General features: G+C 66.8%; 190 protein-coding genes, 5 tRNA genes and 1 pseudogene (1 of these 196 cut by a window edge). 86 read left to right on the forward strand and 110 right to left on the reverse strand.

Annotated elements, in window-relative coordinates; genetic code table 11:
- Positions 1-443: 443 nt before the first annotated feature.
- Complete coding sequence (locus tag AC1Q6P_RS07350) at positions 444-1,505, forward strand: integron integrase (protein WP_492663239.1); 1,062 nt, start codon at positions 444-446, stop codon at positions 1,503-1,505.
- A gap of 86 nt (positions 1,506-1,591) precedes the next feature.
- Here the strand turns inward: AC1Q6P_RS07350 and AC1Q6P_RS07355 are convergent, their stop codons facing one another.
- The 14 genes from AC1Q6P_RS07355 to AC1Q6P_RS07420 form a co-directional block, all read right to left on the reverse strand.
- On the reverse strand, positions 1,592-2,785 hold the full coding sequence (locus AC1Q6P_RS07355) for an acyl-CoA dehydrogenase (RefSeq protein WP_492663238.1): 1,194 nt from the start codon (positions 2,783-2,785) through the stop codon (positions 1,592-1,594).
- A gap of 187 nt (positions 2,786-2,972) precedes the next feature.
- Positions 2,973-3,401: a RidA family protein gene (locus AC1Q6P_RS07360; protein WP_492663237.1), complete on the reverse strand. Its 429-nt coding sequence runs from the start codon at positions 3,399-3,401 to the stop codon at positions 2,973-2,975.
- Entirely contained in the window at positions 3,398-3,910 is a 513-nt protein-coding gene (locus AC1Q6P_RS07365; protein ID WP_492663236.1) for an acyl-CoA thioesterase, read from the reverse strand. Before AC1Q6P_RS07365 ends, AC1Q6P_RS07360 begins: the two co-directional genes overlap by 4 nt.
- A gap of 27 nt (positions 3,911-3,937) precedes the next feature.
- The gene (locus tag AC1Q6P_RS07370) at positions 3,938-4,636 is read right to left on the reverse strand and encodes an ABC transporter ATP-binding protein (RefSeq protein WP_409994045.1); all 699 of its coding nucleotides are present in this window, start codon (positions 4,634-4,636) and stop codon (positions 3,938-3,940) included.
- A 41-nt stretch (positions 4,637-4,677) separates the two neighbouring features.
- Entirely contained in the window at positions 4,678-5,487 is an 810-nt protein-coding gene (locus AC1Q6P_RS07375; RefSeq protein ID WP_492663235.1) for an ABC transporter ATP-binding protein, read from the reverse strand.
- Complete coding sequence (locus tag AC1Q6P_RS07380; protein ID WP_492663234.1) at positions 5,484-6,473, reverse strand: branched-chain amino acid ABC transporter permease; 990 nt, start codon at positions 6,471-6,473, stop codon at positions 5,484-5,486. The genes AC1Q6P_RS07375 and AC1Q6P_RS07380 overlap by 4 nt, the downstream gene beginning before the upstream one ends.
- A gap of 30 nt (positions 6,474-6,503) precedes the next feature.
- Complete coding sequence (locus AC1Q6P_RS07385) at positions 6,504-7,424, reverse strand: branched-chain amino acid ABC transporter permease (RefSeq protein ID WP_492663233.1); 921 nt, start codon at positions 7,422-7,424, stop codon at positions 6,504-6,506.
- A 14-nt stretch (positions 7,425-7,438) separates the two neighbouring features.
- Positions 7,439-8,641: an ABC transporter substrate-binding protein gene (locus AC1Q6P_RS07390; RefSeq protein WP_492663232.1), complete on the reverse strand. Its 1,203-nt coding sequence runs from the start codon at positions 8,639-8,641 to the stop codon at positions 7,439-7,441.
- A gap of 61 nt (positions 8,642-8,702) precedes the next feature.
- A complete protein-coding gene (locus AC1Q6P_RS07395; protein WP_492663248.1) occupies positions 8,703-10,358 on the reverse strand; it encodes an AMP-binding protein in 1,656 nt (551 codons plus the stop codon).
- Positions 10,359-10,381: 23 nt separating this feature from the next.
- Positions 10,382-11,542 (reverse strand): acyl-CoA dehydrogenase family protein, encoded by a 1,161-nt coding sequence (locus AC1Q6P_RS07400; RefSeq protein ID WP_492703118.1) that lies wholly within the window; start codon positions 11,540-11,542, stop codon positions 10,382-10,384.
- 15 nt (positions 11,543-11,557) lie between these two features.
- Positions 11,558-12,412 (reverse strand): enoyl-CoA hydratase family protein, encoded by an 855-nt coding sequence (locus AC1Q6P_RS07405; protein ID WP_492663230.1) that lies wholly within the window; start codon positions 12,410-12,412, stop codon positions 11,558-11,560.
- Complete coding sequence (locus AC1Q6P_RS07410; protein ID WP_492663247.1) at positions 12,409-12,966, reverse strand: MarR family winged helix-turn-helix transcriptional regulator; 558 nt, start codon at positions 12,964-12,966, stop codon at positions 12,409-12,411. Before AC1Q6P_RS07410 ends, AC1Q6P_RS07405 begins: the two co-directional genes overlap by 4 nt.
- Positions 12,967-12,971: 5 nt before the next feature.
- Positions 12,972-13,769: an SDR family NAD(P)-dependent oxidoreductase gene (locus tag AC1Q6P_RS07415; protein WP_492663229.1), complete on the reverse strand. Its 798-nt coding sequence runs from the start codon at positions 13,767-13,769 to the stop codon at positions 12,972-12,974.
- Positions 13,770-13,772: 3 nt separating this feature from the next.
- On the reverse strand, positions 13,773-16,124 hold the full coding sequence (locus AC1Q6P_RS07420; protein WP_492663228.1) for a bifunctional salicylyl-CoA 5-hydroxylase/oxidoreductase: 2,352 nt from the start codon (positions 16,122-16,124) through the stop codon (positions 13,773-13,775).
- 278 nt (positions 16,125-16,402) lie between these two features.
- Here AC1Q6P_RS07420 and kynB point away from each other — a divergent pair, with 278 nt between their 5' ends.
- The 9 genes and pseudogenes from kynB (at position 16,403) to AC1Q6P_RS07465 (ending at position 26,649) form a co-directional block, all read left to right on the forward strand.
- Entirely contained in the window at positions 16,403-17,032 is a 630-nt protein-coding gene (kynB, locus tag AC1Q6P_RS07425; RefSeq protein ID WP_492663227.1) for an arylformamidase, read from the forward strand.
- 40 nt (positions 17,033-17,072) lie between these two features.
- A complete protein-coding gene (gene kynU / locus AC1Q6P_RS07430) occupies positions 17,073-18,371 on the forward strand; it encodes a kynureninase (protein ID WP_492663226.1) in 1,299 nt (432 codons plus the stop codon).
- The gene (gene kynA, locus AC1Q6P_RS07435) at positions 18,368-19,309 is read left to right on the forward strand and encodes a tryptophan 2,3-dioxygenase (RefSeq protein ID WP_492663225.1); all 942 of its coding nucleotides are present in this window, start codon (positions 18,368-18,370) and stop codon (positions 19,307-19,309) included. Before kynU ends, kynA begins: the two co-directional genes overlap by 4 nt.
- 609 nt (positions 19,310-19,918) lie before the next feature.
- The gene (locus AC1Q6P_RS07440) at positions 19,919-20,452 is read left to right on the forward strand and encodes a hypothetical protein (protein ID WP_492703120.1); all 534 of its coding nucleotides are present in this window, start codon (positions 19,919-19,921) and stop codon (positions 20,450-20,452) included.
- 193 nt (positions 20,453-20,645) lie between these two features.
- Positions 20,646-20,744: pseudogene (locus AC1Q6P_RS07445) on the forward strand (tryptophan 2,3-dioxygenase); the annotation flags it as partial.
- A gap of 263 nt (positions 20,745-21,007) precedes the next feature.
- The gene (locus AC1Q6P_RS07450) at positions 21,008-21,751 is read left to right on the forward strand and encodes an ABC transporter substrate-binding protein (RefSeq protein ID WP_492663223.1); all 744 of its coding nucleotides are present in this window, start codon (positions 21,008-21,010) and stop codon (positions 21,749-21,751) included.
- A 27-nt stretch (positions 21,752-21,778) separates the two neighbouring features.
- Entirely contained in the window at positions 21,779-24,304 is a 2,526-nt protein-coding gene (locus AC1Q6P_RS07455) for a sensor histidine kinase (RefSeq protein WP_492663222.1), read from the forward strand.
- A gap of 170 nt (positions 24,305-24,474) precedes the next feature.
- The gene (locus AC1Q6P_RS07460; RefSeq protein WP_492663221.1) at positions 24,475-26,283 is read left to right on the forward strand and encodes an aminopeptidase P family protein; all 1,809 of its coding nucleotides are present in this window, start codon (positions 24,475-24,477) and stop codon (positions 26,281-26,283) included.
- Between the two features lie 183 nt (positions 26,284-26,466).
- On the forward strand, positions 26,467-26,649 hold the full coding sequence (locus AC1Q6P_RS07465; RefSeq protein WP_102769982.1) for a hypothetical protein: 183 nt from the start codon (positions 26,467-26,469) through the stop codon (positions 26,647-26,649).
- A 26-nt stretch (positions 26,650-26,675) separates the two neighbouring features.
- On the opposite strand, the gene AC1Q6P_RS07470 is transcribed toward AC1Q6P_RS07465, so the two are convergent.
- The 5 genes from AC1Q6P_RS07470 to AC1Q6P_RS07490 all read right to left on the reverse strand — a co-directional run bounded on the left by AC1Q6P_RS07470 (position 26,676) and on the right by AC1Q6P_RS07490 (position 30,975).
- On the reverse strand, positions 26,676-27,611 hold the full coding sequence (locus AC1Q6P_RS07470; protein WP_492663220.1) for a LytR/AlgR family response regulator transcription factor: 936 nt from the start codon (positions 27,609-27,611) through the stop codon (positions 26,676-26,678).
- Positions 27,608-28,753: a sensor histidine kinase gene (locus AC1Q6P_RS07475; protein ID WP_492663219.1), complete on the reverse strand. Its 1,146-nt coding sequence runs from the start codon at positions 28,751-28,753 to the stop codon at positions 27,608-27,610. Before AC1Q6P_RS07475 ends, AC1Q6P_RS07470 begins: the two co-directional genes overlap by 4 nt.
- A 146-nt stretch (positions 28,754-28,899) precedes the next feature.
- Entirely contained in the window at positions 28,900-29,148 is a 249-nt protein-coding gene (locus tag AC1Q6P_RS07480) for a hypothetical protein (RefSeq protein WP_102770411.1), read from the reverse strand.
- A gap of 112 nt (positions 29,149-29,260) precedes the next feature.
- On the reverse strand, positions 29,261-29,977 hold the full coding sequence (locus AC1Q6P_RS07485; protein ID WP_492663218.1) for a glutathione binding-like protein: 717 nt from the start codon (positions 29,975-29,977) through the stop codon (positions 29,261-29,263).
- Between the two features lie 110 nt (positions 29,978-30,087).
- A complete protein-coding gene (locus AC1Q6P_RS07490; RefSeq protein WP_492663217.1) occupies positions 30,088-30,975 on the reverse strand; it encodes a dienelactone hydrolase family protein in 888 nt (295 codons plus the stop codon).
- A 297-nt stretch (positions 30,976-31,272) separates the two neighbouring features.
- Between AC1Q6P_RS07490 and AC1Q6P_RS07495 the strand changes: the two genes are divergently transcribed.
- The 7 genes from AC1Q6P_RS07495 (at position 31,273) to AC1Q6P_RS07525 (ending at position 39,107) form a co-directional block, all read left to right on the forward strand.
- Positions 31,273-32,856: an ABC transporter substrate-binding protein gene (locus AC1Q6P_RS07495; protein WP_492663216.1), complete on the forward strand. Its 1,584-nt coding sequence runs from the start codon at positions 31,273-31,275 to the stop codon at positions 32,854-32,856.
- Positions 32,857-33,417: 561 nt separating this feature from the next.
- Positions 33,418-34,446 (forward strand): sulfate ABC transporter substrate-binding protein, encoded by a 1,029-nt coding sequence (locus tag AC1Q6P_RS07500; RefSeq protein WP_171828273.1) that lies wholly within the window; start codon positions 33,418-33,420, stop codon positions 34,444-34,446.
- Positions 34,447-34,515: 69 nt separating this feature from the next.
- Positions 34,516-35,421, forward strand: coding sequence for a sulfate ABC transporter permease subunit CysT (gene cysT, locus AC1Q6P_RS07505; RefSeq protein ID WP_492663215.1), 906 nt, complete (start codon positions 34,516-34,518; stop codon positions 35,419-35,421).
- Positions 35,421-36,317, forward strand: a complete 897-nt coding sequence (gene cysW, locus AC1Q6P_RS07510; protein ID WP_171828275.1) for a sulfate ABC transporter permease subunit CysW — start codon at positions 35,421-35,423, stop codon at positions 36,315-36,317. Before cysT ends, cysW begins: the two co-directional genes overlap by 1 nt.
- On the forward strand, positions 36,314-37,411 hold the full coding sequence (locus tag AC1Q6P_RS07515; RefSeq protein WP_271009046.1) for a sulfate/molybdate ABC transporter ATP-binding protein: 1,098 nt from the start codon (positions 36,314-36,316) through the stop codon (positions 37,409-37,411). The genes cysW and AC1Q6P_RS07515 overlap by 4 nt, the downstream gene beginning before the upstream one ends.
- Positions 37,412-37,414: 3 nt before the next feature.
- Complete coding sequence (locus tag AC1Q6P_RS07520; RefSeq protein WP_492663214.1) at positions 37,415-38,356, forward strand: CysB family HTH-type transcriptional regulator; 942 nt, start codon at positions 37,415-37,417, stop codon at positions 38,354-38,356.
- A 514-nt stretch (positions 38,357-38,870) separates the two neighbouring features.
- The gene (locus AC1Q6P_RS07525; protein ID WP_171828278.1) at positions 38,871-39,107 is read left to right on the forward strand and encodes a hypothetical protein; all 237 of its coding nucleotides are present in this window, start codon (positions 38,871-38,873) and stop codon (positions 39,105-39,107) included.
- A gap of 125 nt (positions 39,108-39,232) precedes the next feature.
- Here the strand turns inward: AC1Q6P_RS07525 and AC1Q6P_RS07530 are convergent.
- The 4 genes from AC1Q6P_RS07530 to AC1Q6P_RS07545 form a co-directional block, all read right to left on the reverse strand.
- Positions 39,233-39,320, reverse strand: a tRNA-Ser gene (locus AC1Q6P_RS07530).
- Positions 39,321-39,401: 81 nt separating this feature from the next.
- Positions 39,402-40,697 carry a serine--tRNA ligase gene (gene serS, locus AC1Q6P_RS07535; RefSeq protein ID WP_492663213.1) on the reverse strand — a complete coding sequence of 432 codons (1,296 nt, stop codon included), beginning with the start codon at positions 40,695-40,697 and terminating at the stop codon, positions 39,402-39,404.
- A gap of 88 nt (positions 40,698-40,785) precedes the next feature.
- Positions 40,786-41,763: a 4-hydroxy-3-methylbut-2-enyl diphosphate reductase gene (gene ispH / locus AC1Q6P_RS07540; RefSeq protein WP_102769971.1), complete on the reverse strand. Its 978-nt coding sequence runs from the start codon at positions 41,761-41,763 to the stop codon at positions 40,786-40,788.
- Position 41,764: 1 nt separating this feature from the next.
- Entirely contained in the window at positions 41,765-42,208 is a 444-nt protein-coding gene (locus AC1Q6P_RS07545; RefSeq protein ID WP_492663212.1) for an FKBP-type peptidyl-prolyl cis-trans isomerase, read from the reverse strand.
- Positions 42,209-42,336: 128 nt separating this feature from the next.
- Here AC1Q6P_RS07545 and radC point away from each other — a divergent pair, with 128 nt between their 5' ends.
- Both radC and AC1Q6P_RS07555 read left to right on the forward strand, forming a co-directional pair.
- Positions 42,337-43,011 (forward strand): RadC family protein, encoded by a 675-nt coding sequence (radC, locus tag AC1Q6P_RS07550; protein ID WP_492663211.1) that lies wholly within the window; start codon positions 42,337-42,339, stop codon positions 43,009-43,011.
- 25 nt (positions 43,012-43,036) lie between these two features.
- Positions 43,037-43,708 carry a Smr/MutS family protein gene (locus tag AC1Q6P_RS07555; protein WP_271009020.1) on the forward strand — a complete coding sequence of 224 codons (672 nt, stop codon included), beginning with the start codon at positions 43,037-43,039 and terminating at the stop codon, positions 43,706-43,708.
- Positions 43,709-43,848: 140 nt separating this feature from the next.
- Here the strand turns inward: AC1Q6P_RS07555 and AC1Q6P_RS07560 are convergent, their stop codons facing one another.
- From AC1Q6P_RS07560 to AC1Q6P_RS07570, 3 genes are read right to left on the reverse strand one after another with little or no spacing between them, the layout of a single operon-like run.
- Positions 43,849-44,286 carry a group II truncated hemoglobin gene (locus AC1Q6P_RS07560; RefSeq protein WP_492663210.1) on the reverse strand — a complete coding sequence of 146 codons (438 nt, stop codon included), beginning with the start codon at positions 44,284-44,286 and terminating at the stop codon, positions 43,849-43,851.
- The gene (locus tag AC1Q6P_RS07565) at positions 44,283-45,122 is read right to left on the reverse strand and encodes a MinD/ParA family protein (protein WP_102769966.1); all 840 of its coding nucleotides are present in this window, start codon (positions 45,120-45,122) and stop codon (positions 44,283-44,285) included. Before AC1Q6P_RS07565 ends, AC1Q6P_RS07560 begins: the two co-directional genes overlap by 4 nt.
- Positions 45,119-45,844 carry a GGDEF domain-containing protein gene (locus AC1Q6P_RS07570; protein ID WP_492663209.1) on the reverse strand — a complete coding sequence of 242 codons (726 nt, stop codon included), beginning with the start codon at positions 45,842-45,844 and terminating at the stop codon, positions 45,119-45,121. Before AC1Q6P_RS07570 ends, AC1Q6P_RS07565 begins: the two co-directional genes overlap by 4 nt.
- Positions 45,845-46,035: 191 nt before the next feature.
- Here AC1Q6P_RS07570 and AC1Q6P_RS07575 point away from each other — a divergent pair, with 191 nt between their 5' ends.
- From AC1Q6P_RS07575 to AC1Q6P_RS07590, 4 genes are all read left to right on the forward strand, one after another.
- Positions 46,036-46,887 carry a CheR family methyltransferase gene (locus AC1Q6P_RS07575; RefSeq protein WP_171828284.1) on the forward strand — a complete coding sequence of 284 codons (852 nt, stop codon included), beginning with the start codon at positions 46,036-46,038 and terminating at the stop codon, positions 46,885-46,887.
- 95 nt (positions 46,888-46,982) lie between these two features.
- Entirely contained in the window at positions 46,983-47,615 is a 633-nt protein-coding gene (cheD, locus tag AC1Q6P_RS07580; RefSeq protein WP_223696846.1) for a chemoreceptor glutamine deamidase CheD, read from the forward strand.
- A 27-nt stretch (positions 47,616-47,642) separates the two neighbouring features.
- A complete protein-coding gene (locus AC1Q6P_RS07585; RefSeq protein WP_171828285.1) occupies positions 47,643-48,761 on the forward strand; it encodes a protein-glutamate methylesterase/protein-glutamine glutaminase in 1,119 nt (372 codons plus the stop codon).
- Between the two features lie 236 nt (positions 48,762-48,997).
- Positions 48,998-50,725 (forward strand): EAL domain-containing protein, encoded by a 1,728-nt coding sequence (locus tag AC1Q6P_RS07590; protein ID WP_165794722.1) that lies wholly within the window; start codon positions 48,998-49,000, stop codon positions 50,723-50,725.
- A gap of 39 nt (positions 50,726-50,764) precedes the next feature.
- On the opposite strand, the gene hemW is transcribed toward AC1Q6P_RS07590, so the two are convergent.
- The 5 genes from hemW to AC1Q6P_RS07615 are packed head-to-tail and all read right to left on the reverse strand — an operon-like array spanning position 50,765 to position 55,252.
- A complete protein-coding gene (gene hemW / locus AC1Q6P_RS07595) occupies positions 50,765-51,955 on the reverse strand; it encodes a radical SAM family heme chaperone HemW (protein WP_492663246.1) in 1,191 nt (396 codons plus the stop codon).
- A 13-nt stretch (positions 51,956-51,968) separates the two neighbouring features.
- Positions 51,969-52,583, reverse strand: coding sequence for an RdgB/HAM1 family non-canonical purine NTP pyrophosphatase (rdgB, locus tag AC1Q6P_RS07600; RefSeq protein ID WP_492663208.1), 615 nt, complete (start codon positions 52,581-52,583; stop codon positions 51,969-51,971).
- On the reverse strand, positions 52,580-53,317 hold the full coding sequence (rph, locus tag AC1Q6P_RS07605; protein WP_492663207.1) for a ribonuclease PH: 738 nt from the start codon (positions 53,315-53,317) through the stop codon (positions 52,580-52,582). The genes rdgB and rph overlap by 4 nt, the downstream gene beginning before the upstream one ends.
- Positions 53,318-53,328: 11 nt before the next feature.
- Complete coding sequence (locus AC1Q6P_RS07610) at positions 53,329-54,273, reverse strand: PP2C family protein-serine/threonine phosphatase (RefSeq protein ID WP_102769958.1); 945 nt, start codon at positions 54,271-54,273, stop codon at positions 53,329-53,331.
- A 10-nt stretch (positions 54,274-54,283) separates the two neighbouring features.
- Positions 54,284-55,252, reverse strand: a complete 969-nt coding sequence (locus AC1Q6P_RS07615; protein WP_102769957.1) for a serine/threonine protein kinase — start codon at positions 55,250-55,252, stop codon at positions 54,284-54,286.
- A gap of 45 nt (positions 55,253-55,297) precedes the next feature.
- Between AC1Q6P_RS07615 and AC1Q6P_RS07620 the strand changes: the two genes are divergently transcribed.
- The 4 genes from AC1Q6P_RS07620 to AC1Q6P_RS07635 all read left to right on the forward strand — a co-directional run bounded on the left by AC1Q6P_RS07620 (position 55,298) and on the right by AC1Q6P_RS07635 (position 59,640).
- Positions 55,298-56,230: a YicC/YloC family endoribonuclease gene (locus tag AC1Q6P_RS07620; protein WP_492703123.1), complete on the forward strand. Its 933-nt coding sequence runs from the start codon at positions 55,298-55,300 to the stop codon at positions 56,228-56,230.
- 80 nt (positions 56,231-56,310) lie between these two features.
- Positions 56,311-56,931, forward strand: a complete 621-nt coding sequence (gene gmk / locus AC1Q6P_RS07625; RefSeq protein WP_102769955.1) for a guanylate kinase — start codon at positions 56,311-56,313, stop codon at positions 56,929-56,931.
- Positions 56,932-56,997: 66 nt separating this feature from the next.
- Entirely contained in the window at positions 56,998-57,201 is a 204-nt protein-coding gene (gene rpoZ, locus AC1Q6P_RS07630) for a DNA-directed RNA polymerase subunit omega (protein ID WP_102769954.1), read from the forward strand.
- A 153-nt stretch (positions 57,202-57,354) separates the two neighbouring features.
- Entirely contained in the window at positions 57,355-59,640 is a 2,286-nt protein-coding gene (locus AC1Q6P_RS07635; RefSeq protein WP_492663205.1) for a RelA/SpoT family protein, read from the forward strand.
- A 3-nt stretch (positions 59,641-59,643) separates the two neighbouring features.
- Here the strand turns inward: AC1Q6P_RS07635 and greB are convergent, their stop codons facing one another.
- The gene (greB, locus tag AC1Q6P_RS07640) at positions 59,644-60,210 is read right to left on the reverse strand and encodes a transcription elongation factor GreB (protein ID WP_171828292.1); all 567 of its coding nucleotides are present in this window, start codon (positions 60,208-60,210) and stop codon (positions 59,644-59,646) included.
- A 48-nt stretch (positions 60,211-60,258) separates the two neighbouring features.
- On the opposite strand from greB, the gene AC1Q6P_RS07645 reads away from it, so the two are divergent.
- On the forward strand, positions 60,259-61,431 hold the full coding sequence (locus AC1Q6P_RS07645) for a CaiB/BaiF CoA transferase family protein (RefSeq protein ID WP_492663204.1): 1,173 nt from the start codon (positions 60,259-60,261) through the stop codon (positions 61,429-61,431).
- Positions 61,432-61,564: 133 nt separating this feature from the next.
- On the opposite strand, the gene AC1Q6P_RS07650 is transcribed toward AC1Q6P_RS07645, so the two are convergent.
- The 6 genes from AC1Q6P_RS07650 to hemC all read right to left on the reverse strand — a co-directional run bounded on the left by AC1Q6P_RS07650 (position 61,565) and on the right by hemC (position 66,391).
- Positions 61,565-61,641, reverse strand: a tRNA-Arg gene (locus AC1Q6P_RS07650).
- Positions 61,642-61,991: 350 nt separating this feature from the next.
- A tRNA-Arg gene (locus AC1Q6P_RS07655) sits at positions 61,992-62,068 on the reverse strand.
- 59 nt (positions 62,069-62,127) lie between these two features.
- Positions 62,128-63,375, reverse strand: a complete 1,248-nt coding sequence (locus tag AC1Q6P_RS07660; RefSeq protein WP_171828294.1) for a heme biosynthesis HemY N-terminal domain-containing protein — start codon at positions 63,373-63,375, stop codon at positions 62,128-62,130.
- 65 nt (positions 63,376-63,440) lie between these two features.
- Positions 63,441-64,634, reverse strand: coding sequence for a uroporphyrinogen-III C-methyltransferase (locus AC1Q6P_RS07665; protein WP_492663203.1), 1,194 nt, complete (start codon positions 64,632-64,634; stop codon positions 63,441-63,443).
- A complete protein-coding gene (locus tag AC1Q6P_RS07670; protein WP_492663202.1) occupies positions 64,627-65,439 on the reverse strand; it encodes a uroporphyrinogen-III synthase in 813 nt (270 codons plus the stop codon). Before AC1Q6P_RS07670 ends, AC1Q6P_RS07665 begins: the two co-directional genes overlap by 8 nt.
- Positions 65,440-65,452: 13 nt before the next feature.
- Positions 65,453-66,391, reverse strand: a complete 939-nt coding sequence (gene hemC, locus AC1Q6P_RS07675) for a hydroxymethylbilane synthase (protein ID WP_492663201.1) — start codon at positions 66,389-66,391, stop codon at positions 65,453-65,455.
- 108 nt (positions 66,392-66,499) lie between these two features.
- On the opposite strand from hemC, the gene ppc reads away from it, so the two are divergent.
- The 4 genes from ppc to AC1Q6P_RS07695 all read left to right on the forward strand — a co-directional run bounded on the left by ppc (position 66,500) and on the right by AC1Q6P_RS07695 (position 72,125).
- On the forward strand, positions 66,500-69,343 hold the full coding sequence (gene ppc, locus AC1Q6P_RS07680) for a phosphoenolpyruvate carboxylase (protein ID WP_492663200.1): 2,844 nt from the start codon (positions 66,500-66,502) through the stop codon (positions 69,341-69,343).
- A gap of 72 nt (positions 69,344-69,415) precedes the next feature.
- Positions 69,416-69,619: a putative motility protein gene (locus tag AC1Q6P_RS07685; protein ID WP_492663199.1), complete on the forward strand. Its 204-nt coding sequence runs from the start codon at positions 69,416-69,418 to the stop codon at positions 69,617-69,619.
- Between the two features lie 194 nt (positions 69,620-69,813).
- A complete protein-coding gene (locus AC1Q6P_RS07690; protein ID WP_492663198.1) occupies positions 69,814-71,505 on the forward strand; it encodes a response regulator in 1,692 nt (563 codons plus the stop codon).
- Entirely contained in the window at positions 71,502-72,125 is a 624-nt protein-coding gene (locus tag AC1Q6P_RS07695; protein ID WP_492663197.1) for a sensor histidine kinase, read from the forward strand. The genes AC1Q6P_RS07690 and AC1Q6P_RS07695 overlap by 4 nt, the downstream gene beginning before the upstream one ends.
- A gap of 53 nt (positions 72,126-72,178) precedes the next feature.
- Here the strand turns inward: AC1Q6P_RS07695 and AC1Q6P_RS07700 are convergent, their stop codons facing one another.
- The gene (locus AC1Q6P_RS07700; protein WP_492703126.1) at positions 72,179-72,586 is read right to left on the reverse strand and encodes a hypothetical protein; all 408 of its coding nucleotides are present in this window, start codon (positions 72,584-72,586) and stop codon (positions 72,179-72,181) included.
- 263 nt (positions 72,587-72,849) lie between these two features.
- Positions 72,850-73,467: a DUF1134 domain-containing protein gene (locus AC1Q6P_RS07705; protein ID WP_223696833.1), complete on the reverse strand. Its 618-nt coding sequence runs from the start codon at positions 73,465-73,467 to the stop codon at positions 72,850-72,852.
- Between the two features lie 161 nt (positions 73,468-73,628).
- Here AC1Q6P_RS07705 and AC1Q6P_RS07710 point away from each other — a divergent pair, with 161 nt between their 5' ends.
- Complete coding sequence (locus AC1Q6P_RS07710; RefSeq protein ID WP_102769943.1) at positions 73,629-74,075, forward strand: hypothetical protein; 447 nt, start codon at positions 73,629-73,631, stop codon at positions 74,073-74,075.
- Between the two features lie 128 nt (positions 74,076-74,203).
- Positions 74,204-74,587, forward strand: coding sequence for a PilZ domain-containing protein (locus AC1Q6P_RS07715; RefSeq protein WP_223696834.1), 384 nt, complete (start codon positions 74,204-74,206; stop codon positions 74,585-74,587).
- A gap of 24 nt (positions 74,588-74,611) precedes the next feature.
- Here the strand turns inward: AC1Q6P_RS07715 and AC1Q6P_RS07720 are convergent, their stop codons facing one another.
- Both AC1Q6P_RS07720 and AC1Q6P_RS07725 read right to left on the reverse strand, forming a co-directional pair.
- Positions 74,612-75,466: an alpha/beta fold hydrolase gene (locus AC1Q6P_RS07720; RefSeq protein ID WP_492663195.1), complete on the reverse strand. Its 855-nt coding sequence runs from the start codon at positions 75,464-75,466 to the stop codon at positions 74,612-74,614.
- A gap of 58 nt (positions 75,467-75,524) precedes the next feature.
- Positions 75,525-76,742: a serine hydrolase domain-containing protein gene (locus AC1Q6P_RS07725; RefSeq protein WP_492663194.1), complete on the reverse strand. Its 1,218-nt coding sequence runs from the start codon at positions 76,740-76,742 to the stop codon at positions 75,525-75,527.
- Between the two features lie 369 nt (positions 76,743-77,111).
- Here AC1Q6P_RS07725 and AC1Q6P_RS07730 point away from each other — a divergent pair, with 369 nt between their 5' ends.
- A complete protein-coding gene (locus AC1Q6P_RS07730; protein ID WP_058720877.1) occupies positions 77,112-77,318 on the forward strand; it encodes a cold-shock protein in 207 nt (68 codons plus the stop codon).
- Positions 77,319-77,786: 468 nt separating this feature from the next.
- On the forward strand, positions 77,787-78,005 hold the full coding sequence (locus tag AC1Q6P_RS07735; protein WP_102769940.1) for a hypothetical protein: 219 nt from the start codon (positions 77,787-77,789) through the stop codon (positions 78,003-78,005).
- 51 nt (positions 78,006-78,056) lie between these two features.
- Here AC1Q6P_RS07735 and AC1Q6P_RS07740 read toward each other — a convergent pair whose 3' ends face one another.
- The 5 genes from AC1Q6P_RS07740 to AC1Q6P_RS07760 all read right to left on the reverse strand — a co-directional run bounded on the left by AC1Q6P_RS07740 (position 78,057) and on the right by AC1Q6P_RS07760 (position 89,309).
- Positions 78,057-79,904, reverse strand: coding sequence for a glycoside hydrolase family 35 protein (locus tag AC1Q6P_RS07740; protein ID WP_492663193.1), 1,848 nt, complete (start codon positions 79,902-79,904; stop codon positions 78,057-78,059).
- 8 nt (positions 79,905-79,912) lie between these two features.
- Positions 79,913-81,277 (reverse strand): Gfo/Idh/MocA family protein, encoded by a 1,365-nt coding sequence (locus AC1Q6P_RS07745; protein ID WP_102770405.1) that lies wholly within the window; start codon positions 81,275-81,277, stop codon positions 79,913-79,915.
- Between the two features lie 102 nt (positions 81,278-81,379).
- Positions 81,380-82,693 (reverse strand): DUF3472 domain-containing protein, encoded by a 1,314-nt coding sequence (locus AC1Q6P_RS07750; protein WP_492663192.1) that lies wholly within the window; start codon positions 82,691-82,693, stop codon positions 81,380-81,382.
- Between the two features lie 89 nt (positions 82,694-82,782).
- The gene (locus AC1Q6P_RS07755; protein WP_492663191.1) at positions 82,783-85,740 is read right to left on the reverse strand and encodes a TonB-dependent receptor plug domain-containing protein; all 2,958 of its coding nucleotides are present in this window, start codon (positions 85,738-85,740) and stop codon (positions 82,783-82,785) included.
- Positions 85,741-85,844: 104 nt separating this feature from the next.
- On the reverse strand, positions 85,845-89,309 hold the full coding sequence (locus AC1Q6P_RS07760) for a TIM-barrel domain-containing protein (protein WP_492703129.1): 3,465 nt from the start codon (positions 89,307-89,309) through the stop codon (positions 85,845-85,847).
- Between the two features lie 649 nt (positions 89,310-89,958).
- Between AC1Q6P_RS07760 and AC1Q6P_RS07765 the strand changes: the two genes are divergently transcribed.
- The 10 genes from AC1Q6P_RS07765 (at position 89,959) to AC1Q6P_RS07810 (ending at position 103,628) form a co-directional block, all read left to right on the forward strand.
- Positions 89,959-90,960, forward strand: coding sequence for an arabinose ABC transporter substrate-binding protein (locus tag AC1Q6P_RS07765; RefSeq protein WP_492663245.1), 1,002 nt, complete (start codon positions 89,959-89,961; stop codon positions 90,958-90,960).
- A gap of 4 nt (positions 90,961-90,964) precedes the next feature.
- The gene (araG, locus tag AC1Q6P_RS07770) at positions 90,965-92,506 is read left to right on the forward strand and encodes an L-arabinose ABC transporter ATP-binding protein AraG (protein ID WP_492663189.1); all 1,542 of its coding nucleotides are present in this window, start codon (positions 90,965-90,967) and stop codon (positions 92,504-92,506) included.
- 89 nt (positions 92,507-92,595) lie between these two features.
- Positions 92,596-93,555 (forward strand): L-arabinose ABC transporter permease AraH, encoded by a 960-nt coding sequence (gene araH, locus AC1Q6P_RS07775; protein WP_492663244.1) that lies wholly within the window; start codon positions 92,596-92,598, stop codon positions 93,553-93,555.
- Between the two features lie 171 nt (positions 93,556-93,726).
- Positions 93,727-94,929, forward strand: a complete 1,203-nt coding sequence (locus AC1Q6P_RS07780; protein ID WP_271008997.1) for an SIS domain-containing protein — start codon at positions 93,727-93,729, stop codon at positions 94,927-94,929.
- Positions 94,913-95,875: an ROK family protein gene (locus AC1Q6P_RS07785; RefSeq protein WP_492663188.1), complete on the forward strand. Its 963-nt coding sequence runs from the start codon at positions 94,913-94,915 to the stop codon at positions 95,873-95,875. The genes AC1Q6P_RS07780 and AC1Q6P_RS07785 overlap by 17 nt, the downstream gene beginning before the upstream one ends.
- Positions 95,876-95,912: 37 nt before the next feature.
- Positions 95,913-97,202, forward strand: coding sequence for a D-tagatose-bisphosphate aldolase, class II, non-catalytic subunit (locus AC1Q6P_RS07790; protein WP_492663187.1), 1,290 nt, complete (start codon positions 95,913-95,915; stop codon positions 97,200-97,202).
- Positions 97,203-97,357: 155 nt separating this feature from the next.
- Positions 97,358-98,134, forward strand: coding sequence for a DeoR family transcriptional regulator (locus AC1Q6P_RS07795; RefSeq protein ID WP_171828313.1), 777 nt, complete (start codon positions 97,358-97,360; stop codon positions 98,132-98,134).
- 47 nt (positions 98,135-98,181) lie between these two features.
- Positions 98,182-99,288: an N-acetylglucosamine-6-phosphate deacetylase gene (nagA, locus tag AC1Q6P_RS07800; protein WP_492663186.1), complete on the forward strand. Its 1,107-nt coding sequence runs from the start codon at positions 98,182-98,184 to the stop codon at positions 99,286-99,288.
- Between the two features lie 187 nt (positions 99,289-99,475).
- The gene (locus AC1Q6P_RS07805) at positions 99,476-101,527 is read left to right on the forward strand and encodes a M13 family metallopeptidase (RefSeq protein WP_492663185.1); all 2,052 of its coding nucleotides are present in this window, start codon (positions 99,476-99,478) and stop codon (positions 101,525-101,527) included.
- A gap of 49 nt (positions 101,528-101,576) precedes the next feature.
- The gene (locus tag AC1Q6P_RS07810) at positions 101,577-103,628 is read left to right on the forward strand and encodes a M13 family metallopeptidase (protein ID WP_492663184.1); all 2,052 of its coding nucleotides are present in this window, start codon (positions 101,577-101,579) and stop codon (positions 103,626-103,628) included.
- Positions 103,629-103,724: 96 nt separating this feature from the next.
- On the opposite strand, the gene AC1Q6P_RS07815 is transcribed toward AC1Q6P_RS07810, so the two are convergent.
- Positions 103,725-104,834, reverse strand: a complete 1,110-nt coding sequence (locus AC1Q6P_RS07815; RefSeq protein ID WP_102769927.1) for a fatty acid desaturase family protein — start codon at positions 104,832-104,834, stop codon at positions 103,725-103,727.
- 8 nt (positions 104,835-104,842) lie between these two features.
- Positions 104,843-105,955, reverse strand: coding sequence for a ferredoxin reductase (locus tag AC1Q6P_RS07820; RefSeq protein WP_492663183.1), 1,113 nt, complete (start codon positions 105,953-105,955; stop codon positions 104,843-104,845).
- A 126-nt stretch (positions 105,956-106,081) separates the two neighbouring features.
- Here AC1Q6P_RS07820 and fabR point away from each other — a divergent pair, with 126 nt between their 5' ends.
- Positions 106,082-106,816, forward strand: coding sequence for an HTH-type transcriptional repressor FabR (gene fabR / locus AC1Q6P_RS07825; RefSeq protein WP_102769925.1), 735 nt, complete (start codon positions 106,082-106,084; stop codon positions 106,814-106,816).
- 213 nt (positions 106,817-107,029) lie between these two features.
- Here fabR and AC1Q6P_RS07830 read toward each other — a convergent pair.
- The 15 genes from AC1Q6P_RS07830 to AC1Q6P_RS07900 all read right to left on the reverse strand — a co-directional run bounded on the left by AC1Q6P_RS07830 (position 107,030) and on the right by AC1Q6P_RS07900 (position 119,295).
- Positions 107,030-107,105, reverse strand: a tRNA-Lys gene (locus tag AC1Q6P_RS07830).
- Positions 107,106-107,289: 184 nt separating this feature from the next.
- Positions 107,290-107,365 (reverse strand) — tRNA-Lys (locus AC1Q6P_RS07835).
- A gap of 181 nt (positions 107,366-107,546) precedes the next feature.
- A complete protein-coding gene (locus AC1Q6P_RS07840; RefSeq protein ID WP_492663182.1) occupies positions 107,547-108,383 on the reverse strand; it encodes a tRNA threonylcarbamoyladenosine dehydratase in 837 nt (278 codons plus the stop codon).
- Between the two features lie 160 nt (positions 108,384-108,543).
- Positions 108,544-109,326 (reverse strand): tol-pal system protein YbgF, encoded by a 783-nt coding sequence (gene ybgF / locus AC1Q6P_RS07845; protein ID WP_492663181.1) that lies wholly within the window; start codon positions 109,324-109,326, stop codon positions 108,544-108,546.
- Position 109,327: 1 nt separating this feature from the next.
- Positions 109,328-109,864: a peptidoglycan-associated lipoprotein Pal gene (pal, locus tag AC1Q6P_RS07850; RefSeq protein ID WP_102769922.1), complete on the reverse strand. Its 537-nt coding sequence runs from the start codon at positions 109,862-109,864 to the stop codon at positions 109,328-109,330.
- Positions 109,865-110,000: 136 nt separating this feature from the next.
- Positions 110,001-111,290, reverse strand: a complete 1,290-nt coding sequence (gene tolB, locus AC1Q6P_RS07855; RefSeq protein WP_492663180.1) for a Tol-Pal system beta propeller repeat protein TolB — start codon at positions 111,288-111,290, stop codon at positions 110,001-110,003.
- 132 nt (positions 111,291-111,422) lie between these two features.
- Entirely contained in the window at positions 111,423-112,907 is a 1,485-nt protein-coding gene (rng, locus tag AC1Q6P_RS07860; protein ID WP_102769920.1) for a ribonuclease G, read from the reverse strand.
- A 139-nt stretch (positions 112,908-113,046) separates the two neighbouring features.
- Positions 113,047-113,658 carry a Maf family protein gene (locus AC1Q6P_RS07865; RefSeq protein WP_492663179.1) on the reverse strand — a complete coding sequence of 204 codons (612 nt, stop codon included), beginning with the start codon at positions 113,656-113,658 and terminating at the stop codon, positions 113,047-113,049.
- Positions 113,655-114,122, reverse strand: coding sequence for a 23S rRNA (pseudouridine(1915)-N(3))-methyltransferase RlmH (gene rlmH, locus AC1Q6P_RS07870; RefSeq protein WP_102769918.1), 468 nt, complete (start codon positions 114,120-114,122; stop codon positions 113,655-113,657). Before rlmH ends, AC1Q6P_RS07865 begins: the two co-directional genes overlap by 4 nt.
- A 30-nt stretch (positions 114,123-114,152) precedes the next feature.
- Positions 114,153-114,974 carry a ribosome silencing factor gene (gene rsfS / locus AC1Q6P_RS07875; RefSeq protein WP_492663178.1) on the reverse strand — a complete coding sequence of 274 codons (822 nt, stop codon included), beginning with the start codon at positions 114,972-114,974 and terminating at the stop codon, positions 114,153-114,155.
- A gap of 7 nt (positions 114,975-114,981) precedes the next feature.
- Positions 114,982-115,614 carry a nicotinate-nucleotide adenylyltransferase gene (nadD, locus tag AC1Q6P_RS07880; RefSeq protein WP_492663177.1) on the reverse strand — a complete coding sequence of 211 codons (633 nt, stop codon included), beginning with the start codon at positions 115,612-115,614 and terminating at the stop codon, positions 114,982-114,984.
- A complete protein-coding gene (gene hemF / locus AC1Q6P_RS07885) occupies positions 115,605-116,570 on the reverse strand; it encodes an oxygen-dependent coproporphyrinogen oxidase (RefSeq protein WP_492663176.1) in 966 nt (321 codons plus the stop codon). The genes nadD and hemF overlap by 10 nt, the downstream gene beginning before the upstream one ends.
- On the reverse strand, positions 116,567-117,214 hold the full coding sequence (locus AC1Q6P_RS07890) for a 1-acyl-sn-glycerol-3-phosphate acyltransferase (RefSeq protein ID WP_492663175.1): 648 nt from the start codon (positions 117,212-117,214) through the stop codon (positions 116,567-116,569). The genes hemF and AC1Q6P_RS07890 overlap by 4 nt, the downstream gene beginning before the upstream one ends.
- On the reverse strand, positions 117,211-118,491 hold the full coding sequence (purD, locus tag AC1Q6P_RS07895; RefSeq protein WP_492663174.1) for a phosphoribosylamine--glycine ligase: 1,281 nt from the start codon (positions 118,489-118,491) through the stop codon (positions 117,211-117,213). The genes AC1Q6P_RS07890 and purD overlap by 4 nt, the downstream gene beginning before the upstream one ends.
- 78 nt (positions 118,492-118,569) lie before the next feature.
- Complete coding sequence (locus AC1Q6P_RS07900; RefSeq protein WP_102770402.1) at positions 118,570-119,295, reverse strand: YebC/PmpR family DNA-binding transcriptional regulator; 726 nt, start codon at positions 119,293-119,295, stop codon at positions 118,570-118,572.
- An 88-nt stretch (positions 119,296-119,383) separates the two neighbouring features.
- Between AC1Q6P_RS07900 and AC1Q6P_RS07905 the strand changes: the two genes are divergently transcribed.
- The 4 genes from AC1Q6P_RS07905 to AC1Q6P_RS07920 all read left to right on the forward strand — a co-directional run bounded on the left by AC1Q6P_RS07905 (position 119,384) and on the right by AC1Q6P_RS07920 (position 124,982).
- A complete protein-coding gene (locus AC1Q6P_RS07905; protein ID WP_492663173.1) occupies positions 119,384-120,922 on the forward strand; it encodes a helicase HerA-like domain-containing protein in 1,539 nt (512 codons plus the stop codon).
- A gap of 152 nt (positions 120,923-121,074) precedes the next feature.
- Positions 121,075-122,220, forward strand: a complete 1,146-nt coding sequence (locus AC1Q6P_RS07910; protein WP_492663172.1) for a sensor histidine kinase — start codon at positions 121,075-121,077, stop codon at positions 122,218-122,220.
- On the forward strand, positions 122,217-123,071 hold the full coding sequence (locus AC1Q6P_RS07915) for a LytR/AlgR family response regulator transcription factor (RefSeq protein WP_492663171.1): 855 nt from the start codon (positions 122,217-122,219) through the stop codon (positions 123,069-123,071). Before AC1Q6P_RS07910 ends, AC1Q6P_RS07915 begins: the two co-directional genes overlap by 4 nt.
- A gap of 96 nt (positions 123,072-123,167) precedes the next feature.
- A complete protein-coding gene (locus tag AC1Q6P_RS07920) occupies positions 123,168-124,982 on the forward strand; it encodes a glutamine--tRNA ligase/YqeY domain fusion protein (protein WP_492663170.1) in 1,815 nt (604 codons plus the stop codon).
- 339 nt (positions 124,983-125,321) lie between these two features.
- Here the strand turns inward: AC1Q6P_RS07920 and xdhC are convergent, their stop codons facing one another.
- Both xdhC and uraH read right to left on the reverse strand, forming a co-directional pair.
- Positions 125,322-126,155, reverse strand: coding sequence for a xanthine dehydrogenase accessory protein XdhC (gene xdhC / locus AC1Q6P_RS07925; protein ID WP_492663169.1), 834 nt, complete (start codon positions 126,153-126,155; stop codon positions 125,322-125,324).
- A 21-nt stretch (positions 126,156-126,176) separates the two neighbouring features.
- Positions 126,177-126,533, reverse strand: a complete 357-nt coding sequence (gene uraH, locus AC1Q6P_RS07930; protein WP_492663168.1) for a hydroxyisourate hydrolase — start codon at positions 126,531-126,533, stop codon at positions 126,177-126,179.
- 61 nt (positions 126,534-126,594) lie between these two features.
- Between uraH and AC1Q6P_RS07935 the strand changes: the two genes are divergently transcribed.
- The 11 genes from AC1Q6P_RS07935 to AC1Q6P_RS07985 all read left to right on the forward strand — a co-directional run bounded on the left by AC1Q6P_RS07935 (position 126,595) and on the right by AC1Q6P_RS07985 (position 139,512).
- Positions 126,595-127,308 carry a GntR family transcriptional regulator gene (locus tag AC1Q6P_RS07935; protein WP_492663167.1) on the forward strand — a complete coding sequence of 238 codons (714 nt, stop codon included), beginning with the start codon at positions 126,595-126,597 and terminating at the stop codon, positions 127,306-127,308.
- Positions 127,309-127,334: 26 nt separating this feature from the next.
- Positions 127,335-128,276, forward strand: a complete 942-nt coding sequence (gene puuE / locus AC1Q6P_RS07940) for an allantoinase PuuE (protein ID WP_492663166.1) — start codon at positions 127,335-127,337, stop codon at positions 128,274-128,276.
- Between the two features lie 3 nt (positions 128,277-128,279).
- Positions 128,280-130,067, forward strand: coding sequence for a 2-oxo-4-hydroxy-4-carboxy-5-ureidoimidazoline decarboxylase (gene uraD / locus AC1Q6P_RS07945; protein WP_492663165.1), 1,788 nt, complete (start codon positions 128,280-128,282; stop codon positions 130,065-130,067).
- An 8-nt stretch (positions 130,068-130,075) separates the two neighbouring features.
- Positions 130,076-131,341, forward strand: coding sequence for a M20/M25/M40 family metallo-hydrolase (locus AC1Q6P_RS07950; protein WP_492663164.1), 1,266 nt, complete (start codon positions 130,076-130,078; stop codon positions 131,339-131,341).
- 76 nt (positions 131,342-131,417) lie between these two features.
- Positions 131,418-132,269, forward strand: coding sequence for a substrate-binding periplasmic protein (locus AC1Q6P_RS07955; RefSeq protein ID WP_492663163.1), 852 nt, complete (start codon positions 131,418-131,420; stop codon positions 132,267-132,269).
- Positions 132,270-132,382: 113 nt separating this feature from the next.
- Complete coding sequence (locus AC1Q6P_RS07960) at positions 132,383-132,856, forward strand: copper chaperone PCu(A)C (RefSeq protein ID WP_492663243.1); 474 nt, start codon at positions 132,383-132,385, stop codon at positions 132,854-132,856.
- Positions 132,857-132,908: 52 nt separating this feature from the next.
- On the forward strand, positions 132,909-133,322 hold the full coding sequence (locus tag AC1Q6P_RS07965; protein ID WP_171825665.1) for a DUF2946 family protein: 414 nt from the start codon (positions 132,909-132,911) through the stop codon (positions 133,320-133,322).
- 139 nt (positions 133,323-133,461) lie between these two features.
- Positions 133,462-135,858 (forward strand): TonB-dependent receptor, encoded by a 2,397-nt coding sequence (locus tag AC1Q6P_RS07970; RefSeq protein WP_492663162.1) that lies wholly within the window; start codon positions 133,462-133,464, stop codon positions 135,856-135,858.
- A 17-nt stretch (positions 135,859-135,875) separates the two neighbouring features.
- The gene (locus tag AC1Q6P_RS07975) at positions 135,876-137,126 is read left to right on the forward strand and encodes a hypothetical protein (RefSeq protein WP_492663161.1); all 1,251 of its coding nucleotides are present in this window, start codon (positions 135,876-135,878) and stop codon (positions 137,124-137,126) included.
- Positions 137,098-137,616: a hypothetical protein gene (locus tag AC1Q6P_RS07980; RefSeq protein WP_492663160.1), complete on the forward strand. Its 519-nt coding sequence runs from the start codon at positions 137,098-137,100 to the stop codon at positions 137,614-137,616. Before AC1Q6P_RS07975 ends, AC1Q6P_RS07980 begins: the two co-directional genes overlap by 29 nt.
- A gap of 141 nt (positions 137,617-137,757) precedes the next feature.
- Positions 137,758-139,512, forward strand: coding sequence for a methyl-accepting chemotaxis protein (locus AC1Q6P_RS07985; RefSeq protein ID WP_492663159.1), 1,755 nt, complete (start codon positions 137,758-137,760; stop codon positions 139,510-139,512).
- An 876-nt stretch (positions 139,513-140,388) separates the two neighbouring features.
- Here the strand turns inward: AC1Q6P_RS07985 and AC1Q6P_RS07990 are convergent.
- On the reverse strand, positions 140,389-141,651 hold the full coding sequence (locus AC1Q6P_RS07990) for a class I SAM-dependent methyltransferase (protein WP_492663158.1): 1,263 nt from the start codon (positions 141,649-141,651) through the stop codon (positions 140,389-140,391).
- A gap of 58 nt (positions 141,652-141,709) precedes the next feature.
- Between AC1Q6P_RS07990 and AC1Q6P_RS07995 the strand changes: the two genes are divergently transcribed.
- The 3 genes from AC1Q6P_RS07995 (at position 141,710) to AC1Q6P_RS08005 (ending at position 145,499) form a co-directional block, all read left to right on the forward strand.
- Complete coding sequence (locus AC1Q6P_RS07995) at positions 141,710-142,747, forward strand: formylglycine-generating enzyme family protein (RefSeq protein ID WP_492663157.1); 1,038 nt, start codon at positions 141,710-141,712, stop codon at positions 142,745-142,747.
- 127 nt (positions 142,748-142,874) lie between these two features.
- Complete coding sequence (locus tag AC1Q6P_RS08000; protein ID WP_492663156.1) at positions 142,875-143,540, forward strand: alpha/beta hydrolase; 666 nt, start codon at positions 142,875-142,877, stop codon at positions 143,538-143,540.
- A 159-nt stretch (positions 143,541-143,699) separates the two neighbouring features.
- The gene (locus AC1Q6P_RS08005) at positions 143,700-145,499 is read left to right on the forward strand and encodes a hypothetical protein (protein WP_492663155.1); all 1,800 of its coding nucleotides are present in this window, start codon (positions 143,700-143,702) and stop codon (positions 145,497-145,499) included.
- A gap of 30 nt (positions 145,500-145,529) precedes the next feature.
- Here the strand turns inward: AC1Q6P_RS08005 and AC1Q6P_RS08010 are convergent, their stop codons facing one another.
- Positions 145,530-145,979 carry a GNAT family N-acetyltransferase gene (locus tag AC1Q6P_RS08010; protein ID WP_492663154.1) on the reverse strand — a complete coding sequence of 150 codons (450 nt, stop codon included), beginning with the start codon at positions 145,977-145,979 and terminating at the stop codon, positions 145,530-145,532.
- A gap of 176 nt (positions 145,980-146,155) precedes the next feature.
- Between AC1Q6P_RS08010 and AC1Q6P_RS08015 the strand changes: the two genes are divergently transcribed.
- On the forward strand, positions 146,156-146,608 hold the full coding sequence (locus tag AC1Q6P_RS08015; protein ID WP_492663153.1) for an urease accessory protein UreE: 453 nt from the start codon (positions 146,156-146,158) through the stop codon (positions 146,606-146,608).
- 95 nt (positions 146,609-146,703) lie between these two features.
- On the opposite strand, the gene argJ is transcribed toward AC1Q6P_RS08015, so the two are convergent.
- Positions 146,704-147,942, reverse strand: coding sequence for a bifunctional glutamate N-acetyltransferase/amino-acid acetyltransferase ArgJ (gene argJ / locus AC1Q6P_RS08020; RefSeq protein ID WP_492663152.1), 1,239 nt, complete (start codon positions 147,940-147,942; stop codon positions 146,704-146,706).
- A gap of 157 nt (positions 147,943-148,099) precedes the next feature.
- Between argJ and AC1Q6P_RS08025 the strand changes: the two genes are divergently transcribed.
- Positions 148,100-148,855, forward strand: coding sequence for a type 1 glutamine amidotransferase (locus AC1Q6P_RS08025; RefSeq protein ID WP_492663151.1), 756 nt, complete (start codon positions 148,100-148,102; stop codon positions 148,853-148,855).
- A gap of 55 nt (positions 148,856-148,910) precedes the next feature.
- Here AC1Q6P_RS08025 and kdpE read toward each other — a convergent pair whose 3' ends face one another.
- The 9 genes from kdpE to AC1Q6P_RS08070 form a co-directional block, all read right to left on the reverse strand.
- Positions 148,911-149,618, reverse strand: a complete 708-nt coding sequence (gene kdpE, locus AC1Q6P_RS08030; protein ID WP_492663150.1) for a two-component system response regulator KdpE — start codon at positions 149,616-149,618, stop codon at positions 148,911-148,913.
- Between the two features lie 68 nt (positions 149,619-149,686).
- A complete protein-coding gene (locus AC1Q6P_RS08035) occupies positions 149,687-152,434 on the reverse strand; it encodes a DUF4118 domain-containing protein (protein ID WP_492663149.1) in 2,748 nt (915 codons plus the stop codon).
- A gap of 33 nt (positions 152,435-152,467) precedes the next feature.
- On the reverse strand, positions 152,468-153,442 hold the full coding sequence (locus AC1Q6P_RS08040; protein ID WP_102767654.1) for a magnesium and cobalt transport protein CorA: 975 nt from the start codon (positions 153,440-153,442) through the stop codon (positions 152,468-152,470).
- Positions 153,443-153,469: 27 nt separating this feature from the next.
- Positions 153,470-154,309, reverse strand: a complete 840-nt coding sequence (locus tag AC1Q6P_RS08045; protein ID WP_492663148.1) for a TorF family putative porin — start codon at positions 154,307-154,309, stop codon at positions 153,470-153,472.
- 141 nt (positions 154,310-154,450) lie between these two features.
- The gene (gene kdpC / locus AC1Q6P_RS08050) at positions 154,451-155,047 is read right to left on the reverse strand and encodes a potassium-transporting ATPase subunit KdpC (RefSeq protein ID WP_492663147.1); all 597 of its coding nucleotides are present in this window, start codon (positions 155,045-155,047) and stop codon (positions 154,451-154,453) included.
- A gap of 13 nt (positions 155,048-155,060) precedes the next feature.
- Positions 155,061-157,160 (reverse strand): potassium-transporting ATPase subunit KdpB, encoded by a 2,100-nt coding sequence (gene kdpB / locus AC1Q6P_RS08055; RefSeq protein ID WP_492663146.1) that lies wholly within the window; start codon positions 157,158-157,160, stop codon positions 155,061-155,063.
- Positions 157,161-157,170: 10 nt separating this feature from the next.
- The gene (gene kdpA / locus AC1Q6P_RS08060) at positions 157,171-158,979 is read right to left on the reverse strand and encodes a potassium-transporting ATPase subunit KdpA (RefSeq protein ID WP_492663145.1); all 1,809 of its coding nucleotides are present in this window, start codon (positions 158,977-158,979) and stop codon (positions 157,171-157,173) included.
- 1 nt (position 158,980) lies between these two features.
- Positions 158,981-159,070 carry a K(+)-transporting ATPase subunit F gene (gene kdpF, locus AC1Q6P_RS08065; RefSeq protein ID WP_492663144.1) on the reverse strand — a complete coding sequence of 30 codons (90 nt, stop codon included), beginning with the start codon at positions 159,068-159,070 and terminating at the stop codon, positions 158,981-158,983.
- A gap of 982 nt (positions 159,071-160,052) precedes the next feature.
- Positions 160,053-162,896: a TonB-dependent receptor domain-containing protein gene (locus tag AC1Q6P_RS08070; RefSeq protein ID WP_492663143.1), complete on the reverse strand. Its 2,844-nt coding sequence runs from the start codon at positions 162,894-162,896 to the stop codon at positions 160,053-160,055.
- Between the two features lie 456 nt (positions 162,897-163,352).
- Here AC1Q6P_RS08070 and AC1Q6P_RS08075 point away from each other — a divergent pair, with 456 nt between their 5' ends.
- Entirely contained in the window at positions 163,353-165,020 is a 1,668-nt protein-coding gene (locus AC1Q6P_RS08075; protein ID WP_492663142.1) for a M20/M25/M40 family metallo-hydrolase, read from the forward strand.
- A gap of 54 nt (positions 165,021-165,074) precedes the next feature.
- Here the strand turns inward: AC1Q6P_RS08075 and AC1Q6P_RS08080 are convergent, their stop codons facing one another.
- The 4 genes from AC1Q6P_RS08080 to AC1Q6P_RS08095 form a co-directional block, all read right to left on the reverse strand.
- On the reverse strand, positions 165,075-166,379 hold the full coding sequence (locus AC1Q6P_RS08080) for a hypothetical protein (protein WP_492663141.1): 1,305 nt from the start codon (positions 166,377-166,379) through the stop codon (positions 165,075-165,077).
- A 147-nt stretch (positions 166,380-166,526) separates the two neighbouring features.
- On the reverse strand, positions 166,527-167,819 hold the full coding sequence (locus AC1Q6P_RS08085; RefSeq protein ID WP_492663140.1) for a hypothetical protein: 1,293 nt from the start codon (positions 167,817-167,819) through the stop codon (positions 166,527-166,529).
- Between the two features lie 68 nt (positions 167,820-167,887).
- Entirely contained in the window at positions 167,888-168,736 is an 849-nt protein-coding gene (locus tag AC1Q6P_RS08090) for a LytR/AlgR family response regulator transcription factor (protein WP_492663139.1), read from the reverse strand.
- Positions 168,737-168,782: 46 nt separating this feature from the next.
- Positions 168,783-169,910 (reverse strand): sensor histidine kinase, encoded by a 1,128-nt coding sequence (locus AC1Q6P_RS08095; protein WP_492663138.1) that lies wholly within the window; start codon positions 169,908-169,910, stop codon positions 168,783-168,785.
- A gap of 141 nt (positions 169,911-170,051) precedes the next feature.
- Between AC1Q6P_RS08095 and argH the strand changes: the two genes are divergently transcribed.
- Together argH and AC1Q6P_RS08105 are read left to right on the forward strand one after the other, a co-directional pair.
- Complete coding sequence (gene argH, locus AC1Q6P_RS08100; RefSeq protein ID WP_492663137.1) at positions 170,052-171,497, forward strand: argininosuccinate lyase; 1,446 nt, start codon at positions 170,052-170,054, stop codon at positions 171,495-171,497.
- Between the two features lie 142 nt (positions 171,498-171,639).
- Positions 171,640-172,296, forward strand: coding sequence for a hypothetical protein (locus AC1Q6P_RS08105; RefSeq protein ID WP_492663136.1), 657 nt, complete (start codon positions 171,640-171,642; stop codon positions 172,294-172,296).
- 18 nt (positions 172,297-172,314) lie between these two features.
- Here AC1Q6P_RS08105 and AC1Q6P_RS08110 read toward each other — a convergent pair whose 3' ends face one another.
- A complete protein-coding gene (locus AC1Q6P_RS08110; protein WP_492663135.1) occupies positions 172,315-174,321 on the reverse strand; it encodes a methyl-accepting chemotaxis protein in 2,007 nt (668 codons plus the stop codon).
- 355 nt (positions 174,322-174,676) lie between these two features.
- On the opposite strand from AC1Q6P_RS08110, the gene AC1Q6P_RS08115 reads away from it, so the two are divergent.
- From AC1Q6P_RS08115 to AC1Q6P_RS08125, 3 genes are all read left to right on the forward strand, one after another.
- Positions 174,677-175,162: a hemerythrin domain-containing protein gene (locus tag AC1Q6P_RS08115; RefSeq protein ID WP_102769848.1), complete on the forward strand. Its 486-nt coding sequence runs from the start codon at positions 174,677-174,679 to the stop codon at positions 175,160-175,162.
- 80 nt (positions 175,163-175,242) lie between these two features.
- Positions 175,243-176,526: a DNA polymerase IV gene (dinB, locus tag AC1Q6P_RS08120; protein ID WP_492663134.1), complete on the forward strand. Its 1,284-nt coding sequence runs from the start codon at positions 175,243-175,245 to the stop codon at positions 176,524-176,526.
- A gap of 136 nt (positions 176,527-176,662) precedes the next feature.
- Entirely contained in the window at positions 176,663-179,056 is a 2,394-nt protein-coding gene (locus AC1Q6P_RS08125; RefSeq protein ID WP_492663133.1) for an ATP-binding protein, read from the forward strand.
- Positions 179,057-179,074: 18 nt separating this feature from the next.
- On the opposite strand, the gene AC1Q6P_RS08130 is transcribed toward AC1Q6P_RS08125, so the two are convergent.
- Positions 179,075-179,497: a YbaN family protein gene (locus AC1Q6P_RS08130; protein WP_207796043.1), complete on the reverse strand. Its 423-nt coding sequence runs from the start codon at positions 179,495-179,497 to the stop codon at positions 179,075-179,077.
- Positions 179,498-179,597: 100 nt separating this feature from the next.
- On the opposite strand from AC1Q6P_RS08130, the gene AC1Q6P_RS08135 reads away from it, so the two are divergent.
- Complete coding sequence (locus tag AC1Q6P_RS08135; protein ID WP_492663132.1) at positions 179,598-180,761, forward strand: alpha-hydroxy acid oxidase; 1,164 nt, start codon at positions 179,598-179,600, stop codon at positions 180,759-180,761.
- Positions 180,762-180,795: 34 nt separating this feature from the next.
- On the opposite strand, the gene AC1Q6P_RS08140 is transcribed toward AC1Q6P_RS08135, so the two are convergent.
- From AC1Q6P_RS08140 to AC1Q6P_RS08150, 3 genes are all read right to left on the reverse strand, one after another.
- Positions 180,796-182,982 carry a S46 family peptidase gene (locus AC1Q6P_RS08140; protein WP_492663131.1) on the reverse strand — a complete coding sequence of 729 codons (2,187 nt, stop codon included), beginning with the start codon at positions 182,980-182,982 and terminating at the stop codon, positions 180,796-180,798.
- Positions 182,983-183,141: 159 nt separating this feature from the next.
- Entirely contained in the window at positions 183,142-185,298 is a 2,157-nt protein-coding gene (locus tag AC1Q6P_RS08145) for a S46 family peptidase (RefSeq protein ID WP_102770395.1), read from the reverse strand.
- A 130-nt stretch (positions 185,299-185,428) separates the two neighbouring features.
- Complete coding sequence (locus AC1Q6P_RS08150) at positions 185,429-186,118, reverse strand: DUF1826 domain-containing protein (RefSeq protein ID WP_492663242.1); 690 nt, start codon at positions 186,116-186,118, stop codon at positions 185,429-185,431.
- 151 nt (positions 186,119-186,269) lie between these two features.
- Between AC1Q6P_RS08150 and AC1Q6P_RS08155 the strand changes: the two genes are divergently transcribed.
- Positions 186,270-186,731, forward strand: a complete 462-nt coding sequence (locus AC1Q6P_RS08155) for a Fur family transcriptional regulator (protein ID WP_492663130.1) — start codon at positions 186,270-186,272, stop codon at positions 186,729-186,731.
- Positions 186,732-186,851: 120 nt separating this feature from the next.
- On the forward strand, positions 186,852-187,115 hold the full coding sequence (locus tag AC1Q6P_RS08160; protein WP_171827824.1) for a hypothetical protein: 264 nt from the start codon (positions 186,852-186,854) through the stop codon (positions 187,113-187,115).
- A 106-nt stretch (positions 187,116-187,221) separates the two neighbouring features.
- On the opposite strand, the gene AC1Q6P_RS08165 is transcribed toward AC1Q6P_RS08160, so the two are convergent.
- The 3 genes from AC1Q6P_RS08165 to AC1Q6P_RS08175 form a co-directional block, all read right to left on the reverse strand.
- Complete coding sequence (locus AC1Q6P_RS08165; RefSeq protein ID WP_171827825.1) at positions 187,222-187,575, reverse strand: hypothetical protein; 354 nt, start codon at positions 187,573-187,575, stop codon at positions 187,222-187,224.
- A 135-nt stretch (positions 187,576-187,710) separates the two neighbouring features.
- Positions 187,711-188,280 (reverse strand): dCTP deaminase, encoded by a 570-nt coding sequence (gene dcd / locus AC1Q6P_RS08170; RefSeq protein WP_102769841.1) that lies wholly within the window; start codon positions 188,278-188,280, stop codon positions 187,711-187,713.
- Positions 188,281-188,339: 59 nt separating this feature from the next.
- Positions 188,340-189,932 carry an ABC transporter substrate-binding protein gene (locus tag AC1Q6P_RS08175; protein ID WP_492703133.1) on the reverse strand — a complete coding sequence of 531 codons (1,593 nt, stop codon included), beginning with the start codon at positions 189,930-189,932 and terminating at the stop codon, positions 188,340-188,342.
- A 209-nt stretch (positions 189,933-190,141) separates the two neighbouring features.
- On the opposite strand from AC1Q6P_RS08175, the gene AC1Q6P_RS08180 reads away from it, so the two are divergent.
- Positions 190,142-191,047 (forward strand): hypothetical protein, encoded by a 906-nt coding sequence (locus tag AC1Q6P_RS08180; RefSeq protein WP_492663128.1) that lies wholly within the window; start codon positions 190,142-190,144, stop codon positions 191,045-191,047.
- Between the two features lie 174 nt (positions 191,048-191,221).
- Entirely contained in the window at positions 191,222-192,259 is a 1,038-nt protein-coding gene (locus AC1Q6P_RS08185) for a S41 family peptidase (protein WP_492663127.1), read from the forward strand.
- An 828-nt stretch (positions 192,260-193,087) separates the two neighbouring features.
- Here the strand turns inward: AC1Q6P_RS08185 and AC1Q6P_RS08190 are convergent.
- The 10 genes from AC1Q6P_RS08190 to AC1Q6P_RS08235 form a co-directional block, all read right to left on the reverse strand.
- Positions 193,088-193,360 carry a hypothetical protein gene (locus AC1Q6P_RS08190; RefSeq protein WP_333780327.1) on the reverse strand — a complete coding sequence of 91 codons (273 nt, stop codon included), beginning with the start codon at positions 193,358-193,360 and terminating at the stop codon, positions 193,088-193,090.
- 205 nt (positions 193,361-193,565) lie between these two features.
- Positions 193,566-195,896, reverse strand: coding sequence for a S9 family peptidase (locus AC1Q6P_RS08195; protein WP_492663126.1), 2,331 nt, complete (start codon positions 195,894-195,896; stop codon positions 193,566-193,568).
- A 146-nt stretch (positions 195,897-196,042) separates the two neighbouring features.
- Positions 196,043-197,473: an ATP-dependent RNA helicase DbpA gene (gene dbpA / locus AC1Q6P_RS08200; RefSeq protein WP_492663125.1), complete on the reverse strand. Its 1,431-nt coding sequence runs from the start codon at positions 197,471-197,473 to the stop codon at positions 196,043-196,045.
- A gap of 78 nt (positions 197,474-197,551) precedes the next feature.
- A complete protein-coding gene (locus AC1Q6P_RS08205) occupies positions 197,552-200,122 on the reverse strand; it encodes an ATP-binding protein (protein WP_492663124.1) in 2,571 nt (856 codons plus the stop codon).
- Positions 200,122-200,649 (reverse strand): YfiR family protein, encoded by a 528-nt coding sequence (locus tag AC1Q6P_RS08210; RefSeq protein WP_492663123.1) that lies wholly within the window; start codon positions 200,647-200,649, stop codon positions 200,122-200,124. The genes AC1Q6P_RS08205 and AC1Q6P_RS08210 overlap by 1 nt, the downstream gene beginning before the upstream one ends.
- Before the next feature lie 98 nt (positions 200,650-200,747).
- Positions 200,748-202,838, reverse strand: a complete 2,091-nt coding sequence (locus AC1Q6P_RS08215) for a TonB-dependent receptor plug domain-containing protein (protein WP_492663122.1) — start codon at positions 202,836-202,838, stop codon at positions 200,748-200,750.
- Positions 202,839-203,073: 235 nt separating this feature from the next.
- Positions 203,074-203,454: a translation initiation factor Sui1 gene (locus AC1Q6P_RS08220; RefSeq protein WP_102769900.1), complete on the reverse strand. Its 381-nt coding sequence runs from the start codon at positions 203,452-203,454 to the stop codon at positions 203,074-203,076.
- On the reverse strand, positions 203,451-204,446 hold the full coding sequence (locus AC1Q6P_RS08225; protein WP_492663121.1) for a tRNA dihydrouridine synthase: 996 nt from the start codon (positions 204,444-204,446) through the stop codon (positions 203,451-203,453). The genes AC1Q6P_RS08220 and AC1Q6P_RS08225 overlap by 4 nt, the downstream gene beginning before the upstream one ends.
- Before the next feature lie 123 nt (positions 204,447-204,569).
- On the reverse strand, positions 204,570-205,082 hold the full coding sequence (locus tag AC1Q6P_RS08230; RefSeq protein ID WP_492663120.1) for a M48 family metallopeptidase: 513 nt from the start codon (positions 205,080-205,082) through the stop codon (positions 204,570-204,572).
- Positions 205,083-205,090: 8 nt separating this feature from the next.
- A complete protein-coding gene (locus AC1Q6P_RS08235; protein ID WP_492663119.1) occupies positions 205,091-206,974 on the reverse strand; it encodes a M3 family metallopeptidase in 1,884 nt (627 codons plus the stop codon).
- A gap of 94 nt (positions 206,975-207,068) precedes the next feature.
- On the opposite strand from AC1Q6P_RS08235, the gene AC1Q6P_RS08240 reads away from it, so the two are divergent.
- Entirely contained in the window at positions 207,069-207,368 is a 300-nt protein-coding gene (locus AC1Q6P_RS08240) for a 2Fe-2S iron-sulfur cluster-binding protein (protein WP_102769897.1), read from the forward strand.
- A 10-nt stretch (positions 207,369-207,378) separates the two neighbouring features.
- Here AC1Q6P_RS08240 and AC1Q6P_RS08245 read toward each other — a convergent pair whose 3' ends face one another.
- The 3 genes from AC1Q6P_RS08245 to AC1Q6P_RS08255 are packed head-to-tail and all read right to left on the reverse strand — an operon-like array spanning position 207,379 to position 210,008.
- Positions 207,379-208,569 carry a hypothetical protein gene (locus AC1Q6P_RS08245; protein WP_492663118.1) on the reverse strand — a complete coding sequence of 397 codons (1,191 nt, stop codon included), beginning with the start codon at positions 208,567-208,569 and terminating at the stop codon, positions 207,379-207,381.
- Between the two features lie 34 nt (positions 208,570-208,603).
- On the reverse strand, positions 208,604-209,503 hold the full coding sequence (locus AC1Q6P_RS08250) for a response regulator (RefSeq protein WP_492663117.1): 900 nt from the start codon (positions 209,501-209,503) through the stop codon (positions 208,604-208,606).
- Positions 209,504-209,510: 7 nt separating this feature from the next.
- On the reverse strand, positions 209,511-210,008 hold the full coding sequence (locus AC1Q6P_RS08255; RefSeq protein ID WP_133155313.1) for a hypothetical protein: 498 nt from the start codon (positions 210,006-210,008) through the stop codon (positions 209,511-209,513).
- A gap of 284 nt (positions 210,009-210,292) precedes the next feature.
- Between AC1Q6P_RS08255 and AC1Q6P_RS08260 the strand changes: the two genes are divergently transcribed.
- Both AC1Q6P_RS08260 and AC1Q6P_RS08265 read left to right on the forward strand, forming a co-directional pair.
- Entirely contained in the window at positions 210,293-210,883 is a 591-nt protein-coding gene (locus AC1Q6P_RS08260) for a 1-acyl-sn-glycerol-3-phosphate acyltransferase (protein WP_102769893.1), read from the forward strand.
- Positions 210,880-211,155 (forward strand): VF530 family protein, encoded by a 276-nt coding sequence (locus AC1Q6P_RS08265; RefSeq protein WP_271008832.1) that lies wholly within the window; start codon positions 210,880-210,882, stop codon positions 211,153-211,155. The genes AC1Q6P_RS08260 and AC1Q6P_RS08265 overlap by 4 nt, the downstream gene beginning before the upstream one ends.
- Before the next feature lie 106 nt (positions 211,156-211,261).
- Here AC1Q6P_RS08265 and AC1Q6P_RS08270 read toward each other — a convergent pair whose 3' ends face one another.
- The 3 genes from AC1Q6P_RS08270 to AC1Q6P_RS08280 are packed head-to-tail and all read right to left on the reverse strand — an operon-like array spanning position 211,262 to position 217,048.
- Positions 211,262-212,668 (reverse strand): efflux transporter outer membrane subunit, encoded by a 1,407-nt coding sequence (locus tag AC1Q6P_RS08270; RefSeq protein WP_492663116.1) that lies wholly within the window; start codon positions 212,666-212,668, stop codon positions 211,262-211,264.
- The gene (locus tag AC1Q6P_RS08275; protein ID WP_492663115.1) at positions 212,669-215,839 is read right to left on the reverse strand and encodes an efflux RND transporter permease subunit; all 3,171 of its coding nucleotides are present in this window, start codon (positions 215,837-215,839) and stop codon (positions 212,669-212,671) included.
- 15 nt (positions 215,840-215,854) lie between these two features.
- Complete coding sequence (locus AC1Q6P_RS08280) at positions 215,855-217,048, reverse strand: efflux RND transporter periplasmic adaptor subunit (protein ID WP_492703134.1); 1,194 nt, start codon at positions 217,046-217,048, stop codon at positions 215,855-215,857.
- A 397-nt stretch (positions 217,049-217,445) separates the two neighbouring features.
- Between AC1Q6P_RS08280 and AC1Q6P_RS08285 the strand changes: the two genes are divergently transcribed.
- Both AC1Q6P_RS08285 and AC1Q6P_RS08290 read left to right on the forward strand, forming a co-directional pair.
- Positions 217,446-218,123 carry a TetR family transcriptional regulator gene (locus AC1Q6P_RS08285; protein ID WP_492663113.1) on the forward strand — a complete coding sequence of 226 codons (678 nt, stop codon included), beginning with the start codon at positions 217,446-217,448 and terminating at the stop codon, positions 218,121-218,123.
- A 254-nt stretch (positions 218,124-218,377) separates the two neighbouring features.
- Positions 218,378-220,756: a YgiQ family radical SAM protein gene (locus tag AC1Q6P_RS08290; protein WP_492663241.1), complete on the forward strand. Its 2,379-nt coding sequence runs from the start codon at positions 218,378-218,380 to the stop codon at positions 220,754-220,756.
- Positions 220,757-220,774: 18 nt separating this feature from the next.
- Here the strand turns inward: AC1Q6P_RS08290 and AC1Q6P_RS08295 are convergent, their stop codons facing one another.
- Both AC1Q6P_RS08295 and AC1Q6P_RS08300 read right to left on the reverse strand, forming a co-directional pair.
- On the reverse strand, positions 220,775-221,188 hold the full coding sequence (locus AC1Q6P_RS08295; RefSeq protein WP_492663112.1) for a hypothetical protein: 414 nt from the start codon (positions 221,186-221,188) through the stop codon (positions 220,775-220,777).
- Between the two features lie 5 nt (positions 221,189-221,193).
- Positions 221,194-221,619, reverse strand: coding sequence for a phage holin family protein (locus AC1Q6P_RS08300; protein WP_492663111.1), 426 nt, complete (start codon positions 221,617-221,619; stop codon positions 221,194-221,196).
- 186 nt (positions 221,620-221,805) lie between these two features.
- Between AC1Q6P_RS08300 and AC1Q6P_RS08305 the strand changes: the two genes are divergently transcribed.
- Positions 221,806-224,055 (forward strand): putative bifunctional diguanylate cyclase/phosphodiesterase, encoded by a 2,250-nt coding sequence (locus AC1Q6P_RS08305; RefSeq protein ID WP_492663110.1) that lies wholly within the window; start codon positions 221,806-221,808, stop codon positions 224,053-224,055.
- Between the two features lie 86 nt (positions 224,056-224,141).
- On the opposite strand, the gene AC1Q6P_RS08310 is transcribed toward AC1Q6P_RS08305, so the two are convergent.
- Both AC1Q6P_RS08310 and ald read right to left on the reverse strand, forming a co-directional pair.
- Positions 224,142-224,444: an ElaB/YgaM/YqjD family protein gene (locus tag AC1Q6P_RS08310; protein ID WP_394341050.1), complete on the reverse strand. Its 303-nt coding sequence runs from the start codon at positions 224,442-224,444 to the stop codon at positions 224,142-224,144.
- A 108-nt stretch (positions 224,445-224,552) separates the two neighbouring features.
- The gene (ald, locus tag AC1Q6P_RS08315; protein WP_492663109.1) at positions 224,553-225,668 is read right to left on the reverse strand and encodes an alanine dehydrogenase; all 1,116 of its coding nucleotides are present in this window, start codon (positions 225,666-225,668) and stop codon (positions 224,553-224,555) included.
- 169 nt (positions 225,669-225,837) lie between these two features.
- On the opposite strand from ald, the gene AC1Q6P_RS08320 reads away from it, so the two are divergent.
- The gene (locus tag AC1Q6P_RS08320; protein WP_492663108.1) at positions 225,838-227,064 is read left to right on the forward strand and encodes a 6-phosphofructokinase; all 1,227 of its coding nucleotides are present in this window, start codon (positions 225,838-225,840) and stop codon (positions 227,062-227,064) included.
- A 121-nt stretch (positions 227,065-227,185) separates the two neighbouring features.
- Positions 227,186-227,500 carry the 5' end (the start) of an aldo/keto reductase gene (locus AC1Q6P_RS08325; RefSeq protein ID WP_492663107.1) on the forward strand. 660 nt of this gene lie beyond the right edge of the window, so 315 of the gene's 975 nt are visible here — the first part of the coding sequence; it begins with the start codon at positions 227,186-227,188; its stop codon lies off the right edge, out of view.

Below are 227,500 nucleotides of genomic sequence, written 5' to 3' on the forward strand. Positions count from 1 at the left end.
CAACTCGGCCTTCGAGAGTAGCGCCAAAGAAGCGTAGGCATTCGGGATCGACGTGCGCTCCATGTGCGGCCTAACGTGTTGTATATCGCACCCACCCGCCGCTTATCACGGCAGGTGTCGCAATAACCGGAGGGCAGAACGGCCGCGCAAGGGCTTGTCGGCGCTGACTTTTTTCATCGATTGACTGTTTTTTCATACAGTATTAAATTTCATGACAAAAGCCGCGCTGCTTACAAAGTGCCTGACCGGTTCGCGCGGTGCCGTCAGGAGTGAGGCAGGTCAGCATGTTGCCATCAAATCGCGGGTTGTTGCGTCCGCCTCCATGGTCCGACGCCGAGCATTCAGACGCCCTCGCAGGACCTGGTTTACCGTTGTCGTCCCAGGCGCCCGAACTGAGGCCGCAGCCACAACAACCCGCAGCGGCGGAGCCTCCGGCTACGCCAATGCCTCGCCCCATCAAACTGCTCGATCAGTTGCGCGAACGGGTGCGTTTGCTCCATTACAGCCGCAGCACCGAACAGGCATATGTGTACTGGTCGCGCGCCTTCATCCGCTTCCATGGGATGCGACATCCCCGCGAGATGGGTGGGGCGGAGGTGGAGGTCTACCTGACGCATCTGGCTTCAGATCGCGGTTTGGCACCCTCCAGCCACCGACAGGCACTGTCTGCCCTGCTCTTTCTCTATGGGCAGGTCTTGGGCCTGCAACTGCCCTGGATGAAAGACATTGGCCGGCCCGTGCCCAAACGTCGCTTGCCGGTGGTGCTGAGCATGGGTGAAGTCTCCTCGGTGCTGCAGGCCATGGAGGGCGAACATCAACTCCTGGCCCAGCTTTTGTATGGCACGGGCATGCGCATTTCCGAGGCGCTGGGCCTGCGGGTCAAGGATCTTGATTTCGCCCAAGGCGCGATCTACGTGCGTCAGGGCAAAGGTGCCAAGGACCGGGTGGTCATGCTGCCGACCTCATTGGCTGCGGCGCTGCGCGAGCAACTGGCCCGCATTCGGCCCATCTGGTGGGGCGATGTGGAAGCCGGGCAGGCCGGCGTGGATTTGCCCTACGCCCTGGAGCGCAAGTACCCGCGCGCCGGCAGCAGCTGGGCCTGGTTCTGGGTCTTTCCGCAAGCGCAACTGTCCACCGATCCCCGCAGCGGCGTGATCCGGCGCCACCACCTGTATGCCGAGACCTTTCAGCGCGCCTTCAAGCGAGCAATAAAAGCCGCCCGCATCAGCAAGCCCGCCACACCGCACACCCTGCGCCATTGCTTCGCAACGCATTTGCTGCAAACCGGCTACGACATCCGCACGGTGCAAGACTTGCTGGGGCACGCGGACGTGGCCACCACCATGATCTACACACATGTGCTCAAGCTGGGAGGGGGCGCCGTGCGCAGCCCGATGGACTGCCTGCCACGCCAGCTGCGGGAGCCGCAGGCACTCTACAGAGTGGTACTGCGGCCCAACCTACAAAGGGGCATCGGACACGACCGATTTGCCCTGCTGCACTGAAACAGCCGCGAGCCGCAGCGGGCGCAGCTCGACAAGCCGTGTGATCGCGCAGCCCAGCCAGATCGCAAGCCACGCAGGCGCGGGCTTCAGAACGCCGCAATCCCCGTCTGCGCCCGTCCCAGGATCAGGGCATGGATGTCGTGGGTGCCTTCGTAGGTGTTGACCACCTCCAGGTTCACCAGATGGCGGGCGATGCCGAATTCATCGCTGATGCCGTTGCCGCCCAGCATGTCGCGGGCCATGCGGGCGATGTCCAGGCTCTTGCCGCAGCTGTTGCGTTTCATGATGGAAGTGATCTCCACCGCAGCCGTGCCTTCGTCCTTCATGCGGCCCAAACGCAAGCAGCCTTGCAGGCCCAGGGTGATCTCGGTCTGCATATCGGCCAGCTTTTTCTGGATCAGCTGGTTGGCGGCCAGGGGCTTGCCGAACTGCTGGCGGTCCAGAACGTACTGGCGGGCGGTGTGCCAGCAGTCTTCGGCCGCACCCAGCGCGCCCCAGGCGATGCCGTAGCGGGCGCTGTTCAGGCAGGTAAACGGACCCTTCAGGCCGCGCACCTCGGGGAAGGCGTTTTCTTCGGGGCAGAACACGCCGTCCATGACAATCTCGCCGGTGATGGAGGCACGCAGGCCCACCTTGCCGTGGATGGCCGGGGCGCTCAGGCCCTTCCAGCCCTTCTCCAGCACGAAGCCGCGGATGGCGCCTTCGTCGTCCTTGGCCCAGACCACGAAGACATCGGCCACCGGGCTGTTGGTGATCCACATCTTGGAACCCGTCAGGCTGTAGCCGCCGTCCACCTTCTTGGCGCGGGTGACCATGGAGCCGGGGTCGGAGCCGTGGTTGGGCTCGGTCAGGCCGAAGCAGCCGATCCATTCGCCGGTGGCCAGCTTGGGCAGGTATTTCTGCTTGGTGGCTTCATTGCCGAAGTCGTTGATCGGCACCATGACCAACGAGCTCTGCACGCTCATCATCGAGCGGTAGCCCGAATCCACGCGCTCCACCTCGCGGGCGATCAAGCCGTAGGCCACGTAGTTGAGGCCCGGGCCGCCGTACTCGGGCGCGATGGTGGGGCCCAAGAGGCCGATTTCGCCCATCTCGCGGAAGATGGCCAGGTCGGTGCGCTCATGGCGGAAGGCCTCGAGCACGCGCGGCGCCAGCCGCTCCTGGCAGTAGGCCGCCGCGGCGTCGCGCACCATGCGCTCGTCGTCGCTGAGCTGCGCGTTCAGCAGCAGGGGGTCGTCCCAGTGGAATGAAGGAGAAGGTGCCTTGTTACTCTTGCTCATGGTGTGTCTCTCGATCTGTTTTCTTCGTTCGTGGTCTCTGAAAGTGCGGCTGCTTGGCACCAGCCGCGCTTGTGGATCTCATCGCGGCCTGGGGTCCAGGCTCTCGGACCAATCGCCACTTCGTAACGCCACTGTAACCAGCAGGCAGCTCAGCCCGGCTGAGGCAGCGCAAAGTCCGAGTTGGCGTTCAAGGTATGACGGCGGTGACCTCGATCTCGACCTTGGCCCGGTCTTCCATCAGACCCGCCACCTGCACCGCCGACATGGCGATCTGGTACTCATGCCCCAGCACCTCGCGGTAGGCCTGGCCCACCTCGCGGCCGCGGGCCAGGTACTCGCGCTTGTCCAGCAGGTACCAGGTCATGCGGGTAATGTGGGCCGGCGTGGCGCCGGCCTCGGCCAGCACGGCCTTGATGTTGAGCAGCGACTGGCGCACCTGGGCGATGAAGTCATCGCTCTCGAACTGGCATTGCGCGTTCCAGCCGATCTGGCCGGCCACAAAGACCTGGCGGCCCGTGGCCGCCACGCCATTGGCATAGCCGCGTGGCGCGGCCCAGCCGGCCGGTTGCAGGATTTGTTTGTGGTCGGCGCTCATGCCTTGGTGGGTACTGCTCATGGGGAATTCACTCCTCGGGCCTGCGAAGCAGGCCGGTCAAGCGCGGCTTGCAAGGCTGCGCGCAAATCATCGGGAAAGGCTTGCGGGCGGTGGGTGTCCAGCGAGGTGCAGACCAGCACCTGCTGAAACACCACGCGAGGGCCGGGATGGGGCTCACTCGACTCGGGCGCCCTGCCCTCATCATCGCCCTCCCCCTCAAAATGCACCGTCAGCCCCAGCGAGCTGCGGCCCAGGCGGGTGATGGCGATGCGCTGGATCAGAGTGTCGCCCATGCGGCTGATGCGCCGGAAATCGGTGGCCAGGTGCACGGTCGGCAGGCCCACACGGCGCGGGCCCAGCAGATGCGAAAAATCCACGCCCAGGCCCTCGCTGACCCAGTCTTCGATCAAGGCATTGAGCATCTCGAAATAGCGCGGGTAAAAGACGATGCCGGCCGGGTCGCAATGGCCGAAACGCACCCGCTCGCGGCGCTCGAACACCCAGCGGGGAGCGGGCTCGCTGAGACTCATGTTTGCGTTCATATTCGTGCTCACCAATCACACCCCCAAGTAACGCTGCCAGAGCTCGGGTTGCGCGGCCAGCTCGGCCGAGTCGCCCGACCAGACCATGCGGCCGCGCTCCAGGATGTGGTGCCGGTCGGCCAGGCGGATCAGGCGCCGCACGTATTTGTCCACCACCAGAATCGTCTGCCCCGCTGCGCGCAGGTGATCGAGGCAGCGCCAGATCTCCTCCCGCACCAGAGGCGCCAGGCCCTCGCTGGCCTCGTCCAGCACCAAGAGGCGCGGGTTGCCCATCAAGGCGCGGGCAATCGCCAGCATCTGCTGCTCGCCGCCCGAGAGCTGGTTGCCCATATTGGCGGCGCGCTCTTGCAGGCGCGGGAACAGATGAAACACCCGCTCCTCGGTCCAGGGCTCGCGCGCGGCGCAGCGGTTGGCGGCAAAAGCCGTGAGGTTCTCGCGCACGCTGAGGTTGGGGAAGATCTGCCGCCCTTCCGGCACCAGGCCCAGGCCCAGGCGGGCGATGCGGTCGGCCGACCAGCCGGTCACGTCCTCGCCACAGAAGCGAATGCGCCCGGCCGTGGGCGCCATCCAGCCGCACAGGCAGCGCAGTGTGGTGCTCTTGCCCATGCCATTGCGGCCCAGCAGGGTCAGTACCTCGCCGGCCTGCAAACGCAAATCGAGCCCGAACAGCACCTGGCTGCTGCCGTAAGCGGCCTGCAGACCGCTCACTTCCAAAAGGGCTTCGCCGCCCGAGCTTTGCACGCCAGTTCCTGTGCTCACAGCGCGGCCTCCATTTCGTCACTGGCCTCGTCGCCCAGATAGGCGCGGCGCACCTCGGGGTGCTCGCGAATCTCCCGCGGCGTGCCGCTGGCGATGATGCGGCCGAACACCAGGGTGGAGATGCGGTCGGCCAGGCGGAACACCGCGTCCATGTCATGCTCCACCAGCAGCAGGGTCAGGCCTTGCTCGGCGCGCAGGCGCTGCAGCAGCAGCACCATGCGCTCGGATTCATCGGAGCCCATGCCGGCCATGGGCTCATCCAGCAGCAGCAGGCGCGGCTGCGCCGCCAGGGCCAGGCCCACCTCCAGCTGCCGTTGCTCGCCATGGGCCAGGCTGCCCGCCAGCTCGTCGGCCCGCGCCGCCAGGCCGCACAGCTCCAGCAAGGCGGCCGCCTGCTCCTGCAAGGCCCGCTCCGCCGAGGCGCGGCGCCAAAGGTTGGGCAAGCCGGGCCGACGCGCCTGCAAGCCCAGGGCGATGTTATCGCGCACGCTCAGGCGTTTGAAGATGCTGGTGATCTGGAAGGAGCGCACCAGGCCGGCGGCGACACGGCCGGCCATGCCCAGCGGGGTCAGGTCTTGCCCGTCGAGCAGCACCCGGCCACTGTCCGGCCGCAGCGCGCCCGAGAGCTGATGGATCAGCGTGGTCTTGCCGGCGCCGTTGGGGCCGATCAAGGCATGGATCTCGCCGCGGTGCAGGGCAAAGCTGGCCTCGTCCGTGGCGGCCAGGGCGCCGAAGCGCTTGCACAGGCGCTCGACCTGCAACATGGGCCCGGTGTTCTGCCCGGTGTTCTGATGTGCCGCGCTCATGCCCGTGCCCTCCAGCGTGCGGCCAGGCCGGCCAGGCCTTGCGGCGCCAGCATCACCACGGCCAGCAGCAGCAGGCCCAGGGCCATCTGCCAATGCAAGGTGTAGCCGCTGAGCAGTTCCTCCAGCAGCAAGAGCACCACAGCACCCAGGGCCCCGCCCCAGAGCGAGCCGGCGCCGCCGATGATGACCATGATCATCAGCTGGCCCGACTGCGACCAGTGCAAGGTGTGCGGCGTGACCAGGCCGCTCAAGTTCGCCAGCAGCGCCCCAGCCAGGCCGGCGATCGCCCCGGCCAGCACAAAGGCCTGCCACTGCAGGGCGAACACCCGCGCGCCCAAGGCATGCATGCGCGCCTCGTTCTCCTTGATGCCCTGCAGCAGGTGGCCAAAGGGCGAGCTGATCAGGCGCTGCAAGCCCCACATCACCGCCGCCGCCAAGGCCAGCAGCAGCCAGTACATCTGCGCATCGTTCTGCAAATTGACCAGGCCACTGAGCTGCGAGCGCTGGACCAGTGGCAGGCCGTCCTCGCCGCCGTAGGCCTTCAAGGACACGGCCAGGTAATAGAACATCTGCGCAAAGGCCAGCGTGATCATGATGAAGTAAACCCCGCGTGTGCGCAGGCTGATGGCGCCGATCAAGCCCGCCGCCAGGCCGCTGACCAACATGGCCACCGGCCAGGCGATCCAGGCCGAGCTGATGCCCGCGTCCATCAAGATGCCCACGGTGTACGCACCCAGGCCCACAAAGGCCGCGTGGCCAAAGCTGACCATGCCGCCGAAACCGAGGATCAGGTTCAGGCTGGACGCTGCAATCACAAAGATCAGCGCCCGGCTGGCCACGCCGGTGTAGAACTCCAGGCCCAGGGCTGTGAGCAGGGGCGGCAAGGCGGCCAGGGCCGCCAGCAGCGGCCAGGCCCAGAGCCCGAGGCCACGATGGTCGAGCCGGCTGAGCGCGGGCGCTGCGGTGTCGGTGCTGTTGTGCTTCATGGATGTGTGTTCGTGGGTCCGCATCGCATCTCAACCGCGCGCCGGGAACAGGCCCTGCGGTTTCCAGAACAGCACGGCCGCCATCAAGACATAGATCAGGATAGAAGCCAGCGCCGGGCCCAGATTGGCGGCCAGTTCGGGCGAGGCCAGCTGGCGCAGCGCGGCGGGCAACAGGCTGCGGCTGCAGGTGTCGACCACGCCCACCAAGAGTGCGCCGACCAGGGCGCCGCGGATGGAGCCGATGCCACCGATCACGACCACCACAAAGGCCAGGATCAGGATGCTCTCGCCCATGCCCACCTGCACCGCCAGCAGCGGGCCCAGCAGCGAGCCGGCCAGCGCGCACAGCGCCGCGCCGAAGCCGAACACTGCCGTGAACAACCAGCGGATGTTCACGCCCAAGGCCGTGGCCATGGGCCGATTCGAGGCCCCGGCCCGCACCCACATGCCGATGCGGCTGCGCGTCACCAGCACATAGAGCAGCAGCGCGACCGCCAAGCCGACACCGATGATGAGCAGGCGGTAGGCCGGGTAGTAGAGGCCCGGCAGCAGTTCCACCGGCCCGGACAAGGCCGCCGGCGTGTTCAGCATCACCGGCTGCTCGCCCCAGATCATGCGCACGCCCTCATTGCAGATCAGGATCAGGGCAAAGGTCGCCAGCACCTGGGACAGATGGTCACGGGCATAGAGCCGGCGCAGCACGGTCATCTCGAGCAACATGCCGAACACCGCCGTGCCCAAGAGCGAGCCCAGCACCGCCAGGCCGAAGGAACCCGTCGCCTGCGCCACGGCGGCTGCCAAGTAGGCGCCCACCATGTACAGCGAGCCATGGGCCAAATTGATCATGTCCATGATGCCGAACACCAGGGTCAGCCCGGCGGCCAGCAAAAACAGCATGAGTCCGAACTGCAGGCCGTTCAAGGCCTGCTCGGCGACGAGCACCCAATCCATCGCTGGGCCTCAGCTCACTTGGCCGCCATCTTGCACGACGCCGCGTAGGCGTCCGCATGGTTGCTGAAGATCTTGCCCAGGGTCTTGTTGGTGACGCGGCCCTGGGTGTCCTTGCCAATCACGCGCAGGTAGTAGTCTTGGATCGGGTACTGGTTGTTGTTGAACTTGAAGGCACCACGCACGGACTCGAACTTGGCGGCCTTGATGGCCTTGAGCAGCGCGTCCTTGTCCTCGATCTTGCCCTTCACATCGCGCACCGCAGCGTTCATCAGCAGGGCCGCGTCATAGCCCTGGCTCGCGTAGAGCGAGGGCAGGCGGCCGTAGTCTTTCTGGAAATCGGCCACGAACTTCTTGTTGGCGGCGTTGTCCATGTCATGCGCCCAGTGCGAGCTGTTGAACATGCCCAGCATGGGCTCGCCCACGGCCTTGATCACATCCTCGTCGGCCGAGAAGCCGGGGCCGAACAGGGTCACGTCCTTGGACAGGCCGGCGCCGACAAACTGCTTGATGAAGTTGATGCCCATGCCGCCGGGCAGGAAGATGTACATGGCATCGGGCTTGGCGGCGCGCGCCTGCGCCAGCTCGGCGGCGTAGTCCAGCTGGCCGAGCTTGGTGTAGATCTCCTCGACCACCGCACCCTTGTAGAAGCGCTTGAAGCCGGTCAGCGCGTCCTTGCCGGCCGGGTAGTTGGGCGCCAGCAGCACCAGCTTCTTGAAGCCCTTGTCCATCACCGTCTTGCCCACGGCCTCGTGCAGGTTGTCGTTCTGCCAGGCCACGTTGAAGAAGAATGGGTTGCACTGCTCACCGGCGTATTGCGAGGGGCCGGCATTGGCGCTGATGTAGGGCGTCTTGCTCTCGAACACGCTGGGGCCCACGGCCAGCATCAGGTTGGAAAACACGATGCCGGTCATGAAGTCGACCTTGTCGCGCTTGATCAGGCGGTCCGAGGTCTGCTTGGCGACCTCGGGGTTCTGCTGGTCGTCCGCCGTGATCAGCTCGACCGGCAGGCCGCCGAACTTGCCACCCGCATGCTTGAGCCCCAGCTGAAAGCCATCGCGGATGTCCACGCCCAGGCCAGCACCGGGGCCGGACAAGGTGCTGAGCAGGCCGACCTTGACCTTGTCGGCCGCCTGCACCGCAGCCTGGCTGCACAAGAGTGCGGCGGCAAGGGCTGCCAAGCGAAAGGACGAGACGCTCTTCTTCTGGGGCAAGTTCATGGCAAAGCTCTCCAAGGGACAGGTTGGGGTGAACAAACGATCAGCGACAGGACCGGACAACTCAAGCCGGCTGGCGCAGGCGGAAGCGTTGCAGCTTGCCGGTTTCGGTACGCGGCAGGCGCTCGCGGAACTCGATGGCGCGCGGGTATTTGTAGGGGGCAATGGTGGCCTTGACGAAGTCCTGCAAGGTCTTGCTCAGCTCAGGCCCGGCCTCGAAGCCGGGGCGCAGCACCACCACGGCTTTGACGATCTGGCCGCGTTCTTCATCGGCCTGCCCCACCACCCCGCACTCGGCCACGGCCGGATGCAGCAGCAGGGCCGCTTCCACCTCGGGGCCGGCGATGTTGTAGCCGCCGGAGATGATCATGTCGTCGGTGCGCGCCTGGTAGACGAAGAAACCCTGCTCGTCGACGAGGTAGGCGTCACCGGTCAGGTTCCAGCCGTTCAGCACATAGTTCTTCTGGCGATCGTCGGCCAGGTAGCGGCAGCCGGTCGGGCCCTTGACGGCCAGGCGGCCCACCTGGCCGGCAGGCAAGACCTGACCCTCCTCGCCCAGCACGCAGGCGCGGTAACCCGGCACCGGCCGACCGGTGGCACCGGGCCGGGCCGTGGCCTCGTCGTGCGAGATAAAAATATGCAGCAGCTCGGTGGCGCCGATGCCGTCGATCAGCTCGATGCCACCCTCACCCGCCGCCGTGCGGCCGCGGGTCGCCTCTTTCCAGAGCTGGCGCGTGGCGGCGGGCAAGGCCTCGCCGGCGCTGACGCATTTGCGCAGGCTGCTCAGATCATGCTGATCCAGCAGCGGGGCCATCACCCGGTAGGAGGTGGGCGCGGTGAACATGACGCTGGCGCCGTAGCGGGCCACGGCCGGCAGCAAGGCCTCGGGCGAGGCCTTCTCCAGCAGCACGGTCGAAGCGCCCACCGTCATCGGGAACAGCAGCAGGCCGCCAAGACCAAAGGTGAAGGCCAGCGGCGGGCTGCCGATGAAGACATCGTCGGCCTGCGGGCGCAGCAGATGCGGCGGCCAGCAGCGGCAGATGGCCATCACATCGCGGTGGAAATGCATGGTGCCTTTGGGCTGGCCCGTGGTGCCCGAGGTGAAGGCGATGATGCAGCAGTCCTCGGCGGCAGTGTCCACGGTGGCGAACTGCGCCGGCTTGGCCGCGGCGCGGGCCTCCAGGCCGTCGGGCGCCGCGCTGTGGAACAGCAGAGCCTGGGCCAGACCCGGGCAACGCTCGCGCGCCAGGCTCAGTTCCTCGGCCAGGCGCTCGTCGCACAGGGCGTGGCGGATCTCGGCTTTCTGGATGATCTGTTCCAGCTCCACCGCGCGCAGCAGGGGCATGGTGGCCACGGCGATGGCGCCCACCTTCATCACCGCGAACCAGCAGGCCGCCATGGCCGGCGTGTTGGCACCGCGCAGCAGCACGCGGTTGCCCGGCACCACGCCCAGCTCATCGACCAGCACATGGGCGATGCGGTTGGCCTCGGCCTGCAGCTGCGCATAGCTCCAGCGCAGCGGCTGGCCGTCAACGCCAAAGCCTTGCACACAGAGGCGATCGCCCTGGCCGCGCTCGACCCAGGCGTCCAGCAGCTCATGCGCGCAGTTCAGGCGTTCGGGGAACTGCAGCTCGGGCAGCTCGAAGATCAGCTCGGGCCACTGCTCGCGCGGCGGCAGGTGCTCGAAGGCAAAGCGGTCCTGGTGCGAGGTGTAGGTCATGGCAGTGCTGGAGGCAGAAGCGTTCATTTCAGCAAGTCCCGTCCGATGATCAGCTGCTGCACCTCGCTCGCGCCCTCGTAAATGCGCAGGGCGCGGATTTCCCGGTACAGCGATTCCACGATTTCGCCGCTGCGCACGCCGCGGCCACCATGCAGTTGCAACGCGGCGTCAATCACCTGCTGCGCGCCCTCGGTGGCCATGAGCTTGGCCATCGCCGCCTCGCGCGTGACCGTCTGGCCCTGGTCGCGCTGCCAGGCGGCGCGGTAGACCAGCAGGGCCGAGCAGTCCACGGTGCAGGCCATCTCGGCCAGCTTGGCCTGGGCCAGGGGCAGATCGGCCAGATGGGCGCCGAACATGGCCCGGCTCTTGGCCTGGGCCAGGCCCTCTTGCAGGCCGCGCCGCGCAAAGCCCAGGGCGGCGGCGGCCACCGAGGTGCGGAAGACATCCAAAGTGCGCATGGCGATCTTGAAGCCTTCAGCCGGCGCGCCGATGCGTTGACTGGCCGGGATGCGGCAGTCGCTGAACTTCAGCCGCGCCAGCGGGTGCGGCGCGATCACCTCGATGCGCTCGGCAATCTCGAAGCCCGGCGTGCCGGCATCGACGATGAAGGCGCTGATGCCGCGCGAACCGGCCGCTTCGCCGGTGCGAGCAAACACCACATAGAAGTCGGCGATGCCCCCGTTGGAAATCCAGGTCTTCTCGCCGTTCAAGACATAGCTGTCACCCTCCAGCCGCGCACTGCACTGCAGGGCCGCCACATCGGAGCCGGCCTGCGGCTCGGACAGGGCAAAGGCCGCCAGCTTCTCGCCGCGCGCCACGGCTGGCAGATAACGCTCTCTTTGCTCGGGCATGCCCGCCAGCGAGATCGCACCCGAGCCCAGGCCTTGCATGGCAAAGGCGAAATCGGCCAGGCCGTTGTAGCGAGCCAGGGTCTCGCGCAGCAGGCAGATGGCACGGGTGTCGATCACCTCGGCCGCACCACCGAGCGCCGTGCCGGCCACCGCATGGCGCAGCCAGCCACCCTGCCCCAGTGCGCGCACCAGGCTGATGCACTCGGCATCCACATCGGCACCGTGGCCGCTGTGCAGAAACTCGGCGCACCAGGCGTCCAGCTGTGCCGCCAGCTCGCGGTGGCGCGGCTCGAAGAACGGCCACTCCAGGTGCTTGAGCACGGGGTTCGCCATCGATTCACTCATCGCTCAATCCCCCTGAAACTCAGGCCGCTGCTTGGCCACGAAGGCGTGATACGCGCGGTGGAAATCCTGCGTCATCATGCAGATGGCCTGGGCCTGGGCTTCGGACTCGATGGCCTCGTCCACGCCCATGGCCCATTCCTGGTGCAGCATCTTCTTGGTCATGGCGTGGGCAAAGGCTGGGCCACCGGCGATCTGCTGCGCCCATTCCAGGGCCTCGGGCAGCAGACGCTCGGGCTCGACCAGGCGGTTCATGAAACCCCAGCTCAAGCCTTCCTCGCCGCCGAGGCTGCGGCCGCTGTAGAGCAGGTCCGAGGCGCGGCCCTGGCCGACGATGCGCGGCAGGATGGAGCAGGCGCCCATATCGCAGCCGGCCAGGCCGACGCGGGTGAACAGAAACGCGGTCTTGCTGCGCGCTGTGCCGACACGTAGGTCCGAGGCCATGGCCATGATGGCGCCGGCACCGGCGCAGACGCCGTCAATGGCGGCGATCACCGGCTGCGGGCAGGCTCGCATGGCCTTGACCAGATCGCCCGTCATGCGGGTGAAGGCCAGCAGGTCGGGCATGCTCATTTGGGTCAGCGGGCCGATGATCTCGTGCACATCGCCGCCGCTGCAGAAGTTGTCGCCCGCGCCCTGCACGACGATGGCGCGCACCTCATCGACATAGCTCAGGCGGCGGAACAGATCGCGCAGCTCGGCATAGCTCTCGAAAGTCAGCGGGTTCTTGCGCTCGGGCCGGTTCAAGGTGATCAGGCCCACATCGCCGTGCTGGGCCCAGCCAAAGTGCTGGGGCGTGTAGCCCTGCAGGCTCTGGCGATTGCCATCGCGCAGGTGTTCGCTCATGGCGCGTTCCGTCATTTCTTCTTCTCCTTGCTCGCGGGGCTGGTGGCCGCGCTGGCATCCAGTCCGCCCAGATGGTTCTTCAACACGGCCATCAGGCCGTAGAGCTGGTTCTTTTGTTCGGCCGACCAGCCGCCCAGCAGCTCCACCACCCATTGCTCATGCGTGGCCGCCATGCGCTTGAACTGGCGCCGGCCTTGCGGCGTGAGCTTGACGGTGAAGGAGCGACGGTCGCTGGGATGGGCCTCGCGCACCACCAGGCCTTCGGATTCCAGCTGGTCGGTGATGCCGGTGATGTTGCCGCCGGTCACCATCAGGCGCTGCGAGAGCTCGCGCATGGCCAGGCCTTCGGGGTGGCGCTCCAGCTGGGCCAGCAGGTCGAAACGCGGCAAGGTGGTGGCGAAATCCTGGCTCAGGCGCTTGCGGATCACGCCCTCCACCCGGTTGGTGCAGGCCAGCAGGCGCAGCCAGAGCTTGAGCGCCTGGTGGTGGTCGTCAATCACCCTCGATTCCAGGTCCGGCCCCAGGTCCAGGCCTGGGTCCAGCTCGGCGGGACCGAGGGCGCTTGTCATGCTTGTCATGGCAGCTCGCCTCCGCAGACCGAGATCGCCTGGCCGTTGATGGCCGCGCTATCGCGCCGCGCCAGCCAGAGCACGGTGGCCGCCACTTCCTGCGGCTGGATCAGGCGGCCCAGCGGGTTGCCGGCGGCCAGCTCGGCGCGCGCCTCCTCAGCGCTGCGGCCGGTCTTTTGCATGATGGTCTGCACCGCCCGGTCGACGATGTCGGTCTCGGTGTAGCCGGGGCAGACGGCGTTGACGGTGACGCTCTTCTTGGCCGTCTCCTGCGCCATCGCGCGGGTCAGGCCCAGCACGCCATGCTTGGCGGCGCAGTAGGCCGCCACATAGGCATAACCCGTCAGCGCAGCGGTGCTGGCCACATTGATGATGCGGCCGAAACCACGCGCCGTCATCACCGGCAAGACTTCGCGGCTGCACAAAAAGGTGCCGGTCAGATTGACCTGCAGCATGCGCTGCCAGAGCTCCAGCGAAGTGCGCGAGATCGGCGCGGTTTCGACCTGCCCGGCGTTGTTGACCAGGATGTCCACCGGCGCCAGCGCCGTGGCGGCGGCGAAGCCGCGCTGCACACTGGCCTCGTCTCCGACATCGACGATCTGAAACCCCACCTCACCCTGGGCCGCCAAGGCCAGCTGCTGCACCTGCAGGCGCTCGTGGTTGCGGCCCATCAAGCTGACGCGGGCGCCGGCCTGCAGCAGGCTTTGCGCAATGGCCGCGCCGATGCCGCTGCCACCGCCGGTGACCACGGCGTGCAGGCCTTGCAAAGGCAGCTGGACCAGAGGTGGAAAGTTGCCGGCCATGGCTCAGACCCCCAAGGCCTTGTTGGCCTGCTCTTGTGCGCTCAGGCCCGCGCTGACCGAGGCCTGCGCGCGCTGGCGCTCGAACTCTTTCTCCAGCTGCGGCTTGGCCGAGAGGTAGGCACGCGGCCAGTCGAGGCCGGGCCCGGCTTGGTAGCCGATGCGCGCCGCTTCGCTGAGCGTCCAGGCCGGGTTGGCCAGATGCGGGCGGGCGATGGCGCAGAGGTCGGCCCGGCCGGCGGCGATGATGCTGTTGACATGGTCGGCCTCGGAGATGGCACCCACGGCCATGGTGGCGATGCCGACGCGGTTGCGTATGCTTTCCGAAAACGGGGTCTGCCACATGCGGCCGTAGGTGGGCTTCTCCTGCTTGCTGACCTGGCCCGAGGACACATCGATCAGGTCGGCGCCGGCCGCCTTGAAGGCCGCCGCGATCAGCACCGCATCTTCCGGCGTGTTGCCGCCGGGCACCCAGTCATGAGCCGAGATGCGCACCGACATCGGCCGCTCTTCCGGCCAGACCGCACGCAGGGCGCGGAAGACCTCGAGCGGGTAGCGCAGGCGGTTCTCCAGCGAACCGCCGTATTCGTCCTCGCGGTGATTGGTCAGCGGCGAGAGGAAGCTGGAGAGCAGATAGCCGTGGGCGCAGTGCAGCTCCAGCCAGTCGAATCCGGCCGCGGCCGCGCGGCGGGCGGCGGCGACAAAGTCCTCGCGCACCCGGTCCATATCGGCGCGGTCCATGGCGCGCGATGTCTGGCTCACGCCGGCCAGGTACTGCTGGGGTGAGGCCGAGATCAGGGGCCAGTTGCCGGTTTCCAGCGGCTGGTCGATGCCCTCCCAGCCGCGCCGGGTCGAGCCCTTGGCGCCGGCGTGACCCAGCTGCATGGCGATCTTGGCGCTGCTGTGCGTGTGCACGAAGTCCACGATGCGCTGCCAGGCCAGGCCCTGCAGATCGGTGTAGAGCCCGGGGCAGCCCGGCGTGATGCGGCCATCGGCCGAGGGGCAAGTCATCTCGGCAAACACCAGGCCGGCGCCGCCTGTGGCGCGCGCACCCAGATGCATCAGGTGGTAGTCGCCCACGACACCGTCGACGCAGGAGTACTGCGCCATGGGCGAAACCACGACGCGGTTCTTCAGCGTCAGCCCGCGCAGGCGAAACGATGTGAACATGGGCGGCACGGCCTGCTCGGGCAGGCCACTCTGCGCCGCCAGCCAGGCTTCGAAGCGGCCCACATAGCCGGCATCGCGCTGGCGCAGGTTCTCGTGCGAGATGCGCTGCGAGCGGGTCAGCAGGGAATAGGCGAACTGCTCGGGCGCCAGATGGGCGTGGCGCTCGACGTTCTCAAACCATTCGGTAGAGTTGCGCGCGGCGTTCTGGATGCGCAGCACCTCGATGCTGCGGCTGGCCTGGTAGACCTCCAGGGCGCGTGTCAGATCACCACCGGCGTCGCCGATATCGCGCGCCAGGGCGATGGCGTCTTCCAGCGCCAGCTTGGTGCCCGAGCCGATCGAGAAATGCGCGGTGTGGGCGGCATCGCCCATCAGCACCACCGGCGCGCGGCCGTTGTGATGCACCCAGTTCTTGCAGACCACGCGCGGGAAACGGATCCACTGCGCCGAGCCGCGCAGATGCGAGGCGTTGCTGATGAGCTTGTGGCCGTCCAGCACCTTGGCGAACAGGCGCTCGCAGAAGGCAATGCCCTCTTCCTTGCTCATGGCCTCCAGGCCGGCGGCCTGCCAGACCGACTCGGGCGTCTCGACGATGAAGGTCGAGTGCGTCTCGTCGAATTTGTAGGCATGGGCCTGGAACCAGCCATGCTCGGTCTTCTGGAAATCGAAGGTGAAGGCGTCGAAGAGCTTGGTCGTGCCCAGCCAAACGAAACGGCATTGGCGCAGATCGATATCGGGCTGGTAGGTGGCACTGTACTTCTGGCGGATGCGGCTGTTCAGGCCATCGCAGGCGATGATGAGATCGGCATCCACGCCTTCATCGTCTTGCACCTCATGTTCGTAGACCAGCTTCACACCCAGCTCGGCGCAGCGGGCCTGCAGGATGTTCAGCAGCTTCATGCGGCCGATGCCGCAGAAACCATGGCCGCCCGAGCGCATGCTGCGGCCGGCGATGTGCACATCGATATCGTCCCAGTGGTTGAAGGCGGTCAGGATGGCCTCGGCCGTGGGCGCATCGGCCTCACGCATGGCGCCCAGGGTCTGGTCGGAGAAGACCACGCCCCAGCCGAAGGTGTCGCCGGGGCGGTTGCGTTCCAGCACGGTGATCTCGTGGCTGGGGTCTTGCTGCTTCATCAGCAGGGCGAAATACAGGCCGGCCGGGCCGCCGCCGATACAGGTGATGCGCATGCTGGGCTCTCGCTGAAACCGTGGTGTTGCGGCGCACTTTAGGCCTTGATAGTTTAAGCGTCAACAATTATTCTGAGCTTGCCGGATCGGGACATACCCTGTTCAATTTGGCTTCCGATTTCGTTTCACACCCGGGGCCGAACGTGCGTGCGCAGATGTTGGAATTAACCGACACCACGCGCTTTCAGGCCTTGTTAAGGTCTCGCCCGCTGTGCGCTCAGCCCCTGGCTTGGCCGCAGCTCCTGAGCTGTTGATGATTCACTGAGAGCACCCCACACATGCCGCCCAAGACACTCTGGGACATCTCGCCCACGGTCTCGCCCGAGGCCCCGATCTTTCCCGGCGACGAACCCTACCGCCTGAACTGGACGGCACGGCTCTCGCCCGACTGCCCGGTCAATCTGAGCGCGCTGACCATGTCGCCCCATGTCGGCGCCCATGCCGATGCGCCCCTGCACTACGCGAGCGATGCCGCCGACGCGGCCAGCGTGGCGCTCGACGCCTATCTGGGCCCCTGCCGCGTGATCCATGCCATCGGCTGCGGACCGCTGATCCGCATCGAACATCTGCAGCATGCGGCAGAGGGCCTGCCGCCGCGCGTGCTGGTGCGATGCTGCGAGCGCGCCGACAGGGCCTGGAACCCCGAGTTCAGCGCCTTCGCGCCCGAGACCGTGGCCTGGTTGGCCGCGCGCGGCGTGCGCCTGATCGGTCTGGACACCCCCTCGGTAGACCCGGCCAGCAGCAAGAGCCTGGACAGCCACCAGCAGCTGCTGCGCCTGGACCTGCGCGTGCTGGAGAACCTGGTGCTGGACGAGGTGCCCGAGGGCGACTACGAGCTGATCGCCCTGCCCCTGAAGCTGGCCGGCGCCTGCGCCTCGCCGGTGCGCGCCGTGCTGCGCGCGCCCTGAACGAACCCACTGATTTCGACTTTCCCCTGGAGACACGACCATGACCACCTTGCAAGACTGCGACGTCCTCGACCAAGAGGACCCCTTGCGCGAGCTGCGCCAGCAGTTCGACCTGCCGCCCGGCGTCATCTACCTGGACGGCAATTCCCTGGGCGTGCTGCCGCGCGCCACCCTGGGCCGCGTGCAGCAGGTGATCCAGCGCGAATGGGGCCAGGACCTGATCAAGAGCTGGAACACCGCCGGCTGGATGGACCTGCCCGGCAAGATCGGCGACAAGATCGCGCGACTGGTGGGCGCCGGCCCGGGCGAGCTGGTGGTCGCCGACTCGACCTCACTGAACCTCTACAAGGTGCTGTCCGCTGCCTTGCGCATTGCTCAGGCGGACGCCCCGGCGCGCAAGGTGATCGTGTCCGAACGCAGCAACTTCCCGACCGATCTCTACATCGCCGAAAGCCTGGCCCGCCAGCATGGCGCGCGCCTGCACCTGGTGGACAGCGTGGACGAGATCGCGGGCACGCTGAACGCCGATCTGGCCGTGCTGATGATCACCGAGGTCAACTACCGCACCGGCTACAAGCACGAGATGAAGGCTTTGACCACCGCCGCCCACGCGGCCGGCGCCCTGGTGATCTGGGACCTGGCCCACTCGGCAGGCGCCGTGCCGGTGGACCTGAAAGGTGCGGATGCCGACTTCGCCGTCGGCTGCGGCTACAAATACCTGAACGGCGGCCCCGGCGCACCGGCTTTTGTCTGGGCCCACCCGCGCCATGCCGACCGCTTCTGGCAGCCGCTCTCGGGCTGGCTGGGCCATGCCGCACCCTTCCAGTTCACGCCGGACTACCAACCCGCCCCCGGCATCAAGCGCTACATCTGCGGCACGCCGGCCATGCTGTCCACCGCGGCGCTGGAATGCGGGGTCGACACGGTGCTGGCGGCCGAGAGCCTGGGCGGCATGGCCGCGCTGCGCAAAAAGAGCATCGCGCTGACAGAGCTCTTCGTCGAGCTGGCCGAGGAACGCTGCGGCGCCCTGGGCGTGCGCCTGGCCTCGCCCCGCAATCCTGAGCGGCGCGGCAGCCAGGTCTGCCTGAGCCTGGCCGCGCCGCTGCAGCATGCCGGCTATGCGGTGATCCAGGCCCTGATCGCACGCGGCGTGATCGGCGACTTCCGCGCCGGTGACCCGGCCCGACTCGACGAGGTGCCCCACATCCTGCGCTTCGGCTTCACGCCGCTCTACATCGGCTTTGCCGACGTCTATGCCGCTGTGGAACACCTCTACCAGGTACTCAAGACCGAAGAGTGGCAGCGCCCCGAGTTCGCACGCCAGGGAGCGGTGACATGAGCTGCCCGCACCACGAAGGCCAAGGCGGCCGAACCGAACAGATCGTCAACACCGCTGACGCCGGGCCGCCCCAAGGCAGCGGGCGCCCCCTCGAGGGGCAGGAGCGCAGCGACGTGGGGGCTTCATTCCACGGGGCACAGCTCGATTTCTCCAAGGACATGAGCTACGGGGACTACCTGCATCTCGACCAGATCCTCAGCGCCCAGCATCCGCTCTCGCCCGAGCACAACGAGATGCTCTTCATCGTCCAGCACCAGACCTCGGAGCTGTGGATGAAGCTGATGCTGCATGAGATGCAGGCCGCCGTGGCCTGTGTGGCGGCCGATCGCTTGCCCGAGGCCTTCAAGATGCTGGCCCGGGTGTCCAAGATCATGGAGCAGCTGGTCCATGCCTGGGATGTGCTGGCCACCATGACCCCGCCCGAGTACACGGCCATCCGCCCCTACCTCTCGAACAGCAGTGGATTCCAGAGCGCGCAGTACCGCCGCATCGAGTTCATGCTGGGCAACAAGAACGCGGCCATGCTCAAGCCCCACGCCCACCGGCCCGATCTGCTGGCCGAGGTGGAAGCCGCCTGGCGTGCGCCCTCGCTCTACGACGAGGCGATCCGCCTGATGCAGCGGCGCGGCATTGCCGTGCCTGCCGAGGCCCTGGAGCGGGACTGGACCCTGCCCTATGCCGCCAGCGAAGGCGTCAAGGCCGCCTGGCTGGAGGTCTACCGCAGCCCCGAGCGACACTGGGATCTTTATCAGATGGGCGAGGAACTGGTCGACCTGGAAGACGCCTTCCGGCTCTGGCGCTTCCGCCATGTCACCACGGTCGAGCGGGTGATCGGCTTCAAGCGCGGCACGGGCGGCACCTCGGGCGTGTCCTACCTGCGCAAGATGCTGGACACGGTGCTCTTCCCCGAGCTCTGGGCGCTGCGCACGGAGTTATGAGTCGCATTGAACGAGAGAAGCTGCATAGCCGGTTGCTCCGGGGCGGGAGGGAAACGTTCATGAATTGGCTTCAACATCATGCCGTGAAGCTCGGAGTTCTTTTTCCTGGTAACCCGGTTTTTACCAACAAGAGGCTTGATGCAGAAGAATCGTCGGAGGACAGTGGTCCGATGACTTCACCGCTGGAACCCTGGGCGCCAAAGAACCTCTCAGAAGAGCTTTGCTTACAGCTACGGGGGCTACATCAGGCTCGGCCGAGCGCGGGCACTCCGTCGCCTTCCGAGCCACTATCGCAAACTGCGGATCGGCTGTGGCAGTTGCTGCGATGCCATTCCAACCCGGTGTCTGGCTACGACCTGGAGTACGGCTTGTACCCTGCTGGACTGCGGCCTTCCGGAGTCATATTGGCGACCAGAGGCTCTGCACTGGCTCCAAGCAATTGAGGCGAGCAAGTCAGAGCCGAAGGACCTTTCTCTGCGCAATTTGGTTGTCTTGACCCGCAATGTCGACGCACTAATCGAGGAAGGCCGTGATCGGCTCTTCGATGCTCTGCGGAGATGGGGTGGGCAATACCAAAATCTATTCCCGGTTGGGCCTGTCAATATTGGAATGCGCAAGGCTCTTGAAACGGGTACCTGCAGAAGCTGGTTGGCCGCAGACTGGGAGCCGCTGTGCCAGCACTGCGAAGCATGGACAAAGCAACTGCTGAGGCCGCTGGAGGGCTCGGAGCCTGGATTCTGGTTGACTGGCGGCGCAAGCACCTCGCGCATTCAGCTCCTCAAAATGGCTCAAGAACTTCGACGCGAACGCTTGAGCTATGCCAAAGAGCGAAGCACCAGGATGTTCCTCAAGCTGCTTCTGGTTGATGTTCAGAGCGCCAGAAATGAGGAGCCAAGGCACAGCACGCTGGAGGCGACGAGCCAATTTGAGCCTGCATTCTGGAATGCCTGCGCCGAGGATCCCTGGATCGGCGCGGAGACCCTGACACTCCTCTGGCTCAGAGGAAATGACTTTGTCGGCCTGGAGTCGCTGATAGAGATGCACGAAAAGCTGGAGTGCACTTTCATCGAAAAATTCCCAGATTTAGGGGCTCGCTTGCGGAGGACTCACGCACTTGGCCCCGCTAGATTGCTGTACCGATAGCGCGGCCGCAGACAGGTGGAGCTTGTGGGTTCAAGACTTGCATCTTCGACAACGCCAGTCCGAGGGCCAGACTCTTGACATCCAAAGAATGCCGAACGCGGGTCGAAGGATAGAGAGGATGTCCAATGCGGTGCGCGAAAAGGTAACGTGAGCGACGAGTCTCGACAAATGCACTAGGGTGGACCGCTTCGTTGAGCGCGGCACGGGCGGCACCTCGGGCGTGTCCTACCTGCGCAAGATGCTGGACACGGTGCTCTTCCCCGAGCTGTGGGCCCTGCGCACCGAGCTCTGAGCCTGACCCCTGCCTCAAACTGCAGGACAAGGCGGTACAAACGGCCAATTCCTGCGGTTTGCGCCCCATGGCTTTGCTATACAGTCGGCTGCGACGGCCGCCCATGGGAGCACCGGGTCCAGATCGGACCCCTGATCGTGCCAGGAAGCGTGCCGCACACAGGGGTCCTTGTCATGCGCAGTTTGATGTGGATTCCGGGCCGGTCGACGCTTGCCGCGACCCGTCTGGGATGTGTTGCCCTTTTCACCTTGTTGGCGGCCGGCATGGCCCCGGCCCAGGCCGGCGACGTGCTCAAGCGCGTGCAGCGCGAGCAGCAGCTCAAGGTCTGCATCTGGCCCGGCTATTACGGCGTCACCTTCCGCAGCCCGCGCACCGGCGAACTGCAGGGCATCGACATCGATCTGTCCGCGGCCCTGGCCCAGGATCTGGGCGTCAAACTGCAGCATGTCGAGTCGTCCTTTCCCAAGCTGATCGAAGACCTAAGCAGTGATCGCTGCGATGTGGCCATGTTCGCCATCGGCGTGACGGCAGAGCGCCAGCAGCAGCTGCGTTTCAGCAGCCCCTACCTGCAGAGCGACATTTACGGCATCACCACGCGCAGCAGCCGCAGCATCCGCGCCTGGTCAGACATCGACAAGCCCGGCATCAAGGTCGCCGTGCAGGCCGGCACCTTCATGGAGCCGGTGGTCAGCGCCTGGCTCAAACAGGCCCAGGTGGTGGTGATCCGCCCACCGCAGACCCGCGAGCAGGAGCTGGAAGCCGGCCGAGTGGACATCTTCATGACCGACTACCCCTACAGCCGCCGCCTGCTGGACAACGCCGACTGGGCACGTCTGGTGTCCTCACCGACGCCATTCTCCGTTCTGCCCTATGCCTACGCCGTCAAACCCGGCGATGAGGAGTGGCTGGGCCGGCTCAACACCTTTGTGGCCGCCATCAAGAAAGACGGCCGCCTGGTGGCGGCGGCCAAGAAGCACGGCCTGAGTGAAATTCTGCTGCCGCGCTGACCGGCCCGCGAGCCGATCGATCGACCCATGAGCGATCAAGCCCCAGGCTTCCAGCCGCCCCCTGCCCAGTTGCCGGCCTGGGTCAACGGCGGCATGGCGATTTGGGGCACGGCCTTGCTGAGCCTGGCCCTGCTTGCACTGGCCGGCGGTTTCTTGTGGCTGGAGTACCGCCAGAACAGGCATACCGAAATCGAACACTGCGCCCTCTACGCCCGCACGCTGGAGGCCCAGACCAACCAGACCCTGGGAACTGCCAACTTGGCCCTGCAAGGCCTGGCCCGCAGTCTCGGCGCCAGTGATTCGCCCAGCCCCGAGGGCGCGGCCAGCAGCCGCTTGCTGAGCCAGACCTTGCCTGGCCTGCCCTTTGTGCGTAGTTTCTCGCTGCTGGACGAGAACGGCCGCGTGATTGCCAGCAGCAATCCGGCCAATCTGGACCTGCAACTGGATCTGCTGCGCCTGAGTCACAAGCCCGAGATCATCAGTGGCAGCGCCAGGCTCGGCGATGTGCAGCAAGGCCGCGATCTGAACGAGCTGCCCGCTCATCCGACTGCCGGCCAGGCCGATGGCAAGCCCGGAATCACGGCAGCCACGAGAGCTTCAAGCTACTTTGTGCCCATGACTCTGAGTCTGGTCGGCAATCGGGCGCCCCTGCATCTGGTGGCAGCGCTGAACCCGGACTATTTCGCCAATCTCTTTGAACGCCAGTTGGGCAGCGGCCAGCACCAGGCCGCGCTGTTGAGCCTGAACGGCCAGCTGATCGCCAGTCGTGTCCAGCCTGTGCGCGAGCCCGGCAGCATGCTGGCCGGCCACACCGTGTTCCGCGATCACCTGCCCGGGCGTGAACGCGCAAGCTACGAGAGCGAGCATGGGCTGGACCCGTCGCCTGCCCTGGGTGCATTCGAACTGGCCCGCGACCACCCCTGGGTGGTGGTGGTGGAGCTGCCCAGCAGCCTGTTGATGAACCAGCTGTTTCAGAGCGCCCGGGTCGTCGGCCTGAGCCTGGCGGCCGGCCTGGCCGTGATGGCGGCTCTGGGCGCCATGGCCTGGCGCGCCCTGGGCGCTTACGACCTCGCTCGGCGTGAGCTGCAGACCGCCCACCGCCACCTGGCGACCAAGGAACGCGAGCAAAGCCTGCTCATTCACAACGTTCAGGAGCTGATGTTCCGCACCGACCCGGAGGGCCTGCTGCAGTTCGTCAACCATGCCGATTTCCTCAGCAGCAAGGACCAAGCCCCGATGCTGGGACGCCGCTTCTCCGAGTTGATCGACCCGCGTGACCAAGCCCGGGCGCGCAGCCTCTTTCACACCGGCAGCGGCTTTCTCAACCTGCCCATCGCCCTGCGCCTGCTGCCCCAGCAGGGGCGGCAGCGGGTGCTCGAGGTGACCGTCACGCCGGTGCGTCAGGACAACGGCCAGATTCACGGCTTCGTCGGTTTCGCCATCGACGTGACCGAACGCGAGGACGCCCGCCAACGCCTGCAGGCCCAGCTCGACTTCACGGCCCGCCTGATCGACGTCTGCCCCATCCCCATCTTTGCCAAGGACCAGCAACTGCGCTTCGTCATGGTCAACCAGGCCTGGAGCGAGATGTCGGGCGTGGACAAGAACCTGGCCCTGGGCCGCAAGCTCAGCGAGCTGCGCCCAGCCGGCGTCGCACGAAAGCCCGAGGAGCTGGACGCGCGCCTGCTTCGCGAGGGCGGCAGCGAACAGCTGGAGATCCACGAGCGCGGCCGTGACTACCTGACCCACCGTACCGTGTTCACCGATGCCCAGGGCCGCACGGCCGGTGTGCTGGGCAGCGCGATTGATGTGAGCCGCTTTGTCGAGGCCGAGCGCCAGATCCGCGAGGCGCGCGACGCGGCCGAGCGCACCAACAAGATGAAGAGCGAATTCGTCGCCAATATGAGCCACGAACTGCGCACGCCGCTGCAAAGCATCATCGGCTTCTCCGAGCTGGGCCTGAATCGCAGCGGCGAGCACCCCAAGCTGCAGGACATGTTTGCCCGCATCCACACCGCCGGCCAGCGCATGCAGGATCTGGTGGATCCACTGCTGGATCTGTCCCATGTCGAAAGCACACAGGGCCAGCTCAAGCTTGAAATCCAGGACCTGCGGCCCCTGCTGCTGGAGTTGCACAAGGAGATGCAGGGCCGGGCCCAGCCGCGCGAGGTCCTGCTGGCTTTGCAACTGCCGCCCGAGCAGCCGCTGATGGCTGCCATCAATCCGCCACGCCTGCAACAGGCGCTGCGCAATGTGCTGGACAACGCCCTGCGCTTCGCCCCCAGCGGCAGCACGGTGGACGTGCAGGTGCGGCGAGAGCCTGCCGGTCTATGCATCTCTGTCCATGACCAAGGCCCGGGCATTCCGGAGGCCGAACTGGAATCGGTGTTCCAGCCTTTTGTACAGGGCAGCAATCACAAGCCCGGCAGCGGCGGCACAGGCCTGGGCCTGACCATCGCGCGCAAGATCATGCATGCCCATGGCGGCACGCTGAGCGCCCACAACCACGCCCAGGGCGGCTGCCTGTTCGAGTTCTGGCTGCCGCCGGCTTGAAGCTCACCTCTCGCGCCAAATTCGGGCGCAAAGCGCCAGCTTCGAGCGCAGCGCGCCGACCTGCCAGGCCACAGCCACCTACAATTCCGCCCGGTTTCAGACGATTCAGGCGCACACCCGCGCCCCACGCGCGACCCGCGCAGACGCACCACAGACCCGGAGACCCCGCCATGGACGCTCGCACATCCACCCTGACCCTGCGCATCGAGAAAATGCGCGATGCCCTGAAGCGCAACGACGTCCACGCCGTGCTGGTGCCCTCGGCCGACCCGCATCTGTCCGAATACCTGCCCGAGCGCTGGCAGGCGCGCCAGTGGCTGTCGGGCTTCACCGGCTCGGTCGGCACCCTGGTGGTGACGCGCGAGCGCGCCGCCATCTTTGCCGACAGCCGCTACTGGACCCAGGCCGAGACCGAGCTGGCCGGCACCGGCATCGAGCTGGTCAAGGTCATGAGCGGAGCGGCCACCGACTACATCGCCTGGATCGCCGCCCAGCTGCAAGCCGGCCAGACCCTGGCCGTGGACGGCCAGGTGCTGGGCCTGGCCCTGGCCCGCCTGCTGAGCACGGCCATGGCCGAAGCTCGCATCACCCTGCGCACCGACATCGACCTGGTCAACGAAGTCTGGGCCGAGCGCCCGGGCCTGCCCGACAGCGCCGTCTGGGAACACACCGCTCCGCAGGCCACGGTCAGCCGCGCCGACAAGCTGGCCGCCATCCGCGCCGCCATGGCCACCCAGGGCTGCAGCCACCATTTCATCAGCAGCGTCGACGACGTGGCCTGGTTGCTGAACCTGCGCGGCTCGGACGTGGACTACAACCCGGTCTTCATGGCCCATGTGCTGCTGGACGCGCAAGCGGCCACCCTGTTTGTGGCCGAAGGCAAGATCGACGCGGCCCTGCAGGCCCGCCTGGCCGCCGACGGCGTGAGCCTGCGCCCCTACGCTGAGGCCGCCACCGCCCTGGCCGCCCTGCCGGCCGATGCGCGCGTTCTGATGGACCCCAAGCGCGTCACCTTCGGCCTGCGCCAGGCCGTGCCGGCCAGCGCCAGCATCCGTGAAGCGATCAACCCCAGCACCCTGGCCAAGAGCCGCAAGACCGCCGCCGAAGCCGCCTTCGTGCGCGAGGCCATGGAGCAGGACGGCGCCGCCATGTGCGAGTTCTACGCCTGGCTGGAGAGCGCCCTGGGCCAGCAGCGCATCACCGAGCTGACCATTGACGAAGAGCTGACGGCCGCACGCGCGCGCCGCCCCGGCTTCAAGGGGCTGAGCTTCCCCACCATCGCCGGCTTCAATGCCAACGGCGCCATGCCGCACTACCGCGCCACGCCGGCTTCGCACAGCGTGATCGAGGGCAACGGCCTGCTGCTGATCGATTCGGGCGGCCAGTACCTGGGCGGCACCACCGACATCACCCGCGTCTGGGGCATCGGCGAGGTCAGCGCCGCGCAAAAGCGCGACTACACCCTGGTGCTCAAGGGCACGATCAACCTCTCACGCGCCTGCTTCCCGCGCGGCACGCTCAGCCCCATGCTCGACGCCCTGGCACGCAGCCCGCTGTGGGAGCATGGCCTGGACTACAGCCACGGCACCGGCCACGGCGTCGGCTACTTCATGAACGTCCATGAAGGCCCGCAAAGCATCTCCAAGGCTGTGCCCGACGCGACCATGGCCATGGAGCACGGCATGATCACCTCGATCGAACCGGGTCTCTACCGCCCGGGCCAATGGGGCGTGCGCATCGAGAACCTGGTGCTCAACACCGGCCTGGACACGCCCGAGCGCGGCCAGTTCGGCGAGATGCTGCGCTTCGAGACCCTGACCCTGTGCCCGATCGAAACCCGCTGCATCGACCTGAGCCTGATGCGCGCGGACGAGATCGCCTGGCTGAACCAGTACCACGCCGAGGTGCGCCGCCGCCTGGCCCCTCTGCTCGGCGGCGCCGGCCTGGCCTGGCTGATGGCCCGTACCGAGGCCATCTGAGTAAATATTTGAGCGATGGTTTGAGTGAACGCCTGAGCAGTCTCAGGACCACCCAGAACAAGGCGGCTTCGGCCGCCTTTTTTCATGCTTGTCACTGGCTCGCGGCACTGGAACTCCCTGCGAAGGCGGCCTAGAGTTGTTCGGACCGCCCCGCTGTTTTCATGAGCCAGGAAGGAGCCCATCATGGCCCGCAAAAGCATCCACGTGTTTTCGGAAAGCGGCTTGCATGGCGCCCTGCTCGCGGCCTTGCTGCTGCTGATCGTCGTTGGCCTGGTCGACAGCTGGTTCTTCACGCCCGAGGGCAAGACGCCGGTGCTGTGGCGCCTGGACCCGGTGGTGGTCAGCGGGCCCGCGCCAAGCCGCTGAGCCGATGAGCCCGCCCCGGGCTTGGCTTACATCTGCCGGAACAGGTGCAGGTAACTGCGGCTGACCGGCAGCACCTCGGGCCGGTCCTTCAGGTGCACATCGGCGGTCTCGTTCGGGCCGCGGGTGACGTGGCTGATGGCATGCAGATTGACCACCACCGAGCGGTGAACCTGGGCAAAACGCTGTGGGTCGATCTGCTCCATCAGCTCACGGATGGGTGTGCGGATCAAGGCCTCACCCTCGGGCCAGACCACCAGGGTGTACTTCTCGTCCGAACGCAGGTAGATGATCTCGTCCACCGGAATCAGCTTCAAGCTGGCGCCCACCGAGGCACGGATCCACTGCAGATAGGCCGGCTGAGCGGCGCTGGCCGCTGATCCCGCCGGCGAAGTCGAAGCGCTCGGCGCGGCGGTCACCACCGTGGGCTCGGCTCGGGGCGATTGCTGCAGGCGCGTCAACAGCTGCTGAATCACGGCCTCCAGCGCGGCCGGCGGCAACACAGGCGAGGCATCCTTCGCCGCAAGCTCTGCAGCATCCAGCGCCGGTGCGTGCCCCTGCACGGAGCGCTGCTCCACCAGGCGCTGCTTCAGCCGCGCAACCGTGTCCGCCAAGCGGGCCTCATCGATGGGCTTGACCAGGTAATCCAAGGCGCCCTGCTCAAAGGCCTGGACGGCGTACTGCTCGTAGGCCGTGACAAAGACGATGTGCGCACGACGCGCCAACTGCCGCGCCGCCTCGACCCCGTTCAGGCCCGGCATGTGCACATCGAGAAACACGATGTCCGGCCGCAGCTGCTCGAACTTCTCGACCGCCTCGCGGCCATTGCGCGCCTGGCCCAGCACCTGCAGCTCCGGCCAGGCCTGCGCGAGTGCGCGCACCAGGCTGTCGCGCAACAGGGGTTCGTCATCGGCGACCAGGGCGGTGGGCGCGGCCGAGGCGTTTGGGGCTTGGTCTGAACTCATGGCTGGAACTGGATCTCGGCGCGCAGGCCGTGCGGCTGATTCTCACTCAGGGCCAGGCTGGCCCCGCCGGGGTAGAAGACCTTGAGCCGCTCGCGCAGATTGCGCAGGCCGGTGCCCGAGCCCGCGCTCTGGCTCAGGCCCATGCCGCTGTCGCTGACCCAGAGGCGAACCCCTCCCTCGGCTGTGCTGCGCTCGGCACCGAGCTCGATGTGGCCACCCTCCTCGCTGGGATCGATGCCGTGGCGCACCGCGTTCTCCACCAAGGTCAGCAAAGCCATGGGCGGAAAGCGCAGGTTCTCCAGCTCGGCCGGAATGTGGATGCTAAAGCTGAGCCGGTCCGGCATGCGCAGGTGCATCAGCTCGAGATAGGCGCGCACAAGGGTCAGCTCGTCGCCCAGGGTCGCCACCTCGCTCTGCAGGCGCGGCATGGCGGCGCGCAGGTAAGCAATCAGGCTGCGCAGCACCGGTGCCGCCTGCGGGCTGCCGGTTTCCACCAGGGCGCGCACATTGGCCAGGGTGTTGAAGAGGAAATGGGGCTCGACCTGGGCTTGCAGCAGGCGCAGGCGCACATCGAGGGCTTGGCGCTCCAGCTCGCTGCGCTCCAGTTCGAAGCGCAAGGCCTGGCTGCGTGCCTCGGCATCGCGCTGCCGGTACAGCGCGCCCATGGCCAGCAGCGGCGCCACCAGCAGGCCCGAGCCGGCGATCCAGAGAAAGCCGAACATGCGCCCTTCGCTGTTGAGCAGGCGGTAGAGATCGCCGCCCACCGCCACGAGGTACACAACCAGGGTGGCCGTCGGCACCATCACCACCACGGCCAGCACCTGCAGCAACCAGCGCGCCAGCCAGCGCGGCAGGCGCCGGGGCCAGTGGCCGGCCACGGCAAAGCCCAGCAGGCCCAGCAGGCCGACAAACAAGGTGCGCCCCAGCAGAACCGGAAAGCTGACAGCGAAGATGGGCGAGAGCAGAACGGCGGCGAAAGCCGCCAGGCCCAGGGTGGACAGCACCCGGCTGGGATTCAGGTAGACCAGAAAGGCCTGCCAGGCTTCGGCCTGGCTCAACACGGTTGCAGCCTCTTGCCGCGCAAACCGCATGCGGCCGGTGCTGGCCGCTTGACCGTCCAGCAATGGGGGAACTTTCGACATGCCGGCAGCGTAGCCGCAGGCAAGCCCGACTCCAAGGCTTTGAAGCAAGCCGCGCGACGAACAGCGGTTTATCGACCTCGGGCGGCTGCCCCAACAGGCCCGCAGCGGCGTTTTTCAGCCACAAAGCCCCATCCGGTGGGGCTGGCTCAGGCCGGGGCGCCGATGCGGCACATGACGAAATCGCGCCCGGCATTGATGGCAAAGCGCAGGGCCTCGGCCGGCGAGGACCAGCCAAAACCGCCGGCCAGGGCTTCATCCCGGTAGGCTTCCTGGCGCGGCAGTTCGCCACGCACCCGCATCACCACGACGGCGGCCACATAGCCATAGCTGTGCAAGCGATTCATGGCGCCGGCATAGATGCGGTAGTCCCCGGCGTCAACTTCTTCGAAATGCATGTGGATCTCCTGCTGTGGCGGCGGAAAAGCCCGCGAGCTGCTGCGCACTGTGCGCGCCCAGACAGGAAATCGCTCTAACCCGAAAGAGGGCCCTCTTTGGAGGGGGTGGCGCTCAGGCGAGGCCCGGTTGTTGCAATCCGCGCTGCACCGCCGGGCGGTCGAGAAAGGCCTGCAGCACCCGCGCCACTTCGGGGAACTCGGCGATGCCGACCAACTCGCCGGCGCCGTAGAAGTTCAGGAGGTTGTTGATCCAGGGGAAGACGGCGATGTCCGCGATCGTGTACGCGTCGCCCATCAGCCAGCGGCGGCCGCTCAGTCGCTGGTTCAACACGCCCAGCAGGCGGCGTGTCTCGGCGGCGTAGCGGTCGCGCGGGCGTTTGTCCTCGTAGTCCTTGCCCGCAAACTTGTGGAAAAAACCCAGCTGCCCCATCATCGGCCCGACGCCACCCATCTGGAACATCAGCCACTGCAGGGTCTCGTAACGCAGAGCCGCATCGGCAGGCAGCAACTGAAGCGCTTGCGCCTGCGGCTTCTCGGCCAGGTAGACCAGGATGGCGCCCGATTCCCACAGCGCCAAAGGCACGCCGCCCGGGCCCTGCGGGTCGAGGATGGCCGGAATCTTGTTGTTAGGGTTCAGGGACAGGAACTCGGGCGAGAACTGGTCCTGGCTGTCAAAGCTGACGCGATGCGCCTCGTAACGCAGGCCCAGCTCCTCCAGCGCGATCGACACCTTGACGCCATTGGGCGTGGGCAGGGAGTAGAGCTGCAGACGCTCGGGGTGGCGGGCCGGCCATTTGCGGATGATGGCGAAGGAGCTCAGATCGGACATGGGCAATGTGGGCAAGAAGGCGTTCAAGATTCAGGAGCGCGCATCATCGCCGCCCCGGATTGCCCTTGCCGGCCCGGGCTCTTGCCCGGGGCACGGCGGGCCTCCAACCCTCAAGCCAGCTTGGCCTTGAAGAAATCCACGGTGCGCTGCCAGGCCAGCTTGGCCGCCTCGGCATCGAATCGCGGCGTGGTGTCGTTGTTGAAACCATGCTGGGTGCCGGCGTACATGTGCGCCTCGAAGGGCACGCCGGCGGCCTTGAGCGCGGCCTCGTACTTGGGCCAGCCGGCGTTGATGCGTTCGTCCTGGGCGGCATAGTGGATCAGGAGCGGGGCCTTGATCTTGGCCACCTCTTCAACCGGCGGCTGGCCGCCGTAGAAAGGCACGGCGGCGGCCAGGTCGGGCAGCTGGGTGGCCAGGTAGTTGGCGATGCCACCACCGAAGCAGAAACCCACCACGCCGACACGGCCGTTGCCCTCGGGCAAGGCCTGCAGCGCACGGGCTGCGGCCACGAAATCGGCACGAGTCTTGCCCGCATCGAGCTTACCGAAGAGCTCGCGCGCCTTGTCTTCATCACCGGGGTAGCCGCCCAGGTTGAAGAGCGCATCGGGCGCGAAGGCGAGAAAGCCGTCCAGCGCCAGGCGCCGGGTGATGTCCTCGATGTGCGGGTTCAGGCCCCGGTTTTCATGCACCACCAGGACCGAGGGCAAGCGGCCCTTGGCGCCAGCAGGCCGCGCCAGGTAGCCGCGAACGCGGCCATTGCCCTGGGGCGAATCGATCTCCAGCCAGCGGGTGCTGATGCGCGCATCGTCCGGCTTGACCTGCTGCGCCGCGGCAAAGCGGGGCGACAGGGCCGCCAGCGTGGCCGTGGCCGCGGCGGCGCTGCCCAGGGCACGCTGCGCCTGGTCGAGAAAGCCGCGACGGCTGAGGCCGCCGTGCACATAGTGGTCGAAGAGCCGAAGGATCTCGGGCGAGAAATCCTGGGCGGTCAAACGTGTCATGAGGCGGCTCCAATAGAAGTGAATGACAAGGTGACGAGGCACACAGCCTGCAGTCCGTGCAGAAAACAGCGCCACGACGCCGGGCGCAGCGGCACATTCAAGCCGGCAGGCAGTCTCCTTGGCTACGAAGCTTTTCGCAAGACGATAGACGCAATGGCAATGGCAAAGCTGCGACCATTGCGCCAAGCGCAGGCGCCGCGGACGCCGCTTGCGTACACTGCCGCCCCTTTCTGGCTGGCGACGGGCTCACGCTGCGCCCGTCCCGGCCGTCCTGCTTTGTTGTACGGAGTCTGCCCCATGAAATCGCCCCTGCTGGCCTGCCTGTTGGGCGCCGCCCTGACCTGGACATTGCCCTCCGCCCAGGCCCAAACCCTGCGCTGGGCCAGCGCCGGTGATCCGCTGACGCTGGACCCCTATGCACAGAATGAAACCCTGACCAACACCGTCAACGGCCAGATCTATGAGTTCCTGGTCACCCGCGACCCGCAGCTCAAGCTGGTGCCTCAGCTGGCCACCGAGTGGAAGCAGCTGGGCCCGCAGAGCTGGCGCCTGAAGCTGCGCCCGGGGGTGAAGTTCCACGACGGCCGGCCCTTCACGGCCGATGACGTCGTCTTTTCCATCCAGCGCGCCAAGCAGCCCAGCTCGCAGATCGCCATGTACGCCAATGCGGTGGGTGAGCCGCGCAAGGTGGACGATCTGACGGTGGAGTTCAGCCTGCCCCAGGTGAACCCGATCTTTCTGCAGCACCTGACCACGATCTACATCATGAGCCGCGGCTGGGCCGAGGCCCACAAGGCCACGCGCACCCAGGACTTCTCGGCCAAGGAGGAGTCCTACGCCGCCTTCAACGCCAACGGCACCGGTCCCTTCATGCTGGTCAGCCGCGCGCCCGACAGCAAGACGGTGTTCAAGCGCAACCCCAAGTACTGGGGCCAGATCGAGGGCAATGTGCAAGAGGTGATCTACACCCCGATCAAGAGCGATGCCACCCGCACCGCCGCCCTGGTCTCGGGCGAGGTGGATTTCGTGCTCGACCCGTCGCCGCGCGACCTGGAGAACCTGGCCCGCACGCCCGGCGTCAAGATCGTCAACGGCCCCGAGAACCGCATCATCTTCATCGGCCTGGACCAGGGCCGCGACGAGCTGCTCTACAGCAATGTCAAGGGCAAGAACCCCTTCAAGGATGTGCGGGTGCGGCGCGCGCTCTACCAGGCGATCGACATCGAAACGATCAAGACCAAGCTGATGAACGGCCAATCTGCGCCCACCGGTGCCTTGGTGCCCTCGCCCCTGGGCAGCTTCAACGACCCGGCACTGGAAGCCCGCCTGCCCTACGACCTGGCTGCCGCCAAGAAGCTGCTGGCCGAGGCTGGCTATGCCAATGGCTTCGAGTTCACGCTCGACTGCCCCAACAACCGCTATGTGAATGACGAGCGCATCTGCATGACCCTGGCCTCGCAATGGGCCAAGCTGGGCATCAAAACCCGCGTGAACGCCCAGCCCAAAGGCCTGATCTTCAGCAAGCTGGAGCAGCTGGACACTTCGGCCTATCTCTTCGGCTGGGGCGGCTCCATCACCGACCCCGAGAGCATCTTCACCTCGCATTTCCGCAACCGCGGCGAGAAGGGCGTGGGCGAGTACAACCGCGGCAATTTCAAGGATGATGAGCTCGATGCCCTGGTCGCCGCCTCCAGCAAGGAGCCCGATGAAGCCAAGCGCCAGCAGCTGATCAAGCAGGCCTTCAAGCGCCAGGCCGAGCAGGTGCACTACATCCCCCTGCACCGCCAGTTCATCCCCTGGGCGGCCCGAAGCCATATCCAGGTGGTGCACCGCCCGGACAACTGGCTGGAATGGCGCTGGATCACGGTCGGGCCCAAATGAGCCTGCCCGGCATCTCAAAGCTCGGGCGCGCCATGCTGCCTGATTTATTCGTTATGCAGACATAGTCCTACGCAAAACTTCTTGGGCGCGGCGCAGGCGGCCACCTAGACTGAGCTTCGTCAAGGACGGCAAACACACCATCCGCGGCGAACACCAAGAAACATCGTCACGAGGAAAAGGCCGCGACAAAGACGCGGCCCGAGGGACGAAGAGGAAGAGCCAGGAAAGACCGGTGACCTGTGCCACTGGGTCGCGCGTGGGGGCTGCCAGCCAGCTCGCCGCGTCGACGGCGTGCACAGGGGATAGGCCGGGCCGTGTGCGCACTTGCTGATGGGGTGCATGGGGAAAGCGAAAGTGAGCAAGCGCCCGCACGGCCCGGACCGATTCTTCAGCGAGCGCGCCCCTGGCATTGGTTGGAATGACCCAAGCTTCGTTTCCAGACGGTCACTTATTCAAAACACGGATAAACAAATATAAAAACTGTTGTTCCATGAATAAGAGGCGGCAGGCACAGTGCGGGCCTGACTCTCCAACCGGGCATGCCCTGCCCCGCCTGACATCATGGAAAAGACCTCTCGCCGCACCGTCGCCCTGGCCGCCACTGCCCTGCTGGCCTGGAGCCTGATGCCTGCAAGCGCCCTGGCGCAAAGCCCGGCCGATACCCTGCTCAACGTCTCCTACGACGTGAGCCGCGAGCTGTACAAAGAGATCAACCCGGCCTTCATCAAGCAGCACCAAGCCAAGACGGGCAAGGCCTTGACGATCAACCAATCGCACGGCGGCTCCAGCAAACAGATCGGTTCCGTGATCGGCGGCCTGGAGGCCGATGTGGTGACCATGAACCAGGCGACCGATGTGGACGTGCTGGCCGACAAGGGCTTCACGCCCACTGAATGGCGCAGCCGTTTCCCCAACAATGCCGCGCCCTACAGCTCCACCATCCTGTTCCTGGTGCGCAAGGGCAACCCCAAGGGCATCAAGGACTGGAACGATCTGGCCCGTGCCGGCGTGCAAGTCATCATCCCCAACCCCAAGGTGACGGGCAATGGCCGCTACAGCTATCTGGCTGCCTGGGGCAGCGTGCTGGCCAAGGGCGGCAATGACGCTCAGGCCAAGGAGCTGGTCAGCAAGATCTTCGCCAACGTGCCGGTGCTGGACGGCGGTGGCCGCGGCGCCACCACCACTTTCACCCAGCGCGGCATCGGCGATGTGCTGCTGACCTTTGAATCGGAAGCCGAGCTGATCGAGAACGAGTTCGGCAAGGGCTTGTTCGAGGTGGTCAACCCCAGCGTGTCCATCGAAGCGGATGCACCCGTGGCCATCAACGACAAGGTCGTCGCCAAAAAGGGCACCGCCGCCACCGCCAAGGCCTATCTGGACTTCCTCTACACCCCGGAAGCCCAGGCCATCATCGCCCGCCACAACTTCCGCCCGCGTGATGCGGCCGTGTTCAAGCGCGAAGAGAAGCGCTTCGCGCCGATCAAGCTGTTCAGCGTCGACCAGCTGCTGGGCGGCTGGGCCAAAGTCAGCAAGACCCATTTCGCCGATGGGGGCCAGTACGACCAGATCGTGGCCGGCATCAAGCGCTGAGCCCGAGTTGCAAGCTGACCCAGCCCCGCTGACCACCCATCTGCACGCGCTCCACACCGCCGCCTTGCCATGACCAGCCATGTGATCCCCTCGCCCGCCGCAGCGCCACACGCGCTGCCAGCGGCAGATGCCGGCCCGCGCCGGGCCAAACGCCGGGTGCTGCCCGGCTTCGGCCCGAGCATAGGCTTCACCTTGTTCTACCTCTCACTGATCGTGCTGATCCCGCTGTCGGCGGTGTTCATCAAATCGGCCGGCCATGGCTTTGAGGCCTTCTGGGCCGCGGCCAGCTCGCCGCGGGTGGTGGCGTCCTACAAGCTGAGCTTTGGCCTCTCGCTGCTGGCCGCCAGCATCAACCTGGTCTTTGGCCTGATCCTGGCCTGGAGCCTGGTGCGCTACGAGTTCTTCGGCAAGAAGGTGGTCGATGCCTTGATCGATCTGCCCTTTGCCCTGCCCACCGCCGTGGCCGGCATTGCGCTGACCGCGCTCTACGCGGGCAATGGCTGGCTGGGTTCGCTGCTGGCCCCCTGGGGCATCAAGGTGGCGTTCACGCCGCTAGGCATTCTGGTGGCGCTGATCTTCATCGGCCTGCCTTTCATTGTGCGCACGGTGCAACCGGTGCTGGAAGACATGGAAACCGAGCTGGAAGAAGCCGCGGCCGCCCTGGGCGCCCACCGCTGGCAGACCTTCCGCCTGGTGGTCTTGCCGACGCTGACGCCGGCCCTGCTGACCGGCTTTGCCCTGGCCTTCGCCCGCGCCGTCGGTGAATACGGCTCGGTGATCTTCATCGCCGGCAACCTGCCCATGGTCAGCGAAATCACCCCGCTGATGATCATCTCCAAGCTGGAGCAGTACGACTATGTCGGCGCCACCTCGATCGCTGCGGTGATGCTGGTGTTCAGCTTCGTGCTGCTGCTGGCGATCAATGGCCTGCAAGCCTGGAGCTCGCGCCGCAACGGTCTGGAAGGACGCAAATAATGGCCGGCATCGTTTCAAGCCTGGGCGTGCCGCAAAGCGGCAGCGCCGGACGCTACGAGCGCAACCCCGCCACGCGCGAGGCGCCCTGGGTGCGCATCACCCTGCTGACACTGGGCCTGGCCTTCTTCGGCCTGTTCCTGATCATGCCCCTGGTGGCGGTCTTCCACGAAGCGCTGCGCAAGGGCTGGGAGGTCTACATCGCCTCCCTGGTCGAGGCCGACGCGGTCTCGGCGGTCAAGCTGACCCTGATCGCCGCCGCCATCTCGGTGCCGCTGAACCTGGTCTTCGGCGTCAGCGCAGCCTGGGCCATCGCCAAGCATGATTTCCGCGGCAAGCAGCTCCTGATCACCTTCATCGACCTGCCCTTCTCGGTCTCGCCGGTGGTGGCGGGCCTGGTCTATGTGCTGCTGTTCGGTGCCCAAGGCTGGTTCGGCCCCTGGCTGCAAGCGCATGACCTGAAGATCATCTTTGCCGTGCCCGGCATCGTGCTGGCCACCATCTTCGTGACCTTCCCCTTTGTGGCACGCGAGCTGATCCCGCTGATGCAGGCCCAAGGCCGCGATGAGGAAGAAGCGGCCACGGTGCTGGGCGCCTCGGGCTGGCAGACCTTCTGGCGCGTCACCCTGCCCAATGTGAAGTGGGGCCTGCTGTACGGCGTGATCCTGTGCAATGCGCGGGCCATGGGCGAGTTCGGCGCGGTCTCGGTGGTCTCGGGCCACATCCGCGGCTACACCAACACCCTGCCCCTGCACGTGGAAATTCTCTACAACGAGTACCAGTTCGCGGCCGCCTTTGCTGTGGCCTCCCTGCTGGCCCTGCTGGCCCTGGTCACTCTGGTTCTCAAGCAGTTCGTCGAGTGGAATGCCCACCGATCCCTCAAGGAAGCATCGACATGAGCATCCAAGTCCGCAACATCCACAAGTCCTTCGGCGCCTTCACCGCCCTGGGCGACGTCAGCCTCGACTTTCCCACCGGCGAGCTGGTGGCCCTGCTGGGCCCCTCGGGCTGCGGCAAGACCACGCTGCTGCGCATCATCGCCGGCCTGGAAACGGCCGATCGGGGTCAGGTCTTGCTGGACGGCGAAGACGCCTCCGACACCCATGTGCGCGAGCGCCAGGTCGGTTTTGTGTTCCAGCACTACGCCCTGTTCCGCCACATGACGGTGTTCGAAAACGTGGCCTTCGGCCTGCGCGTCAAGCCGCGCAAGGAGCGCCCCAGCGAGGCCGTCATCAAGAAGAAAGTGCATGAGCTGCTCAATCTCGTGCAGCTGGACTGGCTGGCCGATCGCTTCCCGCCCCAGCTCAGCGGCGGCCAGCGCCAGCGCATCGCCCTGGCCCGCGCCCTGGCCGTGGAGCCGCGCGTGCTGCTGCTGGATGAGCCTTTCGGCGCCCTCGACGCCAAGGTGCGCAAGGAACTGCGCCGCTGGCTGCGCCGCCTGCACGACGAACTGCACATCACCAGCGTCTTCGTCACCCACGACCAGGAAGAAGCCCTGGAAGTGGCCGACCGCGTGGTGCTGATGGACCATGGCCGCGTCGAGCAGATCGGCACGCCGCAAGAGGTCTACGAGAAGCCGGCCACGCCCTTTGTCTACGGCTTCCTCGGCGCAGTCAACCGCTTCGAAGGCCATGCCGAGAACGGCGTGGTCCACATCGGCGAGCACCAGCTGCAGCATGGCGCCACCTTCAACACCACCGGCCCGGTGCAGGCCTATGCCCGCCCGCATGAGCTGCAAATCCTGACCGCGGCCGATGCGCAAGGCCTGGCCGCCACGGTGGAGCGCGTGCTGAGCTTTGGCGCCAGTGCCCGCGTCGAGCTTCTCGGCCCCAAGGGCCAACACCTCGAGGCCGAGCTGAGCCGCGAACGCGCCGAGGCCCTGAGCCTCTACAGCGGCCAGCGTGTGCACCTGGCCGCCAGCCGCCTTAGCCTGTTCGAAGCCGGCCAGAACACCGAAACCCCGCGTGCAGCCAGCACCGCCAAGGCAGCCTGAGGCATGAACTTCCAGCAACTGCGCTCCATCCGCGAAGCCCAGCGCCGCGGCTTCAACCTCACCGAAGTGGCCCATGCCCTGCACACCTCGCAGCCCGGCGTGAGCCGGCAGATCCGCGAGCTGGAGGATGAGCTCGGTATCGAGATCTTCATGCGAGCCGGCAAGCGCCTGACCGGCCTGACCGAGCCGGGCCGCCAAGTGCTGCCCATCATCGAGCGCATGCTGCATGAGGCCGACAATCTGCGCCGCGCCGGCGATGACTTCGCCCGCGCCGGCACCGGCACGCTGCGCATTGCGGCGACCCACAGCCAGGCGCGCTATGCCCTGCCGCCGGTGGTGCGCGACTTCCGGGCCGCCCACCCCGATGTCAGCCTGCACCTGCATCAGGGCTCGCCGCAGCAGGTGGCACGCCTGCTGCTCGATGGCGAGGCCGATGTCGGCATTGCCACCGAGGCCCTGGCCCAGTTCGATGAGCTGATCGCACTGCCCTGCTACCGCTGGACCCACTCGGTGGTGGTGCCGCCGGACCACGAACTGGCCCGCGAAGCCGCCGAGGGTCAGGTCTTGACCCTGGAGCGCCTGTCCAAGTTCCCCATCATCACCTACGAGCTCGGCTACACCGGCCGCTCGCACATCGACGATGCCTTCCGCACGGCCGGCCTGGATCTCAACATCGTGCTGGCCGCCATGGACGCCGACGTGATCAAGACCTACGTGGAGCTGGGCCTGGGCGTGGGCATCGTTGCCTCCATTGCTTACGACGAGGAACGCGACCAGCACCTGGCCGCCATCGACGCCCGCCACCTCTTCGCCGACAACATGACCCGGCTCGCCGTGCGCCGCGGCGCTTACCTGCGCGACTACGTCTACGCCTTCATGTCGACCTTTGCCGCGCCGCTGACGCGAGAAGCCGTCGAAGCCGCTGCCCATGAATCGGCCAGCTAGGCTGGACTCTGAAACCCCTGGCTTTCGTTCATTCTTGCGAAAAACGGCAATAGAAAGCCGGAATCCTTCGAAGCCAAGAGCCTAAACTGGTCTTATAGTGGCATTCATCGAGTTTGAGTGCCTTCTGGCAGATCTGACGCGCCAAAGGCGCTGAATCGGCCCCTCAAATCAGTTTTGTCTCCTCGATCGGATGCCCGATCGATTGGTTTACCGCCCTCGGCGATTGAACCGGCCCCTGCAGGCTTTCATGCCTGCCGGGGCATTTTTTTGCCCGCTCACCGGAGCAGTGCCGCTCAGGTGCCCACTCTTTCCGGTGAGATTCACGCCGCCTGCGCATCCCGCGCCCACAGCTCCGACAATCCAAACCGGGAGCAGCAGTCAAGCCACCCCTCACCCCCCATTGGAGGGCACCCCTTGGCGGGGGTATCTGGCCAATCTGCATCGGAGGACAGTTGCATCCATCGACAGGAGCCCTTCAGCCATGCAGTCCACACACCGCCCTCAGAGCCACGTCTTGCGTCTCGACACCCCGGCTTCGCTGCGCGCGGCGAACCGCAAGCCTGCCGCTCAAGCTACCCGCCCTGCACGCCGCCGCAGCCTGCAAGCCCTTCGTCAAAGCCCGCAAGCCAGCTCACAGCCTCTTTCGCCAGTATGTGCGGCTACCCCTGCACCCTTTCAGGATGACGAAGCATGCGATTGGGAAAGCTGGCTGTATGCCGGTGGTGATTTGCTGATGGGCTTGCCGGACTGAAGCATCGCACTGCTCCAGCTTTTCTTGCTCCCACGAACCCCAGGGCTTGGGAACAACGATTCGTAAGCACACAAGCAAAACGGGCCTCAAGGGCCCGTTTTGCAGTGCTTGCCGAGCAAGCTGTTTGGAGGAGAGGGGGGGATTCGAACCCCCGAGACGTTTCCGTCCGCCTGATTTCGAGTCAGGTACATTCAACCACTCTGCCACCTCTCCGGTATTCTGGTGCTCGCGTTGGTTGCTGCGAGTAAGCCCGCTAGTATAGCGAGCTTTTCTCAGATTGCCAGCACTTTTCGCTCAGGCCCGCAAAATTTCTGCGCCACGCAGGTAGGGGCGCAGGGCTTCGGGCACGGTGATGCTGCCGTCGGCGTTCTGGTAGTTCTCCAGAACCGCGACCAGGGTGCGGCCTACAGCCAGGCCGGAGCCGTTCAGGGTGTGGACCAGGTCGTTCTTACCCTGCTCGTTCTTGAAACGCGCTTGCATGCGGCGGGCCTGGAAGGCACCCATATTCGAGCAGGAGCTGATCTCGCGGTAGGTGTTCTGCGCTGGCACCCAGACTTCCAGGTCATAGGTCTTGGTTGCACCGAAGCCCATATCGCCGGTGCACAGCAGCACCGTGCGGTAAGGCAGGCCCAGCTTCTGCAGGATGGCCTCGGCGTGCAGCGTCATCTCTTCCAGCGCGGCCATACTGCGCTCGGGATGCTCGATGCGCACCATCTCGACCTTGTCGAACTGATGCTGGCGGATCAGGCCGCGTGTGTCACGGCCGGCACTGCCGGCTTCCGAGCGGAAGCAAGGGCTGTGGGCGGTCAGCTTGATCGGCAGGGCCGAGGCGTCCAGCACCTGCTCGCGCACGGTGTTGGTCAGCGAGATTTCCGAGGTGGAAATCAGGTACTGCTCTTGCGCCTGGTCATCACCACCGCGCAGCACCCAGAACATGTCTTCCTTGAACTTGGGCAGCTGGCCCGTGCCTTCCAGCACCTCGCGGTTGACGATATAGGGCGTGTAGCACTCGGTGTAGCCATGCTCCTCGGTCTGCACATCCAGCATGAACTGGGCCAGTGCACGGTGTAGGCGAGCCGCAGGGCCCTTCAAGAAAGAGAAGCGCGAGCCGCTGAGCTTGGCGCCGGTTTCAAAGTCCAGGCCCAAGGGTGCACCCAGGTCTACATGGTCACGCACCTCGAAATCGAAGCTGCGCGGCGTGCCCCAGCGACGCACTTCCACATTGCCGCTTTCGTCGCTGCCCACAGGCACGCTCTCGTCGGGCAAATTGGGCACGCTCATCAGCATGGTGCTGAGCTCGGCCTGGATCGCTTCCAGGCGCTCGGCCGCGGCCTTGAGCTCATCGCCGATGCCGCCCACTTCGGCCATCACGGCCGAGGCATCTTCGCCCTTGCCCTTCAGCATGCCGATCTGCTTGGACAGGCTGTTACGTCGGCTTTGCAGTTCCTCGGTTCGCATCTGCACGCCCTTGCGCTCGGTCTCGAGCGCGGCGTAACGGGCTTCGTCCAGGAAGGCTTGGGGGTTCTTGCGGGTGTTCAGGCGGGCCACCACGGCGGCCAGGTCCTTGCGCAACAGATTGATGTCTAGCATTTGAAGAGGTGTCCTTGGAATTCGGTCGATTCTATGAAAGCAAAACGGCGCCAAGAGCAGGCGCCGCCGGCAGGCCTGAGCGCCGGCTTCAGGATCGAGAGCTGCTCACCTCGGCCATGGACTTGTCGCCCAGACCCATGGGCAGAGGAAAGCGCACATGCTCTTCCACGCCCGGCAGGCTGCGCACCGTGGTGGCGCCGAGTTCGCGCAGACGGTTGATGACGGCCTGCACCAGCACATCGGGGGCCGAGGCGCCGGCGGTCAGGCCGACCCGGGCGCGGCCATCGAGCCACTCGGGCTGCAGGTCTTCGGCCGCATCGACCATAAAACCCGGCGTGCCCAGGCGCTCGGCCAGCTCACGCAGGCGGTTGCTGTTGGAGCTGGTCGGGCTGCCCACGACGATGACCACGTCCACCTGCGGCGCCAGCACCTTGACGGCATCCTGGCGGTTTTGCGTGGCGTAGCAGATGTCCTGCTTCTTGGGCTCGCGCACCTGAGGGAAATGCGTCTTCACGGCGGCCAGGATCTCGGCGGCATCGTCGACGCTCAGCGTGGTCTGCGTGACCACCGCCAGTTTGGACGGATCCTTGACTCGCACATGCGGCACATCGCTGGCCTCTTCGACCAGGTAAATGCCTTCGCTGAGCTGGCCCATGGTGCCCTCGACCTCGGGGTGTCCCTTGTGGCCGATCATGATGAATTCATAACCTTCGCGGTGCAGCTTGGCCACTTCGACATGGACCTTGGTCACCAGTGGGCAGGTCGCATCGAAGACCTGGAAACCGCGCTGCGCCGCCTCCTGGCGCACCGCCTGGCTCACGCCGTGGGCGCTGAACACCAGCGTGGCGCCCGGCGGCACCTCGGCCAGATCCTCGATAAAGATGGCGCCACGCGCCTTCAGATCGTTGACCACATAGGTGTTGTGCACGATCTCATGGCGCACATAAATGGGCGCGCCAAACTTGAGCAGCGCGCGTTCGACGATCTCGATCGCCCGGTCCACACCGGCGCAAAAGCCGCGCGGCTCGGCCAGCAACACTTCCTGGGGCTGGATGGAATTCGGCATCTCAGAGCACCCCGATCACTTGCACTTCAAAGCTCACCGGCTGGCCGGCCAGCGGATGGTTGAAATCGAACAAGGCGCTGTCCTCGCCGATCTCACGGATCAGGCCGGCGTAGCTGGCCTGGCCGTCGGGCGTGGGGAACTGCACCACATCGCCGACGTGGTACTCCTCGTCCGGGTCGCCCAGCTGGCGCAAGAGGCTGAGCTTCACGCGTTGCATCATCTCGGCATTGCGCTCGCCAAAGGCCTCGCCGGCCGCCAGCTCGAACTGGGCGCGCGTGCCTTCGGCCAGGCCGATCAGGCGCGCCTCGATGGCGGGCGACAGCTCGCCCGTGCCCAGGGACAGGGTGGCCGGCTTGTCATCGAAGGTGTTGATGACGTCGGTGCCGTCTGGCCCAGAGAGGCGGTAGTGCAGCGTCAGGAAAGAACCGGCTTGGATAAGATTCATGGGAGCGCGAGGTCGAAGTTGCCCGGATTTTAGGGCCTGTGCCCACCTCTCCCGGCCACCAACGACAGAAAGCCCTGCCCGGCCCCCTGCGGCCCTGCTCCACTGCCTGCTGCCCTGCGGAGAAGCCCATGCCGCTGCACGACCTGCCGCCCGAAGCCCGCCCGCGCGAAAAGCTGCTGGCGCGCGGCCCCGAGGCCTTGGCCGATGCGGAACTGCTGGCCCTGCTGCTGCGCACCGGCATCCAGGGCACACCGGTCTTGCAACTGGCGCAGCAGTTGCTCGATCAGTTCGGGGGCTGGCACGGTCTCCTCCATGCCCGGGTGGCCGATCTGAAAGGTATCAAGGGCCTCGGCCCGGCCAAGCAGGCCGAGATCGCCGCCGTGCTCGAAATCGCGCGGCGCTCGCTGCACAGCGAGCTGGCGCAGCGGCCGGTGTTCGACGCGCCCGAGGCCGTGCGGCGCTACCTCAGCCTGCAACTCGGCGGGCTGGGCCACGAGGTTTTTGCCGTGCTCTTCCTCGACGCCCAGCACCGCCTGATTGCACTGGAAGAGATGTTCCGCGGCACGCTGACGCAAACCAGCGTCTACCCGCGCGAGGTGGTCAAGCGCGGCCTGGCCCTGGGTGCGGCCGCCGTGATCCTGGCCCACAACCACCCTTCCGGTGTGGCCGAACCCTCGCGCGCCGACGAGTTTCTGACCCAGGCTTTGCAGTCGGCCCTGAACCTGGTCGACATCCGGGTACTTGACCATTTCGTGGTGGGCATGGGCGAGGTGATCTCGATGGCGGAGCGCGGGCAAATATGATGGCGCCCGCCACGCAGCTCCCGCCATGACATCCCCGCCCTCCCCATCGCGCGCCCGCCCCGCCCTCCACAGCCTGCAAGACCTCAAGCTGCTGCAGCGCGAGCTGGCCCTGGCGCGCCGCGCCGAGGAAGAGCGGCGCGAGCGCGAAGCGGCGGCTGCGCGCCTGGCCGAGCAGGAGCGGCGCATCTTCGAGCTCAGCGTCGGCCCGGTGACACGGCTGGCTGCCCAGCAGGCCCGAGTGCTGCACCAGCGCCAGCGCCCCGCCCCAGAACCCTTGCAGCGGGAGGCCGACGAGCGCCAGGTGCTGCTGCAGGCTTTGTCGGACGACTTCGATGTCGACACCTTGCTGGAAACCGACGAGAGCCTGTCCTTCCGCCGCCCCGAGATCAGCCAGGAGGTGGTGCGCAAGCTTCGCCGCGGCCATTGGAGCCTGCAGGCCCAGCTTGACCTGCACGGCCTGCGCCGCGATCAGGCCCGCGAGGCCCTGGGCCACTTCATCCAGGAAAGCGCCCGCCGCGGCCTGCGCTGCGTGCGCGTGGTCCACGGCAAGGGCAATGGCTCACCGGGCCGCGAACCCGTGCTCAAAGCCCGGGTGCGCCGCTGGCTGGTGCAGAAAAACCAGGTCCTGGCCTTCGTGCAGGCCCGCGCCAGCGATGGCGGCAGCGGCGCCTTGATGGTCTTGCTGGCCGGCACTTGACGCGCAAGCCCAGCGCCCCCCCCCACTCAAGCCGACCGCCGGGCCGCCCCAAGGCCGGCTTGAGGACTCAGCGGCCGGCCACGCCGGCCGCTGAGTCCATTCCCCCCGGGGGACCGCCCACGTACCCGCGGGCGAGGGGCTCACACATTTCTCATCCAATCCGCCGTCCCCATAAAGCTTTCCAGCAAGCGCTCCTGCAGCGCCGGGTCCAGCGCCACATCCTGCATGGCCATGCCCATGCAGGCGACCCATTGGTCGCGCTCGGCGATGCCGATCTTGAAGGGCAGATGGCGGGCGCGCAGACGCGGGTGGCCGAAGCGTTCGATGTAGTGGTTGGGGCCGCCCAGCCAGCCGCAGAGGAACCAGAACAGCTTGTCGCGGGCGCTGTCCAGGCTGGGGCCGTGGGCCGCGCGCAGCTCGGTGAAGGCGGGCTCCAGCTCCATCAGATCGTAGAAACGATCGACCAGGGCGCGCACCCGAGCCTCGCCGCCCACCCACTCAAAGGCAGTGGCGGGCGAGGCCTCGGGCGAGGACGATGTTGAGGGGGAAGAATCGGAAGAGGTGTCTGAACTGCTCATCCCAGCAGTTTATTGGCCAAAGCCTTGATGGCCTGAGCCGCATCGCTGCCGGGGTAATGTTCCAGCACCAGCTGGCGCTTGAGCACAGCCTGGCGCACGGTCAGATCGTTCTTGACCTCGCCCAGCAGCTCCAGCTTGAAGCTCTGGCCCGGGCGGGCGCCGACAAAGCGCTGCAGCACCTGCTGCAGCTGGCCGCAGATCAGCTTGCCTTCGCCCACGCGGTTGGCCTGGTTGACCAGCAGGCCCACCTCGCGGCGGTCTTGCTGGGTGGCCAGCACCTTGATGGTGGCGTAGGCATCGGTCAGCGAGGTCGGTTCGGGCGTGGCCACCACCAGGACATCGGCAGCCATGGAGATGGAGAACAGCACCACATCGGAGATGCCGGCGCCGGTGTCGAACAAGATCCAGTCAAAACGCGGCCGCACCATCTCAACGATGTGCAAAAGCTTGTCGCGCACCTCGGGCGTCAGGCGCGAATACTCCACCATGCCCGAACCCGCCAGCAGCACCGAGAAGCCGCCGGGCGCCGGCAAGATGGCCTGGTCCAGCGTGGCCTTCTCCGTGAAGACATCGTGCAGGGTCAGCTTGGGGTGCAGGTTCAGCACCACATCGAGATTGGCCAGGCCCAAGTCGGCATCCAGCACCAGCACACGCTGGCCGCGCAGGGCCAGGGCGGCCGCCAGATTGGCGGTCACAAAGGTCTTGCCCACGCCGCCCTTGCCGCTGGTGACGGCCAAGGTGCGGGCGCCGGCACGGCTGCCCGTCTTGGGCGCCGGACGGGCGGCCCCCAGCGGGGACGCCGGCGACGATGCAGCAGGATCAGGTGTCGTACTCATTCACTTTCCTGTTGCGTTACTGCAAACAACATGCCTTTTTCCTCGGCGCTCACCAGGGAATCGACCTGGTTCTCCAGGCAGGCCCGGTTGCGGCCCTCGGCCTTGGCGCGGTAGAGCTGACGATCGGCCCGCTCCATCCAGAGCAGGGACGAGGAGCGCACCCACTGCGGCGCAAAGGCACCGCCCAGGCTGACCGTCACCGCCAGCACCTGGCCGGACGCAATTTCGATCCGCAGCTCGGCCACCCGCTCGCGCAGGCGCTCGGCCACGGTGGCGCCAAAACCGGCTGCGCACTTGGGCAGCACGATGGCAAATTCTTCGCCGCCCACGCGGGCGACCGTGTCCATGGGCCGAACCACCTGGTTCAGCGCCCCGGCCACCGCCTGAATCACCAGGTCACCGGCCGCATGGCCGTAGGTGTCGTTGACCGCCTTGAAATGGTCGATGTCCAGCACCAGCAGCAAGGCCGATTCCCCCGAACGCGCCACGCGGTCCACTTCGCGGGCCAGCGCCATCTCGAAGCTGCGGCGGTTGACCAGGCCGGTCAAGGCGTCCTTGCTGGACAGGTCGCACAGCGCGTCCATGATGCCTTGCAGCCAGGCCTCGCTGTAAGGCTCGGCCTCGGGCAGCAAGGCGCCCGCCTGCTGCAGCAGCTGCAGGGCCAGGTCCAGCCGCAGGCGTCGGGCATCCAGCAAAGCGGGTGTGGGGCTTGAGGAATCCAAGATGGTGTGCAGGGGGAGGGGCAAGTGCGCAGCCAGTCTAGCAGTGGGTTTTCGTGCTCAATTGGCGATCTGACCCCTGTTGGCGGCTTTGTTTGGCCTATGCTGGACAGGCTTGAACCGCCAGACTGCAAGACGACGCAAAATCAAAGCCTGGACTGCGCCAGCAGCCGGGACATAACCGAGCTCACCTTATGCCAGCTGTTCCAAGTGCACCAGGCGCCGAAGCCATCGACCATGAATTCAGCTTCAGCCGGGCGGATTTCGACCGGGTTCGGGAACTGATTTACAAGCACGCAGGCATCAGCCTGCACGATGGCAAGCACGCCATGGTCTACAGCCGCCTCTCCCGCCGCCTGCGCGAGACCGGCCACAAGTCTTTCGCCGCCTACCTGCAGTGGCTGGAACATGCCACCGGGGTGGAGGGCACGCAGGAATGGCAGGAGTTCGTCAACTGCCTGACCACCAACCTGACCTCCTTCTTCCGCGAAGAGCACCATTTCCACGCCCTGACCGACGACCTGAAGCCGCTGGCCGGCAAGCCGGTGCGCATCTGGTGTTGCGCAGCCTCCACGGGCGAGGAGCCCTACTCCATCGCCATCACCTGCAGCGAAGCGCTGGGCAGCAGTGCCCAGGTGCAGATCACCGCCAGCGACATCGACACCAATGTGCTGAACACGGCTCGCCGCGGTGTCTACAACGCCGATGCCCGAGGCCTGGACCAGACCCGGCTGAAGAACTTCTTCATGCGCGGCACCGGTGGCAACTCCGGGCGCATCCGCGTCAAGCCGGAGCTGCAGCGCTGGATCGACTTCAAGCCGCTCAATCTGATGGACACGCAGTGGTCGCTGGGCGAGCCCTTCCACATCGTGTTCTGCCGCAATGTGATGATTTATTTCGACCCGCCGACCCAGCGCAAGGTGCTGGAACGCATCCACCGTGTGATGCGCCCGCATGGTCTGCTCTTCGTCGGCCACTCGGAGAACTTCACCGACTCGCGCGATCTGTTCCGCCTGCGCGGCAAGACGATATACGAGCGCGTCTGAGCCCCGCTCCGACGCAATCCTCAAGTTCACAGTCCAGCGACCGATAAAAAAACATGAGCACCCCCCCGCCCACTTCCGGTGCAGGCACCGGCTCGATGTTCACCAGCGGCGCGGGAGCGGCCCGCGTTGCGCAACTCAAGGCCATGCCGCGCAAGCCTGGTGAAGCATCGTTCTTCTTCTACGACGCCCATTTCAAGAATGCGGCGGTCAAGATCCTGCCCGGCGAGTACTTCGTGGACAACGAGGACCTGCTGGTCATGACGACCCTGGGCTCCTGCATCGCCGCCTGCCTCTGGGACCGCCACGCCCAGATCGGCGGCATGAACCACTTCATGCTGCCCGAAGGCAGCGGCGACTCCGGCCGCTACGGTTCCTACGCCATGGAACTCTTGATCAACGAGATGATGAAGCGCGGCGCCTCCAAAGGCCGCATGGAAGCCAAGATCTTCGGCGGTGGCGCCGTGATTGCCGGCATGAACACCATCAATGTCGGCGAACGCAATACCAACTTCGTGATCGACTTCCTCAAGCTCGAGCGCATCCCCATCGTCTCCAAGGACGTGATGGACATCTATCCCCGCAAGGTTTGCTTCCTGCCCTTCAGTGGCAAGGCCATGGTCAAGCGCCTCGCCCCCACCAACACCGACGCCCTGGTGCAACAGGACCGTTCTGCAGCCCAGAAAGCCCAGCCCGTGGTGGCCAGCGGCGGTTCTGTCGATCTGTTCTGAGCCCGCCCCCAAGAGGAGAAGTAAGACATGGCCAAGACAACTGTGGTGGTGGTCGACGACTCGGCTCTGGTGCGCAGCATCCTGAGCGAGATCATCAACCGCCAGCCCGATATGGTCTGCATTGGCGCCGCCGCCGACCCGCTGCTCGCCCGCGAAATGATCCGCTCATTAAACCCGGACGTGATCACCTTGGACATTGAAATGCCCCGCATGGACGGCCTGGATTTCCTGTCCCGCCTGATGCGCCTGCGCCCCATGCCGGTGGTGATGGTGTCCACCCTGACCGAGCGTGGCGCTGAAGTCACGCTCAAGGCCCTGGAACTGGGCGCGGTCGATTTCGTCGCCAAGCCCAAGATCGGCGTGGCCGATGGCATCCGCCTGCTGGCCGATGACATCACCGACAAGATCCGCATCGCCGCCAAGGCCCACATCCGCCGCAGCCACGCCGCCCTGCCCGCCTCGGGCGCAACGGGCGCGGCCGCCCACGCAGGCCACCCACCCGCAGCGCCGGCCAAGCCGGTCACCATGGCCAGCCTGGGTCGGCTGTCGACCGAGAAAATCATCTTCATCGGCGCCTCCACCGGCGGCACCGAGGCGACCAAGGATGTGCTGGTCAATCTGCCGGCCGACTGCCCGGCCGTGGTCATCACCCAGCACATGCCGCCCGGCTTCACCAAGAGCTACGCCGCACGCCTGGACGGCCTGTGCCGCATCCGCATCAAGGAAGCCAGCGATGGCGAGCGCATCTTGCCGGGCCACGGCTATATCGCCCCGGGCGGCCTGCATCTGAGCGTCGAGCGCTCGGGCGCCAACTACATCGCCCGCGTGCAGGACGGTGAGCCGGTGAACCGCCACAAGCCCTCGGTCGAGGTGCTGTTCCACTCGGCCGCGCGCGTCGTGGGCCCGAACGCTCTGGGCATCATGCTGACCGGCATGGGCGCCGATGGCGCCAAGGCCATGAAGGTGATGAAGGACGCCGGCGCCTACAACTTCGTGCAGGACGAGGCCACCTGCGTGGTCTTCGGCATGCCCCGCGAAGCCATCAATGCCGGCGCGGCCGACGAAGTCCTGCCCTTGAGCCAGATCGCACCGCGCCTGATCGAGCGCCTGCGCAGCACCTCGGGCATGTCGCTCAATCGCGTGTAAGCCCAAGCTGAAGCCACCCAGGCCAGAACACGCCCACCCCGAGGCCGCACAGCCGAGCAATAGCTCACGCTGATGCGGCCTTTGTGCTGGTGGACCCCGCTTTTCTTGGCCCTGTCATCGACGCTGGGCACCATGGCGCTATGAGCAGCGCCGCACTCTCCCCCTCCCCCGCATCCCCCATCGCCGCAGGATCCAGACCGGGCGATGAAGCTCCGCCACTGACGGTTCGCCGCCTGATGGACCGCCGCCAGCTGCGCACGGTCTTCCAGCCCATCGTGCAGCTGGACTGCGGACTGGTCTACGGCCATGAAGCCCTGGTGCGCGGCCCGATCGGCAGCCCGCTCGAGTACCCCGATATGTTGTTCGCCGCCGGTCGGCGCGAAGGCCTGAACACCGAGCTGGAGGTGCACTGCGCCCTGCTGGCCATGGCCGAGTGGAGCCGGCTCAAGCTGCCCGGCCGCCTGCTGCTGAACATGAGCGCCACGGCCCTGGCCAGCGCCGTAGCCCAGGGCCTGGAGCAGGACCGGCTGTTCATCTGCGAAGACCTGGGCATCTGCGCCAGCCAGCTGATGATCGAGCTGACCGAGCATGAGCGCGTGGCTGATATCGAGGGCCTGCGCCGCGCCATCGGCGTGCTGCGCCGCAAGGGCGTGGGCATTGCGCTGGACGATTTTGGCGACGGCCGCTCCTCGCTGCGCCTGTGGTCCGAGATCCAGCCCGATGTGGTCAAGATCGACAAATACTTCACCCACGACCTGCCGGCCCATGCCGAGAAGCTGCAGACCTTCCGCGCCCTGCTGCAGCTGGCCGAAACCTTCGGTGCCCAGCTGGTGGCCGAAGGCATCGAGAACGCCGAGGAACTGCGCGTGCTGCGCGACCTCGGCGTGGCCTTTGGCCAAGGCTGGCTGATCGGCCGCCCCACACCCGACGGCGCGCGCGAGCCCCTGGCCGGCGCCCGCGAGGTGCTGGCCAGCAGTGAGATCGCCGTGCTGCCCGAGCTGCGCCGCGCCTCCAGCAACGGCGTCACCGCCGAGCGCCTGATGATGGAAGCCGTGACCGTGCACGAGGACACCACGCACGAGCAGCTGTTCCGCGTCTTCAACGAACACGAGGAGCTGCACGCCATCGCCGTGCTCAACAGCCGGCAAGAGCCGGTGGCCCTGGTCGACCGGGCGCAGTTCATCAACCGCTGGGCCAAGCCCTTTTTCATGGACCTGTACGGCCGCCATGCCTGCACCCTGTTCGCCAACCCGACGCCGCTGATCGTCAACGCCGACACCGGCATCGAGGCCTTGACCACCGTGCTGACCTCGGCCGACCAGCGCTATCTGCGCGAGGGCTTCATCATCGTGCGCGAGGGACGCTACCTCGGCCTGGGCACCGGCGAACAGCTGGTACGCTCGGTGACGGAGGCGCGTATTGAAGCAGCGCGCCACGCCAACCCGCTGACCTTCTTGCCCGGCAATATTCCGATCAGCCAGCACATCGGCCGCCTGCTGACCAGCGGGCGCGAGTTCGTCGCCGCCTACGCCGACCTCAACCACTTCAAGCCCTTCAACGACGAGTACGGCTACTGGCGCGGCGACGAGATGATCCGCCTGGTGGCGCGCGTGGCCAGCAACCATTGCGACAGCCAGCGTGACTTCCTGGGTCATGTCGGCGGCGACGATTTCGTGATGCTGTTCCAGAGCGCCGACTGGGAGCAGCGCTGCGAGCAGATCGTTCAGGGCTTCAATGAGCTGGCCCGCAATCTGTTTGATGCCGCGGCCTTGCAAGCGGGCGGCATCATGGCCGAAGACCGCCATGGCGATATGCGCTTCCACCCCTGCACCACGCTGAGCATTGGCGCGGTCCGGGTCAGCCCCGGCAGCCTGCACCGGGCCGAAGAGGTGGCCAGCGCAGCGGCCACGGCCAAGCGCCATGCCAAGCACGAGGCCTTGAGCGTTTACGTGATGGCGCTGTGAAGGCCAGCGGCCCCGTGCGGGCCATGCTCGGTCGGTCAGTCAGTCAGCCAGGAAGAGTGACTGCAGGTCGCTGAGGAAATCAAAGCCCTTGGCGGTCGCCGCGATGCGCGCCAGATCGGCCTCCAGCAGGCCGCGCTGGCGCCCCTGCTCCATGGCCCGGGCGATGCTGGAGGGCGGCAGGCCGGTGCGCTCCAGATAGGACTGAAGGCCCACGCCTTCGCGCAGACGCAGGGCATTGAGCATGAACTCGAACGGCAGCTCGCTGCGCGCCACCTCGTTCTCGTTCGACACCGCGGCGCCCTCGCCCGCCTTGGCCATATAAGCCGCCGGTTCGCGCCAGCGCACCTGGCGTAGCACGCGATGCGGAAAGGAAATTTTGCTGTGCGCACCAGCGCCGATGCCGAGGTAATCGCCGAACTGCCAGTAGTTCAGGTTGTGGGCGCAGCGGTGCCCCGCGCGCGCGTAGGCCGACACCTCATAACGATCCATGCCCACGGCGCCGGTGCGGGCGGTGATCAGGTCCAGCATCTCGCTGGCCAGATCGGGGTCGGGCAGGTTCTCGGGCGGCGCGCTGGCGAAGCGGGTGTTGGGCTCGATGGTCAGGTGGTAAACCGACAGATGCGGCGGCGCATAGCTGAGTGCCGTGCGCAGCTCCAGATCCAGCTCGGCCAGGCTCTGGCCCGGCAGCGCGTACATCAGGTCGATGTTGAAGGTGTCGAAGGCCTGGGCGGCCTCGGTGATGGCAGCGCGCGCCTGCTCGCCGCTGTGCACCCGGCCCAGGGCTTTGAGCTTGGCATCGTCAAAGCTCTGCACGCCGATGGACAGGCGCGTGACGCCGGCTTCTCGGAAGCCCTTGAAGCGGTCGCGCTCAAACGTGCCCGGGTTGGCCTCCAGCGTGATCTCGCAGCCCGGCTCCAGCGGCAGTCGGGCGCGCAGGTCCGAGATCAGCTCGGCGATTTGCTCCGGGGGAAACAGGCTGGGCGTGCCGCCGCCGATGAAGATGCTGACCACGGGCCGACCCCAGATCAGCGGCAGCGAGGCTTCCAGATCAGCGCGCAGCGCAGCCAGGTAGGCGCGCGCGGTGTCCACCGGCAGCTCGCGCGCGGCGCCGTCCACCCGCCACTCATGGCTGTTGAAATCGCAATACGGACATTTGCGCAGACACCAGGGCAGGTGCACGTAGAGCGACAGCGGCGGCAGCGCCGGCAGGCTCAGCGTGCCCGGCCGCATCAGGCGAATGACATCAGCCAAGATGCCAGACCTCGCGCAGCTGCGCGGCCAGATGGACGGCCGCCAAAGCCCGGTGGCTCTGCACATTCTTCTCGGCCGCGCTCAGGTCGGCCACGCTGCGCCCCAGTGACGGGATGAACATCAGCGGGTCATAGCCAAAGCCGGCCTCGCCCTGCGCGACGGTCAAGATCTGACCCTGCCAACGCCCCATGGCGATCAAGGGCTCGGGGTCAGCGGCACTGCGCACGGCCACCAGGGCACAGACAAAGCGCGCGCCGCGTTGCTCGGGCGCCGGGAAGGCGGCCAGTTGCTCCAGCAGCACGCGGTTGTTGTCGGCATCCGATTTGGGCTGACCGAAGAGCGTGGCATAACGCGCCGACAGCACGCCAGGCGCGCCCCCGAGGGCCTCCACGGCCAGGCCGGAATCATCGGCCAGGGCCGGCAGGCCGCTGGCCTCGGCCGCGTGGCGGGCCTTGGCCAGGGCGTTCTCGGCGAAGGTGCCGAAAGGCTCCTCGGCTTCGGGGATGCCCAGCGAGCCTTGCGTGAGCAGTTCCACCCCCAAGGGCTCGAACAGGGCCTGCAGCTCGATCAGCTTTTTGGCGTTGTTGGAGGCCAGAACAATCTTCATGACGACAAGGCTGCTTTCTGCGCCACCAGCAGCTCGCCAATGCCCTTCTCAGCCAGATCCAGCAGCGCATTCATCTCGACGCGGCTGAAGGCCACGCCCTCGGCCGTGCCTTGCAGCTCGACAAAGCCGCCGTCGGCTGTCATCACCACATTCATGTCGGTGTCGCAGGCCGAGTCTTCGGTGTATTCCAGGTCCAGCAAGGGCGTGCCTTCGACGATGCCCACCGAGATGGCCGCCACCGCCTGGCGGATCGGGCTGGCGCTGATCTTGCCCTGAGCCAGCAGCCAGCGGACCGCATCGGCCGCCGCCACGTAGGCGCCGGTGATGGCCGCGGTGCGGGTGCCGCCATCGGCCTGGATCACATCGCAATCCAGCGCGATGGTGCGCTCGCCCAGCAGCTTGAGATCGAAGACGCAGCGCAACGAGCGGCCGATCAGGCGCTGGATCTCCTGCGTGCGGCCGCTTTGCTTGCCCTTGGCCGCTTCACGGTCGCTGCGGGTGTGGGTGGCGCGCGGCAGCATGCCGTACTCGGCCGTCACCCAGCCCTCGCCCGAGCCGCGCTTGTGCGGCGGCACTTTTTCTTCCACCGAGGCGGTGCAGAGCACCTTGGTGCCGCCGAACTCGATCAGCACCGAGCCCTCTGCATGGCGGGTGTAATGGCGAGTAATCCGCACCGGGCGGAGTGCGTCCGCTGCGCGGCCGCTGGCGCGCAGAGTCTGGCTGGCTTCAGTCATGATGGGGTCCTTCAGGATTTCTTGAGTACGCCGGTCTGGCGCTCGTTGGCGCGGCGTATGGCTTCGTTGATCTCACGCACGGAGCGCTCGATCTCGGCTTCGTCCAGCTCATCCGCACCGCCGCGCCCGTCTTGGGCGGCAGCCTGGATGGTGGTGGCAAAGCCGTCATCGGACAGGCTGCGGGTGGAAATGCCGGCCTCGGTATGGCCCTCGTCGGCATCGGCCTCGCCTTCCCATTCCACCGCCAGCGCGGTGACATTGTCGCAGCGCGGCCCGCCGTTGCGCAGGGCCTGCTCCACCAGATCGGGCACCGCATCGGCCACCGGGCTGGCCGAGAGCTGCTCGGTGATGAAGTCGTCGGGCACCGTGCCCCAGAGTCCGTCCGAGCACAGCAGCAGGCGGTCCCCCACCTCCAGCAGCATGGGGCCATGGGTGTCGATCATGGGCTTGCCAGGGCTGCCCAGGCAGGTCAGGAGCACATTGCGGTTGAAGGTCTCGCCGTCCTGGGGCACCCGGCCGAGCGCGTTCTGCAGCTCCAGATAGGAATGGTCGCGCGTGCGGGCGATCAGCTTGCCGGCACGCACCATGTAAAGACGCGAATCACCGCAATGGGCCCAGAAGGCCCGGCGCCCCTGCAGCACGCAGGCCACGATGGTGGTGCGCGGCGTGTCGCTCATGCCCTTCTCGGCGGCATAACGGATCAATTGCTGGTGCGCGATCAAGACCGCATCCTGCAAGAAGGCGGCGGGGTCTTCAAGCGCCGGCTTGGCGTCGCGCTGGAACAAGGCGGCCAAAGTCTGCAGCGCCATCTGTGCGGCCACCTCGCCCTCGGGATGCCCACCCAGACCGTCGGCCAGGGCGAACAAACCGGCCTCGCGGGTGTAGCAATAACCCATGCGGTCTTCGTTCTTCTCCCGCCGGCCACGGCGGCTCACCTGGAAGGTGTTGAACCTCACGCTGGGCCCCTCACGCTTTGGCTCCGGTCTTCAGGTTCTCCAGTTGCAGCTTGAGACGCTCGCTGAAGCTGAGCTTGGTGTAGCGGCGCTCGGTCTCGCGCGCCAGCTCTTTTTGCAGCGAAAACACGCTTTGCGGACGCGAGAGCGGATCCAGGGACATGCACCACTCGGTCACTTCGATCAGGTTGTCGGAATACACATTGCGCAGGCGCGAGAGGCTGAGCGCCAGACGATCTTTTTCCAGGCGCTGCGGCGCATCATTGGGCGGATAGCCCTGCATGCAGGCGTAGATGCAAGCGCCGATGGCGTAAATGTCGGTCCATGGACCTAAGGCACCATCTCGCCGGTACATCTCGGGCGCGGCAAAACCGGGCGTGTACATGGGACGGATGAAATTGCCTTCCTTGCTCAGCACCTCGCGCGCGGCGCCGAAGTCCAGCAGCACCGCCTTGTTTTCGTTGGTGATGAAGATATTCGCTGGCTTGATGTCCAGATGCAGCATCTTGTGCTGATGCACGATGCGCAGGCCGCGCAGGATCTCGTCGAAGAGGCTGCGGATGGTGGATTCGCGGAACACCTTGTCGCGCTTCATATCGCGCGCGGTGACGATGAAGTCCTGCAGGGTGTCGCCCTGCAGATAGTTCATCACCATGTAGACGGTTTCGTTCTCGCGCAGGAAGTTCAGCACCGACACCACGCTCGGGTGCGAGATCTGCGCGAGCGATCGGCCTTCTTCGAAAAAGCTCTTGAGGCCCAGGCGGTAAAGCGGCTGCTTCTCGGGTTTGACGCGCGGCGTCAACTCGCCGGGCGAGCGTTCAGCCAGGCTGGAGGGCAGATATTCCTTGAGGGCGACGAGGTGGCGTTCCGGGTCTTCGGCCAGGTACACCACGCCGAATCCGCCTGCTGCCAACCTCTTGATGATCTGGTAGCCCCCAACCACCGTTCCCGCAGGCAAGGGCGCCGGTTTCGGCTTTGACATAATCGAGTTTTATTCCACACCGAACGCTAGATGCCAGTCTACAGCATGACGGGATATGCCAGCGTCAGCTCGCAACCCACCGCACCCAGTGAAAACACCGGGTCCCCCAATGCCACATCCTCGGCAGCTGCCAGCCCCAGCGGCGCCAACGTGACGGTCGAGCTGCGTTCAGTCAACGGCCGATTTCTGGACCTGGGCTTTCGCATGCCCGAGGATTTGAGAGGCCTGGAACCCGCCCTGCGCGAGCTGCTGACGGCCAAACTCAAGCGCGGCAAGGTCGAGCTGCGCATCAACACCCAGCGCGAGAGCGAGGGCAACTGGCCGCAGCCTCAATCGGACCAGCTCAACAAGCTGGCTCGCCTGGAGGGCACGGTGCAGAACTGGCTGCCCAAGGCCCAGCCCTTGACCGTCCACGAGGCCCTGATCTGGTGCAAGGGCGGCGGCTCCGCCCCCGAAAAATTGGACGAAGCCGCGCTCGAAGCCGCACGCCAATGCGTGAGCGGCCTGCTCGAAGCGCGTGAACGCGAAGGCGAAAAGCTGGTCGCCATCCTGATGGAGCGCATTGAGCATCTGCGCGCCCTGGCCGATGCCGCCGAGCCCATGCTGCCGGCCATCGTGCAGCGCCAGCAGCAGCGCTTCCTCGAGCGCTGGCAGGAGGCACTCGCCAGCACCGGCGCGGCCCAGACCATCCCGGAAGAAAACCTGCGCGAGCGCGCCCTCAACGAGGCGGCGGCCTACGCCATCCGCATCGATGTGGCCGAGGAACTGGCCCGCCTGCGCGCCCACCTGGAAGAAATCGCCCGCCTGCTCAAAAAGGGCGGCGAAATCGGCAAGCGCCTGGACTTCCTGATCCAGGAGCTGCACCGTGAGGCCAACACCCTAGGCTCCAAGGCGGCCGCCCTGGAGCTGACCAATATCTCGGTGGAGATGAAGGTCGCGGTCGAGCAGCTGCGCGAGCAGGTGCAGAACATCGAATAAGCCGGCCCGGCCCTCCTTCTGCCCCACAGCCCCCTCCCCACCAGCGCCGCTGCCCCACCTCACACGACCGCATCCGATCCATGGAATACCCCGGCAACCTCTTCGTCGTCGCCGCCCCCAGCGGCGCCGGCAAATCCAGCCTGGTCAAGGCCTTGCTGGAGCTCGACGCCAAGCTCGACGTCTCCATCTCCCACACCTCGCGCGCTCCGCGCGGCCAGGAACAGCACGGCCGCGAATACTGGTTCACCAGCGAAGAAGAATTCCGTGCCATGGCGGCGCGTGGCGATTTCTTCGAATGGGCCGAGGTGCATGGCAACCTCTACGGCACCTCACGGGCCGCCATCGAGGCGCGCATGGCGCATGGCGACGACGTGGTGCTCGAGATCGATTTCCAGGGCGCGCTGCAGATCAAGCAGCTGTTTCCCTACGCCGTGCTGATCTTCATCCTGCCTCCGAGCTGGGACGAGCTGCAGCAGCGCCTGAACCGCCGCGGTGACACCGCGCCCGAGGTCATTGCCAAGCGCATGGCCAATGCCCGTGTCGAAGTGGCGCAAGCGCAGAACTTCGATTTCGTGGTCGTGAACGCGGTGTTTGACACGGCCGTTTTCGATCTGAAGTCCATCGTCCACGCGCAGCGGTTAAAATACGCAGCTCAGCGCCGAAATCGCTCTGCCGTTTTCAAAGCGCTCGATCTGCCCTGAAGCCCTGGTGCACGGCACCAGGCCTCAGAAACCGATCCTCCTGAACACCTGAACTGGAATCCACACATGGCCCGCATCACCGTCGAAGACTGCCTGACCAAGATCCCCAACCGCTTCCAGCTGGTGCTCGCTGCAACCTACCGCGCCCGCATGCTGAGCCAAGGCCACACCCCCAAGGTCGACAGCAAGAACAAGCCCGGCATCACCGCCCTGCGCGAAATCGCCGCCGGCGAAGTCGGCATCGAAATGCTGCGCAAGGTGCCGGTCTGATTCCAGCTTCTCGCTGCATTTGATTGCACACACGGGCGCCTTCGGGCGCCCGTTGTCGTTTCTGACGCCTGCGCGAGCGCTCAAGGATGCCGAATGGCACGGTCTTGTGCGCTGGCGCAGATGGCACGCAAATTCATCGGTTAAATTCGGGCCATGGGTTTTCGATCATTTGCCGTCTCCCGCCTGCCTGCCGCCCTGAGCGGTCTGTCGGGCCTGCGCCCCGCCCCCGAGCCAACGGCTGCCGAGGCGGCGTCGTTTGACGCCCTGGTTCAGCACCTGGGCTATCTGCCCAAGGGCGACATCAAGCGCATCCGCGAAGCCTACAAATTCGCCGATGAGGCACATCTGGGCCAGTTCCGGGCCAGCGGCGAGCCCTACATCACCCATCCGATTGCGGTGGCCGGCATCTGTGCCGAGTGGCGCCTGGACGCCCAGGCCATCATGGCCGCCCTGATGCACGACGCCATGGAAGACTGTGGCGTCACCAAGACCGAGCTGATCGAGCGCTTCGAGGCCCCCACAGCCGAGCTGGTGGACGGCCTGACCAAGCTGGACAAGCTGCAGTTCTCGACCAAGGAAGAGTCCCAGGCCGAGTCCTTCCGCAAGATGCTGCTGGCCATGGCGCGCGATGTGCGCGTGATCCTGATCAAGCTGGCCGACCGTCTGCACAATATGCGCACCATGGAGGCCATGGCCGCGCCCAAGCGCCGCCGCATCGCGCGCGAAACCCTGGACATCTACGCGCCCATCGCCCACCGCCTGGGTCTGAATGAGATCTACCGCGAACTGCAGGACCTGTCCTTCCAGCACATCCATCCCTGGCGGCATGCCGCCCTGTCCAAGGCCATCACCAAGGCCCGCGGCAACCGCCGCGATCTGGTGTCGCGCATTGAGCGCGATGTCATCAAGGCCTTTGCCGATGGCGCCCACCCGGTGCAGATCCACGGCCGCGAGAAGGCCATCTACTCCATCTACAAAAAGATGCGCGAGAAGCACCTGAGCTTTGCCCAGGTCAGCGACATCTTCGGATTCCGTGTCGTGGTGGACGAGCTGCCGCAATGCTATTTGTCCCTGGGCGTGCTGCACCAGCTCTACAAGCCTCAACCAGGCCGTTTCAAGGACTACATCGCCATCCCCAAGCCCAACGGCTACCAGAGCCTGCACACCACCTTGGTCAGCCCGCTCGGCACGCCGGTGGAGTTCCAGATCCGCACCGAGGCCATGCACATGGTGGCGGAAAAAGGCGTGGCCGCGCACTGGCTCTACAAAAAAGGCGGCAACCCCAGCGGCACCAGCGCCGAGAGCGCGCAGCAACTGGGCTCGCGCTGGCTGCAGTCCCTGATCGACATCCAGGACGAGACCCGCGACGCCAACGAGTTCCTGGAACACGTCAAGATCGACCTGTTCCCCGATGCGGTCTACGTCTTCACGCCCAAGAGCCGCATCATGGCCCTGCCCAAGGGCGCGACGCCGGTGGACTTTGCTTACGCCATCCACTCCGATGTGGGCGACCATTGCGTGGCCGCACAGATCAACGGTGAACCCGTGCCCCTGCGGGCCGAGCTGCGCAGCGGCGATGTGGTGGAGATCGTCACCGCCGCCGGCGCCCGCCCCAATCCGGCCTGGCTCAGCTTTGTTCGCACCGGCCGCGCGCGCTCCAAGATCCGCCACTTCCTCAAGAACCTGGAGCAGGAAGAAAGCCGCGATCTGGGCGAGAAGATGCTGGCCCAGGCACTGCGTGCCGAAGGCCTGAGCCTGCCCAGCCTGAACGACGAGGATGACGACGCCGCCCAACTCTGGCAGCAGCTGGCCCGTTGGGCCGGCAACCGCCATGCCGACGAGCTGCTCGTCGAGATCGGCCTGGGCCGAAAGATCGCCACCATCGTGGCCAAGAAGCTGGCCCGCATGCTGGCCGAGCAAGGCCAGCGGCCCGATGCCGTCATGCTCAGCATCGGCCGCTTCACGGCGGACGATGGCCCCTCGCAAGGCCAGGTCACGCTGGACGGCAGCGAGGGCGCCTCGGTGCGCCTGGCGGCCTGCTGCCGCCCGATTCCCGGCGATGAAATCAAGGGTTATCTGGGCCGCGGCGAAGGCCTGCTGGTGCACACGGCCGAATGCCAGGTCGGCCGCAAGCTGTTCCAGCGCGATGCCGAGCATTGGATCGCCGTCAACTGGGCCGAAGAGCTGACCCGCCCCTTCGAGGCCGCCGTGTCCCTGCTGCTGAAGAACGGCAAGGGCGTGCTGGCGCAAGTGGCCTCGGCCGTCAGCGCGGCGGAGGCCGACATCACCCACATCATGATGAGCGACGAGATGCAGCAGCGCGAAACCGCGGAGATGAACCTCATCCTCTCGGTGCGCGACCGCCTGCACCTGGCCGATGTGCTGCGCACGCTCAAACGCTCGCCGGCCGTGCTGCGGGTCTGGCGCGTCAAGCCCTAAGCATCAAGCCTTTGACGACTCCGGCTTCGGGTAGCTGACCTCCAGCACCTCGATCTGCTCGACGCCACCCGGCGTCATCAGCTGCAGCTCATCGCCGACCCGCGCCTTCAAGAGCACACGGGCAATCGGCGACACCCAGGAGACCTCGCCAGCCAGGCTGTCGGATTCATCGATGCCCTTGATGGTGATGGTGCGCTCCTCACCTTTGGCGGTGGCGTAGGTGACGGTGGCGCCGAAAAAGATCTGCTCGTTGCCGTGGTGCAGGCTGGGGTCGGCCACCTCGGCCAGGTCCAGGCGCTTGTTGAGGAAGCGCAGGCGCCGATCGATCTCGCGCAATCGCTTCTTGCCGTAGAGGTAGTCGCCGTTCTCGCTGCGATCGCCGTTCTTGGCCGCCCAGGACACGATCTCGACGATCTTGGGCCGCTCGACATCGAGCAGCGTCATGAACTCAGCCCGCATGCGGGCATAACCCTGCGGCGTCATGTAGTTGCGCGCCCCCTGCGGCAAGGCCGGCAGCGCCAGGTCCTCGTCGTCATCCGCGTCACTTTCCTTGGTGAATGCCTTGCTCATGCGTGTATTGTCTCTGCAAGCTTTGCCAACCGAAGAGAAGGTCTGCAGATGAGCGAACGCAGCAGCGAGTACGACAACAAGAGCAGGACGACACCGGCCCCGTCAGCCTCCGGCCCTTTGCAGGGCATTCGCGTGATCGAGCTGGCCGGGCTCGGCCCTGCGCCCCTGTGCGGCATGCTGCTGGCCGACCTGGGCGCCGACGTGATCGTGATCGATCGACCCACCAGCGCAGGCTCACGCAGCATCGGCAACGCGCGTGCACTGAATCGCGGCAAGCGCTCCATCGTGCTCGATTTGAAAAGCGATGCCGGGCAGCGGACGGCGCTGGAACTGATCCACAGGGCGGATGCCCTGATCGAGGGCTTCCGCCCCGGGGTGATGGAGCGCCTGGGCTTGGGGCCGGAGGTGTTTGAGGCCACACACCCACGCCTGGTCTACGGCCGGGTGACCGGCTGGGGCCAGACCGGGCCGCTGGCCCAGTGCGCTGGTCACGACATCAACTACCTGGCCTTGAGTGGCGCGCTCTCCATCGCCTCCAGGCCGGGGCAGGCGCCGAGTGCGCCAGCCAGCTTGCTCGGCGATATGGGCGGCGGGGCGATGCTGCTGGCCCTTGGCCTGCTGAGCGCCTTGCTGGAGGCCCAGCGCTCGGGCCGCGGGCAGGTGATCGACGCGGCCATTCTTGAGGGTCTGGGCCTGCTCGGCGGCCTGGTTTCAGCCCTGCGCAGCGAGGGTCAGTGGAGCGAGCGTCCCGCCAACAACTTCTTTCTGCACAGCTCGCCCTTTTACGACTGTTTTGAATGCGCCGATGGCGGCCACCTGAGCCTGGGCGCCATCGAGCCGCAGTTCTACACGCGCTTGCTCCAGGGTTTGGGCCTTCACGACGTCGACCCGGCCCAGCACATGAACACCGAACACTGGCCCGCCCTGCGCGCCCGCGTGGCCGAGCGGATCAAGACGCGCAGCCGGGCCCAGTGGGAGCAGGACCTGGCCGATCTGGATTGCTGCGTGGCGCCCGTGCTCAGCCTGGACGAGGCGGCCACGCATGCGCAGGCAAAGGCTCGGAGCAACCATGTGCGCATCGACGGGCATTGGCTGCCTTCCCCGGCCCCGCGCTTTTCACGCAGCCGCTTGCGGACACCCGATGCCGGGCCACATGTGGGCGAGCACACGGAAGAGATATTGACCGAGCTTCACACCGCGCGGACTGCGCGCGAGACTTGAGTGCCACTCATACGATGCGACTGGCGCGTCCAGCTGAGTCCAAAACAAAAAAGCCCCAGCGATTTCTCACTGAGGCTTGTTTGCGTCGGCATCGAATTTCCTTACGGACGCTTCGTGCGACATTTTGTTAGTTTGGTGCGGCTGGCAGGATTCGAACCCACGACCCCTTGGTTCGTAGCCAAGTACTCTATCCAACTGAGCTACAGCCGCTCCAAGCCCTCTACTATAGCACGGTATTTTGGTACCGAACAATATTTTTGCAAACTTTTTGAAAACTTCGCCGAAGCTGATTTTCAAACGCCAGCAAAACGAGGGGTCAAACTTCAAAGCCAAGGCGCTGCTTCAAAACTTCGCCTTAACTCTCAATACCCTCATCCGTGTTGCCACGGATGTATCTCGCGCCCCGTCATTCGAGCTGAAAACCCTAACTCGGGAGCACCTCGTTTCAAACTCCAACCACCTCGTCCGAAGAACATTCAAGGCGTTTGAAACTCAATCCGAGATCAAACCTAAATTAAAAAGGTCAGCAATTACTCGCTGACCTTTTCTTTTCTTATTGTTGGTGCGGCTGGCAGGATTCGAACCCACGACCCCTTGGTTCGTAGCCAAGTACTCTATCCAACTGAGCTACAGCCGCGAAGCCTTGCACTATAGCATGCTTTATTTGGACTTGGGAAGACTTTTCAATTTTTTGACTCAAACCAGCGTGGCGGCGGCCTCGTGGCAGCGCGCGCGGCGGTCCAGATCGCCGTCCTGCTCGGCCAGATGGGCCAGCACCAGCCAGCTGCGGCGGCGCGCGGCCGTGCCCAGACTGGATTCATCGGCCACCTGCTCCAGGATCAAGCGCGCCTTGCCCCAAAGCTGGCGCTCGGCCAGCGCGTGGCCCAGGGCATAGCTGAAGGCCCGATCGCGCGGGAAGCGCTGCACCGCCGTCTCCAGGCGCTGCAACCATTCAGGGCCCAGGCCGGGCAAGACCAGGACCAAGGCTTCGGCCAGCGTCGCGCGCTCGTCCGCACCCAGCTCGGCCACATCATCCCAGAAAGGCCGCAGCCAACCGCGGCCATCGTCTGGCACGCCGAGCGCACCCGCCCGCTGTGCCGCGCGCGCAGCCACAAACACATCGCGGCGGTCGGCGCTGTCCAGCTGCTGCCAGACAGAGCGAAGCTGGTCGGCATCTCGGGCGGCATCCAGCGCCTCGAAGGCCAGTGAGCGCAGCAGGCCCTGGGCGGCAACCTTGGAGAAGCCCTGGTGCTTGGCCAGCAGGCGTGCGGTGCGCAGCGCCTCCAGCGGCTGCTTGGCCAGACGGCTGGCCTGCAGCTTCAGCCGCAGGGCCTGAGTGCGTCGTGCCACGCCCGGGGAAAGCTCAGCCAGCAGGCTCAGCGCACGCGGCGCATCACGGTCGTCCAGGGCCCATTCGGCAGCCAGCAAACGGGCGCCCTCCTCCTGCGCACGGCCTTGCGGCGAGCGCTTGGCGGCATCCAGCGCCAGCTGCAGCTGCTCATCACGGCGGCGCTTGTCCTGCAGCCGGTGGGCACTGCTGGCCGAGAGCAGATGGCCAAGGGCCAGAAAGCCCTCGTCCTGCTGCAACTCGGGCGTCTGGGCATGGATGCTGAGCGCACGCTGGGCGGCTTTCTGGGCGCGTCCGTAACGAGCGCCGAAGAACTCGGCCAGCGCATCGCGCAAGGCCAGCTGGGCGCCGCGCTCGCGCTGGGCCAGACGCCACTCGTGCGCACGGCGCGGCAGGCTGGTCAAGGCGCCGATGGTCTGGATGGCGGTGACCAAGGCGAAGCAGGTGCCGACCAAGGCCAGCAGGAACAGGTTCAAGGACACATCCAGGCGCCAGCCATTCCAGTAGAAGCTGGCCAGCCCATCGTTCTGGCCCAAGGCCAGCGCGGCCACCACCGCCACGGTGAACAAGAGGACCAACCACACCACGGTACGCATGAACCGAACCTTTGCTTTCGTTCTTTTTTGAAGTTGGGAGTCGACCGCGGCCCTGCTCCGGGCAATCAGCGGCCCGCCGCAGCAGCCGCCAAAGCAGCCAGGGTGTCATCGGGGCGCGGCACGCTGACCTGGCGCGCCTGACCGGCGACCTGGCGCACCAAATCGATGGCCGAGCTGACCTTGCGGGAGCGGGCGTCGAAGTAATGGTTCAGCACGTCCTGGCTGTCACGCAGATCGGCCTGCGCGGTGTCGAACTGGCGACTGAGCAAGGCCAGGCGGGCATTGAGCAGGCGCAGCTTGAGGTTCTCGCGCAGGAAAAACGCCTGCTCGGGCGCCAGCAGCACCGCCTCGGGATGGTCGATGCGGGTGACGCGAACCAGGGTGCGGGTCTCACCCCAGACCAGGCCCGCCATCTCGGCCAGTCGGGTCTTGGCTCGCCACCACCAAACCGACAGCGCGCCGTCGTCCTCGCCCGGTGCCGCATCGGCCTTGCCGTCTTGCGCCTTGGCGCTGGCTCCGCTCGGCTTGCCAGAACGGCCCGGCGCCGTCGCCGGCTCGCCGCCACGCTCGGCCACCGCCAGCAGGGGCAGTTCGTCGAGCAGTCGCACCACCTCGTCGAGCTTGATGGTCAGGGTGGACACATCGACCACGCTGATGGCCTTGACGCGGTCCAGATCGCGCGCCACGGCGCGGCGCACGCCTTCCATGCGTGGTTGCTTGTAGCGCAGCAGGCGCTCGTCGGCCTGCTTGAGCGTGGCCACCAAGGGCTCGACGCTGCCGGTCACGGCAGCCTGCTGCAGGGCCACGCGGATGGAGGCTTCGATGTCGCCGATCACATTCTCATCGCGCGAGCGGGACATGGACTGGATCAACTCTTCCAGCTGCCCGCGCTGCAAGGCCACCTCGGCCAGGCGGGCATCGAGCAGCGCCACCTTGGCGGCCGTATCACGGGTCAGGTCTTGTGACTGGCGCGAAGCGGCACGGGCCTCGCTGGCCTCGGCCTGCACCAGCTCCTGGCGGCGCACCAGCTCTTGCTCCAGCGCCTGCTGGCGGCTCAGGCCTTGCCAAGCCAGGCCGACGCCGGCCAGCGAGGCGACGCCGAGCAGCAGCAAGGTCACCGGCACCCAGCTCGGCAAGGCGGCGGGCAGCGCGGCAGCGGGAACGGAAGTCGCGGAATTCAGGCTCGCGCCGGGCGCATCGCTGGCGGGCGCAGCAGCGCCCGTCGTGGCGTCGAGAGGGGGGGTTTGGGCATCACTCACAGTGAAAATGATTGTAGGCGTCGGCCTGCACCGCACCGAAGGCTTGGGCCACGGCGGCCGCGTCGGGTCGCGTCAAAACCACATGCCCCCAGCCCTCGGCGCGCGCGCGCTCGGCAATACGGGCATGGGTGGCCAGGCAGCGCTGACGAGACCAGTCCACCCCGGCCGGCGCCAGACTGTGCAGGTGTCCGACCGCCTCGCCGCTGCTGAACAGCCAGAGCATGCGCTGCGGCTGCTCGAGCAGATCGGCCAGCTCCTGCTGCTGCGCCGCATCCAGCTGCGGACAGCCCCGCCGGTAGACGCTGAAGAATTCAACCGGCGCCGCGCCGCGCTCGCGCAAGCGCTCGGCCAGCCAGTCGCGCCCTCCCTCGCCGCGCAGCATCAGCACCGCCTGGCCCTGCCAATCCATGCCGCTGAGCTGGGGCCACAAGTGCTCGGAGTCGAGGCTGGGCGCATCCGCCGGCGGCTGGATGATGAGGGACGCTGGCACGCCGGCCGCCTGCAAGGCGCGCGCGCTGCCGGGCCCGACACAGGCGGCCAGACAGGCCGCGGGCCATTCAAAGCCCGCCGGTGCTTGCGCAAAAAAGCCCTCGACCGCATTGGGGCTGACGAAGAAGGCCAGCCGCGCCCGTGGCAAGGCCGCCCAGGCCGCTTGCGCCTGCTCGGGCGCCGCGGGGCTGATGGCCAGCAACGGAAAGCTGCGCGCCGGCACGCCCTGCGCTTGCAAACGCTGCAGCCAGTCGCCGGCCTGCTGCTGCGGCCGGGTCAGGATCAATTGCAAAGCGGCCGTTTCGGGCGACGCCATGGCGGCGAGCGAGTCAGGCTGCGGGCAGATAGTCCGCCGCGCCCAGATCACGCAGGGCCTGAGCGGCCTGCTCGCCCAAGGCCACGGCTTCGGCATCACTGCGCACCGCGGCTTGCAGCTGCGCCTTCAGCAAAGGCCGCTCGGGCGACTCGGCATGACCCAGGGCCACGGCCACCAGCAACTGCTCGCCCTGCCAGCGCGCATGGGCTGCAAGCGGCATGCTGCAGCTGCCGCCGAGGCTGCGCGAGACGGCGCGTTCGGTCTGCGTAGCCAGCCAGGTCGGGCGGTCGATCAAGGTAGACAGCTGAGCGTTGAGTTCTGCCGCATCGGCACGCAGCTCGATGCCCAGGGCGCCTTGGCCGGCGCAAGGAATCATCTCCTCGACGCTGAAATGGCTGCGGATGCGATCCGCCAGGCCCAGGCGCTTGAGGCCGGCCGCGGCCAGGACGATGGCGTCGTAGCCGCCGTCGTCGAGCTTGCGCAATCGGGTGTCGAGATTGCCGCGCAGCGGTTCGATGCGCAGATCGGGGCGCAAAGCCTTGAGCTGGGCGACGCGGCGCAGGCTGGAGGTACCGACCAAGGCGCCCTGCGGCAGTTCGGCCAGCGAGGCATAACGGTTGGACACCAGGGCATCGCGCGGGTCTTCGCGCTCCAGGATGGCAGCCAGGGCGAAGCCCTCAGGCAGCTCCATGGGCACGTCCTTGAGCGAATGCACGGCCAGATGGGCACGACCCTCTTCCAGCGCGGTTTCAAGCTCTTTCACGAACAAGCCCTTGCCACCGACCTTGGACAGGGTGCGGTCGAGGATCTGATCGCCGCGGGTGGTCATGCCCAGCAGCTCGACATTCAGATGCAGGCTGCGCTCCAGCAGCGCCTTGACATGCTCGGCCTGCCAGAGGGCCAGACGGCTTTCGCGCGTGGCGATGACGATGGTTTCTTTCATGGCCGGCATGCTAGCAGGCGGCTGTTGTAACTCAGCCGAAATTGACGAGCCGAAGAAACTGCTAGAGTTGGATTAACGTAACCTTGTTACATCACCCCTGTCCAGCCGAGCCCCGCCATGCCCGCCTCCTCGAAAGCCGCCCCGCGTCGCGCCAAGTCCGCCCCTCCGGCCCCCACCAACAGCCGCCAGGCCGCCGACAAAAACCAGCCGCTGATGGACGACATCCGCCTGCTGGGCCGGATTCTGGGCGAGGTGATCCGCGAACAGGAGGGCCGCGAGGCCTACGAGTTGGTCGAGCGCATCCGCCAGCTCTCGGTGGCTTTCCGCCACAAGCACGATGCCGCCGCGGGCAAGAGCTTTGACAAGCTGCTCAAGAGCCTGTCGGGCGAGCAGACGGTCAGCGTGATCCGTGCCTTCAGCTATTTCTCGCACCTGGCCAATATCGCCGAGGACCGCCACCATGTGCGCCGCCGCGAGGTGCACGAGCGCGCCGGCAGCATGGCCGAGGGCTCGCTGGCCTTTGCCCTGGAGCGCCTGCACGAGGCCGGCGTGCGCCCGGCCGAGATCGCCAAGACCTTGCAGCATGGCTTCATCTCGCCGGTGCTGACCGCCCACCCGACCGAGGTGCAGCGCAAGAGCATCCTCGACGCCGAGCGCGCCGTGGCCCAGCTGGTGGAGCAGCGCGACAGCCTGCACAGCGAGCGCGAGCGCCGCGACAACGAGGCCTTGATCCGCGCCCGCGTGACCCAGCTCTGGCAGACCCGCATGCTGCGCTACAGCAAGCTGACCGTGGCCGACGAGATCGAGAACGCCCTGTCCTACTACCAGGCCACTTTCCTGCGCCAGATCCCCAAGCTCTATGCCGAACTGGAGGAAGCCCTGCCCGGCCATGAGTTCAACAGCTTTCTGCGCATGGGCCACTGGATCGGCGGCGACCGCGACGGCAACCCCAATGTCACCGCCACCACCTTGCGCCATGCGCTCTCGCGCCAGAGCGAGGTGGCGCTGCGCCACTACCTGACCGAGCTGCATGAGCTGGGCGCGGAGCTGTCCATCTCGGCCCGGCTGGCCCAGGTCACGCCCGAAATGCAGGCCCTGGCCGAACGCAGCCCGGACCGCAACGAGCACCGCATGGACGAGCCCTACCGCCGCGCCCTGACCGGCATGTACGCGCGCGCCGCCGCCACCCTGCAGCAGCTGACTGGCACCGAGGCCCTGCGCCACGCCGTGGCCCCGCAAGCGCCCTACGCCAGCCCGGACGAGCTGCTGGCAGATCTGCAAGTGATCGAGCGCTCGCTGCGCAGCCACCATGCCGGCGCCCTGATCGCGCCGCGCCTCAAACCCCTGATGCGCGCCGTGCGCGTGTTCGGTTTCCACCTGGCCACGCTGGACCTGCGCCAGAGCTCGGACCAGCACGAGGCCGTGATCGCCGAGCTGCTGAGCACCGCCCGCGTCGAGACCGATTACAGCGCCCTGGACGAAGCCGGACGCCGCGCCCTGCTGCTGCGCCTGTTGCAAGACGCCCGGCCACTGCGCGTGCACGGCGCCCAGTACAGCGAGAAGACGGTGGGCGAGCTGGCCATCTTCGAGGCGGCGCTGGAAAGCCTGCAGCGCTTCGGCCGCGAGGCGCTGCGCCACTACATCATCAGCCACACCGAGTCGGTCAGCGACCTGCTGGAAGTGCTGCTGCTGCTCAAGGAAGTCGGCCTGCTGCGCGGGACTTTAGATGGCGAGGCCGTCAGCGACCTGATCGTCTCGCCGCTGTTCGAGACCATTGGCGATCTGCGCGAGGCGCCGCTCATCATGGCCGAGTTCTACGCCCTGCCCGGCATCTCGGCCCTGCTCAAGCGCAGCGGCGGTGAGCAGGACATCATGCTGGGCTATTCCGACTCCAACAAGGACGGCGGCGTGTTCACCAGCAGCTGGGAGCTCTACCGCGCCGAAATCGCCCTGGTCGAGATGTTCGCCACCCTGCCCGAGGCCCGCGGCATCACCCTGCGCCTGTTCCACGGCCGCGGCGGCACCGTGGGCCGCGGCGGCGGCCCGAGCTATCAGGCCATCCTGGCCCAGCCCCCGGGCACGGTGAACGGCCAGATCCGCCTGACCGAGCAGGGCGAAGTGATCGCCTCCAAATACGCCAACCCCGAGATCGGCCGGCGCAATCTGGAAACCCTGGTGGCCGCCACGCTGGAAGCCACCCTGCTGCACCCGACCAAGAGTGCGCCCAAGAGCTTCCTGGAGGCCGCGCAAGCGCTGTCGGACCTGAGCTTCGGCACCTACCGCGGCCTGGTCTACGACACGCCCGGCTTTGCCGAGTATTTCTTCGCCGCCACGCCCATCCGCGAGATTGCCGAGCTCAATATCGGCTCGCGCCCAGCCTCGCGCAAGCCCACCCGGGCCATCGAAGACCTGCGCGCCATCCCCTGGGGCTTCAGCTGGGGCCAGAGCCGGGTCGCCCTGCCCGGCTGGTGCGGCTTCGGCTCGGCCGTGCTCGAGTTCCTCGGCCCCGAGGGGAGCGAGCAGCATGCCAAGAACCTGGGCTTGCTCAAGCGCATGTTCAAGCAATGGCCTTTCTTCCGCACCCTGCTGTCCAACCTGGACATGGTGCTGGCCAAGACCGATCTGGCGATTGCCGAGCGCTATGTCGACCTGGTCGAGGACAAGCGTCTGGGCAAAAAGATCTGCGCCGCGGTCAAGGCCGAGTTCGAGCGCACCAGCCTCGCGCTGAGCTTGATCACGGGCGAGCGCGAGCGACTGGCCGGCAACCCGGCCCTGGCGCGATCGATCAGCCACCGCTTCCCCTACATCGACCCGCTCAACCACTTGCAGGTAGAGCTGCTGCGCCGCTACCGCGCGGTGCCTCTGGAAAGCCGCGCCAGCGACCCCAGCATGGAACGCGTCCAGCGCGGCATCCATCTGTCGATCAACGGCATCGCCGCGGGTTTGCGCAACACCGGCTGATCCGCTCTCAAGTTCCAGGCCGGGGCGGCCGACAACTGCGGAAGCAGCAGCAGCCGCGCCAAGGAGCCCCACATGGAACTCGCCAACACCGCCCTGGTCCACAACGCCGGCTCCGCCGCGCCCGGCAGCGTGCAGTCAAGCGCGCAGATACTGGTGCTGAAAAAAGCCATCGACCAGCAAGCGCAGGGCGCCCGGCACCTGCTGGACGCACTGCCAGCCCAGCCGGCCCTGGCCACCTCGGGCTCGCTGGGCACCCGGCTCAACGTCTACGCCTGAAGCGCGCCCCGCCGCGCCTGGGCTCACCACCGGGCTTTAGTTTCGGCCCGAGATCCCACCTCAACTCCACGCCTCAGCGCCGCCGAGCTCCTGTAAGCTTGCCATCAAACACTGGGCGCTGTTCGCTCAGGCTTGCAACGCAAGCCGAGCGACACCAGCCCAGCGACCGCGTTGCCATGTGCACAAGGGAGCTTATGCGCGTCGATACCCCGTACTCCAAGATTGAAGCCCTGGTCGTGGACGATATGGCCACCCAGCAGACCACGCTGCGCGGCCAGCTGGGCATGCTGGGCATCGGCAAGATCGATGCCGCAGGCTCGGCCGAAGACGCCCTGCGCATGGTGCGCGCCAAGCACTACGGCCTGATCCTGTGCGACTACAACCTCAACCACAAAACCGACGGCCAGCAGCTGTTCGAGTTCCTGCGTGAAGGTCGGCTGCTGGCGCAAGACACCTTGTTCTTCATGATCACGGCCGAGAGCAACTACAACTCGGTGGCGTCCGCCAGCGAGCACATGCCCGACGCCTACCTGCTCAAGCCCATCACCGCCGGGGACATCGAAGACCGGCTCAAAAGCCAGCTCGACAAACGCCACGCCCTGCTCGACATCAACAAGGCCCTGAGCAAGAACGACCTGCCCGCCGCCCTGCTCGCCTGCGACGCCTTGCTGGCCAAGAAAGACCGCTGGTTCATGCATGCCCTGCAGATCAAGGGACAGACCTTGCTGGACCTGGGCAATGCCGATGAAGCGCGCCAGGTCTACCAGGGTGCGCTGGATCTGCGCGCCGGCCTGATGTGGGCCCAGATCGGCCTGGCCCGAGCACAAAAAGCGGCTGGCAAGTTCGAGGAGGCCAAACGCCTGGCCCAGGCCATCCTCAGCTCACCCGAGGGCGACAAGAACCTGGCCGCCTACGACATCGCCGCCCAAGCCCTGGAAGCCCTGGGCGACCACGGTGCCGCCATGCAGATGATGAAAAAGAGCGCCCAGGTCGTGCCTTCGGCACGGCGCCAGCGCCAGCTGGCCGAGAGCGCCTACCGCAACGGTGATCTCGCCACCGCCAAGGCCAGCCTGCAAAAAGCCATCAAGTTCAGCCAGGGCGCGATCACGGCGCAGGCACAGGATCTGCTGTCCCTGGCCCAGACCCAGATCGACCTGGGCGAAACCAAGGAAGCGCTGGAATTGATCGCCGACAGCGCCACCCGAGCCACCCGCGGCGCCCAGGAGCCCGAATTCGAAGCCGTGGCCCTGGCCCTGCGCGCGCAAGCCCATGCCCTGCAAGGCGAGAGCGAGAAAGCCGCCCGCGAAGCCGAGCAGGCCCTGGCACAAGCGCCCATGACCGGCAAGGCCGATTTCGCCACCGTCACCCTGGCACGCGCCGCCTTGCTGACGGGCCAGATCGAAACGGGGCTGAAGCTGATCAACCAGGCGGTCAGCGCCGACCATGAAAACAGCCGCATCCAGCAACTGGCCTGCAAGGCCTTGAACGACACCGGCCACAAGGACCAGATCGAGGGCGTGGTCCATGCCGCCAGCAAGGGCCTCAAGACCCGTTTGCACGAGGCCAAGATGCTGCTGCGCGCCGGGCAGCTCGATGAAGCGCTGCAGGCCATCGAGGCGGAGCTGGCCGAGTACCCCGAGAACACCACCGTGCTACTCGAATGCGCGCAGATGAACTGCATGGCGCTGCGCTTGAAGAAGAAGCTCGACGACAACCGTCTCAACCAAGTGCGCGACTATCTGGCCCGGCTGGAAAAGCTGATGCCCGGCAACGATCGCGTGGCTCAGATGCGCCGCTACTTGCGGGAGACTTTGGCCGCCTTGCAGGGCAATTCGCCCTTCAGCATCAGCGCGACTGCGGCACCGGCTGGCCGCGCTGGCGCATGAATCGCGAGCTGCTGGCCTTGCTGGTCCATGACCTCAAGAACCAGCTTGGCGTGCTGGAGGCTGAACTGAGCCTGCTGGTTGAAGCGCCTGAGGCCGAGGCTGCCCACCGCGCCCATTTGCACTGCGCCCAGCTGCGCCAACGCCTGATAGCGTATCTGACGGTTTACGCCACCCCTCATGCCAGGCTCACGGCGCAAATGGAGGATGAGTCGCCGCGGGAATTCCTCCAGCAGATGCTGCGCGTGGACTCACGCCCGGACGGCGCTCCGCTGAGCCTGGATGACTGCACAGCTGCGCCTGCCTTCTGGTACTTCGACCCACGCTTGGTGCGCCTGGCCCTGGAAGCGGCCCTGCACAACGCCTGGCGATTCGCGCGCAGCGAAGTGCGCCTGAGCGCCCAGCTTGAGGATGGCTTCCTGGTGCTGGCCGTCGAGGATGACGGTTTGGGTCTGGACGCCAAAGACCCTGCCGCCCGCTCATCCACGGGCCTGGGCTTGGAGCTCTGCACGGCCGTTGCCCGCGCTCATCAGCTCGGCGAACGCCAGGGCCGAGTCGTGTTGAAGCCACGCGACGCGGCACAACGCCAGCGTGGAACCCGGTTCGAGATCTGGCTGCCCTGAGGCCTCAGGCCTGAGTTTCAAGCGAGCAGGCGCAAGCTCCGGCGCCCACCTTTTCAGCGCCCTGAACCGTGAGCAGCCAGCACATGGGCCGGCAAGGCGGCGTGAGGCTGGGCAGTTCGGGCATTGAAGCTCACCAGCAACTTGTAAGCGCCACCTTGAGCCACGCCAGGCACACAGTTGATGAAATTCATGGCACGTCGAACCGCTTGGCGGTACTTGAGCCCTCCGCCCTGCACATGCAGGTCGATCGGTTCCGCGCCTTCCAGTTTGAAAGCCACGGTCACCACCGATTCACGACCCTCTTGCTCAGCCACCCAGCTGAGCTGATCATCCAAGACTTGCGCAAAGCCGGGGCAGGCATCCCCCAGGGGCGGCAAGCTCAAATCACCGGCAGCCGGGCCGATGACAGCCACGCGCTGCAACTGTGATTGAGCATGCGCAATACCCAAATTCAGACTCAAGGTCACCGCGGCTATGAGCGCTGCCGAAAGAGATGTGGACTTCTTCATGAGGACTCCGTTCTGAGGTCAGAGGTGTCACAAGCCCTTGAGGCCGGCACAGGCCCGAACTCGTGATCTGGGAGTCAGCGTAGAAGTCGCGTCAGCAGCCGCCAAGCGCTGTGGGACGACGGCCAGGAAAACAAGGATCAAAACCCCAAAACCCGGCATGAAAATGGTTCGGCACCTCGCCTGGATCTGCAAACCGCCAGGGCATGGACCGGAACTCAGAAGGGATTGATGCTCTTCTCGCGCCGGTAATGGACATAGCCAACGCTGGCGCCGGCCCGCATGCCCACGCCAAGACGGATGGGCGCCAAGGTGATGCCCTTCAAGCGCTGGTAGTTGATGCCGGCGCCGCCCACGTAGTACAGACTGCCATCCACACCTGGAAAGCGCTGGTAGATGGCCGAGGCCTTGGGCAGGTGGTAGACCAGGGTGAATACCTTGGAGGCATTCGCGCCGGCGTCGAAGCCGATCGAAGGCCCGGCCCAGAACACCGGGGCACTGGCGCCTGTTTTCATCTGCAAACGTCCCTCACCGTAGCGAAGACCAATGCTGAGCGCGGCACTGACTTCCTCGCCCTTGACGTATGCGTTGGGCCGGCCCTGCTCCTTGAAGGCCTTTTCGATCACGCGGGCCAGACCTTCGGTGGTGCTGCCGAAGAAATCGGTCGCAGCCTTGAGAATCGAATCCTCGTCGTAGCTGTTGGATTCATCCTCGGTCGCCGGTGCCGCGAGTGCGTTGTGCGCAGCCAGCGTGCTCAGCGAGGCGGCGGCTCCAAGCAAGCCGCCCAAGCGGCGCAATTGCGAGCGCCGATCCGGGTCCATCATGTGTTCGCCCATGGGGCACCTCCTTGCAAGTTCAAACCCATCTGCAGCAGGATTGATCAGCACACACGTGCGCTGCGTGAAGGCCTGCACGTGAAACTGTCTTCGTAGCCACTCGCACGCAGCCTACACTGTGCGGCGCTGAAACAGCCTGCGCTGCTGCATCTTCTTACACCATGAGTTCGAACCCCGACCTGCCCAAGCTGGCGCTGGCCCTGGAATACGCCGACCTGGCCGCCGCCCTCTATCTGGCAGGGGGCAGCGACCATGCGGCGCGCCTGTTGGCAGCCGCTGCGGAGGAAGTGCTGGGCGATCTGGCCAAATTGCTGGGGCCCCATGCCCACAGCGACGAGGTGCAGACCTTGCTGGCGCGCATCGCCCTGCGCTACCGGGCACCGGTGATCGAGCCACGCAGCCATATGCAAAGCCGCCAGTCCGAGGGCCGGGCGCTGGATCACGCGGAGCCGCGTGGCCTGCCGATGGGTGAAGCTCGGCAATCCACTGCTGCCTATTTGCGCGCAGCCTGGTACACGCTGGAATCCATGGGCTTGGAATCGGTGGTGCCTGCGCGCCTGCGCAAGGCTGTGGAGCTCAGCACCATCTGCGAACCCTGGAGCGGCTGAGGGCCTCTGCACGCCTCAAGTGCAGCATCGCCCCGAGAGAATCAGGCGGCTGTTTCGAGGCCTTTTTCCATGCGCCTGCGGGCTGCCCCCTCTGCTAGCATCCATTGAGCGCCTCGAGCGCCCACGCTTTGCGACTTTGGGAGACTGCCATCAACACCGAACGCCGCCAGTTCGCCCGCGTCGCTTTCGACGTCAAAGCCGAACTCATCACCACGCAGACCGCCCTGCAAGCTCAGGTGCTGGACCTCTCCCTCAAAGGTGCGCTGCTGCTCTTGCCATCAGGAAGCGGCGCGAATGTGGGCACGCCCTGCCTGCTCAAGATCACCTTGGCCGACGGCGAAACCACCATCTCCATGGCCGGCGAGTTGGCCCATATGCATGACGACCGCGCCGGCATGCTCTGCCGCAGCATCGATATTGAGAGCATCACCCATCTGCGCCGCCTGATCGAGATGAACCTCGGCGACGCGAGTTTGGTGGAACGGGAACTGGCCGCGCTGTTCAGCGCCTGATCGAACGGGGGCATCGGCCCCAAGTCACAGTGGCTGCGTAATGAATCGACGCAAGACAGCATAGGCTGCGTCCGGGTCGTCACGCCAGGCACCATGACCGACGCCAGCAAAAGTCACCAGCTCACCCAAGCCCGCAGGCACAGCGCCAGCAATCTCCTGCGCATCTTCGGGCGGACACACAGGATCCTGATCACCGCACATCACCAGCACCGGGCATTGCGCCGAGGCCAGGCCGGGCAGCAGTTGCATCTGCTGCTTTTCACCCGCCACGAAGTGCAAAAGAATCTCGGGCTTGATCAGGGTTCTCGCGCCGGCGTCAGGGTCCAGCGGCGGACGGGTGTTGTAGAGGCTGCGCACACCATCCCAGTAGGCATGCCAGGTCTGCATCGAAGGCCGAAGCCAGAAGTCCTCGGCCAAGGCCCTCGCGTGTGCGCCACCGCGGCGCTCAAACGCCGCCAGCTTGCGCTCCAGCCCCATGTGATGCGAAGTGCTGGACAAGATGACCTTGCCGGCATGTGCTGGGTGGCGAGCCAGATAACGTTGTGCCACAAAGCCGCCAAAGCTCTGCCCCAGCACGATGGGCTTGACCAAACCCAGCGCGTCACAAAGCCGCACCACATCGTCGGCCCAGGTATCCAGGTTCCACTCCTCGGGCGGGCGCGGGTCGCTGCGACCATGGCCACGGTGGTCATAGAAGATCACTTGAGCCACATCGGCCAAGGCAGCAAAGCCAGGCTTGAAAGCCGCGTGGTCAAAGCCCGGGCCACCGTGCATGCAGATCAGCGTAGGCAGCTCGCGCATGCGCGGCCCATCAGGCAGGAGGCCAGGGCCTTGCACGTCGACAAACAGCCGAACTCCGGCTTCGATTTCAATTCGCATGATGAGACTTCACTCCTGGCGCGCATCCTAGCCGCAGGCCGACACAGCGAACCTCGGTTTACCAACTGCCACCGTAATGGGCGACCAGGCCGCGCCAGAAGGCATCCGCCTCGCGCCCCAGGCTGGTGTCTCCCGCGCGTGGCTTGGCGTTGGCACTGGTTTGAACCATCACCAACTTGAGCGCCGGATCGACAAAAATCATCTGCCCATACACGCCCAGCAAGGCGAAGCGTCGTGCCCGCCCGGGGAAGGTCCAGAACTGATAGCCATAACCGAAGTACGGCGTGGCCTGGCCCGGCGCGAACTGGGGTGGATGGCGGCTGGCATCGGTGGCCTCCTGCACATACTCGCGTGGCAGCACCTGCTGGCCGGTATCCGGGCGCAGGCCGTCATGGGCCAAAAGCCAGCCCAGACGGCCGTAGTCGCGCAGCGTGGCGTTGAAGTTGCCGCTGCCAATCTCGACACCCTGGCGGTCGGTGCGCCACAAGGCGGAGCTCTCAGCGCCCATGGGCTGCCAGAGTCGACGCTGCAGATAATCACTCAGGCTGCTTCCGGTGGCCGCACGCAGGACCAGAGTCAGGACGATGGTGTCGGCGCTGGCATAGTTGAAACGCTGGCCGGGCTCAGCCGCGCGCTCACTGATCTGCTGCGCCGCGAGCTCCAGTCCTTCGCGGGCCGCCACGCGCCCAAAGTACTCCAGATCATCGCTGCCGTCATAGCGCTCACTGAAACGAGCGCCCGAGGCCATGCGCAAGAGATCCCTCAAACTCACACGTCCGAATTGGCTGTGCGCCAGACTGCTGACGTACCGCTCGGCTGGATCTTCGATCGATTTGATACTGCCATCTTGCAAAGCCAGGCCAATCGCAAGAGACACCAAGGACTTGGCCACGGAGTTCGAGAGAAATCGGTCCTGCGCACTGCGGCGGTACTGATAACGCTCAATCTGAACAGCACCGTCCTTGATCACCAAGAGCCCCATGACGCGTTGGCGTGCCAGATAGTCATCGACACTGAGATTGCGCAGCGCATCGACATGCCAACGGATCGCCGGCTCACGTGCGCTTCGCATCAGCGGCATCACCTGGGAGCTGGGAGCCAGCTCATGCACGCTGCCATTCATCAACCCAGGGATCTCGGCCTGATGGGTGAACGAGCCCACACGCACCAGCTCGGAGGTGAACCAGTTGCTGGCCTGCCCCACCGGGTAGCCCAGGCTGCGGCCCAAGCGCTCCTCGTCCGGCGCAGCCGACACGGCCGTGGCCAGACCTACCATCGCAAGGGCAGGAAAGAGACTAAGCAAGCGACACTTGCCAAATGAGAAAAAGACAGCAGTTTTCATGGAGCCGCGCAGCTTGCCAGTTACGCATACGCAGAACAAGCGGGATATGGCCTCGGTAGAAAAAGCGCGGGGCGGGACAGACAAACTGTGCTACATTAGCTGCATAGATACGCACAAGACCGTTTCTTCAAGGTCTTCAATCTGCAGCCCCGCCGTACGTTCGCTTCATTCGTCGCGCCAGGCTCGCTTCAGTTTCAACTCCCCGTTTGACTGTTCTTGAGTGTTTCTGTCTCCGCAGGCTTTGCGTTGTCGCGAGCCACGGAGTATTTTTAATTTGTTCAAAAGGAACACATCATGACAACACTGCAAACCGGCACCGTGAAATGGTTCGACGACGGCAAGGGCTTCGGCTTCATCACGCCTGAAGACGGCTCCAAGGACCTGTTCGCCCACCACAGCGAAATCCGCAACAACGGCGGCTTCCGCACCCTGGCCGAAAACCAAAAGGTTGAATTCGAAGTCAAGCAAGGCCCCAAGGGTCTGCAAGCTTCGAACATCCGCGCTCTGTAATTGAGCCCGGCGAGTGGTGCCCTCGGGCGCCGCTCACCTGATGGGTTGGCGTGCAAGCGTCAACCCATTGTTTTTTGCGACACCAGGGCTTCTGACCCGACTCGCAAAAGACGCAACACCAAGAAGTAGAAAAACAAACGAAGAAGACAAGTCTGGCCAGCAGCGCGCTTTGCTGCTCATTCAGTCAAAGCGCAAGCACTGAACCCGACAAGCCCTGCCGATGATGGCAGGCTGAGGCGGCCTCGCCATGGCCGAGCACCTCAAGCCAAGCCGGGCATCCCAAGCCCAGCCCTGAGATCGATGGAGACCTTGAGGACTCTCGATCCACTGCATGCCCCAACATGCCGTAGCAAGCTCCCCTCCCCTGTTTCGAACGCTTTTCCGTACTCCTTGGTCTGAGTTCTTCTTTCTCATTCCGAAACTGGCGGCACGGGCCCCAAGCCCGCCGCACCGCAAGAAAAAAACAATATGCAAAACAAGCACAGCATCGAAGTCGGCAAGTACCTGGTGTCACCCATGATCAAGCCGCAATCGGATGGCAGCTTTGCCGCCTCCGTCTCCATCCGCTCGGGCCAAGGCATGGCCAGCCACGACCGCGTGATGCGATTCACCCCCAGCTTCCACAGCCCGCGCGCCGCCATCCGCTACGCCACGGCCGAAGGCCTGGCCTGGATTCAGGCCCACTGAAACCCGCCGACCTTGGAAGGCTGCACGACGCAGAACGCTCGTGCTTGCGCTTCAGGGATTCATCGCCTCCCACCCACTGACCGACCCACCCGCGGTCGAGCGCAGGTCCAGCACGATCAGCTCGTTGCGCCCCTGCCGCAGCCAGGGTGCGGGCAGGTAGAGCCGCTGCTGCGGGCCGATGGCCCAGTAGCGGCCGAGGTTGTGGCCGTTGACCCAGACCATGCCTTTGCCGAACTGGGACAAGTCCAGAAAGGTGTCGGCCGGCCTGCCAGCGATCTCGAAACTGGCCTTGAAGAAACGACCCGGTCGCGGGTCCAGCGCCGCCGCAGACGCCGCGGGCGGCAACCCCTGCACCCAGCGCTCGCGCAGAGGCAGCGGGTGGTGGTCCCAGCCCAGCAAGGTCATGCCGTTGAGGCTTACCCGTTCGGTGATGCCTTTGCGGTCGACCAGCAGCGGGCCGAAGTTGATGCGGCCCATGGCCTCGACCAGGATCTCCAGCAGCGGCTCGGCCGCCTCGCTGGCGGGCAGCTCCAGGCTGTTCTCACCCAGGCGGCGGTCGAGGTGGCCGATCAAGCGGCCATCCAGATACACACTGGCCAGGTCATGCAAACCATGCAGGACCAGCTTGCCGCTGCGCGCGCCGACCAGGCGGGTGCGGTAGAGCATCAAGCCCTGCTCATGGCTCAGGGCTTCGAAGGTCTTGGGATGCGAGCTGCGCCGTGCTGGGGGCAGGTGTTGCCAGAGCGAGGCATGCGGCTCCAGTTGCAGGGCCGGCAGGCTCATCACCGGGATCGGTGCAGGCAATTCGGGCAAAGGGCTGCGATCCTGGCGCAGGGCCGCGATGCGCTCGCGCAGCTGGAAGTACTTGGCGCGCGGCCGCCCCTGCTCGTCGATCGGCGCGTCGTAGTCGTAGCTGGTGACATCGGGCTCATAGCCCTTGCCGCCTGAGTTGGCGCCGGCGGTGAAGCCGAAATTGCTGCCACCGTGGGCGACGTAGAAGCTGAAGGACTTGCCCGCGCGCAGCAGGAAATCCACCTCCTTCAACAAAGGCTCGAGCTCGGGCCGCGCCCAGGCCTCGCCCCAGTGAGTCAGCCAGCCGGGATAGGTTTCGCTGCTGAACACCGGCACGCCGGGGTTGATGCGCTGAGCCAGCTCGAAGTGAGCCGGCTCGCTGCCCGAATCCAGGCCCACGGCCACGCCGGGCAGGCTGCCGGCGTCCAGCATCTGGGCGGTCGGGCCGTCGGCGGTATAGAACGGAATCTGCCAGCCCTCGGCGCGCCACAGCGCGGCCAAGCGTTTGAGATAGCCGCGGTCATTGGCGTAGCTGCCGTATTCGTTCTCGATCTGCAGCATGGCGATCGGCCCGCCGCGCTGGATCTGCAGCGGCGCCAACGCCCGGGAGACAGCGCGCACATAACGCGTCACCGCCTGCAGATAGCGCGGGTCCTGGCCACGCAGGCCGATGTCCGCATGGGCCAGCAGATAGGGCGGCAATCCGCCCAGATCCCATTCACCACAGACGTAAGGCCCGGGACGCAGCAGCACCAGCAAACCCTCGGCCTGGGCCAGGCGGGCGAAACGCGCGATGTCGCGGCTGCCGGTCTTGAAATCAAAGCGGCCCGGCCGCGCCTCGTGCTGATTCCAGAACAAATAGATCGGCACCGCATTGCAGCCCATGGCGCGCGCCATGCGCAGGCGGTGCTGCCAGTACTCGGGCGGGATGCGCGCGGGGTGCATCTCGCAGCCGATCAGCTGGGTGGGCTGGCCATTCAGCAGGAACTCGTCCCGGCCCAGCTCGAAGCGCGCGGGCGCGCTCCAGGCTGGGGAAGAAATCGAGCCTGCCAGGGCCAGCGCCAGCAGGCCGGCGATCCAGGATCTGCGGCGCGGGTGGCTGCTCATGCGGCGGCTCAGTACTTGTCGTCGAAGGCGAAGATGGGCTTGCGCGTCTTCCACAGGCCTTCGGTGAAGTCCGGAAAGGCCAGGGTCTTGAAGCCCTCGGCGATGGACTGCTCGGACAGCGGCGTGATCGCGCTCCAGGCGACGGCGTCGTAGATGTCAATGGGCATGGGCGCATTGGCCTTGAGCGCTTCGACAAAGGCGTGAACGACAAAGAAGTCCATGCCGCCATGGCCAGCGCCTTCGGCCTTGGCCGCGTACTTCTTCCACAGCGGGTGATCGAACTTGTCCTGGTAGGCCTTGAAGTCCTCCCACTGGTGGGGCTTGCTGATGCCTTCGATGTGGATGGAATGGTTCAGGTCCATCCACAGGCCATCGGTGCCCTGCACGCGGAAGCCCAGCGAGTAAGGGCGCGGCAGCGAGGTGTCGTGCTGCAGGATGATGGTCTCGCCGTTCTCGCAGGCCAGGGTGGTGGTGACCACATCGCCGAGCTTGAACTTCACCTTGGCGCTGGGGTGGTCCTTGGCACCCATCTTCTTGCTGATGTAGTCGTTCAAGCCCCGGGCCTTGCTGGCAAAGGCATTGATGTGGGTGAAGCGGTTGCCGCGGTGGATGTTGGCATACATGGCGCAGGGGCCGATGCCGTGGCTGGGGTAGAGCTCGCCATTGCGCTGCACCGAATGCTCGGTGCGCCAGCGCGCCTCGCTCCAGCCCTTGGCGCCGAACTCCACGCCGCTGCCGTAAGGCTTGTTCGGATCGCCGTTGTTGAACTTGACCGCGCGCAGATCATGCTGGTAGCCGCCCTGCAGATGCACCAGCTCACCGAACAGGCCGGCACGCACCATCTGCAGCACGGCCATCACATCGCGGCGGTAGCAGACGTTTTCCAGCAGCATGTAGGGCGTGCCAGTGCGCTGCTGCGTGCGCAGCACGTCCCAATGGTCTTGCAGGGTGATGCCGGCCACCACCTCGCAGCCGACCGGCACCTTGGCATTCATCGCATCGATGGCCATGGAGGCATGCAGCTCCCAGGGCGTGGCGATGATGACGCCGTCCAAGCCTTTTTGCTCCAGCAGCTTGCGGTAGGCAAGCTTGTCGCCGCTCTCGCCGTAGGTCTGCGGCTTGGCTTTCTTGAAGCGCTCCACCATGGCCAGCGCACGGCCCAGCATGATGGGCTCGATGTCACACAGGGCCACCACCTCGACATCGTCGCGGCGCAGCAGCTCGGTCAGCAAGACCTGGCCCCGCATGCCGGTGCCGATCAGGCCCAGGCGCAGGCGTTCCCGGCCGGCGGCGCGGGCGGTGGGCATCAGGGTGCTCAGGCTGGCGGCGCCCAGGGCGGCGGAACTGGAGGAAAGAAAGTGGCGGCGTTGCATGGTGCGTGCGTGCATGAGGAAAAGAAAAAGGGAGGAATGTCGGTGGGCGCGGTCAGCCGAAGGCACCGGCGCATTGTGGCGCCAGCCTGCCTCGGCGGGCCTTCATTCGGGCAAGGCGCTCAGGTCCACCGTGGGCTTCTTGCCGCCCAGCGGGCGGGTGAAGGATTGATTGGCGGGCACGGTGGCGTTGAAGAAGCCGCCGTTGCGCAGGTAGAACTGGCCGCTGGCATCGACACCCCCGGCAAAGTCCAGGCGCTGGCGGTTGCCGCCGGTCGGGTCCACCGTGAACCAGCCCTTGTTCAGCTCGGTCCAGGCGCCGCTCTTGTTGACGGCCCATTGCTGGCCCATCAGCATCTTGCGGCCAGCGAAGCCGTTGGTGTCGATGAAGTTCTCGCAGAAGGAATGGGCGCCGGTCAGCCAGGTGTTGGTGGCCGGGCGCTTCCAGGTGGCGATGAAACGCCACTGGCCCTGCTCCACCGCGTAGAACCAGGACGAGTACAAAGTGTTGCCCTGGCCGTCCGGACGCACACGGGTGATGAAGGGATAGGTGGTGCCGGCCTTCCAGGGGTAGACCAGATAGCTTTGGCCGCCCGTGCCCTCACCGCCGAACTCATTGCTGACGACCTCGGGGCCCTTCTTCACCAAGGTGGTCTTGCCGCTGTCGGCATCCCAGACGGAGAACAGCACCCAGCGCTCCTCTTCCTTGACCTGGATGCCGAAGTAGCCTTCGCCAAAGCCATTGGCCATGAAGTAGGAGCCCACGGCATCCTCGCCGACGGGAATGGTCAGCTCGTTGTAGAGGTACTCGGTGTGGGCCGGCGTGCTGTAGCTCATGTGCACCGAGGGCCCACGGCGCGACCAGTAATAGCCCCAGTCGGCATCGAGGTTGGCATAGACCAGGCCGGCCGCTGCCGTGCCGCTGAGCTCGATGGCCTGAAGCTGCGCAAACTCAGGCCCGGTGCGGCTGATGCCCTGCACGTCGATCTTCACGTAGCCGGCCTGCGGCACATCGATGGTGGCCAGGGTGTTGAAGGGGCCGGCCGTCGGCGTCAGGCGCAGATTGAATGACTTGCCCAGGGCCGAGACCCGCACCTGGCTGACGCTGCCCGCCGGCACCGTGCCCTTGAGGCTGATCTTGAACTTGCCGGGCTGGGCCACACGAACCCAGCTGCTGATGACGGTGCGGGCATCGCGCCAATCCATCAGCCCCTCGTTGTAGGAGATCCACTCGGGCGCATCGGGCGCGGCGCTGGTGATGAAGGCGTTTCCGGCTAGGGCCACACGTGTTGGGGCCAGCTTGGCCACGGCGGCCGAGCCCGGGGCGGGCATCAAGGCCGCCGCCTGGGCCATGGCGCTCAGGCCGAGACAGGCGCTCAGCAGCAGCGCACGAGGCAACAGAGATCGAAAGTCTGACATGGCAGTTCTCGCAACAGACGTCCGTGGCACAAGCCGGGCACGTCGAGAAACAGGAAGGCGGGCCGGGGCACTGCCCCGGCCACACCAGATCACCAGAACTTGTAGCTGGCGGACAGGCTCAACATGCGGCCGTAGATGTTGTAGCGGTGGTCATAGCCTTCCCAGCCGTTGGGGTCGTAGTAGGGCTGGCGGTTGAACAGGTTCTTGACGTTCAGGCCCAGGTTCAGGTGCTTGATCGGCGTCCAGTTCAGCGACAGATTGACCGTGGTGTAGGACGGAATGCCGCGGCGGCAATCGTCCGCGGTCAGGGCGCCACCCTTGGTCGCGCAAGCTTCCGGCGTGTAGGTCTCGTCGCCCGGGTAGTCGGCCCACTTGCGGGTGCCGGTGTAGTTGACGAAGACGCTGGTCGTGAAGTCCCGGTACTTCCAGTCAGCATTCAGCGTGGCCGTGACCTTGGGGTTGCTGTGCAGGCCGATGTAGTTGCCCGACCAGCCCTCACCATCGTCGTAGTTGTAGATGGTGCGGTTCATGATGGTGGTCTTGATGCCCAGACCCAGGCGGCCGTAGTCACCCAGGCTGAAGCGGCCCTGAGCGTCCAGGTCAAAGCCATCCACCAGGGTGCGGCCGCGATTCAGGTACTTGTTGACCAGGCCGGCCAGGTTGCCGACCGTGTACTTGGGCACGCCGGCGGCGCAGGCTGCGGCATTGGCCGGGTTGGCGCACATGGCGGCCGCTTCAGCCATCACGGCCTTGTCGGCGTCTGACAGTGGCACGCGCTGGGCATTGGGTGCGCCCTCCAGGCTCGGGCCATACTTCTCGACCGCCTCGCGGAACAAACGGCCGAAGTCCTCACGCACGATCTCGTTGCGGCGGTAGACGAAGAAATAGTCGGCCGAGACATTGAAGTCCTTGTGCGGCTCCAGCACGATCCCCAGGGTGGAGATCTTGGCCTTCTCGGGTTGCAGATTGGGATTGGGCGGGGTCATGCCTCCGACCACGGTGCTGCAGTTGCTGTTGAAGAGCTGGGTGCCGCGCTCGCGCTCGGAAGCCACCGTGGAGCTCTTCAGCAGATTGGCGATTGCATCGGTCTGCTTGCAGCGCAGTTCGTCGCGCACCACGGTCTGGGCATAGACGCCACCGTTGCCGGACTCCGCCAGATTGGGCGCACGGAAGCCTTCCGAATAGGTGCCGCGCAGCAGCAGTTCGGGCATGGCTCGGTACTTCAGGCCCACCTTGGGCGCCAGATTGGCAGCGAAGTTGGGGTATTTGTCCAGACGCACGGCAGCGTCCATCTCCAGGTTCTTGCTCAAGGGCACGATGGCTTCGCTGAACAGCGCCGCCACATTGCGCTCGCCCTTGAACCAGGAGCCGCCCTGCTGGGTGATGTCACCGGCCGCTGCCGCCGGGTTACCCGGGGTGTAGAACTCCTCACGCATCAGCTGGGCACCGAAAGCCGCACGCACGGCGCCCGCGCTGAGCTGGGCAACCTCGCCCTCGACCTTGCCGTCCCAGGTGGCCAGACGGGTCCAGGAATGGATGTCGAAGGTCGGGAAGGCTTCACGCAGCAGGGCCGCATTGGATGCGCTGATCTCGCCGAACTTGTAGGCCGGATTGTCGGCAATATAGGTGCGCTTGGTGACCGGATCGACGGTGTAGGGACCGAAGGCCTTCTCGAAGCCCTTCTTGCTGGTGTTGATGGTCTGGAACAGGGTCGAGTGGCTGCCGGCCAGGCTGAAGGCCGACTCGTAGTCCCATTTGCCGAAGCTGCCGCGCACGCCGCCCAGCACCCGGTAGCTGTTGTCCTCGTTCTTCTGGCCAATGTGGTTCAGATCGTCCAGCAAGTAATACGTCAGGCCCGCGGCGCCGCCCATCTTGGCCTTGAGCTCAGGCGTGAGCTTGTTGTAGACGTTGTTGGGGCCCAGGAAAGGCTGGGTGAAGGTGTTCAGCGTGGTGCCGGTGTCACGCGAGAACCAGTTGCTGCTGGAGCCGCTGTTGAAGAAAGCCGGGCGGTTGATCGAGTGAAGCTGGATGTGGGTGTAGTTGGCCTGGCCGAAGAACTCCATGTCGGGGCTGGCGGCATAGGTGCCGTTCAGGAACAGGGTGGCGCGGTCGGAGGCGCCCACCACGGCCAGCTGGTAAGGCAGGTTGTTGATCGCGCAGCTGGTGTTGCTGCCGGTGGTGACGATGCTGGTGCAGCCCGGCACCGCCATGCTGGAGCGGGTGTTCTTGCTGTCGAACACGAACAAGGTGCCCGGGTTCAGCACGCCCGGCGTGCTGCCGTCGCTGATGCGGAAGTTCTTGATGTAGTTCGGGTTGTCGATGTAGTAGCCGGCCGGGCGCTTGTCCAGCGTGTCCTGGGGTGACACGGTGTCACGCTTGTAGAGATTGACTGAGCCGTAGACATTGAACTTGTCGCGCGCCAGATCGCCAAAGCCGAACATCGCGCTGGCCGAATGCTGACCGTAGGCTTTGATGCGCTGCGAGCTTTCGGTGTTGGCACTCAGCTGCAGGCCGGTGAACTCCTTCTTGGTGATCACATTGATCACGCCCGCCACGGCATCCGAGCCGTAAACAGCCGAGGCGCCGTCGGTCAGGATTTCCATGCGCTCGATGGCGGCCGCTGGAATCGTGTCGATATTGACGAACTGGGTCTGGAAGCCATCCGGCGCACCGTAGAAGGACAGGCGGCGGCCGTTCAGCAGCATCAGCGTGCCCTGCGCACCCAGGCCACGAAGATTGGCCTGAGACGCGCCGTCGGTGCCGGTGAACATGGAGCGGAAGTCCTGCAGCGCCGGCATATTGGCGGGCAGGTTTTCCAGCACCTGCTGCAGGGTCTTGGCGCCCATGTTCTCGATCTGCTTGGCGTCCACCACCTGCACCGGCGAGGCGGTCTCGGCGTTGATGCGCTTGATGCTGGAGCCGGTCACCTCGACGCGGTCGAGCTTCTCGCCCGCTTCTTTGTTGCTCGGGTTCGCGGTTTGGGCTTGGGCCCAGGACGCCAGGCCGGCTGCGGCCAGGACGGCCACCAGTTTTGTCGTTTTTCTCATCGTCTCATCTCCAAGGTTTGGGCACGCCGCAACGCGGCTGGCCTCTTTTCTGCCAACGAACAGGGGTCAGTGAAGGGGGGGTGGGGTCGGTACTGGCTGGGTCGTCAGCGCGGTGCTGCGTTTTCCGCTCGCGACGGCCTTGAGGGCGTTGCGTCGAAACTCACGGTGGCGCCTTCCAAGCCCAGCAAGGAAGCATTGGCCCAGTTGGCGCAGACCTTGTGGGCCTGGCTGCCGGTGGCGCCCAAGGTGCGCAGGCTCAGATGTTTGAGCCCCCGCACATCGAGTTCGGGTTTGACCACGGCCGGTGCCTGGATGCGGCCGCTGTCGTAGAGCAGGCGGCCATCGCCCCAGACCTGGAACTGCAGGCCGCCAAAGCTGCGGCAGCTGTCGTCCACACCGAGGTCGGCGCGGAACAGGTTCCAGCTGCCGCTGAGGCTGAAGTCCAGGCGGCTGCTGGCGCCCACGCCCAAGCCCTTGTGGAACTGCAGGCCGTTCATGCGCATCTGCGCGGCGGCGCTGGCAGGTCGGTCGCGGCGTGCGGCGCCGACGGCCGGCAGCTCGGAAAGGTAACGCTGCTGCTCGGCTGCACCTTCGGCAGCGCGATGTTCGAGCACATGGAACTCCGACAAGGCGATGGGCTCGACCTCGCTGGGCAGCAAGGCATTGAAGGCTTTGGCAGCTGCTTCGCCGCCCGTTTCGGCAGCGGCCCCGTCAGCAGCGGCATCGGCCACCTTGTTGTGCGTGCTCAGCACGCGGAAACGCAGCAGGCGGCCGGCGGCCGGCTTGGGGAAGTGGAGGGTCTGCAGGCCCTCCTTCAGCGGCAGGCGGCCGGCCAGCACTGGGGCACCCCAGTCGCCGTTGTTGTCGCCCATGTAAACCTCGAAGTCGCGAACCTGGCCGTACTTCCAGTTCTTGTCATTGCGCGGCGCGAGCTCGATGCCGTCGATCAGGCGGCGCTCGCCCAGGCCCAGCACCCACTCATGCGGCCCGGCCTTCATGGCCTGGTTGCGGGTGGTGCGGAACCAGGTCTCGGGCTTGCCGTCGAAGGCACGCTCGATGCTGTGGCCCGGCTCTTCGGCCGGGCGGTTGACCACGGTCAGGCTGTCCACCGGCACCTGGCGGCCCAGCACCGGGGCGGCCGGGAAATCCTCGCTGCCGGCCAGCACGCTGCCCGCAGCGATCTTCAGCAGGAAGCTGGCCGGCTGGCGGATGGAGCGCGGGCCGGTCTTGATCTGCACCGTGCCGAAGCGGTCGGCCGCATCGAAGAACCAGCCCTGGCTGGCCGCTTGCAAGGACTGGGCATCGGGCAGTTCGGGCAGAAGCTGAGCGCCCAATTCCACGGACGCCGGCTTGACGCGGGTGTGCACGCTCAAGGCCAGGCGGCGCTGCGCCAGCTGGCCGGCGTACTCGCCCTCGACCACGCCGACCTCCACCCGCACATCGCCGGCGCCGTCCAGCGGCGCACTCATGCGGATGCGCTGTCGGCTGCTCTTGCCCTGCTCGCGGTACTGGCGGGTCAGGCCATCGTCCTCGTACAAAGTGAAGCTCGATTCACCGTGGGGATAGAGGTCCAGGCCCAGCTCGTCCTTGGGCTTTTCGCCGTCGTACAGGCTTTCCGGGTAGAGCGGCAGGATGGCGCCGCCGCGCACAAAGACGGGCAGCTTGTCCAGGCCGACCTGCAGGTCGATCGTGCGGCCGGCTTCCGGTGCACGGACGCTGCGGCCGTCCCAATAGTCGAACCACAGGCCTTGCGGCAGGTGGATGTTCTTGCGCCAGCCGCCCGAGGCGGCCTGGCTGCGAAAGACCGGCGCCACCAGCAGATCACGGCCGAGCAGGAACTGGTATTTGTGCGCCTCGGTGAAGGCAGCCGGGTCTTGCGGGTGGTCCCACATCAGGCCGCGCACCAGGGGCGCGCCGCTGACCTCGGCCTCATGGGCCAGGGTGTACATATAGGGCATCAGCCGCATCTTGAGCTTCAGGTATTTGCGGTTGATGCTGCGGTAGGGCTCATCGTAGGCCCAGGGGTGCTTGCGCGCCGCCTCGGCCCAGCCACTCATGCCCATCAACACCGGGGTGAAGGCCTTCCATTGCAGGTCGCGGGTGTAAGTCTCGGGGCTGCCGCCGAAGATGGCGTCCACGTCGCCGGTGGCATAGACCTGGCCCGAAAGGCCAGAGCCGATCAAGGTCGGGATGTGCCAGCGGATGTAGTCCCAGCTGCTGCTCTGGTCGCCGGTCCAGGTCACGGCATAGCGCTGGATTCCGGCCCAGCCCATCACGGTCCACAAAAAAGGCCGCGCGTCGGAGTTGTCCAGAATGCCATTGAAAGCCGACTGGTTGGCATCCATGGCGAACTGGTAGCCCTGGCCGGTCCAGGCCACGTCCAGCTTTTGCGCGCGGCTGCCGGCCGTGCCGACTTCCCACTTGATCTTGTCCACGCCGTTCTCGGTCCACAAGCCGGTGCGGAAGCCCAGATCGGCCAGGCCCTTCACAACATCGGGCAGGTCGGTGTAGCCGCAGCCATAGCCGTCGTTGGGCAGGATCCAGCCGCCGGGCATGTCGTGCTCGCGGTACTTGCGCGCCACCGAGTTCAGCACATCGGGTGTCTTGCCAGTCGGGCCATCACTCCAGCCCTTGGGCACAGTGCCGGGCTTCTTGACGTTGTCGCCGTCGTTGTAGCAATCGGCGTCACCATATTCGTAGGCCCAGCGTGGCAGCAGGCGGGCGCGGCCGGTCAGCTCGGTGTAGCGGGCCAGCACCTCGCGAATGCTGGGGCCGACGAAGAAGAAGGCGTCGAAGCGGCCCTCTTTGTGTTGGAGCGAGATCTGCTCGGGCGAGCGCAGGTCGTAGCTGCCGTCGCTCCAGGTGTTGCGCAGCATGCCCCAGCCGCGCGAGCTCATCAAAAAAGGCGCGGGGCTGGGCCGATCGCCCTCTTCCCAGCCGCCCGAGTAGGACACCTCGAGCTGCTTGCCCTTGAACTCATAACGGCCATTCTGCTGGCCACCGCCGAAGAAGCGTTCGTCCTTCTGGCTGCTCAAGGTCTGCACGCTGAGCTTGTCGGCGATGTCCAGGCTTTGGGTTTCCTGCCAGAGCAGGCTGCGGTTGTCGGCCTTGTACAGCGCCAGGCGCAAGGGCTTTTTGTAGACGCGCAGGGCCAGGGCCTCGGTCTTGAGCAGGTGGTGGTCGCCCTGATCGCTCCAGCTGTGGGCCACCGGCTGGCTGAGGGTCTCGATGACGATGGGCGCCGCCTTGTCACCGGCGGACTGCAGCTGATCCTTGGCCCCGGCCCAGAGGCGCAGCACATCGGGCTTGAGCAGGCTGATGCGCAGACGCATCTTGCTGTCGGTGCGCAGATCCCACTGCTGCAGGCCTTCGCCCGGCGCCGGCGTGGCGGAAGCCGGCACGGCCTGAATCTCGCGCAGCGCACCCAGCGGCGCCGCCGCCACCTCAGCCGCCGCCAGCAGCAGGCCACCGCAGACCTGGAGCACAGCCAGGGCCAAGGCCGGCGTCCGCAGCGCGGTGCTTGGCGCATGGCTTGGCAGCGTCGGCTGCGGTGAGCGGTTCTTGACCATCTGCATATCCCTCTGAATCAACGACGTCCTGCAAATCCTCGCTGCCGCCTTTGGAACTGGCGCGGCCGGGTTTGCGGTGTGGGGGTGAGGCCGCCCGGGTGAACGGCCCTGTCCGTCTGCGCCGCGAGCCCCTCGCTCGATTGCGCAAATCGAAAGCAATGGAAAGACTCTATGCAGCACAAAGCAAGATGTCAACGAAGAAAACCAGCAATACCCCTGCGAAAAAGACAAATTCAGTAGAAACCACTAGCAGAAATTCTTGCCGGACTTGTGAAAAGAAAGATTTTTATTGATACATTCTTGCTTCGAAAGTTTTGTTCTGAGCCGATGTCGCTGCCACAAGACGGCAATTGGCCCGCAATTTCGAAAGTTAAAGGTTTCGTTTCGAAAGAAACAAGCACTAAACAGAAGCATTGCGGGTGAAGTGCCGGGCGCGGGTCGCAAAAGAGACGAAACTCCGGCCTGCGTGCCAGCCCTCTGCGCCTGCGGCCCCGGCTCGCGGGCGCCACAGCGCAAGAAGCACCCGCCCCAACCATCCAGACGCCATGGGCCCGCAGGCCCGACCCCGAGGAGACATGCGATGAAACCGACCGCCACCCCGAGCCCTGACGCCGCCACTGCGCTGCCTCTGCCCCCAGCCCGCCGCACCATCTGCCGCCGCCTGGCCCTGGCGGCCGGCTGCGCCGCCCTGCTCTCTGCGGGCCTGCTGAGCACAGCCGCCCTGGCCGCCGATGCCGCTTCGCCGGTCAAGATCGGTTTCATCATCAAGCAGGTCGACGAGCCCTGGTTCCAGGACGAGTGGCGCCATGCCGAGCAGGCCGCCAAGGACAAGGGCTTCACCCTGATCAAGATCGCCGCGCCCGATGGCGACAAGCTGCTCTCCGCCATCGACAACCTGGCCGCCCAGCGCGCTCAGGGCATGATCGTCTGCGCCCCCGATGTGAAGCTGGGCCCGGCCCTGCAGGCACGGGCACGCCAGGCCAATCTCAAGCTGATCAGCGTGGACGACCGCCTGGTCAACGGCGCCGGCAAGCCGATCGAGGCGATTGCCCATGTCGGCATCTCGGCCAGCGCCATCGGCGCCCAGGTCGGCGAGGCCTTGCTGGCCGAAGTGAAAAAGCGCGGCTGGAAGCTGGCCGAGGTTGGCGCCCTGCGCGTCACCTACGACCAGCTCAGCACCTCCAAGGAACGCACCGATGGCAGCAGCGCCGTGCTGACCCAGGCCGGCCTGCCGGCCGCCAACATTGTCAGCGCCCCCATGCCCAAGGCCGACACCGAGAACGCCTTCAACGCCGCCACCGTGACCCTGACCCAGAACCCCAAGTTCAAGCAGTGGCTGGTCTTCGGCCCCAATGACGAGGCCGTGCTCGGCGGCGTGCGCGCCAGCGAGGGCAAGGGCTTCAAGGCCGCCAGCGTGATCGGCGTGGGCATCGGCGGCAGCCAATCGGCCGTCAACGAGTTCGCCAAGGCCGAGCCCACCGGCTTCGTCGCCACCGTGATGCTGAGCCCGCGCAAGCACGGCTATGACACGGCGGTCGCCATGTTCGACTGGATCAAGAACGGCAAGGAGCCCCCCAAGCTGACCCTGACCAGCGGCACCCTGGCCGACCGCGCCAATTTCAAGCAGGTGCGAACCAGCCTGGGCCTGTGACCTCATGAAGCAGGACCTGCACATCCGCGCGCTCAGCAAATCCTTTCCCGGCGTGCGTGCCCTGGGCGGCGTGGACCTCGACATCCCGGCCGGCCAGGTTCATGCCCTGCTGGGCGAGAACGGCGCGGGCAAGAGCACGCTGCTGAAAATCCTCGGCGGCGAGCTGCGCCCCGATGGCGGCAGCCTGCAGTTCGCCGGCCAGACCCTGCAGTTCAAGAGTGCGGCCGATGCGCTGAACCAGGGCATTGCCGTCATCCACCAGGAGCTGCAATACATCCCCGAGATGACGGTGCTGGAGAACCTCTGGCTGGGCCGACTGCCGCAGCGCTGGGGATTCGTGCGCTTTGCCGAAGCGCACGCGCAGATGCGTGCCCAGTTGGCCCGCATCGGCATCGCGCTCGACCTGGACGCCCGCATGATCGAGCTCTCCATCGGCCAGCGCCAGATGGTGGAGATCTGCAAGGCGGTGCTGCGCGATGCGCGCGTGATCGCGCTGGACGAGCCGACCAGCTCGCTCTCGCACAGCGAGACCGAAACCCTGTTCCGCCTGGTGCGCGAGCTGCGCGATCAGGGCAAGGTGCTGATTTATGTGTCGCACCGCCTGGATGAAATCTTCGCCCTCTGCGACGGCGCCAGCGTGCTGCGCGACGGCCGCTCGGTCGGCCGCTTCGCCAGCCTGCAAGGCATCAGCCGCGATCAGCTGGTGCAGGCCATGGTGGGCCGCGAGATCCAGGATGTGTTCGGCAGCAGCAGGAAAAAGCAAGCCGTGGCAGCTCACGAAACCCCTGCACGCAAGCCGCGCCTGCAAGTGCAGCAGCTCAGCGGCCGCAGCCTGCCCGAGCCGGCCAGCTTCGAGGTCGCCGCCGGCGAGATCGTCGGCTTCTTCGGCCTGATGGGTGCGGGCCGCAGCGAGCTGATGCGCCTGGTCTTCGGCGCCGACCCGCGCCGCAGCGGCCAGGTATGGCTGGACGGTGAGTTGATGCGCGGAGATTCGGTCGCAAGCTCCATCGCCGCCGGCCTGATGTTCTGCCCCGAGGACCGCAAGGAGCAGGGCATCATCGGCTGCCGCTCGGTGGCCGAGAACATCAACCTCAGCTGCCGGCGCAACACGCCGGGCCTGCTGATCAACGCCCGGCGCGAGGCCGAGGTGGCGGCCGAGTTCATCGCCCGCCTGCGCATCAAGACGCCCAGCCCGGCGCAGGAGATCCGCCTGCTCTCGGGCGGCAACCAGCAAAAAGCCATCCTGGCACGCTGGCTGGCCGAGCGCGAGCTCAAGGTGCTGATCATCGACGAGCCCACCCGCGGCATCGACATCGGCGCCAAGAGCGAAATCTACGAGGTGCTGCATGAGCTGGCCGCACGCGGCGTGGCCATCGTCGTGGTCTCCAGCGAGCTGCCCGAGGTGCTGGGCCTGGCCGACCGGGTGCTGGTCATGCGCCAGGGCCGCATCGCCGGCAGCCTGGCCCGTGGCGAAGCCAACGAGGCCCGGGTGCTGGCCCTGGCCCTGCCCGATGGCGGCGCCCGCCCAGAAGCGCAAGCGGCCTGAAGCCCTGATCTCGACTGTCACCGAATCCTGAATCGACCCCGATGAACACGAGCACCGACTCTTTGTCTTCCACGCCCATGCCAGAGCCCATGCAAGCCGCCTCCCCCGCCCGCCGAAAGACCCTGCTGCGCCTGCTGGACGAGCACAGCCTGCTGCTGATCTTCGCCCTGCTCTTCGGCGTGCTCTCGCTGACGGTGGAGTATTTCTTCAGTGTGCCGAACATGATCGGCCTGGCCCTGTCGGTCTCGCAGATCGGCATGGTGGCCTGCGCCATGACCTTCTGCATCGCCTCGCGCGACTTCGACCTGTCCATCGGCTCCACCGTGGCACTGGCCGGCGTGCTCTGCGCCACCGTGATCAACCAGACCGAGAGCATCGCCCTGGGCATTGCTGCAGCCCTGGCGGCCGGCGCCGTGATCGGCTGGGTCAATGGCGTGGTGATCGCGCGCTGGAAGATCAACGCCCTGATCACCACCCTGGCCACCATGGAGATCGTGCGCGGCCTGGCCTTCATCACCGCGGGCGGCCAGGCCGTGGGCATCTCGGCTGATGCCTTCTTTGAGCTCGGCAATGCCTTCTGGCTGGGCCTGCCGGTGCCGGTCTGGATCACCATCGCCTGCGTGGCCTTGTTCGCCCTGCTGCTCAACCGCACGGTCTACGGCCGCAACACCCTGGCCATCGGCGGCAACCCCGAAGCCGCCCGCCTGGCCGGCATCCACGTGGCCCGCGTGCGCATCACCATCTTCCTGATCCAGGGTGTGGTGGCGGCGGCGGCCGGCGTCATCCTGGCGGCGCGCATCACCAGCGGCCAGCCCAATGCGGCCCAGGGCTTCGAGCTCAATGTGATCTCGGCCTGCGTGCTGGGCGGTGTCTCGCTGATGGGCGGCCGCGCCAGCATCTCGGGCATGGTGGTGGGCGTGCTCATCATGGGCACGGTGCAAAACGCGATGAACCTGCTCAATATCGACGCCTTCTACCAGTACATGGTGCGCGGCAGCATCTTGCTGCTGGCCGTGGCCTTGGACCAACTGCGTCGCAAGGACAGCTGAAGCAGCCCGACGGGCCAGCGGACACCCGGCCCGGCGCAGCCGTCCTGGCTTGAAGCGATCACCCGAAAGTCAATTTCTTTTGTTTCATCGATATTTCTTTCCTTTACGCGAGCTTGCTTGACGAATCGAAAGTTAAACGATAAATTTCACGACAATCTTTCGATAAAAACAATGACTACTCTTCTCAACCGCAGCGCCAGCGACTGGCAGCACTTGCAAGGCCTGGCCACGGCGGAGGAAATCGCGCAGCAGCCCCGCGTCTGGCGCGAGCTGGCCGCCTCGCTGGCCGACCATCAAGCCCAGCTGCGCGCTTTTCTCGACGCATGGCTGAGCCAGCCCAGCCACCGGGTCATCCTGACCGGCGCGGGCAGCTCGGCCTATGTGGGCCAGACCCTGGCCGACGAGATTAACCGCGACTGGCCCGCCGAGGTGCGCGCCGTGGCCACCACCAGCCTGCTGACCCACCCCGAGCTCTATCTGCAGCGCGAGCAACCCACCTTGCTGGTGTCCTTCGCGCGCAGCGGCAACAGCCCGGAAAGCCTGGCTGCCGTCGAGCTGCTGCGTCAGCAGATCGATGCGCCGCGCTTTCTGAACATCACCTGCAATGCCGAGGGCGAGCTCTATCGCAACAACGCCGCCCGCGCCGACACCCTGAACCTGCTGATGCCGGCCGCCTCCTGCGACCGCGGCTTTGCCATGACCAGCAGCTTCAGCAGCATGCAGCTGGCCGCCCTGGCCGCGTTCAGCCGCGCACCCTGGGCCGAACGCCTGGCCCGCCTGGAGCTGGTGGCGAGCCGCGCCGAGGCCTTGCTGGCCCAGCATGCGGCCACCCTGGCCGAGCTGGCCGCCCAGCCCTTCGACCGCATCGTCTACCTGGGCAGCGGCCCCTTGGAGGCTCTGGCGCAAGAGTCGGCGCTCAAGGTGCTGGAGCTGACCAGCGGCCGCGTGCTGGCCTTCTCGAACACCTTGCTGGGCTTCCGCCACGGCCCCAAATCCATGCTCAATGGCCAGAGCCTGGTCGTGATCTTCCAATCGCAGGACGCGCATGCGCGCCGTTATGAGCAAGACCTGCTGAACGAGCTGCTGCGCGACGGCATTGCCGGCCGCGTGCTGCTGATCGGCGAGGCCGGTGCCGGCGCGCTGCAGGGCGACAACCCTCTGCTGAGCCGCGCCCTGAGCGCCGAGCCCAGCGGCCTGAGCGACAGCTGGCTGACCACGCTGTGGCTGATCCTGGCCCAGCAGTACGCCCTGCACCGCTCGGTGGCCCTGGGCCTGACGCCGGACAATCCCTTCCCCGATGGCACGGTCAACCGGGTCGTGCAGGGTGTGGAGATTTATCCCTATGTCGAGTCCGCCCGTGTCCACTGCGACTGAGTCCAGCCCGCCGGCCAGCGCGCCCTGCTACGGCCTGGACATCGGCGGCACCAAGATCGAGCTGGTCGCCTTTGATGGCGGCGCGCCCAGCTTCGACGAGCTCTACCGCCGCCGCGTGGCCACGCCGACGCAGGATTTCGAAGCCTTTGTCGAGGCGATTGCCGAGCTGGTGATGGAGGCCGACCGGGCCCTGGCTTGCAGCGGCCGCGTGGGCCTGGGCCTGCCCGGCATCATCAGCCCGCAGACCGGCTTGCAGCTCAGCTCCAATGTGCCCGCCCTGAGCGGCCGCGCCGTGCCGCAGGTCCTGCGCGAGCGCCTGGGCCGGCCCGTGGCCATCGGCAATGACTGCCAGTGCTTTGCCCTGTCCGAGGCGCAAGGCGGCGCGGCCGAGGGCTTTGCTTCGATGTTCGGCGCCATTCTCGGCACCGGGGCAGGCGGCGGCTTTTGCGTCCAGGGCCGGCTGATCGCCGGCTACAACGGACTGGCCGGTGAGTGGGGCCACTGGGCCCTGCCGGCGCTGCTGCAACAGCGCCACCGCCTGCCCCTGCTGGCCTGTGCCTGCGGGCTGCAGAGCTGCGTCGAGCGCTATGTCTCGGGCAGCGGCCTGGCGGCCCTGTTCCAGCATTTCGGCGGCCCGGCAGGCCAGTCCGTGCCCGAGATCGTGGCCGCGGCCGATGCGGGCGAGGCCCACGCGCGCCAGGCCCTGGCCGTGCATCTGGACCTGCTGGGCCATGCCCTGGCCGGCCTGATCATGGCCTACGACCCCCATGTGCTGGTGCTGGGCGGGGGGCTGTCCAAGCTGCAAAGCCTCTACACCGATCTGCCCGAGGCGATAGGCCCGCATCTCTTCCAGGGCGTCAGCGTGCCGCCCATCCTGCCGCCGCGCTTCGGCGATGCCGGCGGCGCGCGCGGTGCCGCGCTGCTGGCGCGCCAGCGCCTGAGATGAAGCCGCTCTGCCCCCATTTCTATTCCTGCCTGCCCCCATGTCCCATCTGCTCGCCACCATCACCGCCCACCGCAACGGCCAGCCCGTCGGCCTCTACAGCGTCTGCTCGGCCAATCCTTTCGTGCTGCAGGCAGCGATGGAGGTGGCGCAGGCCTACGACACACCGCTGCTGATCGAATCGACCTCCAACCAGGTGGACCAGTTCGGCGGCTACACCGGCATGACGCCGCCGCAGTTCCGCGACTATGTGCAGGCCCTGGCGGCGGAGGCTCAATTCCCGCTCGATCGCATCGCGCTGGGCGGTGACCACCTGGGCCCCAATGCCTGGCAGCATTTGCCGGCCGCCGAGGCCATGGGCCATGCCCGCGTGCTGATCGAGGCCTATGTGGCGGCGGGCTTCGAGAAGATCCACCTCGACTGCAGCATGGCCTGTGCCGACGACACCCGGCCGCTCAGCGACGCGACCGTGGCCGCACGCTCGGCCGATCTGGCCCTGGTGGCCGAGGCCACGGCCGCGCGCCTGGGTTTGGCGCCGCCGGTCTATGTGATCGGCACCGAGGTGCCGGTGCCGGGCGGCGAAGCGTCGCTGGGCGGCGGCGTGGCCGTCACCGCGCCGGCGGCAGCCGCCGCCACCTTGGCCGTGCATGAGCAGGCATTTGCGGCTCAGGGCCTGGAAGCAGCATGGCAACGTGTGATCGCCATGGTGGTGCAGCCCGGCGTCGATTTCGACCACAGCCAGGTCCAGCACTACCAGCCGGCCGCCGCAGGGGCGCTGTCGGCCTTCATCGAAACCCAGCCGCGCCTGGTCTTCGAGGCCCACTCGACCGACTACCAGACGGAAGCCTCGCTGCACGCCCTGGTGCGAGATCACTACGCCATCCTCAAGGTCGGCCCAGCAGTCACTTTTGCCCTGCGCGAGGCCTGGTTTGCGCTCTCGGCCATCGAGCGCGAGCTGCTGCCGGCCGAGCATCAGGCTGACCTGCCCGGTGTGCTGGAGCGCTGCATGCTGAACGAGCCCAAGCACTGGGCCAAGCACTATGCCGGCAGCCCAGACGAGCAGCGCCTGCTGCGCCGCTTTGCCTTCAGCGACCGCTGCCGCTACTACTGGGGCGAGCCCGAGGTGCAAGCCGCCCTGCAGCGCCTGATCGCCAATCTGAAGGCCAGCGGCATTCCCCTGCCCTTGCTGAGCCAGCACCTGCCGCAGCAGTTGGAGGCCGTGCTGTCCGGCGAGCTGGCCGCCGAGCCCGCAGCCCTGGCCCGCCACAAAGTGGGGCTGGAGTTGGCCCGCTACGCCCGGGCCTGTGCCCGCAACCGCCACCCCGCCTGAGCGCCCGGCCGGGGCGCCGACACATCGAAAGTACCAATAGCTCGATTCTTTCGTTCAATTAAGATTCATTCCGATCACAAGCTTTGAACCGAGCCCGCCACGAGCCAGCTTGAGTTTGAGCCTCAAAAACCCCTTGAATCGAAAGCCACGAGTCCATGAGGAATACCCGAGAGCGGCGCGAACAGATCCTGCAAATGCTGATGGAGAACGGCAGCGTGCAGGTGGCCGAGCTGGTGCCCATGATGGGCGTGTCGGCCGTGACCATACGCACCGACCTGAGCGTCTTCGAGGACCAGGGCCTGGTCACCCGCAACTACGGCGGCGCCAGCTTGAACCGCATGCCGCCGCAGGAACAGAACATCCGCCAGAAGGATGAGCTGAACTCGACGCTGAAAGAGCGCATCGGCGCACGCGCCGCGGCCCTGGTCGAGCCGGGCGACAACATCATCATCGACTCGGGCACCACCACCATGCCCCTGGCCCGCCATCTGCGCCAGCTGCCCGCCGACGCCCGTGTGACGGTGATGACCAACGGCCTGAACATCGCCTGGGAGCTGGCCGATGCCGAGGGCGTGGAGCTGATGCTGACCGGCGGCCTGCTGCGCAAGAAATCGCTGTCCATCCAGGGCTCGCAGGCAGAGGCCAGCTTGAACGGCTACAACTTCGACAAGCTCTTCCTCGGCGTGGACGGCCTGGACCTGCAGTTCGGCATCACCACCCACCACGAGGCCGAGGCCAGCATCAACCGCAAGATGGTCGAGCGCGCCAAAAAAGTCTTCGTCGTCAGCGACGCCTCCAAGTTCGGCCGCGTCAGCCTGCACCGCATCATCCAGATGGACCGGGTGCACACCGTCATCACCGATGCGGGCATCAGCACGGAATACCGCGAAGGCTTGCAGCGCCTCGGCATCGAACTCATCGTGGTGGATTGAGCGCCCCACCGCGCTCCTGCAATGCAAATCCCTAACGCTCCAATTCCATGAACCCGCAGTCCCTCTCGGGTCGCATCCTCGGCCCGCAGGGCTGGGTGCGCGGCCATCTCGAATTCTTAGCCGATGGGCGCATCGCCGCCCTCCATGAGGACGCCAGCGCGCCCGAAGACCGGCTGATCCTGCCCGGCTTTGTCGACCTCCATGTGCACGGCGGCCTGGGCGTGGACATCATGGAGGGCGGCGAGAGTGCCCGCACCGTGGCGCGCGCCCATGCCCGCCACGGCACGACCAGCCTGCTGGCCACCACCATGACCGCGCCGCAAGGCGATATCGAGCGCGCCCTGCAAGGCATTGGCGCGGTGATGGCCGAGCCGCGGGCTTACGAGGCGCGCATCCTCGGCGTGCATCTGGAAGGCCCTTACCTGAGCTCACGCCGGCTCGGTGCCCAGCCCGACATCGTCAGCCGCGCCACGCTGGAGGCGGTGCAGGCCTTCTCTGCCCTGGCGGCCATCAAGGTGCTGACCCTGGCGCCCGAGATCCCCGGCCACCTGGCCCTGATCCCCGAGCTCAGCGCCCTGGGCATCCGCGTGCAGATCGGCCACAGCGCCGGCAGCTACGAGGACGGCGTGGCAGCACTCAAGGCCGGCGTGGCCGGCTTCACCCACCTGTTCAACGGCATGCCAGGCCTCAACCACTACGAGCCCGGCATGGTGGGCGCGGCCCTGGCCCATGCCGAGTATGCCGAGCTGATCCCCGATCTGCAGCATGTGCACCCGGGCGCCATGCGCGCGGCCCTGCGCGCCATCCCCAAGCTCTACTGCGTGACCGACGCCACCGCGGCGACCGGCATGCCGGACGGCGAATACAGCCTGGGCTCGCAGCGCGTGCTCAAGTGCCTGGGCTGCGTGCGCCTGGCCACCGGCTCCCTGGCCGGCAGCGCCCTGACCATGGACCAGGCGCTGCGCAATCTGGTCGAGGTGGGCCTCAGCGTGGAAGACGCTTCGGCGCGCCTGTCACGCAACCCGGCCGACTACCTGGGCCTGGCCGAGCGCGGCCGCCTGCAGGCCGGCGCCTGGGCCGATGTGGTGGTGTTGGATGCGGACTTGCAGCTGCAACAGGTCTGGGTGCAAGGCCAGCGCGTCTCGCTGGATTGAACACGGCCATGAAGCTCGACCCGGGAAACTCCCGAGCGCTGACTTTCGGCACGCCCGGCCATGCCGGGTAGGCTCAAGCCAACCGATCTCCACATGCGCGGTCTGCCCCGATTGCCAATGCCCGGTTTCGCAGGAAGCCGGGCATTTCCCATTTCTGAACCTGATCTTTGATTTGCGAACTCCCGCCATGAACGCCTTCCAACACTGCACCCTGGTGGCCCTGCTCCACGTCGCCGGCATCTCGAGCCTGAGCGCCCTGGCCAGCGGCGCGGCCCTGGCCGCAGACGCACCGGCCTCCGGCCTGGACCTGCCCTACTTCGACCGCAAGGTGCGGGTGCAGGACGACCTGTTCCGCGCCACCAACGGCGGCTGGATCAAGGCCACCACCATCCCGGCCGACAAGGGCTCCTGGGGCAGCTTCGAGAAACTGGCCGAGCTCAGCGACCAGCGCGTGCGCGCCCTGGCCGAGGGCCTGGCGGCGCAGCCTCAGTCCGAAGGCAGCAAGGAGGCCAAGATCGGCCAGTTCTACGCCGCCTTTCTGGACACTGCCCGCATCGACCGCGAGGGCTTGAGCGCCCTGCAGCCGCGCCTGGACGAGATCACCGCACTGGTGAGCCGCGAGCAGCTGCTGGTCTGGCTGGGCTCGGCGCAAGGCCAGTTGCGCCAACCCTTCCGTCTGGGCCTGGGCCCCGACCCCAAGGAGCCCATGGTCAACCGCCTGCAGCTGGCCCAGTCGGGCCTGGGCCTGCCCGAGCGCGACTACTACCTGAACCTGCGCGACCCCAGCCTGGCCAAGGCTCGCAGCGCCTACCTGGCCTACCTGAGCAAGCTGGCGCGCCTGAGCGGCGAAGCCCAGCCGGCCGAAGCCGCGCGCCGCGTGCTGGCCCTGGAAACGCGCATGGCCAAGGCGCATTGGGACGTGGTCAGCAGCCGCGATGTGCAAAAGACCTACAACCCGATGACGCCGGCCGAGCTGAGCGCAGCCGCGCCGGGCCTGGACTGGAACGCCTTCTTCGCCGCCGCCCAGCTCAAGGCCGTGGACAAGCTGACCGTGGCCCAGCCCAGCGCCATCCGCGGCCTGGCCCAGCTGCTGGCCGAAGCGCCGCTGGCCGACTGGAAGCTCTATGCCAAGCTGCACACCCTGGACGCCCACGCCGCCGTGCTGCCCCAGCCCTTCCGCGCCGCGGCCTTTGCCTTCCACGGCCGCGCCATGAGCGGCACGCAGCAGGAGCTGCCGCGCTGGAAGCAAGGCGTGGATGCGATCAACGAGGCCCTGGGCGAAGCCGTGGGCGAGCTCTACGTGGCCCAGCATTTCCCGCCGGCGCAAAAGGCGCGCATGCAGGAGCTGGTGGCCAATCTGCTGGCCGCCTACAAGAGCTCGGTCGACGGCCTGAGCTGGATGACGCCCGAGACCAAGCTGCAAGCGCAGGACAAGCTGTCCAAATACCTGGTCAAGATCGGCTACCCCGATGTCTGGCGCGACTACAGCGCCCTGCAGGTCAAGGCCGGCGACGCGCTCGGCAACCAGCAGCGCGCGGCGCAGTTCGCCTGGGCCCGCGAGGCCGCCAAGCTGGGCCAGAAGGTCGACCGCAGCGAATGGGGCATGGTGCCGCAACAGGTCAACGCCTACTACAACGAGACCTTCAACGAGATCGTCTTCCCGGCCGCCATCCTGCAGCCGCCCTTCTTCGACATGAAGGCCGATGACGCGGTCAATTACGGCGGCATCGGTGCCGTGATCGGCCACGAGATCAGCCACGGCTTCGACGACCAGGGCGCTCAGTACGACGGAGACGGCATGCTGCGCGACTGGTGGCAGCCGGCCGACCGCAAGGCCTTCGAGGCCCTGGGCCAGCGCCTGGCCCAGCAGTTCAGCGCCTACCAGGCCCTGCCCGGCAAGCGCGTCAATGGCCAGCTGACCTTGGGCGAGAACATCGCCGACCTGTCGGGCCTGCAGATCGCCTACAAGGCCTACCAGGCCTCGCTGGGCGGCAAGCCGGCGCCGGTGCTGGATGGCTACACCGGTGAGCAACGCTTCTTCCTCGGCTTCGCGCAGATCTGGCGCGAGAAGGTGCGCCCGCCCCTGCTCTTGCAACAGCTGATGGCCGACCCGCATTCGCCGGGCCAGTTCCGCGCCAACGGCGGCGTGGTCAACCACGACGCTTTCCACCAGGCCTTCGGCACCCGCAAGGGCGACCGCCTGTTCAAGCCCGAGGGCGAGCGCATCCGCATCTGGTGAGGCGATGCACCCCACCGAGTCTCCGACACCATTCACAAGGAATCCGCCCATGTTGAAGCACCCTTCCCGGCTCGCCACCCTGCCCTTGCTGGTGGCACTGGCCTGCGGCGCCGTTGCGGCCCAGGCCGCGACGATTGCAGACACGAGCACCCCGGTCATCCAGGGCCTGGACCGCAGCAGCTTCGACCCCAGCGTGCGGCCGCAGGACGATCTCTTCCGCGCCGTCAACGGCCTGTGGCTGAAGAACACCGAGATCCCCGCCGACAAATCGCGTTATGGCAGCTTTGATCTGCTGATCGACCAGTCCGACGCGCGCGTGCGCGCCCTGATCGACGAGCTGGCCCGCGGCCAGCATGCGGCCGGCAGCAATGCCCAGAAGATCGCCGACTACTACCGCAGCCACCTCGACACCGAGGCGATCGAGCGCGCCGGCCTGGCGCCCATCCAGCCGCTGCTGAAAGAGATCTCGGCCATCAAGGACCGGACGGCGCTGGCGCAATGGCTGGGCCGCTCACAGCTCTTCGCCACCTCGCCGGTGCGCGTGGGTGTGACGGCCGAGGCCAAGAACCCCAAGATGAACGGCGTGCGCATGGGCCAGAGCGGCCTGGGCCTGCCGGACCGCGACTACTACCTGCTCAAGGATGACGTCCGCATGGCCAAGGCTCGCGAGGCCTACCGCGTCTACCTGGGCCAGCTGGCGGGCATCGCCGGTGAAGCCGAGCCCGCCGCGGCCGCCCAGCGCGTGCTGGCCCTGGAAGAGCGCATCGCCACCGTGCACTGGGACAAGGTCGACAACCGCAACCCGGTCAAGACCAACAACCCGACCCGCGTGGCCGATCTGCGCGAGCAGGCGCCCGGCTTCGACTGGATGGCCTATCTGGAATCGGCCGGCCTGGGCCAGACCCGCAGCATCGATGTGGCCCAGCCCAGCGCCATCCGCGCCCTGGCCGGCCTGCTGGCCGAGCTGCCGCTGGAGGACTGGAAGCTCTACCTGCGCCTGCACGCCCTGAGCCGCAGCGCCGATGTGCTGCCCAAGGCGGTGCGCGAAGCCAACTTCGCCTTCCGCCAGGCCTTGACCGGCGCCAAGACGGAACTGCCGCGTTGGCAGCAGTCCATCAACGACACCAACAGCGCGCTCGGCGAGGCGGTGGGCGAGCTCTGGGTGGCGCGCCATTTCCCGGCCGCCTACAAGGCCCGCATGCAGACCCTGGTGGCCAATCTGATGGCGGCCTACAAGGACTCGATCGACGGCCTGAGCTGGATGAGCCCGGCCACCAAGGCGCAGGCCCAGGACAAGCTGTCCAAGTACACGGCCAAGATCGGCTACCCCGAGCAGTGGCGCGACTACAGCCGCCTCGAGGTCAAGCCCGGCGATGCCTTTGGCAACAGCCAGCGCGCGGCGCGCTTCGCCTGGGAGCGCATGGTGGCCAAGGCCGGCCAGCCGGTGAACCGCAAGGAATGGGGCATGACGCCGCAGACCGTCAACGCCTACTACAGCGGCTCGGCCAACGAGATCGTCTTCCCGGCCGCCATCCTGCAGCCGCCTTTCTTCAGCATGGAAGCAGATGACGCCATCAACTACGGCGCCATCGGTGCCGTCATCGGCCACGAGATCAGCCACGGCTTTGACGACCGCGGCAGCCAGTTCGACGGCGACGGCGTGCTGCGCGACTGGTGGACCCAGGAAGACCGCGCCGCCTTCGAAGCCATCGCCGCCAAGCTGGTGGCGCAGTACGAGGGCTACCAGCCCCTGCCCGGCAAACGCATCAACGGCCGCCTGACCCTGGGCGAGAACATCGCCGACCTGTCCGGCCTGCAGATTGCCTACAAGGCCTATCTGCGCTCGCTGGGCGGCAAGCCGGCGCCGGTGATCGGCGGCACGACGGGCGCCCAGCGCTTCTTCCTCGGCTTCTCGCAGATCTGGCGCAACAAGTACCGCGACGAACGCCTGCTGCAGCAGCTGACCACCGACAGCCACTCGCCCGGCGAGTTCCGCGCCAACGGCACGGTCAGCAACCACGACGGTTTCCACGAGGCCTTCGGCACCAAGGCCGGTGACGCCTTGTTCAAGCCGGCCGCCGAGCGCCTGCGCATCTGGTGAGCGGCCGCCAGCGGGCCTGAAACGACAAAGGGCGGAGCGCCGATGGCGCTCCGCCCTTTTCTCATTCGACCCTCGCTTGGAGGACGCGCGTACGAATCAGCCCTGCAGGCTGGCCACCGCCGCGCGGCGCGGCCGGCTCGGGAAGCTGTGGCGCAAGATGCGCCAGATCACCTGGCCGAACTGCTTGGGCAGCGAGCCGGTGTTGTAGTGCACACCGTAGCGGCGGCAGATGTCGCGCACCACCGGCGCCATCTCGACATAGCGATTGGCAGGCACATCGGGGAAGAGATGGTGCTCGATCTGGTGGCTCAGATTGCCCGACAGCGTGTTCAGCACAAAACCGCCGGCCAGATTGCTGGAGCCGCGGATCTGGCGCCAGTACCAGTGGGCGCGGGTCTCGTTCTTCAGCACATTGCGGTGGAAGGTCTCGACCTCGGTGGTGAAGTGGCCGCAGAAGATGATGGTGTAGGTCCAGACATTGCGCAGCATATTGGCGACCAGATTGCCCGTCAGCACCACCAGGAAGCCCGGGCCGGCCAGGGCCGGGAAGATCAGGTAATCCTTGATCAGCTGGTGCGAGATCTTGCGGCCGGCCAGCTTGAGCTCGCGGCGCGCGGCGCGGCCATGCTTGCCGAAATAGCCGCCCTTGGGCAGGTTCTGGATGGCCACGCCCCACTGGAAGAAGAGCGCGAAAAACACCGCCACGATGGGCTGGATCAACGCCAGGGGCTGCCACTTCTGCTCAGGGAAGAGGCGCAGCAGGCCATAGCCGATATCGTCGTCGAGGCCGTGGATGTTGGTGTAGGTGTGGTGGCGGAAGTTGTGGGTCTTGCGCCAGTTGTCGCTGGTGCCGACGATGTCCCACTCGAAGCTCTTGCCCTGGAACTTGGGGTCACCCATCCAGTCGAACTGTCCATGGATGACGTTATGGCCCAGCTCCATATTGTCGAGAATCTTGGACAGCGCCAGGCTCAGCGCGCCGACGATCCAGAAGCCGATCAGCCAGGGCATGGGCAGGAAAGCGCCGATCATCAGCGCGGCGCGGCCGATCACCTCGGTCCAGCGCACGGCCTTGAAGATGTTGCGGATGTAGCGCGCGTCGCGCACGCCCAGATCGGCCACGGTGCGGGCACGCAGGGCCTCGATTTCGGCGCCGAAACTTTCCAGCTCGGCCGGCGAGAGATTGCGGGTCAGGGACTTGCTCATGAGCTTGTTTACAGATCCAAACTGAGGTCGGTACAGGCGCGGCTGACGCAGATGCGAATCGCGCTGTTGGGCTCGCTGCAACGCTCGCCGGTGTTCATGTCTTCGGCCAGGCCTTCGTGCTTGATGCAGACGCAGCTGTGGCAGATGCCCATGCGGCAGCCCGAGGCCGGGCGCAGCCCTTGGGCCTCCAGCGCGGCCAGCAAGGACATGCCCGAAGCCACCTCCAGCGTGCGGCCGGAGCGGCGCAGTTCCACCTGCACCTGGTGCTTGCTGTCGGTGTTCAAGGGCACGGCGGGCGTGAAAGCCTCGGCCTTGAAGCTGGCCGCCTGGCCCGCGAGCAGTTCCCGTGCCTGGGCCGCAAAGCCGCCCGGGCCACAAGCCAGGACATGGGTCTCGGCGCCCACGCCAGCCAGGCGCGGCGCGAGCAGATCGGCATCGATGCGGCGACCGCCCTGCTGGGTGGCGATCAGCTGAAACTGGAAGTTCGGAAAACGTTGAGTCAAAGCCTGCAGCTCGGGCACGAAACATGCATGGGCGCTGGTCTTGACCCAGTACATCAGCGTGACCGGAACCGGCATCTGGCGCGCCGCCAGTTCACGCACCAGGCTCATCAGCGGCGTGATGCCGCTGCCCGCGGCCAGCAGCAGGTAGCGGCCTTGCAGCGTGCTGGGCAGCACCAGGTCACCAAAAGCCGGGCCGATGTCCAGCACATCGCCCACGCGGGTGCGCGTACAGAGATGGGTGGACATCAAACCGCCATCGACCTGCTGTACCGTGACGGCGAAGCGACCATCGGCCCGCGGCACATCGCACAGGCTGTAGGAACGGGTGACGCGGCGGCCCTCGATCTCGACCCCGAGGTTCAAATGCTGGCCCGGGATGAATCCATGCCAGTGGCGGTTGGGCTGCAGCACCAGGGTGACGGCACCCAGCGCGGCCTCGCGGCGCTCGACCACGCGCGCCAGGGGGCGTTCCCAGGTCCAGAGGCGGTTGAGATGCCCGGCCCAGTAGTCAAACACGGCGGGATCGACAAAAGCGCCCGCCCAGCGGCGCAGCAAACGGGGCTGCTGGCGCGGAGAAGAGGCTGAAGGGGGGGAAACTGCAGGGGTCAATGCGCTCACGAACAACACTCCGTCCAGGGGGAAACACTGGACTGAGGCCATTATATGCATGAGCATACAAATTTATATACGCTCGTATATTAATTAAAGCGTCGGTATGATACGTGCCTCGCACCGACCGCCTCCATGACCCCAACGCTCGCGCCCCTGCCCCACGCTGCCGCCCTCGAAACCCCGGTTTCGGTGCTTGCCGTGGACGCGCACGAGGCGCCGAGTGTCAGCGGCCCTGGCCGCAAGGCCCTGATCACCCGCGATGACATCATCCAGGCTGCCCTCAAGCTGGTCGGCCCGCACCGCAGCGTCTCTTCCCTGAGCCTGCGCGAGGTGGCGCGCGAAGCCGGCATTGCGCCCAACAGCTTCTACCGCCAGTTCCGTGACATGGACGAGCTGGCCGTGGCCCTGATCGAGCTGGCCGGTCTCTCTCTGCGCAACATCATTGGCGAAGCCCGCCGCCGCTCCATCGGCGGCACCAGCGTGGTTCGCAGCGCGGTGCAGGCTTTCATGGACCAGCTGAGCTCCAACGATGTGCTGCTGCACATCCTGCTGCGCGAAGGCACGGTGGGCTCCGATGCGTTCAAGCACGCGGTCGACCGACAGCTGAGCTTTTTCGAAGAAGAGTTGCGCCAAGACCTGATCCGCCTGGCCGAAGCCAATGGCACAGGCCTCTACGAGCCCGGCCTGACTGCCAAGGCGATCACCCGCCTGGTGTTTGCCATCGGCTCCACCGCCATGGACCTGCCTCGCGACAAGCTGCCCGAGCTGACCGAGCAATTGGTGGTGATGGTGCGCATGATCGTCACCGGCACCCAGACCATGTCCGTGGTCGGATCGCCCGACCAACCGCCTGCTGCGCGCGACTGAAGCCGCACTTGGGCCCGCGCGCAAGCGCGCCTCTCCCTTACTCACATCGCTACGCCACTTCCGAACGCGCGTCCTGCTGAACGCCTGGGCAGGACTTCGGGCAAGAGCTTGTGATTGCAGCCACTCAATTCGGATAGCGCGCGTCGATTTCGATGCGGCAATGAAAAAAGCACCAGCCGCTTTCGCATCTGGTGCTTGTTCCATTCTTAATTTTGGTGGGCCCTGAGTGACTCGAACACTCGACCTACGGATTAAGAGTCCGCTGCTCTACCAACTGAGCTAAGAGCCCTACGCTTTGTTTGCCTTGCTTGGCGTTAATTTCTCAACAACCTTGCAAGCCTTGCAGTATAGCATCTATTTTTTCGATTTCCACTGTTTTGATGAAAATTTTAAAAATTTCTGCTTTTCAGCTTCTTCGCATTTTGGAACCGATGGTCAGCGCCTGAGCGCTTCAACCCTCGCAAATCAAAAGATGGTGGGTCGTGCGGGACTCGAACCTGCGACCTACGGATTAAAAGTCCGCTGCTCTACCAACTGAGCTAACGACCCATCAAGCGAAGCCCATCATTATAGCCAGGAATTTTTGGCCTTCGCAAGAGCTTTGAGCGACTTTCTTGAAGACCCCAAAAATCTTCAAAGGCATGTCCCAACGGCATGCCGAAGCACTGACACGGCGAAGGCAATCTGGGAGACAGACCGGAAGACAGGCCGAACTCGCCCCCAAGGCCGCTCAGCGGACTTTGCGCGCCAGGATGGCCTGAATCAAATCAGCCGCCGCCGCCATGCCAAAACTGGCCGTGACGGCCACGCTGGAGCCGTAGCCGTGGCAGTTCAACGTGCCGTCCACATCACAGAGCTCGGCGCCCTCGCCTTCGGCCGCGGGGCGGTGCACGGCCTCACGCGAAAACACGCAGCGCACGCCCAGCTTGCCCTGACGCGGCGCGCCATGCTCCTTGCGCAAGCGCTGACGCAGCGAGGCGAGCAAGGGGTCGTGCGTGGTCTCGGACAAGTCCTCGATGCTGAGCCGGTGCGGCTCGCGTTTGCCGCCGGCGGCGCCCACGGTCACGAAAGGCAGCTGGCGTGCTCGCGCCCAAGCAGCCAGACAGGCTTTGGCGCGCACCTGATCGCAGGCGTCGATCAGGCCGTCCAGCTGTGCTTCCTGCTCCGGCCCGCCCAGCAGGGACGGCCAGTTGCCTGGCTCCACAAAGTCTTCGATCACCCGAACCTGGCACTCCGGATGGATGTCCTGGATGCGCTGGCGCAGCGCTTCGGCCTTGGCCATGCCCACGGTCGAACCCAGGGCCTGGATCTGGCGGTTGATATTGGATTCCGAGACCTGATCCAGGTCGATCAGCGTGAGGCCGGCCACGCCCGAGCGAGCCAGGGCCTCCACGGCCCAGGAGCCCACCCCGCCCAGCCCGACCACGGCCAGATGCAAGCCTCGCAGACGCTGGTAATCGGCCGCACCGTAGAGGCGACGCAGGCCGCCAAAACGGCGTTCGCTGTCGGGCGGGAAATCGGATGTGAAGTTTGGCGCGGTGCCCAGGTTCAGCGGCGTGTCATCCATGGGGAAAGGTCAGACGCGCGGGCGCCCCTGTGAAGAGTGAAAGGCAAGCTTTGGATTTTAGGTCGGCAAAAGAAAAGAGGCCCTGCAAGCAGGGCCTCTGGGCATCGTCACCTCGGCACGCATCCAGCCAAGGCTGAGAAGCGACTGCCCGCGCGAACGGTCAGGACTTGAGCGCGGCCAGACGTTCCTTGCCAGCTTGCGCAGCTTCGGTGCCCGGGTAGGCCTTGAGCAGGTCTTCCAGGCTGCGGCGTGCGCCCTTCACATCCTTGAGCTCGATCTGGCAGTTGGCCAGGGCCAGCAGTGCCTCACCGGCGCGCGGATGTTCCGGGTTGCCCGAGATGAAGGCCTTGAAGCTGGCGATGGCGTCCTTGTAGTCACGCTTGCCGTACTGGGCATTGCCCAGCCAGAAGCGCACCGAATCACTGTAGCCGCTGGCCGGGTAACGGCGCGCAAAATTGTTCAGCGCGCTGGTGGCCTCGGCGAAATCACCGCGACGCACCAAACCCATGGCGGCCTCGTACTGCCGGCGCTCCTCAGGCTCGACCTGAAACTCGCGCCCATCAAGCGCCACCTTCTGGGGCTCCATCGGCTTCAGACGCGAATCAAAAGCCTGCAGCTGGTCGTTGAGCTTGCGCTGGGTCTCGGACAGATCACGTGCCAGTTGCTCGTTCTGACCACGCAACTTTGCGATCTCAGAGCGCAGGCCGTCGATCTGGCTGTTCAGATCAAGCATGCTGCGGCGCAACGGGCCCAGTTGCTCCTGCACCAGCGCGCTCAGCTGCTCGGCGCGCTGACGCTGGGCGTCCTCGCTTTGCTGCAGCTTGGCGCGCAGGTCGAGGATGGCCTTGCGGGCGTCCTCGTCTTCAAACAAGCCAGCCCGTGCCGGCTGGCTCAAGGCCAGACCCAGCAACAGGCAAAACGGCAGCAGCCGCGGCAGCTTCATCTCACTTGTCCTTCAGCTCGACGCGACGGTTCTTGGACCAAGCGGCTTCGTCGCTGCCTTGAGCGGCAGGGCGCTCCTTGCCGAAGCTCACGGCCTCGACCTGGTTGGCAGCCACGCCCAGCAGGCTCAGGGACTTGGCCACGGCTTCGGCACGCTTCTGGCCCAGGGCCAGGTTGTACTCACGGCCGCCGCGCTCGTCGGTGTGGCCTTCCAGGCTCAGAGCAATCTTGCGGTCGTTGTTCAGACGCTTGGCGTGGGCATCGACCAGACCGCGGTACTCGTCCTTGACGACATAGCTGTCCAGGTCGAAATACACCACGCGCTGGTTGGCCACAGCGGCCGTCAGCTGAGCACCCAGGTCCACGGTCTGGACCTTGGACTCGGCCATGGGCTTGGCATTGGCAGCCGGGTTGGTCGTCGCGGCTTGCGTGACCGGACGGGTTTCCACCGGTGCCGGCTCGTCCAGCTTCACTGCAGTGCTGCAGCCTGCCAGAGCGGCAGCGGCCACGAGGGACAGAGCAAAACGCGTCATCTTCATGAAAAGCACTCCTGTTTCGTTTTCGAGGTTCAAGCTCGGATCAAAGTAAAGCCAGCCACCCGTCTGGACGGCGGATTGACAACCGCGAATTGTCATACAGCTTTGCCATCTTTCGATCTGCAGAACTGCAAAGAAATCAACGACCGAAGGGTCCCCAGGTCGGCTCTCGCACATCGGCAAGCGAAGAAATCAGTTTCGCCTTGATGCGGCCGTCCAGCGTGCTGGTCATCAGCACATCACGGCCGCCCGAACGGGTGGCGTAGACGATCAGGCGGCCGTTGGGCGAGAAGCTCGGGCTTTCGTCATCGCTGCCATCGCTGATCTGCTGTACCACACCCGAGGCGAGGTCCATCACGCAGATGCGGAACTGGCTGCCGTTCAAGCGGGTGACGAAAGCCAGGCTGCGGCCATCCGGGCTGACCGAGGGGCTGATGTTGTAGTTGCCGCTGAAGGTGACCCGCTCGGGCGAGCCGCCGCCCACCGCCACGCGGTAAATCTGCGGGCTGCCGCCCCGGTCGCTGACGAAGTAGATCGAGCGGCCATCGGGTGCAAACACCGGCTCGGTGTCGATGGCCGAGCTCTGCGTCAGGCGGCGCACACCGCTGCCATCACGGTTCATCACGAAGAGCTGGGAGCCGCCTTCGCGCGACAAAGTCATCACCACCGATTCGCCATCGGGCGAAAAGGCCGGTGCACTGTTACTGCCGCGGAAATCGGCCAGCTTGCGGCGGCGGCCGGTCTGCAGATCCTGCACCCAGACCACGGCCTTGCGGGTCTCGAAGGACACGTACGCCAGTTCGCGGCCATTGGGCGACCAGGCCGGCGAGATGATGGGCTCGGGGCTGGCCAGGGCGACCTGGCCGCCCTCACCATCGGCATCGGTGATGCGCAGGCTGTAGCGGCCGCCGGCGCGGGTGACGTAGGCCATGCGGGTGGCGAACACGCCGCGCTCGCCGGTCAGCTTTTGGTAGATGGTGTCGGCGATGCGGTGGGCGGCCAAACGGACATCTTCAGCGGTAACGGCATGGGCTTCGCCGCCGAGGTCGGCGCCCTTGACCACATCCCAGAGCTTGTAGCGCAGATCGAAGCGGCCATCGGCCAGGCGGCTGACCGAACCGGCGGCCAGGGCATCGGCCTGCTTGCCGCGCCACTCGCTCCAATTCGGCGCGCTGCCTTCGAACAGGCCCGGCGCGGCATCGATGATCTTGAACTGGCCGCTGCGCTCCAGGTCGGCGCGGATGATGGCGGCCACCGCCTGGCCGCTGGCCGACTCGTCACGGAAATCGGGCAAGGCGATGGGCAGCTGCGAGCCGCCGACACCGGAGATTTCCACCCGGAACTGGGCCAGGGCAGGCCCGGCCAGCATGGCGGCAGAGGCTGCGGCCGCCTGCTGCAAAAGGACACGACGCGAAAACAGATCGGACATGGAAGCGCTCATGGAGAACAAGTCATGGGCCCAGGGCACAAGCAGAGGGCGATAACGGTGATTTTGCCTGAGGGCGCCGGAGCCGAAGCGCAGCATGGGCGATGTAGCGCCTGACGGCACGGGCAGCACCGCTCAGAGCAGCACGATGTCGTAATGCTCGGTCTGGTTGGTCGGCTCGGCGGTCAGCGAGATCGGCTTGCCGATGAAATCCGACAGGCCGGCCAGATGCTGGCTTTCCTCATCGAGCAGCATCTCCACCACATTGGCAGCGGCCACGACGCGGAACTCCTTGGGCGAGAACTGGCGCGCCTCGCGCAGGATCTCGCGCATGATGTCGTAGCACACCGTGCGCGCGGTCTTGACCTGGCCCCGGCCTTCGCAGGTCGGGCAGGGTTCGCAGAGCATGCGCGAGAGCGACTCACGGGTGCGCTTGCGCGTCATCTCGACCAGGCCCAGCTGGGTGAAGCCGCCCAGGGTGACCTTGGTACGGTCGCGGCTGAGCTGCTTGCGGAACTCGGTCAGCACCGCCGACTTGTGCTCTTCACGCGTCATGTCGATGAAGTCGACGATGATGATGCCGCCCAGATTGCGCAGGCGCAGCTGGCGCGCAATGGCGCCGGCTGCCTCAAGATTCGTCTTGAAAATGGTGTCGTCGAAATTGCGCGCACCGACAAAGCCGCCGGTGTTCACATCGACCGTAGTCATGGCCTCGGTCTGGTCGAAGATCAGATAACCGCCCGACTTCAGATCGACGCGACGGGCCAGCGCGCGGCTCAGCTCGGCATCGATGTTGTTGAGGTCGAAGATGGGGCGCTCACCGCGGTAATGCTCGAGCTTGGCCGTGGCCGCCGGCATAAAGGTCTCGCCGAAAGCATGCAGCACGTCGTACTGCAGCTTGGAATCGATGCGGATGGAGCCGGTGCGCTCGCTGGTCAGGTCGCGCAGCACCCGCTCGACCAGGCTCAAATCCTGGTGCAGCAAGGTGCCCGGTGGGGAATTGAAGGCGCGCTCGCGGATGGCGGCCCAGGCCTTGCGCAAGTAGGCAATATCCGAGGCCAGCTCTTCATCGCTGGCGTCTTCGGCATTGGTGCGCAGGATGAAGCCGCCGCCGCCACCCTCCTCCGGCTTGCCGACCAGGGCTTGCATGCGCGCGCGCAGCTGTTCGCGCGCCTCGTGCGAACCGATCTTCTGCGAGATGCCGATGTGATCGTCCTGCGGCAGGAACACCAGCATGCGCCCGGCGATGCTGATCTGGCTGGACAGGCGGGCGCCCTTGGTGCCGATCGGGTCCTTGATGACCTGCACGGTCAGGGTCTGCCCCTCGAAGACCAGGCGCTCGATCGGCGTGGCCACGCCGGCCTCGCCGTGATGGTTGCGCCCAGCCTGGGTGCCGGTCAGATGAAGATCGGCGACATGCAAAAAGGCCGCGCGCTCCAGACCAATGTCGATGAAGGCCGATTGCATGCCCGGCAAGACCCGGGCGACCTTGCCCGAGTAGACGTTGCCCACCAGGCCCCGCTCCAGCGTGCGCTCGACATGGAGCTCTTGCACCGAACCGTTTTCCACCACGGCCACGCGCGTCTCTTGCGGCGACCAGTTGATCAGGATGTCTTCCATGGCGTCTCGTCTCAATCCTCAAATGCTGTCGCAAATGCAGTTGCAAGTGCTGTTGCATGAGGGCCGTGAAACGTTCGGGCCTTCATGCGACAAGACTCGTCTTGTGGTCGTCGGCGCCGCGGCTCGCGGGGAGCGAACTTCAGAAGCGCCAGCCCCAGGCGCTCAGCAATTGCGCGGTCTCAAACAGGGGCAGACCCATGATGCCTGAATAGCTGCCCTCGATGCGCGAAATCCAGGCCGCCGCCTGGCTTTGTATCGCATACGCGCCCGCCTTGCCGAAGGGCTCGCCGCTGTCCACATAGCGGCGCAGGGCCTCCTCGCCGACCGGCGCGAACTCGACTTCGGAGACATTGAGCGCCGCCTCCCGCCGCCCGGCCTGCCCCACCGCCACGGCCGTGATCACGCGGTGGCGCCGCCCGGCCAGCAGGCGCAAGGTGCGCAGCGCGTCCTCCGCATCGGCTGGCTTACCGAGGATCTGCTGGTCCACCGCCACCGTGGTGTCGGAGCACAGCACCGGTGCTTCGGGCAGGCCGCGTGCAACGCGGCGCGAGAGCGCAGCGTCGAGCTTGGCCTGGGTCACCCGCGCCACATAGGATTCGGGCACCTCACCGGGCCAGACAGCCTCCAGGGCCTCGGCGTCTTCCTCGGGACCTGGCAGCAAGAGCTCATGGCGAACGCCGAGTTGCTCCAGCAGCTGACGGCGGCGCGGGCTTTGCGAGGCCAGATAGATGAAAGGGCTGGGGCTGCTCATTCGCGGTGGTAGGGGTGGCCGGTCATCACGGTCCAGGCACGGTACAGGCCCTCGGCCAGCAGGACGCGGGCAAAGGCATGGGGCAAGGTCAGGTCGGACAGGCGCAGGGTTTCATCGGCCGTGGCCTTGAGATCCGGATGCAGGCCATCCGGGCCGCCGATGAAGAGGGCCGCATCGCGGCCCTCGCCCATCCAGAGCTGCATGCGCTCGGCCAGCTGCTTGCTGGTGCGGCGCTCGCCACGCTCGTCGAGGATGATGCGGCGCACGCCCTTGGGGCAGGCCGCCTCCAGGCGCTGCGCCTCGGCCGCCATCAGCTGCTCGGCCGTTTTGCTGCCCCGGGTTTCGGCCTTGACGACCTTGAGCTCCAGGCGCATCTCGGGCGGAAAGCGCTTGGCAAAGTCCTCATACGCGGTATCCGCCCAGGCCGGCTGACGCTGGCCCACGGCGATCAAGAACAAACGCATCGTTCAGTCGGACTCAGGTCGCAGTCTCGATCACGCGCTCTTCTTGCTTGCGGCCTTCTTGGCCACCGGCTTGGCTGCCGGCTTGGCGGCAACCTTTTTGGCGGCGGCTTTCACCGCAGGCTTGGCGGCCGACTTGGTGGTGGTCTTGCTGGCCGCCGTCTTGGCCGGCGCCTTCTTCACACCCACGGTCTTGGTCGCGACCTTCTTGGCCGCAGGCTTCTTGGCAGCCGGCTTGGTGGCACCCACCTTGATGGTCTTGGCAGCCGGGGTCTTGGCATCGACTTCGCGGCTGCTGGCGCTCTTCTTGGCCGGGGCCTTCTTTGCGGCAACCTTCTTGGCTGCAGGCTTGGCTTCAGCAGCAGCGGCTGCTGCCGCCTTCTTGCTCACGCCCGGCTTACCCGGCAGCGAGGGCTTGACGGCCGCCTTCTTCTTGGCCGCAGTCTTCTTGACCGGTGCCGCGTCATCCTCGTCTTCTTCTTCCGAGGCCTTGACCAGCTTGGTCTTGCCATCGTTCAGCGCCAGCTTGACCGGCTTGCCGCCCCAGATTTCTTCCAGGTGGTAGTAGTCGCGGATGGCCGGCTGCATCACGTGGACCACGGCCGCGCCGCAGTCGACGATGATCCATTCGCCGTTCTCTTCGCCTTCGCAGCGCAGCACATCCATGCCGCGCTCTTTGACTGTCACGCGCACGCTGGAAGCCAGGGCCTTGGTCTGCCGGTTGCTGGTGCCGGACGCGATGATCACGCGTTCGAACAGCGGCGACAGGTGCTCTGTGTTGAAGACCACGATGTTCTGGGCCTTCACATCTTCCAAACCATCGACGATGGCGCGTTGCAGCTTACGAATGTCCATTCAGTACCTACTCACTGTAAAGACGGTGCTGGGCAATATACCCCGCGACCGCGTCGCCCACCAAGGGGCGGATGTCCTCGCCACGCGAGGCCAGCTCGCGCACTTGGGTTGATGAAACCTGCATCGCTGGCAAGGCCAGTTTCAGCAAGGAATGGGGCTCCTTCTGCACTTCGGCAGAACCCCGAACTTCTTGACCCGCCCGTGCCGCCACCGCCAGCGTCACCCGCTGCAGCAGCTCGCGCCACTCGCGCCAGCTGTGCAGGCGCTCGTACTGGTCTTGGCCGATGACGAGGAACAAGTCCTCGTCCGGATGTGCGGCCTGACGGGCCCGCACGGTGTCGATGGTGTAGCTGGCGCCGTCGCGCTCCAGCTCGCTGTCGTCGATGGCTAAGCGCGGCTCACCCGCCAGCATCAGCGCCACCATGGCACGCCGATGCTCGGGTGAAGCCAGGCCGCGCCCGGTCTTCTGCCAGGGCCGACCGGCCGGCAGCCACAGCAAGCGATCGAGCTCCAGTTGCTCCAGCGCACAACGCGCCAGGGCCAGATGGGCCCGATGCACCGGGTCGAAGGAGCCCCCGAACAAGCCGACCCGTGCCCGGCGCATGCCGGGTGGAGCCGACAGGGCGGGGTCTAGAGCCATAGATGGGTGGCCGGCTCACGGACCCAGTCGCGCGGGCGCAGGAAATCGCTGTACAGCCGGGCTTCCTGCGTACCCGCTTCCGGCGCCCACTGATAACGCCATTTGACGATGGGCGGCATGGACATCAGGATGGACTCGGTGCGCCCGCCCGACTGCAGGCCGAACAAGGTGCCACGGTCGAAGACCAGATTGAATTCGACGTAACGTCCGCGCCGGTAGGCCTGGAAATCACGCTCGCGCTCGCCGTAGGCATAGCCCTGGCGGCGTTCGACGATGGGCAGGTAGGCCGGCAGGAAGGCATCGCCCACCGAGCGCATCAAGGCGAACGCTGCCTCGAAGCCGCCCTCGCCATGGTCATCAAAAAAGATGCCGCCGATGCCGCGCGGCTCGTTGCGGTGCTTGAGGAAGAAGTACTCGTCGCACCACTGCTTGAAATGCGGGTAGAGCTGCTCGCCATGCGGCTGCAGGGCTGCCTCGCAAGTGCGATGGAAATGCTGGGCATCGCGCTCGAAGCCGTAATACGGCGTCAGGTCCATGCCGCCGCCAAACCAGACCACCGGCTCCTGGCCCTCGGGGAAGGCCGCAAACATGCGCACATTCATGTGCACCGTCGGCACAAAGGGGTTGTGCGGGTGCATGACCAGGGACACGCCCATGGCCTCGAAGGGCGCGCCGGCCAGCTCGGGCCGATGCTGGGTGGCCGAGGGAGGCAAGACCCGGCCCCGCACATGCGAGAAATTGCAGCCGCCGCGCTCGAAGACCGCGCCGCCCTCGATCAGGCGCGACAGGCCGTCGCCCTCCAGGCGGCTGCCCGGCTCGCGCGTCCAGCCGTCGCTGACGAAGGGGTTGCCATCCACCGCCTGCAAGGCCGTGATGATGCGATCCTGAAGATCGAGCAGGTAGTCCCGAACCCGCTGGGTGTCGAGGGTGGCGGCAAGGCTGGTGGGAGTGCTCATGTCTTGGTGTTCATCCGGATCGGACTGGCCAGGTGGTGGCGCTTGCCGCGATAAGGGGCGAAATGCTCGGCCATCAAGGCCAGATCAGCCTCGACATCACCGCTCAGGCGCACGAAGCGATTGAGCGCAATGGTACGGGTGGCGAAATCAAACGTGGCCAGGCCCACCGGCGCACCGGCTTGCAGCGCCACCTGGTAGGCACCCGAGCGCCAGCCCTGGGCCAGCGAGCGCGTGCCCTCCGGCGCCGCGGCCAGCCAGAACATCTGGCCCGCGCGCGCCGCCGCCTGCATCTGCGCGGCCGTGTCGCCCACCAAGCCATGACGGTTGCTGCGATCCACGGCCACCCCGCCCAAGCTACGAACCCAGCGGCCGAACAAAGGCACCTTGAACAAGCTGTCCTTGGCCCAGAAACGCAGTCGCACGCCCAGCGCCGCCTTGCCCAGCAGGCCGAGGATGAAATCCCAGTTGGAGGTGTGGGGGTAGACCAGGATCACGCCTTGCTGACCCGGCAGCCCCGGGAAATCAAGCTTCCACCCCGCCAGCGCCAGCAAGCCACGCGCCAGTCGGCTGCCCTGCGGCTGCACCGGCATGGGGCCGCTGATCCACTGCGGCAGGGGGGGCCGCTGGGCCGCGTCTGCGCTCAACGCTTCACCGCACGATGGCCGATGTCCTGGCGGTACTGCTTGCCATCGAACTGGATCTTGACCAGGGCCTCGTAGGCCGCCTGCTGCGCCGTGCGCACCGACTCACCCAGGGCCGTGACGCAGAGCACGCGGCCGCCCGAGGTCAGCAACTTGCCCTCGACCTCGGCGGTGCCGGCATGGAAGACCATGACGTTTTCGGCGTCCGCCGGCAGGCCGCTGATGGCATCGCCCTTGCGTGGAGTGAGCGGATAGCCGTGGGCAGCCACCACCACGCCCAGCGCCACGCGGCGGTCCCATTGCAGCACGACCTGGTCCAGCGTGCCATCGGTGGCGTGCAGCAGCACCTCGAGCAGATCGCTCTTCAGCCGCATCATGATGGGCTGGGTTTCCGGGTCGCCCATGCGGGTGTTGAACTCGACCGTGCGCGGCTGGCCGTGCTCGTCGATCATCAGGCCGGCGTAGAGAAAGCCGGTGAACGGAATGCCGTCGCGCGCCATGCCCTGGATGGTGGGCATGATGATTTCGTGCATGGCCTTGGCGTGGACATTGGGCGTCACGACCGGGGCGGGCGAGTAAGCGCCCATGCCGCCGGTGTTCGGGCCTTCGTCGCCGTCCAGCAGGCGCTTGTGGTCCTGGCTGGTGGCCAGGGAGACGACGTTCTTGCCGTCGCAGAGCACGATGAAGCTGGCTTCCTCGCCCTGCAAGAATTGCTCAATGACGACGCGCGCGCCGCCCTCGTTGTGCACCACGCCCAGCTTGTTGTCCGCCAGGATCCAGTCGATGGCCTCATGCGCCTGCGCCAGCGTCATGGCCACGACCACGCCCTTGCCGGCAGCCAGGCCGTCGGCCTTGATGACGATGGGCGCGCCTTGGGCGTCCACATAAGCATGAGCCGCCGCGGCATCACTGAAGGTCTCGTAGGCCGCGGTGGGAATGCCGTGGCGCTTCATGAAGTCCTTGGCGAAAGCCTTGGACGATTCCAGCTGCGCGGCCGCCTTGGTCGGGCCAAAGATGCGCAGGCCACGGGCACGGAACTCGTCCACCACGCCGGCGGCCAGGAAGGCCTCGGGGCCGACCACGGTCAGGGCAATCTTCTGCTCCTCGGCGAAGTCGGCCAGCGCCTTCACGTCGGTGATGGGCACATTCTTCAGCCGCGCATCGCGGGCCGTGCCGCCGTTGCCGGGCGCCACAAAGACCTGGCTCACGCGTTCCGCCTGCGCCAGCTTCCATGCCAGCGCATGTTCGCGCCCGCCATTGCCCAGTACCAAGACCTTCATTCGATGACTTCCATTCGCTGCTTGAGCGTTGTGTTTGCTAGCTGACGGCGCATGCCGGAGCGGATCGCGCGGGCCGGCTCAGGCCTCGATCGCGGCGTTGTGATAGACGGCCTGGACATCATCCAGATCTTCGATCACATCGAGCAGCTTTTGCATGCGAGCCGCATCATCGCCGGTGAGGGTGATGGTGTTCTCGGCACGCATGGTCACTTCGGCCATCTCGGGCACCAGGCCGGCGGCTTCCAGCGCATTCTTCACCGCTTCGAACTCGGTCGGCGGGGTCAGCACTTCGATGGCGCCGTCTTCATCGGTCACCACATCGTCGGCACCGGCCTCCAGCGCCACTTCCATGATCTTGTCTTCCGAGCTGCCCGGGGCAAAGATCAGCTGGCCGCAGTGTTTGAACTGGAAGGACACGGAGCCGTCCGTACCCATATTGCCGCCGTACTTGCTGAAAGCGTGGCGCACCTCGGCCACCGTGCGGACCTTGTTGTCCGTCATGGTGTCGATCATCACGGCGGCGCCGCCGATGCCATAGCCTTCGTAGCGGATTTCCTCGTAGCTGATGCCGTCGAGGTTGCCGCTGGCCTTGTCAATGTTGTACTTGATGCGGTCGGCCGGCATATTGGCGGCCTTGGCTTTTTCCACCGCCAGACGCAGGCGGGGGTTGTCCTTGACGTCCGGGCCGCCCTGGCGCGCGGCGACCGTGATTTCACGAATGATGCGGGTCCAGATCTTGCCGCGCTTCTCGTCCTGGCGGCCTTTGCGATGCTGAATATTGGCCCATTTGGAATGACCAGCCATATGGCTCTGCTCCTGCTGGATGCGCCGGGCGCGCACCCTCATTTGAGTTGGATAGACTGCGATTTTAGCTTTGCCACCCGGACACCCCATGCCTGACCCGATTCTGCTGGCCCGCCGCGACGCGATCGAGTGCTTTTTGCTGCCCGCCCTGGCCAACCGCCACGGCCTGATCACGGGCGCCACCGGCACCGGCAAGACCATCAGCTTGCAGACCCTGGCCGAGAACTTCAGCCGCATCGGCGTGCCTGTCTTCATGGCCGATGTGAAGGGCGACCTGACCGGCATCTCGCAGGCGGGCAGCCTCTCGCCCAAGCTGCAGGCGGTGCTGAAAGAGCGCGGCCTGGAAGCTCCCTCCCCCCTCGCCTGCCCGACCACGCTGTGGGATGTGTTCGGCAAGCAAGGCCACCCAGTGCGCGCCACCGTGTCAGACATGGGCCCGCTCTTGCTCTCGCGCATGCTGGACCTGAACGAGACCCAGCAAGGCGTGCTGCAGATGGTGTTCAAGATCGCCGACGACGCCGGCCTGCTGCTGCTCGACCTCAAGGACTTGCGCGCCATGCTCCAGCATGTGGGCGAGAACGCGGCGCAGTACACCACCGAGTACGGCAATGTCTCGGCCGCCAGCGTCGGCGCCATCCAGCGCGGCCTCTTGCAGATCGAGGCCCAGGGTGGCGACCAGTTCTTCGGCGAGCCCATGCTCAATATCGCCGACCTGATCCAGCAGGACCGCGGCCTGGGCGTCATCAACATCCTGGCCGCCGACCAGCTGATGACCGCCCCGCGCCTCTACGCCAGCTTTCTGCTCTGGATGCTGTCCGAGCTGTTCGAAAGCCTGCCCGAGGTGGGCGACCTGGACAAACCCAAGCTGGTGTTCTTCTTTGACGAGGCCCACCTGCTGTTCAAGGACGCGCCGGCCGCCCTGGTCGAGCGCATCGAGCTGGTGGTGCGCCTGGTGCGCTCCAAGGGCGTGGGCGTCTATTTCGTGACCCAGAACCCTCTGGACATCCCCGACGCCGTGCTGGGCCAGCTCGGCAACCGGGTGCAGCATGCCCTGCGCGCCTTCACCCCGCGCGACCAGAAGGCCGTCAAGGCCGCGGCCGAAACCATGCGGGCCAATGCCGGCCTGGATGTGGCGTCAGCCATCACCGAGCTGGGCGTGGGCGAGGCCCTGGTCAGCCTGCTGGACGAGAAAGGCCGGCCCAGCGTGACCGAGCGCGTCTTCATCCTGCCCCCGGGCAGCCAGATCGGCCCGATCACGCCCGAGCAGCGCCAGGCCTTGCTAAAGAGCTCGCTGGTGGCCGGCGTCTACGAGCAGGCGGTGGACCGTGAATCGGCCTACGAAAAGCTGCGCGGCCGGGCACCCGCGGCGGGTGCGTCCGCGCCGGCTCCAGCGGGCGGCGGCGTGGCCAGCGACAGTGCGGACGAGGGCGGCCTGCTCTGCGGCCTCAAGGACGTGCTCTTCGGCAGCACCGGCCCGCGCGGCGGCCGACGCGAAGGCCTGGCCGAGACGGCGGCCAAGTCGGCCCTGCGCAGCATCGGCTCCTCGGTCGGACGCGAGATCGTGCGCGGCGTGCTGGGCAGTCTGCTGGGTGGCAGCGGCGGCAGAAGCAGCAGCCGGCGCCGTTGAAAACCTCGGGCCGGTGCGCGCCTGGCGCCCGTCGGCTTCATTTCGCGCCGTCCAGGCGCGGGCGGTCGCGTCGTGCTGGCCGACGCATGGGCCTGCCGCCACACTTCAGCCGCTACACCTTGGCCGTCTTCCCCTAGCCCGCACTCCCCGCCATGCCCTCTCCCGCCTCCATGAACTGGCCCCAGATCCTCCTGCGCCAGGCCTTGATCATCGCCGGCATCACGCTCTTCATGGGTCTGCTGCTGACCGTGCAAACCCCGGACCCCTTTGGCCGCAACTGGGATCGCACCCAGAGGCAGTGGTTGTACTGTTTCCTGATCACCGTGGGTTGCTCCCTGATGATCCAGTTGCTGGCCAGAGCCAGCACGGCACTGATCAATCTGCGACGCACGCGGAGAGGTCAGGACACCTTGCCTTGGCCGGGTTGGCCGCTGTCACTTGTCTGCCTGGTGCTGGGCACTTTGCTCGGCTACTCGCTGGCCGTGGAGCTGGGCAACAGCTTGACGGGAGAGAAAGTGCTGGGGCCGTTGCGCTCCGATTTACGGTCCACCCTGGGCATGCTGGGCATGTCCCTGCTTCCAGGTCTGGCGCTGACGATCTATTTCGTCGGTCGGGGTCAGGTCGAAGCTGCCCGCAACCAGGCCCTGAACGCCGAGCGCCTGGCCGCCGAGAACCAGCTGCGCCTGCTCGAGTCGCAGCTGGAGCCTCACATGCTGTTCAACACCCTGGCCAATCTGAGGGTGCTGATCGGCATGGATGCGGCCCGGGCGCAAAGCATGCTGGACCACCTGATCGCCTTCCTGCGCGCCACGCTGAATGCCTCGCGCAGCGGCAGCCACCCGCTGCGCGAGGAGTTCGCCCGCCTGCGTGACTATCTGGCCTTGATGCAGGTGCGCATGGGCAGCCGCTTGCAGCCGCAACTGGATCTGCCGCCCGAACTGGCCGAGCTTGCGGTGCCGCCTCTGCTGCTGCAGCCCCTGGTGGAGAACGCCATCAAGCATGGGCTGGAGCCGGCCATTGCCGGCGGCCTGTTGCGCATCAGCGCGCGTCAGGAGAACGGACAGCTGATCCTGGAGGTGCTGGACCACGGGGTCGGCCTGTCGGTCGCCAATCCTGCCACCGAGGCCGAGAGCACCCGCTTCGGGCTGCACCAGGTGCGCGCTCGACTGGCCACGCAGTTCGGCCCTGCCGCGGGTCTGAGCCTGCTCAAGCTGGACGCCCCGGCGCATGGCACCCTGGCTCACATCCATCTGCCTTTGACCTCTCTGACAAGACCTGACCCTGACACTGCGCCATGAACCTGCCCGCTTGTACCGCCCTGATTGCCGAAGACGAGATCCTGCTGGCCGAGAGCCTGCGCCAGGAGCTGAGCCGGCTCTGGCCGGCATTGGACATCGTGGCCATGGCCGGCCATGGCCAGGAGGCCGTCGACCAGGCCTTGCGCCTGCGGCCCGACATCTGCTTTCTGGACATCCGCATGCCGGGCCTGAGCGGCCTGGAGGCCGCCGCAGCGCTGGCCGAGGACTGGCCCGGCGAGGGCGCGCCCTTCCCGCTGCTGGTCTTCGTCACGGCCTATGACCAGTACGCCTTACAGGCCTTCGAGCACGCGGCCGTGGACTATGTGCTCAAGCCTGTGCAGGCGGAACGACTGGCTCAGACCTGCGAGCGTTTGCGCAAGGCCTTGCTGGCCCGGCAGGCTGAGCAGCCGGCGCCAGCCTTGTTGCAGAGCGCAGTGGATCAGCTGCGCCAGCTGCTGGGCACGAGCGCCTTGTCGGCCAGCGGACCGGCGCACGGCGTCGGTGCCAGCCCCAGCGGCCGGCCCGAGCCGCTGCGCCTGCTGCAAGTCAGCGTCGGCTCGACCATCCAGATGGTGCCGGTGGACGAGGTGCTGTACTTCGAAGCGGCCGACAAATACGTGCGGGTGCTGACACGGCAGAAAGAACATCTGGTACGCATCTCCCTGCGCGAGCTGCTGCCGCAGCTGGACGGCCAGCGCTTCTGGCAGGTGCACCGCAGCGTGGTCGTGCGCGCCGACGCCATCGACCGCGCGGTGCGCGACGAGAGCGGCCGCCTCACTCTGCATCTGCATGGCAGCCCCGACACGCTGACCGTCAGCCGCCTGTACGCGCCCCTTTTCAAGGGCATGTGAGCCCGGGCCGATAAAATCGCCGCCAAGTCGATTTCGAACAAGGCATTTCGCCTTCACCGCATTCCAATCCCGCCCTGCACGGCCGGCTGAAACCCCATGTCCCACACCCACGACGCTGCCAAAGACGAAGCCAAGAACGAGGCCGCCAAGCCCGGCAACAATTTCCTGCGCACCATCATCGAGCGCGACCTGGCCCAGCAAGAAGGCCAGCCCCAGCGTCACTTTGCCGGCACCCCGGGCGATGCGGCCCACCATGCGGCCGGCCCGCTGGATCCAGCCAAGATCCGCACCCGTTTCCCGCCCGAGCCGAACGGCTATCTGCACATCGGCCATGCCAAGAGCATCTGCCTGAACTTCGGCCTGGCGCGCGATTACGGCGGCATCTGCCACCTTCGCTTCGACGACACCAACCCCGAGAAGGAAGAGCAGGAATATGTGGACGCCATCAAGGAGATGGTGTCCTGGCTGGGCTGGGACTGGAACCAGGGCGGCACCTCGCACCTGTTCTACGCCAGCAACTACTTCGACTTCATGTACCGCGCCGCTGAGCACCTGATCAGCGCCGGCCTGGCCTATGTGGACGAACAGACGCCGGAAGAGATGCGCGCCAACCGCGGTGACTTCGGCACCCCGGGCGTCAACAGCCCCTTCCGCGACCTGGGCGTGGAGCACCACCTGAACCGCTTCCGCGAGATGCGCGACGGCAAGCACCCGGACGGCGCCATGGTGCTGCGGGCCAAGATCGACATGGCCAGCCCCAATATCAATTTGCGTGACCCGGCGCTCTACCGCATCCGCCGCGCCACCCACCACAACACGGGCGACCAGTGGTGCATCTACCCGATGTACACCTTCGCCCACCCGATCGAAGACGCGCTCGAGCGCATCAGCCACTCGATCTGCACCCTGGAGTTCGAAGACCAGCGCCCCTTCTACGACTGGCTGCTCGGCCACCTCGCCGACGGCGGCCTGCTCGAGCGCCCGCTGCCGCACCAGTACGAGTTCGGCCGTCTGAACCTCAGCTATGTGGTCACCTCCAAGCGCAAGCTGCGCCAGCTGGTTGACGAAGGCCATGTGGCCGGCTGGGACGACCCGCGCATGCCCACCCTGGTCGGCATGCGCCGCCGCGGCTACACGCCGGAGAGCGTGCGCGCCATGGTGGAAGCCACCGGCGTTACCAAGAGCAATGCTTGGCTGGACTACAGCGTGCTGGACGGCTGCCTGCGCGCCGATCTGGAGGGCAAGGCCGCGCGCGCCATGGCCGTGCTCGACCCGGTGCAGCTCAAACTGACCAATTACGCGGACATCTTCGGCAGCCTGGAACACCGCGAGCCCTGCAGCGCCCCCGCCCACCCGCACCTGCCCGAGCTGGGCCAACGCAGCTTCAGCCTCGGCCCGGCCCTGTGGATCGAGCGCGAAGACTTCATGGAAGTTCCGAGCAAGGGCTACCACCGCCTGTACCCCGGCAACAAGGCGCGCCTCAAGGCCGGCTACATCATCGAATGCACCGGCTGCGAGAAGAACGAAGCCGGTGAGATCACCGCCGTGCTGGCCACCATCGTGCCTGACACCAAGAGCGGCACGCCGGGCGCTGACGCCGTCAAGGTCAAGGGCGTGATCACCTGGGTGGGTGCGCACGAAGCCATCGCCGCCGAGTTGCGCCTCTACGACCGCCTCTTCACCGAAGCCCAACCCGACGCCGGCGGCCGCGACTTCCTGGAAGTCATCAACCCGAGCAGCCTTAAGGTCGTGACCGGCTACCTGGAGCCCTCGCTCGCGGGCGCTGCCGCCGATGTGAAGGTTCAGTTCGAACGCCACGGCTACTTCGTCGCCGATCGCGTCGACCACCGCAGCGACAAACCTGTCTTCAACAAGATCACCGGCTTGCGGGACAACTGGGGCGCGAAGTAAACAGGGCTTGAAGCGGCGGCTTGCGGCACAGCGCAAGCCTTGGGCTTGTTGTTGATCGGGCCGACTGGGCATTCTGCTCCGTTCATGCCCCCCGCCCCCCCAGCCTGCGGCTGGGGGGTCCTCATTCAGTTTACTTCGCAGAGCACCCAGCCAACCCGATCCAGTAAAGCCTGGCTCCTTCGACGAAAGCGCCGTGCGGTCGCACTGACAAGGGGGGGCGAGTGCTGAAGCGAAGTAAGGGGAGAGAACCTTACGCCGCACAGACCGAAGAACATAGGCGGAAGCTCTCGCCCGACGCTCCTTGGTACAAGCACAACGTTCGAGGGCTGCTCCGTTCAGTCAACGGCCAATCCGCTGCAGCAATTGCGCCACCACCGAGATGGCAATCACCTCCGGCTGCTTGCCGGCGATGCCAGGCAAGCCGATCGGGCAATTCACCTGACCCAGCTCCGCTTCGCTGAAGCCACGCGCCAGCAGGCGCTGGCGGAAGCTCGCCCATTTGCTGGCACTGCCGATCAGGCCGATGAAGGGCAGATCACCGCGCTCGCGCTGGCGCGCCAGGCAGGCGGCGACGATGTCCAGATCCTCGGCATGGCTGAAGCTCATGATCAGCACCTGCGAGCCCGGGGCAAGACCTGGCACCGCCGCCTGCACCGGCTGGGAATGCTCGGCCAGATGGACTTGCGCCGCCAGCTCGGGCGGGAAGACCTCGTCGCGGCTGTCCAGCCATTGCAGCTCAAAGGGCAGATCGATCAAGAGCTTGACGATGGCCCGGCCGACATGGCCGCCGCCGAACAAGGCCACCGGCTGGCGCGCCTCGGGCGCCAGCAACCGGGCGCGCAGGCTGGCGATGTCCGCCGGCCCCAGGCGCTCGAAGCGCAGCTGCATCACGCCGCCGCAGCATTGGCCCAGACTGGGGCCCAGGGCATAGCGGCGCAAAACGCCGCCCGGTTCCGGTCCATTCGCAGCCAGCAAAGCCCGGGCTTCTGCGCTGGCGTCAAACTCCAGCCGGCCACCGCCAATGCTGCCGATCTGCCCGCCGGCACTGAGCGCCATCCAGGCGCCCAGCTCGCGCGGCCCGCTGCCCTGCACACCGGCCACGCGCACCAGCACCGCGGGCTCCCGCGTCAACAGCAATTCCAGCGCGGCGATCTCGCGGCTCAATGCACTCATGTCGATGGAATCCCGAGCCGCTCAGCTGCCACGATAGGTGGAATAGCTCCAGGGGCTGAGCAAGAGCGGCACGTGGTAGTGCGAGCCTGCATCGGCAATGCCGAAATCCAGCGGCACTTCATCCAGAAAGGCCGGCTCCGGCAAGGCCACGGCGCGCGACTTGAAGTAAGCCGCCGCCGCAAACACCAAGCGGTAGCGGCCGGGCTGAAAGGCCTCGCCTTCCAGCAGCGGCGCCGGGGCGCGGCCATCGGCATTCAGCGTCAGGCTGTGCAGCAGCTGCGGGTTGCCGCTGGCGTCCAGTCGGTAAAGGCGCACGGCCATGCCGGAAGCCGGGCTGCCGTGCATGGTGTCCAGCACATGGGTGGTGAGCTTGCCCATCGAAATCTCCAAAGGCCAGGGTGGCCGCAACAATGGCAAAGTGTATACACTTCAGCACACAATGCGAGCCAAAGCCCCGCCCCCTGCCCTTTCAAGCCCAGCCGCCGATGTGGAACCGGCTTCGAGCACCGAGCGCATCACGGCCGCCATCACCGCGGCCATCGTCGAGCGCCGCCTGATGCCGGGCACCAAGCTGGCCGAACAGAAGCTGGCCGACATTTTTTCCGTCTCGCGCACCCTGGTGCGGCAGGCCCTGAACCAGCTCAGCCGCGACCGCCTGGTGACGCTGACGCCGGCGCGCGGCGCCTTTGTGGCCGAGCCCAGCGTCGAGGAAGCGCGCCAGGTCTTCGAGGTGCGGCGCATGCTGGAATCCAGCCTGCTGGCTCAGCTGGTGGAGCGGATCACGCCAGTCCAACTGGCCGAGCTGCGCCAGCACCTCAAGGCCGAAGCCCAGGCCATCGCCCGCACCGATGTGCCCGGCCGCACCCGCCTTCTGGCTGACTTTCACCGCCTGCTGGCGCGCATGCAGGGCAATGAGGTGCTGGCCCAGCTGCTGGGTGACTTGCTCTCGCGCAGCTCCCTGATCTCGCTGATGTACCAGAGCGACCACTCGGCCGCCGAGTCGCATGCCGAGCATGTGGCCCTGGTCAACGCGCTGGAGGCGCGCGACAAGCGCGCGGTGCAAAAGCTGCTGCGCGATCACCTGGGCCATGTCGAAACCAGCCTGCGCCTGCAGCCGCGCGTGGCCGACCTGGCCCAGGCCCTGAAATCCTGAGCCCCTCTCATCTGGAGCACATCGACATGAGCTACCCCCGCGACCTGATCGGCTACGGCGCCCAGCCGCCGCAGGCCCAGTGGCCCGGCCAGGCCCGCATCGCCCTGCAGTTCGTGCTGAACTACGAAGAAGGCGGCGAGAACTCGGTGCTGCACGGCGATGCCGGCAGCGAGCAGTTTTTGTCCGAGATGTTCAGCCCGCCGGCCTTTCCGGCGCGGCACCTCAGCATGGAAGGCATTTACGAGTACGGCTCGCGCGTCGGCGTCTGGCGATTGCTGCGCGAGTTCGAGCGGCGCGGCCTGCCGCTGACCGTGTTCGGCGTGTCCATGGCCCTGGAGCGCCACCCCGAGCTCTGCAGTGCCTTGCAAAGCCTGGGCCATGAGGTGGCCTGCCACGGTTGGCGCTGGATCAGCTACCAAAACGTGGACGAGGCCACCGAGCGCGAGCACCTGCAGCGCGGCATGGACATCCTCACTCGCTTGCTCGGCGAGCGCCCGCTGGGCTGGTACACCGGCCGCGACAGCCCGAACACCCGCCGCCTGGTGGCCGACTACGGCGGCTTCGAGTACGACAGCGACTACTACGGCGACGACCTGCCCCTCTGGCTGAACGTGCGCAAGAGTGACGGCAGCCTGGCGCCGCAGCTGGTGCTGCCCTACACGCTCGACTGCAATGACATGCGCTTCGCCCTGCCCCAGGGTTTCAGCCATGGCGACGAGTTCTTCGAGTACCTGCGCGACAGCTTCGATGTGCTCTACGCCGAAGGCGCAGAGACGCCTCGCATGATGAGCGTGGGCATGCACTGCCGCCTGCTCGGCCGGCCAGGCCGCCTGCGGGCGCTGCAGCGCTTTTTGGACCATGTGCAGCAGCACGATCGCGTCTGGATCTGCCGCCGCATCGACATCGCCCGCCACTGGCGCGCCACCCACCCCTTCGACGCCAACACCGCTTTTGTCTGGGAACGCTGAGCCATGAGCCTGAACCTGAACACCCTGAACGCGGCCAGCGTCGAGGGCTTCGTCGCCCTGCTGGACGGCGTCTACGAACACTCGCCCTGGATCGCCAGCCGCGCCGCAGCCGCACGGCCCTTGAAGAGTCTGACGGCGCTGAAGCAAGCCCTGGCCCAGGTCGTGCGCGAGGCCAGCGAGGCCGAGCAGCTGGGCCTGATCCGCGCCCACCCCGAGCTGGCCGGCAAGGCCATGCTGGCGCGCAGCCTGACGGCCGAATCCACCGGCGAGCAAAGCCGCGCGGGCCTGAGCGACTGTAGCCCCGAAGAGTTCGCGCGCATCCAGCAGCTCAATGCCGACTACAACGCACGCTTCGGCTGGCCCTTCATCCTGGCCGTGCGCGGTCCGCGCGGCCTGGGCCTGAGCCGGGCCGAGATCATCGCCACGTTTGCGCGCCGCCTGGCCCAGCCGGCCGATGTGGAACGGGCCGAGTGCCTGCGCCAGATCCACCGCATCGCCGAGATCCGCTTGAATGACAAGTTCGGGGTCGAACCCACGCTGGGCAACCGCATCTGGGACTGGGCGCAGGCGCTGGCCCAGCATTCCGAGCCGGGCTTTCGCGAGGCGGGCCAGCTGACCGTCACCTACCTGACGCAGGCCCACCGGGCCGTGGCCGCCCAGTTGCAGAGTTGGATGATTGAGTGCGGCTTCGACGAAGTGAACATCGACGCCGTTGGCAATGTCGTCGGCGTCCATCACGGCATGAAGGCGGACGCACCACGCCTGCTGACCGGCAGCCACTACGACACGGTGCGCAATGCCGGAGCGCACGACGGCCGCCTCGGCGTGCTGCTGCCCATGGCCTGTGTGCGCGAGCTCCATGCCGCCGGGCGACGCCTGCCCTTTGCCATTGAGGTGGTGGCCTTTTCCGAGGAGGAAGGCCAGCGCTACCCGGCCACCTTCCTGGGCTCCAGCGCCCTGACCGGCCAGTTCGACCCGGATTGGCTGGAGCTGCAAGACCGCGAAGGCATCTCCATGCGCGCCGCCATGCAGGCCGCCGGCCTGCCCGGCACGATGGAGGCCATCACGGCGCTGGCGCGCGACCCGAACCGCTACCTCGGCTTTGTCGAGGTGCACATCGAACAAGGCCCGGTGCTGCACGGGCAAGACCTGGCCCTGGGCGTGGTCACGTCCATCAACGGCAGCCGGCGCTACCTCGGTGAGGTGATCGGTCAGGCGGCACATGCCGGCACCACGCCCATGGGCCAGCGGCGCGATGCGGCCGCCGCCGTGGCCGAGCTGCTGCTCTTTGTCGAGCAGCGGGCGGCTGCGGGCGCAGGCACCGTGGGGACTGTGGGTCAGCTGCACGTGCCGGCCGGCTCCATCAATGTGATCCCCGGCCGCTGCCAGTTCAGCCTGGACCTGCGTGCACCCAGCGACGCCGCCCGCGACGCGCTGGACACGGACGTGCGCGAGGCGCTGATCCGCATCTGCGAGCGGCGCGGCCTGAGCTGGACGCTGCAGCCCACCCTGGCCGCCAACGCCGCACCCAGCGACCCGAGCTGGCAAGCCCGCTGGGAACGCGCCGTGGCCGCCACCGGCTGCCAGATCTTCCACCTGCCCTCGGGCGCCGGCCATGACGCGATGAAGCTGCACGAGCGCATGCCCCAGGCCATGCTTTTTGTACGCGGCCAGAACGAGGGCATCAGCCACAACCCGCTGGAGTCGACCAACAACGACGACATCGAACTGGCCGCCCAGGCTTTCACTCATCTGCTGGATCAACTGGCCGCGGAGGGCCACACGCCATGACAAACGCCATGACACAGACCGCCCTGAACTACGCCAAGCTCGACGCTTGGGTCAACGCCCATTTCGACGAGGAAGTGCGCTATCTGCAAGCCCTGGTGCAGGTACCCACCGACACACCGCCGGGCAATAACGCGCCCCATGCCGAGCGCACCGCCGAGCTGCTGGCGGCCATGGGCTTGACCGCGGAGAAGCATGCCGTGCCCGCCGAACTGGTGCAGGCCCAGGGCATGGAGAGCATCACCAACCTGATCGTACGCCGGCGCTATGCGGAAGGCGGCCCGGTGGTGGCGCTCAATGCCCACGGCGATGTGGTGCCGCCCGGCGAGGGCTGGAGCCATGGGCCCTACAGCGGGGAGGTGGTGGACGGCCGCCTGTATGGCCGCGCCGCCGCAGTGAGCAAGAGCGATTTCGCCAGCTACACCTTCGCCCTGCGCGCACTGGAGGCCCTGCAGGCCGAGGGCGCCGTGGCCCTGCGCGGCGGCCTGGAGCTGCACTTCACCTACGACGAAGAATTCGGCGGCGAGCTGGGCCCGGGCTGGCTGCTCAAGCAAGGCCTCAGCAAGCCCAACCTGCTGCTGGCCGCCGGCTTCAGCTACCAGGTGGTGACGGCCCACAACGGCTGCCTGCAGCTGGAGGTGACGGTGCACGGCCGTGCCTCGCACGCGGCCTACCCCAGCACCGGCATCGACGCGCTGCAAGGCGCGGTGGCCATTCTGCAAGTGCTCTACGCACAGAACGATCTGTACCAGAAGATCAGCTCCGAGGTGCCCGGCATCAACCATCCCTACCTCAACGTCGGCCGCATCGAGGGCGGCAGCAACACCAATGTCGTGCCCGGCCGCGTGGTGTTCAAGCTGGACCGACGCATGATTCCCGAAGAAGACCCGGTGGCCGTGGAAGCGAACCTGCGTGAGCTGATCCGCGGCGCCGCGGCCCGCTGCGGCGGCCATGCCGCCGGGGTGACGGTGGACATCAAGCGCCTGCTGCTGGCCCGCTCGCTCAAGCCCCAGGCCGGCAACAAGCCCCTGGTCGAGGCCCTGCAGAAACATGGCGAAGCCGTGTTCGGCGAGTCCATCCCCACCTCGGGCACGCCGCTCTACACCGATGTGCGGCTCTACGGCGAACACGGCATCCCTGCCGCCATCTATGGCGCCGGGCCGCGCACGGTGCTGGAGAGCAATGCCAAGCGGGCCGACGAGCACCTGCAGCTGGACGACCTGCGCCGCGCCACCCAAGTGATCGCGCGCAGCCTGCTGGACCTGCTGAGCGCCTGAGCACCGGAGCACTGTGGCCGGCCTGGGCCGGCACAAACGCAGCCCGGTTCATGCCAAACTGAGGGCCTTGCAACCGATGGCCGCACGCATCTTGGACCCGCGCCACGCACGTCTGCTGCTACCTGCCCTGGGCCTGGCATCCTGCCTCTGGCCCCACGGCGCGACCCTGGCCATGGGCCTTCCGCGTGCCACACCTGCTCGGTTTGGCCCGCTCAAGCTGATCAGCTACTACGACTACCCGCCTTTCGTGAACTCGCCCCAGCAAGGCCTGAGCTTCGAGCTCGCCGGCTGGTTGCACATGCGCGCCGAGGGCCTGATCGAGGGAGTGGAGTTGGAGTTGCTGCCGCGCCGGCGGGTCGACATCCAGGTGCGCCAAGCGCAGTGGGCCGGGCTCGTGCCCTGGGTTTCACCCGCCTGGTTCTCTTCGCCCGATCCAGCGCATGCGCCGATCTGGTCCGCGGCGGTGATGAATGACGAGGATCTGGTTCTGTCACTCAAGCGCCAGCCCTTTGAGTTTGAAGGGCCGGATTCCTTGCGCGGCCACAAGCTGGGCGGCGTCTACGGCCATGTCTACACCGATGCCGATCCCTTGGTGGCGCGCGGTGAGCTGCAGCGCCTGGACTCCTTCACGCAAGAAGGCAATTTGCGCATGTTGCTGCTGGGCCGGGTGGACCTGGCCTTTCTCTCGCGCAGCGGCCTGGCCTGGTGGCGCCAACGCATCCCGGGGTTCGATGAGCTCGTCCACGTGGCGGCTCAACCGCGCATGCGCTACCAGCGTCATTTGATGATCTCGCGCGACCTGCCCGAGACCTTGCGCGAGCGCTTGTTGCAGCTGGCACAGACCATGGGCGGCGACAGCCAATGGCGCGAGGTGATGCGCCGTTATGGCCTGCTGGGCCAATCTGCCGAGTGGCTGAACATCGCCTGAAATCGACCCTGCCACAAACAGGGCTTGCCCGACTTCCGGCCCCGGCCGGAGGCCGCTCCTAGAATCCGCCTGCCATCCTTTTCTTACCCTGAAAGCTGCGAGCTGCCATCATGATGAACAAGTCCTTGCGAGCCACTCTCATTGCCGCCTCCCTGAGCCTGCTGGGCACCGCCTCGGCCTGGGCCCAGGTCGAAGTCGGCCAGCCCTGGGTGCGCGCCACCGTGGCGCCGCAAAAAGCCACCGGTGCCTTTGTGCAACTCAAGGCCAAGAGCGACAGCCGCCTGGTCGAGGTGCGCTCCTCGGTGGCCGGCGTGGCCGAGATCCACGAAATGAAGATGGAAGGCAGCACCATGAAGATGCGTGCCGTTGAGGGCCTGGATCTGCCGGCCGGCCAGCTGGTCGAGCTCAAGCCGGGCAGCTTCCACATCATGCTGATGGACCTGAAGAAGCCGCTGGCCGCCGGCGAGACCGTGGACCTGACCCTGGTGTTCGAAGGCCGCGACAAGAAGCGCGTGGAACAGGAGATCAAGGCCGAGGCCCGCGCCATGGGCAAGCCGGCCGCTGCCGAGCACGCCCACAAGCACTGACAATGACACAGCGCAAGCGGCCGGCCCCGGCCCTTTGCCTACAATCGCGCCCGTGCTTCACCTGACCCCGCTCCGCCGCCATGCCCGCTTCTTCAGCGGCTGGGTGGCCTGCTGCGTGCTGCTGATGGCGCTGGCGCCGGCCTTGAGCCAGGTGCTGGGCGCCCTGCGCGGCGAACCCAGCAGCTGGAGCCAGATCTGCCGCAGCAGCGTGGTCTCGCCGCGCGCGCAGCAATCGGTGCTGGCCGCACGCCAGGCGGCGGACAAGGATTCGCTGCACGGCCTGTTCCACCATTGCCCGGCCTGCGATCTGCAGGCCCAGCAGGCGGCCGCCCCGCCGCCAGCGCAGCAGGCCCTGCCCCTGCTCGGCTCACCCCGCCAGGCCATGCCGGTGCGCTTCCTCAGCGCGCCGCGGAGCATGCATGCCTGGGCGCCGCCGCAATCACGCGCGCCACCCACCGCGGCCTGATCCACCGCATGCGGCTGGCCTTTGGCCGCCGCCCTGGCTCTGACCCGGACCGCCGCTCTCGCAGCGGCCCCGCCAGCCCTTGATTGATTGATCTGCCACAGCCGCCGCGCTGTGCGCACTGCCACCCGGATTCCGCTCCATGTCGTCCCCTGTTTTTGCCGGCCACTGTGCCGCCCTGCCCCACCGTCGCACGTTCGTACTCGCACTGTCTGCCCTCTTCCCGCTTGGCGCCGCCCAGGCCCAAGGCGTTGCCACTGACCAGCAGCTCGCCCCGGTGCGGGTCACGGGCGCTGCGCTGCGCTCCGGCCTGGCCGCCCATCTGCCCAGCAACAGCGTCAGCAAGACCGCCGAGGACCTGCGCGATCAGAACCTCTTCAACCCTGAGGACGCGCTGAAATACCTGCCCAACACCAGCATCCGCAAGCGCTACATCGGTGACCGCAACTCGATGATCGGCGGCCGCAGCTTCGGCACCCTGCAACCGGGCCGCGGCCTGGCCTATGTGGACGGCTATCTGATCAGCAACTTCCTCGGCCGCTTCGACGGCCCGCGCTGGAACATGATCACGCCCGAGGCGATCGCCCGCGTCGACATGCTCTACGGCCCTTTCTCGGCCATCTACCCCGGCAACTCGATCGGCACCACGGTGGTGACCACCGAGCGCGAGCCGCGCGGCTTGGAAGCCTCAGCAAGGCTGACCGGCTACAGCCAGCGCTTCTCTCAGTACGGCCAGGCCGACAGCTACGGCGGCCACCAGCTCTCGGCCTATGTCGGCAACCGCCTGGATTCGGGGCTCTGGTACACGGCCAGCCTGAACCACCAGGACTCGACCTCGCAGCCGATGAACTACTTCAGCGCCGGCGTGAACGCCAAGACCGGCGCCTTCGACCCGGCCAAACCGGGCGACAAGATCGTCACCGGCATCGTCTACGACCGTGACCCCAAGGGCGCGGCACGCGCCGTCTTCGGCGCCAGCGGTGGCGCCATCGACCACACGGTGCAGGACATGCTCAAGCTGAAGGCGGGCTATGCATTCACACCCGAGCTGATGGCCAGCGCCATGCTGGGCCTGTGGACCAATGACACGCAGAACAGCAACCGGCCGTTCTTGCGCGACGCGGCCGGCCACACCGTCTGGTCGGGCGCGGTCAGCGACGGCGTGAATCGCTTCGTCATCCCCGACAGCGCCTTCGCGCCGTCCAGCCGCGACGAACTGCACCGCCACGGCGGCCTGACCCTGAAGACCCGCTACGCCAGCGGCTGGAATGCCTCCCTGGTCTATTCCAACTACCGCATCCTGCGCGATATCGCGGCCCAGGCGAACCTGCCCGAGCCGCTGGCCCAAGCCGGCGGCGAAGGTCTGTGGACGCGCCGCGACGGCACCGGCTGGAACACCCTGGAGCTGCAGGCCGCCTACAGCCCGGTGGCCGGCGACTGGGGTGATGGCCGCCATGCCCTGACCCTGGGGCTGCATCGCAATGCCTACCTGCTCAACAGCCCCAGCCGCAAGGCGCCGAACTGGCTGAGCGGCGAGACGGTGCTGACGCAAAGCTACAGCGGCCGCAGCGAGGTGATTGCCGCCTACGCGCAGGACGCCTGGAAGCTGCAGCAAGACCTGACCCTGACTCTCGGTCTGCGCCAGGAGCAGTTCCGCACGACGGACGGCCTGCAGCTGCTGCGCGTCGCCAGCTGCAAGGCGGAGGCCGGTGCGCAATGCCAGGCCATGGGCGACGGCAGCTTCCGGCGCAGCCTTCCCTATGCCGAGCGCAAGCTCAGCGGCGCCTCGCCCAAGGCTTCGCTCGCCTGGATGGCCCAGCCCGATCTGACGCTGAAAGCCAGCTTCGGCCGTGGCGTACGCTTCCCCAATGTGGAAGAGCTGTACAACGGCACCTTCACCGCCACCTCGCAAACCCAGAGCGACCCGAACCTGAAGGCCGAGCGCTCAAACGCACTGGAGTTCAGCGCCGAAAAGGACTGGGAGCTGCAGCGCCTGCGCGTCTCGCTGTTCCATGACGATGTGCGCGACGCCATCCTGCGCCAGAGCGACACCAGCGTGCTGCCCAGCGTGACCCGGGTCTCCAATGTGGACCGGGTGCGCACCTACGGCCTGGAGCTGGTCTGGCAGACCCAGGATCTGTTCATCCAGGGCCTGAGCCTTGATGTCAACGCGGCCTTTGCCCATTCCAAAGTGCTGGCCAATGCACGTGACCCGCAAAGCGTGGGCAAATGGTGGCTGCGTGTGCCCAAGGTCCGCGCCAATGTGCTGGCTGCCTACCGGCCGAACAGCCGCTGGATGGCCAGCCTCGGCCTGCGCCACTCGGGCCGCGCCTACAACGACACGTACAACCTCGACAGCAATCCGAATGTCTATGGCGGCGTCTCGTCCTTCACCTTTGTGGACCTGCGCGGCAGCGTCCAGCTGAGCCCCAAGTTCGAGCTGGCCCTGGGTCTGGACAATGCCACGGACCGCCGTGGCTACCAGGCCCACCCCTACCCCGGCCGCACCCTGTTCACCGAAATCCGGGCCCGCTACTGAGTGAAGAAGGGATCCACATGACGACACGATTGCACAGACTCTGCGCCGTTTTCAGCCTGGCGGCCACACTGCTGCCGGCCGCCTGGGCGCAGCATGGCGGAGACCACGCCGCGGCGGCAGCCCGGCCGGCCAAGACCGGCAAGCCCGCCTTGGCCGTGGGCGCGGCCTTCTCGCCCGCGGGCGAACTCTGGCTCAGCGGCCTGGACGAGCAAGGCCGGCTGTTTGTGCAGCGCAGCGCCGATGAGGGGCGCAGCTGGACAGCGCCGCGCCTGCTGGACATCGCCGGCGAGAAGCCGGTCGCCGACGGCGAGAACCGGCCCAAGATCGCCTTCGGCCCGCAAGCCACCGTGGTGATCAGCTACACGCGGCCGCTGGCCAAGCCCTACACCGGCGAGATCCGCATGCTGCGCTCAACAGACGGCGGCGCCAGCTTCGGCCCGCCCTTCACCGTGCACGCGGACCGGCAAGTCATCACCCACCGCTTCGAATCGATCGCCTTCGATGCGCGCGGCGTGCTGCACACGGTCTGGATCGACAAGCGCGATCTGGAGCTGAGCAAGACCGCCGCGGCCCAGGGCAAGCCGACCGGCAAGCCCTACCGCGGCGCCGCCATCTACCGCAATGAATCGACGGATGGCGGCGCCAGCTTCGGGCCTGATCTGAAGGTGGCCGATCACAGCTGCGAATGCTGCCGCATCGCCCTGAGCCCCACGCCCGAGGGCGGCATGGCGGCGCTCTGGCGCCATGTCTTCGAGCCGAATGAGCGTGACCATGGCTTTGCACTGCTGCAGGGCGTGGCCTCGGAGCCGCCCGCCGCGCCGGTGCGGGCCAGCCTGGACCGCTGGGCCGTGGATGCCTGCCCGCACCACGGCCCAGGCCTCACGCCGGCCGAGGGCGGCGGCTACCACGCCGTCTGGTTCGGCCTGCGCGGCGGCGAGGCGGCCGTGCGCTATGGCCGGCTGGACACCCAGGGCCGACCGGTCGGCGCCGTCCAGGCCTTGCCCGATGCCGGGGCCGAGCACGCCGATGTGATCGCGGCCGGCTCGGAGCTGGCCATCGTCTGGCGCAGCTTCGACGGCGCGACGCAGAGCCAGCGCCTGCGCGCCTGGCTGTCCAGCGACGGCGGCCACAGCTTCCAGCTGCGCGAACTGGCCGCCACCGGCCTGAACAACGACCACCCCCGCCTGCTGCGCCACGGCCAGCGGCTCTACGCGCTCTGGCGCACCCAGGAGCAGATCCATGTCATTGCCCTCAAGAACTCGCCCTGAAGCGAGATGGCGGACTCAGGCCCTCGGCCTGGCGGCCGGGCTGCTGCTGGCCGCGGCGCCGGCCCAGGCCAAGCGCCAGGTGGAAGCCTTCGACAGCCAGGCCTGGGCGCAGCTGCAGGCGAGCCTGAAGACGCCGGCCCTGGTGGTCTTCTCCAGCACCGACTGCGGCCACTGCCCCGCCGTGCTGGCCCAGCTGGCAGCCGCGCCAGAGCGCAAGCGCCAGCGCGCCCCGCTGATCGCCGTCGTCATGGACCAGGCCCCAGGCGAGGATGACAGCGGGCTGCTGGCCAACCCGCATTACAAGCGCGCCGACCGGGTCTTCGCCTTTCAGGGCCAGGCTGCCGCCCTGCGCTACAGCGTCGACCCCGGCTGGCGTGGCATCACCCCCTATATCGCGCTGCTGCGCCCCGGGCGGCCGGTGCAATGGGTGCTGGGCCCACCGCAGGCCGAGGACCTGGCGGCCTGGGCCCGATCCAGGCCGGGCCAGTGAACGTCCTGAGAACAAGCGCCCTACGCCCGGTCTGATTCGCCTTTCCTGCAAGGCGCTTCCCCCGATGATGCGTGCTGAGCCCGAACAGGCTCGCACCTTCATCGCAACTCTGCGGCCTCGAGCCGTCCGGGGGATGTCTCCATGCAGCTTCTGAAGAACCTGACCATTGCCGGCAAGCTGCGCGCTGCCTTCGGCCTGCTGGCCGGCTTGCTTGTCCTGCTGGCCTTGTTCGGCTACCGGCAAGTGCACCAGGTGCAAATGGACTCTTCCGAGATCAGCCACAACTGGTTGCCCTCGGTGCGCTATGCCTCGGCTTTGAACGGGGACTTGAGCGAGTTCCGCATTGGCGTGCTGCTGCGCGTGAACGCCAGCACCCCGGAACAGATCAGCGCCGCCGAGAGTGCCATGAGCCATGCGCAGGACGAGCTCAAGAAAGACGCATCCCAGTACGAGAAGTTGATCAGCAGTGCAGAAGAGCGCAAGCTCTACGAGCAGTTCACGGCGCAATGGAGCAGCTACCAAGCCCTGGCGAAAGAAGCACTGGCCACGGCCGCTGCCGGCAATGCCGATGAGGCGCGCAAGCAGCTGGGCGGCGGTGCTCGCCAGGCCTTTGAGGGCGCCCGCAGCAGCGCTGAAAAAATCGTGGCGCTCAATGTCAAGGGAGCCGACGACGCGGCTTTGCACGCCGACGAAGTTTACAAGTCAGCGCTGACCGGTTTGGCCATCGTCTCCGTGCTGGCCCTGGTGGCGGCCGCCATGATGGCCACGGCCCTGATCCGTGGCATCACCGCCCCGCTGAGCCTGGCCGTGCAGGCCGCCGACCGCGTCGCCAGCGGTGACCTGAGTCAGGCCATCCACAGCGATTCGCAGGACGAAACCGGCCAGTTGCTCAGCGCCCTGTCCCGCATGCAAACCAGTCTGATGGGCACCGTCAGCGATGTGCGCGACGGCGCCGAATCGGTGGCCACCGCCAGTGCCCAGATCGCCCAGGGCAATGCCGATCTGTCCTCGCGCACCGAGGAACAGGCTTCGTCGCTGGAAGAAACCTCGGCCACCATGGAGGAGCTGAACGCCACCGTGCGCCAGAACGCCGACAACGCCGCCCAGGCCAACCAGCTGGCGCAAAGCGCCGCCCAGGTGGCCCGCGATGGCGGCCAGGTGGTGGGCGAGGTGGTGGAGACCATGCGCGGCATCGAGGGCAGCTCCAAGCGCATCTCGGACATCATCAGCGTCATCGACGGCATTGCCTTCCAGACCAATATCCTGGCCCTGAACGCTGCCGTGGAGGCCGCCCGTGCGGGTGAACAAGGCCGTGGTTTCGCGGTCGTCGCCAGCGAGGTGCGCAACCTGGCCCAGCGCAGTGCCGACGCCGCCAAGGAAATCAAGAGCTTGATCAATGACTCGGTCGAACGCGTACAGACCGGCACCCAGCTGGTGGACCGCGCCGGCCAGACCATCCAGGACATCGTCGGTTCGGTGCAGCGCCTGGCCGACATCGTCGGCGAGATCAGCAGCGCCAGCCGCGAGCAGAGTTCGGGCATCAGCCAGGTCGGCGAGGCCGTGACCCAGCTCGACCGCGCCACCCAGCAGAACGCCGCTCTGGTCGAGGAAAGCGCTGCGGCCAGCGAAAGCCTGCGCAACCAGGCCCAGGGTCTGCTGAACGCTGTGGCCAGCTTCAAGCTCTCAGCCCAGGGCGCGCACAAAGCGGTGCTGGCGCCCAGCCGCAAACCGGTCAAGTCCACGCACCAGGCGGCCTCGCACGCGGCCAAGCCGGCTGCTGCCAAGAAGCCCGCAAGCACTCAGACCAAAAAGCCCGCCCCGGCAGCCGCCCCTCGCGCCCCGGCACCCGCGCCAGCGCCAGCGCCGGCCGATGACGGGGGCTGGGACACCTTCTAAGCCAGGCGTCGCCCCGGCGACGCTCTCCGTTTCACAGCGAGCAGGCCGCGTGCGCCCCGCTGGAGCCCGCTCCAGCGCCCGCGTTCGCCACAAGCCTGCGCTGCACGCGCAACACCCGGTCACCGCAGCCCCACGCCCGCTTGCTTCCCAAGCCGGCGTCCCGGGCGGTGGCATGCGCTCTTCACAAGCCCCGGCCGCAAGGTCGGGGCTCTTTTTGCTTTGAGGCCTGCTGGTGCTTGACGACTGAGGGCACAGGCCGCCCTAGAGAGGCGCTTGGTTTTGCTCGTGAGGCCCTGCAGCCCGCGCCGCCACCGGGCTCATGGTTCCGGGGTCGGCCCGGGCGGGCCGACTTCCCTGCGCGCCTCGGGGCCGGCGCATAACTCACTTCGCTCCCTGCGTTCGCTTCGTTCAGACAGAAGCGCCAAGTCAGCGCTTGAAGCGCACGAGTACGTGCGCGCCCCGAGGCGCTGTGCTGCTCGGCCCTTCACAAATCGCCCGGCAGCGGCACGGGCTGCAGGGCGCTTGCATCGCGGTCGAAGTGCCCCTTCCACGGTGGAGCACGCCCGCTTCGGAGGTGGCTCGGCCCGTCGACGGGCGATTTGTGCGCGGCCGAGGGCGCAGCGGAGCGGCTCAGGCGCGTGTACTCACGCGCTTCAAGCTCTGACTCGGCGCCACTGTTTGACCACAGTGAGCGCAGCGAACGGAGGGAGATTGGCGCCGCTGAGCCGCGCAGTGAGCACCGAGGGGAGTCGGCTCGCAGAGCCGACCCGCGAACCATGAGCCCGGCGGCGGGCCGAGACACCGCAGCGAGAAAGAGTGCAGCGCCATGGCAGACCGCCAGCAGCCGCAGTTGCCCAAGACGGAGAACCGCAGGCTTCAAGCCGCCAGCAAGGTCTCCAGGCACTGCTCGCGCAGGCCGTAGAACGCCTTGACCTCGGCGATCTGGGTCAAGAGCTCGGCGCGGCGAGCGGCGCTCAAGGGCTGGGGGCGTTTGACGGCCAGGATCATCTTGTTCTTGCTGGTGTGTTCCAGCGCGACGAACTCGAAGACCTGGGTTTCGTAGCCCTGGGATTCCAGCAGCAGGGCGCGCAGGGAATCGGTCACCATCTCGGCCTCCTGGCCCAGATGAATGCCGTGCTGCAGCAGCGGGCGCAGCTGGGCCGGCATCTGCATCTGCGGGCGGATCTGCTTGTGGCAGCAGGGCGAGCACATGATGACGCGGGCGCCGGTGCGCAGGCCGAAATGGATGGCGTAATCGGTGGCAATGTCACAGGCGTGCAGGGCGATCATGACGTCCAGACGCAGCGGGGTGTAGCTGCGCACATCGCCCTGGTCGAAGCGCAAGCCCTCCATGCCGTGGCGGCGGGCTGCTTCATTGCACAGGCGCACCATGTCCTCGCGCAGCTCCACGCCGGTCACCTGGGCCTGCTTGCCCTGGGCGCGCAGCCAGTCGTGCATGGCAAAGGTCAGGTAACCCTTGCCCGAGCCGAAATCGGCCACATGGACATCGGGGCTTTCGGCCAGGCCCGAGTTCTTCAGCGCCGCGGCAAAGATCTCGATGAACTTGTTGATCTGCTTCCATTTGCGCGACATGGCTGGCACCAGCTGCAGCTCGTCCTCGCCGCCGCGCCGCACGGCATGGGTCACGCCCAGATCGCGCCAGAAGGGGCGATCCAGTTCCAGATAACGTTGTTTTTCCTTGTCATGGCCCTGGGCTTGCGCCTGGGCGTGAAGCGGGGCGGACTCGGCGCTGCGGCCCACGCGCAGGCTGGGGCGGCCCTTGCGGCTGAAGGCCAGCTGCACCTCGTGGCTCTGGGTCTGCAGGTGCGCGTTCTGAAACTCCGCCCCCAGCAGCGCCTCCACCTCGGCCAGGGCCTCGGGCACGGCCAGGTTCTTGGTGATGTCCTTGGTCTGGTAGCGCCAGAGCAGGCTTAGCGCCGCCTCGCCACGCAGCTGCACAGGGCGCAGGGTCAGACGCTCCAGCTGGGGCTGCGGGCCGCTGTACTTGCTCAGCAGCAGCTTGACGAAGCTGCCGTCCTGCAAGGCGGTGTGCAGCAGCTTGAGAAAGCGCTGGCGGGCATCGGCCTGGGCTGCGGGGGCGGCGGTCGCCTGGGGGTCGGAGATCAGATGGGAAAACATGGCCGGCGTCCGTGCAAAAGCCGATTTTCCGTCATTGCGTGCGCCTACCATCCGAGCCATGACATCCTGCGCTCAAAAGTTCATGCGGGCCAGCCTGCTGGCACTTTCATTGCTGCACAGCGCCGCTGCGGCTGCCGGCCCGCGGCTCAGGCCCGGCAGCGCCGGCGAGCCCGCGCTCGATCGCAACAGCTTGGGGATGCAGTTCAGGCTTTTGCCCGCGGGCCAGTTCCGGATGGGCAGCGTGGAATCGCCCGCCCGTCTGGCGCGCGACTTCCCAGCGCTCGAACCCGAACGTTTCAGCAAGCTGCAGGACGAAGGGCCGGTGCACCGGGTGCGCATCAGCAAGCCCTTCTGGATGGGTGTGCACGAGGTGACGGTGGGCCAGTTCCGCCGCTTTGTTGAAGCCTCCGGCCATGTGCCGGAATCGATCGCCGACGGCACCGGCGCCTACGGCTACAACGCCCAGTACGACCCGGCCACCAGCCCGCGCCATGACGCCTTCGAAGGCCGCCTGCCGCGCTACTCCTGGCGCGACCCCGGCTTCCCGCAGGGCGACGATCACCCGGTCGTCAACGTCAGTTGGGCCGATGCCCAGGCCATGGCGGCCTGGCTCAGCCGGGTCGAGGGGCGGCGCTACCGCCTGCCCACCGAGGCCGAGTGGGAGTACGCCGCCCGCGCCGGCACGCGCAGCCGCTACCACTCGGGCGACAAGCCGGCCAGCCTGCTGCGGGTGGCCAATGTCTTCGATGCCGACACAGCCGCGCTCTGGCCGCAGTGGCGGGACCAGGCCTTGCCGGGCCGTGACAGCCATGTCTTCACCGCGCCCGTGGGGCAGTTCGCTCCCAACGCCTGGGGCCTGCACGATATGCATGGCAATGCCTGGGAATGGGTGGCCGACTGGTACGGCGAAGACTACTACGCCCATTCGCCCCGCATCGACCCGCAAGGCCCGCCCGAGGGCGAGGTGCGGGTGCGCCGCGGCGGCAGCTGGCACAGCTGGCCGTTCTACACACGCAGCAGCTTTCGCAACTGGAACCGGCCCGACACCCGCTATGTGCTGCTGGGCTTTCGCCTGATGCGCGAGGCCGAGCGTTGAACCAACGGCCGGCCCAGCCGGGCCGTGGCCACAGTCACCCAAGCTGGAATCCGGTCGGGCCACAATGGCGTTCGGGCCCCGACCCCATATCTCGGCCTTGCATCCCCTTTTCTCTCCACCCACCGCCATGATGACCCTGCCCGCCCTGCAACACGACACCGGCCCCGATCCCCGCACCAGTTTGATCGTGCTGCACGGCCTGGGTGCCGACGGCCATGACTTCGTGCCCCTGTGCGAAGAGCTGGACTTGCGCGCCCTGGGCGCCGTGCGCTTCATCTTTCCCCATGCGCCGGAACAAGCCGTCACCCTCAACGGTGGCTATGTGATGCGCGCCTGGTACGACATCCGCCAGGTCGATCTGCAACGCCAGGAAGACGCCGACGGCGTGCGCGCCTCGGGCGCGGCCATTGCCGCCCTGATCGATGCCGAACGTGCCCGCGGTGTGCCGGCCCAGCGCATCGTGCTGATGGGCTTCTCGCAGGGCTGCGCCATGAGCTTGTTCACCGGCCTGCGCTACCCCGAGCGCCTGGGCGGCATCGTTGCGCTCTCGGGCTACAACCCGCTGGCCGAGCACTTCGAAGGCGAGCGCAGCGACGCCAACCGCCTGACACCCATCTTCATGGCCCACGGCCGGCTGGACCCGGTGGTGGTGCCGGCCCGCGGCGAGGCGGCGCGCGAGCAGCTGCGAGCCCTGGGCCACGCGGTCGAATGGCATGACTACCGCATGGAACACTCGGTCTGCCCCGAAGAGCTGCGCGATCTGCAAGCCTGGCTGCTGAAGACCCTGGGCTGAGGCCGGCGCCGGTTTGAACCGGAAATCCCGGCTTTCAAAGACCAACACCCCGGCGCGCCTGGGGCACAGTTGCCAGGCACACTCCACACGCTCGCCCGGGCCCTGAAACCCAGGTCGAGCCCAACGCAAGAACGAAGACACAAGGGCGACCGACACGCCATGGATCGATTGGTCGAGCATCTGGTGGCCTGGCACAACAGCCACCCGCTCGCGAAACGCATCAATATCTACGACGTCCACACCATCGGCGTCGTGGCCCTGCCCTTCATGCGCAATGGCGGCGCAGCTGCGCCCAGCTCGGACGTTGCCGCTCGCAAAAGCAGCCGCAGCGGCCGCCCGCAGGAACCGATCGAACCGGTGCTGACCGACGAGGTCTCGCCCGACAGCCTGGCGGCCTGGGGCGAGGAATCGACCATCGCCGCCAACAGCAACGCCGCCGAACTCGACGCCCTGGCCGACCAGGAACTCTGGCACCGCAGCAGCTGGGGCGAGCGCTTCAAGCGCGGCCTGCGCAACTGGCGCAGCCCCAAGCCCGGCAAGCCGCGGCCCGCCGCCGGCTCGGACACCTGGCCGGCCTTCAGCGAACGTTTCATCGCCGGCCTGACGCCGGCCCGCATCGCCAGCTTCGCCCAGCGCTTTGGCTACTCGGAACAGCCGGGCGACGGCAGCTGGCCGCAGCGCGTGGTGCCCATCGACGAGCTGATGATGGGCGGCGGCAGCGCCGGTGGCGACGCGCAAGGCAATGGCGGCGCCTGGCCGTTCGAGCTCTACCTGATCACCGCGGCCATCGACGCCGGCCGCTCGCGCACCCGCGTGCTGGTCGGCCAGGGTCACCCGCGACCGCAAATCATCGGCCGCCGCTGCCTGAGCCCCTGGCGCCTGGGCGCCGTGACCCTGCTGCCCCTGGGCGTGCTGCTGATGAGCGCCGCCCTGCTGCTCCTGCCCAGCCGCAAGGCCGTCAAGGAGGCCGAGGAAGCGGCCGCTGCAGCCGCCAGCGCGGCCGTCGCCGTGGCGGCCTCTGCGCCCGCGAGTGCGGTGGCCCAAGCAGCCGAGCTTGAGGCCAGCGAAGCCGCCGGGCCGGCCGCCCCCGAAGCCAGCGCCGCGTCGGCAGCGGCCGAGTTCGCGGAAAACACGGCACCTTCGAGCACCAGCAGTGCTGCCAGCGCGGCAGTCGCTGCCCCCCCATTGAAGCCGGCCCTGCCCACCCCGCTGGATCTGCGTGAAGCCGCGGCAGCCACGGCCGCCGCGATTGCTGCCGCCCAGCAAGCGGCCCTGGACAAGGCCGCCGGCAAGGACAGCGCCAAGAGCAGCCCCGAGCTGGCCGCCAGCGAGCCCCAACCCGACATCCGGCCGCAGTTGGTCAAGCCCATCCCGCGCAAGAACGCCCGGCCCATGCTGGCCGACGCCCCGGCCCCCGGCAGCGAGGCCGCCAAGGCCGAGGACAAGAATGCCCCGGCCAAGCCCGCCGACCCGGTGGCCGACCTGATGAACGGCCCCAAGCCCTCGCCCATCACCGCCGGCCGCATCAGCAGCCGTGACGGCGAGCGCCCCACACTGCACAGCGGCGTCGACGGCGCCGGCGACAAGGCCCCAGCCAAGGACTCGCGCGGCAAGCCGCTGGAGGACAAAGGTGCGAGCTCCGGCAAGGCGGCCGTCAGCAACACCGGCGCCACGGCACCCAGCGGCCGAGCCGGCGGCGCGGCCCTGACCGGCAAGGCAACCGTGGTCGCCCTGGTCGGCCCCGTCAGCTCCAACAAGGCCGAGGCCGAGGCCATGCTGGAACGAATGAGGGTGGCCGTTTCCGCCACCAAGGGTGGCGGCGCGACGCAGGCCCAGGTCTTCCAGACGCCAGACGGCTGGCGCCCAGCCGTCTGGCCTTTTGCCAGCCGCGAAGAAGCCCAGCTGATCAACGCCACCCTGATTGCCCGCGGCTTGCGAACTAAGGCGGTGGATTTCTGAGGCCTTGGCCGCAACGCTGGTCGCAGGGCCTCAGGCGAGTTGCCGACGCATCCGATGGGCGACGCCGAAGCGCTGGGGCTCTTCGCCCACCGACTCGAAACCTTCGCGCCGATAAAAGGCCAGGGCATGGGTGTTGGCCAGCACTTCCATGGATCGAGCGCCCGAAGCGTGGGCTCGCTCGCAAGCATGGGCCAGAAGCGCACGGCCCAGGCCATGGCGCCACAGATCAGGTTCGACAAACAAGCCGTCGAGCATCACCGTTTGGGTGTCCACCGGGCCGGGCTCCAGGCTGACGAAGCCGAGAATGCGGCCGCCGGTCTCGGCCGCCTCGGCCAGCCACATGCAAGCGCAGTCAATGGCAAGGCTGTCCAGCTGCAGCAAGTCTGGCTCACTCAGCAGGAACTCACGATCCCTCTCATTGGCCAGCGATGCGCGCCGGTACAGCGCCGCCAAACCCGGGTGATCGGCCGGGCCGGCCAAACGAATGGTGAATCCAGGCCTCCGCCCCTCCTGCCCCTCCTGCACCGTTTCTTGCCCACGTGCTCCTCCGTTTTCTTGCATCGCCTTCGCCCTCTTTTCAAACACCGATTCAGACTTCGCTACATTGTCGGCTTCGACCCTGCTGCTTTTTCATTTCCATCCTCTGCTGCCCCATCATGAACACCCAATCGTCCTCCGCTGCCCTGCTCATCACCAAACGCCTGCCGGGCGGCCAGGGCCTGGCCCCGGCCTTGCTCAAGCGGGCGGCCGTCGTCAAGCTGGACGAAGCACAGAGCCACCAGCATGCGCTGGAGGTGACCGATGAACAGGGCCAGGCGCTGAAGATTCAGCTGCCGGAGGGCACCCATCTGCACGCCGGTGATGTGCTGGTGGCCGAGGATGGCTCGCTGCGCGTGGTCGATGCGCCGGCCCATGCGGATTGCGGTTCTCATGACCATGGCCACGACCATGGCCACGACCATGGGCACGTGCATGACCACCACGACCACGGCCATGACCACGGCCACGCCGGCTGCTCGCACCCCTCGCATGCCAAGGGCAAGCCGGTCGGCATCCCGGTGCAGGCGGCGTCTGTGCCTCATGTCCATGGCCCGGGCTGCAAGCACTGAGGGCGTCTTCAGGACGCCATGCGCCAAAGAAAAAGCCCGGCATGCCGGGCTTTTTGCTGGGTGCTGCGCGGAGCCATGAGCCGCGCAGCGTTCGCTCAGGATCGGTAGTCGGCGTTGATGGTCACGTAGTCGTGGCTGAGGTCGCAGGTCCAGACCGTGGTGTGGGCCGCGCCGCGGTGCAAGTTGACGCGCACGGTGATCTCGCTCTGCTTCATCACGCGCTGGCCGTCTTCCTCGCGGTAATCGGAGTGGCGGCCGCCGGCGCGCACCACATGGACATCGTCCAGGTGCAGATCGATCAAGGTCTGATCCAGGTCGGCGATGCCGGCATAGCCCACCGCCGCCAGGATGCGGCCCAGGTTCGGGTCGCTGGCGAAGAAGGCGGTCTTGACCAGGGGCGAGTGGGCGATGGCATAGGCCGCCAGCTTGCACTCGGCCTCGTCGCGGCCGCCCTCGACCACCACCGAGATGAACTTGGTGGCGCCCTCGCCGTCGCGCACGATGGCCTGGGCCAATTGCTGTGACACGGCGATCACCGCCTCGCGCAAGGCCTGACCCTCGGCGCTGTGCAGCGATTCGATGCGCTCATGCTGGGCCTTGTGGGTGGCGATCAGCACGAAAGAATCGTTGGTCGAGGTGTCACCATCGATGGTGATGCGGTTGAAGGAGGCATCGGCCGCCTCGGTCACCAGGGTCTGCAGCAGGCCCGGGTTGATGTGCGCGTCGGTGGCGACATAACCGAGCATGGTGGCCATATTGGGGCGGATCATGCCGGCGCCCTTGCTGATGCCGGTGATGGTGACGGTCTGGCCCTGGATCTGGATCTGGCGCGAGGCGGCCTTGGGCAAGGTGTCGGTGGTCATGATGCCAAGTGCCGCTTCACCCCAGGCGTCGTCGCGCAGGGCGGCGATGGCCTTGGGCAGTCCGGCGATGATGCGGTCCACCGGCAGCACTTCCATGATCACGCCGGTGGAAAACGGCAGGATCTGGCTGGGTTGCAGAGCCATCAGCTCGGCCAGGGCCGTGCAGCTCTGGCGCGCGCGGGCCAGGCCGTCCTCGCCGGTGCCGGCATTGGCATTGCCGGTGTTCACCAGAATGGCACGGATGCCGGCGCCCTCGGTCTGGCCGGCCAGGTGCTCGCGGCAGACCTGCACCGGCGCGGCGCAGAAGCGGTTCTTGGTGAAGACGCCGGCCACGCTGGCGCCCTCATCGAGGGCGATGACGCTGAGGTCGCGCCGGTCGGCCTTGCGGATGCCCGCCATGGTCACGCCCAGGCGAACGCCGGGAACGGGGTGCAGGCTGGCGGGATCGGGGGCAGTGAGGTTGACGGGCATGGCGGGCACAAGCAATGAGGGGGAAAGGTGCGCGAATTGTAGGGCGCGGCCTGGTGCGCGGGCTTGACGGCTTCTTGACACCGCCGCCCGCCAACTGAGCAGGATCTTGATGGCGGCCCTTCTAAATTGAAGCCTTCGCAACGAGTGGCCGGACGCCATGCCGGCCCGCTTCATGAACCCGATCGCCATCCTCCAGCACGAGTGCAACCAAGGCCCCGGCTACCTGCTGAGCCATCTGCGCAGCCAGGGCCGGGACTGCGAAGTCTTCCACGCGCCGCGGGGTCAGGCCTTGCCTCGCTGGATCAGCGACTACAGCGGCCTGGTCGTGCTGGGCAGCAACCACAGCGTCAACGACGACCTGCCCTGGATCGAGGCCGAGCTGGGCCTGCTGCGCCAGGCCGTGGCCCTGGACGTGCCGGTGCTCGGCCATTGCTTCGGCGCCCAGCTGCTGGCCCGGGCGCTGGGCGCGCGGGTGCACCGCCATGCCTGGCCCCACATCGGCTGGAGCCGGCTCTGGGCCACGCCGGCCGGGCGCGAGCGCCTGGGCGGCCAGGCCCAGGTCACCATGTTCAACTGGCACCACGACAGCTTCGAGATCCCCAGCGGCGCCCAGCGCATCCTGTTCGGCAGCCATTGCCTGAACAAGGGCTTTGCCCATGGCCGACACCTGGGCCTGCAATCGCATCTGGAAGTGACCGAGGACAGCGTGCGTGCCTGGTGCGCCGAATCGCGCGAAGAGATCCGCCAGGCCCTGGCGCAAGGCCATGGCCGCACGGTGCAGAGCGAAGAGGAGCTGCTGCGCGAGCTGCCCACCCGCACCGCCGAGCTGCACCGCCTGGCCCGCAACGTCTACGGCCACTGGCTGCGCGGTCTGCGCCAGCCCCTGGCCAGCCATCTGCACGGGGGCTGGTGAAGCCCCAGGGCCGGATGGCCCCGCTCGCCCCAGCTGCCCCGGCTGCCGCCAAGCTTCAAGCCACGAGGCGGTAGCCCACGGCCGTCTCGGTCAGCAGGTACTGCGGCGCCGCCGGCACCGCCTCCAGCTTCTGGCGCAGATTGCCCATGTAGACGCGCAGATAGTGGTTGTCCTCGACATGGCTGGGGCCCCAGACGGCCTTGAGCATCTGGCGGTGCGTCAGCACCTTGCCGGCGTGCGCAATCAGATGCGTCAGCAAGCGGTACTCCAGCGGCGTCAGATGCACCGGCTGGCCGGCGCGCAGCACCCGGCGCTGGGCCAGATCCACCTCCACCTCGCCGAAACGGAAGACCGTCTGCGCCGGCTCATCCATGCTGCTGCGCGCCGCCGCCTGGCTGCGCCGCTGGGCCACGCGCACGCGGGCCATCAGCTCGCCGACGCCAAAGGGCTTGCTCAGGTAGTCGTCCGCGCCGGCATCGAGGGCGGCGATCTTGTCGGCCTCGGCCGTGCGCGCCGAGAGCACGATCACCGGCACGCCCGACCAGGCGCGCAGATCGCACAGGTAGTTGAGGCCGTCGTCATCGGGCAGGCCCAGGTCCAGGATGACCAGATCGGGCCGGCGCGTGCCGGCATCGACCAGGCCCTGGCGCACGGTGCTGGCCTCGTGCACCTGCCAGCCCTCGGCTTCCAAGGCCAGGCGCACGAAGCGGCGGATGCTCGCGTCGTCTTCAACAATCAGGGCAATGGGATGCGGTTCGCTCATGGATTCAGGCGCTGACAGCAGCGGTGACAACAAGATCAGTGGCAGCAGCGGCAGCGCGGCACTTTCATTCAGAGGTCCGGGTCGGCCCCGGGTTCGGGCTCATCTCCCGCCGGCAGCGCCGGCGGTTCACCGAGCGGCAGGCGGATGACGAAGCAGGCGCCGCCGCCGGGCAGATTTTCGCCGTGGATCTGGCCGCCGTGGGCTTGCACGATGGCGCGGCAGATGGCCAGGCCCAGGCCCACGCCCGGCGTGCTGCTTTCGCGCTCGCCGCGGCTGAACTTGGCAAACAGCTGCTCCTCACGCCCCGGCGGCAGGCCCGGGCCGTTGTCGGCCACGCGCAGCAGCAGGGCCTGCTCCGAGGCCGGCGCCAGCTCGGCCGAGATGCGCAGGCGGCTGTCGGGTGGCGTGTACTTGAGCGCGTTCTCGATCAGGTTGCACAGCACCCGCTCCATCAGCGCCGCGTCCAGGTTCAGCAAGGGCAGGCCCGCCGGAATGTCCAGCTGCAAGGCATGGCCGGCCAGAGCGGGCTGCAAGGCCTGCAAGGCCGTGCCCACCACCTCTTCCACCGGCTGCCACTGCGGATTCAGGCGCACCGCCCCGCTTTGCAGCCGGGCCATGTCGAGCAGGTTGTTGACCATGGCGCTGATGCGCTGGGCCTGCTGCTGCAGGGCGGCGCTGAGCTCGCGCGCCTGGGGCGGCAGCGCGGGCGTGCGGTCCAGGGTCTGGGCCAGGCCGTAGAGCCCGGCCAGCGGCGTGCGCAAATCATGGGACAGGGCCGAGAGCAGCGAGTTGCGCAGGCGCTCGCCCTCGATGTGCACCAGGGCCTGCTGCGCCACCTCGACGTAATGCACCCGCTCCAGCGCCTGGCCGATGATGCGGCCATAGGTCTCCAGCTGGGCGCGCAGCTCCGGCAGCATCAGGCTGCGGCTGCTCTTGGGTTTGAGGGCCAGCACGCCGCGGGTGCGCATGGGCGCCTTCAGCGGCAGGTAGAACCAGGCGCTGCCGGCCAGGGTGTCGGTGGACAGGCCCGCGGCCTGTCCATGATCGAGCGCCCAGCGCGCCGTGCCGGCATCGGGTTGATCGGCCAGGGCCAGACTGGCCTGGCGTGGCGAGGGCTGCAAGGCCTCGTTGAGGTCCAGCACATAGAGCAAGGCCTCGCCGTGCACCTCTTCGGACAAGGCGCCTTCGGCCACTTGCAGCACCGCCTCGGTCTGCAAGGCGCCGGCCAGATCGCTGGTCAGCTCGAACAGCGCCCGCGAGCGCGCCTCACGCTCGGCCGAGACCCGCGCCTGGTAACGCAGGCCGGCCGTCAGCTGGCCGATCACCAGGCCCACCACCAGCATGACGGCGAAGGTCAGCAGGTACTGGACATCGGAGACGGCAAAGCTCAGCTTGGGCTGCACAAAGAAGAAATCGAACAGTCCCACGCTCAGAAAACTGGCCAGCACCGCCGGCCCGCGGCCCAGGCGCAAGGCCACACCCGCCACCGTCAGCAAGAACAGCATGACGATATTGGATTGATCAAAAGCCAGTTGCAAAGGCCAGCTGATCAGGGCCGTGGCCGCGCAAGCCAGCGCCGCCAGGCCGTAGCGGCCGGCCAGCTGCTGCCACTGCAGCTCGCGCTCCTCGGCCTCCTGGCTGGTCGCGGCCGCGCGACGCGCCGGCGACAGCGCCGCGGCGGCCACGGTGATCAGGTCCAGCTCCGGCGCCCCTTCCGCCAACTGCTGCTGCAAAGGCACAGCACCCAGCCAGCGCCGCCAGGCCGATCGCGACTCACTGCGTCCCAACACCAGCTTGGACAGGTTGTGCTCGCGGGCATAGGCCAGCAGGGCCGGGGCCAGGTCTTGCGCCGGCAGCACCGCGGTTTGCGCGCCCAGCTCATGGGCCAGGCGCACGGTGCGCAGGATGCGGTCACGCTGCGCATCGGGCAGGCGCTGCAAGGCCGGCGTCTCCACGTACACCGCATGCCAGGACACATTGAGCTGCTGGGCCAGCTGCGCGGCGCTGCGCAAGACGCTCTCGGCCGCGGAGCTGGGGCCGATGGCGCAGAGGATGGCGGCCTCGGTCTTCCAGACCTGGGCCACACGCTCGTTGCTGCGCCAGGCCTGCACATCGTCTTCCACCCGGTCGGCGGTGCGGCGCAGGGCCAGCTCGCGCAAGGCCATCAGATTGCCCTTGCGGAAGAAGTTCTGCGCGGCGCGCTGGGCCTGCGGGCCCATATAGACTTTTCCCGCCGCCAGCCGCGCGAGCAGCTCGTCGGCCGGGGTGTCCACCATCACCACTTCATCGGCACGATCGAAGAAGGTATCGGGCAGGGTCTCCTGCACGCGCACCCCGGTGATGCCGCCCACCACATCGTTGAGGCTCTCGAGGTGCTGGACATTGAGCGTGGAGTAGACATCGATGCCACGCGCCAGCAGTTCCTCCACATCCTGCCAGCGCTTGGGGTGCCGGGAACCGGGTGCATTGCTGTGCGCCAGCTCATCCACCAGCACCAGGGAGGGCCGGCGCGCCAGCACCCCGTCCAGATCGAACTCGGGCAACTTCTTGCCGCGGTACTCCAGCTCGCGCAGGGGCAGCTGGGGCAGGCCGTCGAGCAAGGCCTGGGTCTCGCTGCGGCCGTGGGTGACCACCACGCCGGCCAGCACATCGCGCCCCTCGGCCATCAGCTTGCGAGCCGCCTGCAGCATGGCAAAGGTCTTGCCCACACCGGCCGATGAGCCGAAGTAAATGCGCAGCCGACCCCGCTGCTCCGCGCTCTCCTGCTCGCGGATCTGGGCCAGCAGGGCGTCGGGGTTGGGGCGTTCGTCGCTCATGCCTTGTCCATTGAAATTCAAATCCAGGCCCGGTCAGAGCCAACCGGCGCGACGGAAACGCCACCACAAAAATCCACAGACACTGACGATCAAACCGAGCGCAGCCGGGTAAGCCCAGCTCAGCTTGAGCTCAGGCATGTGCTCGAAATTCATGCCCCAGATGCCGGCGAAGGCGGTGGCCGCAGCAAAGATGCCGGCCCAGGCCGCCAGGCGCTTGGTGACATTGCTGTCCTCGATGGCGACCATGGACAGATTGGCCTGGATGGCCGTGCCCAAGGTGTCGCGCAGGGAATCGATGGCGCCCTCGATGCGGGCCAGGTGGTCGGCCACATCGCGGAAATAGTCGCCGGTGCGCGCGCAGATGGGCGGGATGCGGCCACCGTGCAGCTTGGACAGCATCTCCAGCATGGGCGCCACCGCGCGGTGCAGCAGCATCAGGCGGCGCTTGAGTTCGTAGAGGCGCTTGATGTTGTCGAGCTGGGCGCCGCGCACAAAGATGCTTTGCTCGATCTCGTCCAGCTCCAGCTCCAGGCGGTCGACGATGGGGAAGTAACGGTCCACCACCGCGTCCATCAAGGCATAGAGCACAAAGCTGGGGCCGTGAACCAGCAGCTCGGGCTCGCGCTCGCAGCGCTCACGCACGCCGAGAAAATGCAACTTGCTGCCGCGCCGCACCGAGAGTACATAGTTGGCGCCGACAAACACCGCCACCTCGCCCAGGCTCAGGTCGCCGCCCACCCAGTCGACCAGGTGCATGGAGGCGAACAAATCGCTGCCGTACTCCTCGACCTTGGGCCGCTGTTGGCCGCGGCTGGCATCCTCGACCGCCAGCTCATGCAAGTGGAAGAGTCGCCGGTAGGGCTCCAGCTCGGCGGCATCGGCATCGCGCAGCGCCACCCAGACGAAGGTGTTGGGCTGCTGCAGATAGCCCTGCAACTCCTCGGGCCGGTCGGGCGAGAGGTCGGCCAGCTTGGTTCCGTCTTGGTAGACCGCGCAATTGATCAGCATGCCGGCATTCTCTCCCGCGCTGCAGTCTTAAAAGGTCTTGGCGACGCTGAGCACCAGACCGGTGTTGCCCAGGCGCTTGGCATTCTGGCCGGCGGCGTTGCCGGCCTGGTAGAAGTCGCGCTTGGCGTCGGTGCCGACCAGGGCGCCGGTCCAGTTCAGGCCGGCGATCTCCTTGCTCAGCGAGAGCTTGAAGTCGCTGTAGGACAGATCAGCGTAGTGCCGTACATGCACATGTCCCAGATGGGTGCCCAGGGTCAGGCCGGAGCCGAGATCGAGGTTGTAGTTCAGGTCCAGATACGCGCTGCCCTTGCTGCCACCGGCGGCCGGCAGGCTGCTGAAGTAGGCGTAGCCGGCGGTGTCGCTGTTGAGGCCGAAGTAATCGGTAACGGAAACCGACAGCTTGGCGCTGAAGGCACCGGCCGTCAGGCCTGCGTACAGATCCACATTGTTGTAGGTCTTGTCCGTGGCCACGCCGGGCGCGCTGTTCAGCTTGGCGCCGGGATAGACGTAGGCCAGCGCGCCCAGGTCCAGGGTCAGGTCTTGCGTGAGCGGGAACTTGAAGCCGGCGTAGAGGTCCAGCTCCAGGCCGGCGCCGTTGTTGTAGCTGTTGCCCGAGACATTGGAGGCCCAGGTGCCGGCGTAAAAGCCGCTGCGGTGGGCGTAGTCCAAGCCGCCCTGCAAGGCCGGCAGCTTCCAGCTCTGGCTGATGCCGCGAAAGCGGTAATCGCTGTTGAGGCTCAGATTGCCGCTGAGGCTGTGCTCGGGTGTGGCGGCAGGAGCGGTCGGAGAGTTTGCTTGGGCCAGGCAGTTGAAGGACAGGCCAGTCAGGGCCAGGGTCAGGGTCAGAAAGGAAATGCTTGTTTTCATCAGAAGTTCAGAACATTCAAGAAATCAAAAGGCGACAAAGGGTGATGAAGCCCCTCCCCCGTTCAAACACTGTGTTGGTTCTCTCCGGGGGCTTCATCGGGACCTCGCGGTCCGAAAAACGAAACCGTCGATAGGCCGCGCTCAGCGCGGCGTGCCGCTCAGCGCATCGAGCGCCAGATTGAGCTTGAGCACATGGACGCGTGGCTCGCCCAGCACCTGCAGATCGCGCGCCGCGGTGTGGGCCTCGATCAGGCGCAGCACCTCTTTCATCGGCAGCTGGCGCTCACGCGCTACGCGAGGGGCTTGGTAGCGGGCGGCAGCCATGCTGATGTGGGGATCCAGGCCGCTGGCCGAGGCGGTGACCAGATCGGCCGGCACCGGCTGGGTGTTGCCCGGGTCGGCAGCGCGCAGTGCCGCCACGCGGGCCGCCACGGCCTCGCTCAGCGCCGGGTTCGAAGGCCCCTGGTTGGAGCCCGAAGAGCCGCCGGCATTGTTGGCCATGGGTGCAGTGGCCGAGGGCCGGCCCCAGAAGTAACGTGGCTCGCTGAAGCTCTGGCCGATCAGCTCGGAGCCGATGGCCTCGCCCGCCTTGTTGCGGATCAGGGAGCCGGCCGCCTCGGCCGGGAACAGGGTCTTGCCCAGGGTGGTGACCACCAGCGGGTAGACCAGGCCGGTGACCGCGCTGAGCAGCAGCAAGCTGGCCAGGGCGGGACGGACTTGCTTGAACAGATTCGTCATGATGGGGAGCTCCTCAAACCAGACGCAGGCCGACCAGGATCAGGTCGATGATCTTGATGCCGATGAAGGGCACGATCAGGCCGCCCAGGCCGTAGATCGCGAGATTGCGGCGCAGCAGCGCGGCCGCACCGATGGCGCGGTAAGGCACGCCGCGCAGGGCCAGGGGAATCAGCGCGATGATGATCAGCGCGTTGAAGATCACCGCCGACAAGATGGCCGAGCTCGGGCTGTGCAAGCCCATCACATTGAGCGCGCTCAGCTGCGGGTAGACGCCCACAAACATGGCCGGGATGATGGCGAAGTACTTGGCCACATCGTTGGCAATGGAGAAGGTCGTGAGCGAGCCACGCGTCATCAGGAGCTGCTTGCCGGTCTCGACGATCTCCAGCAGCTTGGTGGGATTGGAATCCAGGTCCACCATATTGCCGGCCTCTTTGGCGGCCTGCGTGCCGGTGTTCATGGCCACGGCCACATCAGCCTGGGCCAGGGCCGGCGCGTCGTTGGTGCCGTCGCCGGTCATGGCCACCAGGCGGCCCTCGCCCTGGTAGTCGCGGATCAGCTGCAGTTTGGCCTCCGGCGTGGCCTCGGCCAGGAAGTCATCCACACCGGCTTCGGCCGCGATGGCCGCTGCCGTCAGCTTGTTGTCGCCGGTGATCATCACCGTCTTGATGCCCATGCGGCGCAGCTCGGCGAAGCGCTCCTTGATGCCACCCTTGACGATGTCCTTGAGCTCGACAGCGCCCAGAGCGCGCGAACCTTCCGCCACGACAAGAGGCGTGCTGCCGCGGCGGGCGATGTCATCGATGGCCGCACTCAGCTCCTTGGGGAAGCTGCCGCCCAGGCTTTCGACATAACGGCGAATCGCATCGCCCGCGCCCTTGCGGATCTGCCGGCCACCGGCCAGGTCGACCCCGCTCATGCGGGTCTGGGCGGTGAAGGGCACGAACTGGGCGTCCAGCGTGCCCATCTCGCGCTCACGCAGATTGAAGCGGGTCTTGGCCAGCACGACGATGCTGCGGCCTTCGGGTGTTTCATCGGCCAGCGAGGCCAGCTGGGCCGCATCGGCCAGCTGCTGCTCGCTGACACCGGGCGCCGGCACAAAGGCGCTGGCTTGGCGGTTGCCCAGGGTGATGGTGCCGGTCTTGTCCAGCATCAGCACGTCCACATCACCGGCCGCCTCGACCGCGCGGCCCGAGGTGGCAATCACATTCGCCTGCATCATGCGGCTCATGCCGGCCACGCCGATGGCGGAGAGCAGACCGCCGATGGTGGTGGGGATCAGGCAGATCAGCAGGGCCACCAGGGCGGTGATCGACACCACCGTGCCCGCGCCTGCCGCAGAGACGCTGAAGATCGAGAAGGGCAGCAGGGTCACGGTGACCACCAGAAAGACCAGGGTCAGGGCCACCAGCAGAATCGTCAGCGCGATCTCGTTGGGCGTCTTCTGGCGGCGCGCGCCTTCGACCATGGAAATCATGCGGTCCAGGAAAGACTCACCCGGGTTGACCGAGATGCGCACCACCAGCCAGTCGGACAGCACACGGGTGCCGCCGGTGACGGAGGAGAAGTCGCCGCCCGACTCACGGATCACCGGTGCCGATTCACCGGTGATGGCGCTCTCGTCCACCGAGGCCACGCCTTCGATGACCTCGCCGTCCAGCGGGATCAGATCGCCCGCTTCGACGAGCACCACATGGTCGCGGCGCAGCTCATCACTTTGCACCGGATGCCAGCTGGAGCCGTGAACAGGCTGAGCAAGTTTCTTCGCCCAGGTCTTGCTCTTCAGGCCACGCAGTGAAGCCGCTTGCGCCTTGGAGCGACCCTCGGCCATGGCCTCGGCGAAGTTGGCGAACAGCACGGTGAACCAGAGCCACAGCGAGATGGCCAGCATGAAGCCGCGGCCCTCGCTGCCGGCCAGTTCAGGAACGCGCCAGCTGAGCAACCACAGCAGGCTGGTCAGCAGGCTGCCGACGAAGACCACGAACATCACCGGGTTGCGCCACTGCACCCGCGGGTCCAGCTTGGCGAAGGATTGCAGCAACGCTGGCTTGACCAGCGAGGGGTCGAGCAGCGAGAAGGTGCTGCCTTGTGTTTGGCTTTGTTGAGTTGTCATGGCAATACCCTCACAGCTTCCAGAGCAGCAGGTGCTCGACGATGGGGCCGAGGGCCAGGGACGGAACGTAGTTGAGCAAGCCCACCAGCAACACCGTGCCGATCAGCAGGCCGACAAACAGCGGGCCGTGGGTGAGCAAGGTGCCGCTGCTGACCGGGATGCGCTTCTTGGCCGCCAGGCTGCCGGCCAAAGCCAGCACGGGCACGATGACGCCGAAACGACCCAGCCACATCACCACACCCAGCAAGGTGTTGTAGAAGGGCGTGTTGGCAGACAGGCCGGCGAAGGCACTGCCGTTGTTGTTGCCGGCCGAGGTCAGGGCGTACAGGATCTCGCTGAAGCCATGGGCGCCCGGATTGGCCACTCCTGCCCGGCCAGCCTCGCTGAGCACGGCCAGGGCTGTGCCCATCAGCACCACCAAGGGCGTGACGAGGATGGCGATGGACACCATCTTCATCTCATAGGCCTCGATCTTCTTGCCCAGGTACTCGGGCGTGCGGCCGATCATCAAGCCGGCGATGAAGACCGCCAGGATGGCGAACACCAACATGCCATACAAGCCCGTGCCCACGCCACCAAAGACCACCTCGCCGAGCTGCATCATCACCAGGGGCACCAGGCCACCCAGCGGCGTCATCGAGTCGTGCATGCTGTTGACAGCGCCGCAGGAAGCGGCTGTGGTCACCACGGCAAACAAGCTGCTGGCGTTGATGCCGAAGCGGGTCTCCTTGCCCTCCATATTGCCGCCGGCCTGCACGGCGCTGGCGGTCTGGTCCACACCCAGGGGGCTCAGGGCCGGATTGCCGGCCTGCTCGGCGCTGGTGGAGGCGAGCACGCCGGCGATGAAGAGCGCACTCATCGCCGCCAGAATCGCCACACCCTGACGCGAATCACCGACCATGCGGCCGAAGCAGAAGCACAGCGCCGCCGGGATCAGAAAGATGGCCAGCATCTGCAGCAGATTCGACAGCGGCGTCGGGTTCTCGAAGGGGTGGGCCGAGTTGGCATTGAAGAAACCGCCACCATTGGTGCCCAGCATCTTGATGGCCAGCTGCGAGGCCACCGGGCCCATGGCCAGTGTCTGGCTCTGGCTGCTGACGGTCTGGCTCAGCGGCTTGCCTTCGGCATCCAGCTGGAGCTGGCCGTCGGCGCCCAGCTTCGGGACGGCATAACTCTGCACCTCCAGGGGCCTGACCTCCTTGTAGGCGTCAAAGTTCTGGATCACGCCCTGCCCCACCATGGCCAGGGCCAGCAGCAGGGACAGCGGCAGCAGCACCCACAGCGTGATGCGGGTCAGGTCGGCCCAGAAGTTGCCCACCGTGCCGGCCAGCGCGCCCGCGGCCTTGCTGGAGAAACCACGGATCAGCGCAAACACCACGGCGATTCCGGTGGCGGCCGACACGAAGTTCTGCACCGTCAGCGCCAGCATCTGGGTCAGATAGCTCATGCTGCTCTCGCCGCCATAGCCCTGCCAGTTGGTGTTGGTGACAAAGCTGATGGCGGTGTTGAAGGCCGAGTCCGGCGCAATCGCCGCCATGCCTTGCGGATTCAGCGGCAGCAGGTCTTGCCAGCGCTGCAGGCCGTAAACGGCCAGCACGCCGAAGAAGCTGAACAGCAGCAGCCCTAGCGCATACTGCTTCCAGTGCATGCCTTCGTCGGCATTGACTCCGGCGAGGCGGTAGATCGGCGCCTCGACCCGGCGCATCCAGCGCGGCAGGTCACCAGCCGCCACCGCGCTCAAGCCGCGCGACAGCGGCCAGGCGGCCAACAAAAGCAGACCCATGAACAGGGCCAAATTCATCCATGCCCAGGCGTCCATCTCAGAACTCCTCGGCACGCAGCAGGGCGTACAGCAAATAGGCAAACAAGCCCGCGGCCACCAGGCCGCTGATCCAGTACAAGGCACTCATGGCTTGCCCCCTGCCGCAGCCAGCTTGTGGCTGGCCAGGGCCAGGCCCACAGCCAGGCCAAACAAGGCCAGGCTCAGGACCAGAAAGATCCCATCCATCAGCATCATCTTCTTCATCCTCACGGTCGTTTGACGGACCTTGTTGCAATGAAGTCAGCTTAAAAACAGACGCATCAGGCCCGTGTAGAAGCTGGGGAGATGGGTATCAAGAAGGTGTAAAGATCGCCGCATGGCGGGGCGGCTTGCGGCACGAAGCAGCCTTTGGTGGTTTTGCTCGTGAGGCCCTGCAGCCCGTGCCGCCACTGGGCTCATGGTTCCGGGGTCGGCCCTGACGGGCCGACTTCCCTGCGCTGCTCGCGCCTCGGGGCTGGCGCATAACTCACTTCGCTCCCTGCGTTCGCTTCGTTCAGACAGAAGCGCCAAGTCAGTACTTGAAGCGCACGAGTACGTGCACGCCCCGAGTCGCTGTGCTGCTCGGCCCTTCACAAATCGCCCGGCAGCGGCACGGGCTGCAGGGCGCTTGCATCGCGGTCGATGTGCCTCATCAACGGTGGAGCACGCCACCTCCGGAGGGGGCTCGGCCCGCCGACGGGCGATTTGTGCGCGGCCGAGGGCGCAGCGGAGCGGCTCAGGCGCGCGTAGTCGCGCGCTCCAAGTGCTGACTCGGCGCCACTGTTTGACCACAGCGAGCGCAGCGAACGGAGGGAGTTTGGCGCCGCTGAGCCGCGCAGTGAGCAGCGAGGGCAGTCGGCTCGCAGAGCCGACCCGCGAACCATGAGCCCGGCGGCGAGACGAGACACCGCAGCGAGAACGACAACCCCACAGAGGTCCGCAAAGTGCCGTGAGCAGGCACACCGCACAAATGGCAGGCATGAAAAAAGGCCGGCATCAAGCCGGCCTCTCAGGTTCATGCTCGCGGGCTTCGGGATCCAAGCCGCCTCTCGCGAGTCGGCTCGAACCCGATACCCCCGGGGCAGCTCAGATCACCAGAAGGTGTACTCGGCAGCCAGGCGCAGCATGCGGCCTTGGACGTCTTCGCGATCCGGGGGGATCACGCCACCAACGCCGAAGCCACGGTAGTCCACCGGGGCACGGGTGCCCAGGATGTTGCGGACGTTGGCACTCAGCTTCAAGGCCTTGATCGGGCTGTAGCTGACGTTGTAGTCCAGGCGCGAGTAGGCGCCATAACGGCATTGCTCAGCGCTCAGATTCTTGGTCTTGGCACAGTCGGCTGGCGTCCAAGCCGGCGCGTTGAAGTCGCCGTTCAGGGCCGTGCTGTTCTGGTAGTGGAAGGTCAGGGCCTGAGCTACCGATCCCACACTGTGGCTCAGGGTCAGCTTGGACTTCCAACGCGGCGTGCCGTAGCGGCCGGCCATGTTGTCGCCGTAGCCCTTGCGAGCGGCGCTCCAGTAGTACAGATCGGTGGTGTAGGTCAGGTCCAGATCGGCGCCGAACTTGCCGACTTCCGTGGCGACCTGACCCTTGACGGTCACGTCCCAGCCCGAGGTCTTGGTGCGGAACAGGTTCTCGAAGGTCGAAGTCACCGACTGCAGACGGCCCGCGGTCACGCCGTACTTGGCGCGCGCTGCGGCGTCGAAGATCTGGTCGTTGGCCAGGTCGCCACGGCCGATGACGCCCGAAGCCAGGGTGTCTTCGATGTTCAGCAGGTCATTGACGCTCTTCAGGCCAATCTCGTCCTTGCGCTCGATGCGCCAGTAGTCGATGGTGGCGCTCAGGTCCTTGACCGGCGAGAAGGCCAGACCCAGGGTCGCGGTACGGCTGGTCTCAGGCTTCAGCGAAGGGTTGTAGGACACGATGCTGGCCACGCCGCGCGAGCATTCGCCCAGCACGTTGTCGGCTTGGGCCGTCAGCAGCTGCTTGTCAGGGTTGCCCGCGGGCAATGCGGCAGCCTGGGCCTTCAGGTCCTTGGCGTAAGCCGAAGCCTGGTTGCAACGCTTCGGGTCGCTGATACCGTTGTTGAATGCGAACTTGGTCGAGGGCGCGTTCTCGGTCAGGTTGGGAGCGCGGAAACCGGTTTCCAGCGTGCTGCGGAACAGCAGTTCCTTGCTCGGCTGGAAGCGCAGGGCCAACTTGGGCGAGAAGTGTGCGCCGAAGCCGGGGAACTTGTCCACGCGACCGGCGGCTTGCAGCTCCAGACTCTTGAAGATGGGCAGATTGCCTTCCAGGAACACAGCGCCGTAGTTGCGCGAAGCGTTTGAGCGCACCGAACCGAAGCCGACGATGTCGCCGCGCTCCAGGCCGCCGGTGGGGGTGATCTGCACTTCTTCGCGACGGACTTCAAAGCCCGTGGCGACATTGATGGCGCCGGCCGGCAGGCTGCCGTACTCGCCGCTCAGCTTGCCGTCGATGAAGTACTGCTTGACCTCAGCGTCGTAGCCGTAGGTCGGGAACAGCTTGGCCAGCACGGCGGCCGAGTTGACCTGACCGATCTTGTAGCCATTGGCCTTGTTGAAGAAGTCGGCGTCCAGCTTGGTCTTGGTGTAGTCGCCGATGACTTCCTTGAAGCCGGATTCGCTGAACGCGCCGCGCTGATCCATGGTGGTCTTGCCACCCATCACGCCCGCAGCGGTGTCCCAGTCGAAGGCGCCCCAGACGCCCTTCAGGCCGGCCAGCACACGGTACTGGTCGGTCTTGACCCGCTTGTGCGCGTCGGAATCGACAAAGCGATAGCGGAACTCGGCCTCGGCGCCGGTGTTGTTCAGCGGATGCTCGGCGGGCAGACCGCGGTTGGTGAAGCTCTTCAGGCCGTTGGTCAGCGGATCGCCCCAGACCGTGGTGCCTTGAGCGGTGCCGTAGGCGTTGTAGGCGTTCTCATAGCCGGTCTTGGTGGTGGAGTACAGGACTTCCGAATAGGCTTGCAGGTCTTCATTGATCTGCAGCTTGCCCGAGACCAGGGCAGTCACGCGGTCCGCCTTGGGCGTGGCTTCGAAGCGCTCATAGCGGTCGTATTGGCACAGGCCACCGATGAGGTTGGCGCTGGCGCAGCCGGCCACCGGTTGCAGCGAGTTCTTGCCGTTGGCACCCTTGGAGATGACGTTGCCGGGGTAGGCATAGGTCGAGGGGGTGCCGAAGCCGGTCGAGAAGGCGGCGTAGGCCGGGTTGGCATCGCCCACCACCTCGTTCCACATCACGCCATTGCGCTTGTACAGGTCCACATTGGCCAGCACATTGAAGCGGTCGCGGGCCAGGTCGCCGTAGCCACCGGTCAGGGTCAGGCCCTTGTCGTTGAACTGGCTGTTCAGCAGCGAGGCTTCGCGGTTGACCTTGCCGATCAGGCCTTGGAAGTCACGGCGGGTGACGATATTGATCACACCGGCCACGGCGTCCGAGCCGTAGATGGAGGAGCCACCGCTCTTCAGCACTTCGACGCGCTCGATGGCCTCGACGGGCAGGGAGTCGATGTTGGTGAAGGTCTGGTTGTAGTCAGCCAGGGGGTAGCTGGCGACGCGGCGGAAGTTCAGCAGCACCAGGGTGGACTGCTTGCCCAGATTGCGCAGCGAAGCCGAAGAGGCGCCGCCGGCAAAGCTGTTGCTGCCGCCCAGGTCGCTCAGGCTGCCGGTGCTGGCAGCCAGTTGCTCGACCAGCTGGCGCACGGTGGCCACACCGCTCTTGGCGATGTCTTCGCGGCGGAACACAGCCACCGGCGAAGCGCCTTCGGCGTCCACACGCTTGATGTGGCTGCCAATGATTTCAACGCGCTCCAGCGATTGCGTCTCGGCGGCAAAGGCGGTGGAGCAAGTCAGGGCGCTGGCAAATGCAATGCCAGTCAGGGCCAGGGGAGACTGGCGCTTGAAAGTACGGGACATCAGGGATCCTTCAGAACACTGCCAGCAACGGGGTTTCCGGCCGCAGCGTCTTGTTGCTTACTACGGGAAATGCGCGCACCCACCCGAGCGGTGGCGCTGCCCCACTGTCCTGGTCAGACCAGCCTGGCAGCCGCGCGGGCCGCATTCTGGCAGCTGAAAACAGGGTTTTTGCGTAGCGGATTCAAGGGATGCAGCTTTGCCACACCACGGGTTAACCAGCGAAATTGCGTCATTTTTGTGGCATGCGTGTGGCTGAAAACTGCCATGAAGCTCGGCAAAACCAGTGTTTACCCTAGGTTTTCAAGGCCCAGGCCGGCCGATTTCGCACACGAAAACCCTCTGACCAGTTCCGAGGTGGACTTCTAAGATCGGTCGATTAGCAGCCGCACCGGCTGCGCTGCGCGCACAGCCCCACAAAGAGAGCGTGCAAGAAGGCACAACCGAGGAGACTCCGCCATGAAAAAAACCACCCCCCTGCTGGCCGCCCTCGGCCTGAGCCTGGCCGCCCTGAGCAGCGCCAGCCTGGCCGGCGAAAAGATCTGGATCAGCCTCGGTGATGCCGCCCTGGCCCAGCTGCAAAAGCACAGCGAAAGCGCCCGCCCGCGCCTGAGCGTCAGCAGCGGCCTGAGCCGCTCGGGAGAGTTCAGCGCCGCCAGCAGTGCGCGCCGGCCCGGCCTGAGCAGTGGCGCCGCCCGCACCGCGGCGGCCGCCCAGCCCGAATCCATCCACCTCGTGCAGATCGACGAAGACCTGCTCGGCCAGCTGTCCGACTCCATCCACGAAGAACTGCGCCGCTGCGGCGGCTATATGTTCCATGCCAGCCTGGAAGACGGCCTGGCCACCTTGCAAGCCCATAGCAGCGAAGCCGCCAAGACTGGCGGCACTTTGGGCGCGGCAACGGGTGCGGCAGCCGCTGGCCGCGCCGGCGGCCCCTCGCGCCCCAGCTATGTGATCGACCAGCAAGCCCGGGTCACGCCCATGCTGGCCCAGATGCAGGCCAGCCGCATCGGCCAGACCATCGTCGACCTCTCCAGCTTCACCAACCGCTTCTACAAAACCAGCTCGGGCGTGGCCGCCTCGAACTGGATCAAGCAGCAATGGGCGAACCTGGGCGCCGGCCGCAGCGACTTCTCGGTGGTGCAGTTCAACCACCCCAACTGGGCGCAGAAGTCGGTGATTGCCACCATCAAGGGCAGCGACAACAGCCGCGAAGTGATCGTGCTGGGCGCCCACATGGACTCGATCAACGGCTCCAACACCACCGAAACCACGGTGGCGCCCGGCGCTGACGACGACGCCTCGGGCGTGGCCAGCCTGACCGAGATCCTGCGCACCCTGATGGCCAACAACTACAAGCCGCGACGCACCATCCAGTTCATGGCCTACGCGGCCGAGGAAGTGGGCCTGCGCGGCTCGCAGGAAATCGCCAAGAGCCACAAGCGCCTGGGCGCCAATGTGGTGGGCGTGATGCAGCTGGACATGACCAACTACAAGGGCTCGCCCAAGGACATCTACATCTACACCGACTACACCGATGCGGCGCAGAATCAGTTCGTCAACAACCTGATCCAGACCTACCAGCCTGAGCTCAGCATCGGCACCGATGTCTGCGGCTACGGCTGCTCGGACCATGCCTCCTGGACCGCCCAGGGCTATGCCGCGTCCATGCCCTTCGAGGCCGCCTTCAACCAGGACAACCCCAAGATCCACACCGCCAACGACACCTACGCCAACACCGGCAGCCAGGCTGACCATTCGCTGAAGTTCGCCCGCCTGGGCCTGTCCTATGCGGTGGAGCTGGGCAGCGACGGCCCCGGCAGCAGCGTGCCCAGCGACAAGGTCGAGGTGCTCAAGGGTCGCCTCGCCACCGGCGCCAGCCAGGTGCTCGGCCCATTCAAGGCCAAGGCCGGTGCTTTCAAGGCCAGCACCATCGGCGAAGGCGACATCGACCTCTACGTCAAGGTCGGCGCCGCCCCCACCACCAGCAGCTTCGATTGCAAGTCCGACGGCAGCACCTCCGTCGAGAATTGCGCCATCAATCTGAGCGGCAACAGCGAGGTCTATGTGCTGCTCAAGGGCTACGCCGCCGGCACCTACAAGCTGACCGTCAGCTACCAGCCCTGATGAGGCCGACAAATCCCTGACGAGTGAAACTTCCGCCAGCCCTTGGGTGCCAACTCAGGGCTGGCTTTTTTTCGCCTGCTCCAGCGCCTCGGCCTGAGCGCGAACGACCTGGCGGCCTTGCAAATAGCGCCACTCGCCGAAAGCCGCGTAATCGGCCAGTTGCTGAAACTGGGTCTGGTATCCACCACAGCCCAGAGCCTGGCGCTGCAGGTCTTTGATGCCCGCCACCGTCTCGAAGGCGTCCTGGTCTTCCACCAGCTTAAGCTCTTGGGCTCGCTCGCCCCACACGAGCTTGTCGACCGCCGAACCGGCCGCCAGGGCGAGCGCGAGATTGTGGCCTTGCCGGTCTTCGCTGTCCCGCCACAACTGTTCGGCCAAGCTCGTGCAAGCCCGCTGAACCTCCGCGTCACGGACATGCAAGGTCTTGCAGAGATGCTGCAGCGTCGGTGCACCGACCAAGTCTTCCGAGGCCGCCGCGTCTGCGCGCAGCAAAACTTGCGAGGCCGCCCGCAAGCCCGGCGATCCCGACATGGGCAGGCTCAGCAAGACGTGCAGCACATGGCGGCTGTAGTCGAACTGACGCGGCGCTTCGGCGGCGCGCAGCAAGACACGGCGCTGCTCCTGTGGCTGGCGCGTCTCCGCGAGCTGGGCCAGCCAGGCCAGGCGGTTGTCGGGCTCGACCTCGGCCCACAGGGCGGCTGGCACCCGCGTGCAACTCACCGAGCCACCCACGCACTCGGCACGCAGGGCCAGAAACACAGCCAGGGGCAGGCGGCTGCTGCGCGCCAGGTTCTGCAGGTTCTCCTGCGCCTGCCCGCGCGCGGCCTCGTCCTCGGCATAGCGGTACTGCAGCCATTCCGCCACGGCGCTGAACATGGGTTGGCTCCGAGTCCGCAGCAGACGGATGGCCTCGTCCACCTGCTTGCTTTTCGCCTGGCTCAGACTCTTGCTGTCGCCAGGCAAGGGGCTCAAGCCATCGCCCGCGCGCAGGCCGTCTTCGGCGCACCAGCGGGCATCAACGCGCCGCGCCTCCCATTCCTCCGGGCTGATGCGCGAGCCCGGCGGCGGGGTCGCTGTGGCCACCCCGGCCTGGCGGTAATGCTCGGCCAGCACCCGGTCTTCGGCATCGCGCGCGAGGCTCCAGAAAGGGCTCAGCGCCGGCGGAGCCCCTGCGGAGGCGCTGGTCGCAGCATGCGCTGAAGTGGGCGCCGCAACAGCATCTGCTGCACCCACGGCCCCATTCGGCTCCTGCAGCCAGAGCCAGGCGCCTGCAGCCAGCAGCGCACCACCACTTGCCAGCCAGGCACCCCAGCGACAGCTGCGGCGAGTGAACTGAATCTTGGGGCCCCGGTTGGCCATGCTTGCTCCTCCTGCACGCCGCGCTTGTTGTCCTTGTTATCTCTGTGTGTGTTGCGCGATCGGGCGGAATGATACGTAAAGCTCAGGCAGCTCGGCACCACCTCTGCCGCACAGCCCCGCCTCGTCTTCCTCCGCTCAGTCAGCACTTCAGCGGGTCGGCGAATCAGGCCGAGGCGCCGCAGCGCCAAGCCTTGCCACATGAGCCTGCAACATGCCCCATTCGCCCTTGCTCGCCACATCGCCCAACATCTGAGCAATGACATCGGGCGCCACGCACTCAAAAGGTTGATCCCCGTGTTCGCGCTGAAAGGCTTGGAGATCCGCTGGCGATGCGGCCTGCAGGCCTTGCAGCTCCGCGCGACGCTCGGCCCATTGCGGATTGTCGGCATCCACCACCTTGGCAAGACTGAGCGCCACGGAGTGGCTGAGCAAGTCCTCGCCGGCACGCCACAGCTGCTGGGCCAGGATGCGGCACTGCGCGTGCACGACCGAGCCCGGCTTCGCCTCGCTGCTTTTGCACAAGCGCGAGGGCCCGGCACCCAAATACGGGGCGACACCAAACGCAGCGGCCGCCCTCGCGGCGTGTTGGGCCGCCCGGCGCATGCCGGGCTGCGCTTCGCCCGGCAGGGTCAGCAAGGTTCTCAAAACCTCGCGGCCGTAGTCGATGTGCTGGGGCGCGAGAACGGCCCGAGCCAGCCACTCGCGCTGCGCTGCGGGCGCCTCGGTCCGTGCAAGCTGGGCCAGCCAGGCCAGGCGGTTGTCCGGCTCCAGTTCGGCCCACAGCGAGGCCGGCACCGGGGTGCAGGCCGCCGCATCGGCGCAGCCCATGTGCAAGGCCAGGTACACCGCCACCGGCTGGCGGCTGCTGCGCGCCAAATCCTGCAAGCGGGCCCGGGCGCGCGCCGCCGAAGCGGCATCCGTCGGATGGCTGATGTCCAGCCACTCTGCCGCGACTTGGGCCTGTATGTCCGCACGCTGCCGCAGCTGCCGGGCCCAGGCCCGGACCAGCTGCTGTTGGGCCGCCTGCAGGTCCGCCAGCGCCGGCGGCGGTTCATCCCCGCTGTCCCAGCGCAAGCCACCCTCGGCGCACCAACGGGCATCGCGGCGCCGCGCCTCCCACTCGGCGGCGTCGATGCGCGAACCCGGCGGCGGCGTCGCGGTGGGCACGCCGGCCCGGCGGTAATGCTCCGCCAGCACCTGGTCCTCGGCCTCGCGGGCCAGGTTCCAGAACGGGCTGATCGACGCACCCGAAGCCGCACCGGGCTGGGCCCTCGACCGAAGCGCCGCCGTGCCGGCCGCCTCAGCGCCCTCCAGCGGACGCCCGAGCCCGAACCACCATGCGCTCAGGCCCACAGCCGCCAGCAGCGCACCCGGCCACAGCAGCCTGCGCCGCCAGCGCGATGAATGACGAAAAAATCGAATGCCTGGCTCTGCGGCCATGGTGCCCCTCCCCGGGTCCCTCTGACCTGATGGTCAGTTCTGTTGGGAGCCCGATGATAGGGGCGTGCTCAGCTGCCGCGGTCGGCCAGCGCTTCCCGCACCGCCGCCACCTGACGGCGCGACACCGACAGCCATTCATTGACATGGGCGATGCGCACCGCCCAGCCATCGGCCACCTCGGCCTGCACCGGGTCGAGACCGCCGAGCTGGGTGTCCTGGCCGTCGTCTGGGCTGGCGTGGCTGGGCGCGTGGCGCTCCAGCTGGCGCACCGCGGCCTTGGCCACCAGGGCGTTGCGGTGCACGCGCAAAAAGCGCTCGCCCAGGCGCGGCTCCAGCTCGGACAGGCTGCCGTCCATCACCAGGCTTTGCGTGGCGGTGCGCAGGGTCAGGTATTTCAGCTCGGCCTTGAAGTACAGCACCTCGTTCAGCGGCACGCGGATCAAGCGGCCGCGGTCGCTGACGACGATGACCGGCTGCTCCGGCTCCAGCTCACCCGGCTGGGTGGCCTGGAAGGTCTGCATGGCCGAGCGCTCGGCCAGGCGCTGGGCCACGCGGGTCAACGCGGCCTGCAGGCGCTCGCGCCGCACCGGCTTGGTCAGGTAATCCATGGCCTCCAGCTCGAAGGCTTGCAAAGCATGGCCGGCATGGGCCGTGACAAACACAATGGCCGGCGGCTGGGCCATCTGCTGCTGCAGGCCGTCGGCCAGCTGCAGGCCATCGGCGCCAGGCATCTGCACATCGAGCAGGATCAGATCGCAGCTGTGATCGCGCAGCCAATGCTGGGCCTGGGTGGCGCTGCTGGCCTCGGCCACCACCTCGGCCCGCGGGTCCACGCAGGCCTCCAGCAGGCTGCGCAGGCGCAGGCGCGCCAGGGGTTCGTCATCAACCAGGAACACGGACAAGGCGGCGGGCTGCATGGCGGAAGTTCAACAAAACTCAGACATCGAAACTCGGGAAGCAGGCTCAGATCGGCAGGACGATGCGCACGGCAAAGCGCCCCGGCGAGGGGCTCAGCTCAAAGCTGGCGGCCACATCATGCATCAGGCGCAGGCGCTGGCGCACATTGCGCAGGGCCAAACCGTGACCAGATGTTTGCGCCGCACGGCCCACGCTGTTGCTGACCGAGATCTCCACCTCGCTGCCGCGCCGGCGTGTGCGGATCTCGACATCGCCGCCCTCGTCATTGGGCTCCACACCGTGGCGCACGGCGTTCTCCACCAAAGGCTGCAGCAGCAGGGGCGGCACGCGCGCGCTGCTGGCGGCCGGGTCCAGGTCCCAGTGCAGACGCAGGCGTTCGCCGAAGCGCACCTGCTCGATGTCGAGGTAGCGGCGCGCCAGCTCCACCTCTTCGTCCAGGCGCACCACCGTGGTGGCGTCGGCCAGGGCCACACGGAAGAGCTCGCTCAAATCCTCCAGCAAACCTTCGGCCTTGAGCGGATCCAGGCGCACCAGGGCGATGGCACTGTTGAGGGTGTTGAAGAGAAAGTGCGGGCGGATGCGCGCCTGCAGCTCGACCAGCTGGGCCAGAGCGTCGGCCGGGCGCTGCGAGCGCTCGCGCAGCTTCATCCAGGCCAGCAACAAGGCGGCCACCGCCGCCCCGGCCACGCCGATGCTGATTAAGCGAAAACCGGTGCTGGGCTCCAGCGCCGCCAGGTTCAGCAACTGCCAGCCCGCCGAGGAGCACAGCGCCCCCAAGCCCAGCAGGCTGGCCCATTGCCAGGGTTCGCTGAGCTGGGCCAGCAGGCGCTTACCGGCGCAGACCAGCAGCAGCCACAGCAGCACGGCCGACAGCGTGACAACGGTGCCGCTGGCCACCCAGCTCATCCACTCCTCCAGATGGCGCGCCGCCAAGGCCAGGCCCAGGGCCAGCAAGCCCTGCACCCCCAGCACCGCGCGCAGCACCAGGCCGACATGGCAGACATCGAACACCCGCTCGGGGTCGAACAGGGGCAGCACCTCGGTCTCCTCGGCGGGCTGGGTGGGCAGGCCGAGGATGGAGGTCAGGCTGGTGGTGTCGGGCCAGACGCTGGCGCGGCTGGAAGGGCCGCCTTCGGCATCGGAGGAGGAAGACTTGGAACGAGGCGAGGTCACGAGAGGCAAGGCTCCTGAAGTCAAGCCGCCGGCAAGGCCAAGGCGGACGGTGGGGCTCGATAGAATCAAGCGCCCTCGGATTGTGCGTCAGCCACCCCTGGGCCCCGCCTCTCCCACAGCAGCTTTGCGCGCCCTCTGCCCATGTCATCCACCTCCCCTGCCCCCGGCCAACCCAGTGACAACCAGCTCGCCAACAAGGCGCAAGCCTGGTCCGCGCTCTTCTCCGAGCCCATGAGCGATCTGGTCAAGCGCTACACCTCCAGCGTGTTCTTCGACAAGCGCTTGTGGGCGGCCGACATCCAAGGCAGCCTGGCGCACGCCGAGATGCTGCATGCCCAGGGCATCCTGGCCGAGCAGGACCTGGCCGACATCGAGCGCGGCATGGCCCAGATCAAGAGCGAGATCGAAGCCGGCCAGTTCGACTGGCAGCTCGATCTGGAAGACGTACACCTCAATATCGAAGCCCGCCTGACCGCCCTGGTCGGCCTGGCCGGCAAGCGCCTGCACACGGGCCGCAGCCGCAATGACCAGGTCGCCACCGATGTGCGCCTGTGGCTGCGCGGCGAGATCGACGAGCTGCTGCTGCTGCTCAAGGCCTTGCAGACCGCCCTGGTCGATGTGGCGGAGAAGAACGCCGAGACCATCCTGCCCGGCTTCACCCATTTGCAAGTGGCCCAGCCGGTGGCCTTCGGTCACCACCTGCTGGCCTATGTGGAAATGTTCGCCCGCGATGCCGAGCGCCTCGCCGACGCACGCCGCCGCGTCAACCGTCTGCCGCTGGGCGCGGCAGCCTTGGCCGGCACCAGCTACCCGCTGGACCGCGAGCGCGTGGCCCGGACCCTGGGCATGGTGGATGACAAAGGCGAAGCCTGCGTGTGCCAGAACAGCCTGGACGCCGTGTCCGACCGCGATTTCGCGATCGAGTTCACGGCCGCGGCATCACTCGTGATGGTGCACATCTCGCGCCTGTCGGAAGAGCTGATCCTGTGGATGAGCCAGAGCTTCGGTTTCATCGACATCGCCGACCGTTTCTGCACCGGCTCATCGATCATGCCGCAGAAGAAGAACCCCGATGTGCCGGAACTGGCGCGCGGCAAGACCGGCCGCGTCGTCGGCCATCTGATGGGCCTGATCACCCTGATGAAAGGCCAGCCCCTGGCCTACAACAAGGACAACCAGGAAGACAAGGAACCGCTGTTCGACACGGTGGACACCTTGAAAGACACCCTGCGCATCTTTGCCGAAATGGCCGGCGGCATCACGGTCAAACCGGAAGCCATGGAGCGCGCAGCGCTCAAGGGTTATGCCACCGCCACCGACCTGGCCGACTACCTGGTCAAGAAGGGTCTGGCCTTCCGTGACGCACATGAGATCGTCGCCCACGCGGTCAAGACTGCCATCGCCAGCGGCGTCGATCTGTCCCAGCTGCCCTTGCAAGAGCTGCAGAAGTTCGATGCCCGCATCGGTGACGATGTGTTCGAGGTGCTGAGCCTGCGCGGCTCGCTGAACGCCCGCAACATCCTCGGCGGCACGGCGCCGGCCCAGGTGCGGGCCCAGGTGGCCCGCCACCGCGCCCGCCTGATTTGAACGGCTACTCTGGAGGTCTGGCCCGATCTCCGGCCAGGCAAGCTGCTACCGCGGGGCGCTGAAGCTGCTACTTCGCGCCCGGGGCCTGGGAGTGTGGCGCCTGCTCGGCAGAATCCACGGCTTCCCTGCCTCGAAAGCTGCCATGCGCCGCAAGTTCCTGCTCCTCCTGTCCCTGGCTGCCCTGCCCTTGCTGCCGCTCGAGGCCCAGGCGGCCGACCCGCTGTGGCTCAAGACCCTGGCCCATCTGGAAGCGCAGAAACAGGTGGTGCCCGATGAATCGAGCACCCGCATCGAAGCCACCAGCAATTACACCGACACCACACTGACCCGCCGCAAGCTCGACCATTGGGAGGGCAGCAAGCCCATCTACCGCATCACCGCCGCCGAGCCGCCGCTGGCGCCGGGCGACGCCGAGCGCGAGAACCAGAATCAGCAGATCAGCGAAACCCTGGGCCGCGGCCAGGACTGGCTCAGCCCCGACACCCCGGTGCGCCGCAGCGAGGGCGTCGCGCTCGACGGCCAAAGCTGGACCCTGTTCGAGGCCGAGGACAAGAGTTTCACCCGCAAGGTGCTGCTGCACGCCTGGGTCGACCCCGAGACCGGCCGCCCACACCGCATCGACATCCAGGGCCGCTTCGTGATGGTGATCCAGCTGGACGTCAGCTCGCGCTACCAGACCGACGCGCACGGCCGCAGCCTGGCCCAGAACATGGCCGGCACCCTCAAGGTGGACACCCTGGGCAAGGGCATGAATCTGCGCTTCGACATCGGCGTCGACTCCTGGGCCGAGCGACCTTGAGCGGAGCGCTCTCGCGGTTCAGGCCGTTATGAGCTCGCCCTCGGGCAGCTTGAAACGCTCCACCCCGGCCACCAGCTCGCCGGACTCCTGCTGCAGCGCCTGGGCCGAAGCCACGCTGCGTTCGACCAGGGCGACATTGCGCTGGGTCAGGCCGTCCAGCTCCTGCACCGAGGCGCCAACCTGGGCCACGCCCTCGCGCTGCTGGGCCGCGCCGCTGGCGATCTCGGCCAGCAGCTGATTCATGGCCGCGGCACTGCGGGCGATGCGGGCCATGGTGGCCTCGACCTCACCGACCTGCTCGCCGCCGGCCTGCACCCGTTCCAGGTTCGCCGAGATCAGGCTGCGGATCTCTTTCGAGGCCAGGGCCGAGCGCTGCGCCAGGGCCCGCACCTCGGCCGCCACGACGGCGAAGCCGCGCCCCTCCTCGCCCGCCCGCGCGGCCTCCACCGCGGCATTGAGGGCCAGGATATTGGTCTGAAAGGCCAGGCTGTCGATCAGGCCGGTGATGTCGGCCATGCGGCCCGAGGCCTGCTCGATGCCGGCGATGCTGTGCCGCAGGCGCTGCACCTGGGCACTGCCCTGCTGGGCCAGATCGGCATTGCCGGTGGCCATGCCGGCGGCATCGCCCGCGTGTTCGGCCGTCTGGCGCACGGTGACGGCGATCTGTTCCATGGCCGTGGCGGAGGTCTGCAAGCTGGCGGCGCTTTGCTCGGTGCGCCGCGCCAGCTCCACCGCGCCCTGGGCCATATCGGCGCTGGCCTGCAAGATGGCGCCCGAACCATCGCGCACGCCGGCGACGATGTGGCAGAGCGAGGCCTGCATGTCGTGCAAGGTGTGCATCAGGCGCGCGGCCTCGTCGCAGCCCCAGGGCTCGGGGCGGGTGCGCAGATCACCGGCCGTCATGGCCAGCATGTGGCGGCGCAGCTCCTTGAGCCCGCCGTCCATGACCAGGAAAAAGCAATGGAACAGGTAGGCCGCCAGGGCCAGGCAGAACAGCGTGGCCAGGCCCAGCCACAGGCGCAGGGTCAGGAGATGCGCCTCGCGCTCGGCCAGCAGGCCGTCCAGGGCCCGCAAGCCCTGCTCGGCCAGGCCCAGGGCCTGCTGCAAGGCGGCATGGCCCTGGCGATAAGCCTGCTCGGCCGTGCGCGTGCCCAGCAAACGGGTGGGGTCGCCGACCTCGCTGCGGTAGGCCGCCACGGCGTCGAGGGCCTCGACCGGCACCGCCTGCTTGAGCGAAGGCCGGGCGCGCGCGGCGCGCTGCAGATCGCTGCGCACAGCTTGCAGGCCGTTCTGCACGCCAGCATCCCAGACGGCATAACGGCGCAATTGCTCGGGCGTGTAAAAGCCCTTGGCCAGGCCGAAGGTCGACCAGCCCCAGAGCTGACCCAGATCGTCGGCCAGGCGCGGCAGATTGAGCACCAGGGCATCGACCAGGTAGAAGCCATCGAGCTCGGCATCGAGCACCAGGCGCGAGTTGTCACCGATGCCTTGCAGCAGCTCGACCACCGCGGCCGCCACCGGGCCAAACACCGTGCGCCCCTGCTCATCCACGCCCTGCGGTGCCTGCGCTGTCTGCGCCCAGGCCGCCTGCAAAGCCTGGAGGCGAGGCGCCAGGCCCAGGGCCGCCAAGTCCTCCCGGCTGCCTTGGGCCAGACGGGCGAGAGCCTCATCGACACGGCGCCGGCCGCTGGCCAGGTCGGACTCGGCCGGCTGATGGCCGCCCAGCAGGGCGCGCGTGGCATTGCGCACCTCCAGCAGGCTCAGCAGCAAGGGCTGGGCCTGGGCCATCAGGCGCACGCCGGCGCGCTCCTTGCGCACGGTCTCCAGCGCCTCCTGCTGCGCCTGCCAGAAGCTCAGGCTCAGCAAGACGATGGGCAGGCCGAAGGCCAGGCTGATGCAGGCGGCCTTGAGCCGGAAGCTCAGGCGCCGGAACAGGCGCACGCCCAGGGCCCAGACGCCGTGGTGGCGAAAGAAATCCAGCGTGGGGCGCCGCAGCGCCTCCGGCTCGATGGAGCGGTCGATCATGATGTGCATTCCCTCGTTCATGGCTGGCCTGCAAGCACCGGCGCTCGGGTGAGGCTTGGCCTGCGGTGTGAGCAGCTCCATCTCTCGCCGGAGATGGTCCACTTCTTGGCGTTGGCTAGAAGAGGCGCATTCTTGGCGCCTGGCCGGGCCCCGAAAGCCCGAGCAGGGCGGGCTCTGCCGGCCATCTTCACAATCGCCATCGACGCATGATCCGAACGGATCAGGACAAGCCGGGAAATGGGCGATGTGCAAGCCAGGCCATACGCCGCTCGCACTTGATCTGCCACAAGTCCGGCCCAAACGGTCGCCGTCGCCCCATCTGGCGCGCAGGCAAATGCGCTACCCTTGCGCCCCTATGAGCACCACCCTTGCATGGACCGACGCCCTGGTCCTGAACCAGCCCCAGATCGACCAGACCCACCAGGAGTTCGTCGCCCTGCTCAATGAGCTGGGCGAAGCCCTGGCCCAGCCCGAGCCCGATCCCCTGCCCCTGTATGCGCGCCTGCTGAGCCATACCGAAGCCCACTTCGCCATGGAAGAGGGCTGGATGGCGGCCACCGGCTTTGCCGCCGACAACTGCCACAGCAAGCAGCACGCCATGGTGCTGGACGTGATGCGCCAGGTGCTGGCCCACACCCATGCCCATGCCGACCTGGAACCCATGCGCAATCTGCTGCCCGAGCTGGTGAACTGGTTTCCGGCCCACGCCGACATGATGGATGCAGCCCTGGTCTTCCACATGAGCCAGGTCGGCTACGACCCGCTCAGCGGTGCCATCGCCCAGCCCCTGGCCACCGAAGCCAGCGGCATCAGCTCCTGCGGCAGCCAGGGTTGCAGCTGAACCAAGCGCCTGAAGAAAAGCTGGATAAAAAACCAGCCCACTGACAGCGCTTGTCAGCAGGCCGCGCCACAATGGCGGCCATGTCCGAGCGCCCCGAACCGTCCTCCACGGCCCTGCCCGATCGCCTGATCGCGCATCTGGACATGGACGCCTTTTATGCCTCGGTCGAGCTGTTGCGCTACCCCGATCTGAAAGGCCAGGCCGTGGTGATCGGCGGGCGCCGCATGCACGAGCCGCGCACCTTGGCCGATGGCACGCGCGAGTATTCACGCCTGCGCGACTACACCGGCCGCGGCGTCATCACCACCTCCACCTACGCGGCGCGCGACCTGGGCGTGTTCTCGGGCATGGGCATGATGAAGGCCGCCCTGAGGGCGCCCGATGCCATCCTGTTGCCCACCGATTTCGAGGCCTACCGGCATTACTCGCGCCTGTTCAAGGCAGCGGTGGCCGAAATCGCGCCGGTGATCGAGGACCGCGGCATCGACGAGATCTACATCGACCTGGGCGAGGTGCCCGGCATCCGCGAGCCGGTGGGTTTTGACCCCCTGGGCGGCGTGCGGGCAGTGGCGCGCGAGATCAAGAACTCGGTGCTGCGCGCCACCGGCCTGACCTGCTCGATCGGCATCACGCCCAACAAGCTGCTCTCCAAGATCGCCTCCGAGATGGACAAGCCCGACGGCATCACCCTGCTGCTGGCGCCCGATGACCTGCAGACCCGCATCTGGCCGCTGGGCGTGCGCAAGATCAACGGCATCGGCCCCAAGGCCGGCGCCAAGCTGCAGGCCCTGGGCCTGGAGACCGTGGGCCAGTTGGCCGCGGCCGAGCCGGCGATGCTGATCGCCCAGTTCGGCAAGAGCTTTGGCGCCTGGCTGCACGAGGCCGCCCATGGCCGCGACTCGCGGCCCGTGGTCACGCACAGCGAGCCGGTGTCCATCAGCCGCGAAACCACCTTCGAGCGCGATCTCCATGCCGTGCACGACCGCGCCGCCCTGGGCGCCATCTTCACCCGCCTGTGCGAACAGCTGGCCAGCGATCTGCAGCGCAAGGGCTACCTCGGGCGCACCATCGGCATCAAGCTGCGCTTCGAGGGCTTTCACACCGTCACCCGCGACCTGACCTTGGACCTGCCGACGCAAGACGCACAAGCGATACGCCGCGCGGCCGGGGCCTGCCTCAAGCGGGTGGATCTGGGCAAGCGCATCCGCCTGCTGGGCGTGCGTGTGGGCAATCTGAGCCGGCCCGGTGCGAGCAGCGCCGCCACCGGCCCGCGCCAGACCAAGCGGGCGGCCGCGGCCGCGGGCGCAAGCCAGACCGAGCCCGCCACGCCACGGAGCCGGGAAGAAAACCTCAGCCTGTTCTGAGCGCGCTGTCCATCCCTGTGGCGCCAGGGCTGCGCCCGGATCAACCCGAAGCGCCCCGCCACCGGCGCACTGCTATCCTTGCCGCCATGGGGTGCCGCCCCGGCTCACCCCCGGCCCCCTGGAAAGTGAGCTGCCCTTGCCCAACGCCTGCGCCGCGCCCTCAGCCGTACCGCCCGCGGCCCCGAGCTACCCCTGCCTGGCCGTGCTGCCACCGCTGCAGCGCCTCGATCGGGTGGCGGCGCGCCACCCGCGTCTGGCCCTGCCGGCCTACACGCAACTGATCCAGCAAGCCCGCAGCGCCGGTGCGCTGGAGCTGGCCCTGGATGGCCTCTACGCCCAGTTCTACCTGGCCGAGCGCATGGGCGCGGCGCTGGAGCAGCAAAGCGCCCTCAGCGCCGGCCTGGAAGAGGCGGCTCAGGCCCACCTGACCCTGCAAGCCGCCCGCCTGCACGAGGCCCTGGGCCGAGTGGCCTACCAGCGCGGTGAGTATTTCGAAGCCAGCGAGCAATGGTCGCGCACCCTGGACCTGGCCAACCTGGCCGGCGACCTGCCGGCCGGCGTGGCGGCGCGCATCGGGCTGGGCCAGATCCACTACGCGCTCGGGGCCTGGGACAAAGGCCGGCGTTTTCACCGCGATGCGGCGGAGATGCTGGGCCGCATCGACCACAGCTATCTGGCCGCCAAGCTGGCCCTGAACATGGGCGTGGGCCATTTCGAGAATGCCCAGCTGACGGAGGCCGAACAGCAGTTCCGCCACGGCCTGGCCCAGGCCTTGCGCGGGCCCCACGCCGATTTCATTGGCGAGGCGCACTGGCAGCTGGCACGCACGGCGCTGAGCCTGCACCAGCCCGAACAAGCGGCCAGCGAATGCCAGCAGGCCCTAGGCTGGGCCCGGCGGCTGGGCCACCGCTGGCTGGAAGGCATGGCCTGCCAGACGTGGACCGACATTGCCATCGCCCGCGGCGACCCGACCGAGGCGATCCGCAGCTGCCGCGAGGCCTTGAGTCTGGCCCAGCAGATCCATGCCCGGGCCGGCGAGAGCCAGGCCCATGCCCAGCTGGCCCGCCTGCTGCAGCAGCAGGGCGACACGGCCAGCGCCCTGCAACACCTGTGGCAACACCAGAGCCTGCGCGACGAGATCGAACGCCTGAGCCTGCCCGAGCGCCTGCTGCGCCTGGCCCACTACGACCTCAGCCGCAAGCCGCCCGAGGAGATGCTGCTGGAGCTGTCCAACCGGCATTGGCGCATCGAGAGCGAGGCCGATGTGGTGTTCGCCGCCCGCGAGATGCGCGAGGCCGCGCAGCAAATCATGCAGCTCGATGCGGTGCATTTCTGGTGGGCCAGCGAGAGCGCCGGCGTGCTGCGCCTGCACGACCAGCCGCGCGGTGACGCGGCCAGTACCGCGGCGCCGCCCCTTTCACCGCCCCTCCTGCTGCGCGCGCCGGCCCAGGCGCAGTACCTGCAATTGCTGAATGAGCGCAAGGAGGCGCTGGCCGTGCACGATCTGCGCCTGCACCCCTGCGGCCAGGAGCTGGCCTTGCTGAACCGCCAGGCCCAGGCCCAGACCCAGGGCGCAGGCTCATCCAGCCTGGGCAGCGCACGTTCGCGCATCGAGATCCCGCTGTTTGTGCAGAACCGGCTGGTGGCCCTGCTCTGGCTGGAACAGCATGAGCAGCCGCGCAGCTGGAGCCGCCAGGACCTGCTGCAGGCCAGCCACCTGGGCCGGCTGTTCGAGCGCCTGCTGGTCGGCCATGACCTGGCCTGCGCCCAGCATGCACAGTGGTTGATGGAGCAGGAGAAGGCCGACGCCCTGGGCCGGCTGGTGGCCGGCGTGGCGCATGAGGTCAACACGCCGATTGGCGTGGCGGTGACGGCCGCCTCCAGCGTGTCGGAGAACGCGCTCAAGCTGGCTGCGGTGCTGCGCGGCGAAAAGGTCAGCCGGGCCGAGCTGACCGAGCTCTCCGCGCGGCTGATCAGCGGCAGCGATCTGGTCGAGCGCAATCTGCAGCGTGCCGCGGCCTTGATCGGCAACTTCAAGAAAGTCACCGTGGACCAGGCCTCCGAGGCGGTCAGCGATTTCGTGCTGCTGGACTATCTGCGCAGCGTGATCTCGGTGCTGGGCCCGGCCCTGCGCAAAGCCGCGGTCAGCGTCAGCCTCGATGTCGATGCCGCCATCGAGCTGCATCTGGCCGCCGGCCTGCTGACCCAGGTGGTCTCCAACCTGGTGATGAACAGCATCAACCACGCCTTCCCCGAGGGCCGCGGCGGCCAAATCCGCATCAGCGCCCGCCTCGAGGGCCGCCATGTGCTGATCGATGTGGCCGATGACGGCTGCGGCGCCAGCGCCGATGTGCGCGCGCGCATGTTCGAGCCCTTCTTCACCACCAAACGAGGCAAGGGCGGCTCGGGCCTGGGCCTCTACATCGTGGCCTCGCTGATGGAGCGGCTGGAGGGTGAGGTGGAGCTGCCGCCGGTGGAGCGCGGCCTGTGCGTGCGCCTGCGCCTGCCACGGGGCCGGCCGGGCGGCTGAAGCCAAGCCGGCAGCGCTTCAGTCCGAAGGCGCGCGCGTCGGCAGGCTCCAGAGCCAGGCGGCCACGCAGGCGCAGCAGGCGGCCGGCAACCAGGCCCAGATCAGGGGCAGCTTGAAGGCAGCGACCACGGAGCCGAGAGCCATCATCACGCTGGCCAGCTGCTTGGCGCGCAGGGGCACGGCACGGTTGGCACGCCAATCGCGCACCATGGGGCCGAAAGTGCGGTGCTGCAGCAACCAGCGCTCACAGCGGCTGCTGCCGCGCGCAAAACAAAAAGCGGCCAGCAACACAAAGGGCGTGGTCGGTAGCAGGGGCAGAAAAATACCGACGATGCCCAGGGCCAGGCTCAGCACCCCGCCCAGCAGCCAGATCACACGCAGCCACAGAGGCTGCGTGCCTGCGGCGGCCGCGGGCGCGTCAGATGAGGGTGAGCGGTCCATGGCGCGGCAGTGTAGGCCATTGCCGGCACAGCGCCGGCACGCGGAGCGCTGCCAACAGGCGCTAGGATGAGGTCATCACCACCCTCGCCTGCCTCTCGCCATGCCCGTCATCACCTGCATCGAAGACCTGCGCCAGCTGGCCCAGAAACGTGTGCCGCGCATGTTCTACGACTATGCCGACTCCGGCAGTTGGACCGAAGGCACCTACCGCGCCAATTCAGCGGACTTCCAGGCCATCAAGCTGCGCCAACGGGTGGCGGTGAATATGGAGAACCGCAGCACGGTGGCGCGCATGGTGGGCGTCGATGTGAAGATGCCGGTGGCCATCGCGCCGACGGGCCTGACCGGCATGCAGCATGCCGACGGCGAGATCCTGGCGGCCCGCGCGGCGGAGAAATTTGGCGTGCCCTTCACCTTGTCCACCATGAGCATCTGCTCGATCGAGGACATTGCCGCCCACACAAAAGCACCGTTCTGGTTTCAACTCTATGTGATGCGCGACCGCGATTTCATCGAGCGCCTGATCGACCGTGCCAAGGCGGCCCGCTGCGGCGCCCTGGTGCTGACGCTCGATCTGCAGATCCTCGGCCAGCGCCACAAGGACATCAAGAACGGCCTGTCGGCGCCGCCCAAGCCCACCCTGGCCAACCTGATCAACCTGATGACCAAGCCACGCTGGTGCTTGGGGATGCTGGGCACCTCACGGCGCCAGTTCGGCAATATCGTCGGGCATGTCAAGGGCGTGGAGAACATGGGCTCCCTGTCCGAGTGGACGGCCAAGCAGTTCGACCCGGCCCTCAACTGGGGCGATGTCGAGTGGATCAAGAAGCGTTGGGGCGGCAAGCTCATCCTCAAAGGCATCCAGGATGTCGAGGACGCGCGCCTGGCCGTCGACTCAGGCGCCGATGCCTTGATCGTCAGCAACCACGGAGGCCGCCAGCTCGACGGGGCCGAGTCCAGCATCCATGCCCTGCCCCGCATCGTCGAGGCCGTGGGCCGCGAGATCGAGGTGCATATGGACGGTGGCATCCGCTCGGGCCAGGACGTGCTCAAGGCCTGGGCCCTGGGTGCGCGGGGCACCTACATCGGCCGCGCCTTCCTCTACGGCCTGGGCGCCATGGGCGAAGCCGGGGTGACGAAGGCGCTGGAGATCATCCACAAGGAACTGGACCTGACCATGGCCTTCACCGGCCACACGCGCCTGGAGGGCGTGGACCGCCACATCCTCCTGCCCGGCAGCTACCCGGGCAGCCCGGGCAGCTGACCACAGGCCAGCCCCGGCAGAGGCTGGCCGCGCTTCACAGCGCTTTCATTTCCTTCAAGAGACGCTCGGCCTTGTCCACCACCTTCATCTGCCAAAGCATGTAGCGAGCGTCGAGGCAGATGCTGCGCGTGGTCTTGGGGTTGAAGTCCCAGTCCGAGATCACCGCGTCCAGCGTGCCATCAAACAGCAGGCCGACCAGTTCGGCATTCTGGTTCAGCACCGGCGAACCGGAGTTGCCGCCGGTGGTGTCCAATGTGGCCAGGAAGTTGACGGGCACCGAGTCCAGTTCCTTGACCCCGTACTTGTCGAACTGGCGCGCCTTGATGGCGGCAAGCTGCTCGGCCGGCGCATCGAACTCGCCTTCGCCCTTGTGCTTGGCGACGATGCCACGCAAGGTGGTGAAGGGCGTCCAGGACGTGCCATCGGCGCCCTGGCTGCGGCCGGCGACCTTGCCATAGCTGACGCGCAGCGTGCCATTGGCATCTGGGTAGACGGCCTGGCCCTGGCTGGCCTTGAAGGCGATCAAGGCCTTCATGGTTTCGGCGTAAGCACGCTGGATCTGGCCACCAAGTTCCTTGTCACGCGCTTCGCGGGCACGGTCGTCGTCGTACAGGGCCACCGCGGCGGCGATCAGGCTGTCCTTGCTGGCCTTGAATTCATCCACAGTGCGCGAGAGCCAGGCCATGCGCTCGGTCTTGTCGGCCATCTTGCTGCCGGCGTAGATGGCATCCAGGCGGGCGCGCACGTCCGCCTCGCTCATGCCCTGGCGCAGACCCAGGGCCTGAAGCAGCACCGGGTTCAGCTGCGCCGAGGGCTGGGCCAGATACTGGGCGAAGAAGTAGGCGGCAACGCGCTTGTCCACCTGTTCGTCGTAGCGACGCTCCATGGCCTCGACGGCCTGGCGGCGGCGCTGCTGATCGCGCTGCTGGAAGCCGGGCTTGCGCTCGGCATCAGATTTGAGGTTTTCTTGCGCCTGCTGGTAGAGCGTGCGGGCACCAGTGAGCAAGGTGGTGGAAGCAAAATTGAGCAGCAGCTCGCGGCGGGTGATGGCCTGGCGCTCGTCCAGCAGGCGCTCGACATCGGCCAGGCCCGCGCCGTACTGGGCGCGCCGGCCGGCATCGCCATTCACCCAGGCCTTCAGTGCGGCGAAATCGGCCTGCTTGCGAGCCAGGATGTCGCTGCCCTTCCAGCTCTGCAGCTGGCCTTGCAGGTTCTTGTAGTAGTTGCCGATGCCGGCCACGGTGTTGGCCAGCTTGATCTCGGCGTCACGGCGGCCGGCGGTTTCCTGCTTGATCAGGTCGAGCTGCTTGCCGAAGGCCTTGACCAGCTCGGGGGCCTCCCAGTCGAAGTTGAAAGCCACTTCGGTCGGCAGGCGGTGACGGTCGGTGCCGCCGGGATAACCCGTCACCATGACGAAGTCGCCATCTTTGAGCTGGCTGCTGGCCAGCTTCAGATGGTGCTTGGGTTGGTAGGGCTTGTTGTCGGGGCTGAAATCGGCCGGCTTGCCGTCCGGGCCGACATAGGCACGGTAGAAGCTGTAATCGCCGGTGTGGCGCGGCCACATCCAGTTGTCGGTATCACCGCCGAACAGACCCACGCCCTGGGCCGGGGCATGGACCAGGCGAACGTCGCGAATCTCCATCTGCTTGATCAGCTGGAACACCAGGCTGCCGTAGAAGCGCGCGACGCGGCAGCGGTGGCCGGCGTCCTTCTCGCACTCGGCGACCAGGGCTTTTTCCTTGGCCTCGATGGCATCGCTGCGAGCCTTGCCCTGCAGGGCCGAGGTGGCGGAGTCCATGACCTGGGCACTGACATCACGCACATCCACCGTCACCAGCACGCGGCTGCCCGGTGCGGCCGGCAGCTCGTCCTTGTAATCAGCCGCCAGGAATCCTTTTTTGAGCAGGTCGCGCTCAGGCGTGGAGTTGAATTGGATGCTGCCGTAGGCACAGTGGTGGTTGGTGACCACCAGGCCTTGCGGCGAGACAAAGGAGGCGGTGCAACCGGCGAGGCTGATCACTGCCCCCATGGGGAACTCGGTCAGCTGGCTGAGCTTGGCCGGGTCAATCTTGAGGCCGGCTTGTTTGAGGGCCTTGCTGATCTGCGGCAGCTGCTGCGGCATCCACATGCCTTCTTCGGCCTGGGCAGGCCCGGTCAGCGTAAAGGCCAGCAGCGCCAGCGCGGGAGTTGCGGCCCGCAGGGGCCAAGTCTTGAGTTTCATGCGAAATGTCCGCCCAATGTAGGAACCGAGACCATAACCGCATTTGCGCCCACGGCAGCGTGAGGAGAGGCACACAGACAAACCCTGATGCAGCCATGAAAAAGGCCCTCCTGCGGAGGGCCTGGTTCAGCTCGGAATGCTCGGCATCGAGCCTGCCGATCAGAGGGCGTTGAGCTCCTTGAGCAGGCGGTCGGCCTTGTCCACCACCTTCATCTGCCAGAGCATGTAGCGAGCGTCCATGCAGATGCTGCGGGTCATCTTGGGATTGAAGTCCCAGTTGGAGATGACGGCATCCAGCGTGCCGTCAAACAAGAGACCCACCAGTTCGGCGCGGCTGTTCAGCACCGGCGAGCCGGAGTTGCCGCCGGTGGTGTCCAGCGTGGCCAGGAAGTTGACCGGCACGGAGTCCAGGGACTTGACCGCGTACTTGTCGAACTGACGGGCCTCGATGGCCTTGCGCTGCGCCTCGGGGGCATCAAAGTCGCCCGTGCCGGTGTGCTTGGCGGTGATGCCACGCAAGGTGGTGAAGGCCAACCAGTCGTTGCCATCGGTGCCCGGCTTGCGGCCTTGAACATGGCCATAGCTCACCCGCAAAGTGCCATTGGCATCGGGGTACAGGGCCTCACCCTTGCTGGCCTTGAACGCCAGCAACGCGGCCATGGTGTTGGCATAGGCTTGGTCGATGCGGCCTTCGAGCTCCTTGTCGCGTTTCTCGATGCGCTCGTCTTCCTCGTAGAGGGCCACGGCGGCAGCGATGTAGGCATCCTTGCTGGCAGCGAAATCGGCCACGCTGCGATCCAGCCAGGCCATGCGGCTGGCCTTGTCGGTCAGTTGGGTGGCGGCTTGCAACTCCAGCAGGCGGGCCTTGACGGCGGCCTCATCCATGCCGGCCTTCAGGCCCAGAGCCTTGAGCAGGGGTTGGTTCAGCTGCTCGGCAGGCTGGGCCAGGTACTTGGCATAGAAATGCGAAGCAAGGCGGATGTCGGTCTGTGCGTCGTAGCGGCGGTCTTGCGACTCCAGGCCTTGGCGCAAGCGCAGGGCATCGCGCTCCTGGTAGCCGGGCTTGCGCTGGGCATCGGGCAACAGGCGCTGCTGGGCATTCTGATAAAGACCGCGGGCGGTGCCCAAGAGGCGAGGCGCGTAGGCGCGCAGGCTGGATTCGGTGCGAGCCAAGGCCTGGCGCTCGGCCAGCAGGCTTTCAACGGCAGCCAGGTCGGCGCCGTACTTGGCGCGGCGAGCAGCGTCGCTGTTCACCCAGGTCTTGAGCTCTTCGAAGGACTTGCGCTTACGCTCCAGGATGTCGCTGCCGGCATAGCTGGCCATCTGGCCCTGCATGTTCTTGGAGGCATTGCCCAATCCGGCCACCGTGCCGGCCAGCGCAATCTCGGCCTCGCGACGACCACTGGTTTCCTGCTTGATCAGGTCCAGCTGGGTCAGCATATTGCGGATGCCTGTGGGCTGGGAAAAGCTGAACGCGAAATCCACTTCCTGCGGCAGACGGTGGCGTTGGGTACGGCCGGGGTAGCCGGTGACCATAACGAAATCGCCTTCGTTCAGCGGCGTGGTGGCCAGCTTCAGGTGGTGCTTGGGCTGATACGGCTTGTTGTCGGGGCTGAAGTCGGCCGGCTTGCCGTCCGGGCCGACGTAGGCACGGTAGAAGCTGTAGTCACCCGTGTGACGCGGCCAGATCCAGTTGTCGGTGTCGCCACCGAAACGGCCCACCATATCGGCCGGCGCATGAACCAGGCGCACGTCGCGGATCTGCATCTGCTTGATCAGCTGGTATTGCAGGCCGCCGTAGAAGCCAGCCACGCGGCAGCGGTAGGCCTTGTCCTGTTCGCAGGCGGCAACCAGGGCTTTCTCCTTGGCTTCGATGGCATCCACCCGGGCCTTGCCGGAGAGGGCGGCGGTCTTGGCGTCCAGCACCTGGGCGGTGACGTCCTTGACCTCTTCGGTCACGAAGATGCGGCTGCCCGGCGCGGCCGGCAGCTCATCCTTGAAGTCCGCGGCCAGGAAACCGTTCTTCAGCAGGTCGCGCTGCGGCGTCGAGTTGTACTGGATGCTGCCATAAGCGCAGTGGTGGTTGGTGACCACCAGGCCTTGCGGCGACACGAAGGACGCGGTGCAGCCGCCCAGGCTGACCACGGCCCCCATGGGGAACTCGGTCAGCTGGTTCAGGCGGCTGGGGTCGAGCTTGAGGCCAGCGGACTTGAGCTGCTTGGCGATCTGCGGCAATTGCTGCGGCATCCACATGCCTTCGGCGGCATGGGCCGTGGTGATGGCCAGCAAAAGGCCGGCAGGAATCAGACGTTTCATGGGGATGACGAAGCAGTTGAAAAACAAGCCCGGAACGATACACAGCCCAAAGACACATGACTAAAGGCATCCCGGCCGAAACGAGCCCGCATGACCTAGGACATTCCCGCATGCGGTCGACGCACATCTCTCAAGCCAGCGCGTCGAACGGCGCGGCGACCAGACTCAAGGCCCAGGGCCTGGGGCGCCCATCGGCCACGAGAAAACGCGGACGCCGGTGCAGCATGCGGCCGCGGGCATTGAAGACCACCACATCCATGGGTGCCAGCGCTGAAGCCGAGGCGCGGTCGGGTATCATCCAGGCGGTGTCCAATGCCGCACGGCTGCCCATGCGGCACTCGCTGGCCGGGCCACGATAGCTGCAGACCAGGCGCAGCGGCGCCCCCATGCACAGCCATTGACGGTCCACCTCGCTGCGCAGATCCCCCAGGCGCAGCGAAACGTGTTCGCACTCGCTCAGGCGCGCGAAGCGTTTCACCAGATGCATGAGGTCGGCCAGCAGCAGATTGCGCATCTCGCTCGCTGACAGGCCGGCCGCGTCCAGGGCTTGCTGCACCTCTTGTTCCAGCCCTTGGGCATCGGCCACGCGATGCAGGCTGGGCAAGACCGTCTCAGGCAAAGCATCCATCCAGGCCTGAAAGCCCTTCGGCGCCGAGCGCTGCCAGACCGCCAGATCAGGCCCACCGCCATGACGGCGGGGCGGCCCCACGTGCGCCAGCACCTCGGGCGACGCCGCGACATGAGCGCGCGGGTGCAGGACTGGCTGGAGCGGCGTCGGCTGCGGGCTCAAGCCACGGCTCGGGGCCATCAAGGGAAGCATGGCATTCAAGGGCGCGTCTCCGTTCGTGCGATCAGGCATTCCGGCCGGGCCGGGACCATGGCTCGCATTATTCGATATTGATAACGCATTATCAAGATTGCCGATGCGACAATCCTGCGCACGCTCAACCCGCACAGGCTTTTCACACGCCATGGAACGCACCACACGCCAACGCACTGCCATCCGCGACGCGATCGCCACTGCCGGTCGACCGCTCTCCCCTCAGGAAGTGCTGGATGCCGCGCGTGTGGACGTGGAAGCGCTGGGCATGGCCACGGTCTACCGCAACCTCAAGCTGCTGCTGGAAGACCAGTCCATCAGCCTGGTTCAGCTGCCGGGCGAAGGCCCGCGCTACGAGCTGTCCGGCCATGCCCACCATCACCATTTCCAGTGCACCTGCTGCCAGCGGGTGTTCGATGTCGAGCGCTGCCCGGGCGATCTGGCCCAGCTGGCGCCACCAGGCTTCAGCGTCGACAGCCACGAGATCACCCTCTACGGCCGTTGTGTCGACTGCCAGGAACCGCAGCGCAGCAAGAAGCGGCCCGCAACGGCTGCGCCCCCGGCCACGGGACACAAGCAAGGCGCCACGCATTGCCAGCACAAGCACCGCTGATGGGCCTGGCCCCAAAAAAATAGGCTGGTGCAGCACTGGAACTTGAACGCCGACTCGCCGATATTCAATCTGACGCCAAGCTGACAAGCCCATCCGGCGTCCAGAATCGGGGAGCTGCTCATGACGCTGCAACAGGTCTCTCAGGTCATCCGCTGGCTGCGCCTGCATGCGCGCGACCACCGCCTTGAAGCGCAAGCCTGGGATGTGATCCTCACCGTCTGGCTTTTGGGCTGGGCAGGCTTGCCACCCTCTTTGCTGCTGCACGAATGGCAATGGCTGCCTTTGTGCCTGCTGGGTTTTCTGATGCCCAGCCTGTACGCCCATCTCAGGCGGCAACTGCACCGGCGCGGCCAGCTGCGCTGTGATTGGTTGACGGCCTTGTGAACCCGGCAACAAAAAGGCCCTCGCTGTGCGAGGGCCGATGGCGGCAATACCAGCCGGGCAGCCGACGGGCCGAGGCGGGCCGTCGCAGGCGGGTGAGACAGCGGGCTCAGTGCATCAGGCCAATCCACTCACCGGCGCGCTGATAGTCGCTGAACAGGCGCAGGGCCAGGGCACGCAGTCCCGGGTTGGAGCAGGCATGGGCCCGCGCCAGGCATTCGAAGGCATAGAGCCGGTCGTAAAGCATGCGGGTGGGTTGCAGCTGTTCGCCCTCATCGGCCATCAAGGCCTGAAAGCAATGCAGATCGGACAAGGCCACCGGGCCGGCAATCGGCAGGTCCAGCTCAGGCGCGGCGCGCATGTCCATGCGCAGGCTGCTCGGGCTGTCGGCATTCAGCGTGAAGTCCAGCGGGATCGGTGCGCCGGTGTTCAGATCGGGCAGGAGATGCAGCGGGATGATCATGGGGGGCCTCGCGGTTCCGGCCTGCACAGGACCGGGATGGCGCCATGATGCCGGCCGCGGCCGAAACTTAAATGCGAAACAGCCGGTGATTCACCGGCTGTTTCCGCTCAAGTTGGCGCGAGCCCGAGCCGGGGGTCAGGTCTTCGGCAAGGTGACGCCGCGCTGGCCTTGGTACTTGCCGCCACGGTCCTTGTAGCTGGTCTCGCAGACCTCGTCGCTCTCGAAGAACAGCACCTGAGCGCAGCCCTCACCGGCGTAGATCTTGGCGGGCAGCGGCGTGGTGTTGGAAAACTCCAGCGTCACATAGCCTTCCCATTCGGGCTCGAAGGGCGTGACGTTGACGATGATGCCGCAGCGCGCATAGGTGCTCTTGCCCAGGCAGATGGTCAGCACATTGCGCGGGATGCGGAAGTACTCGACCGTGCGGGCCAGCGCGAAGCTGTTGGGCGGGATGATGCAATGGTCGCCTTCCATGTCGACAAAGCTCTTGTCGTCGAAATTCTTGGGGTCGACGACGGAGCTGTAGACGTTGGTGAAGACCTTGAACTCGGGCGCGCAACGGATGTCGTAGCCGTAGCTGGAGGTGCCGTAGCTGACGATCTTCTCGCCGGCCGCGTTGGCGCGGATCTGGCCGGGCTCAAAAGGCTCGATCATGCCGTGCTGTTCGGCCATGCGGCGGATCCACTTGTCGCTCTTGATGCTCATTGCTGACGGTCCCTCGTTGCTATGGCCGGCATTTTAGGCGTGAGCTCGGACAGCCTCTCTCAGGGCTTGAGCGTCACACCATCAAAGCGGTACTGCCCGCTCGGCGCCAGCTTGAAACCCTGAATCGACTTGCGCACCGCCACCGCCACCTTGCCATGCGCAATCGGCGTCCAAGGCAACTGGGTCAGGGCCAGGCGCTGCGCCTGGCTGTAGAGCTTCTTGCGCTCGGCGGTGTCCAGGGTCTGGCGGGCCTTGGCCAGGGTGGCGTCATAGCTCTTGTCGCACCAGAAGCTGCCACTGGCCGCGCCGCAGGCCAGCTGACCCAGGGTGGAGGCAGGGTCGTCCTCGCCGTTCCAGCCAATCAAGGCGGTGTCATGGTCGCCCTGGTCCACGCGCTTGAGGTACTCACCCCATTCATAACTGACGATCTTGGCGGTGACGCCGATCTTGGCCCAATCGGCCTGGATCATCTGCGCCATCAGCTGGGCATTGGGGTTGTAGAAGCGTTGCACCGGCATGGCCCAGAGCGTCAGGCTCAGGTCCTTGACGCCGGCGCTCTTGAGCAGCTCGCGCGCCTTCTCGGGTGAATGCGGCGCGGTCTTGATGCTGGCATCAAAGGCCCAGCTGGGCGGCGCGACCAGCGAGTTGGCCGGCTCGCCCGCGCCGCCAAACACCGTCTTGACCAGGGTGCTCTTGTCGATGGCCATGTCCAGAGCCTGGCGCACGGCCAGCTTGTCCAGCGGCGGCTTCTTGATGTTGTAGGCCAGGAAGCCGATGTTCAGGCCCGGCACACTGTGGATCTGGATGGCCGGGTCGCGCTCCAGCTCGATCAGATCGGCCTGATTGGTCAGCGCCGCAATGTCGCACTCATTGCGACGCAGGCGCTGGGTGCGCACATTGCGGTCGGTGGTGATGGCAAAGACCAGCTGTTCCATCACCGGCCGGTCACTGCGGAAAAAATCCGGGTGGCGGGTGTAGCGCAAGATGCTGTCGGCCTGGTAGCTCTTGTAGACAAATGGCCCGGTGCCGACCGGCAGGCTGTTGATCTGCGCCGCCTTGCCGGCCTTGAGCAGCTGCGCCCCATACTCGGCCGACTGGATGCCGGCGAAGGCATAGGTCAGCAGGTTCAAAAACGTGGCATCGACACTATGGAAGCGAATCTGCACCTCGTCATCGGCGATGCGATCCACGCCAGCGATCAGCTGCTTCCAGCCCGCCGAGATCACATACGGCGAAACAATGGGGTGGGCCTTGGAAAACGGGTGCTGCGGGTCCAGCAATCGCGCGAAGGTGAAGATCACATCGTCGGCATTGAAGTCCCTCGTGGGCTTGAAGTAAGCCGTGCTGTGGAACTTGACGCCGTGGCGCAGCTTGAAGCGGATGCTGCGCCCATCGGCAGCCACGGTCCAGCTCTCGGCCAGCCCCGGGATCAGCCGGTCCGTGCCCGGCTCATTGTCGATCAGGCCATCAAAAATCGGATACGTGGCCGCATGGTCGATGCCCGAGTCGCTGTTCGCCGGATCGAAGCTCTTGGGGCTGCCCTGGGCGCAAAAACGCAGAGTGCCAGCCACCTTGATGGGGGCGGCCAGGGTCTCAGCCACGCCGCAGGCGACGAGCAGGCCAAGCGCTACAGCGCGCAGGGAAACAGACAATGAGATGGGCATGAAGTTTCGGCGAATCGCTTGACGGCGAAGAGCGTGGCGGTTCGCTGCGGTCAGCGAGGGCTTGATATTCGCACGCGCCCCTCTGCCCTTGCCGAGGGGCAAACCCGCAGCCTGCCTCGGCTCAGAGGCGGCGCCTGCCCACCTAGAATTCGCCGCCTCCCCGTACCCCTCAGCCCCCCCTCAGCCCTCCGCTGCCCATGTTCGCCTTGTCCACCGTTCCCGCTTGGCTGCAACAACGCTGGCATTTTGAAACCAACCCTTGGGCCGCCCTGCGGCGATTCGGCCTGGCGACTGGACTGGTGCTGCTCCTGCTGTTCTGGCTGCAGCCCTTTGGCGGCGAGCGCTACCGGGCGCCCTGGTGGGCGCTGCGTCTGCTGGGCTACGGCGTTTGCCTGCTGCTCGCGGTGCTTCCCATGCGTGCCTGGGCGCTGCGACGGCGGGCGCGCCAGCCCCTGTGGCGCTTGCAGGATGAACTGCAGGCCCTGGCGATCTGGGCCGCCAGCAGCGCGGGCCTGAGCTATGCCCACAGCTGCTGGCTGGTGTCGCCGAGGACACCATCCTGGGTCGACTTTTTCATGTTCAGCCTCGCCTTCGCCCTGCCCTTCCTGTTGATGCTCTTGCCGCTCCTGCTCTGGCAAGGGCGGGCCGACGTCCTGGCTGTGCAGCTCGCAGCGCCCACCGCCGAGAGCCAGGCCAGCACGACAGCCCCGGCCGCCGGCGCCTCACCCCAGATCGTGGTGCAGGGCCGCAATCGCGACGAACAACTGTGCTTTCGCCGCGAACAATTGGTCTGCGCCCAAGCCCAGCAGAACTATGTCCGTTTGCAGCTCGAAGCCGAAGACGGCAGCGGCATCCAAGCCCATTTGCTGCGCCTGCCCTTAGGCGAGCTGGCGGCCACCTTGGCTGCTGGCGAGACGGCCTGCTGGCGTGTGCATCGCTCCTGGCTGGTGGCACCGGAGCGGGTCCAAGCCTGGGTCCAAACGGGTCGCCAGCGTCAGCTCCGCCTGCGCGGCCTGGACGCGCCGATCCCCGTGTCCGCCGACTTTGAATTGCCGCCTGAGCTGCCAAGCGCCGGCCTCGATGCCACGCAGATTCGTCCCTGACGCCGGCAAATTCGCCCCTGGCCACGCGTTTTCGTCACAGCCGCTTCGGCTTGGTCACAGACGGTCGTCGCCTTCCACTCCTGCCGAAACGCTGCCTCTAGGCTGCACAGCCCTGGCGCCTGTCGCGCCGGGCGCTGCGCGCTGTTGCCGGCGCCACTTCCAAGGAGACCCGTTTTGATTCGCTCGTTTTTCACTGTCACTCGCCACCTGGCCAAGCGCGTGCTCGCCATCTTCGCGCTGTCGCTCGGCCTGAGCCCCTTGGCCCAGGCGGCGGCCCCGGAGCCCAACGCGCAAACCGTTTACGCCCAAGCCCTGGCCTTGAGCGATCGCCTGCTACCCCTGCCCGCCTGGAGCCAAAGCTCCGCTTTTGCGGCCTTTCGCCAGGCCTTGCTGGCCGCACCCGAAGGCTTGGACGCCGCCGGCATCGCCTTGCACTTCAATCGCAGCCAGCACGCAGCGAAGCTGGGCTTCAGCCACTACGCCCTGCTGGCGCCGCAGCCCGAAACTCCAGCGGCGAGCGCCCCAGCCTCCCCCTCCCCCGCGCCCTTGCCACGGCTCAGCTGGCCGCGACCCGGCGTGGCCTTGCTCAGCATCCCCAGCTTCGCACTCGATGCGGCGCAGATGCTGCCGGCCGCGCAAGCGCTGGCCGCCGCCCGGCCTGAAGCCATGATCATCGATCTGCGCGGCAACGCCGGAGGCGCCTTGCCGGCAGCCGCCAGCTTGCTGGGCTTGCTGGCCCCGGCTCCGGTGGACGCCGGGGTCTTCCTCTCACGCCGCTGGTACGGCCAGGGCCGGGACGAGCCCGATGCGGCTGCGCTGACGCAGATGCCCGCGCTCGCCACGCTCGATCTTGCAGCCTTGAGCCAGGCACTGCAAACAACGGGCGTGGCACGCCTGCGCATTCCCGCCAGCCCTGCAGGCGGCTTCCGCGGGCGACTGCTGGTCCTGATCGACGGGCATACAGCCAGCACCTCGGAGCCGGTGGCCTGGCTCCTGCGGCAAGCCTTGGGTGCCCGCTTGATTGGCCAACGCACGGCCGGCGCCATGCTGTCGAGCGAGGCGCTGCCGCTCGCGGGCGGCTATCGCTTGCGTCTTCCGGTGGCCGACTACCTGACACCCAACGGCCAGCGCCTGGACGGGCACGGCGTCCAGCCCGACCTTTCGGTGCCACCGGAACAGGCGCTGCAAATCGCTCTGGAAACGTTGGGCTGAGGTGCTGCCCCCCCCCCGCACGCCCTCACAAGAAAAAAGTGGCCAGTTCCACGCAGAACAACTGAGGGCTGCAAGCGGCACGAAGCAGCCTTTGGTTTTGCTCGTGAGGCCCTGCTGCCCGTGCCGCCGCCGGGCTCATGGTTCCGGGGGTCGGCCCTGACGGGCCGACTTCCCTGCGCTGCTCGCGCCTTGGGGCTGGCGCATAACTCACTTCGCTCCCTGTGTTCGCTTCGTTCAGACAGAAGCGCCAAGTCAGACCTCGAAGCGCGCGGGTACGTGCGCGCCCCGAGGCGCTGTGCTGCTCGGCCCTGCACGAATCGCCCGGCAGCGGCACGGGCTGCAGGGCGCTTGCATCGCGGTCGATGTGCCTCTTCCACGGTGGAGCCCGCCGAATCCGGAGGTGGCTCGGCCCGCCGCCGGGCGATTTGTGCGCGGCCGAGGGCGCAGCGGAGCGGCTCAGGCGCGCGTACTCGTGCGCTTCAAGCTCTGACTCAGCGCCACTGTTTGACCGCAGTGAGCGCAGCGAACGGAGGGAGTTTGGCGCCGCTGAGCCGCGGAGTGAGCAGCGAGGGCAGTCGGCTCGTAGAGCCGACCCGCGAACCATGAGCCCGGCGGTGGGCCGAGCCTCCGCAGCGTGAGCAAGCGGCACAAGGAAAGTCCGCAAGATGCCTACAGACGCCAGCCACCAGCTCAACCGGGCTGGGTCGTCGCGAAGCGAGTCAAGACAGAAGGGGCTGCATCACCCGAGGTGATGCAGCCCCTTTTTCTGTTCAGGAAATTCTCGATCGACGGAGCAAAGCGCAGCCGCTTTGGGCTGCTGGAACCCAACTACTCGCGCGGCTGGATCACCGGCGTGGCGTACTCATGGCCGACCACGGCGCGGGCGAACAGGTAGTTCTCCAGGGCCTTGGCGCTCAGCGAATCGAGTTGCACATCGCCGCGCGCATTGCAGGGAAAGGACAAGGCCTTGCCGGTGTGGAACAGTGACTGAAAGCGCAGCTCGTATGCACCCGGGCCCGCGGGCGGGCGAAGGGTTTCGGTGTTCGGCTGCAGCATGGCGGCTTTGTTTGCTTCCCTGGGGTCCATCACAAAAGTGTCCATGAGGTGTTCTCCAACGACGTCTTCATGTTCCTTGGGTCCTTGATGCAAGACTAGGCCCCGGATGAGGGGTTCAACATGTGCAAACGTCTCGTTTCAACGTCGGTGCGAGGCTGGCGGTGGACTAGGAAGTGCGCTGACACGAATTCATCACACTTTTTTACCCAGCCCGGCGTCAAGCTTCGGAACATCGCCGCCGACTGGCATCTCATGGCTTGAGGTGCCGGATGAAAAAGTCGGTCTGGGTGCGATCGAGGTGCAAACGTGCTTTCTTGCCCGTAATGCCGTGAGCGCGGCCAGGGTAGATCACGGTTTCGAACAGTTTGCCTTCGCTTTGCAGCGCTTCGATCAAGCGCAAGCTGTTCTCGAACAGCACGTTGTCGTCGGCCGTTCCGTGCACCAGCATCAAGGGCTTCTGCAAGAGGCCCGCCCGGCTGATCAAATTGGCTTCAGCGTAGGGCTTGGCTCGGCCGCCCTCGGGCATGCCCAAATAGCGCTCCGTGTAAGCGGTGTCGTAGAGCATCCAATCGGTCGGCGGCGCGCCAGCGATGGCGGCTGCAAACGGGGTGTTGGCATCCAGCATGGCGCGAGCCGCGAGGTAGCCGCCATAGGACCAGCCTGTGAACCCGATGCGAGCCGGGTCCACCGACGGCACCAACTTGCTCAGCTGATGCACGGCCGCGAACAGATCCGCCAATTCAGCCTTGCCAAAACCCTCGGCGTGAGCGCGGGTGAAGGCGCGATCACGATAGGCCATGCCGCGCGTATCCAGCGTCAGCACACCAAAGCCCTGTCGCTGCAGATAGGCCAGCAAGGCCGTGTCGCCGCTCCACCTCCAGCCCACCGTGGCCGTACCCGGGCCACCGTAAGCCTTGACGATCACCGGGTGGCGTTGATCGGGCTTGGTGCCAGCCTTGAGTGGTGGCAGGTAAAAGGCATTGAGCGGGGTCTGCCCGTCCGCTGCCACGATGTCCAGAACCTGCACCTGGGGCGCGATCGCGGCCAACAGCGGGTCGGGCGCATCACCCTTGAGCGGCAAGGCGGGCGCCTGGCCATCCAGCGCCAGCACCTCGGTGCGCGGAGGCTGGCCCCAACGTGATTCGGTCAGCAGCAGATGGCGGCAGCCCTGGTCAGCGCGCGCGTCGCGCCAGCGGCGGGCCTCGCCGGGCTGGAATACTCGCGACTGCCCCTGCCAATTCAGCTCAAAAATCTCGCGCCCGCGGCCGCGCTCCGTGGCACCCGAGAACACCAGGCCTTGCTCACGCTGGCAGATCAGACGGGCCACGGGTTCGGCCTGCCGGCTGAGCTGTTGGCGCTCGCCGGTGACCCGGTCCACCAGCCAGAACTGGGCGCGCCCACTGGCTTCGCTGATCCACAGCAAGGCCGGTTTGCCCGAGCGCAGCTGTGTCGGCAGCTCTCGCAGATCGTCTTGCACCTCGACCCAGGCTGGGTCGCGCTCGACCAGCACGGTGCGGGCCTGGGCCTGCGGGCCGCTGAATTCCACCAGGCTGAGTTGCTTCTGATCGCGCGTGAACCACTGCAGCCAGGGCGTGCCATCGGCAAACCATCCGGCGCGGGAGATGTACTCGGCCTCAGCCGGCAGACTCAAACGCTGTGGCTCAACAGGCACCCGTCCGCGGGTGTCAAACACCAGCGCGTGAACCTTGGCATTGCGCTCACCTGCGCCCGGATAGCGCTGCGTGGTCATGGCCATGCGGTCGGCAAAAATCTGCGAGCGGGTCTTGAGCGGCACCTCGGATTCGTCCACTTCCAGCGCCAGAATGCGCTGGCCATCGGGCGACCACCAGAAACCTCGTTGGCGGCCAAACTCTTCGGCAGCCACAAACTCGGCCAGGCCGGTGCTGCGGCTTTCGCTGCCGGTCTGGCTCAGACGGCGTGCGGGGCCGGCGCTTGCGCCGTCAAGGCTTTGCACCCAAAGATCGCCGCCTTTGACGAAGGCCAGTTGGCGGCCTGCGGCATCACAGACCGGATCGCGCTCGGGCTCCTTTTCATCGAAGCTCAGACGCTGGCTGCGCGGACCTTGTTCCGTCAGCTCCACCAGGTAGAGATCGCCCGAAAGCGGCAGGATCAGACGGCGATCGTCCTTGCCGCACCATTGATAGCCGGTGATGCCTCGACCTTGTACGCGGCGGCGCTCGAGCGCCATCTTTTCCGCCTCGGTCAGGCGCACCCCTTGCGCCCCGATCAAGTCGCTCACGGACAGCAGCCGCCGCGGCTGGCCGCCTGGCAAAGCCTGACCCCAGAGCTCATTGATCTCGCTGTCCTGCTCCGAGGCGCGCAGATAAGTCACCCAACCGCCGCCTGGCGACAACTCGGGTGCGCGCGGCAGACGGCCAGCCAGGGGCGGCTCGCTGTGGATGCGCTCCAAGTTGATCGAGGCGGGCGCCGGTTTGGCGGCCGGGGTGGCGGCGACGGCGCTTGCAAAAGCCGTGGCGCTCAAGGCGGCAAGCAGGGTCAGGGCCGGCAGCCATGGGCGCGCGCGCCGGGCAGACAAAGAGGGGTGGGCAGGAGATTGCATGCGGCATGCTAGGCCCAGGGCGGCGCCCTCGCCTATCGAGACAAGCCCTTGCGGGCATGGGGCGTGCGCGAGCAGCGCACGAAAAACTGACGGATGCCACCGGCACCCGCCCGGCAGGTGCAGCGTTCGATCAGACCATCAGCCCCTCAGTCCAGGCTGCTCAGATCCGCCATGCGGCGCACCTTGACCTTGCGGCCCTTGAGCTTGCCCTCAGACAGACGGCGCGCCGCTTCGCGGGCGATGCTGCGCTCCACCGCCACATAGCTGTGGAACTCGGTGATGTTGATCTTGCCGACCTGCTCGAACTTGAAGCCCGCTTCGCCGGTCAGGGCGCCGAGGATGTCGCCGGGGCGGATCTTTTCCTTGCGGCCACCGAGGATCTGCAAGGTGTCCATGGCAGGTTGCAGCGGCGCACCGTCGGCGTCCTTGAGGCTGTCGAGCTTTTGCCAGACGAACTCGCGGCCCAGCAGCTGCTCGATGCGGCCGATGCGGCCCATCTCGTCCAGGCTGGCCAGACTCAGGGCCAGGCCTTGCGCGCCGGCGCGGCCGGTGCGGCCGATGCGGTGCACATGGACCTCGGTGTCGGGCGTGACCTCGACGTTGATCACGCATTCCAGCTGGGCGATGTCCAAGCCGCGCGCCGCCACATCGGTGGCCACCAGGACCGAGCAGCTGCGGTTGGCGAACTGGATCAGCACCTGGTCACGCTCGCGCTGCTCCAGGTCGCCATGCAAGGCCATGGCCACAAAACCCTGGCCGTTCAGTACATCGACCAGATCGCGGCATTGCTGCTTGGTGTTGCAAAAAGCGATGGTGCTGGCCGGGCGGAAATGGCGCAGCAGCTGCGAGACCGCATGCAGGCGCTCGCCCTCGCTGACCTCGAACGCGATCTGCTCGATCTGCGCTGGCGCCTGGCTGGCACTGGCGCCGCCGGCCAGCTTGACCTCCTTGGGCTCGCGCATGAACTGGCTGCTCAGCTTGGCGATGCCTTCCGGGTAGGTGGCCGAGAACAGCAGGGTCTGGCGCTTCTTCGGGCATTGGCGCGCGACGGTGACGATGTCATCGAAGAAGCCCATGTCCAGCATGCGATCGGCCTCATCGAGCACCAAGGTGCTGAGTGCGCCCAGATTCAAGCTGCCACGCTCGAGATGGTCCATCACCCGGCCCGGCGTGCCTACGGCGATGTGGCAGCCAAAACCCAGCGATTCCATCTGCGGCTTCATCGGCGAACCGCCGCACAAAGTCAGCACCTTGATGTTGTCGGCGGCCCGGGCCAGGCGGCGAATCTCCTGCGTGACCTGATCGGCCAGCTCGCGCGTCGGGCACAGCACCAGGGCCTGCACGTCAAAACGGCTGGCATCGAGCCGGTGCAGCAGGGCCAGGGCGAAGGCGGCAGTCTTGCCGCTGCCGGTCTGGGCCTGGGCGATCAAGTCCTGACCCTCCAGCGCCAGCGGCAGGCTGGCGGCCTGGATGGGCGTCATCTGCGTGTAGCCCAGCTGGGCCAGATTGGCCTGCATGGCGGCGCTCAGCGGCAGCTGAGCGAAGGAGAGTTTGGAGTCAGGCGTGGGGGCGTTCATCTGCGGATTATCCCTGCTCGGCCCGCCACACCTCGGGAAAACACGGATCGCGAGGCTTCAGACGCACGTGGCGGCGCTTCAAGCCGGGCGTTCACCACCCGAGCCAGGCAGGCTGTCGGCCTGCGGCGCCACGCAGGGCAGCTCCAGCACGAACACACTGCCCTGCCCCGGCTCGCTGCTGCACATGATGCGGCCACCGAGTGCGCCATTGACCAGGCTGAACACCCGATGCAGGCCCAGGCCGTTGCCGCCCGAGCCCAGGCGCGTGGTGAAGAAAGGGTCGAAGATGCGCGGCAGGCTGCGCGCATCAATGCCGCAGCCATCGTCCGACACGCTCAGGCGCACACGCTGGCCGTCCAGCCGCTGCAGCTGCAGCCGCGTCGTGCCGGGTCGCTCGGGACGGTGGGCGTGGATCAAGGTGTTGCTGATCAGCTGGCTCAGCACCTGCTCCAGCATCTCGGGCCAGCTGTCCATCTCGATGCCGGGTTCCAGCTCGGTCAGCAAACGGTGCGGCGTGGCCGTGAACTGCGGCTGCAAGGTCTGCGTCCACTGCATCAAGGCCTCGGCCAGATCGAAGCGGCAACGCCGGCCCCAGTGCGTGTCCTCGGCCATCTGCTTGAAGCGCGCCACCAGCTCGGCCGCGCGCTGCAGGCTGCGCATCAGGAGGGCGAAGCTGTTGTTGGCCAGGTCCAGATAGCCCTGCATCGAGGAGCGACGCAAGGTGCCCGCGGCCACATCGGCGCTCAGATGGGCGCTGTGCTCCTGCAGGGTCGAGGCCACGACCAGGCTGTTGCCGATGGGCGTGTTCAGCTCATGCGCCACGCCGGCCACCAGGGCACCCAGCGAGGCCAGGCGCTCGTTGCGCACCAGCTCGTCCTTGGTCTTTTGCAAGGTGTCCAGGGTCTCGGAGAGCTGATGGTTGGCCTCCAGCAAGGCCTGGGTGCGCCGCGCCACCCGGGTCTCCAGCTCAGCATTGAGCTGCTCCAGCGCCCGCTGGGCCTGCACCCGGGCCGAGACATCGATCAGGCTGAACTGCAAGAGGCTGCGCTGGCCCGACTGCCAGCGGTCGAGATGCACCTCGGCCTCCCAGGCCGGCTCGCCGCGGCGCAGCAGCTGCATCTCCAGCACATGGCGGCCGCCGGCCAGAGCCTCGACCATGGCCTCGCTGAGCCGATCGAGCGAATCGCTGCCATCGGCCTGCTGCGCGGGCAACAAGGCGCCCAGGTCGAGCTGGGCCCAGGCCAAGCCGGGCGCGGCGTCTGCTGCGCCCTCATCGGTGCCTGCCACGGGCCAGGGCAGGCCGAAGGCTTCGGCGGCGGCCCGATTGCCGTCAAGCAGGCGCAGGCTTTGCGGATCGAGCAGGCCCTGGGGCATGCAGGATTCGCGGAACAGCAGCTTGTTGTACGCCTCGCTGTCGCGCAAGCTGGCTTCGATGCCGCGGCGCTGGCTGTCGCGTTCGACCAGGGCCAACAGATCGGCCATCTCGCAGAGCACGGCGATGTCGTCGGCGCTCCAGTGCCGCTCGGCCTCGCCCCGCTCCAAGCAGACATGCACGAGCTGGCCCGCCGGGCTGGCACCGGCTGCGGCCCAGAGAAAGGCCATCACCCCGGCCGCGCGCAAGGCCTCGGCCTGGGCCGTGCTCAGACGCTCATCGCGCACCACATGGGCCACGGCCAGGGAGCGCTCGCCCTGCTGCTGGGCATGGGCCAGGCCCGCAGCCACGGTGGGCGCCCCTGCCTGCGGCGACTCGGGCAGGCCCACGCGCACCCGGCAGCCCGGGAAGAGCTCGCCGGCCGCCAGCGACAGAGCCTGCACCAGGGCCGGCAGATCGGCGCGCGCCACGGCCTCGGACTTGGCCAGGCCGCTCAGCGCACGCTGGCTGGCACGCAAGCGCTCCAGCCGGCCCTGGGCGGCCTGACGGCCGGCCTCCAGCTCCTGGTTTTGCTGCTCGATGGTGGCCATCAATCGGTTGAAGGACTGGGCCAGCTGGCCCAGCTCCAGCGGCCCCATCAGCTCGGGTGCGCGCAGGCGGTAGTCACGGCTTTGCACGATGTTGCGGGCCACCTGGCCGAGGGCCAGCAGCGGCTGCGAGATCAGGCGCTGCATGCGCAGCGAGACCGCCAGCGCCAGCAAGGCCGCCAGCAGCACCACCCCGGCCTGCAGCTGCAGCTGGCGCCACAGGCGCTGATGCACCGCCTCCAGCGAGGAGGCCATGGCCAGCACGGCCACCTTCTGCTCATCGAGATGGATGGGCTGGCGCACACGCACCCAGGCATCCTCGATGCTCAAGCCGGACTGAGCCGCCTCGGCCGCCGGCAGCTGGGCCGCGCAGCGCTGCTCGGGCTGGCGCTCGAAGCGGGCGAACAAGGCGCCCTCGCTGCCGTAGAGGCAGGCCTGGGCGACATGGCGGATCTCGCGCAGGGCGGCCAGGTTTTCTTCGGCCGTGCGGCTGTCATCGAAGGCAATGGCGGCGGTGCTGCGATTGCCGAGCAAGGTGGCCAGAGAGCTGAGCTCGAAACCCAGGGCCTCGCGCGCACCGCGCGCCTCGTACCAGGCATGCATGACGCTGGACAGCAGCAGGCTGCCCACGCAAACCGCCATGATCAGCAGCACGCTGAGGCGGCGGATCGGCATCAAGGCCAGGCGCATCAGCTGCTCCCTCCCCGGCCGGTACCGACCAGGCGAGCTGCCACTTCCAGCAGTTTGGCGCTGGGCTTGAGGCGGGCGCGGCGCAAGGCCTCGACATTGATCTCCATGCGCAGCTTGCCGCCCTCGACGACAAAACCGACACCGCCGCCCTGGTCGACAAACTGTTCGGCACCGCCCACGGTCAGCACCGGCAGATCGGCCAGGCTGGCGGTCAGCTCGCCGATCGCCTTTTTGCCGCCGGAATCGAGATACACCATCTGGCAGGCCCGGGCCTCGCGCGCCGTGGCGGGGTACAGCAGAGCAATCGGCCGGCTGCCATGGTTGCGCGTGCTCAGCTCGCGCAGGCTGTCACCAAAGGGGTCGCTGCCCAGCACGCAGATGTGAAAGGCGCGCTCGCCCGCCTCGCCCTCGGGCCACTCGACAAACTGGCTGATGCGGTAAAGAAACGCCGCCTTGAGCTTGTACTCACCCACCAGAGCCTCGGCCGCCGCGCCGCGGGGCGGCAGGCTGGCCAAGACAAGAGCCAAGACCACCCCACGACGAAGCCAGAGTCCCGCGCGCCGCAAAGATGCCGGCGGGTGAAAGGGGGCGAGTCGGGTCAGGGCCATGGCGAGAATCGGCCGCCTCAAAAGCTGCGGCGCAGGTCCAGGCGCCAGGCCCGGCCGGCCAGGGGCACATCGCCAACGATGGCGCTGGAGTCGGCCGGCTCGGTGGCCGCTGCATTGAGGGCATTGCGCAGGCCCAGCGAGGCCGACCAGTCCGCACCGGCCGGCTGCCAACGCAGCTGCACATCGAGCTGCCGGTAGGCCGGCAGGGGCGCCCGCGTGTCCGCGTTCAGGCGCGGCCGCGCGCCCACCCAGCGCGCCTGGGCTTGCAGGCTCAGGCCGGCCCCCAGGCGATGTTCCAGCGCCAGGCTGCTGATCTGGCGTGGGGCATAGGGCGCGACATGGCCTTCGGCATCGCGCGCGCGCTGGACCGAGTGATTCAGGCGCACATGGCTGTGGTCGTTGGGGCGCCAGTCCAGCTCCAGCTCGGCGCCGGGCGCGCTCAGTTGGCCGACATTGCGATACACGCCCGACACCAGGCGGATCAGATCGCTCATGCGGTAGTGGAAGAAAGCCAGGCGGGCATTGAAATCGGTGCCCGCCGACCAATCCAGCTGCCACTCCCAGGTGCGTACCCGCTCGGGCGTCAAGGTCTTGGAGCCGAGATTGACCGGGTTGGAGGCGACGAACTGCTCTTTCATCGATGGCGCGCGGAAGGCCTGGCCATACAGCCACTTGCTGCTGAGCACCGGCGAGTGGCGCCAGACCAGGGACGCGCGCGGGTTGCGGGTGGTACCGAAATCGTTGTAGTGATCGACGCGCAGGCCCAGGGTCAGCTCGGCCTGCTCGTTCAGGCGCCAGACATCCTGCAGCGAGAGGTAGCGGTTGCGCCGCTGCAGATCGGGCGCGTACACAAACGGCGTGCCCGTGACATCGACCAACTGACCGGCCGCCACCCCGTTGCTGAAATTCTTGGCCTCCCAGGCGTGGAACTTGACCTGGCTGGACCCGGCGGCCAGGCGCAGGCGGTGGCCGGCCCAGCCGCTGTAATGCGCCTCGGCATCGAGCCTGAGGCTGTCTTCATCGGAGCCCGGGTTGCCGATGGCGCCCTGCTCAAAGCGAAACAGCCGATTCTCCCCGGCACCGAAGAGATCGCCCTGGGCGTTGACCGGCAGCAGCGCGCCGGCCGGAAAGACCTGGTAGTTGGCAAAGAACCAGTAATTGCTCCAGGACGCGCGCAACAGCGCGTTGAAATGCTCGGTGGCGCCGGGCAGCTGCCAGCGCAGCTCGGCCAGCGACTGCCGGGCCTCGGTGCGCGAGTCGGGGTCCAGCGCCCCGGCGATGCCCCAGGCCGCGCCCATGCGATCGGCACGGTAATGCCAGAGGCGCAGTTGCAGATCGGCCCGCGCGAGCTCGACATGCAGATTGCCCAGGCGGTACTGCGTGTCCAGCGCCCCAGGCGCACGCGAGGCCTGGCTGCCGAAGAGGCGGTCGAACTCGGTCTGCTGGTCGGCCTCGATGCGGCGTTCGCGGTCGCCCTCGCTGCGCTGCAGCTCGGCGGCCAGCATCAGGCCCCAGTCACCCACGCGCGTCGTGCGCCACATCCAGAGGTCGGCGCTGCGGAAGGCGCCGAGGCTGAGCCCGGCCTGGCTCTCGGGCTCGCGCATGGGGTCGCGGGTGACGATATTGATGACGCCGGCAAAGGCATCGGCTCCGAACACCGCCGAGCCCGGGCCGCGCACCACCTCGATACGCTCCACCGCGGCCAGCGGCAGCTTGACCCCGGCGCCCAGCGAGCCGGTGAACACCGGGTTGATGGGCACATCGTTGAGCGTGACCAGCACCTGCGGGTTGTCGTAGGTGTACATGCCGCGGATCACGAACAGGGGCTGACGATTCTTGGGCGCGATGTGCAGGCCGGCCACGCCTTGCAAGGCCTCTTCGAGGGTGTTGGCCCCCATGGCCTCGATCTGGGCGGCGGTGACAATGGAGACGATGGCCGGCGCGTCACGCGCGGCCATCTTGAAGCCGGTGGCGCTGCGCACCTCCAGCTGCGAGAGGCTGTCGAGATCGAGGTCGAGCAAGGAGCCCGCGGCCCGGGCCGGCATCGCGGCCATCCCCAGGCACCAGGCCGCCACAGCCCCCATGCGCATGCGTACACCGACTTGCATGTTCAGAACTCCTGCAAGCACCCGCCGCGCCGCACTTGGCACCGCAGGCCCCAACCCGGTTCCGCGGCCGCTGAGGCAGGCCGTGGCGCCACGCCCGGGCCGGCGCTCTGTTGGCGGTGCGCGGCGTCCCGTTCATTTCCGCGCTGCTCAAACCCGAGGCCAACTCAGTCTAGCCCCAACAGCCCAGGTGCGCAGCCCCATCACCTCAGGGGTTTCGGCAACGCAACACGCGGGATCAGCCGCCCGCCTGCTTGACCGTCCAGCTGCCTTTTTTCTTGAGCAGCTCGATCACCCGCTCGCGGTGGTCGCCCTGCACTTCGATCACACCGTCCTTGACCGTGCCGCCCGAGCCGCAGGCGGCCTTGAGCTCCTTGCCCAGGGCGATCAGGCCGGCTTCGTCCAGCGGCACGCCCTTGACCAGGGTGACTCCCTTGCCGGCCCGGCCCTTGGTCTCGCGCGAGACGCGCACGATGCCGTCGCCCTTGGGCAGCTGGGGCCGGCCGCAGCGGCAATCGGCCTTGGCCTGGCGGCATTCCGGGCAGGTGCGGCCGCTGTCGGTGGAATAGACCAGGCCGGACAAGGCACCCAGGCCGGACAGGGATTTGCTGGACTTCATGCGGTGCAACTTTCTACTTCTTCATCGATCGGGCACGGACGGAGTGGCCGCGGCCCGCGCTCGTCCGGGCCAAACATCTGCAGGTCCAACTCCTCGGGCGAATTGACCGTGCGCAGGCGCAGATAGGCCTCTTCCGCCTCGGGGTAGTGCCGGCGCAGGTAATGCAGCCATTGTTTCAGGCGGCCAGCCTGGTGACGATGAGCGACGTTGCTGCGCACCAGATCAAAGAAGCCGCGCATCAGCGGCAGCAACGCCGCCCAACTCAGCGGCGGCCCATCGGGGGACTGCAGGGCCAGGGCCAAGCCTGGGTTGGCCACCATGCCACGGCCCACCATCAAGTCGCTGCAGCCGCTTTGCGCGCGGCAGTTCTCGGCATCGGCCGGTGTCCAGATTTCGCCATTGGCCACTACCCGCGCCTGCAACGCCTCGCGCACCGCGGCGATGCGGTCCCAGTAGGCCGGTGGCTTGTAGCCATCGGCCTTGGTGCGGGCATGGATGACCAGCTCCTCGGCGCCGCCGTCCTGCATGGCCAGGGCGCAATCGAGCGTGCGGTGGCTGTCCATATAGCCCAGGCGCATCTTGGCCGAGAGCGGCATGTCGGCCGGCAAGGCCCGGCGCACGGCCGAGACGATCTCAAAGATCAGCTCCGGCTCGTCCAGCAGCACCGCGCCGCCGCGATGTCGGTTCACGCATTTGGCCGGGCAGCCGAAATTGAGGTCGATGCCGGCCGGCCCCAGGGCCGCCAGCTTGGCCGCGTTCTCGGCCATGCAGACCGGGTCGCTGCCCAGCAGCTGGGCCCGCACCGGCACGCCGGCCGCCGTGCGCCCGCCGTTCAGCAGCTCGGGCACGATGCGGGTGAACACGCGGTTGGGCATCAGCATGTCGGTGATGCGGATGAACTCGGACACGCAGCGATCGATGCCGCCGACGCGGGTGAGTACATCCCGGAGCATGTGATCCAACAGCCCTTCCATCGGCGCCAACAAGATCATGTGAGCCCCTCGTCCAGCGGGTATGCTGGCCGGTCCCCCGAGGGGACCGGCATCCTGCGGATGCCACGGGCCGGCTTGGGGCGGCCCGGCACTCGGCCCTGAATGCAAGGCATTTCCATCGGCTCAATCATGGCAAGCCTCCGCGGCCTGCAGGTCTTGATGCGTGAGATACAGACGCAGATCAAACTCCAGCTGGCCGTAGGCCGGCTCCATATGCTGGCAGAGCTGGTAGAAGGCCTTGTTGTGGTCCAGCTCCTTGAGGTGGGCCAGTTCGTGCACCACGATCATCTTGAGGAACTCGGCCGGGGCCTCCTTGAACAGGCTGGCGACGCGAATCTCGCGTTTGCTGGTCAGCTTGGCGCCCTGCACGCGCGAGGCGCGGGTGTGGGTGCCCAGGGCATGCTGCAGCACCTTGAGCTTGGCATCGAAGCAGACCTTGGACAGGGGCGGCGCATTGCGCAGGTAGCGGTTCTTCAGCGCCATGGTGTAGTCGAACAGCGCCGTGTCGCTGCGCACCTCGTGGCCCCGCGGATAGCGGCGCGCCAGGGTCTCGCCCAGGCGGCCGGCGTCGATCAGCTGCTGCACCTGCAGCAGCAGTTCGGCCGGGTAGCCGGCCAGGTACTTCAAAGTCGGCATCACGAAGTTCAGCTCGGCTGGGCGAGCGCCCCGGGGCTGATGCTGTAGTTCGCGGCGATCCAGGCCTCGAACTGGCTGCACATGGCTTCATCCCCCTCGCGGTTGTCGGCCAGCAGCTGCTCGCCGTGGACGATGCGGATCTCGGCCGCCAGGGCCGCCGGGAACTCGCTCGGGTACTGGCGCTGCGCGGCGGCGGCCATGCTGGCCTGGGCCTCGGCCCAGCAATCCTCGACCGACTGGTTGCAGGCCTCGGCCAGGTAGCGGGCGGAGAAGCCCTCGCCCGTCAGACTGCGCAAGGTGGCGTCGTGATCGATGCTGTTGCCCGGTTCCCAGTAATGCGCCGACAGCGCCGGGCCGATGGCCGGGTTGTCGGTCAGATAGCCATGCTTGCGCAGGAAATGAGCGCGGGTCTGGTAGACGGCCATATGAGCCAGCAGATAGCCCTGGTAGGACGCGGCCGATTCCTGGTTCAACAGATGCGGGATGGCCAGCAGCGGCCGTGGGCTGTGCACACCCAGCACGCGCTGCTCGGTGGCGCGGGCCAGGGCGAGCACGTTTTCCGCTGTCAATGCTTCGTCCGGCATGGCGTAGAGCGCCGCTTCGAAATAGGGCACGACGGCGATCGAGCGCTCGTCAAAGGCGCGCATGGGCTGGCTGCTGGCGATGCGGGCATGGATCAGCTCGTCGGGGATGGCCTCGCCCGCGGCATTGCGGGCATAACGCTTGAGCCAATCGGCATCGCCGAGCAGGCTGTCGCAGAACATCGATTGGGTCTCGGCGTAGGCCATCGAGGTCGGCGCGAACTCCTGCGAGAAGCAAGGCGAGTTCTGCACCACATTGGCGAAATGCGCCGCATGCCCGCCTTCGTGGAACAAGGTGTTGATGGCACGCAGGCCGCTGCCGACCTGGTCGGGCTTGGCCTCGGCGGTGAAGTTGATCTGGCCCGGCACCCAGCGGCCTTGCGCGTCCACATGGCTGGGAATGGGGCCGTGGCAGAAACCGTTCTGGTACTTGCCGGCGCGCTCCAGCAGGTCCAGCTGCAGGGTGGCGCCCCGGTACTGGATGCCCAGGCGGCGGAAGCTCTGCACCCAGCGCCGCAGGGCCGGGCCGAAGGGCATGTAGGCGTCCATGCGGCGCACCACATCGCCGGCCGAGTAGAAGCGCAGATTCCAGGGCTGCAGGGCCTGCTCGCCATGGCGGGCCTTCAAATCAGCCAGGGCGCGGGTGTTGGCCGCATCAGTGCGCTGCACGAAATCGTCGAGGATGTCCTTCAGCTGCTGCGGCGTCATGCGCTCGTTCTTGCGCAGCTTGAGTTCGAAGTAGTTGTCAAAACCCAAGGCGCGTGCAAAGCGGTTGCGCAAGCGCACCAGATCGAGAAAGCCGTTGGCCAGCACCCAGTGCTCAATCGCGTAAAAGGCTTCGAGCGAGCTGCGCCGGCGGGCTTCGTCCGGATTGGTGGCCAGATTGGTGGCCAGCATGGACAGCGAGGCCACCTCGCTCTCGCCCGCTTCGTTGATGTGCCGCGGCTGCAGCTCGCGCTTGGCAGCAAAGATGCGGCTCTCGGCCTCGATGATCTCGGCCATCAGGGCGCGGCCGGCTTCGTTGTCGATGATATTGGCCTCGAACACGGCCAGCCAGCCGCGCAGGCCGTGCAGCAGGGCCGTACGCTCCGGGCTCTCCTCGGCCGATTCAAGCCGCGCGAGGTGCTCACGCGTCGCGGCCAGGCGGGCCGGGTCGGAGATGAAGGCCTTGTAGGCACCCTCGGCCCGCTCAAAGCCGGCCTGGTCCTCGCTGGTGGCCATATAGGTGGCCCAGAACAGGTCTTCCTTGCTCTTGTGGACCTGCAAATAGTCCTGGTTCAGCTGGTCAAAAAAAGCGCGGGCGCGGTACATGGAGGCGGCTCTTGTGAAGTCGGCAGGGGCGAGAGCATAGCGGTTCGGCCGCTGCAGCCGGCTTGGCAAGGCCACTTTGGGCCATCATGCCGGCATGAGCACGACCTTCCAGATCCGCCTGCTGCAGGCGGACGAAGCCAGCGAGAGCTTCCCCGCCCGAGCCGACCAGACGATTCTGCAAGCCGCCCTGCAGGCCGGCGCCTCCATGCTCAGCAGCTGCCGCAATGGCAGTTGCCGGGCCTGTGTGCGCCAACTGCTGGAGGGTGAGATTGCCTACCGCATCGAATGGCCCGGTCTGAGCCGGGAGGAAAAGGCCGAGGGCTGGGTGCTGCCCTGTGTGGCGGAGGCGCGCAGCGATCTGCTGCTGGCACCGGTACGGCGCGAGGGCGGCTGAAGCCCGGCGCTCAGCGCGGTGCGGCGGGATCGGCCGGCGCGGTCTCGGCCGGCGCCTCGGTCGCCGGCGCGGGCGACACCGCCGCCATTTCGGCCTCATCTAAAGCCTGCACCATGGCCTGACCCGGGTTGCGCTCCTTGGCGGTCACTTCCAGGTAATGCTGTTCGATGAAACCCTTCTCGACCAGATTGCGTTTGAGCGAGTCTTCCAGCTCCTCGATCCGGCCCTTGAGCTTTTCGATCTCTTTTTCCAGCTTGGCCTTGGTTTCCAGCACGGCCTCGTCGACCGGCTCGTCGTGCGCAGGCGGGTCGGCCGACAAGACTTCGAGGTCGTGGCGCAGCTTCTGGATGGTGCGCTCGGCCGTGGCCAACTGCTCGCGCTGGGCCTGGGCCTCGCGCTCCAGGGCCTTGATGGCGGCGGCATTGGGAGGCGCCTCCGAGCCGGCTGAAGACGCGGCCGCATCACCCGGTCCGCGCAAGGCCAGGTCTTCCAGCTCGCGCTGCAGGCGGGCGGCTGTGCGCTCGGCGCGCTCGGCGCGCAGCTCGAAGCCACTGGCGCGCTCCTGCGCCTGCTGGACTTGGCCGCGAAGCTGCTCCAGGCGTTGGCGGGTCGAGGCCAGCTCGGCGCTGTCGGCGCCGCCAGCGCTGCCACCCGCGCCGCCACCGGCGCGTCCGCGCAGGCTGCCGATCTGGCGCAGGCTTTCCTCCAGGCGCTCGCGCGTGCGCCCCAGCTCCACCTGCACCCGTTGGCGCTGGGCCAGCAGGCGATCGACCTCGTTGCGATGGCTGCGCTTGAGGCGCTCCATCTGCTCGGCATTCATTTCATGGGCATGGGCCGGCCAGGGCTCGCGTTCGGCCTCGCGCTGGGCGCGGTCGGCGGCGGTGTCCATGCCGTAGCTGTTGATCAGGGTGCGCACCATCTCGGGCAGTTCACTGAGCAAGTGCATATCGGGCGCCTGAGCGCCGCCGAAATTGCTGTTCGCCGCCCCACCCCGGCCCTCGGCCACACGCATCAGCTCATGCGCAGCGATCTTCATCTCGCGGCCGGCATCGCGGGTCTCGCGCAGGGCGTTGACGATGTGGATGTGGTTGCTTTCCTCGTAGCGCGTCATGCGCCAGTAGGTGGCGATCACCACGATGATCACCACCACATTGGCGAGAAAGAGGGAGACGGCGGCAACGCCTTCGACGGTCAGTTCCATGGCGGGCGCGGCTCTTCGTCCTGGCGGGCGCTGCTCACAGGCGGATAAAGGCCATGCGGCCCTCGCCATAGCCCGGCACCGAGAGGCGGTAGTCGCTGCGGCCGATGTCGCGCTCCATCAGGCTGCGCAGCTTGTCGAAGGGCTTGGCCACCAAATTCACCACCTTCAGCGTCACCGGCGGCGAGCCCGGTTCGCGCGTCAGAATGCCCGCGGCCGAGCGCAAGAAAAGATCGGCCTGGGCCATCATCTCCGGCGTGGGCACGCACGAACTCAGCGCCAGGCGCACCGGCGGCGGCTGAAGCTGTGCCCCGCCGCCACCCAGGATGCAGCAGGCATTGACATCGAGGATGCCGAGCGCATGCGGGGTCTTCTGCCCTTCGGCCACATACATGGCCAGGTTGTGGGGCAGCTTGAGGTCGTTCAGGCCCTGGCCCGGTGCCGGGATCAGGCGGAAGGGAATCTCGCGCATCTGGCTCTTGATCAAGCGGTTCAGCGCCTCGGCCGATTCCAGCGCCGGCGCCGGGCCCTTGGCCGCCTCGCGGCAGGAAGCCAGAGCCGCCTGCACCTCGCGCAAGAGGTCCTCGTCCTTGAAGGGCTTGTTGATCACAAAGATGGCGCCGTTGCTGCGCGCTTGCGAGAGGTGGCGTTCGCCGGTCTCGGTGGTGACGAAGCCGACCTTGATCTCGTGGCGGCCGATCTGGCGCAGGGTCTGCAGCATCTCCAAGCCGCTGACCTTGGGCATGTGCCAGTCGGAGATGACCAGATCGGGCTCGAAGCTGGTGACCAGGCGCAAGGCCTGCTCGCCATCCATGGCCAACTCGAACTGCAGCGGGCCCAGGGAGGCCGCCTGCAGCACGCGCTGGATGATGGCCTGGATGGCGCGGCTGTCGTCGACGATCAGGACACGCAGTGGGGCTAGATTGGCTGTTTGCATGATCTCTTCACTCGCGGCAAAAGCTGCCATCACGATGGATGTCAGTCAGCATCACGGCCAGCCGGCGGGGCTGGTCGCTGGATACCACAAAAAGGGCGCGGCGTTCGCCGCGGTGCGTGTATTCGGGCCACTGCTGGCGGTCCAGCGGTTGCGGCAGGCCGAGGTTGGCCAGGCTGGCGTCATCCAGGCATTCCATCAGGCTGGCGCTGAGGATGTTGCAGAGCTCGGCGCCGGCGTCCTGCAGGTCGGCCGGGCTCAGCTGCTCGGGCGGCAGGCCGAACATGGCCGCGGCCAGGGCCTGGCTCTCAGCCGCGCCCATGAGCAGCAGCACCAGCGCGCGCGGATGGCTGCTGAAGCCGGTGACGCAATCGGTGATGGGCAGCATGAAGCAGGCGTCATCGGCCTGCGGCGTGGGGGGCTCGGCGGCCGGCGCAAAGGCACAGCTCTGCCCGGTCAAACCTGACCAGGCGCGCGCCAAATTGCTCAGAACAACCCCTTCGTGCACTCAACCACCTCCAAGGCTTGGCGCTGAGTGTCCGCGCAAGCGGCCGGCGGCCAAAGCCCGAGCAAAGCGGCCAAGACCGGCTTTCTTCGGCGCCCGGGCCGCGGGCGCGGGGCACACACTCGCTCCACAGCGTCTGTGGACAAGTCCGTGCACAGCCTGCGCACGCCGCTCGCAAGTGCTTGATTTCACGGAATCTTTGCTGGATTGCCGCAAAAACAGGCAGAGCTACCGGCGCCCAGCCTGAGCGGGGCGGGATAATCCCCGGTTCGCCGCGCCCTACTCCCATGCACAGAACCATTTTCACCACGCCCGTCGTCAACAGCCTGTTGCGCGGCTTCTCCATCGCCTTTTTGAAGCTGCGCGGCTGGACCCTGGACGGCCAGCTACCGGCCGCCCACCCCAAATGCGTGCTGATCGCCGCCCCGCACACCAGCAACTGGGACCTGCCCTACACGCTGATGGTGGCCTTCGCCCTGCGGCTCAATGTCTACTGGATGGGCAAGCAGCAGATCTTCCGCTGGCCCTTCGGCCCGGTGATGCGCTGGCTGGGCGGCATCAGCGTGAACCGCGAGCAATCGAGCAATCTGGTGGCCGCATCGGCCGCGGCCCTGGTGGCCGCCGATGGCGCGGTGCAACTGATCGTGCCGCCCGAGGGCACGCGCAGCAAGACCCGCTACTGGAAGACCGGCTTCTACTGGATCGCCCACACCGCCCAGGTGCCCATCGTGATGGCCTATATGGACTACGAGCGCAAGCTCAGCGGCCTGGGCCCGATCTTCGTGCCCAGCGGTGACATCGAGGCCGATATGGTCAAGATCAAGGCCTTCTACGCCCAGTTCAAAGGCAAGAACGCCTCGCAGTTCGACCACCAATGAGCGAGCAGCACGACACCCCGTCGGCGCCCCCGGCCGCTCCCGCGAAGAAGAGCAAAGACCCGCTGCACGGCATCACCTTGGAAACCATCGTCACCGAGCTGGCCCACTACTTCGGCTGGCGTGAACTGGGCGAGCAAATCCCCATCCGCTGCTTCCAGCAAGACCCCAGCGTCAGCTCCAGCCTCAAGTTCCTGCGCAAAACCCCCTGGGCCCGCGCCAAGGTGGAGAGCCTCTACCTGTTCATGAAACGAGAGCAGGCGCGAAGCCGCTGAGCCAGGTCGGCTCGCTCCAGCCAAGAGTCACCGGAAAAGAAAAGGCGCCCGGTCGACACATCGACCGGGCGCCTTTTTGCTGGGGCTGCAGCGAATCGTCAGCGCATCAGCTGGCCTTCACACCGCCGCCCAAGGCCTTGTACAGCTGCACGCCGTTGAGCAAGGAGCCCAGGCGCACTTGCAGCAAGGCTTGCTCGGCAGCGAACGCAGCGCGCTGGGCGTCCAGCAGTTCCAGGCTGTTGGAGGCACCGTTGGCGTGGCGCAGTTCCACCAGCTTCAGGCGCTGCGATTCAGCGGCGGTCTGCGCGGCCTGGGCCTGCAGCTGCTCGCCAAAGGTGGCGCGGCCCGCGAGCGCATCGGCCACCTCACGGAAGGCGGTTTGCACCGCCTTTTCGTACTGCGCCACGGCCACGCCCTGGGCTGCCTTGACGGCTTGCAGATTGGCCTCGTTGCGACCCGAATCAAAGATCGGCATCAAAGCCTGGCCGACCAGGCTGAAGGCCGTGTTCTTGAACAGCTCGGACAGCTGCGAGCTGCTCGTGCCCAGATTGCTGGTCAGGGTGATGCTGGGGAAGAAGGCCGCGCGGGCCGCGCCGATATTGGCATTGGCGGCGCGCAGCTGCTGCTCGGCCTGCAGCACATCGGGGCGCTGCACCAACACTTCCGAGGGCAGGCCGGCCGGCACATCGGCCAGGCTTTGCACTTGCAGGCGCTGGCCCGCCGGCAGATCGGCCGGCAAGGGCTGACCGACCAGCAGCACCAGGGCGTTCTCGTCCTGGGCACGCTGGCGCTGCTGCTGGGCCACGGCCGCACGGGTGGCGGCTGCAGCCGACTCGGCCGCGCTCAGGTCCAACGAGGACGCCGCGCCCGCCTCGAACTTCAGACGGGTCAGGCGCAGCGTGTCTTCGCGCGAAGCCAGGGTGCGCTGGGCCAGCTGCAACAGCTCCTCGTCGGCCTGCAGCACCAGATAGGCCGAGGCCACGCCAGCCACCAGGCTGATCTGGGCGGCACGGCTGCCTTCGGCCGTGGCCAGGTAGCGCGCCGTGGCGGCATCGACCTGGTTCTTCACCCGGCCCAACAGATCGACCTCATAGGCCGTGACCTGCAGACCCGCCTGGAAGTTGTTGCTGCTGCCCACGCCATTGCTGTTGGGCTGGCGGCTGGCGCTGAAACCGGCGTTGACCGTGGGCAGGCGGCTGGCTTCGCTGACGCGGGCCAAGGCCCGGGCCTGCTCGACATTGAGCAGGGCCACGCGCAGATCGCGGTTGTTCTTGAGTGACAGATCGATCAGGGCGCGCAGGCGCTCGTCCTGGCCGTAAAAGCTCTGCCAGCCCAGCTCGGCCGCGGCCGTGCCGCTGGTGGCGGACGGGGCCGACCACTGCGCGGCCACCGGGACGGTCGGGCGCGCATGCTCAGGTGCCAGGCTGCCGCAGGCCGTCAGGCTCAGGGCTGCGAAGGCCAGCGCGCTCAGACGCAGCATCGGGGTCTTGCGAAAGATCTTGTTGTTTTCCATTCAAACCTCCTCGGCGGGCAAAGCACCGCTCGGCTGGGCACCCGCGGCCTCATGGGCGTAGATGCGGCGTTGGCGTTCGCTGCCCTTGAACACGCGGCGCACCACCAGGAAGAACACCGGCACAAAAATCACCGCCAGAACCGTGGCCGACACCATGCCCGAGAGCACGCCGGTGCCGATGGCACGTTGGCTGGCCGAACCGGCGCCGGTGGCGAAGAACAGCGGCGTCACGCCCAGGATGAAGGCCAGCGAGGTCATGATGATGGGACGGAAGCGCAGGTGGCAGGCCTCGAGGATGGACTCGATCAGCCCCTTGCCTTCGGCCTGCAAGTCCTTGGCGAACTCGATGATCAGGATGGCGTTCTTGGCGGACAGGCCGATGATGGTGATCAGGCCGACCTTGAAGTACACGTCATTGGGCATGCCCCGGAAGCTCGCTCCCATCAGCGCACCCAGCAGGCCCAGCGGCACGACCAGCAGCACCGACAGCGGGATGGACCAGCTCTCGTACAACGCGGCCAGGCACAGGAACACGGCCAGCAGCGAGAAGGCGAGCAGGATGGTGGCCTGCGAGCCCGAGAGCTTCTCTTCACGCGACAGACCGGTCCACTCGTAGCCAATGCCGGGCGGCAGCTGCTTGACCATCTGCTCCAGCTCGGCCATGGCCGCGCCGGTGGAGGCACCGGGGGCCGCATCGCCAGCCAGGCGCATGGCCGGATAGCCGTTGTAGCGCGTGGCCTGCATCTGGCCGGTGATCCAGTGGGTGGTGGCAAAGGCCGACAGCGGCACGCTCTGACCCTTGACGTTGGTGACATTCAAGCGCAGCAGGTCTTCCGGTTGCATGCGAGCCTGGGCTTCCGCTTGCACAACCACACGTTGCAGGCGGCCGTTGCTCGGGAAGTCATTGACATAGGCCGAACCCAGCTGGGTGCCGATGACGGCAGCCACGGCGTCGAAGTTCACGCCGAGCGCAGCCGCCTTGTCACGGTCGATGTCCAGCTGCAGCTGCGGCGCATCTTCCAGACCGTCCGGGCGCATGCCGGTGATCAGCTTGCTCTTGCTGGCCATGCCCATCAGCTGGTTGCGCGCGTTCAGCAAGGCCTCGTGGCCCAGGCCGCCGCGGTCCTGCAAGCGCAGGGCGAAGCCGGTGGCCGTGCCCAGTTCAGGAATCGGCGGCGGCGAGAGAGGGAAGATAAAGGCATCACGCACCGCCATCATCGCGCCGAAGGCACGACCGGCCAGGGCCGAAGCGCTGTGCTGCGGGCCAACGCGCTCTTCCCAGGGTTTGAGCGGCACGAACACCAGGGCGGCGTTCTGGCCTTGTCCGGAGAAGGAGAAGCCAATCACGCCCACGGTGTTCTGCACCTCGGGCTGCGCCAGCATGAAGTCTTCGACTTGCTTGACCGCCGCCTCAGTGCGGTTGGCCGTGGCACCCGGAGGCAGCTGCACATTGACGATCAGATAACCCTGATCTTCGTTGGGCAGGAAGGAGGTGGGCATGCGGGTGTACATCAGGCCGACGGCGGCGACGATGACGCCGTAGACCAGCAGCATGCGGCCGCTGCGCTTGAGCAGCTTGGCCACCCAGCCTTCATAGCCCTTGGCCGTGCGCGAGAAGCCGCGGTTGAACCAGCCGAAGAAACCGGTCTTGGCGTGGCCGTGGCCGGCTTCCACCGGCTTGAGCAAGGTGGCGCACAGGGCCGGGGTCAGGGTCAACGCCATCAGGGCCGACAGCAGCATGGAGGCCACCATGGCCAGCGAGAACTGGCGGTAGATATTGCCCACCGAACCCGCGAAGAAAGCCATGGGCACGAAGACCGAGACCAGGACCACGGTGATGCCGATGATGGCACCCGAGATCTGGCCCATGGCCTTGCGGGTGGCCTGCAGCGGCGGCAGCCCTTCCTCGTTCATGATGCGCTCGACGTTCTCCACCACCACGATGGCGTCGTCCACCAAGATGCCGATGGCCAGCACCATGCCGAACAGGGTCAGCACGTTGATGGAGAAACCCATCCACAACATGATGGCGAAGGTGCCCAGCAGGGCGATCGGCACCACGATGGTCGGAATCAGGGTGTAGCGCCAGTTCTGCAGGAACAGGAACATCACCAGGAAGACCAGGACCACGGCCTCGACCAGGGTCTCAACCACTTGCGTGATCGAGATCTTGACGAACTTGGACGAGTCGTAAGGCACCTCGTAGGCCACGCCCTCGGGGAAGTAGGCTTGCAGCTCGGCCATGCGCTCCTTGACCGCAGTGGCCGCGGCCAGGGCGTTACCGCCCGGGGCCAGCTGGATGCCGATGCCGGTGGCCGGCTTGCCGTTCAGGCGCGAGTAGGAGCCATAGTTCTGACCACCAAGCTCGACGCGAGCCACATCCTTGAGGCGCACGCTGGAGCCGTCGGTGTTGGCGCGCAAGACGATGTTCTTGAACTGCTCGGCGCTCTCCAGCTGCCCCTTGACCACCACGGTGGCCGACATGGTCTGCTCGGACAGATTGGGCAGTTCGCCGATGGAGCCGGCCGGCACCAGCGCGTTTTGCGCGCGGATGGCGGCATTGACCTCGGCCGGGCTCATGTTGAAGGACAGCAGCTTGGCCGGGTCCAGCCAGATGCGCATCGCACGCTCGGTGCCGAACAGCTGGGCCTGGCCGATGCCGGGCAGACGCTGCAGCTCGGGGATGATGTTGCGCGCGGCATAGTCACCCAGGGCCTTGGTGTCCAGCGTGCCCGTCTTGCTGGACAGCATGACGAAGAGCAGGAAGTTGTTGCCGGCCTTGTCGATGCGCACGCCCTGTTGCGTCACCGCAGCGGGCAGGCGCGGCGAGGCGCGGCTCAGGCGGTTCTGCACCTCCACCTGGGCCAGCTCCAGATTGGTGCCGGGCTCGAAAGTGACGGTGATGGCGCCGGTGCCGTTGGCCTGGCTGACCGATTCCAGATAGGCCAGCTTGGGCGCGCCATTGAGCTCCTGCTCGATGACGGAGATGACGCTTTCGTCCAGGGTCCGGGCGGATGCGCCAGGGTAAACCACATTGATGGACAGAGCGGGCGGCGCGACCGTGGGGTACTGCGCCACCGGCAGCTTGGTGATGGAGACCGCGCCGAAGACCAGGATGAACAGTGCGATCACCCAGGCAAAGACCGGCCGGTCAATGAAGAAACGTGCCATGTTGTGAACCTCTGATTAGCGGCTGGCGGCCGAGGCCGGAGCGGCGGGTGCGGCCGATGCCGCGGGCGCCGAGGCGGCCGCAGCCGCAGACCAAGGCACCGGCGTGACCGGCGCACCGGGCACAAACATCTTCTGGAAACCGTCGACGATGACCTGCTCGCCCGGCTTCAAGCCATCCAGCACCACCCATTGGTTGCCCTGGGCGCTGCCGACCTTGACCATTCGCGGTTCGGGCTTGTTGCCGGCACCGACCAGCAGGACCGAATCGCCCTGGTTGCTGCGCTTGACCGCCTGTTGCGGCAGCAGGATGCCGGCCGGCAGCTCGCCTTGCGACAGGCGAACGCGCACATACTGGCCGGGCAAGAGCTGACCCTCGGCATTGGGCACTTCGGCGCGCAGGCTGACCTGGCCCGATGCGGCATCGACGCTCAAGTCGGTGAACAGCAGGCGGCCGGGCTTGGCCAGCTCGCTGCCATCGTCCAGGACGACGCGAACCTGGGCGGCCTGGGCACCGGCAGCGCGCAGCTTGCCGCCGGCCAGGGCGCGGCGCAGCTGCTGCACTTCATTGGCGCTCTGCGTGAAGTTGACGTAGACGCTGCCGGTTTGCTGGATCAGGGCCAGCTGGGTGGCTTCCGCAGCGCTGACCAGGGCGCCTTCGGTCACCAGAGCACGGCCGATGCGGCCCGAGATCGGCGCCGTGACAGCGGCGTAGCCGAGGTTGAGCTTGGCGCTCTGCACGGCGGCCTTGCCAGCGGCCACATCGGCCTCGGCGGCCTTGGCGGCGGCCACGCTGCTCAGGTACTCCTGCTGGCTGATGGCGCGGGCCTCGACCAGGGGCTTGTTGCGCTCGGCCTGGGCGGCGGCCTGGGCCAGATTGGCTTGCGCCTTGGCCAGGCTGGCCTGGGCGCTGTCGAGCGCAGCCTGGTACGGCGCCGGATCGATCTGGAACAAGACCTGGCCGGCCTTGACCTCGGAGCCTTCGGTGAACAGGCGCTTGAGCACCACGCCGTTGACGCGGGCGCGCACCTGGGCCGTGCGTTGGGCTTCCACCCGGCCCGGCAGCTCGGTCTGCAGGCCCACGGCCTGCAGCTCGGTCTTGACCACGCCGACCGGCGCCGGGGGGGGGAGGCCGCCACCACCACCCCGGCCGGACGCTGACTTTTTCCCCCCCCCCCCCCCCCCCCCCCCCCCCCCCCCCCCCCCCCCCACCGCCCGGGCCGGCAGCGGCCTTGTCACCGCCGCCGCAGCCAGTCAACACCGCGGCCACGGCAATGGCCAATGGCAGCACATACAGCGCACGGGCACGCAGGGCCTCGCGAGCGGAATTGGGGGCTTCAGGAGATTGAAGTTGGGAGGGCAGCATCGGGCTTGTCCTTTGATGTGGCAGAGCGTGCATCGCAGTGGGGGCGATCGAGGAAGGGTGATGTGGCGTGTCGGGCATCTTGCTTCAGATCAAGCGCCGGCGACACATGTCAGGCACGCTCGGACCTTGGGGCTGTTGCAGAACGGTCGGCAGTATATACATACATTCGCGCATGTATGTTAAATCGCGTAAAATCCCTACACCATGGCCCGGAAAACCAAACAAGAAGCACAAGAAACACGCATGAGCTTGCTCGACGCGGCGGAACAGCTGTTCCAGCAGCGCGGCGTCTCGCGCTGTTCCTTGCAGGACATCGCCCTCAGCGCCGGGGTCACCCGCGGGGCGATCTATTGGCATTTCAAGGACAAGGCCGAGCTCTTCGACGCCATGATGGATCGCGCCACCATGCCCCTGGAAGAAGGCATGGATATGAATGTCGATGCCAAAGGCGTGCTCAGCCTGCGCGATCTGCGCTGGGGCCTGGTCAACGTCTTTTACTCGGCCATGCACAACGAGCGCACCCGGCGTGTGTTCGAGATCGCCATGCAAAAAGTCGAGTACACCGGCGAGATGCAGGCGCTCAAGGAGCGCAAGCTGCAATCGCACCGCAACTGGCGCGAGCAGAACCGCCTGTGTTTTGAGCACGCCATCGAGATCGGCCAGCTGCCACCGAGCCTGAACACCAGCCGTGCGGCCGTCGCCCTGGTGGCCCTGGTGGACGGCTTGCTGCATCAATGGATCATGGACCCCGAGTCCTTTGACCTCATGGATGTGGGGCAGACCGCCATCGAGGGCTTTCTCAACAGCCTGAGCCACAGCCCGGCCGCCTGCGCCGAACCCCTGCTGCCGCCGATGACCGAGGAAGAGATTGCCCGCCTCGGCCAGCAAGGCATTTGCCAGGGATTGAAGCGCGAAGATTGAGTTGCGCTGGCGTGCCGACCGGCTCTGCAAGGCCCAGGCGCCCTGCCCCCGGCCGCATTTCCACACGGAATACCCCGCAAATTTAACGGCTGCTCTCGGGTTTGCCCTCAGGCCTGGGACAATCGCGGGTTGCTCTTTCGGAAACTGCCGCCGTGTCCGCACACCCCACCATCACCCCGCCGAAACCCCAAAAAGCCCTGACGGCCTACCGCCCGTTCTGGGCCAAGCGATTTGGCGTCGCCCCCTTCCTGCCCATGAGCCGGGCCGAGATGGAGCAGCTGGGCTGGGATTCCTGCGACATCATCATCGTCACCGGTGATGCGTATGTGGACCACCCCAGCTTCGGCATGGCGGTGATCGGGCGCACGCTGGAGGCCCAGGGCTTCCGCGTCGGCATCATCGCCCAGCCCGACTGGCAGAGCGCCGATCCCTTCAAGGTGCTGGGCAAGCCGAACCTGTTCTTCGGCATTGCGGCCGGCAATATGGATTCGATGATCAACCGCTACACGGCCGATCGGAAAATCCGCAGCGACGATGCCTACACGCCCGGCGGCCTGGGCGGTGCACGGCCGGACCGCGCCACCCTGGTCTACACCCAGCGCTGCAAGGAAGCCTGGAATGATGTGCCCATTGTCATCGGCGGCATCGAGGCCTCGCTGCGCCGCATTGCCCATTACGACTACTGGCAGGACAAGGTCCGCCGCTCGGTGCTGGTGGACTCGAAGGCCGATCTGCTGGTCTACGGCAATGCCGAGCGCGCCATCGTCGAAATCGCCCACCGCCTGGCGGCGCGCCAGCCGGTCGAGAGCATCACCGATGTGCGCGGCACGGCCTTCATGCGCCGCACCGACGATCCGACTTCGTCCGAGTGGTTCGAGCTGGATTCGTCCAACGTGGACCAGCCCGGGCGCATCGACACCCTGATCAGCCCTTACCAGACCATTGAAGAAACGGCCGAGAGCAAGGCCGCCTCCTGCGTGACCGGCCAGGTGAAGGCGCCCGGTCTGGAAGACGGCGCCAAGCCCATCGCCATCGTGCGCAAGCCGCAGGCGACCGCACCCAGCGGCAAGATCCAGATGCCGCCGCGCGAGCGCACCGTGATCCGCTTGCCAGCTTATGAACAGGTCAAGAGCGACCCGGTGCTCTACGCCCATGCCAACCGCGTGCTCCATCTGGAAACCAACCCCGGCAATGCCCGCGCCCTGGTGCAGCGCCACGGCGACCGCGACGTCTGGATCAACCCGCCGCCGATCCCGCTGTCGACGCCGGAGATGGACCATGTCTTCGACCTGAACTACGCCCGCGCGCCCCACCCGCGCTATGCCGACGAAAACGGCAGCCATGACGGCGCGACCAAGATCCCGGCCTGGGAGATGATCCGCTTCAGCGTCAACATCATGCGCGGCTGCTTCGGCGGCTGCACCTTCTGCTCGATCACCGAGCACGAGGGCCGCATCATCCAGAGCCGCAGCGAAGACTCGGTGATCCGCGAGATCGAAGAGATGCGCGACAAGGTCAAGGGCTTCACCGGCGTGGTGTCCGACCTCGGCGGCCCGACCGCCAATATGTACCGCATCGGCTGCAAGAGCCCCGAGATCGAGGCCGCCTGCCGCAAACCCAGCTGCGTCTACCCGGGCATCTGCCAGAACCTCAACACCGACCATGGGCCGCTGATCCAGATGTACCGCCGCGCGCGGGCGCTGCGCGGCGTCAAGAAGATCCTGATCGGCTCGGGCCTGCGCTACGACCTGGCCATCAAGTCGCCCGAGTATGTGAAGGAGCTGGTCACCCACCATGTGGGCGGCTACCTCAAGATCGCACCCGAGCACACCGAGGGCGGCCCGCTGTCCAAGATGATGAAGCCCGGCATCGGCACCTACGACAAGTTCAAGCAGATGTTCGAGAAGGCCAGCGAAGAGGCCGGCAAGAAGCAGTACCTGATCCCCTACTTCATCGCCGCCCACCCCGGCACCTCGGACGAGGACATGATGAACCTCGCGGTCTGGCTGAAGAAGAACGGCTTCCGCGCCGACCAGGTGCAGACCTTCTACCCCAGCCCCATGGCCACGGCCACGGCCATGTACCACTCGGGCAAGAACCCGCTGAAGAAGATCACCCGCAGCGCCGAGACCAGCGAAACCGTGGACATTGTCCGCGGCGAGCGCCGCCGTCGCCTGCACAAGGCCTTCCTGCGCTACCACGATGCCAACAACTGGCCCATGCTGCGCGAGGCGCTCAAGACCCTGGGCCGTGAGGACCTGATCGGCAATGGCAAGCACCACCTGATCCCGACCTACCAGCCGGTGACCGACGGCAGCTACGAAAGTGCCCGCCGCAAGAACTCCACGCCCACCGGCGTGCGCACCTCGGTGGCCAAGCCCCTGGCCAAACAAGGTTTGAAGCACCCCGGCTCAAGCCCCCAGACCCCGCGCCAGGGTCAGGTCTTGACCCAGCACACCGGTCTGCCGCCGCGCGACAACGGCAGCCGCTCGGCCGGCAAGGCGGCACCCCAGCGCGTCAGCGGCAAGCTGGGCAGCCCGCAGCCCGCTCGTTCGCCGGCCCCGGGCACGCGCACGACGGCGGGCGGCAAAGCGCCGGTCACCGCCTCGCGCGGCGTCAAGCGGCCGCGCTGAGCGCGCGGCGCCGGGTGCTCAAAGCCCGGTGTCGGACGCCGCGCTGGCCGCGCTCGGGCGCCGGCCTTCAAGCCCTGCGCCTGCCCGGCTGAACTCCCGCCACAGCCGCGCGACCCGCAGACCCAGGCGCAACCAGCCGAGCACAGACTCGACCGGGCCGTTCGCGGCCTGTGCTGCGCTGCCCGCGTGCATGCGGCGTCGTGCCGCCCAACCAAGACCCAAGGCCGCCAGGGCGACGAGGCCTGAACTCCACCAGCCGCGGGCGCCCGCGTTGCCCAGCTCTGAGCTCCCGGCCATGAAGCTTCGCGCCATCTGAAGCGGCTGCATCAGCTCACGGACGCTGCCGCCCAGTTCGGCGCGCAGCTCGATATTGCGCAAGCGCAGGGCCAGTTGGCGCTGCTGCAGCTCTTGAAGTTCGCGTTGAAACAACATGGCGATCAACCTCCGAGGCTGGCGCGGTCGCGCGCCAGTTCCGCCAACGTGGCTGCGAACAAGCCGCTGGGCCGGCTCAGCTGGGCCCGCGCGCCGCGCCAGGCCCAGGCGGCCAGCAGGGCATAGGCCGACATCAAGCCCAAGGCCGCCCAGCCCCGCCAAGCCTCAGGGCAGAACATCAGCACCGCCAAGCTGGCCATGAACAGGGCGCCACCGGCCAGCAGCAAGGCCAGCAGCATCTGCACCAGCGCGCCGAAGAGGCGCAACTTCTCGGCCTCCAGCTCGGTGGACAGCAGCTCGAGGCGGGTCTGTAAGAGCTCCATCAACTGCGCCGGCAAGCGCGTCAGCGGGCCGGGGGCCGGAGGGGCTGGCGGCGGCAGGGCCCCGCCTGCCTGCGCTTCGGGCTCAGGCAGCGAACCGGGCATGGTCATCGTGGTCTCCCATATGTGATCGTCTTGTCGTGCTTTTGTGGCGATCAGAGGCGAGCAAATGCTCTATAACCCCAACCTGCATGTGTCGTGAGTGCCACCAAATAGGCACTTGCGCGCATGGCGACCGGGTACAGAATGAAATACCCTTACGCTATTGTCAATCCATAGGCTGGAGCACAGGCCCTCATGCGCGAGACAAACAGTCCGGCCATGCCCAACGAAGAGGGCGACGACGATCTGCTGGAGTTCCTGGACAGCCCCGAGCACACGGACGCGAACGACGCCCATCTGGTTCATCCCTGGCGCGTGCTGATCGTCGACGACGACGGTGATGTCCACAAGGCCACCGAGCTGGCCATGCAAGGCCTGCTGGTGGAAGGCCTGCCCCTGAGCTTTCTGCATGCCACCTCGGCGGCCGAAGCACGCCAGGTGCTGGCCTGCGAGCCCGATCTGGCGGTCGTGCTGCTGGATGTGGTGATGGAATCCGAAGACGCCGGCCTGCAGCTGGTGCGCTACATCCGCGAGGAACTCAAGCTCGGTGCCGTGCGCATCGTGCTGCGCACCGGCCAGCCCGGCTACGCTCCTGAAATCGAGACGGTTCAGGCCTACGACATCAACGACTACAAGACCAAGTCCGAGCTGACACGCACCCGGCTCTACACGGTGCTGACCGCCGCCATCCGCTCCTACCGCCAGATCTGCGCGCTGGAAGCCAACCGCCGCGGCCTGGAACTGATCGTCGATGCCAGCACCGAGCTGAGCCGCCTGCGCGGCCTGCACCGTTTTGCCGAGGGCGTGGTCACCCAGCTCTGCGCCATGCTGGGCATCCTGCCCGAGGGCCTGGTCTGCGCCCAGGTCGGCGTGGACAACGACGCCGAAGTCCGCGTGATTGCCGCGGCGGGTCAGTACAGCGGCATGATCAATTCACCGCTCTCGGCCGTGCAGATCAAGACCGTACGCGAGCGTCTGCAGCAATGCCTGGAGCAGCGCCAGAACATCTACGACGAAGGCACCTGCCTGTATTTCGGCATGAGCAACGGCCGGCCCATGGCGGCCTGGGTCGATGTGGGCCGCGACCTCAGCGACACCGACCAGCAGCTCCTGCGTGCCTTCTGCTCCAACATCTCGGTCGGCTTCGAAAATGTGGTGCTCTACGGCCAGCTGCTGGACCAGGCCTACAACGACCAGCTGCTGCACCTACCCAACCGCAACCGCTTTGTCGAGCTGCTGGACAAGAACCTCAAGGACCCGGCCGATGTCACCCTGGCCTTGATCGACATCGACGACTTCTCCGACATCAACGACGCCTTCGGCCACCACTTTGGCGACCAGGTGCTGCGTGCCGTGGTGCTGCGCCTGGGCGAAGCCCTGGGCCTGAACACGGCCATGGCCCGGGTCGGCGCCGACACCTTTGGCCTGCTGGGCCCGAGCGAGCATGTCAGCGCCGACAACATCCAGCGCGTCTTCCTGGAGCCATTTTCCGTCTCGGGCGAACGCCTGCAGCTCTCGGCCACCACCGGCCTGGTGCGGCTGACCGAGTCCGCCGCCGTGGGCTCGGAGTTGCTGCTCGACGCGCAGATCGCGCTCAAGCAGGCCAAGTCTCAGCACCGCGGCTCGTCCCAGTATTTCTCCTCGGCCATGGGCACCGATGCGCGCGAGCGCTTCAAGCTGCTCAAAGGCCTGCGCGCCGGCTTCGAGGAAAACCGCCTGTTCGTGGTCTACCAACCCCAGGTGCGCCTGTCCGACGCCAAAGCCATCGGCGCCGAAGCGCTGCTGCGCTGGCGCACCGAGGAAGGCAATTTCGTGCCGCCGGACCAGTTCATCCCGCTGGCCGAAAAATCAGGGCTGATTATCAGCATCGGTGAGTTCGTGCTGCGCACCTCCTGCCACCAGCTCAAGCGCATGCTGGATCTGGGACATGAGGACTTCCGCATGTGCGTCAACGTCTCACTGGCGCAGTTCCGCCACCCCGGTTTCATGGAGGTGCTGACCAGCGCACTGCGCGACACCGGTGTGAACGGGCGCAATCTGGAGCTGGAGATCACCGAATCCATGGCCATGGAGGACACGGAGCTGGTGATGCACATCCTGGCCGACATCAAGCACTGCGGTGTCAGCGTGGCCATCGATGACTTCGGCACCGGCTTCTCCTCGCTCAGCCATCTGCGCCAGCTCGATGTGGACCGGCTCAAGATCGACCGCGCCTTTGTGCGCGAAGCCCAGACTTCCAGCGCCGGTTCGACCATCGCGCAAATGGTCATCAACCTCGGCCGCGGCCTCAATCTGACCGTGATCGCCGAAGGCATCGAAACCGAAGAGCAGCGCCAGCAACTGCTGGAACTCGGCTGCCACGAAGGCCAGGGCTATTTGTTCGCCCGGCCCATGCAGGCCGATCAGCTGGAGCGCTGGATGGAGCAGCCCGCCGCCCTGGGCTGAGGCCTGCAGCGGCAGCCGGCACGGCCTCAACAAGAAAAAAGCCCCGCAGCACCAACGCTGCGGGGCTTTTTCTTGGCGCAGAAAGTTCAGCGGCGGGCGATCAACATGCCCAGCAAGAGGCCGACACCGGCGGCCACGCCGATGGACTGCCAGGGGTTCTCGTGCACGTAATGGTCGGTGGCGCGGCCCGCAGCCTTGGCCTTCTCCACCGCAGCGTCCTGCAAATCATGCAGATTGCGTTTGGCCCGGTCCAGGCTGTCCTGCACCTTGGCGCGCAACTCGCTCGCGCCCTCGCCGGCCGAACCGGCGGTGGCTCGCAGCAAGCTCTCGGCTTCGGCGACCACCGCATGCAGATCGCTCATCAAACGGTCTTTCTGGGACTGGTTCAAGCTGGACATGGTTGTACCTCCTGGTTGGGATTGATGCTCAACAAACGCGTACACGGGCTCACAAGCACGCCCGGCTCTCTGCGCAGCCCAGGCCAGGGCTGCGCGTCTTCAGTTGAACAAGGCTTCGGCCGGCACGTACTCGTAACCCAAATCTCGGGCCACTGCCTCATAAGTCAAGTGCCCCTGGGCCACATTCAAGCCGGCGCAGAGATGCGGGTTGTCGATCAAGGCCTGTTTCCAGCCCTTGTCGGCCAGTGCCACCGCATGACCGATGGTGGCATTGTTGAGGGCAAAGGTCGAGGTGCGGGCCACTGCACCGGGCATATTGGCCACGCAGTAGTGCACCACGCCGTCCACCACAAAGGTCGGATCGGCGTGGGTGGTGGCATGCGAGGTCTCGAAGCAGCCGCCCTGGTCGATGGCCACATCCACCACCACGGCGCCCTTCTTCATGCGCGAGACCATGCTGCGCGTCACCAGTTTCGGTGCGGCGGCGCCCGGGATCAGCACACCGCCGATCACCAGGTCCGCCGCCAGCACCGCCTCCTCCACGCTTTGTACATTGGAATACTGGGTGCAGATGCGGTTGCCGAAGACCAGGTCGAGCTGGCGCAGGCGATCGACGTTCTTGTCCAGCACCGTCACCCGGGCACCCAGGCCGACGGCCATCTGCAGTGCATGGCTGCCCACCACGCCGGCACCGATCACCACCACATGGGCCGGCGCCACGCCGGGCACGCCGCCCAGCAGCACGCCCATGCCACCCTTGCTCTTCTCCAGATGCGCCGCACCGGCCTGGATGGACATGCGCCCGGCCACCTCGCTCATGGGCGCCAGCAGGGGCAGGCCGCCGCCCGGGCCGGTCACGGTCTCGTAGGCGATGCAGATGGCGCCGCTCTTGACCAGGGCCGCGGTCTGCTCCGGGTCCGGGGCCAGGTGCAGATAGGTGTAGAGGATCTGCCCCTCGCGCAGCATGGCGCATTCCTGCGGCTGCGGCTCCTTGACCTTCACAATCATCTCGGCCTTGGCAAAGATGCTGGCCGCGTCGGCCGCGATCTGCGCGCCGGCGGCGATGTACTGCTCGTCACTCAGGCCGATGGCGGCACCGGCCTGGGTCTGCACCAGCACCTGGTGGCCGCGACTGGTCAACTCGCGCACGCTGGCCGGGGTCAGGCCAACGCGGTACTCATGGTTCTTGATTTCCTTGGGGCAGCCGATCAACATGGTTCTTGTCTCCGTGGCTCTGAGGCCTTGTTGGGGTGCACCTTTGTACGCCGCCTGCCTTGCGAAGTGAAGTGAAATTCATGACACTTCAGATCGATAAGCCCCGCTAATGCGGCAAGCCGACGGAGCCCTTCGTCGCCCATTCACCCCCTCCAGCCAGGAAACCTCCATGCCCCCCAGCAAGATCCTCGTCACCCAGGGCGGCGGCCCCACCGCGGTCATCAATCAATCCATGGTCGGCGTGGTGCTGGAGGCGCGCCGGCAGGCCGGGGTCAGCGCCGTCTACGGCGCCCGCCACGGCGTGCGCGGCATCTTGAACGAGGACTTTGTGGACCTGGCCCAGGAGACCAGCCACAACCTCGAGCTGGTCGCACAAACCCCCTCATCGGCCCTGGGCTCCACCCGCGACAAGCCCGACGCGGCCTACTGCCACAAGATCTTCCAGGTGCTGCAGGCCCACGGCATCACCCATTTCTTCAATATCGGCGGCAACGACTCCTCCGACAGCACCCGCATCATCAGCGAGGAAGCCGCGGCCGCGAACTACCCGCTGCGCTGCATCCACATCCCCAAGACCATCGACAACGATCTGGTGCTGAACGACCACACACCCGGCTTTGCCTCGGCCGCGCGCTTTGTCGCGCAGGCCTTTGCCGGCGCCAACCTCGACAACGCGGCCCTGCCCGGCGTCTATGTCGGCGTGGTCATGGGCCGACATGCGGGCTTTCTGACCGCGGCCTCGGCCCTGGGCAAGAAGTTCCCCGACGACGGCCCGCACCTGATTTACCTGCCCGAGCGGGTGTTCGAGCTGGAGCGCTTTCTGGCCGATGTGAAGACCATGTTCGAGCGCCACGGCCGCTGCGTGATCGCCGTGTCCGAAGGCATCCACGATGCCAGCGGGCAGCCGATTGCTGCGCAGCTGGCCAAGATTCTTGAGCGCGATGCCCATGGCAATGTGCAGCTCTCCGGCAACGGCGCCCTGGCCGATCTGCTCTGCGAGGAGATCAAAAGCCGCCTGGGCATCAAGCGCGTGCGCGGTGACACCTTCGGCTATCTGCAGCGCAGCTTCATCGGCTGCGTCTCTGATGTGGACCAGCGCGAGGCGCGCGAGGTGGGCGAGAAAGCCGTGCAGTTCGCCTTCCACGGTGCGGGTGGCCGCAGCTCCGGCTCGGTGGCGATCAAGCGCACCGGCACCTACTCGGTGGACTACGAACTGCTGCCCCTGGCCGATGTGGCCGGCAAGACCCGGGTGATGGAAGACGAGTTCATCAGCCCCTGCGGCACCCATGTCACCGATGCCTTCCGCCTTTATCTGCGGCCATTGCTGGGCTCGGGCATGCCGGACGCTTTCCGCCTGCGGCCCAACGCCGTGCCCAAGATCCTGAATCGCGGCTGAGCTCGCGCGCGCCAAACAAAGCCAGGGCCGGCCGCGGCAAGCCCTGGCTCGCACCGGAGCGGCCCGGCTTCGTTACAGTCAGCCTTCCACTCCCGCCTGGAACGCATTGCGCCGCTGACCCATGAAGCCCACACCTCTCCCGCTGAACAAAGTCTTGCCCGGCAGCAGCCGCCTGGTCCTGGGCTGCATGAGCCTGGGCGGGCCCTGGGACGCCCAGGACATCGGCGAGGCCGACATCGCCCAGGCCCACGCGGCGCTGGACGCGGCCAGGTCCATCGGCATCACCATCTTCGACCATGCCGACATCTACAAGCGCGGCCGGGCCGAGCGCTGCTTTGGCGCCCTGCTGCGCCGCCAGCCCTCGCTGCGTGATGGGCTCATCCTGCAGAGCAAGTGCGGCATCCGTTTTGCCGATGACGCGGGCCCGGGGCGTTAC

It is taken from the genome of Roseateles sp. GW835-FHT13E02, from assembly GCF_058794035.1.

What these genes read in the sequence shown, in the direction of transcription:
- AC1Q6P_RS07350 (WP_492663239.1), top strand. Translation starts at nt 444, where the DNA reads ATGCCTCGCCCCATCAAACTGCTCGATCAGTTGCGCGAACGGGTGCGT.
- AC1Q6P_RS07355 (WP_492663238.1), bottom strand. Translation starts at nt 2,785, where the DNA reads ATGAGCAAGAGTAACAAGGCACCTTCTCCTTCATTCCACTGGGACGAC.
- AC1Q6P_RS07360 (WP_492663237.1), bottom strand. Translation starts at nt 3,401, where the DNA reads ATGAGCAGTACCCACCAAGGCATGAGCGCCGACCACAAACAAATCCTG.
- AC1Q6P_RS07365 (WP_492663236.1), bottom strand. Translation starts at nt 3,910, where the DNA reads ATGAGTCTCAGCGAGCCCGCTCCCCGCTGGGTGTTCGAGCGCCGCGAG.
- AC1Q6P_RS07375 (WP_492663235.1), bottom strand. Translation starts at nt 5,487, where the DNA reads ATGAGCGCGGCACATCAGAACACCGGGCAGAACACCGGGCCCATGTTG.
- AC1Q6P_RS07380 (WP_492663234.1), bottom strand. Translation starts at nt 6,473, where the DNA reads ATGAAGCACAACAGCACCGACACCGCAGCGCCCGCGCTCAGCCGGCTC.
- AC1Q6P_RS07385 (WP_492663233.1), bottom strand. Translation starts at nt 7,424, where the DNA reads ATGGATTGGGTGCTCGTCGCCGAGCAGGCCTTGAACGGCCTGCAGTTC.
- AC1Q6P_RS07390 (WP_492663232.1), bottom strand. Translation starts at nt 8,641, where the DNA reads ATGAACTTGCCCCAGAAGAAGAGCGTCTCGTCCTTTCGCTTGGCAGCC.
- AC1Q6P_RS07395 (WP_492663248.1), bottom strand. Translation starts at nt 10,358, where the DNA reads ATGACCTACACCTCGCACCAGGACCGCTTTGCCTTCGAGCACCTGCCG.
- AC1Q6P_RS07400 (WP_492703118.1), bottom strand. Translation starts at nt 11,542, where the DNA reads ATGGCGAACCCCGTGCTCAAGCACCTGGAGTGGCCGTTCTTCGAGCCG.
- AC1Q6P_RS07405 (WP_492663230.1), bottom strand. Translation starts at nt 12,412, where the DNA reads ATGACGGAACGCGCCATGAGCGAACACCTGCGCGATGGCAATCGCCAG.
- AC1Q6P_RS07410 (WP_492663247.1), bottom strand. Translation starts at nt 12,966, where the DNA reads ATGACAAGCGCCCTCGGTCCCGCCGAGCTGGACCCAGGCCTGGACCTG.
- AC1Q6P_RS07415 (WP_492663229.1), bottom strand. Translation starts at nt 13,769, where the DNA reads ATGGCCGGCAACTTTCCACCTCTGGTCCAGCTGCCTTTGCAAGGCCTG.
- AC1Q6P_RS07420 (WP_492663228.1), bottom strand. Translation starts at nt 16,124, where the DNA reads ATGCGCATCACCTGTATCGGCGGCGGCCCGGCCGGCCTGTATTTCGCC.
- kynB (WP_492663227.1), top strand. Translation starts at nt 16,403, where the DNA reads ATGCCGCCCAAGACACTCTGGGACATCTCGCCCACGGTCTCGCCCGAG.
- kynU (WP_492663226.1), top strand. Translation starts at nt 17,073, where the DNA reads ATGACCACCTTGCAAGACTGCGACGTCCTCGACCAAGAGGACCCCTTG.
- kynA (WP_492663225.1), top strand. Translation starts at nt 18,368, where the DNA reads ATGAGCTGCCCGCACCACGAAGGCCAAGGCGGCCGAACCGAACAGATC.
- AC1Q6P_RS07440 (WP_492703120.1), top strand. Translation starts at nt 19,919, where the DNA reads ATGCGCAAGGCTCTTGAAACGGGTACCTGCAGAAGCTGGTTGGCCGCA.
- AC1Q6P_RS07450 (WP_492663223.1), top strand. Translation starts at nt 21,008, where the DNA reads ATGGCCCCGGCCCAGGCCGGCGACGTGCTCAAGCGCGTGCAGCGCGAG.
- AC1Q6P_RS07455 (WP_492663222.1), top strand. Translation starts at nt 21,779, where the DNA reads ATGAGCGATCAAGCCCCAGGCTTCCAGCCGCCCCCTGCCCAGTTGCCG.
- AC1Q6P_RS07460 (WP_492663221.1), top strand. Translation starts at nt 24,475, where the DNA reads ATGGACGCTCGCACATCCACCCTGACCCTGCGCATCGAGAAAATGCGC.
- AC1Q6P_RS07465 (WP_102769982.1), top strand. Translation starts at nt 26,467, where the DNA reads ATGGCCCGCAAAAGCATCCACGTGTTTTCGGAAAGCGGCTTGCATGGC.
- AC1Q6P_RS07470 (WP_492663220.1), bottom strand. Translation starts at nt 27,611, where the DNA reads ATGAGTTCAGACCAAGCCCCAAACGCCTCGGCCGCGCCCACCGCCCTG.
- AC1Q6P_RS07475 (WP_492663219.1), bottom strand. Translation starts at nt 28,753, where the DNA reads ATGTCGAAAGTTCCCCCATTGCTGGACGGTCAAGCGGCCAGCACCGGC.
- AC1Q6P_RS07480 (WP_102770411.1), bottom strand. Translation starts at nt 29,148, where the DNA reads ATGCATTTCGAAGAAGTTGACGCCGGGGACTACCGCATCTATGCCGGC.
- AC1Q6P_RS07485 (WP_492663218.1), bottom strand. Translation starts at nt 29,977, where the DNA reads ATGTCCGATCTGAGCTCCTTCGCCATCATCCGCAAATGGCCGGCCCGC.
- AC1Q6P_RS07490 (WP_492663217.1), bottom strand. Translation starts at nt 30,975, where the DNA reads ATGACACGTTTGACCGCCCAGGATTTCTCGCCCGAGATCCTTCGGCTC.
- AC1Q6P_RS07495 (WP_492663216.1), top strand. Translation starts at nt 31,273, where the DNA reads ATGAAATCGCCCCTGCTGGCCTGCCTGTTGGGCGCCGCCCTGACCTGG.
- AC1Q6P_RS07500 (WP_171828273.1), top strand. Translation starts at nt 33,418, where the DNA reads ATGGAAAAGACCTCTCGCCGCACCGTCGCCCTGGCCGCCACTGCCCTG.
- cysT (WP_492663215.1), top strand. Translation starts at nt 34,516, where the DNA reads ATGACCAGCCATGTGATCCCCTCGCCCGCCGCAGCGCCACACGCGCTG.
- cysW (WP_171828275.1), top strand. Translation starts at nt 35,421, where the DNA reads ATGGCCGGCATCGTTTCAAGCCTGGGCGTGCCGCAAAGCGGCAGCGCC.
- AC1Q6P_RS07515 (WP_271009046.1), top strand. Translation starts at nt 36,314, where the DNA reads ATGAGCATCCAAGTCCGCAACATCCACAAGTCCTTCGGCGCCTTCACC.
- AC1Q6P_RS07520 (WP_492663214.1), top strand. Translation starts at nt 37,415, where the DNA reads ATGAACTTCCAGCAACTGCGCTCCATCCGCGAAGCCCAGCGCCGCGGC.
- serS (WP_492663213.1), bottom strand. Translation starts at nt 40,697, where the DNA reads ATGCTAGACATCAATCTGTTGCGCAAGGACCTGGCCGCCGTGGTGGCC.
- ispH (WP_102769971.1), bottom strand. Translation starts at nt 41,763, where the DNA reads ATGCCGAATTCCATCCAGCCCCAGGAAGTGTTGCTGGCCGAGCCGCGC.
- AC1Q6P_RS07545 (WP_492663212.1), bottom strand. Translation starts at nt 42,208, where the DNA reads ATGAATCTTATCCAAGCCGGTTCTTTCCTGACGCTGCACTACCGCCTC.
- radC (WP_492663211.1), top strand. Translation starts at nt 42,337, where the DNA reads ATGCCGCTGCACGACCTGCCGCCCGAAGCCCGCCCGCGCGAAAAGCTG.
- AC1Q6P_RS07555 (WP_271009020.1), top strand. Translation starts at nt 43,037, where the DNA reads ATGACATCCCCGCCCTCCCCATCGCGCGCCCGCCCCGCCCTCCACAGC.
- AC1Q6P_RS07560 (WP_492663210.1), bottom strand. Translation starts at nt 44,286, where the DNA reads ATGAGCAGTTCAGACACCTCTTCCGATTCTTCCCCCTCAACATCGTCC.
- AC1Q6P_RS07565 (WP_102769966.1), bottom strand. Translation starts at nt 45,122, where the DNA reads ATGAGTACGACACCTGATCCTGCTGCATCGTCGCCGGCGTCCCCGCTG.
- AC1Q6P_RS07575 (WP_171828284.1), top strand. Translation starts at nt 46,036, where the DNA reads ATGCCAGCTGTTCCAAGTGCACCAGGCGCCGAAGCCATCGACCATGAA.
- cheD (WP_223696846.1), top strand. Translation starts at nt 46,983, where the DNA reads ATGTTCACCAGCGGCGCGGGAGCGGCCCGCGTTGCGCAACTCAAGGCC.
- AC1Q6P_RS07585 (WP_171828285.1), top strand. Translation starts at nt 47,643, where the DNA reads ATGGCCAAGACAACTGTGGTGGTGGTCGACGACTCGGCTCTGGTGCGC.
- AC1Q6P_RS07590 (WP_165794722.1), top strand. Translation starts at nt 48,998, where the DNA reads ATGGACCGCCGCCAGCTGCGCACGGTCTTCCAGCCCATCGTGCAGCTG.
- hemW (WP_492663246.1), bottom strand. Translation starts at nt 51,955, where the DNA reads ATGCGGCCGGGCACGCTGAGCCTGCCGGCGCTGCCGCCGCTGTCGCTC.
- rdgB (WP_492663208.1), bottom strand. Translation starts at nt 52,583, where the DNA reads ATGAAGATTGTTCTGGCCTCCAACAACGCCAAAAAGCTGATCGAGCTG.
- rph (WP_492663207.1), bottom strand. Translation starts at nt 53,317, where the DNA reads ATGACTGAAGCCAGCCAGACTCTGCGCGCCAGCGGCCGCGCAGCGGAC.
- AC1Q6P_RS07615 (WP_102769957.1), bottom strand. Translation starts at nt 55,252, where the DNA reads ATGTCAAAGCCGAAACCGGCGCCCTTGCCTGCGGGAACGGTGGTTGGG.
- AC1Q6P_RS07620 (WP_492703123.1), top strand. Translation starts at nt 55,298, where the DNA reads ATGACGGGATATGCCAGCGTCAGCTCGCAACCCACCGCACCCAGTGAA.
- gmk (WP_102769955.1), top strand. Translation starts at nt 56,311, where the DNA reads ATGGAATACCCCGGCAACCTCTTCGTCGTCGCCGCCCCCAGCGGCGCC.
- rpoZ (WP_102769954.1), top strand. Translation starts at nt 56,998, where the DNA reads ATGGCCCGCATCACCGTCGAAGACTGCCTGACCAAGATCCCCAACCGC.
- AC1Q6P_RS07635 (WP_492663205.1), top strand. Translation starts at nt 57,355, where the DNA reads ATGGGTTTTCGATCATTTGCCGTCTCCCGCCTGCCTGCCGCCCTGAGC.
- greB (WP_171828292.1), bottom strand. Translation starts at nt 60,210, where the DNA reads ATGAGCAAGGCATTCACCAAGGAAAGTGACGCGGATGACGACGAGGAC.
- AC1Q6P_RS07645 (WP_492663204.1), top strand. Translation starts at nt 60,259, where the DNA reads ATGAGCGAACGCAGCAGCGAGTACGACAACAAGAGCAGGACGACACCG.
- AC1Q6P_RS07660 (WP_171828294.1), bottom strand. Translation starts at nt 63,375, where the DNA reads ATGCGTACCGTGGTGTGGTTGGTCCTCTTGTTCACCGTGGCGGTGGTG.
- AC1Q6P_RS07670 (WP_492663202.1), bottom strand. Translation starts at nt 65,439, where the DNA reads ATGGCGTCGCCCGAAACGGCCGCTTTGCAATTGATCCTGACCCGGCCG.
- hemC (WP_492663201.1), bottom strand. Translation starts at nt 66,391, where the DNA reads ATGCCGGCCATGAAAGAAACCATCGTCATCGCCACGCGCGAAAGCCGT.
- ppc (WP_492663200.1), top strand. Translation starts at nt 66,500, where the DNA reads ATGCCCGCCTCCTCGAAAGCCGCCCCGCGTCGCGCCAAGTCCGCCCCT.
- AC1Q6P_RS07685 (WP_492663199.1), top strand. Translation starts at nt 69,416, where the DNA reads ATGGAACTCGCCAACACCGCCCTGGTCCACAACGCCGGCTCCGCCGCG.
- AC1Q6P_RS07690 (WP_492663198.1), top strand. Translation starts at nt 69,814, where the DNA reads ATGCGCGTCGATACCCCGTACTCCAAGATTGAAGCCCTGGTCGTGGAC.
- AC1Q6P_RS07695 (WP_492663197.1), top strand. Translation starts at nt 71,502, where the DNA reads ATGAATCGCGAGCTGCTGGCCTTGCTGGTCCATGACCTCAAGAACCAG.
- AC1Q6P_RS07705 (WP_223696833.1), bottom strand. Translation starts at nt 73,467, where the DNA reads ATGGGCGAACACATGATGGACCCGGATCGGCGCTCGCAATTGCGCCGC.
- AC1Q6P_RS07710 (WP_102769943.1), top strand. Translation starts at nt 73,629, where the DNA reads ATGAGTTCGAACCCCGACCTGCCCAAGCTGGCGCTGGCCCTGGAATAC.
- AC1Q6P_RS07720 (WP_492663195.1), bottom strand. Translation starts at nt 75,466, where the DNA reads ATGCGAATTGAAATCGAAGCCGGAGTTCGGCTGTTTGTCGACGTGCAA.
- AC1Q6P_RS07725 (WP_492663194.1), bottom strand. Translation starts at nt 76,742, where the DNA reads ATGGTAGGTCTGGCCACGGCCGTGTCGGCTGCGCCGGACGAGGAGCGC.
- AC1Q6P_RS07735 (WP_102769940.1), top strand. Translation starts at nt 77,787, where the DNA reads ATGCAAAACAAGCACAGCATCGAAGTCGGCAAGTACCTGGTGTCACCC.
- AC1Q6P_RS07740 (WP_492663193.1), bottom strand. Translation starts at nt 79,904, where the DNA reads ATGAGCAGCCACCCGCGCCGCAGATCCTGGATCGCCGGCCTGCTGGCG.
- AC1Q6P_RS07745 (WP_102770405.1), bottom strand. Translation starts at nt 81,277, where the DNA reads ATGCAACGCCGCCACTTTCTTTCCTCCAGTTCCGCCGCCCTGGGCGCC.
- AC1Q6P_RS07750 (WP_492663192.1), bottom strand. Translation starts at nt 82,693, where the DNA reads ATGTCAGACTTTCGATCTCTGTTGCCTCGTGCGCTGCTGCTGAGCGCC.
- AC1Q6P_RS07755 (WP_492663191.1), bottom strand. Translation starts at nt 85,740, where the DNA reads ATGAGAAAAACGACAAAACTGGTGGCCGTCCTGGCCGCAGCCGGCCTG.
- AC1Q6P_RS07760 (WP_492703129.1), bottom strand. Translation starts at nt 89,309, where the DNA reads ATGGTCAAGAACCGCTCACCGCAGCCGACGCTGCCAAGCCATGCGCCA.
- araG (WP_492663189.1), top strand. Translation starts at nt 90,965, where the DNA reads ATGAAGCAGGACCTGCACATCCGCGCGCTCAGCAAATCCTTTCCCGGC.
- araH (WP_492663244.1), top strand. Translation starts at nt 92,596, where the DNA reads ATGCAAGCCGCCTCCCCCGCCCGCCGAAAGACCCTGCTGCGCCTGCTG.
- AC1Q6P_RS07780 (WP_271008997.1), top strand. Translation starts at nt 93,727, where the DNA reads ATGACTACTCTTCTCAACCGCAGCGCCAGCGACTGGCAGCACTTGCAA.
- AC1Q6P_RS07790 (WP_492663187.1), top strand. Translation starts at nt 95,913, where the DNA reads ATGTCCCATCTGCTCGCCACCATCACCGCCCACCGCAACGGCCAGCCC.
- AC1Q6P_RS07795 (WP_171828313.1), top strand. Translation starts at nt 97,358, where the DNA reads ATGAGGAATACCCGAGAGCGGCGCGAACAGATCCTGCAAATGCTGATG.
- nagA (WP_492663186.1), top strand. Translation starts at nt 98,182, where the DNA reads ATGAACCCGCAGTCCCTCTCGGGTCGCATCCTCGGCCCGCAGGGCTGG.
- AC1Q6P_RS07805 (WP_492663185.1), top strand. Translation starts at nt 99,476, where the DNA reads ATGAACGCCTTCCAACACTGCACCCTGGTGGCCCTGCTCCACGTCGCC.
- AC1Q6P_RS07810 (WP_492663184.1), top strand. Translation starts at nt 101,577, where the DNA reads ATGTTGAAGCACCCTTCCCGGCTCGCCACCCTGCCCTTGCTGGTGGCA.
- AC1Q6P_RS07815 (WP_102769927.1), bottom strand. Translation starts at nt 104,834, where the DNA reads ATGAGCAAGTCCCTGACCCGCAATCTCTCGCCGGCCGAGCTGGAAAGT.
- fabR (WP_102769925.1), top strand. Translation starts at nt 106,082, where the DNA reads ATGACCCCAACGCTCGCGCCCCTGCCCCACGCTGCCGCCCTCGAAACC.
- AC1Q6P_RS07840 (WP_492663182.1), bottom strand. Translation starts at nt 108,383, where the DNA reads ATGGATGACACGCCGCTGAACCTGGGCACCGCGCCAAACTTCACATCC.
- ybgF (WP_492663181.1), bottom strand. Translation starts at nt 109,326, where the DNA reads ATGAAGCTGCCGCGGCTGCTGCCGTTTTGCCTGTTGCTGGGTCTGGCC.
- pal (WP_102769922.1), bottom strand. Translation starts at nt 109,864, where the DNA reads ATGAAGATGACGCGTTTTGCTCTGTCCCTCGTGGCCGCTGCCGCTCTG.
- tolB (WP_492663180.1), bottom strand. Translation starts at nt 111,290, where the DNA reads ATGTCCGATCTGTTTTCGCGTCGTGTCCTTTTGCAGCAGGCGGCCGCA.
- rng (WP_102769920.1), bottom strand. Translation starts at nt 112,907, where the DNA reads ATGGAAGACATCCTGATCAACTGGTCGCCGCAAGAGACGCGCGTGGCC.
- AC1Q6P_RS07865 (WP_492663179.1), bottom strand. Translation starts at nt 113,658, where the DNA reads ATGAGCAGCCCCAGCCCTTTCATCTATCTGGCCTCGCAAAGCCCGCGC.
- rlmH (WP_102769918.1), bottom strand. Translation starts at nt 114,122, where the DNA reads ATGCGTTTGTTCTTGATCGCCGTGGGCCAGCGTCAGCCGGCCTGGGCG.
- rsfS (WP_492663178.1), bottom strand. Translation starts at nt 114,974, where the DNA reads ATGGACATTCGTAAGCTGCAACGCGCCATCGTCGATGGTTTGGAAGAT.
- nadD (WP_492663177.1), bottom strand. Translation starts at nt 115,614, where the DNA reads ATGGCTCTAGACCCCGCCCTGTCGGCTCCACCCGGCATGCGCCGGGCA.
- hemF (WP_492663176.1), bottom strand. Translation starts at nt 116,570, where the DNA reads ATGAGCACTCCCACCAGCCTTGCCGCCACCCTCGACACCCAGCGGGTT.
- purD (WP_492663174.1), bottom strand. Translation starts at nt 118,491, where the DNA reads ATGAAGGTCTTGGTACTGGGCAATGGCGGGCGCGAACATGCGCTGGCA.
- AC1Q6P_RS07900 (WP_102770402.1), bottom strand. Translation starts at nt 119,295, where the DNA reads ATGGCTGGTCATTCCAAATGGGCCAATATTCAGCATCGCAAAGGCCGC.
- AC1Q6P_RS07905 (WP_492663173.1), top strand. Translation starts at nt 119,384, where the DNA reads ATGCCTGACCCGATTCTGCTGGCCCGCCGCGACGCGATCGAGTGCTTT.
- AC1Q6P_RS07910 (WP_492663172.1), top strand. Translation starts at nt 121,075, where the DNA reads ATGCCCTCTCCCGCCTCCATGAACTGGCCCCAGATCCTCCTGCGCCAG.
- AC1Q6P_RS07915 (WP_492663171.1), top strand. Translation starts at nt 122,217, where the DNA reads ATGAACCTGCCCGCTTGTACCGCCCTGATTGCCGAAGACGAGATCCTG.
- AC1Q6P_RS07920 (WP_492663170.1), top strand. Translation starts at nt 123,168, where the DNA reads ATGTCCCACACCCACGACGCTGCCAAAGACGAAGCCAAGAACGAGGCC.
- xdhC (WP_492663169.1), bottom strand. Translation starts at nt 126,155, where the DNA reads ATGAGTGCATTGAGCCGCGAGATCGCCGCGCTGGAATTGCTGTTGACG.
- uraH (WP_492663168.1), bottom strand. Translation starts at nt 126,533, where the DNA reads ATGGGCAAGCTCACCACCCATGTGCTGGACACCATGCACGGCAGCCCG.
- AC1Q6P_RS07935 (WP_492663167.1), top strand. Translation starts at nt 126,595, where the DNA reads ATGCGAGCCAAAGCCCCGCCCCCTGCCCTTTCAAGCCCAGCCGCCGAT.
- puuE (WP_492663166.1), top strand. Translation starts at nt 127,335, where the DNA reads ATGAGCTACCCCCGCGACCTGATCGGCTACGGCGCCCAGCCGCCGCAG.
- uraD (WP_492663165.1), top strand. Translation starts at nt 128,280, where the DNA reads ATGAGCCTGAACCTGAACACCCTGAACGCGGCCAGCGTCGAGGGCTTC.
- AC1Q6P_RS07950 (WP_492663164.1), top strand. Translation starts at nt 130,076, where the DNA reads ATGACACAGACCGCCCTGAACTACGCCAAGCTCGACGCTTGGGTCAAC.
- AC1Q6P_RS07955 (WP_492663163.1), top strand. Translation starts at nt 131,418, where the DNA reads ATGGCCGCACGCATCTTGGACCCGCGCCACGCACGTCTGCTGCTACCT.
- AC1Q6P_RS07960 (WP_492663243.1), top strand. Translation starts at nt 132,383, where the DNA reads ATGAACAAGTCCTTGCGAGCCACTCTCATTGCCGCCTCCCTGAGCCTG.
- AC1Q6P_RS07970 (WP_492663162.1), top strand. Translation starts at nt 133,462, where the DNA reads ATGTCGTCCCCTGTTTTTGCCGGCCACTGTGCCGCCCTGCCCCACCGT.
- AC1Q6P_RS07975 (WP_492663161.1), top strand. Translation starts at nt 135,876, where the DNA reads ATGACGACACGATTGCACAGACTCTGCGCCGTTTTCAGCCTGGCGGCC.
- AC1Q6P_RS07980 (WP_492663160.1), top strand. Translation starts at nt 137,098, where the DNA reads ATGTCATTGCCCTCAAGAACTCGCCCTGAAGCGAGATGGCGGACTCAG.
- AC1Q6P_RS07985 (WP_492663159.1), top strand. Translation starts at nt 137,758, where the DNA reads ATGCAGCTTCTGAAGAACCTGACCATTGCCGGCAAGCTGCGCGCTGCC.
- AC1Q6P_RS07990 (WP_492663158.1), bottom strand. Translation starts at nt 141,651, where the DNA reads ATGTTTTCCCATCTGATCTCCGACCCCCAGGCGACCGCCGCCCCCGCA.
- AC1Q6P_RS07995 (WP_492663157.1), top strand. Translation starts at nt 141,710, where the DNA reads ATGACATCCTGCGCTCAAAAGTTCATGCGGGCCAGCCTGCTGGCACTT.
- AC1Q6P_RS08000 (WP_492663156.1), top strand. Translation starts at nt 142,875, where the DNA reads ATGATGACCCTGCCCGCCCTGCAACACGACACCGGCCCCGATCCCCGC.
- AC1Q6P_RS08005 (WP_492663155.1), top strand. Translation starts at nt 143,700, where the DNA reads ATGGATCGATTGGTCGAGCATCTGGTGGCCTGGCACAACAGCCACCCG.
- AC1Q6P_RS08015 (WP_492663153.1), top strand. Translation starts at nt 146,156, where the DNA reads ATGAACACCCAATCGTCCTCCGCTGCCCTGCTCATCACCAAACGCCTG.
- argJ (WP_492663152.1), bottom strand. Translation starts at nt 147,942, where the DNA reads ATGCCCGTCAACCTCACTGCCCCCGATCCCGCCAGCCTGCACCCCGTT.
- AC1Q6P_RS08025 (WP_492663151.1), top strand. Translation starts at nt 148,100, where the DNA reads ATGCCGGCCCGCTTCATGAACCCGATCGCCATCCTCCAGCACGAGTGC.
- kdpE (WP_492663150.1), bottom strand. Translation starts at nt 149,618, where the DNA reads ATGAGCGAACCGCATCCCATTGCCCTGATTGTTGAAGACGACGCGAGC.
- AC1Q6P_RS08035 (WP_492663149.1), bottom strand. Translation starts at nt 152,434, where the DNA reads ATGAGCGACGAACGCCCCAACCCCGACGCCCTGCTGGCCCAGATCCGC.
- AC1Q6P_RS08040 (WP_102767654.1), bottom strand. Translation starts at nt 153,442, where the DNA reads ATGCTGATCAATTGCGCGGTCTACCAAGACGGAACCAAGCTGGCCGAC.
- AC1Q6P_RS08045 (WP_492663148.1), bottom strand. Translation starts at nt 154,309, where the DNA reads ATGAAAACAAGCATTTCCTTTCTGACCCTGACCCTGGCCCTGACTGGC.
- kdpC (WP_492663147.1), bottom strand. Translation starts at nt 155,047, where the DNA reads ATGACGAATCTGTTCAAGCAAGTCCGTCCCGCCCTGGCCAGCTTGCTG.
- kdpB (WP_492663146.1), bottom strand. Translation starts at nt 157,160, where the DNA reads ATGACAACTCAACAAAGCCAAACACAAGGCAGCACCTTCTCGCTGCTC.
- kdpA (WP_492663145.1), bottom strand. Translation starts at nt 158,979, where the DNA reads ATGGACGCCTGGGCATGGATGAATTTGGCCCTGTTCATGGGTCTGCTT.
- kdpF (WP_492663144.1), bottom strand. Translation starts at nt 159,070, where the DNA reads ATGAGTGCCTTGTACTGGATCAGCGGCCTGGTGGCCGCGGGCTTGTTT.
- AC1Q6P_RS08070 (WP_492663143.1), bottom strand. Translation starts at nt 162,896, where the DNA reads ATGTCCCGTACTTTCAAGCGCCAGTCTCCCCTGGCCCTGACTGGCATT.
- AC1Q6P_RS08075 (WP_492663142.1), top strand. Translation starts at nt 163,353, where the DNA reads ATGAAAAAAACCACCCCCCTGCTGGCCGCCCTCGGCCTGAGCCTGGCC.
- AC1Q6P_RS08080 (WP_492663141.1), bottom strand. Translation starts at nt 166,379, where the DNA reads ATGGCCAACCGGGGCCCCAAGATTCAGTTCACTCGCCGCAGCTGTCGC.
- AC1Q6P_RS08085 (WP_492663140.1), bottom strand. Translation starts at nt 167,819, where the DNA reads ATGGCCGCAGAGCCAGGCATTCGATTTTTTCGTCATTCATCGCGCTGG.
- AC1Q6P_RS08090 (WP_492663139.1), bottom strand. Translation starts at nt 168,736, where the DNA reads ATGCAGCCCGCCGCCTTGTCCGTGTTCCTGGTTGATGACGAACCCCTG.
- argH (WP_492663137.1), top strand. Translation starts at nt 170,052, where the DNA reads ATGTCATCCACCTCCCCTGCCCCCGGCCAACCCAGTGACAACCAGCTC.
- AC1Q6P_RS08105 (WP_492663136.1), top strand. Translation starts at nt 171,640, where the DNA reads ATGCGCCGCAAGTTCCTGCTCCTCCTGTCCCTGGCTGCCCTGCCCTTG.
- AC1Q6P_RS08110 (WP_492663135.1), bottom strand. Translation starts at nt 174,321, where the DNA reads ATGATCGACCGCTCCATCGAGCCGGAGGCGCTGCGGCGCCCCACGCTG.
- AC1Q6P_RS08115 (WP_102769848.1), top strand. Translation starts at nt 174,677, where the DNA reads ATGAGCACCACCCTTGCATGGACCGACGCCCTGGTCCTGAACCAGCCC.
- dinB (WP_492663134.1), top strand. Translation starts at nt 175,243, where the DNA reads ATGTCCGAGCGCCCCGAACCGTCCTCCACGGCCCTGCCCGATCGCCTG.
- AC1Q6P_RS08130 (WP_207796043.1), bottom strand. Translation starts at nt 179,497, where the DNA reads ATGGACCGCTCACCCTCATCTGACGCGCCCGCGGCCGCCGCAGGCACG.
- AC1Q6P_RS08135 (WP_492663132.1), top strand. Translation starts at nt 179,598, where the DNA reads ATGCCCGTCATCACCTGCATCGAAGACCTGCGCCAGCTGGCCCAGAAA.
- AC1Q6P_RS08140 (WP_492663131.1), bottom strand. Translation starts at nt 182,982, where the DNA reads ATGAAACTCAAGACTTGGCCCCTGCGGGCCGCAACTCCCGCGCTGGCG.
- AC1Q6P_RS08145 (WP_102770395.1), bottom strand. Translation starts at nt 185,298, where the DNA reads ATGAAACGTCTGATTCCTGCCGGCCTTTTGCTGGCCATCACCACGGCC.
- AC1Q6P_RS08150 (WP_492663242.1), bottom strand. Translation starts at nt 186,118, where the DNA reads ATGCTTCCCTTGATGGCCCCGAGCCGTGGCTTGAGCCCGCAGCCGACG.
- AC1Q6P_RS08155 (WP_492663130.1), top strand. Translation starts at nt 186,270, where the DNA reads ATGGAACGCACCACACGCCAACGCACTGCCATCCGCGACGCGATCGCC.
- AC1Q6P_RS08160 (WP_171827824.1), top strand. Translation starts at nt 186,852, where the DNA reads ATGACGCTGCAACAGGTCTCTCAGGTCATCCGCTGGCTGCGCCTGCAT.
- AC1Q6P_RS08165 (WP_171827825.1), bottom strand. Translation starts at nt 187,575, where the DNA reads ATGATCATCCCGCTGCATCTCCTGCCCGATCTGAACACCGGCGCACCG.
- dcd (WP_102769841.1), bottom strand. Translation starts at nt 188,280, where the DNA reads ATGAGCATCAAGAGCGACAAGTGGATCCGCCGCATGGCCGAACAGCAC.
- AC1Q6P_RS08180 (WP_492663128.1), top strand. Translation starts at nt 190,142, where the DNA reads ATGTTCGCCTTGTCCACCGTTCCCGCTTGGCTGCAACAACGCTGGCAT.
- AC1Q6P_RS08190 (WP_333780327.1), bottom strand. Translation starts at nt 193,360, where the DNA reads ATGGACACTTTTGTGATGGACCCCAGGGAAGCAAACAAAGCCGCCATG.
- AC1Q6P_RS08195 (WP_492663126.1), bottom strand. Translation starts at nt 195,896, where the DNA reads ATGCAATCTCCTGCCCACCCCTCTTTGTCTGCCCGGCGCGCGCGCCCA.
- dbpA (WP_492663125.1), bottom strand. Translation starts at nt 197,473, where the DNA reads ATGAACGCCCCCACGCCTGACTCCAAACTCTCCTTCGCTCAGCTGCCG.
- AC1Q6P_RS08205 (WP_492663124.1), bottom strand. Translation starts at nt 200,122, where the DNA reads ATGCGCCTGGCCTTGATGCCGATCCGCCGCCTCAGCGTGCTGCTGATC.
- AC1Q6P_RS08215 (WP_492663122.1), bottom strand. Translation starts at nt 202,838, where the DNA reads ATGCAAGTCGGTGTACGCATGCGCATGGGGGCTGTGGCGGCCTGGTGC.
- AC1Q6P_RS08220 (WP_102769900.1), bottom strand. Translation starts at nt 203,454, where the DNA reads ATGAAGTCCAGCAAATCCCTGTCCGGCCTGGGTGCCTTGTCCGGCCTG.
- AC1Q6P_RS08225 (WP_492663121.1), bottom strand. Translation starts at nt 204,446, where the DNA reads ATGATCTTGTTGGCGCCGATGGAAGGGCTGTTGGATCACATGCTCCGG.
- AC1Q6P_RS08230 (WP_492663120.1), bottom strand. Translation starts at nt 205,082, where the DNA reads ATGCCGACTTTGAAGTACCTGGCCGGCTACCCGGCCGAACTGCTGCTG.
- AC1Q6P_RS08235 (WP_492663119.1), bottom strand. Translation starts at nt 206,974, where the DNA reads ATGTACCGCGCCCGCGCTTTTTTTGACCAGCTGAACCAGGACTATTTG.
- AC1Q6P_RS08240 (WP_102769897.1), top strand. Translation starts at nt 207,069, where the DNA reads ATGAGCACGACCTTCCAGATCCGCCTGCTGCAGGCGGACGAAGCCAGC.
- AC1Q6P_RS08245 (WP_492663118.1), bottom strand. Translation starts at nt 208,569, where the DNA reads ATGGAACTGACCGTCGAAGGCGTTGCCGCCGTCTCCCTCTTTCTCGCC.
- AC1Q6P_RS08250 (WP_492663117.1), bottom strand. Translation starts at nt 209,503, where the DNA reads ATGCAAACAGCCAATCTAGCCCCACTGCGTGTCCTGATCGTCGACGAC.
- AC1Q6P_RS08260 (WP_102769893.1), top strand. Translation starts at nt 210,293, where the DNA reads ATGCACAGAACCATTTTCACCACGCCCGTCGTCAACAGCCTGTTGCGC.
- AC1Q6P_RS08265 (WP_271008832.1), top strand. Translation starts at nt 210,880, where the DNA reads ATGAGCGAGCAGCACGACACCCCGTCGGCGCCCCCGGCCGCTCCCGCG.
- AC1Q6P_RS08270 (WP_492663116.1), bottom strand. Translation starts at nt 212,668, where the DNA reads ATGGAAAACAACAAGATCTTTCGCAAGACCCCGATGCTGCGTCTGAGC.
- AC1Q6P_RS08275 (WP_492663115.1), bottom strand. Translation starts at nt 215,839, where the DNA reads ATGGCACGTTTCTTCATTGACCGGCCGGTCTTTGCCTGGGTGATCGCA.
- AC1Q6P_RS08285 (WP_492663113.1), top strand. Translation starts at nt 217,446, where the DNA reads ATGAGCTTGCTCGACGCGGCGGAACAGCTGTTCCAGCAGCGCGGCGTC.
- AC1Q6P_RS08290 (WP_492663241.1), top strand. Translation starts at nt 218,378, where the DNA reads ATGAGCCGGGCCGAGATGGAGCAGCTGGGCTGGGATTCCTGCGACATC.
- AC1Q6P_RS08295 (WP_492663112.1), bottom strand. Translation starts at nt 221,188, where the DNA reads ATGTTGTTTCAACGCGAACTTCAAGAGCTGCAGCAGCGCCAACTGGCC.
- AC1Q6P_RS08300 (WP_492663111.1), bottom strand. Translation starts at nt 221,619, where the DNA reads ATGACCATGCCCGGTTCGCTGCCTGAGCCCGAAGCGCAGGCAGGCGGG.
- AC1Q6P_RS08305 (WP_492663110.1), top strand. Translation starts at nt 221,806, where the DNA reads ATGCGCGAGACAAACAGTCCGGCCATGCCCAACGAAGAGGGCGACGAC.
- ald (WP_492663109.1), bottom strand. Translation starts at nt 225,668, where the DNA reads ATGTTGATCGGCTGCCCCAAGGAAATCAAGAACCATGAGTACCGCGTT.
- AC1Q6P_RS08320 (WP_492663108.1), top strand. Translation starts at nt 225,838, where the DNA reads ATGCCCCCCAGCAAGATCCTCGTCACCCAGGGCGGCGGCCCCACCGCG.